We start from the raw sequence: 230,686 nt of genomic DNA, 5'->3' as shown, positions 1-230,686 counted from the left end.
CCCGGCGGAGGCGGCGGGTGCGCCGCACGGTCGTAGAGCGCCTCGGTCACCGGATCCTGGGCCGAGAGGTCCTGCCCGCGGTACGGATCCTGGTCGTAGGCGTCCTGGAAGTACATGTCCGCGGGGGGCCCCGGTGGCGTCTGGCCGGGCTCGGGCGGCGGACCCCCGGGATAGCCCGAGTCGCCCGCGCCCTGACCGCGGTCACCGTCGTACGGCGCGTTCATGGTTACCCCACCTCATCGTCCCCGGGCCCACCGGCCACGACATCGCTCAACGGTCCACTCTCTCACCCGTGCCGGACGGGTCGGTGCTTTCCGGTGCGGTGTCCGGTGTCGGGTCACTCGGGTGCTCCGGGTTGCCTGCCCCCAGCTCCGTGCCGGACTTACCCGCGGGGCGGTCCTGGGAGCCCGTGGAGTCGGTGTCCTCAGTGTCTACGGTGCCGTCGCCGTCCTTGTTCAGGATCTCGTCCTCGGGACCCTCCTCCGGCTCCTCCTCGGCCTGCCGGGCCACCGCGCGCTTGCGCTGCGTGTACATCCGGAAGCCGGCGAGCACGAGGAGCAGGACGCCGCCGGCGATGACCAGCATGACCGTGGGCGTGATCTCGTTGACGTCCACGTCGAAGGCGACGGGGGCGCCGTAGGCCTGGCCGTCCGTCGTGTAGAGCTGGGCGACGACCCTGACGGGGCCGTTGGCGTTGGCGTTGGTGATGAACTTCACCGACTGGCTGTGTCCGCCCGAGACACCGATGGGCTGCTCGTCGTAGGGGCCGTCATCGATCTTGAGACGGGTGGGCTGCTCGGACGTGAGGCGCAGGACGAGGTTGTCGACGCCCTGAACCAGGTTGTTCTGCACCGTCACCGGGATCTTGGCACTGCGGCCCGAGAGTTTCGTCTCGGACTTGTCGATCAGCCTGACCTGATCCGTGAGCACCCTGAGATACGCGTTCACGCCGGAGCGGAAGGTCGCCGCCTCCGTGGCACGGCCGCGCCACGAGGTGGACATGCTCCGGTCCATGGCCCGCCCGAACGGGGTGACGACGCGGTCGGGGCTGATGAGGATCACTTCGAAGCCGTCCAGCTTGCGCTGGATCTTCTCGATGTCTTCGAAGGCCGACACCGGCAGCTGCTGCCGGCGCAGCGCGGAGGAGTACGCGGAGGCGGCCGGGACCCGGGTCGTGGCGTCCGGGTCCGGCTTGGCGTCGGCGGCCGCGGTCAGCTCCTGGGACCGGGACCAGTTCCCGTCTTGGAGCGCCGTCAGCGCCTGCGCCATGGTCTGGGCCTGGCTTCCCGAGGGCATCCGCTGCGGGGCGACCACGATGCTGCGCTGCTTGTCGGGCTGCTGCAGGCTGGTCACCAGGCTCTGGGCGAGGAACTCCTGGACGGCACGCGTCGAGGTGTCCGCCTTGGTCATGTCGCCCTGGAACACCGTGGACAGACGGGCGTCCGCGACGACCGCCGTGGTGCCGCCGCCGATGGGCCGGGCCGCATTGGGCGTGTACGGGAGGCCGCCGGTCTCCCTGAGGCTGTCACTGCGGGCGATCACCTTGTCGGCACCGGCTGAGGTGGCCACCTTGACGATCGACGGGTCGATCGCGCCGTCGACGGGCCAGGCGAAGTCGGTGCTCGGAGTCACGTGCAGGATCGTCTTCACGGTGTCCGAGGCGACGTCGGTGGCGTCCTTGAGGTGGCTCAGGGAGCCGGTGACGTTCCTGCCGTTGTGGGCGAGCGAGGCGAGGTCGGGATCGGCGAAGGGAAGGGCGACGACTTCCTTGTCCGCAACCGCCTTCTCCAGCTTCAGCAGCCAGGCGTCGGCGACCCTGCGGTTGCTGCCCGCCGTCGTGGTGCCGCCCCTGCCCTGGATCCGGTAGCCGTCCCTCATCGCGTCGACGGAGGCCAGCAGGTCCGGGTCGACGACCCAGGTGACGTCGAGCGTGCTGCCCAGCGACAGAAGCTGGTCCAGGCGGCCGCCGGGGGAGATCTCCTTGGCCAGGTCGTCGTTCTGGAAGACCGGGGTCTGCTGCTCGTTCGAACCGGTCTCCGCCGTGAGGTGCACGCTTGAGATCAGCGGCCAGAGGTACGTCGTTCTGGTCCTGGTGTCCGCGGGCTCGGGCTGCCACGGGAGGAACGTGCGCTGGATGCCGAGCACCTGCTCGTACGGCAGGGCCACCGACCGGCCGGAGAGGGAGACGCCGAGCGGATAGACGCCGTCGTCCCCCAGGTCCAGTTCCTTGACCGGCACCGAGATGCTGAAGTGCTGCGAGACGCCCGGCGTGAGCTTCGCGAATTCCTCGGCGTACTTGTCACCCACCGGGGCGCCGTCGAGTCCCGGCTGGTAGCGGGTGCGCTTGGTCACCGTGTCGAGGGCGGTGCGGCTGGCGAGCGAGGGACCGAGGCGCAGGTCCACGCGGGCGTCGGTGACCGGCTGCCTGCCCCTGTTGGTGACCGTGCCCGAGACGGTGAGGGTGTCACCGTCCGTAGGGGCGCTGGGGCTGAGGGAGTCCACGGAGACGTCGACGGTGCCGGACGACGAGGCGTCGGCCGGGGAGGTCTGCTCGGCGGCCTGGGCAAGCGGGGACGACAGCTGGACCAGGCCGGCCAGCAGGGGCAGACCCGCGAGCAGGACACCGGTGCGCCGCATCCAGCGGCGGGCAGGTGAGGGACTCGTCCCCTGGAAGTCTGCCGCCTCGGCCACGCGCTCGCCCGTCCCTCGTCGTCATCAGTGGTCGTCGGAATGTGCGTCCACGCATGGTAACGATGTGCGCGGAGGGGAAGTGCCGCGGTCTGCTCCACAAGATCGGCAGCCACTGCCGGCCTGTCCTCTATGTGCGTGTATCAGGGGTCGCGTCCAGGCCCGTTCCCCGGGACAGGGGTGTGCACGTTCAATGAAGGCGCCCGAGGTGGTGCGGGCCACGTACCCTTTTCTGTTGTGCCGAACGCCAACGAAGAGAACCCCAGCGCCCTGAGTCAGGTGCAGCGCCGCGCAGTGAGCGAACTGCTGCGGGTGTCCCCTGTCGCCGACGACCTCGCCCGCCGTTTCCAGGAGGCCGGGTTCTCGCTGGCCCTGGTGGGCGGCTCGGTCCGGGACGCGCTCCTCGGCCGGCTCGGCAACGACCTGGACTTCACGACCGACGCCCGCCCCGAGGACGTCCTGAAGATCGTGCGGCCGTGGGCGGACGCCGTGTGGGAGGTCGGGATCGCCTTCGGCACCGTGGGGGCGCAGAAGGACGCTCGCGTCGGTGACGTGCAGCAGTCCTTCCAGATCGAGATCACGACGTACCGCTGCGAGGCGTACGACCGGACCTCGCGCAAGCCCGAGGTGTCCTACGGCGACTCCATCGAGGAGGACCTGGTCCGCCGCGACTTCACCGTGAACGCGATGGCCGTCGCGCTTCCGGAGAAGGAGTTCATCGACCCGCACGGTGGTCTGGAGGACCTCGCGGGGCGTGTTCTGCGTACGCCCGGCACTGCGGAGGAGTCCTTCTCCGACGATCCGCTCCGGATGATGCGCGCCGCCCGCTTCGCGGCACAGCTCGACTTCGAGGTCGCGCCCGACGTTCTCGCCGCGGTGAAGGACATGGCCGGGCGCATCGAGATCGTGTCCGCGGAGCGGGTGCGGGACGAGCTGAACAAGCTGATCCTGGCCGCCCAGCCGCGCAAGGGTCTGACGCTGCTCGTCGAGACCGGGCTGGCGGATCACGTACTGCCGGAGCTTCCCGCGCTGCGACTGGAGCGGGACGAGCACCACCGGCACAAGGATGTCTACGAGCACACTCTGATCGTGCTGGAACAGGCGATGGCGCTGGAGGAGGACGGTCCCGACCTCGTTCTTCGGCTTGCCGCGCTGCTGCACGACATCGGCAAGCCCAGGACGCGCCGCTTCGAAAAGGACGGGCGGGTCTCCTTCCACCACCACGAGGTGGTGGGCGCCAAGATGACCAAGAAGCGGATGACGGCTCTCAAGTACTCCAACGAGCTGGTGAAGGACGTCTCGCGGCTGGTCGAACTCCACCTGCGCTTCCACGGGTACGGCACGGGTGAGTGGACGGATTCCGCGGTCCGGCGTTACGTCCGCGACGCGGGGCCCCTCCTCAGTCGCCTCCACAAGCTGACGCGGTCCGACTGCACCACGCGCAACAAGCGCAAGGCGACCGCGCTCTCGCGTGCGTACGACGGTCTGGAGGAGCGCATCCTCCAGCTCCAGGAGCAGGAGGAGCTGGACTCCATCCGGCCGGACCTCGACGGCAACGAGATCATGGAGATCCTCGGTATCGGCCCGGGCCCGGCGATCGGACAGGCCTACAAGTTCCTGCTCGAACTGCGTCTGGAGAACGGCCCGATGGAGCATGAGGCGGCGGTGGCGGCTCTCAAGGACTGGTGGGCCGCGCAGGCCTGAGTTCCGAGGACGGAAGAACGGTGTCGTGTTTCACGTGAAACACGACACGGATACGCCGAGGGGCGGTGTTTCACGTGAAACACCGCCCCTCGGCGTATACCGACCGAGTTGTTACTTGGTCTCCTTGAGGCAGAGCACCACGTTGTGGCCGCCGCCGGACTGGACGTAGTACACCGTCGCGGCGGAGACGCTCTCGCACTTGCTGTCGTCGCTGGTGTTGTCGAACTTCTCGACGACCTTGTACTGGGAGTCGCTCGAGGAGCAGTCGACCTCGTTGAGGTCGGCGTTGGAGGTAGTGCCGTCGTTGTGCATGCAACTGCCCACCGACGTGGTCTCCGCGTCGCTCTGACCGAAGTACCACTTCGCCCCGTACAGGCCTATGGCGACCAGGATCAGGGCGACGACGCGCATGGCCTTCTTGCCGAACCGCTTGGCCGGAGCCGGCGGCGGGACCGGAGCCCCGGGCTGCTGCGGGAACGGCGCGTAGGGCTGCTGCGGGGGGACCCCGGGCTGCTGGTCCGCCGGAGCGGTGGGCTGGGCGGCGTAAGGATTCTGGCCCTGCGGCGGCGGCGAAACGGTCACTTGGGGGTCCCCCTCGAACGATGAGAGCACGTGGCGTGAAATAAGACGCACGTAAACTATCGGGATTCACAGGCCACTCTGTAGCCAGGAGGAGCTCTGTGGCGTTGATGTGACACTTACTGACGAGCAAAACGGGTCATAGATACAGCAACTGTCGCGTAGATAACGGCGATCGTGACCACCAGGGACACCGATCGTCCGTCAGGGGGCAGCAGGAGAGCGGCCACTGCGGCTGCGGCGACGAACGCGACGTTGAACAGCACGTCGTAAACGGAGAAGATCCGGCCACGGAAGCCGTCGTCGACGCAGCACTGGACGATCGTGTCCGTGGCGATCTTCGCGCCCTGCGTGGTCAGGCCCAGGACGAAGGCGGCGGCCAGCATCGGGGGCACGGCGAACGGAAGAGCCAGCGCGGGCTCCAGAAGCGCGGCGCCGGCGGCGCAGACGGCGATCCAGCGGGCCGGCCCCATGGTCCCGGCGACCGCTGGAGACAACACGGCGGCTGCGAAGAAGCCGGCGCCGGAGAAGCCCACCGCGAGGCCCAGAAGAGCGAGGCCGTCCTCGGAGTCCGACGACCAGGCGTACCGGCAGAGCATCAGCACCATGACCGTGAGGGCGCCGTAGCAGAAACGCATCAACGTCATGGACGCGAGAGCCCGGGCGGCGTCCCTGCGGGCCGGCTCGGACAGATGACGCATGCCCGCCGCGAGCCCGCGGGCCGTGTCGGCGAGCGTCGACCACAGGCGCGGACGCACGAGCTGGCGGTCGGGTCCGAGCAGGTCCGGCGGTATGCGCAGGGCGGTGAGTGCCGCGCACAGGTACACGGCCGCTCCGACGAGCACCACGACGGCATTGGAGTCCACGGTCAGCAGCCGTACGGCGAGGGCGAGGGCCCCGCCCGCGGTCGCGCTGAGTGTTCCCGCCGTCGGGGACACCGAGTTCGCGATGACGAGCCGTTCGGAGTCGACGACCCGCGGCAGTGAGGCCGAGAGGCCCGCCAGGACGAAGCGGTTGACCGCGGTGACGCACAGCGCCGAGGCGTAGAAGAGCCAGTCGGGGACGTGGCTGAGCATCAGGACGGCCGTCACGCATGCCAGCAGCGCCCGCAGCAGATTGCCGTGGACGAAGACCTGCCGACGCCGCCAGCGGTCCAGCAGGACGCCCGCGAAGGGACCCACGAGGGAATACGGAAGGAGCAGTACCGCCATGGCCGAGGCGATGCCGGCGGCCGAGGTCTGCTTCTCCGGCGAGAACACGACGTACGTGGCGAGCGCGACCTGGTACACGCCGTCGGCGCCCTGGGACAGCAGCCGGACGGCGAGCAGGCGTCTGAAACCCTGGAAGCGCAGGAGCACGCGCAGGTCACGCACGACGGACATGGGGCCCAGCCTCACATACGAGGAGGGCCCCCGGGCGGCGACCCGGGGACCCTCAACTGGCTCGCGACAGCGGCGCTTTAGCGCTCGACCTCGCCCTTGATGAACTTCTCGACGTTGGCGTAGGCCTCGTCGTCGAAGTACTGGACGGGCGGGGACTTCATGAAGTAGCTCGACGCGGAGAGGATCGGGCCGCCGATGCCGCGGTCCTTGGCGATCTTCGCGGCGCGCAGGGCGTCGATGATGACACCCGCGGAGTTCGGGGAGTCCCAGACCTCGAGCTTGTACTCCAGGTTCAGCGGAACGTCGCCGAAGGCGCGGCCCTCGAGGCGGACGTACGCCCACTTGCGGTCGTCCAGCCAGGCCACGTAGTCCGAGGGGCCGATGTGCACGTTCTTCGCGCCCATGTCGCGGTCGGGGATCTGCGAGGTGACGGCCTGCGTCTTCGAGATCTTCTTCGACTCGAGGCGGTCGCGCTCCAGCATGTTCTTGAAGTCCATGTTGCCGCCCACGTTGAGCTGCATGGTGCGCTCGAGACGGACACCGCGGTCCTCGAACAGCTTCGCCATCACACGGTGCGTGATGGTGGCGCCGACCTGCGACTTGATGTCGTCGCCGACGATCGGGACGCCCGCCTCGGTGAACTTGTCGGCCCACTCCTTGGTGCCGGCGATGAAGACCGGAAGGGCGTTGACGAAGGCGACCTTGGCGTCGATGGCGCACTGGGCGTAGAACTTCGCCGCGTCCTCGGAACCGACGGGCAGGTAGCAGACGAGAACGTCGACCTGCTGGTCCTTGAGGACCTTGACCACGTCGACCGGGGTCTCGGCGGACTCCTCGATGGTCTCCCGGTAGTACTTACCGAGGCCGTCGAGGGTGTGGCCGCGCTGGACCGTGACGCCCTTGTTCGGGACGTCGCAGATCTTGATGGTGTTGTTCTCGCTGGCGCCGATGGCGTCCGAAAGGTCGAGGCCGACCTTCTTGGCGTCCACGTCGAACGCGGCGACGAACTCGACGTCACGGACGTGGTACTCGCCGAACTGCACGTGCATCAGGCCCGGCACCTTGGACGCCGGGTCGGCGTCCTTGTAGTACTCGACGCCCTGGACCAGCGACGCGGCGCAGTTGCCCACGCCGACGATGGCTACGCGAACCGAACCCATTCCGGTTGCTCCCTGTGTGTACTCGGTGAGACCCCGAATGGGTCTCACGTGGTGGTGTCGTCGGACGGATCCGGCCGGGAGCTGTCCCGGTGCCGGGGCAGGCCGCCCGTCTCTCCAGATGTGCTGTCCTGCTGAGCGGGTCCTTCGGGGCCGGAACGCTTCTGGTCCCGTCCGGCCCGCTCACTCTCGATGAGCTCGTTCAGCCAGCGCACTTCGCGCTCCACGGACTCCATTCCGTGCCGCTGGAGCTCGAGGGTGTAGTCGTCGAGGCGCTCCCGGGTGCGCGCCAGCGAGGCGCTCATCTTCTCCAGGCGTTCCTCCAGCCGACTGCGGCGGCCCTCCAGTACGCGCATGCGTACGTCGCGCGACGTCTGTCCGAAGAACGCGAAGCGGGCGGCGAAGTGCTCGTCCTCGTACGCGTCGGGGCCCGTCTGCGCGAGCAGCTCCTCGAAGTGTTCCTTACCTTCCGCCGTCAATCGGTAGACGATCTTGGCGCGACGCCCCGTGAGTGAAGCGGCGAGGGCGTCCTCAGGTGTGGACCCCGGCTCCTCGATCAACCAGCCGTTGGCGACCAGCGTCTTGAGGCAGGGGTAGAGCGTTCCGTAGCTGAACGCACGGAACACACCAAGTGACGTATTGAGACGTTTGCGCAGCTCGTAGCCGTGCATCGGAGACTCGCGGAGCAGGCCGAGTACGGCGAACTCGAGGATGCCGGAACGCCGGCTCATGATCGCCTCCTCCCTGTCGCTGTCACGTCGGCACGGCCTCTATGCCGGGCTGATGTATCGACTCGATACATCAGCACGATAGAACGCCGCTACGGATGCGACAAGAGGGGAGATGGTGAACGGCGTCACATCACTGATTCGTAGCAAGTGAGTTGCCTGATTTGGGGTGAACTTGGGCCCTCGGTGGGTTTTGACGGTGCGTAGTCTGTGCGCCATGCAGACCGCCGGGAACCGAGTGATGCCCGGGGACGTCCCTGTCCTCGGTGCAGTACGGGTGAATGCGATGACTGCCGCATCCGTACTTCGGGGGGACCGGAAACCAGCCGCCGTTTCCAGGCGCGCAAAGGTGCGCCTGCCCGAGGAGTAATCGTTCGATGAGCGAGCACCGTCGCAAACCGCCGCAGCCGCAGGGCGGCGGGCGTGCCGCGGCCCGACGCGGTCAGCCCGGCCCGTCCTCCGGTCGCCGTGCCGCACCGCGGGGCGTCACCGGGTCTCCTTCCGATGCCTACGGCTCAGGGGGTGAGGAGCGCCCGTACGGGAGCCGTGCCGAGGCCCGGCGGGCCGTCCAGAGGAACAGTGGGGGCGGCCGGCGCCGAACTGCCGAGGGCGCAGGCGCCGGCGGGTCCGGAGGCGTGGGCGGCGGAAGGCGGGGCGGCCCCGGTGGACCCGGCGGTCCCGGGCGCGGCCGAGGCCGTCCAGGACCCGACAAGAAACGCTTCGTCGACTATCCCCGTGCGGGCAGATACGGCGCGTCGCGCTGGGTGCCCTCCTGGAGGCTCGTGACGGGGCTGTTCATCGGGTTCTTCGGCAGCCTGGTGGCGGTCGCGGGCGTGGCGTACGCGCTGGTGGACGTGCCGGACGTGGCCAAGACCGCCGAGGCGCAGAACAACGTCTACTACTGGTCGAACGGCAAACAGATGGTCGCGACCGGCGGTGAGACGAACCGCCAGATCATCAGCTACGAGAAGATCCCCAAGGCGATGCGCTTCGCCGTCATGTCGGCCGAGAACAAGACGTTCGAGAACGACAGGGGTGTCGACCCGATGGGCATCGCCCGGGCCTTTGTCAACATGGCCAAGGGCGGTCAGACGCAGGGCGGCTCCACCATCACCCAGCAGTACGTGAAGAACGCCATGCTGGACGACCAGTCGCAGACGATCTCCCGGAAGTTCAAAGAGCTGTTCGTCTCCATAAAGGTGGGTGCTCAGGAGCCCAAGGAGAAGATCATGGCCGGCTACCTGAACTCCGCGTACTACGGGCGCAACGCCTACGGGATCCAGGCGGCCGCACATGCGTACTTCGACAAGGACGCCCAGAAGCTCAATGAGAGCCAGTGCGCCTTCCTCGCCGCCGTGCTGAAGGGCGCCACCTACTACGACCCGGCCGGTGCCGAGTCGATCGACCCCGTCGGTGCCACTCCCGAGGCGAATCAAAAGCGCGCCGTCGCCCGGTGGAAGTGGATCCTCGACGAAGAGGTCAAGGACGGGCGCCTGTCGCCCACGGTGCGTGCGAAGTTCACATCCTTCCCGAAGATGCAGAATCCCCGGTCCAATGCCCAGCTGAGCGGTCAGATCGGCTACCTCGTCGACCTGGCGAAGGCATACCTGATCAACAACTCGGACAAGACCGGGATCACGGCGAACAAGCTCCAGCAGGGCGGCTACGAGATCCACACGACCTTCGACCAGGGCAAGGTCAAGGCTCTCGAGAAGGCCGTGAAGGACGTCCGCAAGAAGAACATCAAGCCCGAGCTGCGTCCGGACAAGGACAAGTACGTTCAGTTCGGTGGAGCGTCCGTCGACCCGGACACGGGCGCGATCAAGGCCATCTACGGTGGCGAGGACGCGACCAAGCACTTCACCAACAACGCCGACCAGACCGGTGCCCAGGTGGGTTCGACGTTCAAGCCGTTCGTGCTGGCAGCGGCCATGTCCTGGGGTGTGCGCAACCCTGACGGCGACCCGGAGCAGGCACAGGACGAGCGCACCATCGTCTCGCCGAAGAGCCTGTACAGCGGCAGGAACAAGCTCAAGATCGAGGAGTACAACGGGAACGTCTGGCAGGACAAGGACGGCAACGAATGGCTGCAGAAGAACGACGGCAATGAGTCGTACAACCCGCCGTCCTTCAACATCGACCTCCGTGAGGCGATGAGGGTCTCCGCGAACTCGGCGTACGTGCAGCTCGGTATGGACGTCGGCCTGGAAAAGGTCAGGGATGCCGCCATGGAGGCGGGCATTCTCAAGACCAGCCTGGCCAGCGCCAACTTCCCCTCGTTCTCGATCGGCACCTCGGACCCGAGCGCGATCCGGATGGCCGGCGCGTACGGCACGTTCGCCGACAGCGGCAAGCAGCACGACCCGTACTCGGTCGAGGAAGTCACCGACAAGCACGGCACGGTCTTCCAGCACGAGAACAAGTCCAAGCAGGCCTTCACCTCGGAGGTGGCCGACAACGTCACCGATGTGCTGAAGACCGTGGTCGACGAGGGCACCGGTACAGCCGCCCAGCTCCCCGGCCGTCCGGTGGCCGGCAAGACCGGTACCACCGACGGCAACAAGTCCGCCTGGTTCGTCGGCTACACCCCGCAGCTCTCCACCGCGATCACGATGTACCGGATGGACGACAACGAGAGCAGCAAGAAGCGCGAGTTCCTGGAAATGTACGGAACGGGTGGCCAGGAGAAGATTCACGGCGCCTCGTTCCCGGCCGAGATCTGGCACGACTACATGGCGCAGGCCCTCAAGAATGAGCCGGTGAAGAACTTCCCGACGCCCAAGGACATCGGCACGGTCGTCAATGACGTACCGACGCCGACCGTGACTCCCTCGGTGACCGAGAGCCGGAAGGCAAGTCCGACGCCGAGCGAGACGCCCAGCGAGACTCCCTCGTCGTCCTCGCCCTCGCCCTCGCCGAGCGAGAGCTGTGGCAAGTGGGACTGGAACTGCAACAACAACGGCGGGACCAACACGGGCGGCACCGACACCGGCGGTACGGACGGCGGCGTGACGTCTTCACCGACGGAGTCCACCGGGACCGGAAACACGCGAGGCAACGGCAACGGAGGCCTCTTCGGCGGTCCGGGCGGATAGCGAGCCCTGCCGGCCGAAGTGTGTTTCACGTGAAACATGGGCCGCCGCACCGACCAGGTGCGGCGGCCCTCGGCGTATTCCCAGGTGCGTACGGCAGGATGTGCGGCATGCCCAGTGCAGAAACGACGCGAGCGAGCGTGCACGAGCCGGAACCGGTACACCCGACCAGGGAGGACGAGGTCGCCGCGAACGGCAGTGAGCTGATCGGTGGCCCCCTCGGACGACGAGCGCTGCCGGGGACGTCCTGGTGGACCCCCGTGCGGGTCGTCGCGCTCATCGCGATCGGCATGTTCGCCCTCGGCATGGTGCAGAAGCTGCCCTGCTACGACGGCGCCTGGTTCTTCGGTGCCAGCTCCCAGTACACGCACGCGTGCTACTCGGACATCCCGCACCTCTACCAGGGACGCGGCTTCGCCGACGGGCTCGTACCGTACTTCGACAAGCTCAGCGGCGACATGGACTACCTCGAGTACCCGGTGCTCACCGGTGTGTTCATGGAGGTCGCCTCCTGGCTCACCCCAGGTAGCGGCAGCATCCAGCACCAGGAGCAGTTCTACTGGATGGTCAACTCCGGGATGCTGATGGTGTGCGCGGCGATCATCGCCGTGTGCGTCGCACGCACCCACGCACGCCGCCCCTGGGACGGTCTGCTGGTCGCCCTCGCCCCCGCTTTCGCCCTGACCGCCACCATCAACTGGGACCTGCTGGCCGTCGCTCTGACCGCCGCCGCCATGCTGATGTGGTCCCGGGGCCGCTCCCTCGCGTTCGGCGTCCTGCTGGGGCTCGCCACGGCCGCCAAGCTCTATCCGTTCCTGCTGCTGGGCCCGCTGCTGATGCTGTGCTGGCGTGCCGGAAGGTGGCGTGAGTTCCGGATCGCGGTGGGCGGCGCGGTCGTGGCCTGGCTCGCCGTGAACCTGCCCGTGATGGTCTTCGCTTTCGAGGGCTGGTCGAAGTTCTACACCTTCAGCCAGGAGCGCGGGGTCGACTTCGGCTCCTTCTGGCTGATCCTCTCCCAGCGCTGGCAGAGCTCTCTCCTGACCACGGACAACATCAACACGTTCGCCACCGTCCTGATGCTGCTGGCCTGCGTGGGCATCGCCGCGCTCACGGTGACGGCCCCCCGCCGTCCGCGCTTCGCGCAGCTCGCCTTCCTGATCGTCGCGGCCTTCATCCTCACCAACAAGGTCTACTCGCCCCAGTACGTGCTGTGGCTGGTCCCCCTTGCCGCGCTGGCCCGCCCGCGCTGGCGCGACTTCCTCATCTGGCAGGCGTGCGAGGTCGCGTACTTCGTCGGGATCTGGATGTACCTCGCGTACACGACCAGCGGAGAGGCCCACAAGGGCCTGCCCACCGAGGGGTACCAGGCCGCCATCGCCGTGCACCTGCTGGGGACGCTGTACATCTGTGCCGTGGTGGTGCGGGACATCCTGCTGCCGGAGCGGGACCCGGTGCGCCGGGCCGGCGACGACGACCCGTCGGGAGGTGTGCTGGACGGCGCTGAGGACGTGTTCGTCGTGGGGGCCGCGGCGCATCCGCCCCGGCACGCGGCGCACGTCGAAGGAACTCAGGTCGAATGGGGTGCGCGGAACGCGAACACGGAGGACAGTTCGCTCTGAGCGAACGAGCCGCAGCAGCCACGCGAAAGGCCGTACACGGTGTCCGTGTACGGCCTTTCGTCCTTGGTCCAGGCGGTCCCGCCCGGCCCTCGTGCGGTCAGCGGTCGACGATCCGGTCGAACTGCGTGGTGGTGTGCCGCAGATGGGCCACCAGTTCCTCGCCCACCTTCGGCTCGGGGGCGTCCGAGGGCACGAAGAGGATCGAGACCTGCATGTGGGGCGGCTCCGCGAACCAACGCTGCTTGCCGCCCCAGACGAACGGGGAAAGGTTGCGGTTGACCGTCGCGAGGCCCGCGCGGGCGACGCCCTTGGCGCGCGGCATGACGCCGTGCAGCGCCTTGGGGGCCTCCAGCCCCACCCCGTGCGACGTACCGCCCGCCACGACGACCAGATAGCCGTCCGAGGCCGCCTTCTGCTGCCGGTAGCCGAAGCGCTCGCCCTTGGACACGCGCGTGACGTCAAGGACGGCGCCGCGGTACTCGGTCGCCTCGTGGTCCCCCAGCCACAGCCGCGTACCGATGCGGGCGCGGAAGTGGGTCTGCGGGAACTGCTGCTGAAGGCGGGCGAGTTCGTCGGCCTTGAGGTGGCTGACGAACATCGTGTGCAGCGGCAGACGGGCCGCGCGCAGGCGGTCCATCCAGCCGATGACCTCCTCGACGGCGTCCGAACCGTCCGTGCGGTCCAGCGGCAGGTGGATGGCGAAGCCTTCCAGCCGCACGTTCTCTATGGCGGAGTGCAGGTGGGGCAGATCCTGTTCACTCACGCCGTGCCGCTTCATCGAGGACATGACCTCGATGACGACGCGGGCGCCCACGAGGCCGTACACGCCGTCTATCGACGATACGGAGCGGATGACACGGTCGGGCAGCGGTACGGGCTCCTCGCCCCTCCTGAACGGCGTCAGGACCAGCAGATCGCCACCGAACCAGTCCTTGATCCGGGCGGCCTCGTACGTGGTGCCGACGGCGAGGACGTCCGAGCCGAGGCGCGTGGCCTCGTCGGCGAGCCGCTCGTGGCCGAAGCCGTAGCCGTTGCCCTTGCAGACGGGTACGAGCCCCGGGAACTGCTCCTGCACGTGCTTGTGGTGTGCCCGCCAGCGCGCGGTGTCGACGTTGAGCGTGAGCGCCATGGCCGGTCCCGGAACCTTTCTCGTGGCTGCGGTGTATCAGAGGTATGAAAGGAAAGTGTGGCGGATCCGCCGGGCCTTCGCGGCGATACCGCGCCGCGTAGACGGCGCGGAGGGCGGACCGGACCGGGTCAGCGGCGCGACATATACATATCGAGAGCCTTGTGGAGCAGCTTGTTGAGCGGGAAGTCCCACTCGCCGAGGTACTCGGCCGCCTGCCCGCCCGTGCCCACCTTGAACTGGATCAGACCGAAGAGGTGGTCCGTCTCGTCCAGCGAGTCGGAGATGCCGCGCAGGTCGTAGACCGTCGCGCCGAGGGCGTACGAGTCGCGCAGCATCCGCCACTGCATCGCGTTCGAGGGCCGGACCTCGCGGCCGATGTTGTCCGAGGCGCCGTACGAGTACCAGACGTGGCCGCCGACGACGAGCATTGTCGCCGCGGACAGGTTCACCCCGTTGTGCCGGGCGAAGTACAGCCGCATGCGGTTGGGGTCCTCGTTGTTGAGTGCCGTCCACATGCGCTGGAAGTACGAGAGCGGGCGGGGCCGGAAGTGGTCGCGCAGGGCGGTGATCTCGTACAGCCGCTGCCACTCCTCCAGGTCATGGTAGCCACCCTGGACGACCTCGACGCCCGACTTCTCGGCCTTCTTGATGTTGCGGCGCCACAGCTGGTTGAAGTTCCCGTGGACCTCTTCCAGCGACCGGTTGGCCAGCGGCACCTGGAAGACATAGCGGGGCTGCACGTCACCGAAGCCGGCGCCGCCGTCCTCACCCTGCTGCCAGCCCATGCGGCGCAGTTTGTCGGCGACCTCGAAGGCGCGGGGCTCGATGAAGTCCGCCTCGATGTCCCGCAGGCGCTTCACGTCGGGGTTCTGGATGCCGCCCTTGATGGACGCGGCCTCCCAGCGCCGGATGATCACCGGCGGGCCCATCTTCACGGAGAAGGCGCCCTGCTGCTTGAGGTGCGCGAGCATCGGCTGCAGCCAGTCGTCGAGGTTCGGAGCGAACCAGTTGATGACCGGGCCCTCGGGAAGATAGGCGAGATAGCGCTTGATCTTCGGCAGCTGGCGGTACAGCACCAGGCCCGCGCCGACCATCTCGCCGGTCCTGTCGTCGAACCATCCGAGGTTCTCGGAGCGCCACTCCGCCTTGACATCCGCCCAGGCGGGGACCTGCATGTGGCTCGCCGCGGGCAGGCTCTGGATGTATGCCAGATGCTGCTCTCGGCTGATGGTCCTCAGGGTCAGGCTCATTCGGGGCGCTCCTCGGCTGGTGTGGCCCGCGGGTGCAGGGGCTCCGGCTCTCGCGCCGAAGCCTACTGTGCCCCGCGAGCGCACTGTTTGGCCGTGTGCACCCTGCGTCCCCGGCCGGGGACGGTCGGGGACGTGAGGCGTGTGGCCCGGCGGGTGCCGGGTCAGGCTGACAACCGGACCTCCGGGGGTGCCGGTGGGTACGGAGCCGTCAGTTGATGACGCCGCCGAAGAGACCGCCGTGGGCCATGCCGAGGAAGAAGCCGAAGGCCGAGGCGCCGAGACCCAGGATCAGGCCGAAGCGTTCGCGGGTCGTCTCGGAGATGAACTGGCCGTAGGCCCCGGTGATGACGCCCACCAGGCCGGCCCAGGAACTGATCAGGTGGAGGCTGTGGAACATCGCGGTCACGAAGGCGATGACACCGAGGACGGCGGTCACCCACAACAGCGTGTCCTGGAGGGGGTGGGGCTTGCCGTCGGTCGCGAGCAGGGAACCACCGATGTTGGGGCGCATTGTCTGTGCCATAGGGCACCTCCTGCGGAAGGTGGCGCATCGTAGCGCCATTCACACCCGATGTGTACAGATTGACGCTCTCCCCCGCCGGATTTCAACCGGAAGCCACCGTGCGGGTACTCTGTACTCTCTGCACCGGTGTCTGCCCAGGCCGTGGCCGAGTCACGACAGGGACTCCCGCTCGGATCTCCGAACGAGAAACCCAGTTGTCAGTGGCGGCGGATACCGTTGCGTACGCATAACAACCCTCCTGCCACGGAACGACCGTGGCCGCTGAGTCCAAAGGAGGTGGGTTCCACATGCGTCACTACGAAGTGATGGTCATCCTCGACCCCGATCTCGAGGAGCGTGCTGTCTCCCCGCTGATCGAGAACTTCCTCTCCGTCGTCCGTGAGGGCAACGGAAAGGTCGAGAAGGTCGACACCTGGGGCCGTCGTCGTCTCGCGTACGAGATCAAGAAGAAGCCCGAGGGCATCTACTCGGTCATCGACCTGCAGGCCGAGCCTGCGGTCGTCAAGGAGCTCGACCGCCAGATGAACCTGAACGAGTCGGTCCTCCGGACCAAGGTCCTCCGCCCCGAGACCCACTGAGCTCTCCCGCTCAGTTGATCTCGGGATCCGAGTAGCAGCACCAAGCAGCCAGCAGCAAACCCGCCGAGAGGTTCCCCCATGGCAGGCGAGACCGTCATCACGGTCGTCGGCAATCTTGTCGACGACCCCGAGCTGCGCTTCACCCCCTCCGGTGCGGCGGTCGCGAAGTTCCGTGTCGCGTCCACCCCCCGCACCTTCGACCGTCAGACCAACGAGTGGAAGGACGGCGAGAGCCTGTTCCTGACCTGCTCGGTCTGGCGTCAGGCGGCGGAGAACGTCGCAGAGTCGCTTCAGCGAGGCATGCGCGTGATCGTGCAGGGCCGGCTGAAGCAGCGGTCCTACGAGGACCGTGAGGGCGTCAAGCGCACGGTCTACGAGCTGGACGTCGAGGAAGTCGGCGCCAGCCTGAAGAACGCCACGGCCAAGGTCACCAAGACCACCGGTCGAGGCGGCCAGGGCGGTTACGGCGGCGGTGGCGGCGGCGGCCAGCAGAGCGGCGGCAGCTGGGGCGGAAGCTCCGGCGGCACTCAGCCGCAGGGTGGCGGCGCTCCCGCCGACGACCCCTGGGCGACCAGCGCTCCTGCCGGCGGCGGCAACCAGAGCGGCGGCGGCGGTGGCGGCGGCTGGGGCGGAAGCTCCGGCGGCTCCGGCGGCGGCTACTCGGACGAGCCTCCCTTCTAAGGGCCGGTTCGTACCCCACTTCTTGATCACACAGGAGATACATCATGGCGAAGCCGCCTGTGCGCAAGCCGAAGAAGAAGGTCTGCGCTTTCTGCAAGGACAAGGTCACGTACGTGGACTACAAGGACACGAACATGCTGCGGAAGTTCATTTCCGACCGCGGCAAGATCCGTGCCCGCCGCGTGACCGGCAACTGCACGCAGCACCAGCGTGACGTCGCCACGGCTGTGAAGAACAGCCGTGAGATGGCGCTGCTGCCCTACACCTCCACCGCGCGATAAGGGAAGGGTGACCGAAAAATGAAGATCATCCTCACCCACGAGGTCTCCGGCCTCGGTGCCGCGGGCGACGTCGTCGACGTCAAGGACGGTTACGCTCGCAACTACCTGATCCCGCGGAACTTTGCGATCCGCTGGACCAAGGGTGGCGAGAAGGACGTCGAGCAGATTCGTCGTGCTCGCAAGATCCACGAGATCGCGACCATCGAGCAGGCCAACGAGATCAAGGGCCGCCTCGAGGGCGTCAAGGTCCGTCTGGCCGTCCGCTCCGGCGACGCCGGTCGTCTCTTCGGTTCCGTCACCCCGGCCGACATCGCTTCGGCGATCAAGGCTTCCGGTGGCCCCGAGGTCGACAAGCGCCGCATCGAGCTGGGCTCGCCGATCAAGACCCTGGGCGCCCACGAGACGTCCGTGCGTCTGCACCCCGAGGTTGCCGCCAAGGTCAACATCGAGGTCGTCGCTGCCTGAGTGCAGCGCTCAGCACAGCTGAGAGAAGGGCCGCATCCCTCCGGGGGTGCGGCCCTTCTTCGTCGTGGTGGGACCGATCTGGATGGGGCGGCCGGGGACTTTTCAGCTCTGCGTGTTTCACGTGAAACACGCCGTTTCACGTGAAACAGCCGAGCAGCGCTGACAGCCGTCAGCGGGTGGCACCGGTGATGATCCAACGGCCCGAGCGGGATCGCAGCCACAGGGTCAGCATCCGCACCGTCATCATCAGGCTCATGGCGGCCCAAAGGACGGTCAGCCCTCCCCCGAGGCGCGGTACGAGCAGCGCGACCGGAGCGAAGACCGCAAGCGTGAGGATCATGGCTCGTGCGAGGTACGGGCCGTCCCCGGCGCCCATGAGTACTCCGTCGAGGACGAAGACGATGCCGGAGACCGGCTGCACGACCGCCACCAAGAGAAGAGCGGGCAGAGCGGCGTCCCGCACCACGGAGTCGTCGGTGAAGAGCGGCAGGAACAGCGGCCGGGAGAACGCGAGCAGCAGACCGAGAACGATCCCGACAGCGACGCCCCACTGCACCATCCGTCGGCAGGCTTCGCGAGCCCCTCCGGCATCGTTCGCGCCCAGATAACGGCCGATGATGGCCTGCCCGGCGATGGCGATCGCGTCGAGTGCGAAAGCGAGAAGACTCCACAGGGAGAGGATGATCTGGTGCGCCGCCATCTCGGCATCTCCGAGCCGCGCGGCGACGGCAGTGGCGATCATGAGGATCGCCCGCAGTGACAGCGTGCGCACCAGGAGCGGAGCGCCGGTCTGCGCGCAGGCCCGGATCCCGTCCAGATCCGGTCGCAAGGACGCACCGTGCTTGCGGGCACCTCGGACGACGACGTACAGATAGACGGCGGCCATGCCGAACTGGGCGATGACGGTGCCCCAGGCCGAGCCGGCGATGCCGAGACCGGCGCCGTAGACGAGGCCCGCGTTGAGGGCGGCGTTGGCCACGAAGCCCGCGACGGCGACGTACAGCGGAGTTTTCGTGTTTTGCAGGCCTCGCAGGACGCCGGTGGCAGCGAGTACGACAAGCATGGCCGGGACGCCGAGCGCCGAGATCCGCAGGTAGGTGATCGCGTAGGGAGCGGCTGTGTCCGAGGCGCCGAAGAGCTTCACCAGGGCGGGTGCCGTCGGCAGGGTGACGGCGATGACGCTCGCGCCGATCAACAGAGCGAGCCAGATGCCGTCCATGCCCTGGCGGATCGCGGCGCGGAGATCGCCCGCCCCGACACGCCGGGCGACGGCGGACGTCGTGGCGTAGGCGAGGAAGACGAAGACGCCCACGGCAGTCATGAGGAGAGCCGAAGCCACCCCGAGGCCGGCCAGTTGGGCGGTGCCGAGATGGCCGACTATCGCGCTGTCGGCCATCACGAAAAGGGGCTCGGCCACCAGCGCGCCGAAGGCCGGGACGGCCAGCGCGACGATCTCGCGGTCATGCCGGCGCCGGACGGCCCTGGGTGTCGCGGGAGCCTGTGTCATGAGCACCAATCTAATCTTCCACAGGTAAGACATGCAAACCTGATGCAACCCTTACTTGCGGGCGCGCGACAGACGCCGTCGTGCGGTGTTCGAGGAGATCTTGGCCCGGTCGGGAAAGTTTTTCTTCTGCACAGCCAGTGGACGGCAAAGTTGCTGGTCAGGGCGGTTGCATTGAAGGGACTGAGTGCTTGTTCACAGGGCTGTCCACCGGCTCGTGCACAGCTTTGGCCAGGTTCTCCACAGCATCCGGGCAGTCGTCCACATGGCCTGTGGATAACCAGATTGGCTGACGGTGCCGGCAGGCCTAACGTGGGGCGCGCCCGCTCTCTCCTCCGTCCTCGGAAACCTGGCAAAACCGACGCGTCAGAACCGGAGTTGGGTGACTTCATTTGTCAGTGCCGTGCCGTAGAAAAGAGGGGCACGGCTAGGTCCGCTCGGCGGACGGGAGGAGGTGGCTCGGTGAGTATTTCCGAGCCCTTGGACGACCCGTGGGCCGACAGCGGTCCCAGTGATCGTCTGCCCGCCTCCCGTCAGCGCCGCGACGTCGGCCGGAACCGTGACGAGCAGCATGACCGAGGCCGCGAGGGCGGCGAGTGGGACGGCGGTGGTTCCGCCTTCGAGCGCGTACCGCCGCAGGACCTGGACGCCGAGCAGTCGGTCCTCGGTGGCATGCTCCTGTCCAAGGACGCCATCGCAGACGTCGTCGAGGTCATCAAGGGCCACGACTTCTACCGGCCCGCGCACGAGACCATCTACACGGCGATCCTCGATCTGTACGCGAAGGGGGAGCCCGCCGACCCGATCACGGTCGCGGCCGAACTCACCAAGCGTGGCGAGATCACCAAGGTCGGCGGCGCATCGTATCTGCACACTCTCGTCCAGACGGTTCCCACCGCGGCCAACGCCGAGTACTACGCGGAGATCGTCCACGAGCGTGCCGTCCTGCGCCGCCTGGTCGAGGCGGGTACGCGGATCACGCAGATGGGATACGCGGCCGACGGCGATGTGGACGAGATCGTCAACAGCGCGCAGGCCGAGATCTACGCGGTCACCGAGCAGCGCACCAGCGAGGACTATCTGCCCCTCGGCGACATCATGGAGGGCGCGCTCGACGAGATCGAGGCGATCGGCTCACGCAGCGGCGAGATGACCGGCGTGCCCACCGGTTTCACCGACTTCGACTCGCTCACGAACGGCCTGCACCCTGGCCAGATGATCGTCATCGCCGCCCGCCCCGCCATGGGTAAGTCCACCCTCGCCCTGGACTTCGCGCGGGCCGCTTCGATCAAGAACAACCTGCCCAGCGTCATCTTCTCGCTCGAGATGGGCCGCAACGAGATCGCCATGCGTCTGCTGTCCGCCGAGGCCCGCGTAGCCCTGCACCACATGCGGTCCGGCACGATGACCGACGAGGACTGGACCCGGTTGGCCCGCCGGATGCCGGACGTCTCGGCTGCCCCCCTCTTCATCGACGACTCGCCCAACCTGTCGATGATGGAGATCCGTGCCAAGTGCCGCCGTCTCAAGCAGCGCAACGACATCAGACTGGTCGTCATCGACTACCTCCAGCTGATGCAGTCCGGTGGCTCCAAGCGCGCCGAGAACCGCCAGCAGGAGGTCTCGGACATGTCCCGAAACCTCAAGCTGCTCGCCAAGGAGCTGGAGGTCCCGGTCATCGCGCTGTCGCAGCTGAACCGTGGTCCCGAGCAGCGCACGGACAAGAAGCCGATGGTCTCGGACCTTCGTGAGTCGGGTTCCATCGAGCAGGACGCCGACATGGTCATCCTGTTGCACCGTGAGGACGCGTACGAGAAGGAGTCACCCCGCGCCGGTGAGGCCGACCTGATCGTGGCCAAGCACCGTAACGGTCCGACGGCGACCATCACGGTGGCCTTCCAGGGCCACTACTCCCGTTTCGTGGACATGGCGCAGATCTGATCGGGCGGCGATGCCGGTCCGGGCGCCGGCGCCTAGGGGGTGGTCCTGCCGGCCACCGGTAACGCCCCGCTGGTCGTCCGGGACGAGGTGGCCGCCGTGCCGGTCCGGGGCGTTTCCCCGTCGGTCCGCCACGGATGAAATGCGCTCGACGTGCGCCGGCGGCCGGGGTGGACTGGGGGCATGACAACACCCGAGGAAGAGCTGCTTCCCGCCACACGCCGCACGCTGCTGCACCGCATCGCCACCGCTCAGACCGAAGGGAGGGCGCCGTCGCTGGTCGCGACGGTCGTCAGGGACGGGCAGCCGGTGTGGACGGGATCCCGTACCTCGGTGGAGGGGCACGGCCCGGACGAGAACGTGCAGTACCGGATCGGTTCGATCACCAAGACCTTCACCGCCGTACTTGTCCTGCGGCTGCGTGACGAGGGTGTGCTGGATCTCGGCGACCCACTGGAGAAGCACCTGCCGGGTACCGGCGCGGGGGAGGCCACGATCGCCGAACTGCTGGCGCACACCGGCGGACTGGCGGCGGAGTCACCCGCTCCCTGGTGGGAGCGGACGCCCGGTTCACTGCGCCCGGAGCTCGCCGACGTGCTGGGCGAGCAGCCCTTCCGGCATCCGGCCGGGCGGCGCCACCATTATTCGAATCCCGGTTACACGCTGCTCGGCGCCCTGGTGGAGGAGTTGCGGAAGGCGCCTTGGGAAGAGGTGCTGCGACGAGAGGTGCTCGAGCCGCTGCGCCTGCACCGTACGAGCTGTCGTCCGCAGGCTCCGCATGCGGGCGGATGGGCGGTGCATCCATGGGCGGACGTGTTGCTTCCAGAGCCCTCCGAAGACCTCGGGAGGATGGCGCCGGCCGGTCAGCTGTGGTCCACCGCCAGGGACTTGGCTCACTTCGCCGTCTTTCTGGCCAGGGGTGACGACCGGGTGCTGAGCGCGGAGTCCGTGCGCGAAATGCGTACCCCCGCCGCGCCGGCCGAAGCCGCGGAGGTGGCGGCCGGTTCCGCGTACGGACTGGGTCTGCAGATCCAGCAGCGGGACGGGCGGCTCCTCGTCGGGCATTCCGGTTCTCTGCCGGGCTTTCTCGCGAACGTGACGATCAGCGTGGAGGACGATCTGGCGGCCGTGGTGCTGGCCAACTGCACCTCGGGCCCCCTGGTGTCGAACGTGGCCGCCGATCTCGTCCGTCTGGTGGCAGAGGCCGAACCGCGGATTCCGTCCCCGTGGAGGCCGCTGCCGGAGCTTGACGCGAGGGTGCTGGAGCTGGCGGGGCCCTGGTACTGGGGGACGCAGGCCGTCGCGCTGCGTCTGTCATCCGACGAGGGCCTGTCACTGGGTCCGTTGTCCGGCCACGGCCGACGCTCTCGCTTCCGGATGAACGGTGACGGGACGTGGACAGGGCTCGACGGCTATTACGCGGGGGAGCTGCTGCGGGCCGTACGGCGGCCGGACGGATCCGTGAGCCACCTGGACCTCGGATCGTTCGTGTTCACGCATCAGCCGTACGACGAGGGCGCCCCGGTGCCGGGCGGCGTCGACCCTGAGGGCTGGCGCGGAATTCGCTGAAGCCTTCGCTGAGGGGCGTCCTGTTTCACGTGAAACAGGACGCCCCTCACGCAGAAACGGCAACCGCCCTCAGAGCGGGAGCTTGAAACCGACGTGCGACGCGGCGAAGCCGAGCCGCTCGTAGAAGCGGTGCGCGTCGGTGCGGGTCACGTCGGAGGTGAGCTGGACCAACTGGCATCCCTGGCGCCTGGATTCGTCGATTGCCCACTCGATGAGCTGCGTGCCGAGACCGCTGCCGCGCTCGTCGGCGTGGACGCGTACGCCCTCGATGACCGAGCGGGTCGCTCCCTTTCGAGAGAGGCCGGGAACGACCGTGAGCTGCAGGGTGCCGACGACCCGGCCCTGGCGCACGGCCACCATCAGATGCTGGTTCGGATCACCGCTGAGGCGTTCCAGCGCGGCGAGGTACGGCGTCAGATCATCGGGCGACTCCCGCTGGGCTCCCAGCGGATCGTCCGCGAGCATGGCGACGATGGCCAAGACGTCGTCTGCGACTGCGGGTCGAATCTCAAGATCTCCCATGTCGGCACCCTACGCAGGCGTGGTCGTCGCCCGTGGGCAGGGCTGCCGCAGGAGGCCGTAGCTACGCCGGCACGCTGACGGACTGCACGACCCGGACCAGTGGGACCAGCTCGGGAACCTCCGCCGCGGCGTCGAGTGCCTCACGCAAGGCGGCGTCATTGGTGGGACGTGCCGCTTCCAGCAGCTTGAGCCCTGCCTGGCTGACGTTCGTGTAGATGCCGCGGCGGTCGGTCGGGCACAGGTAACGGGACAGGAGCCCGCGGTCCTCGAGCCGGGTGACCAAACGGGTGGTGGCGCTCTGGCTGAGAACGACCGCATCGGCGACCTGCTTCATCTGCAGGTGGCCGCCCTCGCCGTCGTGCTGCCGGCTGAGCACGTCGAGCAGGGAGTACTCCCGCACGCTGAGGTCGTGCCTGGCCTGAAGGGCGCGCTCGATGTGCGCCTCGATCCTTCCGTGCAACAGGGAAAGGGCGCACCAGCCCTGGGCCAGGGCGGTGAGTGCGGGGTCCGTCGCTGTCATGGCGTGTTCCTCCGTCCCGGAGCGGCTGAACCCAGGATAGAGCACAGACGCAATAGACGTCGTTTGCGTATAGCCCGCGTGTGCAACTATTGTGGACGCACGCAAAGCGCTCCTGCAATCATCTGGGAAGGTGCATCCACCCATGCCTCTCGCGCTTCTGGCCCTCGCGATCGGGGCCTTCGGAATCGGCACCACGGAATTCGTGATCATGGGCGTACTGCCCCAGGTCGCGGGCGACTTCGGCGTCTCCATCCCCACGGCCGGGCTTCTGGTGACCGGCTACGCGCTCGGCGTAGTGATCGGCGCCCCGATCATGACCGCGCTGGGCACGAAGGTGTCCCGCAAGCGGATGCTGATGCTGCTGATGGGGCTGTTCGTCCTCGGCAACCTGCTCTCGGCCGTCGCCCCGGCCTTCGGCCTGATGCTCGTGGGGCGCGTTGTCGCCTCCCTGGCCCACGGAGCCTTCTTCGGCATCGGTTCCGTGGTTGCCGCGGAGCTGGTCGCCCCGGAGAAGAAGGCCGGCGCCATCGCCATGATGTTCAGCGGGCTCACCATCGCCAACGTGGTCGGTGTCCCGCTCGGCACCCTGATCGGGCAGTCCGCGGGCTGGCGCGTCACCTTCGCAGGTGTCGCCGTGCTCGGCGTGATCGGATTCCTCGGCATCGCCAGGCTGGTACCCGACATGCCGAAGCCGGAAGGCGTACACCTCCGAGACGAGCTGGCCGCGTTCAAGAACGTGCAGGTGCTGCTCGCCATGGCGATGACCGTCCTCGGCTTCGGAGGAGTCTTCGCCGCCATCACCTACATCGCGCCGATGATGACGCACGTCGCCGGATTCGCCGAGGGCTCCGTCACGTGGCTCCTGGTCCTCTTCGGCCTCGGTATGGTCGGCGGCAACCTCGTCGGCGGCAAATTCGCCGACCGAGCCCTGATGCCAATGCTGTACGTGTCCCTGGGCGGCCTCGCACTGGTGCTCGCGCTCTTCACGCTCACCGCACACAACAAGATCCTCGCGGCCGTCACGATCGCGCTGATCGGCGCGCTCGGCTTCGCGACCGTGCCACCGCTGCAGAAGCGCGTCCTCGACCAGGCCCATGGCGCTCCGACGCTCGCCTCCGCCGTGAACATCGGTGCCTTCAATCTGGGCAACGCCCTGTCCGCCTGGCTCGGCGGCATCGTCATCGCGGCGGGCCTCGGTTACACCGCCCCGAACTGGGTGGGGGCCGTCCTCGCCGCGGCTGCCCTGGTTCTGGCCGTCGTCTCGGCCGCCCTGGAGCGCCGGGCCGGCGCAGGCAGCACGGTGCCCGCGAGCGCCGTGCCCGCCGAGCGGCACGCCGCAGTCCACCACTGACCCTGCTCTGCCGGTCGCGGAGACGGGCTGCCTCCGCCCCCGGCTCGGAACCGGCACTTCGCACATGTCGGAACGACCGTCCGCGTCACGCCGCCCGCTCGGTATCACCCCGCAAGGAGAAATCCCCTCATGAGCACCACCACAGCCGTCACCCCGCTGACCGTCCAGGACGCCGAACTCCTCGTCACCGCGGCCCATCGCGCCGCTGGGGCCGCCGGGGTCGCCGTCAGCGTCACCGTGCTGGACGGGGGCGGACATCTGCTCGCCTTCCGGCGGGACGATCGCGCTGTGCTGATCTCCGGCGAGACCAGCACGCGCAAGGCCTATACCGCGCTCCAGCTGGACACCGCAACGGCCGACCTCGTCGACGCGGTCCAGCCCGGCGGCCTCTTCCATACCCTGCCCACCGCGCTCGACCGTCCGCTGCTGTTCATCGCGGGCGGAGTGCCGGTCCACCGTGACGGCCGGCTGATCGGCGCGATCGGGGTCGGCGGAGGAGCACCCGAGCAGGACCACGGCTTCGCCATGACGGCTGTGGAGGCCCTTGCGTGACCCGGGCCCACTAGTCGCAGGAGCCGGTCCCCCTGTTCTGGGACCGGCTCCTGCGATGTTGCCCCCTCAGCCAGCCGCCACGGTCAACGGGGCGAAGCGTCGCGTCCAGTCACCGGGCAGTTCCGCGATCCCGTACGTCATGACCGCGTTGAAGGCGACGGGCTCCAAGCCGTGGTCCTTGGCCCAGCTCAGGAGCTCACCGTGGCGGACGTCGATGTCGGTGCGCAGGGGACGGTCCGTGTGCGCCGCCAGTGCGGCGATGAGCGCCTTCGCCGTCTCCGTGTCCCGGGCGATCAGCGGACCCACGACGTGGGTCTCCATGTTCGGCCAGGCGGCCGCGTAACCGGTGATGCGGCTCTTCTCCTCGGCGACGCGCAGCTGATCCGCGAAGGCCGGCAACCGGGTGATCACGGGAGTGCGGTCGCACCCGAAGACCTCTTCGTCCAACCGCAGGATGGCGGGGAGATCCTCGGCGGTCGCGGAGCGCGTGGCGACCTGCGGTCCCTCCCCGTCCGGGACGAAGTGGCCCCGGACCATCTCGGCCCGACCGGTGGTCTTGAAGCCCAGCTCCTCGTAGAGAGGCCGGCCGTAGGGGGTCGCGTGGAGAGTCAGCGGGGTGGGGCCCATCTCTGCGACGACATGGCGCATCAACCGGCGGCCGACACCCTGGCGCGCATACCGGTCGGCGACGAGCACCATGCCGATCGCGCTCAGGTCGGGGCGGTCCCGTGGCCCGTACTCGGTGACGACACAGGCGGCGACGAGCCCGCCCAGGGGATCGTCGATGCCGTATCCGGCCCCTGCTGTCAGCAGGAAACCCCATTTGTGTTCTTCGCGAGGCCATCCGCGGTTCTCGGACAGGTCGGCGCAAGCGGTGAGATCACGGAGCGTGAGGCGGCGGATGGGCTGCGCAGCGAGGGGAGGTGTCGACACGCAGGTCAGGCTGTACGACAGGCACCCATGACGTCCACCGGTTTGCACGGACACGACTGTTCTTCTGGCCAGTTCAGGCAAGGCCGCACCGGTGCGGGCCGATGTTTCACGTGAAACACCGCACGTCAGCGAAAGGGTCCACCCGTCCGTCGAGATAATTGCGGAATTGACGGCTGGGCCGTCGAATTCGGGATCGAGCAGGAGAGGACTCTGTGCGTGCCGTCGGCCGGTAGGGTCGACTTCGATTCGCGTGCGGGCGGGGGACGGAACTACCGATCGCGAGTACAGGCCGAGGCAGCGTAACGGGACGGAGAGATCGAAGACCGCGCTTTTCGCTATGAGGACGACCGCCGGTCGGTGATGGGACGCTGCGAGATGCTGGTGCGGCCAATGTCACACTCTCGTCTTACGTGTCCGCAAGGGCAGTAACCCGGCTCAAATGTGGCCGCATCGACCGACGGGACTGAACGGGGATGCAAAGGGCACCGTCTGCGGGGGAAAGCATCCATCTCCCCCGAGGGGGTGCGCAGACCGACCGAAAGATGTTCGAGGCGAGGCACAGTATGGACGCTCCGACCACAACGCCGGCCGACAACGGCGCGCCCGGCGGCGACGGCGGAGGCGGTTGGTTCACACCGCGCACCAAGCCCGAGTCCCCCACCGGGGAGACGCACGCGACCGAGGGCAGCCGCCTGGCGGGTATGAGACCGCGCGGCAGGTCCGTGCCCGGCGAGAGTGCGGCGGGGCCGGAACGAATAGGGGAGACGCTGCCCGTCGTACCCCCTGCCGTGACACCTGCGGCCACTGCGCCCGGCGAGGCACCCCGGCCCGCCCATGCCCCGTCCGACGAGACGCGCCGGCCCGGCCCTGTACCCGCCGGGGCACCGCGGTCCGAGCCCGCGCAGGGAGCCACCGGCCCGGGGGCCGACTCCGCCGAGACCGAACGGCACACCCCTCGCCCGTACGCCCCGGTTCCCGAACCGCCCGAGGCCGCACAGCGTCCCGGGCCCATGGCGTCCGCTTCCCCCGACGCGGTGCTGATCCAACGGACCATGGCGGAGATCGGCCCGGTCGCCGACAAGGTCACCTCGTACTTCTACGCGCTGCTCTTCGTGCGCCACCCCGACCTGCGGTCCCTCTTCCCGGCGGCGATGGACACACAGCGGGACCGGCTGCTCAGGGCCCTGCTCACCGCGGCCGAGCACATCGACAACACCGACGTTCTTGTTGCATACCTGCAGAACCTCGGCCGGGGCCACCGCAAGTACGGCACGCGCCCCGAGCACTACCCGGCCGTCGGCGAGTGCCTCATCGGTTCGCTGAGCCGGTACGCCTCCTCGGTCTGGGACGAGCAGACCGAGGCGGCCTGGGTGCGGGCGTACACGACGATCTCCCAGGTCATGATCGATGCGGCGGCCGCCGACGAACTGCGTGCTCCGGCCTGGTGGCACGCGGAAGTCGTATCGCACGAACTGCGGACCCCGGACATCGCCGTGCTCACCGTGCGCCCGGACCAGCCCTACCCCTTCCTCGCCGGTCAGTACGCAAGCATGGAGACGCCCTGGTGGCCGCGGATCTGGCGGCACTACTCGTTCGCCTCGGCACCGCGCTCCGACGGGCTGCTGTCGTTCCACGTGAAAGCGGTCCCGGCGGGCTGGGTGTCCAACGCGCTGGTCCACCGTGCCCGGCCCGGCGACATCGTCCGGCTCGGCCCGCCGGCGGGCACGATGACCGTCGACCACACCACGGAGAGCGGGCTGCTCTGCCTGGGCGGTGGCACCGGCATAGCCCCCATCAAGGCCCTGGTCGAGGATGTCGCCGAGCACGGCGAGCGGCGCACCGTGGAGGTCTTCTACGGCGCTCGTACGGGGCACGATCTGTACGACATCGACACGATGCTCCGGCTCCAGCAGAGCCATCCCTGGCTGTCGGTGCGTCCGATCGTCGACCAGCAGGCGCACCTGCAGCTCCCCGATGCCGTACGCGAGTACGGGCCGTGGAACGAATACGACGCCTACCTCGCCGGCCCCCCAGGCATGATCCGCAGTGGGGTGGACGCGTTGCGGGACATCGGCATTCCGTCGAACCGCATCCGGCACGACTCGGTGGAGGAACTGGTCTCGGCGGGCGCCTGACGCCGAGTACCGAGAGCGCAGTCCGGACGAACGTCAGCCCAGATCCGGGGCGTGCATCGCCCGCACACCCTCGATGTTGGCGTCGAGGTAGTGCCGCAGGGACAGCGGGACGAGGTGCACGGAGGCGATGCCGACCCGGGTGAAGGGGATCCGCACGATCTCGTACTCGCCGCACGGGTCGTCCACCTCCGGCCCGTGCCGCTGAGCGGGATCCATGGACTCGAGGTGGCACACGAAGAAGTGCTGGACCTTCACGCCGGTCGCGCCCCCGTCCTCCCCGATGTGCTCGACGGTGTCCACGAAGCAGGGCACCACGTCGATGATCTTGGCGCCGAGTTCCTCGTGAAGCTCCCGGTGGAGTGCGTCGACGACGGTCGTGTCCTCCGGCTCGACCCCGCCACCCGGGGTGAGCCAGTAGGGATCGACGCCGGGCTTGGTGCGTTTGATCAGAATGAGATCGTCGCCATCGAGCAGGATGGCGCGGGCGGTGCGCTTGACCACGGGTCGGACGGTCATGGGAGGAATGTGGCCCGGTTGGTTCCACGTGAAACATCGCGACGCTGCGGGAGCGCCAGAAGGGCCCTCGCGCCGTCGTGTGTCGACCGGAGGCCAGGCCTCGTCCTCAGCTCCACTCCCCTGCGGCGCGCAGCAGCCCCTCGTACGCCCGCGCGATGTGCGGCATGGCCGGAGTTCCGGGCAGAGCGGAGTCGCGGTGAGCGGGGCACCTTGGGGGCGGGCCGTCGTGACGGCCAGGTTTATATAGATCGATAGATCTCTGTCGCCACCGTGATTGGATACTGACACCAAGTCAACTAGCCTTGTAGGCACGGTTCTTCGCGCACGGAGCCGTGACGGTCCGAGCCACGAGGGGGGAGGCTCGGACCGTCTTGCGCGCGGAGCGGAAAACCTTCGCCGTCGTCCCGCGCGCACCAGCGGACCGGTCGGTCGCTCTCAGGAGGCGGTCACCGCGCCGACTCGTCGAGCGCGCGCAGCACGTCCGCCACGAGGTCCTGCGGGTCCTCGGCGCCGGCCGAGAAACGGATGAAGCCCTCCGGCACCGCGTCCCCGCCCCACCGGCCGCGCCGCTCCGCCGTGGACCGCACCCCGCCGAAGCTGGTCGCGTCGTCCACGAGCCGCAGCGCGCCCAGAAAACGCTCGGCACGCTCACGCGTGGGCAGCGTGAAGGACACCACGCACCCGAATCGCCGCATCTGCTGCGAGGCGATCTTGTGCGAGGGGTCGCCGGGCAGCCCGGGATGGCGCAGCCCGCTCACCTCGGAGCGGCCGCGCAGCGCCTCGGCGATCACGAGGGCGTTGGCGTTCTGCCGGTCGGCACGCAACTGGAGCGTGGCGAGCGAGCGGTGCGCCAGCCAGGCCTCCATGGGGCCGGGGATCGCCCCCACGATCTTGCGCCAGCGGCGCACGGGGACCATCAGCTCGGCGTCGCGCCCGCTGACGTAGCCGAGCAGGACATCGCCGTGCCCGGTGAGCATTTTGGTGCCGCTGGCCACGGAGAAGTCGGCGCCCAGTTCCAGCGGTCGCTGGCCGAGCGGGGTCGCCAGGGTGTTGTCGACGGCGACGAGGGTCCCCTGGGCGTGAGCGGCCGCGACGAGCCGCCGCACGTCGCACACGTCGAGCCCCGGGTTCGAGGGGGTCTCGATCCACAGCAGCTTCGCTCCGTCGAGAACGTCGAGCTGCGCGTCGCCCGCGGTAGGCGCGGTGCGCACCTCGATGCCGTAGGCGGTCAGCTGCTCGCGCACCAGGGGCAGCACCTGGTAGCCGTCGTCCGGAAGGACCACGATGTCGCCGGCGCTCAGCTGGGAGAAGAGGACCGCCGAGATGGCGGCCATGCCCGACGGGAAGGCGAGCGTGGTGACGTCACTCAGCGAGGGTGCCTCGAGCTCGCCGATCGCCCGCTCGAGGAGCGTCCAGGTCGGGTTCTCGTCCCGGCCGTAGGTGTACGGGCCCGTGGGGTCGCCCGGAAGGTGGAAGTGCGCCGCGAAGACGGGCCCCGGGAGGGTCGGCTCGTACTTGACGGGTTCGGGCAGTCCGGCCCGCACCGCGCGCGTGCCGTCACCGGTCTCCGTACCGAAATCCCCGGATGTCATGCTGCCCGTCCCTTCACGTGCCGGTCTGTCGAGGCGGGCAGTTCTGCTGCTCGCCGCCTCCACCTTCTCAGGGCATCCCTCGAAGCAGTTCATACGTCCGTCATACGGATTGGAGGCGTCCGTATACGCGGCCGCCGGACGGGCACTCAGTCCTCGCTGTCGGGCAGGACGACGTTCAGTGCCCAGGACACCAGCGAGATGATCAGACCGCCCAGCACGGCCGTCCAGAACCCGTCGACGTGGAAACCGAGGTCGAGCCCGTCGGCCAGCCACGAGGTCAGCAGCAGCATCAGGGCGTTGACCACGAAAGTGATCAGGCCGAGGGTGAGGACGAAGAGCGGGAACGTCAGGATCTTGACGACCGGCTTGACCAGGACGTTCACCAGGCCGAAAACCAGCGCGACCAGGAGCAGGGTGCCGGCTTTACCGCCGGTGCTGTCACCGGTCAGAGTGATCTTGTCGAGCAGCCATACGGCGACGGCCAGGGCGCCCGCGTTGGCGATCGTCTTGACTACGAAATCCTTCATGTGTCTGATCGTGGCAGAAGAGATCGATTCATCAGTACGGCCGTGACGGCGGCCGGCTGCGCACAGGAGCGGACGAGGTCGATGAAGGCATTCCGGCTGGACGAACTGGAGGCGGAACGCGCCGCCAACGACGGCGCGTATCTGCAGTTCCTGCGCGAGCGGAACATGTCCGCGGGCCTGTACGCGCTCGACGCGGGCGAAGTGGATCCGCAGAAGCCGCACCAGCAGGACGAGGTGTACCTCGTCGTCAGCGGGCGCGCCTCGATCACGGTCGGCCTGGAGACGACCCAGGTCGGGCGCGGCAGTGTCGTCTACGTCCCCGCGGGGGTGGCCCACAAGTTCCACCACATCACCGAGGACCTGCGGGTTCTGGTGGTGTTCTCTCCGCCCGAGAGCTGAGTTCCGCCTCAGGGTTCCCTAGGGGGCCGATCAGGGGCGGACAAGGGGTGCAGGGCCCCCGCCGGGCCCCTTCCCGGCCCTAGCATCGAAGGCAGGACGTCGGAGATGCCGGAAGTCGGTGATTCCGGATGCGAAGAACCCGGAATCACTGCCCCGGACCAGGGGCGACGGGGCGGAAAGGCAAGGACGGGGCGATGCGAGAGATCTTCAGCAGTATGCCGTGGTGGGTGAAGTGGGTCGCGGTGCCGGTCATCGCCCTGGTCGTGTTCGGCAGCGTGATAGTCAGCGTCGTCAGCGTGGTGATCTGGCTGCTCTTCAAGGTGCTGGTCTTCGTCGCGCTGGTGGGCGGACTCATCTATGTCGTAAGGAAGTTCATGTCGAGTTCCTCGTCGCGCAGCGACTGGTGACGCCGAACCGAGGCTCCCGCATCGGTTACGGGGAGCGGGTGACGGGAAGCTGAGGTTCCCTCGGCAGGGGGAAGTTTCCCGCCACGGCGGCCGGTGAGTGGTGGCAGGCGGTTAAAGTCCGGATTCGACGCGGGGTCGACCCCCGCGGGCGGCGCACACCCCTCCCGTGTCCCCCCGCACGGGCGGCCCTCCTCGCGCTCCGGGAGTGACCCTTGGCCACGGTTGACACCGCACCCGCAGAATCACCCGCTCCACCCGTCCAGCGGTCGAACGCCCCGGCGGGGACGCGGGTCCCGCCCGTCCAGCCGCGTACGTCGCCCACCGAGGCCGCGTCCCCGGAACCGCACTCCACGACCCTCATCGGTTCCGTGCAGCGCGCGATGCGGCTGCTGGAGGCCGTGGCCGCACGGGAGAGCGGAGCCCCCGCCAAACAGCTCGCCCGCGAGGCGGGGCTCGCGCTTCCCACGGCGTACCACCTGCTGCGCACGCTGGTGCACGAGGGTTATCTGCGCCGCGAGAAGGGGCTCTTCCACCTCGGCGAGGCGGCCGAGCGGCTGAGCAGCAGTGGAGCCCAGCAGAAACGTCGCAGCACGGTGAATGACGCGCTGGCCCGATGGAGCGAAGCCCTCGGCGTACCCGTCTACTACGCCGTCTACCGCGACGGTGAGATCGAGGTCGTGTCCGTCGCCGACACCCCGGGCAGCCCGGCGGTCGCGGAGTGGGCGGACTTCCGGGAGACCGGGCACGCCCACGCGATCGGCCAGTGCCTGCTGTCCCAACTGGACGGGGGGGCTCGGCGGGACCACCTCGACCGCTACCCGGTGCAGTCCATCACTCCGAACACGGTGCGTGACGAACGCACCCTGTTGCGCCGCCTGGAAAGGACGGGGCGGATGGAACCGATCGTCGAGCGGCAGGAATACGCCCTGGGGACGGTGTGTGCGGCGCTCCCCATCACCGCCGGGGCAACCGCCGGGACCGTGGCCATTTCCCTGCCCTTTCATCAGGTCGAGCGGCTGCTGCCGACAGCCCGGCAACTCCAGGCCGAGATCGGCCGGATGCTGGGGGCGCTGACGATCTCTATCAGCATCTGAAAACTCACTCCTTGTGATATGCCGTGTACGGTGAGCAAGATGCCAGCGGTGTCAGGAGGATGATTCCTGGCCAGTCGGCGGCAAATGACGGGGTTGACGATGCGCGAGTCGGTGCAGGCAGAGGTCATGATGAGCTTTCTCGTCTCGGAGGAGCTCTCGTTCCGCATTCCGGTGGAGCTCCGCTATGAGACCTGTGATCCCTTCGCCGTGCGGCTGACCTTTCATCTGCCCGGTGATGCTCCGGTGACCTGGGCGTTCGGGCGGGAGCTCCTGATCGACGGCGTGGGGCGGCCGTGCGGTGACGGGGACGTGCACATCGCCCCGGCCGACCCCGAGGCGTTCGGCGAGGTGCTGATCCGGCTTCAGGTCGGCTGCGACCACGCGCTGTTCCGGTCGGGCGCCGCCCCGCTCGTGGCCTTTCTCGACCGTACGGACAAGCTGGTGCCCCTGGGGCAGGAGTGTTCCCTCGCCGACTTCGACACCCATCTCGACGAGGCCCTCGACCGCATCCTGGCGGAGGAGCAGAGCGCGGGCTGAAGCGCCCTCGGACCTTTCCGGGAGAAGTACGGCTTCCTCACCCCTCAGTGCTTGCGGCGCCGGCCCTTCCTGTTGCGCGCCGGGGTTTTGACACCTGCGGGTGCCGTGGTCCCCGCGGTCTCCCTGCGGTCCGCGGAGACGACCAGAGCGGCCAGGGCGGTGGTCACCGGGACCGCGGCCACCAGACCGATCGAGCCGACCAGGGTGCGCACGATCTCCTCCGCCACCAGCTCGCTGTTGGCGACCGTGCCGACGCTGCTCTGAGCGATCGAGAAGAGCAGCAGCAGGGGCAGGGCCGCGCCCGCGTACGCCAGTACCAGGGTGTTGACGACGGAGGCGATGTGGTCGCGGCCGATCCGGATGCCCGCCCGGTACAGCCCGCGCCAGCCCAGGGTCGGGTCCGCCTGGTGCAGTTCCCAGACGGCGGAGGTCTGGGTGACCGTCACATCGTCGAGCACACCGAGCGAGCCGATGATGACGCCCGCGAGCAGCAGGCCGCTCATGTCGATGGACGGATACAGGCCGTGGATCAGGCCCGTGTTGTCGTCCACGTTGCCGGTCAGTGCGGCCCAGTCGATGAATCCCGAACCGAGTACGCCGATCAGCAGCAGCGAGAGCAGCGTGCCGAGCACCGCGACCGAGGTGCGTGCCGACAGGCCGTGACACATGTAGAGCGCGATCAGCATGATCGCGCTGGCTCCGACCACCGCCACGACCAGCGGGTTCGAGCCCTGCAGGATCGCGGGCAGGATGAAGGACGTCAGGATGAGAAAGCTCACGGCCAGCGCGACCAGCGCCATGAGTCCGCGCAGCCGGCCCACCACCACGACGGCCAGCGCGAAGATCCCGGCGAGCAACACCATGGGGAACTTGCGGTTCACGTCGGTGACCGAGTACTGCAGGTTCGCGGGCGCGGAGGGTTCGTACGCGACGACGACCTTCTCGCCCTGGTGCAACTGCCGTGACTGGTCCGGCTGGACGATCTCGGTGAAGGTGCGGCCCTTGTCCTTGCCGGTGTCGATCCTGATCGTCGCCTTCTTGCAGTCGCCCGTCGCCTGCTGCTGCGCGGAGGAGCCCTCGGCGGTGGAGGTGTCACCGGTCGGGGTGTCTCCCGAGGCGTTGACGGACTTGCAGTCCACCTTGTCGACCCTGGTGACCGTGGCTTCCTGGGACTGCCGGTCGAAACCGACGCCCGTGCGCTCGTGCGAGGGCGCGCCGCCCGGCCACAGCACCACGAGACCCACGACGACCGCGGCCGCGAAGGGGATCAGCACCGCGGCGATGACCTTGCGCAGATGCCGGGAGACCGGGGCGGCGGGTCCGTGGCTGTGCGAGTGACCGTGGCCGCCGCCGTGACCACCTCCGTGGCCCGGCCCGTGGCTGCCTCCCCCGTCCGGGCCGCCCCCGCCGTCCGGGCCGCTGGGGCCGCCTGACGCCGGGCCGCTTCCGCCACCCGCCCGTCCGCTTCGGGAACTGTCACCGGGACCCGGTCCGTGCCCGGGTGCGTGTCCAGGGCCGCGGTTGGCTCCTGGGCCCGCGCCGTGCCCGTGCGGCGGGTCGGACGGTGGGAACGGGGGCTGCTGCGTCGTGGTCACCGACCGATCATCGCAAGAACGCAGGGGGCCCTCTGTTCACCGCGCCAGATATGACGCTAGCGTGGAGGCACCTTTGCACACGCGGGAGCTCGGAGCACCGGGCTGAGAGGGCGCTGACCTTCGTCTCAGCGATGTTTCACATGAAACATCGGCGGACGGACATCGCTGCGTCGACCGCTGAACCTGTTACCGGGTAATGCCGGCGTAGGGAGTAGGTCTCATGACCAACAAGGACGTAAGCACGCCTGTCTCCAGCCAGACGGACGGGGCACCCGCCTCGCTCCCGAACGGCGAGGCCGGGAAGTCCATCGGCTGGCACAAGGCGTACGTCGAGGGTTCGCGCCCCGACCTGCGGGTGCCGGTCCGTCAGGTGCACCTCACGAACGGGCAGTCGGTCACGCTGTACGACACCTCCGGCCCGTACACCGATCCGGCCGTCGCCACCGACGTACGCAGGGGACTGGCGCCGCTGCGCGAGAACTGGATCATCGCGCGCGGTGACACCGAGGAGTACGCGGGCCGTGCCGTGCGCCCCGAGGACGACGGCATCAAGCACACCTCACCACGCGGCGGGCTGCGCAACCTGGACGCGGTCTTCCCCGGACGGCCGCGTCAGCCGCGCCGGGGGCGCCCCGGAGAGGCCGTCACGCAACTCGCGTACGCCCGCCGCGGCGAGATCACCCCCGAGATGGAGTTCGTGGCGGTCCGCGAGAACGTCGACCCCGAAGTCGTCCGCGAGGAGATCGCGGCCGGCCGGGCGGTCCTGCCCGCGAACGTCAACCACCCGGAGATCGAGCCGATGATCATCGGCAAGAGGTTCCTGGTGAAGGTGAACGCCAACATCGGCAACTCGGCGGTCACGTCCTCCATCGAGGAGGAGGTGGACAAGATGACCTGGGCCACCCAGTGGGGCGCGGACACGGTCATGGACCTGTCCACCGGGCGCAACATCCACACCACCCGTGAGTGGGTGCTGCGGAACTCCCCCGTACCCATCGGCACCGTGCCGCTGTACCAGGCGCTGGAGAAGGTCGACGGCCGTGCCGAGGAGCTCACCTGGGAGATCTACAAGGACACGGTCATCGAGCAGGCCGAGCAGGGCGTGGACTACATGACGGTCCATGCGGGCGTGCGCCTGCAGTACGTCCCGCTCACCGCGAACCGCAAGACCGGCATCGTCTCGCGGGGCGGCTCGATCATGGCGGCCTGGTGCCTGGCGCACCACAAGGAGAGCTTCCTCTACGAGAACTTCGAGGAACTCTGCGAGATTCTCGCCGCCTACGACGTCACGTACTCGCTCGGCGACGGGCTGCGGCCCGGGTCGATCGCCGACGCCAACGACGCCGCGCAGTTCGCGGAGTTGAGGACGCTCGGGGAACTCAACAGGGTCGCGAAGCGTTTTCACGTACAGACCATGATCGAGGGCCCGGGGCATGTCCCCATGCACAAGATCAAGGAGAACATCGACCTTCAGCAGGAGATCTGCGATGAAGCTCCGTTCTATACGCTCGGCCCGCTGACGACGGACGTCGCCCCGGCGTACGACCACATCACCTCCGGCATCGGTGCCGCGATGATCGCCTGGTGGGGCACGGCGATGCTCTGCTACGTCACGCCCAAGGAGCACCTCGGACTGCCCAACCGCGACGACGTGAAGACCGGCGTCATCACGTACAAGATCGCGGCTCACGCGGCAGACCTCGCCAAGGGGCACCCGGGCGCGCAGGAGTGGGACGACGCGCTGTCCGACGCCCGCTTCGAGTTCCGGTGGGAGGACCAGTTCAATCTGGCCCTCGATCCGGACACGGCGCGGGAGTTCCACGACGAGACGCTGCCGGCCGAGCCCGCCAAGACGGCCCACTTCTGCTCGATGTGCGGGCCGAAGTTCTGCTCCATGAAGATCTCGCACGACATCCGCCGTGAGCACGGGCGTTCGCCGGCGGAGATCGAGGAGGGCATGGCGCAGAAGTCCAAGGAGTTCGCGGCGGCGGGCAACCGGGTCTATCTCCCGCTGGCGGACTGAGCCCGGCCGGCCGAGGGCACGGCGGTGTCCCACGGGCGGTCGCCCGGCGGGACGCCGCCGGCGGCTCACCGCCGGTTTCCGTGACGGGTATCCAGGCCCGCTGGGGCGCAGGCGGGACCGCCGCTTCGGGGAGCCACCCGGGCGGGTGTCACTCCGGCTGGTGTTCCGGGCCTCCGAAGTCCGGGCTGGAGAAGTCCGGACTGCTGTAGCTCGGACGGGGACCGGCCGCGGGGCCGCCGTCCGGGCTGCTGAACCCCGGCCGGTTGTAGCCCAGGTGGGGCATACGGCTGGTCCGTTCCGGGGACGTGCGGTGCACGGCGGGCGTCTCCGTACCGGCCAGTGCCTCCCGGAGGAACGGCAGGATGCCGCGCTCCAGCAGGGCCTCCCGCCAGGCGTCCCCCGCCCGGTCCACCTCCTCGTTCACCTCGCCCCGGTCGTCGGCCTGGAGTGAGGAGCCGCCGTCGCGCAGCGCGGTGAGCAGGAGTCCCACCGCGGCCACCAGGATCGCGGCGGCCGTGACCGCGCCGAAGACCCACCCGGTGGTCAGGAGGGTGCCGGCGAAAGCCGGCTCTGGATCGAGCAACTTGAGGAGGTAGCCCACGAGCAGGAATATCACCGCGGCCGTCCCGGCGAGCACGGGAGCGAGTACCGCGACGACGGCGATGGCACCGGCTCCGGCCGTCTCGGCGGCCTCCCCCACGGTGGTGGCGAGCCCCACCGCGCTCGTGCCGGGCTCCGCGGAGCCGGGCTCCTCGCGCACGGGTGGGGCGGACGGCGCCGGGTGGCGCAGGTCCTGGCGGACCTTCACATAGCGCTGGTACTCGGTCGCCGCGGCCGCCGTGATGAGAGCCGTGGCGTCGAGGGCCATGGTGCGCAGTTGCTCGGGGTTGAGCCGCTCGCCGACAGCGGCGAGTTCCGGACGGTGCGGTGCGGAGCGCAGCGCCTCATCGAGGAGCCGCTCGTAGTCCTGGCGGTCCTCGCTCAACAGGTGCTGCGGAACGCTGTTCATGTGCATCCCCCGATGCTCCGTAGGGCTGGTGGCTCGCACGCTGACGAGCCGTCGGGCAGAAACGGAGGGGAGCCTGCTACGGACAAGCCGATGGTAGAGCGGGGAGGGTACACGGTGACAGGGGGTTTCCGGAAATTGCCCCCTGGCCAGCGGGGTTCTTTCGCGGGGGATGCCGGACCGTCGACCGTTCAGGCATCCAGGGGGAGTTGCTGGACCAGCAGCTTTCCGGCCATGGTCACTCCGCCGTCCATGGCGATGGCCAGTCCGTCGGCGTAGATGTGCGGGCCTTCGACCGTGGGGCCCGCGCTGTCCTCGCCGTCCTCCGAGCCGACCTCGCCCAGCAGGTAGGGAATCGGGCTGTGGCCATGGACGATGCGTGCACCGCCGTAGGTGTCGAGGAGTGAGCGGACCGCCTCGGCGCCACCGTCGTCGCGGAAGGCGAAGCGCTTGGTGAACTTGCGGAAGAGGTCCCAGCACTCGTCGGCGTCGTTGCGTGTGAGGGTCTCGCGGACGGTGTCGTTGACCGCTTCGATGGAGTCGCCGTAGTCGAGATAGGCGGTGGTGTCGGAGTGCACCAGGAGGTGTCCGTCGGAGATCTCCATGGCGTCCAGGCGGGCCATCCACTGCAGATGGTGGTCCTGGAGACGGTCCATGTCGGTCTTCTGGCCGCCGTTGAGCAGCCAGGCGGCCTGGAAGGTGGCGGTGCCCGCGCCGGAGTTGACGGGGGTGTCGCCGAACCGCTTGGCGCCGAGGAGCAGCAGTTCGTGGTTGCCCATGAGGGCCTTGCAGTAGCCGCCGACCGCGGCAGCCTCGGCGGACAGCCGCATCACCAGGTCGATGACACCGATGCCGTCCGGGCCGCGGTCCGTGAAGTCGCCGAGGAACCACAGCCGGGACGTGCCCGCGCACCAGCTGCCCGCCGCGTCGACGAGGCCCTGCGCCTGGAGGGCGGCGACGAGTTGGTCGAGGTAGCCGTGGACGTCGCCGACGACGTACAGCGGGCCGGGCCCTTCGGCGGGCTGGGGGGCCGCAGCGGCGGCGGGATCGACGGCGACCTGAAGCGTGTCACCTCGGTTGATGACGGGCAGGTCGCGCTGCGTGGGCGTGTACTCCGCCGGTTCCTGGGCGGCCGGCACGCCCTCCTCCGGGGGCGAGCTCTGCGCGTACGGACCGGTCTCGTGGACGTACGCGGGAACCCGGAAGTCGCGCAGCGTCGCCGTGCGCACCACCTCGGGTCCCTGACCGGCCCCCTGAGTCATCGACCCCTCCACCATCGCGCCGCATCTGCACCGCATCGGACTGCCTGGTCGCAGCGGCCCGCGGTGTCGTCCGCCCATCATAGGAATGCGGATCGCGCCATGTGATGACCCAGGGGTGGTGAATCGGAGCAACACTTCGGTTCACCGTGCTTTTTGCCCGAATTGGGAGGTGCTGACCGCCCGGCTCCGGCCCCGTCACGCGTGACCCGGCGCCATCGCCCGGTGACTCAGCCCTCCTCCGGCGACCTGGGCGGGCTGACCGTCGTACGGGGCGGACGTCGCTCGGAGGACGTCCGCACGATCAGTTCCGTCGGTATCACCTGCTCGACCGGACGGTCCGACTCGAGACCTTCGATGGCATCGATGAGGAGCTGGACCACGGCCGTGCCGATCCGGCGGGGCTTCAGGGAGAGCGTGGTGATGGGCGGTTCGGTGCTGGCGTAGACGGTGGACTCGCTGCAGCAGACGAGCAGGAGGTCCTCCGGGACGCGCAGGCCGTAGCGGCGGGCCGCGGCGAGCAGATCGGTGCCGTTCGGGTCGAAGAGGCCGTAGACGGCGTCGGGGCGGTCGGGCCGGGCGAGCAGCCGGTCGGCGGCAACGGCGCCGGCGCACGGGTCGTGTGCCGGGTAGGCCTCGTACACCGGGTCCTGGCCGACCCGCTCGCACCAGCGCAGATACGCGCTCGTGGAGAGGTGGGTGTAGGTGTCCGTGGTGGTGCCGGTGAGGAGGCCGATCCGGCGGGCGCCGGCGTCGGCCAGGTGGTCGAGGATGCCGAGGACTGCCGCCTCGTGGTCGTTGTCGACCCAGGCGGTCACGGGGAGCGAGCCGGCCGGGCGGCCGTCGGAGACGACGGGTAAGCCCTGGCGGACCAGTTCGCTGACCACCGGGTCGTGGTCGGACGGGTCGATGACCACCGTGCCGTCCAGGGCGACGTTCGACCACACGTCGTGCCGGGAGGTGGCGGGCAGGATGACCAGGGCGTAGCCCCGGGCGAGGGCGGCGGAGGTGGCGGCTCTGGCCATCTCCGCGAAGTAGGCGAACTCGGTGAAGGTGAAAGGTTCATCCCCGTACGTCGTGACGGTCAGGCCGATGAGCCCTGACTTGCCGGTACGGAGCGTTCGGGCCGCGGCGGAGGGGCGATAGCCCAACCGGTCGGCGACCTCTCGGACATGGCGTCGGGTGGCGTCCGGCAGCCGGCCCTTGCCGTTGAGGGCGTCGGAGACGGTCGTGATGGAGACTCCGGCGGCAGCGGCCACGTCTCTGATGCCCGCCCGGCCCGGCCGTCCGCCTCGGCGGGGAGTGTCCGCCCGGCTCACCTGGTGCTTCCCTGCTGCTGTCATGGCGAGCCGATAGTAGGGCTCATGCGGTGGGGTAGTGCGGACGCATATGCAGGCGTTGACAGTCACGTTTCTGCATGATCAAAAAGCCCCAACTGCCTTGGAAAGAATGGCCTTTGAACGATTCCATGCCAGTACGTGACTTGTCGGCGCGCATGGGCCTGCCAAGTTGGCCAGGTTTCGAAGAGGTCTCAACTCACCTTCACGAGGGATGCGCGCCACGGCGCGAGCCACCGGCGTGTGACGATGCGGACGATGCGCCCCCCTGTTTTGCACCGCTCGTCCGACTTCGGGTGGGGATGACCGTCCGGATGCGAGCGGCTGTCCACAGCCCATTCGCAGCGGGCCCGAATCCTCATAAGGTGAGAAGCATTGGATGCCGGTCGAGGGTCATGAGCCGGTGGTGGTTGCGAGGAGGACTGCGGTGAGCGAGACGAGCCCCAAGCTGCGTGCCGAGCTGGAGGGGATCCCCACCTACAAGCCCGGCAAGGCCGCCGCGGCCGACGGACCGGTGGCCTACAAGCTGTCGTCGAACGAGAACCCCTACCCGCCGCTGCCCGGCGTGATGGAGAGTGTGACCGCCGCTGCCGGGTCCTTCAACCGCTACCCGGACATGGCCTGCACGGGCCTGATGGAGGAGCTGTCGAACCGTTTCGGGGTGCCCCTCTCGGACCTGGCCACGGGCACCGGCTCGGTCGGGGTCGCCCAGCAGCTCCTGCAGGCGACCAGCGGGCCGGGCGACGAGGTCGTCTACGCCTGGCGGTCCTTCGAGGCGTACCCGATCATCACGCAGATCAGCGGGGCGACCTCGGTGCGGGTGCCGCTGACCCCGGGCGACGTGCACGACCTGGACGCGATGGCGGACGCGATCACCGACCGGACCCGGCTGATCTTCGTCTGCAACCCCAACAACCCCACCGGCACCGTGGTGCGCCGGGCCGAGCTGGAACGGTTCCTCGACCGGGTGCCGAGCGATGTGCTGGTGGTCCTGGACGAGGCGTACCGGGAGTTCATCCGCGATCCCGAGGTGCCGGACGGTGTCGAGATCTACCGGCAGCGGCCCAATGTGTGCGTGCTGCGCACCTTCTCCAAGGCGTACGGCCTCGCGGGCCTGCGGGTCGGCTTCGCGATCGCCCACGAGCCCGTCGCCGCCGCGCTGCGCAAGACGGCCGTGCCCTTCGGAGTGAGCCAGCTCGCCCAGGAGGCGGCCATCGCCTCGCTGCGGGCCGAGGACGAGCTGCTCGGCCGGGTCGGCTCCCTGGTGTGCGAGCGCCAGAGGGTGGTCGAGACGCTGCGTGGTCAGGGCTGGACGGTGCCCGAGACGCAGGCGAACTTCGTCTGGCTGCGACTGGGGGAGCGCACGCTCGACTTCGCCGCCGCCTGTGAGCAGGCCGGTGTCGTCGTGCGGCCGTTCGCCGGCGAGGGCATGCGGGCGACGATCGGCGAGGCGGAGGCGAACGACATCTTCCTGAAGGTGGCGGAGGGGTTCCGCAAGGACCTCTAGCCATCGCCGCTTCCGGGAGAGGGGCTTCGGTGCCCTCCCGAGCGACCCCGGCCCCGGGCGTCTCGTCCGGGGCCGGCCCCGTCGGGGCCTTTCTCCAACGGGGCCCTTCCTGAGTGCTCCCCTTCTTCGGGTGTCCCCCCTTCGCGAAGACGCCCGGGTGCGCTGACCTGCATCTTTGCTCCCGAGGGCCGTCCGTCCCGCTTACGGGCCCCCCACCGGTCAGGCTTCGAACGGGCATGCGTCATAATTGCTTGTGAATGTGAACGCGTTCACAAGCGTGCCCCGTTTGCTCCGTGATGTGCGTGACAAAGAGGGCAAGCGGCCGCCGGGCCACGGCGGTGACGTAAGGAGACTGACGACGTGGAATTGGCTCTTGCGCCGGAGACCCTGGCGCGCTGGCAGTTCGGCATCACCACCGTCTACCACTTCCTCTTCGTCCCCCTGACGATCTCGCTCGCCGCGCTCACCGCCGGCCTGCAGACCGCCTGGGTGCGCACGGAGAACGAGAAGTACCTCAGGGCCACCAAGTTCTGGGGGAAGCTCTTCCTGATCAACATCGCGATGGGGGTCGTCACCGGCATCGTGCAGGAGTTCCAGTTCGGCATGAACTGGTCCGACTACTCGCGCTTCGTCGGTGATGTCTTCGGTGCCCCGCTGGCCTTCGAGGCCCTGATCGCCTTCTTCTTCGAGTCCACCTTCATCGGGCTGTGGATCTTCGGCTGGGACAAGCTGCCGAAGAAGATCCACCTCGCCTGCATCTGGATGGTCTCGATCGGCACGCTGCTGTCGGCGTACTTCATCCTCGCGGCCAACTCGTGGATGCAGCACCCGGTCGGTTACCGGATGAACGAGGAGAAGGGACGGGCGGAGCTCACCGATTTCTGGCGGGTGCTGACCCAGAACACCGCGCTCAACCAGGTCTTCCACAGCTTCTCGGCCGCGTTCCTGACGGGCGGTGCCTTCATGGTGGGCATCGCCGCCTTCCACCTGATGCGCAAGAAGCACATCCCTGTGATGCGCACCTCACTCCGGCTCGGGCTGGTCACCCTGGCGCTCGGCGGCCTGCTCACCGCCGTCAGCGGAGACACCCTCGGCAAGGTCATGTACGAGCAGCAGCCGATGAAGATGGCCGCCGCCGAGGCGCTGTGGGACGGCGAGAAGCCGGCGCCCTTCTCCGTGTTCGCGTACGGGGACGTCGACGAGGGGCACAACAAGGTCGCCCTGGAGATACCCGGTCTGCTGTCCTTCCTGGCCCACAGCGACTTCGAGTCGTACGTGCCCGGCATCAACGACACCAACGAGGACCTGCGGGAGAAGTTCGGCCCCGGCGACTACAAGCCCATCGTTCCCGTCGCCTACTGGGGCTTCCGGTGGATGATCGGCTTCGGGATGGCGTCCTTCTCGCTCGGCCTGCTGGGACTGTGGCTCACACGGAAGAAGTTCCTGCTGCCGACAGCCCACCGGACCGGTGAGGACGAGGTGCCGCAGCTGGTGCTGTGGAAGCAACCGCTGGGGTCGAGGCTGACCCGCCTGTACTGGCTCGCGGCGCTCTGGACGATGGCCTTCCCGCTGATCGCCAACTCCTGGGGCTGGATCTTCACTGAGATGGGCCGCCAGCCCTGGGTCGTCTACGGCGTGATGCAGACCCGCGACGCCGTCTCCCCCGGCGTCTCCCAGGGCGAGGTGATCACCTCGATGATCGCCTTCACGGCCCTGTACGCGATCCTCGCCGTCATCGAGGTCAGGCTGCTCGTGAAGTACGTGAAGGCCGGACCGCCCGAGCTCACCGCGTCCGACCTCAACCCGCCCACCAGGATCGGCGGCGACTCCCGTGACGCCGACAAGCCGATGGCCTTCTCCTACTAGGCCCAGGGAGCTGCTGAGTCATGGAACTTCACGACGTCTGGTTCGTCCTCATCGCCGTCCTGTGGACCGGTTACTTCTTCCTGGAGGGCTTCGATTTCGGAGTCGGGGTGCTCACCAAGCTGCTGGCCCGCGACCGCACCGAGAAGCGGGTGCTGATCAACACGATCGGTCCCGTCTGGGACGGCAACGAGGTGTGGCTGCTCACCGCGGGCGGTGCGACCTTCGCCGCCTTCCCGGAGTGGTACGCGACACTCTTCTCCGGGTTCTATCTGCCGCTGCTGGTCATCCTGCTCTGCCTGATCGTGCGCGGAGTCGCCTTCGAGTACCGGGTCAAGCGGGCCGAGGAGAGCTGGCAGCGCAACTGGGAGACCGCGATCTTCTGGACCTCGCTGATTCCCGCGGTCCTGTGGGGCGTGGCTTTCGGCAACATCGTGCGCGGGGTGAAGATCGACTCCGACATGGAGTACGTCGGCACTCTCGGGGACCTGCTCAACCCCTACGCGCTCCTGGGCGGCCTGGTCACGCTGACGCTGTTCACCTTCCACGGGACGGTCTTCGTGGGTCTCAAGACCGTGGGAGACATCCGTGAGCGGGCGCGCAGGCTGGCGCTCCGGGTCGGCTCGGCGAGCGCCGTGCTGGCGGTGCTGTTCCTGCTCTGGACGCAGGTGGAGAACGGGGACGGCAAGTCCCTGGTCGCGATGGCCGTGGCGGTGGGCGCCCTGGTCGCGGCGCTGGTGGCGGTCAGGGCGGGGCGTGAGGGCTGGGGATTCGCGCTCTCGGGGCTCACCATCGTGGCGTCCGTCGCCATGCTCTTCCTGACGCTCTTCCCGAACGTCATGCCGTCCTCGCTCGACCCGGACTGGAGCCTGACGGTCACCAATGCCTCGTCCAGCCCGTACACCCTGAAGATCATGACCTGGTGCGCGGGGATCGCCACGCCGCTGGTCCTGCTCTACCAGTCGTGGACGTACTGGGTGTTCCGCAAGCGGATCGGCACGCAGCACATCGCGGACGCCGCGCACTGAGCTCGCGTACCGAAGGGCATGTTTCACGTGAAACATGCCGTCTGGACCAAAGGGTGCGGTTCCGCCCGGACCGCACCCGGTGAACCGAGGGTGTGTTTCACGTGAAACCGATCGACCCGCGTCTGATTCGGTACGCTCGCGCCACCCGCCTCTTCCTGGTGGCGGTCGTCGGCCTGGGTGCCGTCGGGGCCGCTCTGGTCATCGCCCAGGCGATGCTCATCGCCGAGATCGTGGTCGGTGCCTTTCAGCACGGTGACTCGGCCGGTGAAGTGCGTACCCCGCTGCTGCTGCTGGCGCTCGTCGCGATCGGACGCGCGGTCGTCTCCTGGCTGACGGAACTCGCCGCCCACCGGGCGAGTGCGGCTGTGAAGTCGGAGTTGCGGGGCCGGCTGCTGGAGCGTGCCGCTCAGCTCGGGCCCGGGTGGCTGAGCGGGCAGCGCACCGGCTCGCTGGTCGCTCTGGCCACGCGAGGAGTCGACGCTCTCGACGACTACTTCTCCCGCTATCTGCCGCAGCTCGGGCTCGCGGTGGTCGTGCCGGTGGCGGTGCTCGCCCGGATCGTCACGGAGGACTGGGTGTCCGCGGCGATCATCGTCGCCACCCTGCCGCTGATCCCGCTGTTCATGGTGCTGATCGGCTGGGTCACGCGCTCCCAGATGGACCGTCAGTGGCAGCTGCTCTCCCGGCTGTCCGGCCATTTCCTCGACGTCGTCGCGGGACTGCCGACGCTCAAGGTGTTCGGCCGGGCCAAGGCGCAGGCCGAGTCGATCCGGCGCATCACCGGGGAGTACCGGCAGGCGACCATGCGGACGCTGCGGATCGCCTTCCTCTCGTCCTTCGCACTGGAACTGCTCGCCACGATCTCCGTCGCCCTGGTCGCGGTGACCATCGGCATGCGGCTGGTGCACGGCGAGATGGATCTGTACACGGGACTGGTCATCCTCGTCCTGGCGCCGGAGGCCTACCTGCCGCTGCGCCAGGTCGGTGCGCAGTACCACGCGGCGGCCGAGGGCGTGGCGGCGGCCGAGGAGATCTTCTCGGTGCTGGAGACCCCGGCGCCGGTGTCCGGCCCGCTCGTCGCACCGGAAGGGCGGATCAGCTTCGAGGACGTGACGGTGCGTTATCCCGGGCGGTCGTCCGACGCGGTGTCCGAGGTGTCGTTCGCGGTCGAGCCGGGCGAGACGGTGGCCCTCGTCGGACCGAGCGGCGTGGGCAAGTCGACGCTGCTGAACGTGCTTCTGGGATTCGTGCGGCCGACCGCGGGACGGGTGCTGGCCGGGGGAGTCGACCTCGCCTCGGCGGATCCAGCCGAATGGCGCTCGCGGATCGCCTGGGTCCCGCAGCGACCCCATCTCTTCGCCGGGTCCATCGCCGACAACGTACGGCTGGCCCGTACCGACGCGGACGACGGCGCGGTCCGGCGGGCGCTCGCAGACGCGGGTGCGCTGGAGTTCGTCGACGCCCTGCCCGACGGTGTCGACACGCTCCTCGGGGAGGACGGCGCGGGACTCTCCGCCGGTCAGCGCCAGCGGGTCGGCCTGGCCAGGGCGTTCCTCGCCGACCGGCCCGTGCTGCTCCTCGACGAGCCCACGGCCGCCCTGGACGGGGCGACGGAGGCGGAGATCGTGGAGGCGGTGCGGCGGCTCGCGGTGGGACGGACGGTGCTTCTCGTCGTCCACCGGCCCGCGCTGCTGGGCGTGGCCGACCGGGTGGTGCGGCTGGAGCCGTCACCCCAGCCGGCCGCTCCAGGCCCCCGTCCCGCGCGCACGGCGGACCGGGAGGCACAGCGAACCGGCGAACCGGTGACCGTGCCGACGGTCGACGACGAGGAATGCGGCCCGGCACCGGAGGACGGAAGCACGTCCGCCGGGCAGAAGAGGCGGGGCGTACTCGTCCGGCAGGGCCGCGAGGACGTCCTCGCACGTGTGCGGGCCATGGCGGGGGCACGGCGCGGGCGTCTCGCTCTCGCCCTGCTGCTCGGCAGCCTCGCGCTCGGCAGTGCCGTAGGGCTGATGGCGACCTCCGGGTGGCTCATCTCCAGGGCGTCCCAGCAGCCGCCCGTGCTGTACCTGATGACGGCCGTGACGGCCACCCGGACGTTCGGGATCGGGCGGGCGGTGTTCCGGTACTCGGAGCGGCTGGTGTCCCACGAAGCGGTGCTGCGGATGCTGGCCGACACCCGGGTCGCCGTCTACCGGCGGCTCGAACGGCTGGCGCCCGCCGGACTGCGCACGACCCGGCGCGGTGATCTGCTGTCGCGCCTCGTCGCCGACGTGGACGCCCTTCAGGACTACTGGCTGCGGTGGCTGCTCCCCGCCGGGGCCGCCCTCCTGGTGTCCGCCGCCTCCGTCGGCTTCACCGCGTGGCTGCTGCCCGAGGCCGGCGCCGTCCTCGCCGTCGGGCTGCTCACGGCCGGCGTCGGTGTCCCGCTGCTGACCAGTGCCGTGGCGCGCCGAGCGGAACGCACGCTGGCCCCCGCCCGGGGGGTGCTGGCGACCAGGGTGGCCGACCTGCTCACCGGGACGGCCGAGCTGACGGTCGCGGGCGCCCTCCCGGCGCGTACCGCCGAGGCCCGCCGGGCCGACACCGTCCTCACGCGCATCGCCTCCCGCACCGCCACCGCCACCGCGCTCGGTGACGGCCTCACCGCCCTCGTGTCCGGGCTGACGGTCACGGCCGCAGCTCTCGTCGGCGTCCAGGCCGTCGCCGACGGGCGGCTGGGCGGGGTGACGACGGCCGTCGTCGTCCTCACCCCGCTGGCCGCCTTCGAGGCCGTCCTGGGGCTGCCGCTCGCCGTCCAGTACCGGCAGCGGGTGCGCAGGAGCGCCGAGCGCGTGTACGAGGTGCTGGACGCTCCCGAGCCCGTACGGGAGCCGGAGCGGCCGCAGCCGGCACCCGCGTCGCCGTTCCCGGTACGGCTGCGGGGGCTCGGGGCCCGTCACGCCGGGCAGCACCGGGACGCGCTCACCGGGCTCGACCTGGACCTGGACCGCGGGCACAGGGTCGCCGTGGTCGGAACCTCCGGTGCCGGCAAGACGACTCTGGCCCAGGTGCTGCTGCGGTTCCTCGACCCGGCGGCGGGCACGTACACGCTGGGCGGCGTGGACGCCCGCACGATGGACGGGGACGACATACGGCGGTCCGTCGGGCTGTGCGCGCAGGACGCCCACCTCTTCGACAGTTCCCTGCGCGAGAACCTGCTGCTGGCCCGCAAGGACGCCACCGAGGCCGAACTGCGGGACGCGCTCGCACGGACCCGTCTGCTCGACTGGGCGGACGGCCTGCCCGACGGGATCGACACGCTGGTCGGCGAGCACGGAGCGCGGTTGTCGGGTGGCCAGCGTCAGCGGCTCGCCCTGGCCAGGGCCCTGCTCGCCGACTTTCCCGTGCTCGTCCTCGACGAGCCCGCCGAACATCTCGACCTCCCGACGGCCGACGCGCTGACCGCCGACCTCCTCACCGTGACCGAGGGCCGTACGACCCTGTTGATCACGCACCGGCTGGCCGGACTCGACGCGGTGGACGAGGTGATCGTGCTCGCCGAGGGGCGCGTCGTGCAGCGGGGACCGTACGCCGAGCTGGTGGCGGCGGAAGGGCCGCTGCGGGAGATGCGGAAGCGGGAGGCGGACGGCGAGGCGCTCGTCGCGGCGGCAGGACGCTGAGGCGCGACCGGACGACCATCCCGGGGTCGCTCCCGGGCATCCGGCACATCTCGACTTTCCCTTGCAAATCGGACTAACTACCCTCTAGGCATGTCAGCAGCCCCCGCCTCGCCCGACCCGCTCGGTGAACCGGGCGCGGCGGCCCGGACGCCACGTGGACTCCGAGGTCTCTCCGCGGAGCTGACGGCACGCGTGCCCCGGCTCCTGGAGGCGATGCGGACCGTCGGCACGGGCCTCGAGCTGCATTCCACGCTGGACCGGATCTGCGAGACCGCCGCCGCGCTGACGGACGCCCGGTACGCGGCCATAGGGGTCGTCGCCGAGGACGGCGGGGGTCTCGACGACTTCGTCCATCACGGGGTGGACGCGGAGACCGCCCGGCGCATCGGCCGACTGCCCGACGGGCACCGGGGTCTGCTCGGCGCGCTCATCCACGAACCGGAGTCCGTACGGCTCGCCGACCTGGCGGACGATCCGCGCTGCTGCGGGTTCCCGGAGCACCATCCCCCGATGCGCGGCTTCCTGGGCGTCCCGATCCGCGTGCAGGGAAAGATCTTCGGGAATCTGTACGTGACCGAGAAGCACGACGGCGGTCCGTTCGGCGAGGACGACGTCCATGTGCTGCGGGTGCTGGCCACGGAGGCGGGCATCGCCGTCGGCAACGCCCGCCTGTACGAGGCCGCCAAGCAGCGCGAGCGCTGGATCGACGGCTCGGTGGCCGTCACCACCGCACTGCTGTCCGGCGGCGACGGGGAGGACCCCCTCCAGGTCGTCGCCGAGCAGGCCCGGCGGTTGTCCGGCTCCGCGGCCGGGATCGTGCTGCTGCCCGCGGACGAGGGAGGCCTGCGGATCGTCGCCGTGGCCTCGGACCATCCGTCGCGGGCCCTCGGCGTCGTCGTCCCGCCGGAGAGCGGGATCGTCGCCGACGTCCTCGGCGGAGAGCCCGTGTTCGTCGAGGACGCGGCCACCGATCCGCGCATGCTCACCGACCTCGCCCGCGAGTACGGGCCGGCCATGATGCTGCCCCTGCAGAGCGGCGGACGGGTCCTCGGAGCCCTGGTCACCCCCCGCGGACCGGGTGCCCGCCCCTTCACGGAGACCGAACGCACGCTGGCCGCGCAGTTCGCCTCGCAGGCAGCGCTCGCGTTGATGATGGCGGAGGCGCAGCGCGACCGGGAGCGTCTCGCCGTGTACGAGGACCGCGACCGGATCGCCCGTGACCTGCACGATCTCGTCATCCAGCGGCTGTTCGCCACCGGGATGACGCTGGAGAGCGCACAGCGGCGGTCGGCCGTGCCGGAGGTGCGCAAGGGTGTGGGCAAGGCGGTCGAGGAACTCGACGTCACCATCCAGGAGATCCGCACCGCGATTTTCGCGCTGCAACGGGGGCCGGCCGAGGAGCCCTCCGGGCTGCGGACCCGGGTGCTGCGCGAGATCAACATGGCCGCCGTCCCGCTCGGCTTCAAGCCCGCACACCGTTTCGCCGGCCCCGTCGACACGATGGTCGGGGAGCTCACGGGCAAGAACCTCATCGCCGCCCTGCGCGAGGCACTCTCCAACGCCTTCCGGCACGCCGGTGCCTGCCGCATCGACGTCACCGTCGACGCGGCGGCCGTCCTGCCGGACGGGGAGCCGGGCGTGCGGCTCTCGGTCGCCGACGACGGTGTCGGCATTCCCGAGAACGGCCGGCGCAGCGGTCTGCTGAACCTCAGGCGGCGCGCCGAGTCGCTGGGCGGGGACAGCTGGTACGGGCCCGGCATCGGTGAGAACGGCGGCGGTACGACGGTGGTGTGGCAGGCGCCGTACTGAACCGCCCGTTCACCGCGCACCGCACTGTGGAACACGGCTCCGTCGCACAACGGCCCGTTGCGAGCCGAGCCGTCGCGTGCCGACCCGTGGGACCACGGGTCGTAGCAGGTCGCTGTGCCGCCTGGGCGCAACACGCCCGAGCAGAACCCCTGTTCGGCCGAGCCGGGTGGTCCTTCCGTGGCGCCGGATCCCCCATGCGTACGAGGTGAACAGGACCGCGGGCACCGGCACGGGACACGATCGCTGGCATGCGCCCTCCCCGTCGTCCGCTCCTCCTCGTGCCGGTCCTGTTGTGCACGCTCGCGGTTCTCGCGGCGCGGCCCCCGGCGGCCGACGGCGAACCCGGCGACGAGGCCGGCGTCAGCGCCCAGGTGGCGCGGCTGTACGAGGACGCCGCCGTGGCGACACGGCGGTACGAGCAGGGGAAGCGGGAAGCGGACGCCCTGCGGGCCAGGGCGCAGCGGGCTGAGGAGCGCCTCCGGCACGAGCGGCAGGGGGTCGCCGTACTGCACGGGGAACTGGGCCGGATCGCGCGTGCCCAGTACCGCCAGGGCGGCGGGCTGCCGTACACGGTGCAGATGTTGCTCGCGGACAGCCCCGAGGCGCTGATGCGCGGTCACCGGGTCCTGCGCCGGGCGGAACTCAGCGTCGCCAACGCCGTGTTCAGGAGCCGGCGTGCGGAGGCCGGGCTCGCCGCGGACGAGGCCACGTCGGCCGCGGAGTGGCGGGCGCTGGACAGGTTCACCGGCGAACTCGCCGAGGTGAAGCGGACCATCACGGCGAAGCTGGACGAGGCGCGGGCCACGCTGCAGGGACAGGCCGACGCGTCGGTCGCGGCGGGTTCCTGCCGGGGTGCCGTCCGGCTCGACCAGCCGGAGACCGGCTCCACGGCGTCGTGGCTCGCGCCGCTGGAGACGTACGGCCTCTCCGCCGGCTTCGGCAGCGGTGGTGAGCGCTGGGCGAACCGGCACACCGGGCAGGACTTCGCGGTGCCCATCGGGACGCCGGTGCGGGCGGTCGGCGCCGGGCGGGTCGAGCGCGTGTCGTGCGGCGGCCCCTTCGGCATCGAGGTCGTGGTGGAGCATCCCGGCGGTTACTACACCCAGTACGCGCACCTCGCGGCCGTCACCGTCGACCAGGGAGAGCGGGTGCGGCCCGGCCAGTGGGTCGGGCAGTCCGGGACGAGCGGCAACTCGACCGGTCCTCACCTGCACTTCGAGGTGCGGGTCACGCCGGACATGGGCTCGGCGGTCGACCCCGTGGCGTGGCTGGCCGGGCACGGGGTCGAACTGTAGGCGCGGGGACGCCGGCCGGCCTCAGAAGCGGTCGGCGAGTATCCGCTCGATCACGACTGCCACCCCGTCCTCGTTGTTGGCGACCGTGCGTCCGGAGGCCGCGGCGATCGCGGCGGGGTGGGCGTTGCCCATCGCGTACGACCGGCCCGCCCAGGTGAGCATCTCGACGTCGTTCGGCATGTCCCCGAAGGCGACGACCTCCTCGTGGGAGATGCCGCGCTCGGCGCAGCACAAGGCGAGCGTGCTGGCCTTGGAGACGCCGGGACCGCTGATCTCCAGCAGGGCGCTGGGGCTGGAGCGGGTGACGTTGGCCCGGTCGCCCACGGCCAACCGGGCGAGCGTGAGGAAGTCGTCCGGAGCGAGGTCCGGATGGTAGGCGAGCACCTTGAGCACCGGCTGGTCGGCGTCGAGGGCGTCCGCCGCGAGCAGCTTCTCCGCGGGGGCGACGGTCTCCGGGGGCTCCATGTGCAGCGCCGGGTAGGACGGTTCGAGGTGCAGCCCGTAGGTGCGCTCGACGGCGCACGCGGTGCCGGGGGCGGCGGAGCGCAGCAGCTGGACGACGTCGAGGGCCCCCCGGGGTTCGAGCTCGCGGACCTTGACGAAACGGTGGGCGCCGGGACCGCCGTGCAGATCGACCACGGCGGCGCCGTTGCCGCAGATTGCCAGGCCGTGACCGTGGACGTGGTCACTGACGACGTCCATCCAGCGCGCCGGGCGGCCGGTGACGAAGAAGACCTCGATGCCCGCTTCCTCGGCGGCGGCGAGGGCGGCGATCGTGCGCTCGGACACCGTCTTGTCGTCGCGGAGCAGGGTGCCGTCGAGATCCGTGGCGATCAGCCGGGGCCGAACGGTGGAGGCCGGGATCTCGGGCCGTCGAGTCGCTGAGGTCACGTCGTCATTCTCCCGCATATGCGTGCACGCCCGTGCGGGGGCCCGCACAGGTGAGTGGTCACCGTACCCACCAGGGGGATCACCATCCGCTGTCGTCCGGCCGGGGAACAAGGCCTCCGCCGTACCTTCGCGTGGACGAACCCCCCTGATGGCGGGCGGTCACCGCAGCTGCGCCGGGGCTTCCAGGGCGATCTTCTCGAAGACCTTCTCGTCGGCCGCGAAGTCCGAGTCCGGGATGGGCCAGTGGATCACGAGATCGGTGAATCCCAGCTCCGCGTGGCGGCCGGCGAAGTCGACGAAGGCGTCCAGGGATTCCAGCGGACGGCCGCGGTCCGGGGTGAAGCCGGTGAGGAGGACCTTGTCCAGCCCGGCCACGTCGCGTCCGTCCGCCGCACAGGCGGCGCCCAGCTTCTCGATCTGCCCGCGAATGGCTTGAACCGACTGTTCGGACGTGCCGGTCTCGAACAGCTTGGGGTCGCCGGTCGTCACCCACGCCTGTCCGTACCGGGCGGCGAGCTTCAGTCCGCGCGGTCCGGTGGCGGCCACCGCGAAGGGCAGCCGGGGGCGCTGCACGCAGCCAGGGATGTTCCGTGCCTCGTGCGCCGAGTAGAACGTGCCGTCGTACGTGACGCCGTCGGTGCCGTCCTCGGTCAGCAGGCGGTCGAGCAGCGGCACGAACTCGCCGAAGCGGTCGGCACGCTCACGCGGTGTCCAGGGCTCCTGGCCGAGCGCGGTGGCGTCGAAGCCGGTGCCGCCCGCGCCGATGCCCAGGGTGACCCGGCCGTTCGAGATGTCGTCGAGGGAGATCAGTTCCTTGGCGAGCGTGACCGGGTGCCGGAAGTTCGGCGAGGTCACGAGTGTGCCGAGGCGGAGGCGGTCGGTGACGGCGGCCGCGGCGGTCAGGGTGGGCACGGCGCCGAACCAGGGGCCGTCGCGGAAGGTCCGCCAGGACAGGTGGTCGTACGTGAACGCGGTGTGGAAGCCGAGCTGCTCCGCGCGCTGCCAGGCTGCCCGCCCGCCCTCGTGCCAGCGGAGATGGGGAAGGATCACGGTGCTCAGACGCAGACTCATGCGTCGAGCGTAAGCGGAGCCGTGCGGGTGGCGGAGTCCGCCGGGTGGTCCGCGGGGCCTTCGGTCAGTGCGCTGCGGGAAAGCGCAGGTAGGACGGGGGCACCGCGGCTGTGAGCCAGACGCCGTTCGCGCTGACGCGAAAGACGTGACCGTCGCGGTGCATGGCGCCGGCGTCGACGGAGAGGACGACCGGGCGGCCCCGGCGGGCGCCGACGCGCGTGGCGGTCTCCCGGTCGGCTGACAGATGCACGTCGTGCCGGTTCATCGGCCGGAGCCCCTCGGCGCGGATCGCGTCCAGGCTGGGTGCGACGGTGCCGTGGTAGAGGTAGGCGGGCGGGGTCGCCGGGGGCAGTCCGAGGTCGACGTCGACGGAGTGGCCCTGGCTGGCGCGGATGCGGGTGCCCTCGACCGCGAAGCGCCGCTTGTCGTTCGTGGCGACGACGTGGTCGAGCTCGGCCCGGCTGAAGCGGAAGCCGTGCTCGGCGGCCGCGGCGATCAGCGTCCCGATCTCGACCCAGCCGCCCTCCCCGAGCGTGAGCCCGATCCGCTCGGGCTGATGCCGCAGGTGCTTCGAGAGGTACTTCGACACCTTCACGGTGCGTCTGTCATCCATCTGTTCACTCATGCCGCCAGGGTGCCTGGTGAGACGCTGATCACGCGATTGGTTTCGAGGCGGAGGTTTGGTCCACAGCCAAGTGCGCTTATCCACAGGCAAATTGACGAGTCTGTGGACAACTGGCCTGCACATCACGAAGGTTCAGCAATCCCGTTGCTCCGAAGCCCGTTTGCGGCCAGTGCGTCCAAGGTCCTTTTCCGCACCTCGCGTTCGGCCGCCGCAGCGATGAAGTCGGCGGCGTGGCCGGCGCCAACCAGCCGTTCAACCGCCCGTATTGTGTCGGCCGGCAGGGCCACCTCGCGCGTCTCGGCCGGAGGTTCCACGGGCTGACGCGAACCGAGGTGCCGGCGCAGATGACGGGTGGCGAACAGGCGCATCGCCCGAGCCAGTTCGGCGTCCACGGACTGCTGGGCGAGCGGCCGCAGCCGACGGACGAGTGAGGCCGCCTCGGTCGCCTCGGCATCGGTCGGGCGATGCTCGCCGAGGTAGCGAGCAAAGACGTGCTCGGTGGTGAACTCCAGGAAACGGGAGGCGATGTGCTCGACCTGTCCCCTCAACTCCCGCAGGTGACTCGCGATTGCCGAGAGGGGAACGCCGGCCCCGAACAACTCGACTGCCACCGCGAGCTCTTGCGGACTCGGCACGAGAAAGGTCTCGTCCTCGCCCGGGACGCGTTCCAGTACGCCCAGCTCGACCGCGTCCGCGACGGCCGCGTCGTCCGGGTGGCCGCCGAACCGCTCGGCCAGCTCGGCCCTGGAGATCCGCACCGCCTCCTCGTCCGTCCACGGCCCGTCGACCTCCGCGACGAGTCCGAGTACCCCGCCGAGTCCCCGGCCCGCGTCCCAGGCCTCCAGGAGCTCCTTGATGGAGGCCAGTGTGTAGCCGCGGTCCAGCAGGTCGGCGATCTGCCGGAGGCGGGCCAGGTGCGCGTCCGAGTAGACGTTGGCGCGGCCCCGGCGCTCCGGGCGGGGGAGCAGTCCCCGGTCCTGGTAGGCGCGGATCGTACGGACCGTGGCGCCGCTGTGGTGTGCCAGGTCCTCGATCCGGTACGCGATGCCGGCCGGCTCGCCGTACACGCTCACGCTTCCTGCCCTTCCGTGCGGCCGCCGCTCCGTGCCGCCGCACCGCTCCGTGCGCCGGACTCCCGCGCCGCCGCCGCGTCGCCCCCGCCCTCGGCCGCGCCGCCGTGTGCGGCCGGGGACGGGTGGCGTCTAGGCGAGGGCCGCCCGCCCGATCACCCCCGCCGCCGAACGCGCCGCGGGTGAGCGTGCCAGGTACTCCACGGCCGCACGCAACGAGCCCTCCTCCGAGGGATGGTACGACCGCCGCAGGTAGCGGGGTACGGCCGCGCCGAGCTCACGCCAGCCCGGCAGAAGCCCTTTGCGCACGGCCCTGTTGTGGGCGGCGAGTGAGTAGCGCAGCCGGCCGGCCAGTTGCGGATCCTGCCGGATGAGGTAGGCGGCACCCCACGCCCACAGGTAGGCCATCACCGGCGCGGTGACCGCCATGCCGGCCACTCTGCGCGCGTACCGGGGCAGACCCTCGCCGCCGCAGTGCTGGTACAAGTCGAAGGCGACCGCGCGGTGTTCGACCTCCTCCGCGCCGTGCCAGCGCAGCAGGTCGAGCATGACCTCATCAGAACCGGCACGGTCGAGTCCGTCCGCCGCCAGCACCCAGGTGCCGAGGACCGCCGTGAACTGCTCGATCGCCGCGATCACCGACAGGCGGAAGCGCAGCCACTCCGCGGCGGGGACCGGCGCACCCAGTGGCGGGCGCTCGCCGAGCAGTTTCTCGAAGAGGAAGTCGACGTACCTGGTGTAGGCGGCGGTGTCGAGGCGCTGCGCCGCCAGATGATCCAGCACGTACGCGTGCTGCACGCTGTGCGTCGCCTCCTGGCCCATGAACCCCTTGACGTCCTTCAGCAGTTGCGCGTCGCCGACCAGGGGGAGGGCTTCCTTGAAGACCCGCACGAACCACCGCTCCCCCGCCGGCAGCAGCAGGTGCAGCACATTGATGACGTGCGTCGCGGTCGGCTCGCCGGGTATCCAGTGCAGCGGAGTCCGCTCCCAGTCGAAGGAGACCCGGCGCGGCGCGATCGCGTGGTGTCCGTCGCTCACGGAGGCGGTCACGGAGGCGGTCACGGGCGCAGTCACGGCGTCGCCCTCGGCGTTGCTCGCGGCGTCGTTCGCGGCGTTGGCTGCGGGGTCTTTCGTGGAGTCGCTCGCGAAGCCGTTCGTGGGGTCGTTCACAGCGGCGGCTCCAGCCGGGCGATCGCGCGCAGCGCCCGCGGGGCGAAGCGTGACATGAGGTGGGCGCCGCGCGCCTCGGGAGTGACCGGGACGACCGCCTCGTTGCGCACGACCGCGCGCAGGATCGCGTCGGCCACCTTCTCCGGCGGGTAGTTGCGCAGCCCGTACAGCCGCGCCGACCGCTTCTGGCGCCGCTTCTCCTCGGCCGCGTCGACCCCGGCGAAGCGCGCGGTCGAGGTGATGTTGGTGTTCACGAAGCCGGGGCAGATCGCCGAGACGCCGATGCCCCGGCCCGCGAGCTCCGCCCGCAAGCACTCGCTGAGCATCAGCACCGCCGCCTTGGAGGCGCTGTAGGCGGGCAGGGCCTTCGAGGGCTGGTAGGCGGCCGCCGACGCGGTGTTGACGATGTGGCCGCCCTGGCCGCGCTCGGCCATCTGCTTCCCGAAGAGCCGGCAGCCGTGGATGACGCCCCACAGATTGACGTCCAGGACCTTCTTCCAGTCGGCGGCGGTCGTGTCGAGGAAGGGGCCGGAGAGGCCGATACCGGCGTTGTTCACGAGGACGTCCACCACGCCGTACTCGGTGGCGACCTTCTCGGCGAGTTTTTCCATGGCCTGTTCGTCGGAGACGTCGACCGTCTCGGCCCAGGCTTCGGGGGAGCCGATCAGCCGGGCCATCTCCGCCGTACGCGCCGCGGCCTCGGCGTCCCGGTCGACGGCCACCAGACGGGCGCCGGACTCGGCGAACGCGTAGGCGGTGGCCCGGCCGATGCCACTGCCGGCGCCCGTGACCAGCACCAGCTGTCCGCCGAACCGGTCCGCGTACCTGCCGGTGGCGACGGTGACGCGCGCGGGGACGCCGTCCTCGTGGGCCTGGACGAACTCCGTGATCCAGGCGGCCAGCTGGTCCGGGCGGGTGCGCGGGATCCAGTGCTTGGCCGGGAGCGTACGGCGCACGAGCCGCGGGGCCCACTTCTCCAGCCCGTCGTAGAGCCGCTCGGAGAGGAACGCGTCCCCGAGGGGTGTGATGAGCTGCACGGGCGCGTGTGCGTACGCGTCCTCACGCGGCCTGCTCAGCCGTGCCCGTACGTTGTCCCGGTACAGCCAGGCGCCGTGCGCCGCGTCCGTCGGGAGCGACGGGGTCGGATAGCCGTCGGCGGGGATCTTCTCGGCACGCTGGAGGATCTTCGGCCACCGCTTGCCGAGCGGCCCGCGCCAGGCGAGCTCGGGCAGGACGGGCGTGTGCAGCAGATACACGTACCAGGACTTGGCGCCCTGGCCGAGCAGCTGTCCGACCCCGCGCGGGGTCGGCCGCTTGGTGCGCTGCTTGAGCCAGTGCCCGAAGTGGTCGAGCGAGGGTCCGGACATCGAGGTGAAGGACGCGATCCTGCCCTCGGTGCGCGCCACCGTGACGAACTCCCACGACTGCACCGAACCCCAGTCGTGGCCGACCAGGTGCACCGGCCTGCCGGGGCTCACCGCGTCCACGACGGCCAGGAAGTCGTCCGTCAGTTTCTCCAGCGTGAAGCCGCCGCGCAGCGGCTGCGGAGCCGTCGACCCGCCGTGTCCGCGTACGTCGTACAGCACCACGTGGAAACGCTCCGCGAGGCGGGCCGCGACCTTCGACCACACCTCCTTGGAGTCGGGGTAGCCGTGCACCAGCACCACCGTCGGCCGGCTCTCGTCGCCCAGCTCGGCGACGCACAGCTCGATGCCGCCCGTCCGCACCCGGCGCTCGCGCGCGCCGTCCAGCCCCGTCATCGAAAGCCCCTTGTCCGGCGCGGCCATCACGCGCCCTCCGCCCAGCGCCGCACGTGCGGCAGGTCGTCGTCCAGCCAGAACGCGCTCTGCTCGGGGTCCCCGGAGTCGGTGACGACCAGGATCTCCTCGAACTTCGCGCCCGTGCCCCGGAAACCGAGGTGCGGCTCGACCGCCCACAGCCCCGGCTGCGGCGGGTGGTCGGAGAAGCGGTACGGCGACCACAGCGGCGACCAGCCGTCGCGGTGGCCGCGCAGCGCGTCGCCCGCCAGTCCCTTCAGCGCCTGTGTGCCGAAACCGAACAGCGTCGGTGACCAGGGCCGCTCCCTGACCCGGTCCACCTTGTGCGCGATCACGCCGAAGGGGTAGGCGCGATGCCGGTTCGCATACCCCTGGCGCACCATGAGCCGGTCCACGTCCTCGTAGATCTCGCGCAGCGGGCGGCGCTCGCGCACCTCGCGCAGGATCAGCTCGCGGTGCGCCTCCAGATCGGCCATCAGCTTGTCCTGCACGGGATTCAGCCCGAGCGAGCCCGAGTAGCCGATGTCCGCCGTGCAGCCCCGGTACACCGGGGCCATGTCGAGGATGAACGGCATGCCCGCTTCCAGCCGCCGGCCGGTGGGAAAGAACTGGAGCGGGATCCGGAAGTTCACGAACGCCGTGCGGTCGCCGAACCAGGCGAAGGGGAGGTGGAACCAGTCCCGCACCCCCCGCTCGTGCAGCCAGTCGCGCTGCATGCGCGCCGCCTCGCGCTCCGTCACGCCGGGCTTCAGCTGCGCCGCGACCGCCTCCGCGCAGTCGTACGCGAGGCGCTGCACCTCTCTGAACCCCCGCAACCGCGCGGAGAGGCCGGCCGACCCCGAGGGAGCCACTGCAGAGCTCATGCCACCGTCCGTCCCGTGTCCGGCTGTGCGCTGTGCCCGTAACTTGACACTGATGAATGTGACAATTGTTGGAGGCTGCGTCAATAGGCGGGAGCGCGGCCTGTGGACAAGCGCGCCGGTGTGGACGACCCGGTGCACCGGGCGGCGGCCGTGTTGGACTTCAGGGGGACCCCTACGGGCCCGTACGACTGGAGGCTGACGCCGATCCAGCTCCGTGGTCTGACGACCCGTGTGGCGTGCGCCACTAACGTCGAGGACGTGACTGTGATCGTGACCGAAAGCCTGAGCAAGCGGTTCCCCCGGGTGACCGCGCTTGACCGGCTCTCCGTGGACGTCGGGCCCGGTGTGACCGGACTCGTCGGAGCCAATGGAGCCGGCAAGTCCACACTGATCAAGATCCTGCTGGGTCTGTCCCCCGCCACCGAGGGCCGAGCCGAGGTGCTCGGACTCGACGTCGTCAGCAAGGGCGCCGAGATCCGCGAGCGGGTCGGGTACATGCCCGAGCACGACTGCCTGCCGCCCGACGTCTCGGCCACCGAGTTCGTCGTGCACATGGCCCGCATGTCCGGACTGCCGCCCACCGCCGCCCGTGAGCGCACCGCGGACACACTGCGCCACGTCGGCCTCTACGAAGAGCGCTACCGCCCCATCGGGGGCTACTCGACCGGCATGAAGCAGCGCGTGAAGCTCGCGCAGGCCCTCGTCCACGACCCGCAGCTCGTCTTCCTGGACGAGCCGACCAACGGGCTCGACCCGGTCGGCCGGGACGAGATGCTCGGCCTGATCCGCCGCATCCACACGGACTTCGGCATCTCCGTCCTGGTCACCTCGCACCTGCTCGGAGAGCTGGAGCGCACCTGCGACCACGTCGTCGTGATCGACGGCGGCACGCTCCTGCGGTCCAGCTCGACCACCGACTTCACCCAGATCACGACGACCCTCGCCGTCGAGGTCACCGACACCGACGCGCATCCGGACGGCACCCGCACGCTGCGCGACGCGCTCCACGCGCGCGGGGTGGACACCCACGAGGGCGGCGGGCTGCCCGGCGCCGGACACGTCCTGCTGCTCACCGCCGAGGGTGAGGAGACGTACGACCTGGTGCGCGACGTCGTCGCCGACCTGGGCCTCGGTCTGGTCCGCATGGAGCAGCGCAGGCACCACATCGCGGAGGTCTTCAACGACGAGCAGACGCAGGCGCGCGGCGACGCGCACGGAGCGCGGAAGGAGGCGGTCGGCCATGGCGGTTGAGCAGCCCCTCGCCCAGCAGGGCGAGCAGACCCGGATCCACAACATCGGCTACCGCAACTACGACGGTCCGCGCCTGGGCCGTGCCTACGCCCGCCGCTCGCTGTACTCGCAGTCCCTGCGCGGTGCCTACGGACTCGGCCGCTCGGTCAAGTCCAAGGTCCTGCCGATGCTGCTGTTCGTGGTGATGTGCGCGCCCGCGCTCGTCATGGTCGCGGTCGCCGTCGCCACGAAGGCGAAGGACCTGCCGCTCGACTACACGCGCTACGCCATCGTGATGCAGGCCGTCATCGGCCTCTACGTGGCCTCCCAGGCACCGCAGTCCGTCTCGCGCGACCTGCGCTTCAAGACCGTGCCGCTCTACTTCTCGCGTCCCATCGAGACCGCCGACTACGTACGCGCCAAGTACGCGGCCCTCGCCTCGGCGTTGTTCGTGCTCACGGCCGCGCCGCTGCTGGTGCTCTACGCGGGCGCCCTGCTGGCCAAGCTCGACTTCGCCGACCAGACGAAGGGATTCGCCCAGGGGCTGGTATCCGTGGTCCTGCTCTCCCTGCTCTTCGCCGGCATCGGTCTGGTCGTCTCGGCGGTGACCCCTCGCCGCGGCTTCGGCATCGCGGCCGTCATCGCCGTCCTGACCATCTCCTACGGCGCCGTCTCCACCCTGCAGGCCATCGCGGACTCGCAGTCCAGCACGTCGGCCGTGCCCTGGATCGGCCTCTTCTCACCCATCACGCTCATCGACGGCGTCCAGACCGCCTTCCTCGGCGCGACCTCCTCCTTCCCGGGCGGGGAAGGACCCTCGTCCGGGCAGGGCGTCGTCTTCCTCGCCGTCGTCCTGGGCCTCGTCGCCGGCTGCTACGGCCTGCTGATGCGCCGCTACCGAAAGGTCGGACTGTGACCACGCTGAACATCGACCACGTCTCGCGCTGGTTCGGCAACGTGGTGGCGGTCAACGACATCACGATGACGATCGGCCCCGGTGTCACCGGCCTGCTCGGCCCCAACGGCGCCGGGAAGTCCACCCTCATCAACATGATGGGCGGCTTCCTGGCCCCCTCCACCGGAACCGTCACCCTCGACGGCGAGCAGGTCTGGCGCAACGAGGAGATCTACCGGCACATCGGCATCGTCCCCGAGCGCGAGGCCATGTACGACTTCCTCACCGGCCGCGAATTCGTCGTCGCCAACGCCGAGTTGCACGGCCTCGGCAAGAAGGCCGCCGAACGGGCCCTCGCCACCGTGGAGATGGAGTACGCGCAGGACCGGAAGATCTCCACCTACTCCAAGGGCATGCGGCAGCGGGTGAAGATGGCGTCCGCGCTCGTCCACGACCCGTCCCTGCTGCTGCTCGACGAGCCCTTCAACGGCATGGACCCGCGCCAGCGCATGCAGCTGATGGACCTGCTGCGGCGCATGGGGGACGAGGGCCGCACGGTGCTGTTCTCCTCCCACATCCTCGAAGAGGTCGAGCAGCTCGCCGCGCACATCGAGGTGATCGTCGCCGGACGGCACGCGGCGAGCGGCGATTTCCGGCGCATCCGCCGGCTGATGACCGACCGCCCGCACCGCTACCTGGTGCGGTCGAGCGACGACCGCGCCCTGGCGGCCGCGCTGATCGCCGATCCGTCGACGTCCGGCATCGAGGTGGACCTCGCGGAGGGCGCGCTGCGCGTCCAGGCGGTCGACTTCGGCCGGTTCACCGTGCTGCTGCCCAAGGTGGCCCGTGAGCACGGCATCCGGCTGCTGACGGTCTCGCCGTCCGACGAGTCCCTCGAATCCGTCTTCTCGTATCTCGTCGCGGCGTAGGAGGCCAAGATGTACGACCCCACAGTCGCCCGGCTCACGTACCGGGCCCTGCTCGGCCGCCGCCGGGCCCTCATCCTGGCCGCCCTGCCCGTCCTGCTGCTCGTGATCGCCACGGTGGTACGGGCCCTGACCGGCGCCGACGACCAGGTCGCGGCCGACGTCCTCGGCGGGTTCGCCCTCGCCACGATGGTGCCGATCATCGGCGTGATCGCCGGCACGGGCGCGATCGGGCCCGAGATCGACGACGGTTCCGTGGTCTATCTGCTCGCCAAGCCGGTGAAGCGGCCGACGATCATCTTCACCAAGCTGATCGTCGCCGTCGCGGTCACCATGGTGTTCTCGGCGGTCCCGACCTTCGTCGCGGGCCTGATCCTGAACGGCAACGGCCAGCAGATCGCCGTCGCCTACACCGTGGCCGCGCTGGTCGCCTCGATCGCGTACGCGGCGCTGTTCCTGCTCCTGGGGACGGTGACCCGGCACGCGGTGGTGTTCGGACTGGTCTACGCGCTCGTCTGGGAGGCCCTGTTCGGGACGCTCGTCGCCGGTGCGCGCACTCTCAGCGTCCAGCAGTGGTCGCTCGCGGTGGCCCACAAGGTCACCGGCGGAGATCTCGTCACCTCCGACGTGGGCCTGCCCACCGCGACGGTGCTGCTGGTCGGCGTCACGGTGCTGGCCACCTGGTACGCGGGACAGAAGCTGCGGACGCTGAAACTGGCCGGGGAAGAGTGAGAAAGGGGGCTCCACGCACGCGTGGAGCCCCCTTTTCCTCGTGGCACCGGTCTTCGCGGGCCGGGGCCCCCGGGCGGAGCACGCTGCCGTCGGCAGCGGGCTGGTCGAGCGCGGCCCCGCTCGCCGAGGCGCCGGCCGGTCCGTTAATCGGTGGCGCCCCGAGTCCCCTCCCGGGCACAGTGGTCCTGTCCACGCCGCCGGACCGTACCGGCGCCAGGTCCTGGGAGAGGAGCGCGACGATGCCCTTCAGGAGCAGTCCGTCGAGTTCCCCGCAGGGCAGTCCGCGGCGGTCTCCGGAGTAGTCACCTCCGTCGAGTCCGCTCCGCACGTGGAACTGCCCGGGGCGGCCGCTTCGAGCGCGCGATCTCCGCGCGGGCCGCCCACCCGGAGGATTGGCCGAGAGGCAAGGCACCGGCTTGCTAAGCCGTGGTCGGGGTCAGCCCCGCGCGCGTTCGATCCGCGCATCCTCCGCACGACGCACGACGCACGACGCACGACGCACGACGCACGACGTCCGACGCACGACGTCCGACGCACGACGCGTTACGTCCGACGCACGACGTATCACCCGCCACCGCCCGCTCAACCGGAGTTCAGCCGGGAGGCGGCCAGCAGGCTCTAGCCCAGCAAACGCTCCAGCACGACCGCGATCCCGTCCTCCTCGTTCGAGGACGTCACCTCGTCGGCCACCGCCTTGAGTTCGGCGTGGGCGTTGTCCATGGCCACGCCGTAGGAGGACCAGGCGAACATGGGGACGTCGTTCGGCATGTCGCCGAAGGCGATCGTGTCCGCGGCCTTCATGCCCAGCCGGCGCGCCGCCAGGGACAGCCCCGTCGCCTTGGACAGGCCCAGCGGGAGGAGTTCCACGATGCCCGCGCCCGCCATGGTGACCCCGACCAGACCGCCGGCGACCCGGGCGGCCACCTCGGCGAGCTCGTCGTCGGAGAGGGTCGGGTGCTGCACGTACACCTTGTTCAGCGGCGCCGACCAGAGGTCCCCGGCGTCCTTGATGGGGAGGTAGGGCAGCGGACCCTCGTGCACCCGGTAGCCGGGGCCGACCAGCACCTCGCCGTCGAGACCATCGCGGCTCGCCGCCAGCAGGAGAGGCCCGACCTCGGCCTCGATCTTGGCGAGGGCGAGACCGGCGAGCTGCCGGTCCAGGGTCACCGAGGTGAGGAGCCGGTGCTCCCCGGCGTGGTAGACCTGCGCTCCCTGTCCGCACACCGCGAGCCCGTCGTAATCGAGTTCGTCGAGGATGTGGCGCGTCCAGGGCACCGCCCGTCCGGTGACGACGATGTGCGCCGCGCCCGCCGCGGTGACCGCGGCGAGCGCCTCGCGCGTACGGGCCGAGACCGTGTCGTCGGGCCGCAGCAGCGTCCCGTCGAGGTCGGTCGCGACGAGCTTGTACGGGAACGGCCCGACGGCGGCGCTCACTTGGAGATCGGCTCCAGGACCTCACGGCCGCCCAGGTACGGGCGCAGCACCTCGGGCACCCGCACGGAGCCGTCGGCCAGCTGGTGGTTCTCCAGGATCGCCACGATCGTGCGCGGTACGGCGCACAGTGTGCCGTTCAGCGTGGCCAGGGGCTGGACCTTCTTGCCGTCGCGCATCCGTACGGACAGGCGGCGCGCCTGGAAGCCGTCGCAGTTGGACGCCGAGGTCAGCTCACGGTACTTGCCCTGGGTCGGGATCCACGCCTCGCAGTCGAACTTGCGCGAGGCCGAGGCACCGAGGTCACCGGACGCGACGTCGATCACCTGGAAGGGCAGCTCGAGGCCGGTCAGCCACTGCTTCTCCCAGTCCAGAAGCCGCTGGTGCTCGCTCTCGGCCTCCTCGGGAGCGACGTACGAGAACATCTCGACCTTGTCGAACTGGTGCACCCGGAAGATGCCGCGGGTGTCCTTGCCGTAGGTGCCCGCCTCGCGGCGGAAGCACGGCGAGAAGCCGGCGTACCGCAGGGGCAGCTTGTCGGCGTCGATGATCTCGTCCATGTGGTACGCGGCGAGCGGGACCTCGGAGGTGCCGACCAGGTAGTAGTCGTCCTTCTCCAGGTGGTACACGTTCTCCGCGGCCTGGCCGAGGAAGCCGGTGCCCTCCATGGCGCGCGGGCGGACCAGCGCCGGAGTCAGCATCGGGACGAAGCCGGCCTCGGTGGCCTGCGCGATCGCCGCGTTGACCAGGGCGAGCTCCAGCAGCGCGCCGACACCCGTCAGGTAGTAGAAGCGCGAGCCGGACACCTTGGCGCCCCGCTCGACGTCGATGGCGCCGAGCGCCTCGCCGAGCTCCAGGTGGTCCTTGGGCTCGAAGCCCTCGGCGCCGAAGTCGCGGATCGTGCCGTGCGTCTCCAGGACGACGAAGTCCTCCTCGCCGCCGACCGGGACGTCGGGGTGCACGAGGTTGCCGAGCTGGAGCAGGAGGCGCTTGGTCTCCTCGTCGGCCTCGTGCTGTTCGGCGTCGGCGGTCTTGACGTCGGCGGCCAGCCGGCCGGTCTTCCGCAGCAACTCGGCCTTCTCGTCGCCCGAGGCCCTGGGGATCAGCTTGCCGAGCGCCTTCTGCTCGGAACGCAGCTCGTCGAAGCGGACGCCGGACGACCTGCGCCGCTCGTCGGCGGAGAGGAGGGCGTCGACGAGCGCGACGTCCTCTCCACGGGCGCGCTGCGACGCACGCACACGGTCGGGGTCCTCACGGAGCAGGCGAAGGTCAATCACCCCTCAAGGCTACCGGTGTGCCGTGACGGCTCACGACTCCATATTCCCGTCAGCCGGTTATGCGGCGATATGAGCGAAATGAGGCATGAAATCCACGAGGCCGTCGAATGATCTCCGGGGCGGCATTCAAGATCGCTCGACGCCGTCAATGAAGGCGGACGTACTCCCCGAAACAGGGCAGTGGGTCGTGGTGGAGTTGACCGGATTTCCGTGCGGGAACGGGGACTTGAGGCCCGCGTTGTCCACAGGAATCCGGGGCGCGAAAAGTTATCCACAGGCTGTGTGGAAGTTCTGTGGACTTCGGAAACGATCTTTCTCCGGGGCTCGCGCCGGCCGCGGAATTCCCCGGTGAAACCGTCTCGGCATCCACTTTCGAGTGGAAATGGTTCGCCCTAAGGGATTGATCAATGGAAACGGGTGGACGAAGGGTGACCTGCGGGGCTGTGGACACTCTTGTGGGCTGTAGGCCGATTTGTCGACCCTGTCGTGTTTCGTTGTCGACTTGTCCCCAGGTCGAGAAGCGCCCCTGTGGATAACTTCTGTGGACGAAGCAAATCTGCTGGTAGGACCAGGCACGATCGTCCCCGGGAAGCGGCCGACGGGACCCTAGAAGCGGCCGTCCTGGCAGCGCGCGAGCCAGTCGGACGCCGCGGCGAACTCGCCGTCCGACGTGCCGGCCCGGGGGGCGCGGACATCCTGGGGATCGACCTCCGCGCGCGGGTACGAGCCGAGGAAGCGCACCTGCGGGCAGACACGCTTGAGGCCCATGAGCGCCTCGCCGACCCGGCTGTCGGAGACATGGCCCTCGGCGTCAATGGCGAAGCAGTAGTTGCCGATGCCCTCGCCGGTGGGGCGGGACTGCAGAAGCATCAGGTTGACGCCGCGCACCGCGAACTCCTGGAGCAGCTCCAGCAGGGCACCGGGATGGTCGTCGCGCTGCCAGATGACCACCGACGTCTTGTCCGCGCCGGTCGGCGCCGCGGGGCGGGCGGGCCTGCCCACCAGGACGAAGCGCGTCTGCGCGTTCTCCGCGTCGTGGATGCCGGTCTCCAGCGCCTCCAGGCCGTACGTGGCCGCGGCGAACTCGCCCGCGAAAGCGGCGTCGTAACGGCCCTCCTGCACGAGGCGCGCGCCGTCCGCGTTCGAGGCGGCGGACTCCCAGAGCACGTCCGGGAGGTGTGCCTTCATCCAGTTGCGCACCTGCGGCTGTGCGGCGGGGTGCGCCGTCACCGTCTTGATCTCCGACACCTTCGTGCCCGGCCTGACCAGCAGCGCGAAGGTGATCGACAGGAGCACCTCGCGATAGATCATCAGGGGCGTGCCCGCGACCAGTTCGTCGAGGGTCGTGGTGATGCCGCCCTCCACCGAGTTCTCGATCGGTACGAACGCGGCTTCCGCCTCGCCGTTGCGGACCGCGTCGAGTGCGGCCGGGACCGAGACCATCGGGACGAGCTCCCGGGTGGCGGCCTCCGGAAGCGTGCGCAGGGCGACTTCGGTGAAGGTGCCTTCGGGACCGAGATACGCGTAACTGGCTGGCATGACCTCACCCTAATGGGCCCGGCCCGGCCCGGCTCGCGCCTGCGGAAAGGGCCGCTCGGCACCCCGGCTCGAGGGGTGACCGGCGTCGCGCCGGGGGCGCCTCACGCCTCCAGCAGCCGCTGCCCCACGTACTCCCCCTCCGCCGCCCCGCCGGGCACCGCGAACAGTCCGCTCGACTCGTGCCGGATGAACGCCGACAGCGCGTCGCCCCGGTCGAGCTTGCGCTGCACGGGGACGAAACCGCGCAGCGGGTCGGCCTGCCAGCACACGAAGAGCAGACCCGCGTCGGGCACCCCGTCCGCGTCGAAGCCGTCGTGGAAGGAGAACGGCCTGCGCAGCATCGCCGCGCCGCCGTTCTGGTCGGGCCGGGTGATCCGGGAGTGCGCGTCGAGGGGGATGACCAGCTTGCCGTCCGCGCCGGTGCGCTCCAGGTCCGGTTCCGTCGTCTCGGTGCCGCCGGTCAGCGGCGCCCCGTCCGACTTGCGGCGCCCGATGACGCCCTCCTGGGCCTTGCCCGACAGCTTCTCCCAGTCGTCGAGGAGCATGCGGATACGGCGTACGACGGCGTACGAGCCGTTCGCCATCCACGCCGGTTCGCCGGCGGCGGGCACGAAGACCCGCCGGTCGAAGTCGGACTCGGACGGCTTCGGATTGCGGGTGCCGTCGATCTGGCCCATCAGGTTGCGCGCGGTCAGCCCCTCCTGGGCGGTGGCTCCCGGAGTGCGGTTGAAGCCGTTCATCTGCCAGCGCACGCGCGCCGCGCCGCCCGCGTCCTTCTGGAGGGCGCGCAGGGCGTGGAAGGCGACCAGGGCGTCGTTCGCGCCGACCTGCACCCACAGGTCGCCGTTGCTGCGCGCCTTGTCGAGCCGGTCGGAGGAGAAGTCGGGCAGTGGGTCGAGCGCGACCGGGCGCTGCTTCTCCAGGCCCGTCCGCGCGAAGAAGCTGTGCCCGAAACCGAAGGTGACCGTCAGGGACGAGGGGCCGGCGTCACGGGCGACATCCGTGTCGTCATGCGCGGCGGCCTCGCCCGCCATCAGCCGCCGTGCCGTCGCCGACCAGCGGCGCAGCAGCGCCGCGGCCTCCCTGCGGCCCGCTCCGGCGGCCAGGTCGAAGGCGACGAGGTGTCCGCGCGCCTGGAGGGGCGTGGTGATGCCGGGCTGATGTTTCCCGTGAAACATCACCGCGCCCGCGCCGAGCGAGGTCAGCGGCGTGGCCGTGCCGCCCGTGGACGCCGCCGCGTACCCGGCGGCGCCGCCGGCCGCACCGAGCGCGAGACCGGTGGCACCGGCCGTGCCGAGCAGCCGGCGCCGTGAGAGGGACCCCCGGCGGGAGCCGCGCGCCGTGCCCTCCTCACGGGAAGGTGCCTCGGGATGGAACTGGTCAGCCATGGTGGTTCAGCCGATCTTCGCGTTCTTCTTGACGGTCGTCTGGTCGATGTCGGAGGTCCGGACGGTCACCGCGATCTCCCAGTCTCCCGCCATGGGGATCTGCACTCCGGTCGCCGTCCAGTGTCCGGTGGCGATCCGGTCGGGGACCACGGGCAGCGGGCCGACGTCCTTCGCGCCGAGCGTGAAGGAGACCTTCACCTCGGGCACGTCGAAGGCCTTGCCGTTCGGGCGCTCCACGAACAGGTGCATGTCGTTGCCGCCGACGCGGGCCGGGTCGAGGGTCAGCCGCGCACTGCCTTTGCCGTCCTCGCCGCCGGTGTCGAACGGGACCGTCACGGTCAGCGGCCCGGAGCGCTGCGCGCTGTACGCGGTGGCCGCCCTGGCCGCCTCCTCCGTACGGCCCGGTTCGGTGGAGGTCAGCACCGTGGTGACGGCGAGCAGCACCACGGCGACACCGGCCTCGGCGAGGACCGAGCGGCGCAGCCCCGAGCGGTGCGGGTCGGCGTCCCGGACGCGCTTCTCGCGCGCGGCGGTCACGGCGGCGCGCTGCCGGGCCAGCTGGGCGGCGCGCACGGAGTCCGCGGCACCGGCGGGCGTCCCGGCACCGGCGCGGGTTGTGGCTGCGGCGGGAAGTGTGACGGGCTCCTTCCCGGCCGCGTCCGCCTCCGGCGCGAGCACCGGGGACGTCTCCGGCAGCCGGGCCGTCCAGCGCCGGGAGAGGAACGCGATGCCGACGAGAACGGCCACCAGGCCGATCTTGACGAGCAGCAGTTGCCCGTACCCGGTGCCGGTGAGCGCCGACCAGGAACCGACCTGGCGCCACGACTGGTAGAGCCCGGTCGCGGTCAGTGCGAGGACACTGCCGAATGCGACGCGCGAGAACCGGCGGACCGCGGGCGCGTCGATCGGGGTGTCGGAGGGCGCCCGGTGGAGCGCCACGAGCAGCGTCACCAGGCCGCCCAGCCAGGTGGCGCCGGCGAGCAGGTGCAGGACGTCGACGGGCATCGCGATGCCCGGCTGGAGGCCGGTCGAGGCGTGCTCGGCCATCGCCCAGGACGCGGCCAGGCCCGCCGCGACGACCCCGCCGCCGATCCCGAGCCCGAAGGTCAGGTCCCGCTTCTCGGCGTCGGCAGCGGCGGCGTCGGCTTCCGCGTCGGCTTCCGCTTCGGCTTCCGTGTCGGCCCGGCCCGTCTCGTCGGCTCCCTCGCCGCCCGCGGACTCCGCGCCCGTCCGGCCGTCGGCCGCCGGGCCCCCGGCGCTCCCCGCGGCGGCGGCCCCGCCGGTCTCCCCGGCTCCTTCGGTCACCGCGTCGGCCTCGCCGGTCCGCGCTGCCGCGTCGCGTGTCACGTACGTCCCGAAGAGCACCGCGATGAACAGGGCCGCCGCCGCCAGCAGCAGCAGGCGCGAGACGAGCGCCGCACCCGTCTTGGTCTGGAGCACCTGCCCGAGCAGGTCCAGATCGAAGATGTCGGCGACTTTCCCGGAGCCGGTGTACGAGCCGCGCAGCAGCAGGAGCCCGAGGGTGGCCGCGGTGAGCGCGAGCCATCCGCCGACCACGAGCCGCTGCACCGGCCGCACGCCCGCTCCCCGCTGCCAGCAGGCCAGCACGAAGGCTGCCCCGCCGGTCAGCAGGATGAAGCCGGCGTACGAGACATAGCGTGCGAGTCCGTAGAGCCCGCCGACCACCCCGCCGCCCGCCGACCGGTCGGAGACGGTGACGGAGGTCTGCGAGGGCGCGCCGATGGAGAAGGTGAAGGCACCCGAGACGGGATGGCTGTCCGCCGACACCACCTGGTAGGTGACGGTGAACGTGCCGTCGGGCAGGCCCGAGTGCAGCTTGACGGCGTACATGGCACTGCCCAGGTCGACGGGGTCGCCGGTGTCGACGCGCTTGCCCTCGGGGTCGAGGACGCGCACCGACCCGCCGGACATGGCGACCTTCTCGGAGAAGGTGAGCGTGACCTGCGTGGGTGCCTGCTCGACCACCGCCCCCTGCCTCGGGTCGCTGCCGGTCAGCGCGGCGTGCGCGGAGACCGGCCCGGCGCCCGCCAGCAGCGCGCCGCCGACGGCGAGGAGCAGCAGCAGCAGCGTCCGCAGCCGCCCGGCCGCGTGGCGGCCGTTACGGGGGGCGATGGCCTGCGTCAAGGTGGATCCCTCCCTCAGTGTCCGGTCTTCGGGTTGTACGTCGCGGGCTCGACCGGCATGGACACCTTCACCGTGCCGGACTTGGCGAAGTGCAGTTCGACCGCCACCTTCTCGCCCTGCACGGGCTTGCGGGCGAGCTTTTCGAACATGACGTGGTTGCCGCCGCTGGCGAAGTCGAGCCTGCCGTGCGCGGGCACCGGGAAGGACGTCCGCTCCTCCATCGCGCCGCCCTCGGTGGCGTGCAGGGTGACGTCGTCGGAGAGGTCGCTGGTGACCGAAGTCAGGGTGTCGGCGCCGCCGGAGTTGGTGACGGTGAAGAATCCGGCCGCCATGTCCGCCATGGCGGGGACGGGCATGTAGGCGCCGGTGACCTTCAGTTCGGGCCCGGACGAGGCGGGCTCGCCGGAGCCGCCGCAGCCCGCGAGTGTCAGCGCCGCCGCCAGCGCCGTGACGGATCCCGCGAGGCGTCTCACGGGTTCTCCCCCTTGACGAGCTTCGGGAGGTCCCGGGTGTAGTCGTCCACGGTGGCGTCCTCGCCGTAGAGGACGTAACCGCTGTCGGTCTTCGGCGAGAACGCGATGACCTGGGTGCCGTGCACCGAGACGACCTTGCCGTCCTTGTCCTTCTTGGACGGCTCGACGGAGATGCCGAGGGTGCGTGCGCCGGCCCGGATCGTGTCGAAGTCGCCGGTCAGACCGACGGCGGCGGGGTCGATCCCCTTGAGCCACTTGCCGAGCGCGGCCGGGGTGTCCCGCTCCGGGTCCGTGGTCACGAACACGATGCGGAGCCTGTCCTGGTCGGCCTTCGGCAGCTGCTTCTTGGCGACGGCGAGGTTGTTCATCGTCAGCGGGCAGACGTCGGGGCAGTGGGTGTAGCCGAAGTAGACCAGCGTCGGCCTGCCCTTGGTCTCGGCGCGCAGGTCGTACTTCTCGCCGTGCGTGTCCGTCAGGACGAGGTCCGGCTTCTCGAACGGCTTGTCGAGGACCGTCGCGGCCTTGGCGGAACCGGCCTCGGCGGACACCTCGGCCACCGGCTTGCCGCCGTCGTCACCGCCGCAGGCGGAGAGGGTCAGAGCGGCCGCGGCGACCAGGGCGGCCGCGGCATACGTCTTCTTGCGCATACAGAAATGTCCCAGATGTGAGTGCGCCGGCGCGCACCGGGGTCGTACGCCGCCGCGGACGGCGACGGCGTACGGCTCCCCGGCACGCACCGAACGAGGGTGGGCCTCAGGCGTGGGTGCGCCGACGCCCGGCCAGAACGCCGAACGCCACGCCCGCCGCGCCGACGGCGATGCCCACGACGCCGAGGACGCGGGCGGTGGTGTCGCTGCTGTCGGAGGACGCGGCGGCCTCGGTCTCCCCGTGCTCCGCCTTCTCGTCGTCGGAGGCCTTCTCGGCACTCGGCATGCCGTGGTGGCCGTCCTCGGACGCGGCGGACAGCGCGAGCACCGGCGCCGGGTTCTCCGGCTCCTCCGCGCCGTGCTCCTGCGGCTCGATCCAGCGCACGACCTCCTTGTTGGAGTACGTCTGGATCGCCTTGAACACGAGCTCGTCGGCGTCCTCCGGGAGCTGGCCGACGGACAGCGGGAACTTCTGGAAGAAGCCGGGCCGGACACCCTTGCCGGTGGCCGTCCAGGTGACCTTCGAGACGGCCTCGTCGATCTTCTTGCCGTGCAGCTCCAGGGGCTTGTCCAGCTTGGACGTGGTGACCTTCACGTCCCAGCCGTCGACGGGCTGGGGCATCACCGAGGCGAGCGGGTGGTCGGTCGGGAAGTTCACCTCGAGCTTGGTGGTCGAGGCGTTGTCGCGCTCGTTGGGGACCTTGAAGTCGATCGTCGCGTAACCGCCCTTCGCGGCCACGCCCTCCGGCTGGACGCTGACGTGCGCGAAGGCCGGGGCGGACAGGACGACGACGGCCGAGGCGGCGAGGGCGCCGGAGGCGGCGATACGAGAAACCTTCATGGCAGAGAACACTCCACTGTGCGTGATGGTCCGGTGAGGTAGCGGGCGCGTACGAAGAGGTGCCCGGGACCGGACCCGTTGCGGAGAACCGAAAAGGCACTCCCGGGGCGGTCCCGGAGGCGGACCTCCGGGTGGTCCCGCCGGTGGGCGGGCACGCGCGCGTGCCGCACGGCGGCAGCCTTCCGGACGGAGTGGTTCTCCGAGGGGAGCGGTGCGCCGTGTCAGGCGGCGAGAACGAGCACGGCGGCCTGGGGCGGCCCGCGCCTGATCACCGAGTGCTGGAGTGCGGTGGTACGGGGGGTGGGTGGTTCGGGCGGCGCGGTGCGCGGTGCCCGGGGCGCCGTACGTCCGGAACCGGGGAGCCCCGTCCGCAGGGCGCGGACCAGGGCGAGCGCCGCGCGCAGCGACCGGACGAGAGCCGTTTCCGCGACGCCGTGCGCGGAGAGCCGGATGAGCCGCACGACCGCCAGGTCACCGCGGCGCAGCAGCCAGCCCGTGGCGACCGCGGCGAGCACGTGGACGAGCAGCATGGGCAGGGACGGCAGCATGGACATCGACGGTCCGGCCGCGGCCGACACGGCGTCAGCGGAGTGGTGCGCGGACGGTGTCGTGACGGAGTGCGCCGTGTCCGGGGCGAGCCGGGCGTCGGTGAGGATCCGCTGGGCCTGCGCGGGGCTGATCGCCGCCGCGGACGCACCGCACACCACCCGCGCCGCCCGCTCGACGAGCGAGGCGTCGGACAGGGCGTGGCCCGGCATGCCGGACGTCATGGACGCGCCCATGGACGCGGACATCCCGGTGCCGCCCGGCGCCGGGGTCATCGAGGTGCCCTGCTGCCCGAGCCCGAAGAGCGTGTGCAGCGCGGTCTGGCCGACCGCGAGCACCGTGGCGATGCCCGGCAGTGCCCGTTCGCGCCCGGCCAGCGGGGCGGCGACGGCGAACACGGCGAGGAAGGCGGTGCCCACGGTCCACAGGGGTACGGCGGTGCAGGAAGCGATGCCATGACCGGCCGCGGCCAGCGCGACACAGACCGCGGCGAACACCGCGGCCCGCAGGAGCCGGACGTCGCGTCCGGAGCGCGCCGTGCGCTGGTGGAGGGCACTCATGGCGGGCTCATCATCGCACTGGCCCGAGGCGCGTTTCACGGCAGGTCCACAAGATGACGTACGGCGGCAAAAGACCCGCTTCGGGGGGAGTCGCCGGCGCATATGTGCTTTTCCGGTGTCCCCACATACAGCGATCCGGGCGTGCCCGCATCCGCCGTATGGGCGGGTTCATGCGGTGTGGGCGATTGCACACCGGTCCCGGCGGCAATAGGTAACGGTATGTCGAGCCGCGGCCTGGAGGCTTCAGCATGAGCATCTGGTGGTCACTCCACTTGCGGCGCGAAGCCGCGAGCGTTCCGCTCGCCCGGCGCCTGCTGCTCGGCACGATGGAGACGGCGGGGGTCGACCCCGACGTCTCGTACGACCTCTCCCTCGCGCTCAGCGAGGCCTGTGCCAACGCCGTCGAGCACGGCGGGGGCACCGCACCCGACGGCCCCTCGGAGGCGTACCGGGTCACCGCCTACCTTGACGGCGAGAAGTGCCGCATCGAGGTGGCCGACTCGGGCCCCGGTTTCCCGGCGGGTCCGGCGCACGCCCCGCGACCCCCGGTCCGCGCCGTCCGCAGCGACGCCGAGAACGGCCGGGGGCTGTGTCTCATCCAGGAGCTCGCCGACCACGTCCACATCGGCAACAAGCCGGGCCGGGGCGGCGCGGTGGTCAGCTTCGACAAGATCCTCAAGTGGCGTGAGGGCACTCCGCTGCTGGCGGTCTAGCGCGGATCCGGCCTCCGGCGCGGCACCTCCGCGGCGCGGTTCCGGCCTCCGGCGCACTGCCCCGCGCGCTGCGGAGCCGGCCTCCGGTGCGGTGCTCCCTCGGCGCGGGGCCGGCATCCGGGCGTCCCGCCGCAGGACCGGCGTCCGGGCGTCCCGCCGCAGGACCGGCGGGGACCCCGCGCGAGGTCCAACTGCCCTGAAAACAGCGGCCGAACGCCGTCTGGGCGAGGCAGGGGTCCGTCTGCATACTGGCCTGATGCGGGAGTCGGCGCACGCGTCCGGCCACCGGTGAGGGACCGGCAACGGCCCTCCCCGAACCGCCGGCCGCCCCTGCCGATGCCCCGCACGCGCGTGTGCCGACCGCCCCGGCCCGTGGTCCGGGCCCGGGCGCCCGGAGTCCCGGGGTTTCGGCGGCACACCGCACGGCCGCGTGTCCTGCCGACCGGACGCGCGGCGCGGGGGCGAGCCGGGGCGGGACCCGCCGGCCGGGAGGGACAGGGGGAGTGCCAGTGCTGCGCATGGTGCGTGCCGGGGACGGCAGGCGACTGTCGGTGGAACAGCGCGGTGACCCCGACGGCAGGCCGGTGTTCCTGCTGCACGGCACGCCCGGCAGCCGGCTGGGCCCCGCCCCGCGTCCCTCCGTGCTCTACCGGATGGGAATCCGCCTGATCACCTTCGACCGTCCGGGGTACGGCGACTCGGACCGCAAACCGGGCCGCACGGTCAGCGCCGTCGCGGCCGACGTGGCGGACATCGCCGACGCCCTCGGGATCGACCGCTTCGCGGTGGTCGGCCGCTCCGGCGGCGCCCCCCACGCACTGGCCTGTGCCTCGCTGCTGCCGGACCGCACCACACGGACCGGTGCCCTGGTCAGCCTCGCCCCGCGGGACGCCCCCGACCTCGACTGGTTCGAGGGCATGACGGAGTCGAACGTGCGCGAGTACGTCAACGCCGCGATCAGCCGGGGCCGGGTCACCACGACGCTGGGCCGCCGGTCCCTGTCGATCGTCGCCGACCCCGCGGCCTCCATCGCCGAGATGCGCAGCAAGCTCCCCGAGTCCGACCGCTGGATCGTCGCGGACGCCGGCATCCAGGACATGCTGGAGCGCAACTTCGCCGAGGGCCTGCGGGACTCGGCGGACGGCTGGATCGACGACGTGATGGCGTTCAGCACGAACTGGGGCTTCGACCTGACGCGGATCGCCTCCCCGGTCCTGCTGTGGCACGGGGAGGACGACATCTTCGCGCCGGCCCAGCACACGCGCTGGCTGGCCCGGCACATCCCCGGCGCCCGGGTCGAGGTCGAGCCGGGCGCCGCGCACTTCGGGGCGCTGCGGGTGATGACGCGCATCCTGAGCTGGGCCGTCCGGACGGTCCCGGACGACCGCCCGGGACCGTCCGTCACACCTGCTGCGGTTCCAGATCCCGGTTGATCCGCCGCCAGGAGCGGACCGACTCGACGAGCGGGTGCGGGTCTCCCAGCAGCTGCGCCAGGCCGGTCTCCGCCTTCTCCTGGAGCTGCGCGGCCTCCGAACGCCGCCCCAGGGCGCGCACGGTGACGGCGAGGTTGGCCGTGCTCGCCAGGACGTCCGGGTGGCCAGGACCGAACCGCTTGCGCAGACCGTTCACGGCGAGCCGTTCCCAGTGCTCGGCCTCCTCGTAACGGCCCAGTTCGCCGTAGGCGTTGGCGAGGTTCAGCCCGGCGCACAGGGCGGAGGGGTGCTCGTCGCCCAGGGCCCTCGTCAGGGTGGAACGGGCCCGCTCGGCCAGTTCGGCGGCCTTGTCCAGGTTGCCCAGGGCGCGCTCGTAGATGGACAGGTTGTTGATGCACTGCATGGTGAACGGGTGCTCGGCGCCGAAGGAGCTCTCGTAGCCCCGCAGCACCTCGGTGACCAGCTGGACGGCCCGCTGGGCGCCGCCGCCGGGATCGGCGCCGAAGTAGTCGGCGGCGAGGTTCAGACCGCAGGCCAGCGCCTCGGGAATGGTGCTTCCGTAGCGTTCGCGGTAGCGCGTGTACGTCTCCCAGGTCTGTTCGGTGATGCTGAGGGCCTCGGCCTGGTGGCCCGCCTTGCGCAGGGACACCGCGAGGCTCTTGTCGACCCGCAGCACCTCGGGCACGTCCGGGTTCAGGACCTGCTCGAACCCCTCGCGCACCTCGCGCAGGATCTGGACCGAACCCGCGTAGTCGCCGAGTTCGCGCAGGTCGCGGGCGTGGTGGCCCTTGGTGGTCAGGGTGTAGGGGTGCAGCGGGCCGAGCAGCGCGGTACGGCGGCGGACCGTGTCGTCGTCGAGCCGGCGGGCGGCCTCGCTGTCGCCGGTCAGGCGGTAGTCGATGGCGAGGTTGTTGGCGGAGCTCAGGGAGCGCGGGTGGTCCTCGCCGAATATCTCGCGGAACCCGCGGTAGATCCGCAGGTCCAGATCGAGCGCCTCCTTGAAGCGGCCCAGCGCCCGCAGGTCGGCGGCCACGCTTCCGGACGTGATCAGAATGCTGGGGTGGCCCTCGGGCAGCAGCTCCCGCTGGCGGGCCAGGGTGTCCTCGTCCATGGTCCGCGCGGCCTGGTACTCGCCCTGCGAGCGCAGCACGTTGGCCAGCTCGAAGCGGAGGTTGAGGATCTGCTCGTCGTCGGCGTCCGGGAACTCGGTGGTCCAGAACTCGTTGAGCTGGGTGCCGAGCGTACGGGCCGCGTGCAGCTCGCCGCGCTTCCACAGGTAGCGGATGCGGTCGACCATCAGCTGCCGCGGTTCCTCCTCCGCGCACTCGCGGACGTTGGAGGGCACCAGATGCGGCCAGATCGCCTCGAAGCCGGGCCACTGCGCGGGGTTGTCCACGGCGCCCTCGGGCGGGCGGGCGGAGGCGAGGATCCGGTGCACCTCGTGGATCGTGTCGTCGAACTCCTGCTCGTCCAGGCTGTCGCGCACCGCGGCCTGCACCAGCCGGTGCACCTGGATGGAGTTGTCCGTCGAGTCGACCTTGGCCAGCGCGAACCGGTTCAGCGCCTGGGTGACCTTGCCCAGCATGTAGCGGGCCCGCAGGTCCTTGTCGAAGGGCAGCAGCGCCTTGATCATCGCGTCGCTGCCCACCAGGCTCATCGAGATGGGCTCGGCCGCGAAGAAGCTGCACAGTTCGAGCAGGCGGGCGGCGGCGGGGGATTCCTCGCGCAGCCGGTTGATGGAGATGTTCCAGGTGGCGCCCACGGACGAGGGGTACTCGACGGCCTCGACGGCGGCCTTGACCGACAGCACCTTGGTGCTCTGCTCGCGCAGCTGCTCGATGTACTCCTCCACTGGGGTCGCCGTCGCCTCGAGCCAGGCCGCCGCCACCTCGATGGCCAGCGGCAGGTCGCCGACGGCGTCCGCGACGCGTCCCGCGTCCTCCTCGCTGAGGCCCGGCACCCGGCGGCACAGGTGCTCGATGCTCTCGTTCCGGGTGAAGACCTCGACCTCCACGGGCTGGACCCGGGTCGAGGTGGGCTTGGCGCGGCAGGTGACGAGCAGGTGCCCGTAGACGTTGTCCGGGACGGGCGCCGTCTGGTCCGGGAAGACCTCCAGCACCTTGTCCAGGTCCTCGACGTTGTCGAATATCAGCAGCCATCGCGAGTACGGCACTCCGTCGCGCAGGGCCTGCAGGGCCGCCTCGGCCGCCTCGGCGACGTCGTCACCGACGCCGGGCAGGTCGAGCATCCGGGCGAGCGCCGCCAGCTTGGGCAGGACCAGGTCCGGCTGCTCGGCGTCGACCCACCACACGAGGTCGTAGTCCGCCTTGAACCGGTGGGCGTACTCGCGGGCCAGCTGGGTCTTGCCGACGCCGCCGAGGCCGTGCAGCACCTGGGGCAGCCGCGGTCCGGAGATGCCGCTGCCGAGCTGTTCGCGCAGCCGGTCCAGGATGGAGGCGCGGCCGGTGAACCAGGGATAGCGGGGCTGGATGTTGGACACCCGCGTGCCGGTGTTGGGGAACCGCACACCGCCGCCCCGGGAGACCCCGACGGCGTCCGGGCGGTCCAGGCCGGTCAGCAGCACCGCGGCGGCCGCGCCCTCGTCCAGCCGGGCCAGGTCGATGGCGCCCCGGCCGGCGTGGGGCATGCTGAGCTGCACGTCGCCGACCCGCACCGAGACCGCCTGGTGCCGTTCCTCGGAGCCGGCGCCCGAGTGGACGGCGGCCTCCCACGCGGCTCTGGCCCGCTGGGAGCCGTTGAAGGCCTGCGAGACCACGGCGACCACCCGGTGCCCGCCGCTCGGGACGGCCTCCGCGCCGATCTCCGTGACGGACATCGTCCGCACGTCCTTGGGCAGCACCTCGAAACCGGCCCCGCGCAGCACCGCCTCCAGCCAGTCCACCCACATCCGGTCCTCGGACACGTAGTAGAGGACCAGCTTCGACGGCGGAACGGGCCGCCGCCGGGTGTACGCGGCCACGTACCGGGTGCGCTTCACCTCGCTGATCGGAGGCAGCGAGGTGACCCGCCCCTCGGTGACGACGGAGGCGAGGCGTTCGCAGGCGGTCAGCATCGAGCTGGCGACCTTCGGGGGGTCCCCGAAGGCGGCGAGGATCTCCTCGTACGCGTAGTAGGGGCGGTAGGGCACCTCCACCGAGCCCCAGTACTCGGCGAGCTGCTCGGAGTCCATGCCGCTGGGCAGTCCGGCGAAGCGCTCCCGGGCGAGGGCGCGGCCGGCGTCGACCTTGTCCTTCTCGCCGTCGTCGATGCGCATCGCGACCGGCAGGATGCGGATGTTCTTGTCGCCGTACCGGTCCGCGATGCCCTGGGCGACGGCGGCGGCGCCCTCGATGCTCTGGTCGCTGAGGGTGTAGCAGACCACGAGTGTGCTGGGCATCTGGACGGTGCAGATGTCGGCGAGGTCGGACAGGCCGGTGCGGCTGTCGATCAGGGTGTAGTCGTAGTAGCGCTGCATGTCGGCGCGCATCGCGTCGAAGAACTGGCCGCCGCCGTAACTGGCGTAGAAGCGGTCCCAGTCCATGTTGCCGACGATCGGGTAGTCCCGGTGGCGCATGCCGGCGGACAGGAAGTCCAGGCTGCCGGGCTTGGGGAACGGCCAGTCCAGGGAGATCGCGTGCGGCCGGACCCGGGCATAGGCGCGGTGCCAGTCCGGCGCGCGTTCCGGCAGGTCGCGCAGGGCCTCCCGGCGGTAGTCGTCGATGAGGTTGATCAGGCCGGGGGTGGCCCGCAGCAGGGAGGGGTTGAGGAAGGGGTGGAAGAAGCGGTGCAGTCCGGGCGCTTCGAGGTCCCAGTCGACGGTGAGCACCCGGTGGCCGTTGGCGGCGAGGATCCAGGCCACGTTCGCGAGCGCCATCGTCCGCCCCGTGCCGCCCTTGTACGAGTAGAAGGTGATCACGGTGCCCTTGCGGTTCTCGGTCATTCGAAACCCTCCGCCTTGTCGGCCCTGCTCTTCCCGCGCTCGGTCCCGGCCGTGCCGGGGGACTCAGGGCGGGGCGCCACGGCCGAGGTCCTCCGGCCCGGTCAGCCGCGGGGGCGGGGCCGACTGCCCCTGCGGCGGATAGGTGCGGGCGTGTGCCTCGAAGAAGGAGACGGCCTGCCTGACGGCCATCTGGAGCTCGGTCCCGAAGGCGTCCAGGGTGCGGATGCCGCCGTTCAGTGACCGGTGCCCCGCGCCCTCGTCCAGGCGTGAGGCGAGCGCCTCGTTGGTGAGCTGGTGCAACCTCGCCTCCCACTCGGAGGGGATCGGGTCGTCCTTGTGCTGCGGGATCATCACGCTGATCCAGGGGCGCCGTTCGCGGCACAGCCGCTCCATCAGCGCCTTGCGGCGGGGGGAGTCCAGCGCCCACCGGTCGAGCAGCAGCAGTCCGGGCGAGTCGGGCGGCCACGAGCCGAGCAGCCGGTCCGCCTCGTTCTCGAAGTCCCCCACGTGCACCCGGTAGTCCATGGTGCGGACGAGGTCGGCGGCGTGCTCGCTGAGCGGCCGGGTCGACACCGGGTGGTACGGATTCCAGTCCCCGGGGGTCTCTCCGTAGCAGTCCGGTGCGCGGCCGGGCGGCAGGTCCGACCGGGAGCACGCGAGCACGGATATGTCGAAGGTCGGGGGGTGGCCGGCGGAGCCGAACGCGCTGGGCAGCGACTCGTAGTCCTTGTAGACGAGCCCTTCGGCCAGTTCGGTCGCCTCGGCCACCTTCACGATGTGCTTGGCGAGTTGGTAGACGGCCCGTTCGTACTCGTCCTTCAGGTAGTTGAGTTTGGTCAGGCCGTAGAAGCCCTCGTCCGCGTAGTCCTCGCCGAAGGCCGCGTGGTTGAACTGCAGATCCCGTGCCGCCTGCGGCAGTTGGGCCGGTTCCACCGGCACCCATAACGCGGGGATGATCGCGTTCTCCGGGGTGTCCCGGTGCCGGGCCCGCTGGTTCACCTCCCGCTGGGAGAACGCCCACCACTCCCGGCCGCACTGCTCACTGAGGAAGTAGCGGCGCGAGTACAGCGGCACGAACACCTGGCAGCGGGCCAGGTTCTGCGCCAGCTCGTCCGTCCACTTCGTGCCCACCGTCATGCCCTGGTCCAGGAAGCCGGCCTTGGCGCCCGGCGGCAGTGAGGTCATCTGCATGATGTGCGCGCACAGTCCGTCGTACAGCTTCTTCACCCAGGCGTTGGGGTCGGCGTCGCCGGCATCGTGCTTCGGCGTGTGGGCATAGCTCAGGAAGAAGTACGGATTCCCGCCTCTGGCGCTACCCGCGTCCCCTCGCACGTATGCCCCCCGGTGTGCTGCGGCCGGCCCCCAGTGTAGGAAGCGCGGTGTCCCGCGCGGAACAGGACGAACAAGGCCGTCTCCCGCCGGAGTCCGGCGTTTCCCCGGCCGGGCGGGCGCCACACGCGGGCATGCGTCGAGTTTCCGTCAAGTCGGCGGCCGGGCCGGCCGGTTCGCGCTCGCCCGGCCCGGCCCGGGCGGTTGTGCGTCAGCCCGCCCGCCACCGGGCCCGGTGCGCCGCCGCCGCCCGGCGGGCCGACTCCAGGGCGTCGTCCCGGATCTCGTCGGCCAGCCGCGCCCGCACGGTCTCCCGCATGCCCGCGACGAACCGCTCCCCGAGCGGGGTGAGCGCGCCGGACGAGCCGAGGGTCTCGACCGCCTCGGCCGTCTGGTCCCGCCAGCGGGAGAACCGCGCCTCGGCCTCGCCCGCCCGCTCCCCCGTGGTGCCCCGCCACCGGGCCCGCCAGAAGTCGATCACGGCGATGTGCGCGTACGTCCCCTGCAGCAGGCCCTCCAGCGGGCGGGGATCCGGCCGCCACGGCGCGTAGAACAGCCGCTCGCAGGACGGGTCGTGAAGATCCGTCAGGTCCAGCACGGCGCCGAGCTTCACGTGCTGGAACTCGTGCACGATCAGCTGGGCCAGCAGTTCCGGTTCGGCGGGCCTCGCGATGGCGACGGCGCCGAAGGCGTCCCGGGCCGCCGAGCTGATGTCCGCGCCCTCCGGGGAGGGCAGCAGGGGGGTGATCACCCGCAGTCCGGCGGCGACTCCCGGCGCGTACGCGGGAAGTTCCCGGCGGATCCAGGCCCAGGCGGCGGCGAGATCGGCGTGCCACGCCTGCGCCTCGGCGTCGCCGAGCCGGGGATGCGCCGCGTGTCCGTGGCAGTCCCGCCAGGGGTCGGTGTCCTCCAGGGCGACCGTCCAGCCGTCCAGGGCGAACTCGCGCCGCGCCCGCCAGCCGGGAGCCGGGGGCCCGCTGTGGTCCACCTTGTGCGTGCGTCCGTCCGCGGCCCGGACGGTGAATCCACCGGGGCCGGCGGTCACCCGTACCTCGAGGGCATCGCCGACGGCCAGGGTGCCCAGCGTCGGCAGCCGCAGCACTCCCCGCGGGGCCGGGACGGTGACGGTGACGGGACTCCCCGCCCGTACGGCGGCGGCCGCGGCGATCTCGGCCACGCCCCGCATCGCCGTGTCGGCCGCGTCGTGTCCGCCCCGCAGGGAGCGGACGGCCCACGGGCGCACGTACGGGTGGGCCAGCACCGCGTCCACCGCTTCCGGTGCCCCGGTGTCCAGGGCCGCCAGCGCCTCCCAGGCCGCGCCGTCGTCCCGGTCACCGAGCCGGTTCTCGCGCCACACCGCCGCCAGCAGCTCGCGGTTGAGCCCCAGTTGGTGCCGGGCCAGGAGACCGACGGTCGCGGTGCCGCCGAAGCCGGCGGCCAGTTCCGCCAGCTGCGCCTCGCCGAGCGACTGCCGGTCGGTCATGTCGCGGTCCTGGATGCCGGTGATGAGGCGCAGCAGGTCGCCGCAGTAGACGGAGGGGTTCATGAATCCGCTGCCGGTGCGGTACCGGTGGGCGTAGAGGCCGCCGCCGCAGGACTCCACGACCGGACATGCGCGGCAGGTCCCGCACAGCCCGTCGAGCCCTTGCTGGCGCGCCGCGATTCCGGGGTGCGCGGCGACCTCGTCGAGCGAGTTGGCCATCACGTCCATCCCGGTGACGGGCGCCCCGTCGTAGGCCGTCTTCAACGAGTCCGCCTGCTCGAACGTGCCGTCGGTCTCGATCACGGCCAGGTCCGCGGGCCCCAGCCCGAGCGACTCGGTCAGGCTGCTCCCGCCGCGCAGCGTACGCAGCACCGAGTCGAAGATCCGTACGTCCATCGGGCGGCCGTTCGCGTCCCAGCGGTCGTACACCCTCAGCAGCCAGTCCGCGTACGGCGTGGCGGTCGGGTCGCCGGAGGGACGCAGCGGGGGTTCGTCCCAGGTGGCGTGCGGCAGGAGGAAGTCGACGCGGGGCGGGTCGAGCGCGGCCAGGGCGTCGTAGACGGCGGCCGGGTCGTTGCGCACGTCGATCGTGCAGAGGAGGCCCGCGAAGAGGTGGCGGTAGCGCGGGCTGCCGAGCAGGGCGACGGCACGCAGGACCTTGTCGTGACTGCTGCGGCCGTCGCGGTAGACGCGGTGCAGGTCGTTGGCGGCCCGGTCGCCGTCGAGCGAGATGCCGACCTTGATGCCGAACTCCGCGAAGAGTTCGCAGAACTGCTCGTCGAGCGTTACGCCGTTGGTGTGGATGCGGAGGTCCAGGTCGCACACGCCCCGGAGAGCCGCCCGTAATTCCTCGGCCGCCCTGCGCAGCCGGGCCCGGCCGGCCAGGAGCGGCTCGCCGCCGTGCAGGACGACGTGGACGGTGTCGAGACCGTGGGCCGCGGCGTGCTCGGCGATGCGTTCGGCGGTGATCTCCAGGACCTTGTCGGAGATCACCACGGGCCGACCGCGCCAGCTCTGGTCGGCGTGCTCGAAGACGTAGCAGTGGTCGCAGGCGAGATCGCAGCGAGCGTGCATCTTCAGGACGAACTGGCGTAAGGGTTGTGGCGGCCGGCCCATGAGTGTGCTGTCGGTCCTCGGTCTTGTGGTTCAGGCGTGGATGCGGACCAGGGAGGCGGACCCGGACGTCAGACGGACGACTGGAAGGCCGCGACCGCGACCCTGCCCGGTCCCTGGGGTGCGCCGCCGTTCGACACGACCCGGGACACTGCGGCCGACAGTGCGCGGTCGTGCTGCGAGGCGAGGCGCACCAGCGTCACCCGCTCCGGACCGATCGCGGCCGCCGCTTTCCCCGGTTCTTGGGCCGCTGCGTCGAGGGAGGCGTTCATTGGGAACCTCATCTTCTGTGCGTACGCACTGACGGGAGGCAGGGCGGAGCCTGCTCAGCAAGAAAACCACTGGTCGGAGGGCGCCGCCCGTCGTGTCCCGCGCCGACCGGGGCACAGACGCGGCCGACGCAGCAGACATACAGGTGCCCCACCGGCCACTGGTCGCGAGCAGCGTAGCCAAGACCGGTGCCCACTTGGCTCGTTCGCTGCTGGAGCCACGCCAGAGCCGAGCAATCGGACCTCTCGCGCCCCACCCGTCTGTCATATGCCCCCACGTCCCTCATCGGCCCAAAGCCGAGCCACCGGGGCGGCACCCGGCCGGCCTCCCTGCACAAGGCAGGAGTCCCTCAACCGCGAGCCCGAGAAAAGTTGACCAAAATTTTACCTCAGATTACCCGGTTCGGCTGCTTTGTCCAGGGCTCTCTTCGGCCAAGTGAGAAGCCTACGGCCCGGCCGGACAGCCCGACCGATGCTTTCGCGCCGATCTCGGCCTCCCACGCCATCCTCAGGCTGCGCACAGCCTCCACCCACGTTCCTGACGGGCGCCGCTCCTAGCTTGCTGGGATGACGGGAACTCACCAGGACAAGTCGATCAGCAGGCGCCGCGCGCTCGCGGTGGGCGAAGGCACGGTCGCCGCCGACGCGGCCTCGGCGGCCTCGTAGGGTGCGCCGATGAGCAGCCGTGAGGACGAGACGCTGGCGCGGGCCGCGGTGGCCGCGCTGATCCGGCAGCTCGAGCTGACCCCCAAGCCCGGCCTGCCCGATCCGCGGGACCTCGGTGCCCGGACCACCCGGCAGGACCTGTGCGCCCTGCGCTGGTCCGCCAAGGCGCTGGAACCCGGCCTCGCGGCCATGGCGGCGGCCGCCCGCCGCACCGGCGGACCCACGCCCGGGCTCCGGACGGAACTGGGCGCCATCGGCCGGTGCGCCGAGCACACGGTGGCGCGGGCGGGCGGCGGGCACCGCGGGGCCCTGTGGACCCTCGGGTTCCTGGTCGCCGCGGCGGCCCTGGATCCCCGCGCCGCCGGCGCCGCACTCGCCGCCACCGCCAAGGGGATCGCCGCGCACCCCGACCGGCGGGCGCCGCGCCGCCCCTCCCGCGGGTCGACCGTCTCGGCGACATACGGCGCCGCCGGTGCACGGGGCGAGGCGCGCGCCGGATTCCCGCACGTACGGCGGGCGTTGGAGGCGCTGGCCGCCGCGCGCGCCGTCGGCGCGCCCGAGCCGTGTGCCCGGCTCGACGCCCTGCTCACCGTCATGTCCACCCTCCAGGACACCGAGGTGCTCCACACCGCGGGACCGCTGGGACTCCGTCACGTCCAGGCGGGCGCCCGCGGGGTGCTGGAGGCCGGCGGTACGGCGACGGCGGCCGGGCGCGCCGCCCTGTCCGCCTTCGACACGGACCTCCGGTCCCGGGGCTGGAGCCCGCGCGGCAGCGGCGGCCTCCTCGCGGGCGCGCTGTTCGCCGACTCCCTCCCGGCGCCGGTCGCTTCACCCCCGGTCGCGGCACCCTGACACGTCGGCCCGCGCCCCACGCTTCGCCTCCGTGTCCCGCGCCTCACCCCCGTGTCCCGCGCCTCACCCCCGTGTCCCGCGCCTCACCCCCGTGTCCCGCGCCTCACCCCCGGGTCCCGCGCCTCACCCCCGGGTCCCGCACGTCGCCTCCGCGCCCGGCACCGGCGACGTCCCGCCGCGGGCCGGCGGCATCGCGTGCCGGCCCTCCGCCCACCGGGCCGCGGGGCCCATCCCGTACGACGCCGCCAGCGTCACCCCGCCGAGGAGCAGCCAGCCCGGTGTTCCCCATCCCACGAGCAGCGCCGTCAGGACCAGGGGGCCGAGGGTGCGGGCCACGGTCACGCCGGTGCCGAAGAAGCCCTGGTACTCGCCGGTGCGGCCGGCCGGGGCGAGGTCGAAGGCCAGCTGCCAGGAGCCCGCGGACTGCTGCATCTCGGCGGCCACCTGGAGGAGTGCGCCCGCCACCAGGATCCCCGACGCGAGCCACGGCGCCGCCCCGGCGGAGAGGGCGAACACCGCGCACGACGCCAGCATCACGAACCCGGACCGCCGTATCGCGCGCGTGGCGGACGCGACGCCCCGCACCCCGCGGGCCATCCGCACCTGGAAGACCATCACCGCGGCCGTGTTCAGCACGAACAGCGCGGAGACCAGCCAGGCGGGCGCTTCGGTCCGTTCGGTGATCCACAGCGGGATGCCGAGGCTGAGCAGGGGCATCCGCAGCAGGAGGACGGTGTTGAGCAGCGTGACGACCGCGTAGGGGCGGTCGCGCAGAACGCCGGGTCCGCTCACGTGCCCGACCCCGGCGGGCGCGACGGACGGCAGCCGCAGCAGCAGCGCCGCGCACAGCAGGAAACTCACCGCGTCCAGCGCGAAGACCCCGAGATACGCGGCCCGGCTCCCGGCGTGCAGCGCGAGCCCGCCGAGCCCGGCGCCCACCGCGAGACCGGCGTTGAGCGTCGACTGGAGGTGGGCGAGCAGTCCGGTCCGCTCCCCGGCGGGCACCAGCCCGGTCAGCAGCGCCTGCCGGGCCGCGGCGAGCCCCGACTGCGCGGAGGTGTACACGCACGCCGCGAGCAGGAAGGGCAGGAATCCCCGGACGACGAGGAAGGAGGCCACCGCCGCCGCGGTCACCACGGCCAGCAGCACCGCCGTGCCCCGAGCGCCCCGTCGGTCGGCGAGCCGGCCCAGCGGGACGCCGACCAGCGAACCGATGCCCCACGCGACGGTGAGCCCCAGGCCCACCCGACCGGCCGGCAGCCCGACGACCTGCGTGAAGTACAGGGCCGAGGTCACGTAATAGGCGCCGTCCCCCACGGAGTTGCTCAGCTGCGCGACGGCCAGCATCCGCCGGGGGCCCGCGGGCGGGACACGGCGACCGTCCGCCGCGGGGCCGGGTGCCGGGTGCGCGGGCTGTGCCGCGGAGTTCGTCATGCCCTCGACGCTAGGGGCGGACCGGACCGTTCGACAGGCCCATTTCCCGGTCCTTTCACTGGCCCAATCCACCAGGCGACCGCCCCCGTTCACCCCGTGGACGCGCGCCCCCGCCGTACCTCCCCGAGCACCCTCCCCAGCACCTCCAGCGCCTCGGGGTACACCCGCTCCCGGGGAGTCCCGTACCCGACCACCAGACCCTGCGGCCTGCCGTCGGCCGCCGTGTGCCAGTGGTCCCCGAGGCGGCCGACCGCGAGCCCCTCCCGCGCCGCCCGCTCCAGCACCTCCGCCTCGTCCGGGACCTCCACCAGGGCGTGCAGTCCGGCCGCGATCCCGCGTAGTCCCCAGCGCGCCCCGAGCAGCGAGACGAGCCGGTCCCTGCGCCGCCGGTAGCGCAGCCGGCAGGCGCGCACATGCCGGTCGTACGCGTGGCTGGTCACCAGCTCGGCGAGCGCCAACTGGCCGATGGACTCGGTGTGATGGTCGCTGTGCAGCTTGACGTCGGCCACCGCGTCGACCAGGTTCGGCGGCAGCACCATCCAGCCCAGCCGCAGGGCGGGGCCGAGCGTCTTGGACGCCGTGCCGAGATACACCACGTGGCCGGGCGCCATCCCCTGGAGCGCGCCGACCGGCTGCCGGTCGTAGCGGAACTCCCCGTCGTAGTCGTCCTCGACGATCAGACGGCCACGCGCGCGTGCCCAGTCGACGAGTGCCCGCCGCCGTTCGGGATGCAGGGTCACGCCGGTCGGGTACTGGTGGGCGGGTGTGACGACCACGGCGTCCTCGTCGCCCAACTCCGTTGCGCGAACGCCGAGTTCGTCGACCGCCAGCGGCACCACCCGGCCGCCGGCCCGCCGCACCACGTCCCGGTGGAACGGCAGCCCCGGGTCCTCCATGGCGACCACGCCGCCGTCCAGGACGCGGGTCAGGAGCGCGAGCCCCTGCACGTACCCCGAGGTGATCACGATCCGCTCCGGCGGCGCGATGACGCCCCGGGCCCGGCCGAGGTACTCGGAGAGCGCCGTGCGCAGTTCGGCCCGGCCACGCGGATCCCCGTAGTCGTACGCCATCGAGGGCGCCGTCGCGATCGCGCGCCGCAGCGCCCGCAGCCAGGCCGCCGCCGGGAACGCGCCGACGTCCGGGCTGCCCGGCCGCAGATCGAGACGCGGCGCCGGCGCGCCCGCGGTCCCAGAGGCGGCCGGCACGCGGTCTGCGGGCCGCGCGGCCACCTCGGTGCCCGACCCCTGCCGGGCCCGCAGGTAGCCCTCGGCGACCAGCTGGTCGTAGGCGGCCTTCGCCGTGCCCCGGGACATGCCCAGCTCGGCGGCGAGCCGCCGGGTCGCGGGCAGCCGGGTGCCGGGGACGAGCCGTCCGTCGCGCACAGCGTCCCGCAGCGCCCGTTCGAGTCCCGCCCGGCGTCCCCGCGCCGAGTCGGGATCCAGATGCAGGTCCACTCCGACGCCGGACCAGAAATCCTCCACCGGAAAAACCGCCCCCCTGGACAACACGTGGACACACGAACGGCCGGGCACCCCCTCGGTACCCGGCCGCCCTCGTACCGGCCCTCGACGCGGACCGGCTCAGCCCGTCAGGGCCGCCATCCAGGCCTCGACCTCGTCCGAGCGGCGCGGCAGCGCGGCCGACAGGTTCCGGTTGCCGTCCTCGGTGACCAGGAGGTCGTCCTCGATGCGCACGCCGATGCCGCGGTACTCCTCCGGCACCGTCAGGTCGTCCGCCTGGAAGTACAGGCCCGGCTCGACGGTCAGGCACATGCCCGGCTCCAGCGTGCCGTCCACGTACGTCTCGGTGCGCGCCGCCGCGCAGTCGTGCACGTCCATGCCGAGCATGTGACCGGTGCCGTGCAGGGTCCAGCGGCGCTGCAGGCCGAGCTCCAGGACACGCTCCACCGGGCCCTCGACGAGCCCCCACTCGACGAGCTTCTCCGTCAGCACACGCTGCGCGGCGTCGTGGAAGTCGCGGTACTTGGCACCCGGCCGGACGGCCGCGATACCGGCCTCCTGGGCCTCGTACACCGCGTCGTAGATCTTCCTCTGGATCTCGCTGTAGCGGCCGTTGACGGGCAGCGTGCGCGTCACGTCGGCGGTGTACAGCGTGTGCGTCTCGACGCCCGCGTCCAGCAGCAGCAGGTCGCCGGAGCGCACCGGGCCGTCGTTGCGCACCCAGTGCAGCGTGCACGCGTGCGGACCGGCGGCGCAGATGGAGCCGTAGCCGATGTCGTTGCCCTCGACCCGCGCGCGCAGGAAGAAAGTGCCCTCGATGTACCGCTCGCTGGTGGCCTCGGCCTTGTCCAGGACCCGCACGACGTCCTCGAAACCGCGCACGGTCGAGTCGACCGCCTTCTGCAGCTCGCCGGCCTCGAACTCGTCCTTGACCAGCCGCGCCTCGGAGAGGAAGACCCGCAGCTCCTCGTCCCGCTCGGCGGTGACCTTGTCCGTCAGGGCGGCCTCGATGCCCGCGTCGTAGCCGCGCACGACCCGGACGGGGCCGGTGGCCTCCCGCAGCCGGCCGGCCAGCTCGCGCACGTCCGAGGCCGGGATGCCGTACAGCTGTTCGGCCTCGGTCAGCGAGTGGCGGCGGCCGACCCACAGCTCACCCTGCCCGGACAGCCAGAACTCACCGTTCTCACGGTCGGAGCGGGGCAGCAGGTAGATCGTCGCCCGGTGCCCGTCCGTGGTGGGCTCCAGCACCAGGACGCCGTCCTCGGTGAGGTTGCCGGTGAGGTACGCGTATTCGACCGAGGCACGGAAGGCGTACTCCGTGTCGTTCGAGCGGGTCTTCAGGTTGCCCGCGGGGACGACCAGGCGCTCTCCCGGGAAACGAGCGGACAGCGCGGCGCGGCGCGCGGCCGTGTGCGCGGCCTGGGCGATCGGCTCGAGATCCCGCAGCTCCGTGTCGGCCCAGCCGGACTGCATGTTCTCGGCGAGCTCGTCGGACACGCCCGGGTACAGGCCGTTCTTCCGCTGCTTGATCGGTTCTTCTTCGCCCGCTTCGTCAGCGGCATCGTCAAGCACGGCTTCCGGGGTCTCCGGTGTGAGCGCCTCCGACACGGTCTGCCTCCTCGTTACGACTCTGGACCGTCCCCCATCGTACGGTCGTACGGAAGGGGGCCCAGGGCCGAAGGACCCGTTACCGGAGGGTCACGCGAACCGGTGTTCGACGGCCTTCCCGGACGGGCTCCCGGAGCTCACTCGAACCGGGCGGCCAGCAGGACGACGTCCTCCTCGCTGTCGGCCTCGTCGAGGCCGTCGGGCAGCACGGTCCGCAGGACGTGGTCGGCGACCGCGCCCGGATCGGCGCGCAGTGCCCGCGGCACCCCGGCGGCGGCCGCGTGCAGCCGGGCGAAGGCGCGGTCCATGGGGTCGCCGGTGCGGTGCAGCAGGCCGTCGGTGTAGAGAAGCACCGTTTCGCCGGGCCGGGCGCACAGCTCGACGCTGGGCGCCTCCCAGCACGCGAGCATCCCCAGCGGCGCCGACAGGGAGGTCTCCACGAACTCCGTGCGCCGCTCGCCGACGACCAGCGGCGGGCTGTGCCCCGCCCCGGCCAGCGTGATCCTGCGCAGCGCCGGCTCGCAGTAGGCGAAGAGGGCGGTGGCGGAGCGGGCGGGCTCGGTGAGCCGCAGCAGCAGTTCGAGGTCGGACAGGACGGCGACGGGGTCCTCGCCCTCCATCACGGCGTACGCCCGGAGCGAGGCTCTCAGCCGGCCCATCGCGGCGACCGCGCTGGGCCCCGAGCCGGTGACCGACCCGACGGCGAGCCCGAGCGCGGCGTCCGGCAGCGGCAGCGCGTCGTACCAGTCGCCGCCGCCGCGCGGCCCGGTGCGGCGGCGGGCGGCGAGCTGGACACCGGGGACCCGGGGCAGCCGCGTCGGGAGCAGCTCCTCGGAGATCGTCGCCATGCACGCGCGCGTGCGCTCCAGTTCCACCAGCCGGGCCAGGTGCTCGGTCGCGTGGCGGGCGTACAGGCCGATGAGGTGGCGCTGCCGCTCGACGGGTTCCGCGGGTTCGTCGTAGAGCCACACCGCGGCGCCCAGCCGGCCGCCGGCCCCGGTGGACAGGGGCAGCGCGTAGCTCGCGGCATAGCCGAGCCGGGCGGCCACCTCGCGGTGGCGGGGGTCGAGGCCGTCCTCGGAGAACAGGTCCGGCTGGGCGATCTCGCCCTCGCCGCCGGGCAGTCCGTCCAGGATCCTGCCGTACGACATGGAGCTGCGCGGGACCGTCTCGATGTGCCCGAGGTCCGCGCGTGCCAGGCCCAGCCCGACCGTCGTGTCCGGACCGAGCCCGTCGCGCGGCTCCAGCACGATCAGGCCTCGGCGGGCGCCGACGAGGGTGGCCCCGGCGTGCAGCAGTTCCTCGAGTGCGTCCTCCAGGGACGCCGTGCGCGAGAGCCGTTCGGTGAGTTCGTGGAGTGTCGTGAGATCGGAGACCCAGCCCGCGAGGCGGTCCTGGAGGACGGCTCCGGGGCCGGTGGGGGAGGGGGCCGAGGGAGCGTCCGTGGCTGCGGGCGCGGGCGCGACAGTCTGTGCGGGAGCGGGAACCGTGGAATCGATTCCGGCCACTTTCGGGAGGTGAGGGGCGGTCATGGCAGTCGGCTTTCCGACCGGTGCGTATTGCTGGATAGCATCGCAAACCCCCATGTCATTCTGCGCCGCCGGCAGTGTCTCCACATGTACACGCACTCGTAAGGGGATGTCCAGCATTGTCCTGCTGGGATTCCTGGTGTCTGTGAGACACTTGCGGAAAAGCGAAGTTGGCTTGAAACTGCTTCGGGTAGCGGGTTATTGAGGTCGACTGGCCTTGCTCGACGGAGCGTCACAGCGGTCGTGATGGGTACGTACTCGGTGAAGGTCAGGGGTGGAGGAGATCCACCCGGAACCTGGCAGCGGACCCGGGCGTCTTAACCACCGACGACCGTGCCCCATCCTCCGTGGCGGAGGCGGCTCGATACACGCGTGACGGCAAAACGCCAGGCGCCGCCACCCCACGCCATGCCCATGCTCTTGCCAGACGCAGTATGGACGCGATGCAGCCAGTGATCGGCCCACGGGGGTTCCCCTTGCCTCGTGCGGGGGTGTGATGCGCCAGCAGGTACGCACAGTGAAGTGATCGACACATGGTGTGATGTGATCCACGGTGTTGCCAGGCGTGCAACGGAAAGGAACGAGCGCTCATGCGCGAGATCCTCGGAAGGCGACGCGGGCTCCTGTCCAGGCGGAACAACCGGAGCCCTGAGATGCTCAGCGCGGCCCTGACCTTCGCGGCCGGATGGCAGTGGCCCGTGCTCCCGGGTGTGGCGCCGGCCCCGCGGGGGCGGGCCGGCTGCGGATGTCCCGACCCGGAATGCACGGTGCCAGGTGCCCACCCCTTCGACCCCGGCCTCCTCGCGGCCACCACCGACGAGCGCATGGTGCGCTGGTGGTGGGGCAACCGGCCGTCGGCGCCCATCGTGCTGGCCACCGGAGGCACGGCTCCCTGCGCGGTGAGCCTGCCCGCCCTGGCGGCGGCCCGCGCCCTCGTGGCACTCGACCGCACGGGCATGCGCCTCGGCCCGGTCGTCGCCTCCCCCTCGCGCTGGGCGATCCTCGTCGCGCCGTACTCCCTGGAGCAGCTCGGTGAGCTGCTGTACGCCAAGGACCACGTCCCCGGCTCCCTCCGCTTCCACGGGGACGGCGGCTACATCGCGCTGCCCCCCTCCGAGACCGGTCAGGGCGAGGTCCGCTGGGAGCGGGCTCCGCTGCCGGGTTCGGCCGCGCCCTGGGTGCCCGGTGTGGAGGCCGTCGTGGACGCGGTGGTGGAGGCACTCACTCGTACGGGTGTGAGCGCACCCGAGTTGTAGGGGTTCGGGCGCGCGGCGGACCGGGCGCCCTCTCCCGGCCGTTATGTTCCCTCGTATGCTGCGTCACTCCGGCGGACGGCCCGCGGACCCCCGAAGAGTCCGCCTCTTCGTGCTCCTCGGCGCCGTCGCGGCCGTGATCGTCCTTCCGCTCGCCGTGGCGTCCGCGGGACCCGCCGGTGACGGCGGTCCCGCGGGCGTCCCCGGCCCCGGCGACGGCCGGGCGGCGCCCGGTTCCGACGACGGCCGGGCGGCGGCCCCCGAGCCCACGCGTTCGCCCCTGCGGCTCGGTGTGGGCCTCGCCACCGCGGCCCGCTGCGGACCGGAGCTCTCCTCCCCCGACGGCGTCGAGGCGCAGACCTGTGTCCTGACGCAGGGGCGGGAGACCTGGGCGCGCGCCTACTACCGCAATGCGACCGGCGACGAGCTGAACGCCGCGCTGACGCTCCTCGCGCCCGCTGGCCGCACCGTGCGGATGCACTGCGCGGTGGACGGGGGGGACGAGCCGGGAGTGTGCGAGACACCCAGGGGGCTGACCGCGGGCGAGACGGCGGCGTACACGGCGGTCGCGGAGTTCGCGAGGAGTGCCGGGCGCGGACCGCTGCTCCTGCGCTCCGGGAGCAACTCGACGCAGCCGTAAGGCTGTTGGCGTCGAGGCCGGTGCGGTGCCGAGAGGCGGATCCGTACGCGCTCATGAAAAGACCCGGTTGCTGGCGACGGGGGATGCACCAGCAACCGGGCTACGGGAACGGTAACAAGAGATCGGCGGTTCGCAAATTCGAACTCGGCTATTCAGACACCGATTTCCCTGCCGCGACCGGGAGTTGTGACAGGAGTCACCCCTCCCGGCGGTCCTGACCAGCTGACCGGTCGGTCAGTCCCCGGCTGTGCGTCAGCTGAGCGTGACCTGTCGGTTCGTGAGGCCGCCGCGCGCCCGGCGCTCGTCCGCGGTCAGCGGCGCGTCCGCCGCCAGGGCCGGCGCGAGCCGCTCGGCGAACTCGGCCGCGGGCTTCTCGATGTCGTCGGCCGTGACCCCGCTCGGCAGGTCCCAGACCGGCACGGTCAGGCCGTGCGCACGGAAGGAGCCCACCAGGCGCGTGCCCTCGCCGAGGCTGGAACCGCCCGCCGCGTGCAGTCGCGCCAGCGCGTCCAGAAGCTGCTCCTCCGGATACGGCATGACCCAGCGCAGGTGGTTCTTGTCCGGCGTCTCGCACCAGTACGCCGCATCGACCCCGGAGAGCTTGACGGTCGGGATGGCGGCCGCGTTGGCCCGCTCCAGGGAGGCGGTCACCTCCGGCGTCGCGTTCTCCGCGTCCGGGACCCAGAACTCGAAGCCCGCGTGCACAACTGGCTCGAAGGCGCCTTCGGGGTCCAGCACGTCCTGCAGCCGCGGACCGTCGGCGGGGGCGCGGCGGCCCTCGACCGGCGTGCCGGGCTTCGCCGTCAGCGCCCGCCGCAGGGTGTCGGCGAGGTCGCGGCTGATGTCTCCGGACGCCGTGTCGTTCTGCAGGCCGAGGAGGACCGAGCCGTCGTCGCGGCGCAGCGCGGGCCAGGCCATCGGCAGGACGGTGGCGAGCGTGACCGACGGGACGCCCTCGGGCAGGCCGTCCTTGAGCGTCAGCTCGACGGTCGCCGCGGGCACCAGCTCGCGCAGCGCGACCCAGTCGCCCTCGCCGGGCAGCCCCTCGAAGGGGCGCTGCACCAGCTCGGTCGCCGCGTGCGCGGCCGCCCGGCCGTGACAGGCCTTGTAGCGCCGGCCGCTGCCGCAGGGGCAGGGCTCGCGCGCGCCGACCACCGGGACGTCGCCCCCAGCGCCTGCGGCGCGGGCCCCGTCCTTCAGCTGCGGCTGCCTGGCCTTCGTCTGGGGTCGCTTCTTGGCCATTGTGGGTGCTCCCGGTTACGGCTCGTCTGGTACGGGCGCGAGCCTAGCCGTTCCTGCGACGGGGGACGGGACCCTGTGGACAACGCACCCGCCGTCGCGGATCCGTCGCCCGGGTCCGCCCGCGTCCCGGCTCTCCCCCGCGCCCTTGTGACCGGCGACCCGGACCGCGGGCTCCCCAGTGCTCAGTCCCGTTCGTCGAACGCGTCCGCGAAGTCCAGCTCCGGGACGCAGGACACGGCCGGTGACGCCACGCGCGTAGCGAAGTCGTCGCGCCGGTGTGCTCCGATGACGTCGTCCTGGACGACGACCCACACCGTGACCTCTCCCCGTACGTCGTCCCGTACGCCCCAGTCCTTGGCGAGCGCCGTGATGATGTTCAGCCCGCGGCCGCCGCGTGCGGTGACCGAGGGTGTGGCCGGGACCGGGCGGGTCGGACCGCCGCCGTCCGTCACCTCGACCGTGAGCCGCCCCGCCGAGTCGACACGCCAGGCGGCGCGCACGTCGCCGTCGCCCGCCAGCGCGTCACCCAGCGGTCTGCCGTGCCGGCACGCGTTGCTCAGCAGTTCGGAAAGGATCAGAACGGCGTCGTCGATGACCGAATCCGCGACGCCACCGGACCGCAGCTGGTCCCGCATCCGGTGTCTCGCCTCCCCCACGCCCGCAGGACCATGGGGAACGGCCATGCTCGACGACGCGGGCACTTCCTGTGCCACCACCAACGCCACCCCCGAGACCTCCTTTGCCCCACGCCACGGTGTGGATGCCCTTTTGGACTGGACCGGAAACCGGCCAACACACGTCCGCTGACGCACTCGTAACGATCGAATACGGAACGAACGCGCCGGTGCACTCCCTGTGACGGTGTGGCTGGTTCTCGATGGCGTGTTCTCGGGGTCCCGGCCGCCGCGTCAGCGACCCAGCCGGTCCAGGACCGCTCGCGGCCGGTTGGTGATGATGGCGTCCACGCCCAGGTCGGCGCAGAGATCGACGTCCTCCGGCGTGTTCACGGTCCACACGTGCACCTGGTGCCCGGCCTTCTTCAGGCGCTCGACGTACCCGGGGTTGCCGCGCACGATCCGCAGGGAGGGGCCCGCGATCCGGACACCGGCGGGCAGCCGGCCGTCGCGCAGCCGGGGCGAGACGAACTGCAGCAGATAGACCGTCGGCACATTCGGGGACGCGGCCCGGACGCGCTGGAGCGAGCGCGCGGAGAAACTCATGACGCGTACGGGCGATTCGGCGGGGGACTCCGGGGCGTCCAGGCCGAAACGCTTCAGCAGGAGCAGCAGCCGCTCCTCGACCTGACCGGCCCAGCGGGTGGGATGTTTCGTCTCGATGGCCAGTTCCACCGGGCGGCCCGCGTCGGCGACGAGTTCGAGCAGCCGCTCCAGGGTGAGGACGGAGGTGGCCTCCGGGTCTCCGGGGCCGTGCTCCCAGTCCGGGGCCTCGTCGCCGTTCTTCCAGGAGCCGAAGTCCAGGGCGGCGAGATCGGCCAGCTCCAGCGCGGAGACCGCTCCGCGTCCGTTGGACGTGCGGTTGACGCGGCGGTCGTGGACGCAGACGAGGTGGCCGTCCGCGGTCAGCCGTACATCGCACTCGAGGGCGTCGGCGCCGTCCTCGATAGCCTTCTTGTAGGCGGCCAGCGTGTGCTCCGGCGCCTCTTCGGAGGCGCCCCGGTGGGCGACGACCTGGATCGGGTGCTGTCGTGCGTGGGTCACCGCGTCATGGTGCCACCGCGAGAGGGTAGGCGTGCAGACGGAGACGTCAGGAATACATTCGTTTTGTCTTAAGGGTCCGATATAAAGGATGGTCTCGGACCCACAGCCACCGCTTATGGTGCTCTGACGGCCGGTGAGAAAAGCTGACGGCATACAAAAGCACATGCACAGCTGAATCGCGCCGGTTCGCCGGCACCTGTGAGCGAGCGTGACCGAGTGCGACCGAGAACAACAGCCGTGGACCGAGGAGAAGAGCTGTGAGCACCGAGAACGAGGGCACTGCGGTACCCCCGGCCCCGTCTGCGCCTCCCGTGCCGGTGGACACTCCCGCTGCTTCCGCGCAGGGCGCCGCGCCCGGGGGAGGCGCGCCGACCGCACCGCTGCCGCCCGTGCCCCACGGTGACCCCGGTGCGCCGGTGCGTCACCCGGCGCACGCCGCGTCGAACGCGCCGTACGAGCCCGCGGCTGCCGGGCCGGGCGCGGGTGCGTTCGCCGCGTCCGGGCACGACGGGCAGACCCAGGGCTTCGGTGCACCCGGCCAGGCGCAGGGTTTCGGTGAGCACGGGCAAGGTGCCCATGGGCAGGCCCCGGGCTTCGGTGAACACGGGCAGGGGGGCGCCGGGCAGCACGGGCCGGGGCAGGGCGCGCCCGGTACCCCGTCCGCCGCCGAGGCCGGCTGGCCGCCCCCGCCCGCCACACCGTCGTACGCCGACGGCGGTGGCTCGGGACCGGGCGGCTGGGGTTCCTCCTATCAGCAGCCCGCACCCGGGCCGAAGTCCGGACGGGGCGGCCTGGTCGCCGCGATCCTGGTCGCCGCGCTGGTCGCCGGCGGCGTCGGCGGCGGGCTCGGCTACACCCTGGCCAAGGACGACGACGGCGCCACCGACTCGACGACCGTGTCCGCGGCCGACGGCGGCGGCGACTTCAAGCGGGACGCCGGCACGGTCGCGGGCGTGGCCAACGCGGCGCTGCCGAGCACGGTCACCATCGAGGCCGAGAGCAGCAGCGGCGAGGGCGGCACGGGCACCGGCTTCGTCTTCGACAAGCAGGGCCACATCCTGACCAACAACCACGTGGTGGCCGAGGCCGTCGACGGCGGCAAGCTCAGCGCCACCTTCCCGAACGGCAAGAAGTACAACGCCGAGGTGGTCGGGCACGCGCAGGGGTACGACGTCGCGGTCATCAAGCTGAAGAACGCGCCCTCGGACCTGAAGCCGCTCGCCCTCGGCAACTCCGACAAGGTGGCCGTCGGCGACTCGACGATCGCGATCGGCGCGCCCTTCGGCCTGTCGAACACGGTGACCACGGGCATCATCAGCGCCAAGAACCGCCCGGTGGCCTCCAGCGACGGCAGCTCCGGCAGCAAGGCCTCCTACATGAGCGCCCTGCAGACCGACGCCTCCATCAACCCCGGCAACTCCGGCGGCCCGCTCCTGGACGCCAAGGGCGCGGTCATCGGCATCAACTCGGCGATCCAGTCCACGGGCGGCGGCGGCCTCGGCGGCACGAGCCAGTCCGGCTCGATCGGCCTCGGCTTCGCGATCCCGGTCAACCAGGCCAAGTTCGTCGCCCAGCAGCTGATCAGGACCGGCAAGCCGGTGTACGCGAAGATCGGCGCGTCGGTCACCCTGGAGGAGGGCACGGGCGGCGCGAAGATCTCCGAGAAGGGCGCGAGCAACTCCGAGGCGGTCGAGGCGGGCGGTCCCGCGGACAAGGCGGGCCTCAAGCCCGGCGACGTCATCACCAAGCTCGACGACCTGGTGATCGACAGCGGTCCCACCCTCATCGGCGAGATCTGGACCCACAAGCCGGGCGACACCGTCAAGCTCACGTACACCCGCGACGGCAAGACCCGCACGGCGGACGTCACCCTCGGCGAACGCCGCGGCGACAGCTGATCCGAGCCGCGGGGGCACCGCCCGACCGGCTAGTCTTGTCCCCGCGCGGCCGGTGATCGCCGCCCGCGCGGGGTGGGTTGCCCGAGCGGCCTAAGGGAACGGTCTTGAAAAACGCGAGAGCGTGACAGCGTTCCCGTGGGCCCGGATCTCGCCAACTTCGCAGGTCATAGACGTGCTGGTCAGAAGGGGTGCCTCTCGATGAGGGGCACCCCTTCTGCGTGCGGCTGTCTCACCTTGATCCGGCATTGTCGCGGTGTGGACCAGTGCGTGTGGACCAGGCGTGGACCAAATGGTGCGCCGTGAGAGACAGCGAGCTGCCGACTGATCAGGGCTCATCTGGTCATCTGAACTTTGAGTGCGCCTTGTTGTCCGGCCGCCCCATGATGTGCACGCGACATGTGGCAGACCCTGCCTAGGGTTGGTGTGCCTTGCAGCCCTCGGCGATTTAAGATGCGGAGAGACGATGCGCCACCAAGCGGCCCCTGACCGCGGTCCCACCATGCGGCCTGATCCAGACTCCAACGACAGCGCAGCACGCAAGCACCGGTTACGGCTCCTGGCGATCGGGGTTGTGGCCGGGGCCGCACTCGCTGTTGGTGGCATTCTCGCCTTCACGCCGATCATCGACGGGAACACCCAACCCCAGACGAACGCGAAGCCGTCCTCGAGTTCGGATGGTGACAAGAGCTCTGAAACACCGGGCCAGGGGCAGGAGTACACGCCAGCCACCTCCCGCCCTGTCTCATTGTTCCAGCCGAAGTCGAGCGCCAGGGGCATCGGGACCGGGTTCGAGCACTCTTCGCTCGGCGCGGAATCCGCTGCGGTCTCCTACTGGCAGGACTTCGACCTGAGGGATGAGGTGATCGCCCGTGAACAGTGGACCGCGGTCACTTCCGAGGACTCCCCCGAAACGATTGACAGAGGTGTCAGCGGAACGGTCGGAGAGCCACTTCTGATCGCAGCGCCGAGGGATGGGAAAGCTGTCGTGAAGGCGCTTCTCTCCCGCAGCCTTGACGACAGCGGCGATGTCATAGCCGTTTGGATGTTCTACGACCGCCTCGTCCCCAGTGGCGAAGAGGGTGCCGACAACAAGTCGCTGAAGGGTGAGACAACCTACTTGATCGTCAAGTGGGGGGACGGTGACTGGAAGGTGACCGAGGAGCCGAAGTACAAGGCCAAGGTGCGCGGTCCGCGTTCTTACCACCCGGACAGCAAGTGGGCTTTCGCGGCCGGATGGCGGCGGGTTGCCCAGGGCTAGGCCGTGTCGGATCGATTGGTGACGAGCACAGGCGCGATTCGTTTGCGGTGAGGGCCGGGCGCGACCAAGCAAGGCGCCATCCTCTCCCCGGTGTGGGGGTGAGGATGGCGCCTGCGGTTGTACGGAGGGCCTTGCCTATTCGCCGTCGGCAGCCTCCAGGGCCCGTTCGATTTGCTCGTTCGAGCGCTGTTGGTTGCGGTGAATCGCCCTGGCGTAAAAGCGGAACAGGACTGCGATGCTGTGGCCTGCCCGGCGCGCGACCTCCGCTGGGGAGACGCCGGACTCAAGCCAGAGCGAGACCCCCGCGTGGCGCATGGAGTACGGCACGTCAGCTAGCGGCGAGGCAGACTCGGACTGCGTCAGCACTGCGAGCCGGGCGGCCTTCCACGCCTCCCCGTACTCCTTGGAAAGGAGGTGGCCACCCTGGGCCGCCCGAAAGAGCCGGCCGTCCTCGGTGGTGCCGAACTCCTTGATGTGCTCGCGGACCAGACGCACGAGAACCGGCGGAATCGGCACCGGCCGGGTTGCCTTGCGGGCGCGTTTCTTCAAGCCGCGCGTATCGAACGACTCGCCCGTGTCGGTCCATCCTGAGCCGACTCGGGGCATGCTCGTGGAGAGCAGGACTTCACCCCAGCCCTCTGCGGGAAGGTTGAAGTCGTCCTCGCGGAGGCCAGCCGCCTCGCCAGGGCGGTTGGCTGCGTAGTAGAGGCAGCCGAAAAACGCCATCAGGTGCCGTCCGCGTTCGCCCTGCTCGCCGACAGCGTTGATCAGTGCTTTTGCCAGCTTGGGGCCGGGGACGAACCGGAAGTCGATCTCGTCGTCCGTCTCGGGCGGAGTCCAGTCGACCTTGTCGAGGGGCAGCGTCGTCAGCAACTCCCGCTCTACCGCGTACCGGAGGCAGTTGCTGAAGACCGTCCGCTTGCGGTTCACGGTGTTCTCGGCAGCGGCCGTTCCGTCCTGCTTCAGCTTCAGCGCGTCGAGCGCCGTACGCACCACGGAGGGTGTGTTGAGGTCGGTGATGTCCACGGACTTCCGGGTGAGCCAGTCCAGCGCAGCCATGACCTCGGCAGGCGGTTCTTCGACGTCGAGACGCGGCCTCAGCGTCCCGTCATCGCCCAGGACAAACCGGTAGACCCACGAGTAGAGCGCGATCCGGAGCACCTTCGTGGCCGGGGCCCCACGGTGGTTTTTGACCAGCTTCGGTGTGATGGTGGCGAGCGTGTCAGCGATGCTCGCCCGGTGCTTGGCCGAGGCGCCAGGCCACTTCATTGCGGCGTACGCACGGGTGTGGTCGTACCAGGTGGAGGAGTTGAGCGCCTGGACCTCTGAGGCGGGCAGGCCGGTTTCCGTGTCGAACTGCTCGCGATTTCGCAGGGCGGTCAGCAACTCCACGCGACGGCCGTCGGCTTGGGCCTTGATCTTGTAGCTCTTTGAGAAGGGGCGCGGACCAACGCGCCACCGAAGCTGATAGGCCGCCGCACGGTTGGACCGCTTGCGAATGCCCCAGACCTGAACGTCGTAGGTCAGCACGCTTCCTGCACCTCGCAGCCGTCGAACCAGGCGTCGAGGTCGGCCCGGCGGATGCGGATCTGGCCGTTGGGGAGCTTCAGGTGTCGTGGTGCCTGGCCGCGAGCGCGCATGCGATAGAAGGCAGCGCGGGAAACCCTGATCTCCGCGAGGGCTTCGACCAGCGTCAGCGTCCGCTTGTCGGCGTTGGTCGGAGTAGTCACAGCCAGGGTGCTCCTTCGGACTTGAGGCGTTCGGCATGGGCTCTGTCGTGGCGGACCTGGGCGGCGAGGAGCTCTTCACCGGGGCGGTAGCCGCTGCTGAGGTAGGTCCACGAGGAGGCAGTGACGAGGGTGGTGTTCTCGTCGTCGACGGGGAGGCCGGCGCGGATGCGGGCGGCTTCGGCCTGGGCGGTGCGCCAGGCGCGGCGCACGTCGCGGAGTGCGCCGAGGGTGGTCGAGTACGCGCGCGACTTGCTGGAGAAGTGGCCGCGGAAGCCGAGCATGTGCGACCACTTCCAGAGCTTGAGGTCGGCGAACTCCGGGAGGTGGCCGAGGGCCCAAGCGGTGCGGATCATCTGCCGGGCGTGCTGCTGAACGGGGAGACTGGCGAGGGATTCGGCTTGCCCGGTGCCGTCGCAGTCGGCGCAGAGGTCGCGGAAGCCGTCAGGTCCGCGTACATGGCCGCGCCCGGCGCAGGGGCGGCATACGAGGGTGCGGTCCACGGTGCCCGCGCCCTCAGCGTTCTTGGTGGCGTACTTGGCCACATATCCGGCGACCTTGGCGTCCGTGAGTTCGCCGTCCCCGAGGGCGGAGATCTGATCCACCTTGAAGCGGTCGCCCCAGCGGATGACGCGTTCGCCGACCGCGTCCGACTCGATCGTGAGTCGGGCCCGCTCGACTGCCAGGCCGACGGCGACGCTGAGGGCGTCGAAGGTGGCCCAGGCAGGGGGCGAGGTGGTGTGGCCGTCGGGACCGTCGAAGCGGACGACCGCGTGGAAGTGGACGAGGCCGCGTTGCTGGTATTCGGCGACCTTGGCGAAGGAGACGCGGAGGGCCGCGTTGAGTGCCTTCTGTGTCATGCCGAGGTGCTCGGCGAGGGCGCGGCGCAGGTAGGTGGTGAAGCGTGCCCACAGGGCCCCGGCGTGAGCGTTCCACAGCACGGCTCCGGCGTAGTCGTAGCTTGCCGGGCGGAGTGGAGTGCCGAGTTCGGGAGCGTCCTGGGGGTGGTTCTCGCCGCATGTGCAGGGGCGGGACTTGCCCGCGTTGGTCGTGGGGCGGTTGTGGACGGGGCCGAAAGACGGGGCGGTGAGGGTGACGAAGGCGCGTGGGTGGTCGCGGACGGCTTCGGCGACGTTCTTGCCGCCGGACAGTCCGGCTTTGATCAGGTGATAGGTGTCGGCCGCGTAGAAGCGGGAGCAGGCGGGGCAGCGGGAGGCGCGGCGGTTGCCGCAAGTGGTGAGGAGTCGGCCAGATGGTTCGTCCTCGGAGCGGTAGGAGCGGACCACTTGCTTTGTGGTTTGGTCGGTGGTGACCGTCCAGCCGTGCAGGTTGACGGGTCTGGTGCAGCCGCGAAGGTCGCGAACCTGTTCCGTCACGCGGTCGAAGTCGTCGGTGTTGGCCAGTTCGACCAGATCCCGCAGGCCGGGGCTGATGACGTGGCGCAGGTCGAGGGGGCGGCGCATGGGTGGCGGGGTGTCCCTTCTGGCGCGAGGGTGAGACCTGCGGGCAGCAGCCGAGTGCTGGCGAAGGCGGTCGGACTGCTGCCCGCAGGCATGACGGATCGGGCCCAGGGGCGGGTAGTGGTGGAAAGTGCCGGAGAGGCCGGCGGAAGGGGTGGCCCTACAGAGCGGCGTGCAGCGCGGTGGCCATGGGCAGGCCGATCCCGAGTCGCTTCTTGAGCTGGGCCGCCGTGATCGGCTCGCCGTGCTCGGTACGGTGAGACGTCGCGATGGAGCGTGCTTCGGTCAACAGCGGCTCAGGGACCTTGACCGCAGGCGCAGCGGGAGCAGGGGCGATCTGCGGAGCGATCGGGGCTGGGGCCGGCAGGGTGTGGGGCACCGCGGGGCGGGAGGCCTCAGTTGCCGTCTCGGGCTGCGGGTCGATCTCGTCCAGTACGGGAGTCGGTACGGCGGGGCGCGAAACGGTGTGGAAGGCGCGCAGGAGCTGCGGGCCGACGGAGCCCCAGCCGAGGAGGAGCAGCGGGGCCACCGCGTCGACGGCGGCACGGCCGTAGTGTCCGGCGACGATCGGTTCTGCGACGTTGAGGGCGAGGGTCAGCAGTCCGGAGAAGTGCATGAGGCGGGTGGCAGACGTCATCTGGTCTGCGGGCAGGCCGCGCAGGGAGAGGTAGCGGAGCGCGACCAGGAGGCCGACCACGGATAGATCCACCATCGGGGCGATGAGCGGTGCGATCGGGCCGGGGACGCCGAGGCGCAGGGCAAGGGACCAGACGTTGCCGAAGGAGAAGACGAACGCCAGCGCGGCAATGACGATCATGACGGCCGTGATGGTGCGCTGAGTGATTCGGTCTTCTGTCATGAGTGTTCACCTCCTCTCTGGGGGATGCGAGCGGGCGAGGGCGGTAGGGCGGTCGCTCAGGCGTCGAGCTTGGTGAGGTGCACGTCCGCCAGGCGAAGGCCGAGGAAGGCTTCCAGGAGGACGGAGGGGTCGGCGGTGAGGTGCGCCGTCTGTTCGGCGACGTGAGCCGCTTCCGTGTCGGGCACGTAGGGCGTGCGGATGCGGGTGAAGCCGGGTTGCGACTGGTGGTTCATCGACGCGACGCCGACGTAAGTGGGGTCCTGGAGGTTGATCGGGTTGGCGTCCGGCCAGTCCCGGATCTCCTCGCCGAGCGCGGCCACGGAGGCTTCGGCGGTCTTCTGGGCGAAGCTCAGGCCCACGGGGCACACGTCGCGGATGAAGGTGGGGATGGCGTCGCCGGTGGACTTCTGAGTGGTGAGGATGACGAGCAGTCCCACGGACCGGCCCTTCTTCACCAGGTCTTCGACGAGCCGGGCGTTCTCGGCGGCGAGCGCGGCCAGCTTCTTCGTCTGCTGATCGCTGCCCTTGTGGTCGCGGAAGTAGGTGTGGGCTTCGTCGACGATCAGCACGACCAGGGGCCAGTGCTCGGACGGGCCGACATCCCACATGGACTTCGCCCCGAGCATCCGGCGCACCGAAGCCGATCGGGCGCGGCGGAGTTCCACCAGGTGCCGGAACAGCTTGTTGGCCTCTTCCAGGTCATCCCCCACGAAGGCGAACATGCGCTGTACCCAGTCCGCGTAGTCACCTTCGTACGCAGCCGACACCTTGCCGTCCGCACAGGCGAACTGCACTGCGGGGGAGGGTGCCCAGTCGGAGAGAAGCCGGTTGATCAGGCTGGTCTTGCCGAAGCCGGGAAGGCCAGCCACGGTCACGCCGGGCACCTGCGTGAGGTTCACGGAAACGGGCTGTGCGTACTCGTCCAGGCCCAGATCCCACCGTGCTGTCTCCTCTGGTGGCTCGCCTGTGGGGTGGTGCTCAGTGGGGAACTTCAGCGGGTCCAGTCGCACACCCCGGATGAGGACCTGCCCAGGCGTGTCCTGGGTGACGGCCACCCGTGTGCACCGCCAGGCGTCCGCGAGATGCGGGCCCGCTTTTTGGAACTGCTGGAGCCCGACGCCAGGCAGGCACTGCGCCCGCACGATCACCCCGTACGCGTCGGGCTTCACCTTCAGGGTGGGGATGAGGATGCGCGGTTTGATGGGCTTGCCGTTCGTGTTCGCCAGGGACGCCAGCGCGGTCGGTGTCTTGTCCGTTGCCGACAGCTTGAGCATCGGTGCGAGCCGCTTCCAGCCCCGCCGCACGCGTACGGCCTGCCGTATGGACTGGCGGGTCATGGCATCGGCGCGAACGTAGCGGACTACCCACCAGGCCGCCCATCCGACGAGTACGGCGAGTGCCAGGACGACGACAAGCGGGACGTGACCGAGGATGCCTTCCGTGGGGGCGTTCGGATCCTTCATGTGCGGTTCTCCAACAGGTTGTAGAGGAAGGCCCCGAGGGCCGATGCGAGGGCCGCCCGATCCGCGGAGGAGTCCAGGCGGGGGTAGCCGTAGCCCACGAGCACGCCCGCCACCGAGGTCACGAGCGATTCGGTGAACCGGGCGTCCGGCCCGGCGTGAGGCAGCGGGTAGCTGCGCTCAGCGCCGGACCGGAGATCGGTGTTGCTCACGCCGCCTCAGTGGCCGGGGCCACCAGGTCCAGCCGACCCGCGCGGTAGGCGATGCCGTCTGAGAGCGAGCCGTTGAAGATCCGCGCCCACGGGGTGGCGAACAGCTCCACCGGCATGACCGGCACGCCCGGGCGGAGGCCGTTGGGCAGACCGGTCTCCGGAACGGTGATCTTCAGAGCTTCGGCACGGTCCTCCTCCATGAAGAAGAGGGTGATCGTGTAGAGCTTGGCGCCGGTCTCCCGGTCGGTGGCGAACTGCGTCTTCTCCTGGTCCGCGTACTTCGGCACCGGCAGGGTGCCGACCATGAACGAGGAGGAGGGGAGCAGGCCAACGCGGATGCGTGCCATGGGAGTTGGTTCCTTTCGGGTGCGCTCCACCAGGGGCGGCGGGGCGTGATCACCATTGAACATAGCTGACCTAGCAGTGTCAAGTGAATCGGGTGAGCTAGGTATCAGCTGACATAGGCCACCTATGTCAGTGGGGTGTGCTAGGAATCGCTACTCTTGGGCCATGAGCCCCGCGCCAGAGAGCAAGCAGGACCGTCGGCCGCCGTATCAGCACGCTGCCGACGAGCTTCGGCGCGACATCTTGCAGGGGCGGATCAAGCCGGGCGAGCAGATGCCGTCCATTCGCGAGCTACAGGAACGCTTCGGCGTGGCCAACATGACCGCCAGGTCCGCGCTCAACGTGCTGCGCGATGAGGGCTTGATCTACACGATCCATGGGCGGGGCAGCTTCGTCGCGGACCACAACGCCGGCGGGGAGCTCTCAGCGAACTACACCGCTCCAGCCTGGTACTTGGCGAACAAGGACGAGAGCCCCGGCCAGGCAGGGCAGGGAGAGGAGCCCGACGACTCCGAAACTGTCGAAGCCGTCGGCCCCACCCTTGCCGAAGTACTCACCGCACTACGTGACGAAATCCGTGTGCTCAGCGCCGATCATCAGGAGCTGCGTCGCGAGGTCGAGGAGCTGAAGGCAGCCCAGCACTCGAAGTCGTAGCCCTGAGCTGGGCCACTTCCTCGCGCAACTCTCTCGTCTCTCCACTGAGACGGACGACCATGGCGCGCATCTCGCTGATCAGCACGAGTACCTGATCCCTGTCCCCGACATGAATGCTGGTCGACCCCACCTCGTTGTCCGGTATGTGCTCGGTCATCGCTCCCCGCTTGCAGCCGTGCCGTTGTCTCGTGCCGCAGTTGCCCGAACCGTCAGGACTTGCCCTGCCACCCGTTGTTCTCCCAGGTTGATCGACTGCCGGGCTGCGGCGCTGTTCAGAGTTTCTTTACTGGATCAAGGCGGCCCGCCTACGGCGGTCCGCGCGCGCTGGCGGCCGGGGGCCGCCGCCGCTCCCTGTCTCCGCCACCGCTGCGCCGGCCCCCGGCCACTCAGCGCGCAACACCGCCGAGACGGACAGCCAGGGCAGGAAGCACCCCGACAGGCCCGAGCGCCAGGACCAAGCTGAAGACGGAGCGACGGCAGAACGCACGGTCACCGTTTCTTTCGGGGAAGCCCGGAGGCGAGCCAGGGCCTGCCCGTACGTGCGCAACGCTTCAGCGGGTGGGACTGCGGATCGTGACGCATCGAGGAAGCGTGGCTGCGGTCCGGCCGGGGTTGCTGGAGGCACACGTGGCGGGTGCTCGTTCGGCGAACCCGCCGCCGTGGCTGACTTTCGGTGGCGGGGGTCAGAACGGGGCCTTCTCTGACAGGACTTCATACGTGTTGCTCCAACTAGGCAGGGGGATAGCCGGGGTTGTATCCGCACCCGCGTTCGAGCACGCCGACCACCCCGGTACCATCGGCACCGGGGTCCTGATCAGGGCTTCCACGACCGGACCACCCGGAATGCTGTCCAGGCTGAGGGGTGGTCCGGTCTCTTGCTACCGCCCGCCGCCGCTTGAGCAGCTTCACGGCGAGCAGGCTTCGGGATCAGCTCAGGGCTTTGCCCACCTCGTAGATCGTCGGCCGGTCCTCGGGGGCATGACTGAGCATCGCGTCGATCAGGTCGCCCAGCTCACCCGGCACCTTCACGTGACGACGCCGACCGGTCGCCACGGCTTCTCTCTGCACGGGGCGGGGGGCGTCGTCCGGGTACTCAACAGCCCGCCAACCAGTGGCGGAGATCAGCAGGGAAGCGCCGAGGGCGTAGACGTCGGCAGCCTGCGTCGGCTCAGCCTCTCCGGTGGCGAGCACGCTGCGGGCGATCTCCGGCGCTTCGTAGTGGACGAGGCACCCTCGGAACGGGAAGTCGTATCCCTGGGGTACGTGTCCGCCCTTGGCCAAGGCAAGGTCGATGAGGTGCGTTCGATCAAGTCCGATGATGAAGTGGGCAGGCTGCACGTCTCCGTGAGCCCAGCCCCTACCGTGGAGTTCGGCGAGAGCTTCGACGCATCCCAGGGCGACACTTGTGTGGGGCGCGATGACCGTGTCCGGTTCACGGCAGGGTTCCCACAGCCGGTAGAGGTCCGGTCCTTCATGCCAGGGCTGGAAGTTCCAGGTGCCGTGTTCCCACTCGCCGTAAGCGATCTCGTCGAAGCCGAGGCGGTGGAGCACGGCGCCCTCGCGTGCCGGTGCGAGGGCGGTCCAGGGCTGCGCTGGCCAGTCGGCCGTGGCCTCGATCGGATAGCCGACCTTCACGGCGTAGTGACCACGAGGGCCGAACACTTCCCACACGGTGGAACCACGCCGGTTGACGACCAGGCGTCGCGCGTTGGGCACGAGCGCATCGAGCACAACGGTCGGAACTTCATGGATCGAGCAGGACAACGTCGTTGTTCTCCTTCCGGACGAACGCGGCCGACCCTGAGTCCGGGCCGGCCGCGTCACTGATGTCAGGTCCTAGTTCTGACCGTAGGGACGGCCGCAGTCCGAGTCGCACTGGGCGAGATTCGTCCCGTCGACGGTCCACAGGTCGTCGAAGACCGCGAACCCGGCGGCCTTCATGGCACGGGCCGAGGTCGCGACCTTCTCCGGGTCACGGGCCCCGCCACCCGGCTTCGGGTTGTGGTGGAGGAAGCGGCCCGCGTACCGCTCGCACAGTTGGGCGTACTCCTTGGTGTGCAGGATGAGCGCGTGGAGCCCGAGGTCCACGTCGTCCGACGGGACCATTGGAACGGTCGCGGTGGCCGCCGTGACCACGAAGGCCACGGCCTGGTCGGCGATGCGCTTGGCTCGCTCGTCCGACTCGCTGTTGTGGGTGACCACGAAGTGGGCGAGGCTCTCGAACAGCTCCTCACCCGCGACCGCGCGACCGGTCTTCTGCACGTTCGCCGTTGCCGTCATGTGCCGTCTCCTCATGTGAAGTGGTGCAGGGCACTTCCTGCCGCCTCGATCGCCGAGTTCGACTCGAAGGTGATCGCCGGCGGGCTGGAGGCCGCCCCGAACGGGGACGGGGAGCCGTACGTGGCACCCGCTCGGGGCGGCCGTCTAGTACTGACCGGTGCCGAGGGCCATGCCGATCACCAAGCCGCACGAACCGCTGATGCAGATGATGAACAGGACCCCGGCGTACCGGCCAACGGCGCGCATCACAGCCCGGCCCGACTATTGGCGTTCCTCGCGTCCAGACGCGCGCTCAGCTCTTCCCGAGCGCTGAGTGCGACGACGCCACCCGGCATGGCATCCCACTCCCTGCCGCCACGGACGGGCCGCATCTGCACGCGACCGCCGATCTCCCCCATGACGACGCCGATGCGTCCGCTGGCACTGTCCTTCGCCAGTTCGCCGATGCCTGGCCTGGTCTGCTGCTTGCTCGCCATGCCAACGAGCTTCCTACCGACCGTCAGGACGTCGGAACCACCGACAAACACCACTTCGGGACGTCCCGCGTCGGGTAGAACGTCCCTAGTGCCGTCGCTGGTTGGTAGGAGAGATTGAAATGGCAAACGAGAAATTACGTGCGGCCATGGCGGCCGGCGGCTGGACGTACAACGCCCTCGCGGGCAAGGTCGAAGTCGATCCCAAGTCCGTCGAACGATGGGTCAACCTGGGGCGTACGCCGCGTCGTGCCACGGCCATGTTGGCAGCAGAGACGCTAGGAGAAGACGTGCACGCTCTATGGCCATCGCTCAGGCAGGCACGCCCCGCCCGCGCCGTCAGTCCGGAACTTGTGGCCCTCTACGACCAGCGGGCGGACATCCCCGTCTCCACCTTCGTGGACATGCTGACCCAGGCACGCGAGCAGATCGACGTGTTGGTGTATGCCGCCGTCTTCCTGCACGAGGCGTACCCGAGGCTCAACAAGCTTCTGAAGGAGCGAGTGGCCGAGGGCTGTGTGGTCCGTATCGCAGTCGGCGACGCGGACAGCCCCAACGTGCAACAGCGCGGAGACGAAGAGAAGTTCGGCCACGGCATCCAGTCCCGTTGCCGTCTCGCGCTGATGCACTGCCGCCCCCTCATCGGGGTACCGGGCATCGAGGTACGGACTCACGCCACGACGCTCTACAACTCGATCTACCGGACCGATGATCAGGCACTGGTCAACGCCCATGTCTGGGGCGTGAACGCCTACAGCGCCCCAGTCTGGCACCTGCGCCGAAACGGGGAAGGCGGCATGTTCGACACCTACGCCGACAGCTTCGACGCGGTGTGGGCGACCGCGACGCCAGTACGAGAAGGGTGACCATGGCACGCACGGAGTACTACGACGATCCAGACGCCCCCAAGCCCAACAGTCTGGTCGTCGCCGCGTCCGCGGTGGTCACTGACGACGAGGGACGCATCCTCCTTCAACGCCGGCGGGACAACGATCTCTGGGCGCTGCCCGGCGGCGGCATGGAGATGACCGACTCCCTGCCAGGAACCGCCGTCCGCGAGGTGAAGGAGGAAACGGGGCTGGACGTGGAGATCACCGGGCTTGTGGGGACGTACACCGACCCTCGCCACGTCATCGCCTACACGGACGGCGAGGTGCGCCGACAGTTCAACGTCTGCTTCACCGCCCGCGTGATCGGGGGCCGGCTCGCGATCTCGGACGAGTCCACGGAGCTGCGGTTCGTCCAGCCTGAGCAAATCGATCAACTGCCGATGCACCATACGCAGCAGCTACGAATCCGCCACTTCCTAGAGCAACGTGAGCGGCCCTATCTCGGTTGATTTTGGCGTCCCTGGATCAGGTGATCGTTACGCATGATCGTCGAGCCATCAGCTTGGGAAGCTCGGGTCTTCAGGCAGTAGCTGCCGTTCTGACCTGCGGTGAAGTGGTGTCGGAGACCTGGGGCCAACCTGGTCAGCCCTCGCTGTTCTCCGTGGTTCCCCGCTCGATCTGGCACGGGTCTGACACGAGCTTCCTCTGCTCATACTGCATAGCGGAGGTCAGCTAAGAGGGAACACGCCCCTCAGCTAAGCTAGTCCGCTTCTTGAGGTTTGAGGTTGTCGTACGCCCTGGGATGAGTGCGCAACTGTCCTTTGAGGTAGCGCCGATCACGCAGGTTCGCCATGACAGCGTCGTAGTGAGCCTGCTCAGCGTCCCAGTCCCGGTCGAGGTGGGGCATTGCCTCGTCCGACATCTCGCGGGCGAGGTCATACAGATCCCTTCGCCAGGCCGGGTCGATGGCCCGCTCGTTGACAACCGCGTTACGAAAGGCGAAGCACGCGAAGAGCGCTGTGGATGCGAGCAGACCGACTGCTTGCTGACAGGCCTCTGCGTCGAATGTGATCGCCGAGTTTAGGAAGAAATGATCTTCCTCTACCGTGAACTGCCCCATGCAAGATTCAGCCGTCGGGTGGGCCCAAGCCGAAGCTTCCGCATAAAAGTTCTTGTATTTCTCAACCTCATGCGCGGAGTCCCCTCGCACGTCGCTGAGCCACTGTCGTACACGCACGTCAGGGAACCACTTGCCGTCACGAAGCCACTGATCGGCCATCTTGGGGTCCTTGGCCAACACTCTGGCTAGGCCGGCAGACTCATACACCGAACGTAGCAAGTTACGTGTCTCTGCTAGAAATCCGTGGCTCGTGACCACCCAAGCTGCCCGCATCTGGGTGAAGCTTCGAGCCAGCGCCGCTGCGGCAGCGAGATCATTCTCGAAGGTCTCCTCGAACGGAAAGCGATCAACGCGGTACGTGCCGAAGTGGAGAAGAGCCATGGCGCGCCCGAACCAGGCGCTCTCGGGCCAGGCGGACGAGGCTTCGAAGAAGCGCCCCATGTGTACTACGTCATCGGGAAGTTCGCCCAGATCGTACTCATCTGTCATGCGGCTATGGTGCCCGCCTTGTACTCAGTGGTGCCACAACATTTGCCGGACGCTGCAACGGCTCCGAGGGGGACTTGGCCACTGAGTAACGTTGCTGCTCAGGACTCCACTCGACGCCTAGTCGCCTGAGTCCGTCCACAGGTAGTCCACGAGTCTGGCTTCGAGAGAGCGGCCAGCGCCTTGGTGGCTCGATCGCCTCCTCTGAGCGTTACCGGCAGTACCTGCCTAGCCGTCACGGCCGCACATGCGCTGGTCCACTTGGTTCAGATACGCAGGAATCAGCTCCCTTGAAGCCGAAAGGGCAGTGCTGTTCTCGGGGAGGGCCTGTGGTTGAGGTCGACGAAACCGAAGCTTCTGGGGTGGCAGTAGGAGGTCCTGGATCAATTGACTCCCGCTTTGGTGGCGGTTCATCAATTCCCACGTGATGGCTAGCGAAGATTCCCATCATGGTTACGGCGGAAATCATAAATACGACAAGGGTGATAGTGAACCAGCGCAAAACCGGATCGAATGGATTAAGTCGATCACGGGCCAGAAGTAGAATCTGCCTTCCCAGCACAGTAACGCCACATGTGAAAGCACCGATGAGTAGGCAGAAGCCGACATAAAAAAGCCAGCTGTCAGGCCCTCCAGTATATTGAATAAAAAGTGTGCTGCTTACGGCCAGGAAGGTGATAACCGCCGCCATGACGGCTGCAACGTAGGTTCCGATGGCGGACAGGGCGGCTCTTCGGTTATCTTCGAGGGTCACCGCAATGCCTCTTTTGGTCTTCGGGAGACTGGCCTAATTGGATGGGGAGAACTCGCCCCCAGCGAACGGCCACATGCATGCTTGCATAGGGCGAAATTTTACCCTCAAAGCGGCAATAATTACTTTCAGGTCACCCTCGCCAACATAGTCCACGGGAAAGAATTCCAAACCATCTCGAATGAAGTGCTCCAAGTTTGCTCGAACATGCGTCAAGTCGAACAATTCGGGACGCGATTTTCTAGCGTTCTCCCATTCCTCGTCCGAGATAAGAACCTCTTTGAGGATCAAGGATTTGACGGGTTCAATAATTGGGGTGGTGGATGGGTCATATCCGCTGTCTTTGAAACTTAGCTCAACTACCGAGGATACGAAATCTGTGCGAGCTGGGACATCGGATGAACGGCTATTCATGACTTACTCCACTCCATGCGTTATCAGGATGGATCCATCGGCGCACCGGCAGATGCAATGTACCTAGCTCGGGGCGCAACCGCACTTGGGATCGACCGTTCGAGTGGTAGGTGTTGAAGGAGAAGTGGAGTAGCGTAGCGGAGGCGATATACCCGTGCTGCGCACGGTCCGCGGGTGGCGCCTATCGCCGGCGTATCCAGACTGGTTTCTTAGCTGGCAGCGGGCATCTCCATAGCGCGCCGCTGTCGTCTTCCCGCCTGGAAACACGAAACCGCCGGCGGCATAGGTTGTGTGCACTCAGGACAGGGCAGGGTGGCGCTGCCATGCGGCGCACCTCAATGGAAGCGGCACTCCTGCGAGGCGTCGACATGAGCCTTGGCCGCATGGCCACCCTCTGTAACGATCCTTCCGCAGGCACCTACGGGATGCGGCGTCCGCCGTCGATTCAGCTATCGAGCACTTCCTAATCGCGGACCGTATGACGTTAGACCACGGGCCCCACACCCTGTGGGTGTTCCCTCGCAGCTGACGACGACAGCCCGAGCGGGCTGATGGCCCCAAGCCTCACGTTTCACCTCGCCCGGTCCTCCGGCTTCACGCTTTCGTCCTGCGCGGGGGTGGTTGGGTGGTGCTCTGTACCTCAGCCGACGACAGCCAGCCACGACGCCGGGTGCGCTGACCGATCGGGCGCGCGTGTGCCTCGCTTTACCCCCGCCGGCCCCAGCCACGTCGCCTGCCGTCGACCGGAGAAGTGACGGCGGCGGGTCCGGTAAGCATGACTTGAACGAGGATGAGAAATGCCGTTTGGGTCAAGAGTTTGAAACAGGCTGTTCGACGGCGTTAGAAGCAATGCGACGTTTTCTTTTAGGAGTCATCCAGCGAAAATTTCCCTCGCCGATTATCCCTGTAACCTCTGGCAAGATAAGCCTGTCTCCAAAAATGGCATATTCTACGCCGGTCCGTTGCATCTGTGCTGTATGCAGGATGTCGAACTCTACACAGCGGAAGCCCTTGTACAACTCATTCGTGATGCGTTTATTTGCATCGTATGTGAGGAGCCATCTAAGTTTAGTATCGCGCAAAATATCCGCCAACTCCTCGTGGTCCCCGCTTGTGAGGGAGTCAAGATAGAGCCTGTCACCTTGAACGATGTATGGAGGGTCGACATACATCAGAATGTCGTCACTCTGTGGCTCGAGGTGGCGGATAAAGGAGCGAGCATCCATCTGAGAGATGGTGACTCGGTCGCGGAATTTTGCCAGATATTCAATGCGCTCGACTAGAGAGTCTCGATTGAACCTAGCGTCAATCTTCCAGTTACCAGTCTGATCAAGTCCGCCGATTGGCCGCGCTCGTAGGATCCCGGAACGGTTACATCTATTCAGAAAAAATGTGGAAAAACCAAGTTCGATGTCGGTGCGGTCGGACGGGTTATTATAGATTTCAGCGTGACGATGCCACGCGTCGATGGTCACCTCTGCAGATTTGACCGATTGGGTCAAGGCATCAGGGTCGAGGAAAATGCAACGCCATAGCGCTGCGACACCTGGGTCCAGGTCGTTAAGGTAAATGTGCTCAACTTCATTTTCCGTAAGCAAGCGCAAAGCGGCGCCCGCGCCCCCGGCAAAGGCTTCAGCATACGAACGGGGACGCGGGCGTTGTCGCGAAAGGAGGTGGGCGATGTAAGGAGCTAGTCGCGCCTTACCTCCTGGGTATCGGAGAGGGCTGATGTACCTCATCGCCTCTTCTTCTCGATAAGTTCATCAATCTCGGTCAAGAGTGGGCCGTATGCCAGGCTCAATTTTCGGACCTCGGATGTCAGTGGATTGGCCTGCCAGGAGTGTACGAACTGGTGGAGGGTCTTCAGCACGAGTGCTCCTTCATCCTTTTGCGAGAAACGCCAAGCACCACTGAGCGCCGGCTTGTCCTGTGCGGGGTCAACCTGATGCAGCGCGGCACCAATCCGACCCTTGAGGTCGTTCTGGCCACGCTTCCAGCCGAGCTGATCCGCTGCATCGGTGACCACGATGTCCACGATGATCCGCACCATGATAGCGGCGACGTTGGGCATCTCGTCGATGCTGAGCCGCTTCGCCTCCTCGAAGACTTCAGAGGTACGAAGGCTCACATTCCGCAAGGAAACGCTTTGGAATAGCCGCTTCTCGAAGTCCGGCCGTTTGCGCCGTGGAGTCTTCGCCGGAGAGGACTCAGACGTCTCAACCTTCTTAATCGTTTCCGGGCTGGCACTCGACGCAGCGCCGGAAAACCTCTGCGGCTCATCCAGTCGTTCGCTCAGCTTTGGCAAGTCGTCCTCGACCTGCTGCAGGTAGCTGTTCCGTTGCCGCTTGGTCTTGATCTTATCGACGGAAACGGTGCCGGCCAGATCATGGAAGAGGCGGGCCAGGATTTGCCGCATCCGATCTTTGGGGAAGTCAGATACGACAGACTCTCCATCGAAGGAGATGCCTAGCCGACCCCGAACGTCTGGGTCGCCGATCATTCGACCTAGGTTCGTGATCCTGTTTTCCCTGACGGCTGCGACATCAGCAATCAGTTCTTCATCGTCGGCGAACCATGCGCTAACCGCATCCGTGAGAAGTCTGGCCTTTTCGGTTGGAGTCGAGCGTCCACCAAACCTGCTAATCTCGGCCGGACTCCACTTAACAACACCTACGCCGTCGTTTTCCCCGGTATGCCTGAGCTTGATCCAGGGGGCGGCATGCTGCCGGTTTTCGGCAACGACGCATTGCACTCTCCTCGGCACTTCGCCACTCGCGGCAATCGCAGCGAACTTCCGCTGAAGTTGCTCGGTCGGCGCCAGGCTGGGCTTGTGTAGCAACTTGAGTGTCGCCACCCTCCGGTTGCCCTCAAGGACGATATTGAGGTCCCCCACGGGCATTACCACGATCAGCTCAGTCGGGTTGAGCCCTCTATCGACGATACTTCTAGCGAGCCGGAGTAGTTTGGGTGCTCCCTTTTCTTCGAGGAGTGCGGCAATGGACTCTTCGAGGCTTTTCGTCGGCTGCGAGTGCCGCGGGTTCATTTCGTCCAAAGTCAAGGACGCAACGTGCATGCTTGCCTGTTTCATGCCACTCATAGTCCTCGCCGCCCCCTTGCGGTGCACCATATTTTCTGGCAGACGGATCATACGTGGCGTAGAGGCTCTCCTGCTATATTGCTATTTTCGGCCAGATGGCCGGAAGGTGGTCACGAGTGCACGGGTCGGTCTACCCGTTCTCTGACGTCAGCCAGCTACTGAGATTCCGGGTGGGATGTCGCGTGACGGCGGAGCCTCTGAGCTGGGAATCTCGTCGACCGTCCAGCGACATGACACCGAGATCATCAGTAATTGCTGTGAGCGCGGCACGGGCGCCGGCCGGGCTGGAGCGGGGCGGAGACAGGAGCGCAGGCCCGGCCGGGGGCCGGGCCGCGCGCGGTGAGCGGAGCGAGCCGCACTTGAGATCCCGTAGAGAAGGTTGTAACTCTCAGCCGGGGTGGGCCTGGAGCCGGCGGACGCTAGGGGCCGGCGCTAGCCGGTGCTCTGAGTGATGCTCTGCCCATGGGGAGGGTCGGCACCCGAGACCAGAGCCTGTGGACCCCGTGTGGACCATGCTCCCCGCTTCGAGCCCGCGCCCGGTAGTCTGTACCCGCTCCGCCCCAGGTGGGCCGGGGCGCAGGTGGGTTGCCCGAGCGGCCTAAGGGAACGGTCTTGAAAACCGTCGTGGCAGCGATGTCACCGTGGGTTCAAATCCCACACCCACCGCAGGTGAACGGCCCCTGACCAGGTAGATCGGTCAGGGGCCGTCATGCTGCGTGCGGTCTGTGAGTGCCCGTCGTTCCCCGGTGTTCCCCGCTCGATCGGCCACGGATGGGGCACGAGCCTTCTGATCCGTAGCTCTAGCCGAATCGGCCAGCGATAGTCATTCCGGTTGCTCCGCGGCACCGGAGGGGCGCTACCGGTTTGGGTCGACTGCTGGGGTTGCGGTACTTCACTGCTGTACAGCCGGGGCCCGGTGGGGACTACCCAGGACGCCGATCACGCGCCCCGCTCGTACGGCCACCCCGCGAGCCACCTCTTACTCCCACCGGTTCGGCATACCGCCTCGGGCACCCCCGGGGCGCCTGTCGTTGGGCGCGCTTTATGAGCAAGCATCGTCCGCCTGCGCTCGAAACTCCGCGCGGCTCATGGCCTTTCCGTCGGCCCACCACTGTCCGGGGGGCAGGCCCTCGACGTCCGCCTGGGTGAACCTGGTGAGGCCCTTGTAGCGCACGGTCTCGTTCGCCCCGACGATGAACCTCATCGAGTAGTCCCCATCCGATGCCAGCTTCGTGACTGAACCTGCCTTGCCCTGCCAGCCCTTCGGGAGACTGAAGAGGCTGAACTCCTGCTCGCCGGTGACCGAACCGAGCGGCTGGATCGACCAGCCGTCCTGGGCCGCGCGGTCCACCCTGTCGTTACTCCTGAGGAACACGACCTCCCGGATAGGGTCGTCGTCCGAGCAGGGCCGTAGCAGGGCCCGTACGTCTCCGTCCGCGCCCTTGCCGATGGCCACCAACGGGCGCTCGGCCGGACTGCAACCGCCCGCGAGCAGCGCGAGGGCTATGGCCGCACCGCCACGGGACAGTGTGCGAGCCGCCTTGTTGTTGCCGGTCACGGTGACCCTCACCTCACTTTTGGATGATCCGCTGGTTACGGTACTGACTTGCTCTTGTGGCCGTCCCCGTCCTTGATCGCCTCAACCCACCACTCTCCCCAGCTCCCATCCCGTCCGTCGTCGACCCACACACCGTGGAGCGGGCGTGGTTCGTGGCGTCCAGGTGGAGCGCGTCACTAAACAACGTCGGCGCCCGGCGGGGCCGGTCACCGACGTGTTCCCGGGCGTCGGTGTCCGGGCCCGGGCCGCTCTAGGCCCCCCGGCGACCCGTCATGCGCGCCGCCGAGGCGATCGTCGACCGGGCCTCGCGGTACGTGAGGCCCGTGCGGACCGCCGCGTCGGTGAGGGCGTCCGCGAGGTCGGTGCCGAATCCGTTCTCGTAGGCGCGGCAGGCGGCCCAGAAGAGGCGGGTGTTGCGCTGCCCCGCGTGGGCGGTCAGGACGAACTGGACGAGACCCTGGCCGTGCTGCTCCGTGGTCCCGGCCGCCGCTCCCGGCGCGGCCCGGCGGGTGCGGGGCGGGGGTGTGAGCAGACGCAGCAGGGCGGACGGACAGGGCGCGGGCGCCAGGTGGGCGGTACCCGGGGCCGTGCCGTAGACGCCGTGTTCGGTACGTGAGCCGGGGCCGACGAGGTAGCCGCCGGCCCCTCTGATGTCGATGCCGGGGGCGAGCCGGCCGGCCGAGTTGGGGACCACCGCGTCGGCCGGGCCGCGCAGCCAGAGGTGGCGGCCGCCGCTGGGGGTCAGGACGACCACCGTCTCGGGGATCGTGAACAGGTGGCGCAGGGCCAGTTCACGCAGGGCCGCCGTGGAGTCCGTACCGGACTTGGTGTCGAGGTCCACGCCGATGAGGTGATGGGGAGGCAGTCCGCAGGCGATGCCGTAACCGCTGGCCCAGGGGGCGGCGGCGAAGAGTTCGCGGATGCGGCGGGGGTCGGTGGAGGCGTCGTACACCCCGTGTCCGAAACGGCCGCACTCACCGTGGCAGCCGGGCGTCGCGGAGTCCGGGGCGGCGCGGTGCGGGGAGCGCAGGGCCGGGAGCTTGGTCCGGGACAGCGGAATGACCGCCAGCCCGCGCTCGGCTGCGGACAGGGCGTGCGCCAGGGCCAGGGTGGTGACCTGCCGGTCGATGGTGGCCATGACTCCAGTTTCGTACAGGTGTTCGAAAAAGGGAAGGGGGCTTCGGTCGGAGGTGGTGCCGGTCCACACTCAGGGGTGGCTCCTGTGGTGGCCGGGGGACGGCCCGGGGCTGTGGCGAAACACGCGCGACCCCAGGTGGCTGGGGAGCCGGGGCGCTCAAGAAGGGGTGTGCGCGGGTGTGGGGGCGTCGTGACGGTTGCGCGACGGCACTGGGGTGCCGCCGCGCACGCCCGCACCTGGAGTGCGGAGTCGAGAGGGCACGGAGGGGGTGAGTCGGGGGCGCGGGTGGCCTTGACAGTCCGAGTGACCTGACGGACAGTCAGAAACCCTCTCCCGTACGAGATCCTGGAGGGCCGCGGCTGTGCACCTCGCCCCCACGGAGCGCCGGCGACGCCCGTGCACCGACCTCCGTACGTACGTCCGCACTCCGATGTCTGAGAGCCCGCCGACTGCCGGAGGCGCCCACGGGCAGGAGGCGTTGCCGTGCCGCGTCGGCGCCGAGGCGCACCGCGCCGGTGCGCCGGGGGTGTGTGGGGGCGGGGTGAGCGAGGTGCAGCGGGTGATCGTGGCGACGGCGCGGCTCGGGACGCGCGGGGGGAGGCGGTGAGCGACGCGTTCACGGCGCGCCTCAAGGCGTACGAGGGGCGGGCCGCCGCCGTCGGGGGCGTGGGCAAGGACCCGGTGAACGGGCCGATGATCCGGCACTGGTGCGAGGCGACGGGCGACGGGCACCCGGCCTACGCGGGGCCCGAGGCAGTGGCGCCGCCGACGATGCTCCAGGTGTGGACGATGGGCGGCCTGTCCGGGCACGCGGGACGCGCCGGCGCGTACGACGAACTGCTGGGACTGCTCGACGACGCCGGGTGCACGTCGGTCGTCGCCACCGACTGCGAGCAGGAGTATCTGCGCCCGCTGCGGCCGGGGGACGAGATCACCTTCGACGCGGTGATCGAGTCCGTCTCGGAGCGCAAGAACACCGGACTGGGCGCAGGCCACTTCGTCACGACACGCATGGAGGTTCGGACGCACGGCGAACTCGCGGGGACGCACCGCTTCCGCATCCTCAAGTACGCGCCCGCGCGGCGAAGCCCCGACGCACGGCGGCCTCGACCGGTGATCAACCGGGACAACGCCGGCTTCTGGGAGGGCGTCGGACGCCGGCGGCTGCTCATCCAGCGGTGCGGCGGCTGCGGGACGCCGCGCTTCCCCTGGTTGCCGGGGTGCAACGCGTGCGGCTCCCCGGAGTGGGACCCGGTGGAGGCGAGCGGCGCCGGGACCGTCCATTCGTACGTCGTCGTGCACCACCCGCCCTTCCCTGCCTTCGACCCCCCGTACGCGGTCGCCCTGATCGAACTTGCCGAGGGGGTGCGCATGGTCAGCAACGTGGTGGGGGTGCCGTACGACAAGGTGCGGATCGGGATGCCCGTACGGCTGCGCTTCGAGCGGTACGACGAGGAGCTGGTGCTGCCGGTCTTCGGCGCCGACGCCCAACCCGAGGCAGTCTTCGGCGCCGAAGCCCACCCCGAAGCGGGTTCCGACGCCGAAGCCCACCCCACAGCGCGGCAGGGACCGGGGGAGCTGATCGCACGTGGCGAAGAGGCGGGCATGAGGGCCGGTGAGCAGGTGCCGCCGCTGGAGATCGCGGTCACCCGCACGCTGATCGTCGCCGGGGCCATCGCCTCCCGTGACTACCAGGACGTGCACCACGACGCCGAGGCGGCCCGGGCGAAGGGTTCGCCCGACGTCTTCATGAACATCCTGACCACCAACGGGCTGGTCGGCAGGTACGTCACCGACCACTTCGGTCCGGGCGCGGTGCTGCGCGGGGTCGCCATCCGGCTCGGCGCGCCCAACCACCCCGGGGACACGATGGTGCTGACCGGCACGATCGAGGCCGTGGACGGCGACGCGGTCACCGTGCGGGTCGTCGGCGCCAACAGTCTCGGCAGACACGTGACCGGCACGGTCACGCTGACGGTCGCGCCCCCGGCGCGGACCCCGCTCCCGGCGCGGACCCCGCCTCCGGTGCCGGATTCCGCCCCCGGCGCGGGCGCCGGCCAGGCGGCGGGCGGTGTGCCGTGAGCGTACGGAGGAGGGACCGCCTCGGCGGGCGGGCGGCGATCGTCGGGATCGGGGCCACCGAGTTCTCGAAGGACTCGGGGCGCAGCGAGCTGCGGCTGGCGGTGGAGGCGGTGCGGGCCGCGCTGGACGACGCGGGACTGACACCGGCCGACGTGGACGGTCTCGTCACCTTCAGCATGGACACCAGTCCGGAGATCACCGTCGCCCAGGCGGCCGGGATGGCTGAGCTGTCCTTCTTCTCCCGCGTCCACTACGGGGGCGGCGCGGCCTGCGCGACCGTCCAGCAGGCCGCGCTCGCGGTGGCGGCCGGGGTCGCCGAAGTGGTCGTCTGCTACCGGGCGTTCAACGAACGGTCGGGACGCCGCTTCGGTTCCGGGGTGCAGCACCGGGAACCCTCCGCGGAAGGCGCGGCGCTCGGCTGGACGCTGCCGTTCGGGCTGCTCACGCCCGCCTCCTGGGTGGCGATGGCGGCCCAGCGGTACCTGCACGCCCACGGGCTGTCTCCGGAGGTGTTCGGCCGGGTGGCCGTGCTCGGCCGGCGGTACGCGGCGACGAACCCGGCGGCGTACTTCCACGGCCGGCCGATCACCCTCGCCGAGCACGCCGCGTCCCGCTGGATCGTGGAGCCGTTGCGGCTGCTGGACTGCTGCCAGGAGACCGACGGTGGCCAGGCACTGGTGGTGACGTCGGTGGAGAGGGCCCGCGATCTGCCGCGCCCCCCGGCGGTGATCGCCGCGGCGGCGCAGGGCGCGGGGCGTGCGCAGGAGCAGATGACCAGCTTCTACCGGGACGATCTGACGGGGCTGCCGGAGATGGGAGTGGTGGCACGCCAGCTGTGGCGGACCTCCGGGATGAGACCGGCCGACGTCGACGTCGGGATCCTGTACGACCACTTCACGCCGTTCGTGCTGATGCAGCTGGAGGAGTTCGGCTTCTGCGGACCGGGGGAGGCCGCGGACCTGGTGGCCGGGGAGCGGTTGCCGCTCAACACCCACGGCGGACAGCTCGGCGAGGCGTACCTGCACGGGATGAACGGCATCGCGGAGGCGGTACGCCAGCTGCGGGGCACGGCGGTGAACCAGGTGCCCGGCGCCGGCCGCGTCCTCGTCACGGCGGGCACCGGAGTGCCCACATCGGGGTTGATTCTGCGGTCGGACGGATGAACGGGGCGTGTGGTTGACGCCCGTGGGCGGGGGTGGGTCGGTTCACTCACCGTATGCATCGTCACGGACGTCATCCGAGTCACAGTGGTCATCAGCGCGGTCCGAGGGCCGCCGTCGCCCTGAGCCTGGCGCTGCTCCTGCTGGCGGGAGCCCCCGTCTTCGCCGCGGAGCGGGCCGGTCCCGGACCGGAACCATCGAGCCAGGGCTCCGGCCTCTCCGGCCCGGGGGCGGAGCCGGCCGACGTCCACTCGTCGTCGTCCCGCCCCGGAACGCACGCCTCCGGCTCCGGCTCCGGCTCCGGCTCCGGGCCAGGGGAGGTGGTCCCGGCCGACGCGGCGGTTCCGGCAAACGCGGCGGGAGCTGAGGAGGCCATCTCCTGGGACGACGGCTTCGGGTCGGGCGACGAGGGACGGGAGCCGGGCCGGGACGAAGACCAGGGCTCGGGCCAGGGCGAGGGTTCAGGGCAGGACCAGGGCTCAGGGCAGGGCGACGGTTCAGGGCCAGACCAGGCATCGAGGGAGGACCAGGCCGGCCGGCCGGACCGCGACGAGTCGCGGGACTGGGACGACTGGCAGGACCAGGCCGACTGGGCAGGCCAGGACGGCCGCGACCGCGAGGGTGAGGGCGAGGGCGAGGCCCGAGGCCAGGAGCCGGCACGGGAGCCGGTGCCGGAGCCGCGTCAGGAGCGGGAGAACCGGCGTGAGCCGGAGCGACGGCAGGACGGGACGCAACCGCAGCGGTCGGCGGCGGCGCCCCGGTTCAAGGGCTGGGCCTTCGACACCTGCCACACCCAGTCGGCGGACACGATGCGCCGCTGGCTGGCCTCCCGTTACCGCGGGGTGGGCGTCTACTTCGGCGGCCGCGGCCGTGCCTGCCCGAACCAGCCGCTGCTCACGCGCGGCTGGCTGAAGACGGTGAAGAAGCAGGGCTGGAAGGTGCTCCCGCTGTACGTGGGGTCGCAGTCGCCGTGTGTGTTCGGCAGCTCCAAGCGGCACGTGACCGTCGGGAGTCGCCCCTGGGAGCAGGGGAAGACCGAGGGCGCCGACGCGGTGCGCCGGGCCGACGCGCTCGGCATCCGGCAGGGCAGCCCGCTCTACCTGGACGTGGAGGCGTACAACCACCTGAACAAGAAGTGCGCCAAGTCCACGCTGCTCTTCGTGCGGGGCTGGAACCGCGAGGTGCGCAAGCGGGGTTATCTGCCGGGGTTCTACAGCAGTGCCGCGACGGGCGTGCAGCACATGGAGACGGCGCGCCGGGCCGGGGTGAAGGACCTTCCGTCGGTGATGTGGTTCGCGCGCTGGCGGGGGAAGCCGCAACTGGCCAAGGAGCCGGTGCTGGCCCGGGGCGCCTGGCCGAAGGGACGGATCCACCAGTACGCGGGGAACGTGCGGGAACGCCACGGGGGCCGCACCCTGCTCATCGACCGCAACGCGATGGACGCGCCGGTCGCCCGCATCGGCTGACACCGCGCCCGGCGGGCCCCGTCCTCGTGGTGGGGCCGCCCGGGCTGTTCGCGGGTGCTGCCGCGGGAGGCACCTCAGGGGTGAACCCTCAGGGGGCGTGCGCCGCCAGTCCACCTCCAGGAGGTGGAGCTGTCCCCACCTCTACAACCTGAGGCGGACATGCCTTCGGGACCTGCGGCCGATCCGCCGAACCGGGGGTCGCTCCTAGCGTGGAGCCATGACCACACCCGTCTGCACCAGCGCTTCGAAAGCCGTCACGTCGGCGAGGCAGACCCTTTCCTACCCGTCGTTCTCCTCCTACGTGAAGGCCCGTCAGCCGGTGCTGCTGCGCACCGCCCGGTCTCTCACCGCGAACCCGTGCGACGCCGAGGACCTGCTGCAGACCGCGCTGGCCAAGACGTATGTGGCCTGGGAGCGCATCGAGGACCACCGGGCGCTCGACGGCTACGTCCGCCGTGCGCTGCTGAACACGCGGACGTCGCAGTGGCGCAAGCGCAAGGTGGACGAGTTCGCGTGCGACGAGCTGCCGGAGCCGGCGGGCCTGCCCGCCGGGGACCCCGCCGAGCACCAGGCGCTGCACGACGCGATGTGGCGGGCGATCACGAAGCTGCCCGCCCGGCAGCGGGCGATGGTCGTCCTGCGGTACTACGAGGACCTGAGCGAGGTGCAGACGGCGGAGGTGCTCGGCGTCTCCGTCGGCACGGTCAAGTCGGCCGTGTCGCGTGCGCTGGGCAAGCTGCGGGAGGACCCCGAGCTGAGCCCGGTGCGGTAGGGGTTCGGGCCGGGGCAGCCTCCCGTCCCCGGCAGACGTCCTGGCCGCCGGGGGTGCCGGAGACGGGCCGCGGAGAACTGAGGCCTGATCGATCACCCGGAACTAGTGACATACCGAGTGGTATGTGCGCAGAATCAGGCCAGCCTTATTACCACCGCGTAGGCAATGCCGCCCCGGGAGGACGCCGTGCTGAGCACGATGCAGGACGTACCGCTGCTGATCTCGAGGATCGTGACCCACGGGGCACGCGTCCACGGAACGTCGCAGGTGACCACCTGGACCGGTGAGGGCGCCCCGCAGCGCCGCTCCTACGCGGAGATCGGCGACCGGACCGCACAGCTCGCGCACGCCCTTCGCGAGGACCTGGGGGTCACCGGCGACGAACGCGTGGCCACCCTGATGTGGAACAACGCGGAGCACGTCGAGGCGTACTTCGCGATCCCGTCGATGGGCGCGGTGCTGCACACGCTCAACCTCCGCCTTCCCGCGGAGCAGCTGGTCTTCATCGTCAACCACGCCGCCGACCGCGTGATCCTCGCCAACGGCTCGCTGCTGCCGCTGCTCGCCCCGCTCCTGCCCCAGCTGCCCACGGTCGAGCACATCGTGGTCTCGGGCCCCGGCGACCGCGCGCTGCTGTCGGGTGCGGCGGCCCAGGTGCACGAGTACGAGGACCTGATCGCGGGCAAGCCGACCGTCTTCGACTGGCCCGAGCTGGACGAGCGCACGGCCGCTGCCATGTGTTACACCTCCGGGACCACCGGAGACCCGAAGGGCGTCGTCTACTCGCACCGCTCGATCTACTTGCACTCGATGCAGGTCTGCATGGCCCAGTCCATGGGGCTCACCGACGAGGACACTTCCCTGGTCGTGGTCCCGCAGTTCCACGTCAACGCCTGGGGCCTGCCGCACGCCACGTTCATGACGGGCGTCAACATGCTGATGCCGGACCGCTTCCTCCAGCCGGCCCCCCTCGCCGAGATGATCGAGAGCGAGCGGCCGACCCACGCGGCGGCCGTCCCCACCATCTGGCAGGGGCTCCTCGCCGAGCTGCACGCCAAGCCCCGGGACGTCAGCTCCCTCACCCAGGTCACCATCGGCGGCTCGGCCTGCCCGCCCTCGCTCATGCAGGCGTTCGACGAGCTGGGGATGCGGGTCTGTCACGCCTGGGGCATGACGGAGACCTCCCCGCTCGGCACGGTGGCGCGACCGCCGGCGCATGTCGTGGGCACCGAGGAGGAGTTCGCCTACCGCCTCACGCAGGGCCGTTTCCCGGCCGGTGTCGAGGCGCGGCTGACCGGACCCGGCGGCGAGCGGCTCCCCTGGGACGGGGAGTCCGCGGGCGAGCTGGAGGTGCGCGGTCCGTGGATCGCGGGCGCGTACTACGGCGGCCAGGGCGCCGAGGCGCTGCGTCCCGCCGACAAGTTCAGCGAGGACGGCTGGCTCAAGACCGGTGACGTCGGCACGATCAGCTCCGACGGCTTCCTGACCCTCACGGACCGGGCCAAGGACGTCATCAAGTCGGGCGGCGAGTGGATCTCCTCGGTCGACCTGGAGAACGCCCTCATGTCCCACCCGGACGTCACCGAGGCCGCCGTGGTCGCCGTACCGGACGAGAAGTGGGGTGAACGCCCGCTCGCCACCGTCGTGCTGAAGGAGGGCGCCACCACCGACTTCGCCGGCCTGCGCGCCTTCCTCGCCGACGAGGGCAAGATCGCCAAGTGGCAGCTGCCGGAGCGCTGGACGATCATCGAGTCGGTGCCCAAGACGAGCGTCGGCAAGTTCGACAAGAAGGTGCTCCGCAGGAAGTACGCGGCCGGCGACCTGGACGTCACGCAGCTCTGACGGTCACGAAGGACCCGCCCCGCCGACCGGACACCGGAGCGCGGGCAGACACGGACCGGGGCGCTGTTTCACGTGAAACAGCGCCCCAACCCTGTTGTACGACAACTCAGTTCGTGCCGATGCGCGCCAGCAGGTCGACGATCCGGTCCTGCACCTCGACGCTGGTCGAGCGTTCGGCGAGGAACAGGACCGTCTCCCCCGCCGCCAGGCGCGGAAGCTCCGTCTGATCGACGGCGGCGGTGTAGACGACGAGGGGCGTGCGGTTCAACTGGCCGTTCGCGCGCAGCCAGTCGACGATCCCGGCGCGCCGACGCCGTACCTGCATCAGGTCCATCACCACGAGGTTCGGCCGCAGCTGCGCGGCCAGCGTGACCGCGTCCTCGTCCGACGCCGCCCGGGCGACCTGCATCCCGCGCCGTTCCAGCGAGGCCGTGAGCGCCAGCGCGATCTCCCCGTGCTCCTCGATGAGCAGCACCCGCGGCGGGTGCTGCTCCGAGTCGCGCGGCGCGAGCGCCTTCAGCAGCACGGCGGGGTCGGCGCCGTACGCCGCCTCACGCGTCGCCTGGCCGAGTCCCGCCGTCACCAGGACGGGTACCTCGGCGGCCACCGCGGCCTGGCGCAGCGACTGGAGCGCGGTGCGGGTGATCGGGCCCGTGAGCGGGTCCACGAACAGCGCGGCGGGGAAGGCGGCGATCTGTGCGTCGACCTCCTCGCGCGAGTGCACCACGACGGGCCGGTAGCCGCGGTCGCTGAGCGCCTGCTGGGTCGTCACGTCGGGGGCGGGCCACACGAGCAGGCGCCGCGGGTTGTCGAGCGGCTCCGGGGGCAGCTCGTCGTCCATGGGCCGCGGCTGGGGCTGGTCGGCGACCTCGACGGCGCCGCCGGGACCGTCGAGCGGCTCGGGGCCCTCGTCGGCGTTCCGGTCCGGAGCTCCTATGGCGTACGAGCGTCCGGCGCCCTCGGTGCCGCCGGCGGGACGGGACTGGCCGCTCTGCGGGTGGGGACGGCCCCCGGTCTCCGGGCGCTCGGCGGCGGACTCGGGACGCGTGCCGAGCTTGCGGCGGCGGCCGGAACCGTTGGTCTGGTGCGGGGGAGGCGTGGGGGTCTGCGAACCCGGCAGCGCCTGTGCGGGCACTTGCTGGGGGACCGGCTGCTGCTGGTTCGGCGCGGGAGCCGGGCGGCCGAACGGCACGCCCTGGCCGAGCGTCCGCACGCTGAACGCGCGCCCCTGGGTCGAGTTCGGGTCGACGGGCACGGCGGCCTCGGCGGGCAGCGGCTGAGCGGCGCGGGGCGGGGCGGGGCGCTCGGGCGGAAGCGGAGTGCCGGAGGCGGGGGTCTGCCCCGCCGGCGCCGGGGCCTGCGCCGGTACCGGGTGACCGGTGCCGGACGTGTCGTCGGCGGCGGGCCAGGGCCCGGACGGCTCCGGGGCGGTGCCCTGCGCGGGAACACCGCCGGCGGGGGTCGCGGTCCCGCCCGGCCGGGCCGGCGGAGCCTCGCTCCGCACGCCGTCCGGCTCCGCGGGTGTGTTCTCGGCTGCGCCGGGCACACCCGGAGCCGCCGGGGCCCCCTCGGGGGCGGGGGCAGCCGCGGGAGGCGTCTGACCGGGAGCACCACCGTAGGGAGGAACGGGCTGCGCGGGTGCGGCCGGGCCGGGAACGCCTGGTGCGGGTACGGGCTGTGCCGGGTGCGGTGGGTTCGGGGCGCCGTGTCTGGCCACGGTGTGTCCCGGGGCCGGCTGCGCGGGTGCGGCCGGGCTGAGAGCCCTGCGCCCGGCCGGGGCCTGCCCGGCGGCGGCCCGGGACACGGGAGCCTGTGCGCCGGCCGTCTGTTCCGGCCCGACGGGAACGGCCCGGCCGGCGGAGGGAGCGGGTACGGGACCGGGCGCGGACTGCGCCGCGGGCTGACCGGCGGCGGGTCGTCCCGCGCCCGGACCACCCTGCCCGGGCACGGCCTGCGCGGGTACGCCCGGCATCCGGGGCTGCACGCCCTGCCCCGGGACACCCTGCCCCGGGATGCTCGGCATGGAGACGTCCTGCACGGGTGCGGAAGGTGCGGAGGATGCGGCGGGTGCGTCCGTCTCGGCCGGAGCCGGGCGGGCGCGGCGGCGTCCCGTCGGAGCCGGCACCGGATGCGGCTGCGGCGGGGTGTGGTCGTCGGCCCCGTCGTGCGGCATCACGTCGTGCCGGCCGTCGTCCACCGGGACGACGCCGGGAGCGGCACCCGCGTACGCCCCGCTCTGCCCGGCCGGGGAGAGCGCCTCGGCACCCACGTGCCCGGGCGAGCGGTCGGCCTCGGCGGGCGGCAGGGCGAACACCGTACGGGCGCCCGCCTCCTGCGCCGCGGCACGCTCCGCCGCGGCGGCGAGGGCGCGACGCCGGCGGCCGGTCGGCCCCGCGTCGGCGGCCTCGGCCCGGGCATCGGCACCCGGCGTGTTCTGAGCCGCGGGCAGCGCCGGTGGCAGCGCGTGCTGCTCGGTGTCCCGGCGGGCACGCCGGCCCGACGGGGCGGGCACGCCCTGCGGGGGCACGGTACCGCCGAGTCCCGTACCCGCGGCGGCGGTGGCGGCGGAGTGCTCGCCGGCCATGAGGACCGCGCCCTCGGCGACGCCCCCGGCGTCCCCCTCGACGGGGCTCGGCCGTCCGCGCCGCCGTCCGGTACCACCGGGAGCCCCGGTGTTCGGGTCCTCGTCCTCCGGCACCTGCGCGGGGAGCGGGGTCTCGGCGGGCGCAGCGGGCTCTCCCGCACGGCGCCTGCGCCGCCCGGTGGGCGCGGCGGCACCCTGGTCCTGGGCGGCCGGTCCGGAACCCGCCGGGATGTTCACACCGGTGTCGGTGTCCGCCACCGGGCTCTCCAGGAAGGAGTCCACGGAGGACCGCCGGGCCCGCCGCCGTCCGCTCCCCTGCTGCTGCGCGGCCTGCTCGGGGAGGGCGAGCTCGGCGCCGGGCGACTGCCCGGCCACGGGGGCCTCGACCGCGCCCGCGCCGCCGCCGATCGGCACCTCCAGGACGTACGCGCTGCCGCTCATCCCCGGCACCTCGTGCGTCTGCAGCACACCTCCGTGCGCCCGCACGATGCCCCGGACGATCGGCTCGTGCACCGGGTCACCCCCGGAGTACGGGCCCCGCACCTCGATGCGGACGACCTCGCCGCGCTGCGCCGCCGCCACGACCACCGTGTTGTCCAGATAACCGCCCGCCGACACGGGCGCGTTGCCCGTCGCGTCGACTCCCGCCACGTCGGCGACGAGATGCGCGAGCGCGGTGGCGAGCCGCTCGGGGTCGACCTCGGCCTCGATGGGCGGCGCGTGCACGGCGAACTGCACACGGCCGGGACCGATCAGCTCGACCGCGCCGTCGACCCCGGCCGCGACGACCGCGTCGAGCATGACGTTCGTCCGGGTGATGCCCTCGGTGCCCGCGTCCAGCCGCTGGTAGCTGAGCACGCTGTCGACGAGCGTGGTGATCCGCGAATAGCCCGCGGCGAGGTGGTGGAGGACCTGGTTGGCCTCGGGCCACAGCTGGCCCGCGTCGTCGGCGGCGAGCTTCGACAGCTCGCCGCGCAGCTGGTCCAGCGGTCCGCGCAGGGAGGTGTCGAGCACGGCGAGCAACTGCTCGTGCCGCGCGGCGAGTGCCTCGAAGCGGTCCTTCTCGCGCTCGGCGAGCGCCGCGTAGCGGTCGTCGCCCGCGCCCAGTTCCTCCGCGTGCTGCTCGCGCAGCGCGGCGAGTTCGTCGGTGTGCCGCTCCCGCAGCCGCTCCAGTTCCGCGGTGTGCTCGCCGGCGACCCGGGCGAGCTCCTCCGTGTGACGGGCGGCCTCGGCCTCCTTCTCCTCGGCCAGCGCGTCGTAGGGCCGCCGGTCGGTGAACGTCATCACGGCGCCCACGAGCTGGTCCCCGTCACGGACCGGCGCGGTCGTGAGGTCGACCGACACCTGGGCACCGGACTTGGACCACACGACCTGCCCGCGCACCCGGTGCTTGCGCCCGGAGCGCAGGGTGTCGGCGAGCGGCGACTCGGCGAACGCGAACGGCTCGCCGTCGGCCCGCGAGTGCAGGATGAGCGCGTGCAGGTCCTGGCCGCCGAGATCGCTGGCGCGGTAGCCGAGTATCTGGGCGGCGGCCGGATTGACGAGCACGACCCGCCCGTCGGTGTCCGTGCCCACGACGCCCTCGGACGCGGCCCGCAGGATCATCTCGGTCTGGCGTTGCGAGCGCGCGAGTTCGGCCTCGGTGTCTACGGTGCCCGACAGATCGCGGACGACGAGCATGAGCAGCTCGTCACCGGTGTAGCCGTAGCCGTCGTAGGCCTGCTGGCCGTTCTCCAGATTCGCACTGGTGACCTCGACCGGGAACTCGCTGCCGTCGGTCCGCCGGGCGACCATCCGGGTCGGCTTGGTCCGGCCGCTCTGGTCCATGGACTCGGGCCGTCGCATCGAGCCGGGGATCAGCCTGGAGTCGAACTCCGGGAGCAGATCGAGGAGCCCCCGGCCCACCAGAGCCGTCCCCGGGGCCTCGAAGGCCTCCAGGGCGATGGTGTTGGCGTTGACGACGGTCCCATTGGCGTTGACCAGCACCAACGCGTCGGGAAGCGCGTCCAGTATGGCTGCGAGGCGAGCAGCGCCTCGGGATGGCCTGCTGCTCACGAGACGCTTCCTCCCTGTTACCGCACCTTGCTGACCGCGAGGGCCATCTTGCCAACCGTCCCGCAGCGTGTCACGCGGGGGAGTCTACGGGCAGAGGTCGCGCCCGCGATGCCGGATGAGAGGGAGGTCGCACGCAGAAGGTACGTAGGAGCTGTGACCGTGCATTTCACCCCTCGGAAGCACGACTTGGACATGTCCGGCCCGGGCCGGGCTGTTGACTTTTTTCCCCCGGAAGAGGGTGACGGCTACCCGCCGAGGTCGGGCAGCAGCGGCACGAGCGCGTTCCACCGCCCGATCTCGCAGCCGTCCCCGCGGTCGTACCTCGCGTCGACGGGACGTCCGGCCCATGTGCCGGTGACGTGCGCGGTGGCCGGGCCGCCGTACTGCATGGTGCAGATCGTGCCCTCCGGTACGGAGGCGAAGGGGTCCCTGCCCCACCGGGTGCCGTGTTCGAGTTTGTCGCAGGCGCCGCGTACGTCGGGATGGGTGCCGCCGTCCGGGTGGCAGTCCAGCTCGTACCTCCCGTCGGCGGCGCCCGCGTGGTCGACGGTGACGACGAGATGGTCACCGGGGTCCTCACCGCCGGCCGCGGGCGGCGGCATCAGGGGAAGGGACAGGGGATCGGGCACGGGTGCGGCGTGCGCGGCGGGCGCGGCGGACAGGGCGGCGGCGGAGGCGGCCGCCGCGAGGGCGAGCCGGCGCAGGGTGACCCGGGACATGACAGGACTCATGACCGGACTAACGCCTCACCGCGCGTGTGGTTGCGCCGCCGGTCGGGGCTTTGCCCTGCGGCCCGCCTGCCTAGTACCGTGGGGGGCGATTGGTGACACCCCGCTCGGCTGTGTCATCATCTGCACGCACCATTCGCGCTCGCGCGGCTGGTTGTGCTGGAGGCGTCGCCTAGTCCGGTCTATGGCGCCGCACTGCTAATGCGGTTTGGGCCTTAAAGCCCATCGAGGGTTCAAATCCCTCCGCCTCCGCGCTCGATCCCGAAGCCCCGGTCGTCACGACCGGGGCTTCGGCCGTTCTCCCGGTCCCGTACGCCTACGGTCTCGGCCCCGGATCACCCCCGATCCGGGTATTTCCGCAGGTCAGGCCGGGTGCGACAAACGGATTTCGCCTCACGGCGCCAGTCATGTAATGTTGTTCCCGCAACGCCGACCAGGCGGAAAAGCCCGGAAGGAAGAGCACCACACAACAGAACACACAGGCACTCGTAGCTTAACGGATAGAGCATCTGACTACGGATCAGAAGGTTGCAGGTTCGAATCCTGCCGAGTGCACACAGGTTGAAGGCCCCCGGAGAGATCCGGGGGCCTTTTGCGTGAGCGGTGCGGTGGTGAAGCGCGTGGCGTCGGGGACAGGAACCGGGGCGTCGGGCGGATCGGGGGCCGGGGCGTTGTCAGTGGCGCTGGCTACGCTCGGGGGATGGCACGGGTGTGGAGTTGTTCGGGGCTGCGCTGGGGGGCGGACGGGCCCGTGCTGGTGTGGGGCGGGGGGCGGAGCAGCGCGCTGGTCCGGGGGCAGCGCGTCGCCTTCGGCGTGGTGGAGGGCGGGGTGCGGACCTGCGTGGGGGCGCGGGGGCACGCGTGTCCTCGGGGCGCCGTCGTGCCGGGGCGCAGCGGCGGGGCGCGCTGCGAGGAGTGCGCTCGGCTGGAGCGGGCCCACTCCGTGGCCGCCGACACCGTCGCCGACGACCAGCGGCCGTACCACGTGTATCTGGCGTGGTTCGGGCCCGGCCTGGTCAAGGTGGGCATCACCGGAGTCGGGCGAGGGTCCGCGCGGCTCCTGGAGCAGGGGGCCGTCACGTTCAGCTGGCTGGGACGCGGGCCGCTGATGGCCGCCCGGCGGGCCGAGGAGTTGCTGCGGGCCGCGCTCGGGGTGCCCGACCGGATTCCGTACGCCGTGAAGCGCGCGGTGCGCGGCGAGCTGCCCGGGGCCCGGGCGGCAGCCGGGACGCCCGCCGCGGAAACGGTGGGGGCGGACGCAGGCGCCCGGGAGCGGACCGCGGAGATCGCCGAGCTGCACGCCCGGGCCGGCCGGCTCGACGGGTGGCCCGAGTCCCTGGAGCGCGTGCCGTTCCGGCCCGTGGACCACACGGGGGTGTTCGGACTCGCCGGGCTGCCGCCGACCGACGGTGTGGTGAGCGAACTGGCCGCCGGGTGTGCCGTGAGCGGTGTGCTGCTCGCCGCCGCGGGTCCCGATCTGCATCTCGCGACCGCGCGTGGGGTCGTCGTCCTCGACACGCGGCTGATGCCCGGCTGGGAGCTGACCGCCGGCGGAGGGGAGGGCCTGCCGCCCTTTCCCGTACGGGAGTCGAGGCGGTCCGCGGGAAGCGTGCAGGACGGACTGTTCTGAGGACGCGGCGGACAGGGCCGTGCCGCAGGATCCCCTGCCACGGTGCTGGACGCCGGCGGGCGCCCGGACCGAGAGTGGCGGACATGAGCGATCACCGCGCCGCCCGGGAGGCGGACGCCATGGCCGACGCCACCGGCACCGGCACCGGTACCGGTACCGGCAGGGTCATCGGCACCGACACCGGCACCGGCACCGGCCCAGAGTCCGCCGACGCCCCCGGCACCCCGACAGGCGCCGCCCCCGCCCCCGGCGGTCACGTCGACCCCGGCACCGCCGAAGTGCGCGGGTTCTGGGCGCGGCTGGGGCTTCCGGGGCTCGTCGACGTGCACACGCACTTCATGCCCGAGCGCGTCCTGCGCAAGGTCTGGCGCTACTTCGACGCGCTCGGGCCCCTCACGGGCGGCGTCGAGTGGCCGATCACCTACCGCGCCGACGAGGAGGAACGCCTCGCGGTCCTCAGGGGGTTCGGCGCCCGGGCCTTCACCGCGATGATCTACCCGCACAAGGCCGGCATGGCCCGCTGGCTCAACGACTGGGCCGTCGGCTTCGCCCGCCGCACCCCCGACTGTCTGCACACGGCGACCCTGTTCCCCGAGCCGGGCGTCGAGACGTATGTGAAGGAGGCCCTCGACGCGGGGGCGCGGGTGTTCAAGGCGCATGTGCAGGTGGGCGCGTACGACCCCGGCGACCCGCTCCTGGATCCCGCGTGGGGACTGCTCGCCGAGGCGGGGGTCCCGGTCGTCGTGCACTGCGGTTCCGGTCCCGCGCCGGGCAGGTACACCGGGCCGGGACCGGTCGCCGGTGTCCTCACCCGGCACCCCCGGCTGCGGCTCGTGGTCGCGCATCTCGGGATGCCGGAGTACGAGGACTTCCTCGGGCTCGCGGAGCGGTACGGCGAGGTGCGGCTGGACACGACCATGGCACTCACCGACTTCAGCGAGCGACTCGCGCCGTTCCCCCGAAAGGCGCTGCCCCGGCTCGCCGCCCTCGGGGACCGGGTCCTGCTCGGGACGGACTTCCCCAACATCCCGTATCCGTACGTCCATCAGCTGCACGCGCTGGAGCGGCTCGGACTCGGCGACGACTGGCTGCGGGCGGTCTGCCACGACAACGGCGCCCGCCTCTTCGGGCTCGGCACTCCCTAGGCCGTGTCCGCCCCGCGGGCCCGTGCACCTAGGCGCTTCCTGAGAGGCGCCTGTGCGTTTCTCAGGCAAATCACAGCTTCCCGAAAGGATGCTCTCAGCGGCGCCCAGCAGTGTGTCCGCTATGACCACGACCTCGCCCCAGGGGCGCACCGAACTGCTGAGGCCGGACGGGAGCCCCGTCCGAGTGCTGGTGGTGGACGACGAGCTGTCGATCACCGAGCTGCTGTCCATGGCCCTTCGTTACGAAGGGTGGCAGATCCGCAGCGCGGGCGACGGACACGGAGCGGTGCAGGCCGCCCGTGAGTTCCGGCCCGACGCCGTGGTGCTCGACATGATGCTGCCCGACATGGACGGGCTCGCGGTGCTCGGCCGGCTGCGCCGGGACCTGCCCGACGTGCCCGTGCTCTTCCTCACGGCCAAGGACGCCGTGGAGGACCGCATCGCGGGACTCACCGCGGGCGGCGACGACTACGTCACCAAGCCGTTCAGCCTCGAAGAGGTGGTGGCACGGCTGCGCGGGCTGATCCGCCGCTCCGGTGCCGCCGACCGGCGCAGCGACTCCGTCCTCGTCGTCGGGGACCTGACCCTCGACGAGGACAGCCACGAGGTGACCCGGGGCGGCGACAACATCCACCTCACGGCGACCGAGTTCGAGCTGCTGCGGTTCCTGATGCGCAATCCGCGCCGGGTGCTGAGCAAGGCGCAGATCCTCGACCGCGTGTGGTCGTACGACTTCGGCGGCCAGGCCAATGTCGTCGAGCTCTACATCTCGTATCTGCGGCGCAAGATAGACGCGGGCCGCGAGCCGATGATCCACACCCGCCGCGGTGCCGGTTACCTGATCAAGCCCGCCGTGTCGTGAGCGGACGACGACGGCCGCGCGGGCAGAAGCGAGCATCCCGGCCGCGGACGCTGCGGACGCGGCTCGTCGTCTCGGCGGTCACCCTCATCGCGGTGGTGTGCGCCGTCATCGGCACGGTGACGACGATCGCGCTGGAAGAGCACCTGTCCCATCAGCTGAGCGAACAGGTCAAGGAGGTCGGCGAGCGGGCGACGGGTGGCCCGAAGAAGCCCCTCGGGGTCCAGCGGCCGGACACGGGGAACCAGGGCCCGGACGGCCAACTCGATCCGCCCGACGACCCGTTCGACTTCGCCACGAGGGGCGGGACCCAGCCGGACACCGTCGTGGCCGAGGTCGGCGACGACGGCGGGATCTCGAAGGCGGTCGTCACCAAGGAGAACAAGGCCTCCGCCAGCGAGAGCTTCCGGATGACCACCAAGAACCTCACCGGGGCGCAGAAGGCGGTGCTCGCGTCCGTCCCGAAGACCGGCGAGCACACCCTGGACCTGCCGGGGCTCGGCGAGTACCGCGTCAAGTACATGGACGGCAATCGCGGCAGCTTCTACGTCGCCCTGCCCACCGAGTCCGTGACCAGCACGATCAACACCCTCATCCTCGTCGAGGTCAGCGTCACCGCGGCCGGCCTCGTGGCCGCCGGTATCGCCGGGTCGGTCCTCGTCGGAGTCGCCCTGCGCCCGCTGCGCCGGGTCGCCTCCACCGCCACCCGCGTCTCCGAACTCACCCTGCACACCGGCGAGGTGACCCTCTACGAACGGGTCCCGGAGTCCGAGGCGGACCCGCGCACCGAGGTCGGCCAGGTCGGCGCCGCGCTCAACCGCATGCTCGACCACATCCACGGCGCGCTGCACGCCCGCCAGCAGAGCGAGACGCGGGTACGGCAGTTCGTCGCGGACGCCAGCCACGAGCTGCGCACACCGCTGGCCTCGATCCGCGGGTACGCCGAGCTGACCCGGCGCGGCCGGGAGGAGACCGGGCCCGACACCCGGCACGCCCTCGGGCGGATCGAGTCCGAGGCCGGGCGCATGACCCTGCTGGTCGAGGACCTGCTGCTGCTCGCCCGCCTGGACGCGGGGCGGCCGCTCCAGTACGAGCAGACGGACCTGGTGCCGCTCGTCGTGGACGCGGTGAGCGACGCCCGGGCGGCCGGCCGAGACCACAACTGGCGTCTCGAACTGCCCGACGAACCGGCCCTGGTCTCGGCGGACGCCGCACGGCTCCAGCAGATCCTGGTCAACCTGTTCGCGAACGCCCGCACGCACACCCCGCCGGGGACGACCGTGACCGCGCGCGTGCACCGGCACGGGCCGTGGCTGTGCGTGGACGTCCAGGACGACGGCCCCGGCATCCCGGCGGACCTGCTGCCCCGGGTCTTCGAGCGTTTCGCGCGCGGTGACTCCTCGCGCTCCCGGGTCTCCGGTTCGACCGGCCTGGGGCTGGCCATCGTGCAGGCCGTCGCGTCCGCGCACGGGGGCGCCGTGACCGTCGACAGCATGCCCGGCAGGACCGTGTTCACGGTGCATCTGCCCGCGCTCGCCGTGGAAACGGGACCGTACCCGTACTCACAGGCACAGCACAGTGCCACCACACGGGCGTAACAGGGCGGTTGCCGAATGTCGTTGACATGCGAACCGACTCTTCTCCCGGCAGCCTGCCGGCGCGGGAGCACCTCCCGGCCGGACACGCCGGCACGCCTGTCCTGGACGTAGTGATCCCCGTCTACAACGAGGAGAAGGACCTCCAGCCGTGTGTGCGGCGACTGCACGACCACCTCGCACGCACCTTCCCGTACTCGTTCCGCATCACGATCGCGGACAACGCGTCCACGGACACCACACCGCTGGTGGCCGCGCGGCTGGAGTCGGAGATCGGGGAGGTCAGATCCTTCCGCCTGGAGCAGAAGGGCCGCGGCAGGGCGCTGCGCACCGTCTGGTCCGCCTCGGACGCCCCGGTCCTCGCCTACATGGACGTGGATCTGTCCACCGACCTCAACGCCCTGCTGCCGCTGGTGGCGCCGCTGATCTCCGGTCACTCGGACCTGGCGATCGGCTCGCGGCTCGCCCGCTCGTCGCGCGTGGTGCGCGGCGCGAAGCGGGAGTTCATCAGCCGCACCTACAACCTGATCCTGCGGGGCTCGCTGCAGGCCCGCTTCTCCGACGCGCAGTGCGGCTTCAAGGCGATCCGGCGTGATGTCGCCCAGGCGCTGCTGCCGCTGGTGGAGGACACCGGCTGGTTCTTCGACACCGAGATGCTGGTGCTGGCCGAGCGGGCCGGGCTGCGCATCCACGAGGTGCCGGTCGACTGGGTCGACGACCCGGACTCGACGGTGCACATCGTGCGGACGGCGACGGACGACCTGAAGGGCGTGTGGCGGGTGGGCCGGGCCCTCGCGACGGGTTCGCTGCCGCTGCACCGCCTCGCGCGGCCCTTCGGGGACGATCCGCGCGACCGGGACCTGGCCGGGGTGCCCCGCGGCCTCGCGCGTCAGCTGGTCGGCTTCTGCGCGGTGGGCGTCCTGTCGACCCTGTTCTACCTGCTGCTGTACTCCGGCTTCCGGGCCGTCGCGGGGCCGCAGACCGCCAACGCGCTCGCCCTGCTGGTCTCGGCGGTGGCGAACACGGCGGCCAACCGGCGGCTCACGTTCGGCGTCCGCGGCCGGGAGAGCGCTCTGCGCCATCAGGCCCAGGGACTGGTGGTGTTCGGCATTGGACTGATCCTCACCAGCGGTTCGCTCGCCGCCCTGAACGCGGCGACGTCCCAGCCCGCGCACTCCACGGAACTCGCGGTCCTCGTCGCCGCCAACCTCGCGGCGACGGTGCTGCGGTTCCTGCTCTTCAGGGCCTGGGTCTTCCCGGACCGCGACGAGCCCGCCTTCACGTCCGTGGCCCCGCCCGCCCCGGCCCCGTACGCCACGGCGGCGCACCCGTACTCCGGGGGCCCGGAGTCCCGGCAGCCGGCGCCGCACCCGCACACCGACGCACGGCACCCGCACCCCGACGCACGGCACCCGCACACCGACGCGCCGCAACGCCCGCACACCGACGCGCCGCAACGCCCGCACACCGACGCGCCGCTGCCCCGGCGCCCGGCGGCGCACCGGTCCTCGTACGACACCACAGAATTCCGCGCCGGCGACGTCGCGGACCGCACCAGGGGGGACGCGACCGTGCAGCTGCAGACGGTGCGCCCGCACGATCACGATCCGAGGAACGCACGATGACGACTCAGCCCGACACGACGTCGCAGGGGGACATCACCCCGTCCTGGGGGCCACCCGCCGCGTCCGCGGCGCACGGACCGGCCGCATCCCACCCGGCGGCACCCGGTTCCGGTGAACCGAAGCAGCCCCTCGCGCGCCGGCTGTGGCGCGGCCGGCCCGAGGACCCGCGCTGGGCCCGCCCGGCCCTGCTCGCCCTGCTCCTCGCCACCGGCCTGCTCTACCTGTACGACCTGAGCGCGTCCGGATACGCCAACTCCTTCTACTCCGCGGCCGTCCAGGCCGGCAGCCAGAGCTGGAAGGCGTTCTTCTTCGGCTCGCTCGACGCCGGCAACGCGATCACCGTCGACAAGCCCCCGGCCGCACTGTGGCCGATGGCGCTGTCGGTACGGATGTTCGGCCTCGGCTCGTGGGCGATCCTCGTCCCCGAGGTGCTGATGGGCGTCGCCACGGTCGGCGTACTCCACGCGGCCGTGCGGCGCCGCTTCTCCCCGGCGGCCGGCCTGATCGCCGGTGCGGTGCTGGCGCTCACTCCCGTCGCCGCGCTGATGTTCCGGTTCAACAACCCGGACGCGCTGCTCGCGCTGCTGATGACCGTCACGGTGTACTGCGTGATCCGCGCCCTGGAGGACGGGCGCACCAAGTGGCTGGTGTGGGCGGGGGTCGCGGTCGGCCTCGCCTTCCTGACGAAGACCCTTCAGGCGTTCCTGATCCTGCCGCCGCTGGCGATCCTGTACGGGGTCTGCGGGCCGGTGCGGCTGCGGAAGCGTCTCGGGCAGCTCGCCCTCGCCACGGCCGCGCTGGTCGTCTCCGGCGGCTGGTGGGTCGCGATCGTCGAGCTGTGGCCGGCCTCGTCCCGCCCGTACATCGGCGGCTCGCAGAACAACTCCTTCCTGGAGCTGACCTTCGGCTACAACGGTCTGGGCCGGATCAACGGCGAGGAGACCGGCAGCGTCGGCGGCGGGGGCGGTGGCGGTACCGGTCAGTGGGGTGAGACCGGCTGGGACCGGATGTTCAACTCCGAGATCGGCGGCCAGATCTCGTGGCTGCTGCCCACCGCGCTGGTCCTGCTCGTGGCGGGCCTCTGGCTGACCAGGAAGGCGCGGCGGATCGACCTGGCCCGCGGCTCGTTCCTCGCGTGGGGCGGCGCGCTGCTGATGACCGTGGTCGTCTTCAGCTACATGGCCGGCATCTTCCACCAGTACTACACGGTGGCCCTGGCCCCGTACGTCGCGGCCGTGGTCGGCATGGGCGCCACGATGCTGTGGGAGGAGCGGGGCAGGGTCTGGGCCGCGCTGACGCTCGCGGCGTCGGTCACCGCGGCGGCGGTCTGGGGCTATGTGCTCCTCGACCGCACCTCCGACTACCTGCCCTGGCTGAAGTGGCTGGTGCTCGTCGGCGGGCTGGTCGGCGCGCTCGGACTGGTCTTCGTGGCGTGGCTGGGCCGGCAACTGGCCCTCGCGGCGGCCGGGCTGAGCTTCGTGGCGGCGGTCGCGGGTCCGACGGCGTACACGCTGAGCACGGTGGACACCGGTCACACGGGCTCCATCGTCACGGCCGGTCCGGCCGGCGCGAGCATGATGGGCGGTCCCGGTGGCGGTCCCGGTGGCGGGCGGACGGGCGGCGGCATGCCCGGTCAGAACCAGCGGAACGGTGCGCCGCAGGGCGGTGGCACGGGTCAGCCTCCGGGCGGCGGCAACGGCGGCGGCAACGGCTTCCCCGGCGGCACGAACCAGCAGGGCAACGGGCAGGTTCCGCAGGGCATCGGGCAGGCTCCGCAGGGCGCCGAAGGCCGGGCCCCGCAGGGCGGTATGGGCGTGGGCGGCATGGGAGGCGGCGGCGTGGGCGGCCTGCTGAACGGCGCGTCCGTCGGCGCCGAGGCCAAGAAGCTGCTGAAGGCGGACGCCGGCCAGTACACCTGGGTGGCCGCGACCATCGGCTCCCAGAACGGCGCCAGCTACCAGCTCGCCACCGGTGACCCGGTGATGGCGATCGGCGGCTTCAACGGCAGCGACCCGTCCCCGACGCTCGCCCGGTTCGAGAAGTACGTCGAGGACGGAAAGATCCACTACTTCATCGCGGGTGGCGCCGGCGGCGGGGGCGGCAACTCCGGTTCCGCGGCCTCGATCACCTCGTGGGTCGAGGCCAACTACCGGAAGGTGACGGTCGGTTCGGCCACCTTCTACGACCTGACGAAGCCGAAGAGCGGCAGCTGACGGATCTCTCACCAGGCGGTGGCCCCGGGCGCGAGCGCTTCGGGCCACCGCCTTCGTGTACCGCGGGCGCGGGCGCGGGCCGGGAGCACCGGGGTCAGTCCTGCTCGGCCAGCCGCGCCGGGAAACCGCCCGTCGCCACCGGACCCCACCGCTCGGGCGTGACCCGGATGATCGACTTGCCCTGCCTGCGCATCGCCTCCCGGTACTCGTCCCAGTCCGGGTGCTCCCCCGCGATGGTGCGGTAGTACTCGACGAGCGGCTCGACGGAGTCCGGCGCGTCGATGACCTCGGCGGTTCCGTCGATCTGGACCCAGGGTCCGTTCCACTCGTCGCTCAGCACGATCAGGCTGACCCGCTCGTCCCGCTTGGCGTTCCGCGTCTTGGCGCGCTCCGGGTAGGTGGAGACGACGATGCGGCCGGAGTCGTCGACCCCGCAGGTCAGGGGCGAGCCCTGGGGACCGCCGTCGGCCCGCCGGGTCAGCAGGACGGCGCGGTGCCGGGGCCGTACGAAGTCCAGCAACTCGTCGAGGGTTACGGCGGTGTTCGTCGCGATGTGAGGTGCCATACGGCCAGCCTAGGACCGGATCGCCTCCGCGAGGTCGTCGTACACGGCGACGTCCCGGCGCACTCCGGTCAGCTCCAGGACGCGGCTCACCAGCCCTCCGGGGGCCGCCACCACGCGCACCTCGGTCCGGGGCGGACGGTGTACGTGCGCCCGCACCTCGTTGATCAGGCGTACGCCCTGGGAGTCCATGAAGCCGGTGGTCGTGAGGTCCAGCACGAGCAGGCGCAGGCGGTCCCCGCGCGCGTTCACGACGTTCATGGTCCCGGCGCGCAGTGCGTCGGCGTTGGAGATGTCGATGTCCGCCGGCAGCGTGACGAGCGTGCAGTTCGGCAGGTCACGTGGGGTCGGGGAGAAGATCATGACGACTCACCTGAGAGACGTGTGTCCGGTTCCGATGAGGCCGCTTCCTGACCTGTGACGCCATTTCATCACGCGCGCCGGTCCCGCCGGTAGCCGGGGCACCGAGCCGCAACTCACCCCATCGGAACAGCTAAAGTTCTGTTCGTCCTGTGCTCGCAGTCGGGAATGTGCTGCGGAGCTCTCCTGCGCATGGCGCCGGGATCTGTCGTCGGACGACGACGGGACCCTGGCCATGCATGCCGAAGAGGTTCGTGGTGGCTGCGTCCGACTTTAGTGAATTGCCCCGTTCTGTTGCGGGTTTCGAGCTGGCCGAAGAGCTGACGGCGGCCGCTCGGCAACTGCACGAGACCTCGACGGCGCACGCCACCCTGCGTACCGCGGCCCGGCTCGCCGTCCATCTCCTGCCCGGCGCCGAGCACGCGGGCGTCTCCGTCATCGAGGACGCCGCACCCCGGCAGACCCTCGCCTGGACCGACGACGTCGTACGCTCCGCCGACGCGCTCGACGCGGGCCGTGAGCACCGCGCGTACTGGACCGACCTCTGGAGCGCGCCGGTCGCCGGGATCGAGGACAGCGGCGCCGCCGACGACGGCGAACTCACCCTGTCGGGCCTCGGCCTGCGCTCGGTGCTCTCCCTGCGCCTGCGCGCGGACCGCCGGCGGCTCACCGTGCTCACCGTCTACGCGGGAAAGCCGGGCGCCTTCGACGCCCGGGCGAGACGGATCGGCCGACTGCTCACCGCGCACGTCAGCATCGCGCTGGAGACGGCGACCGTACGGGAGCAGCTGACGGAGGCCATGCGCACCCGCGACCTGATCGGACAGGCCACGGGCATCCTCATGGAGCGCCTGGACATCGACGCGGCGGAGGCCTTCGACAGCCTGGTGCGGACCTCGCAGCGCGAGAACGTGAAGCTGCGCGACCTGGCCGGACGGATCGTGGACGTGCGGGACCAGGCGTGAGCGGGTGCCGACGGGATACCCGTTCCGTATGAGACCTCCAGCCGATCCGCCCCGGCCGCCACGGGCCGCAGCCGCACCGGGGGCCCGCACGCTGCACGAGGCACTTGCCCAGAGCGGCGGACTGGACACCCTGCTCAGGGACCTGACGGAGCGGGCGGTGCTCGCCGTGGAGGGGGCGGCGGCGTGCAGCATCACGGTGCGCCGTGACGGGCGGCTGCTCACCCTGGCGGGCACGAGCGGCCTGCCGAGCGGACTCGACCAGCGCCAGTACGAGAACGGCGACGGGCCCTGCGTCCGGGCGGCCAAGGTGGACGCCGAGCAGTACTCCCCGGACCTGGCGCAGGAGACCCGCTGGCCCTCGTACACCCCCTACGCGCTCTCCCAGGGGATCCGCTCGGTGCTGGCCGTCCCGCTCCCGGTCGACGGCGAGACCGACGCGGCGCTGAATCTCTACGCCGTGACGGAGGACGCCTTCCGCGACCGCCGGGAGACCGCCCGCGCGTTCGCGGAGCGCGCCGCGGAGGCGATCAACGCCGCGCTGCGCATCGAGCGCGAGCGGACGTCGGCGGGGGACGTCAGGACCGCCCTGCTCTCACGCAGTGTGATCGACCAGGCGGTCGGCATCCTCATGGCGAAGGAGCGCTGCGACGCCCGGGTGGCACTCGACATGCTGCGCCGGGCCTCGCAGGACTCGAACGTCAAGCTCAGGGACCTGTGCGGCGACCTGGTGGCCCGGGTGTCCCGCTCCGCCCCGGCCACCCGCGACGGCAGGGCCCCGGACGGCTCCCGGGCCGGCGGCTGAGACCCGGCGGCCGAGAGCGCCGGGCATCCCGCCGCCGGACGGCCGACAGTGACCGCCCCCGGGCCGTCCGACGTCTGACCCGCCCTACCGTCTGACCGCCTCACCGCCTCACCGCCTCACCACCTCACCGCCCGGGCCGTCAGACGGCCGGCAGTGCGTCCCCCTGCACCGCCTGGATGTCCAGCTCCACCCGCAGGGTCGTGCCGATGGCGGAGATGCCCGCCTGGAGCACCTGGTTGTAGTTCATCGCGAAGTCCTCGCGGCGCAGTTCGGCGCCGGCGCGGAACGCGGCGCGCGTGCCGCCCCAGGGGTCGGCGCCGGTGCCGAGGTAGGCGAGGTCCAGGTCGACGGAGCGTACGACGCCGTGCATGGTCAGTTCGCCGTGCACCGTCCAGCGGTCGGAACCGGCGGGGCTCAGGCCCGTCGAGCGGTAGGTGATCCGCGGGTACGTCTCCACGTCGAGGAAGTCGGGCGACTTGAGGTGCCCGTCGCGCATGCCGTTGCCCGTGTCGATGGAGGCCGCGGAGATCACCGCCTCGACCCGGGACTTGGCGATGTCGTCGGGGGCGATGTCGATCAGGCCCGTGAACTCCGTGAACCGGCCGTGCACGCTGGAGATGCCCAGGTGCTGGGCGACCGCGCCCACCGAGGAGTGCGCGGGGTCGATGGTCCACGGGCCCGGCGGGGGCAGCTCGGTGCCGCCCTGGCGGGCGAGGACGACGTTGCCGATCTCGGCCCGTCCGCTCGCCGTGACGATCGCGCTGGACGCGGCGGGGGCGTACCCGACCGCGGTGACGATCACGGTGTACGCGCCGGGTGCCAGGGCGGTCGTGTCCCGTACGGCTCCCTCGTCGTCGGCCTCGGCCCGCAGCACCTGCGTGCCCGTCATGTCGGTCACCGTGACGACGGCGTGCGACACGGCCCATCCGTCCCGCGTGCGAATCCGTGCGGTCAGTCCCATCCCGTTTTCTCCTTGCAAGCAAAGCTGTCCGAAGCCGGCGGAGCCGTTCGGACCGGTCGAAAAAGAGACCGGCCCGCGGGGCGCACCTCCGCTCGGAGTGCGCCCCGCGGGCCGGGGCCGAACTACTCGCCCGGGTGGGAGAGTTCGATGTCGTGGCGGTCGGGGCCGTGGCCGTTCACGGTCAGCGAGGTGGCCACCGGCGGGTAGCCCGTCGCGATGACGGTGTACTCGCCGCTGTCCAGGTCGGTGAAGGCGTACGCCCCGTCGGCGCCGGTCCTGGCCGTGCCGATCACGTTGCCGGCCGCGTCGACCAGGGTGACCCGGGCGTCGCCGAGCGGGCCGCCCGGTGCCCGGACGACACCCTGGACCTGGGCGCCGGGGCTGAGCTCGACCTCGACCCGGGTGACCCCGGTGCCGCCGACCTCGACGGGCAGGGCCGTCGGCCGGTGCCCGGCCGCGTTGACCGCGACGGTCACGGCGCCCGGGACCAGCTCGGCGAAGGTGAACTCGCCCTGCTCGCCGGTGGTTCCGGTGGCCAGCACGTCACCGCGCACGTCGGTCACGATGACCATGGCGTCCTTGACCGCGGTCCCGGACCCGGCGCCTCGCACCACACCGCTCAGCCCGCTGGTACCGCTCAGCAGGATGTCGTACGCGACCGGTTCGTCGTTGACGACGATCGTCGAGGCCTGCGGCTGGAAGCCGTCGGCGGAGGCGATCAGGACGTACGAGCCGGTGCCGGGAGCGTCCAGCGCGTAGGCGCCGTCGGCCTGCGCGACGGAGCGGCCGAGCTGCCGTCCCGCGAGCGAGATCAGGGTGACCGCGGCCCGCGGCACGGGTGCGCTCTCGGCACCGCGGATGTGTCCGCGTACCGGTATCCCGCCGGAACCCGCGGTGGTTGCGGCCGCCGCGGCGGTGGCGACGGCGCCGAGCCGCTGTGTGCCCTCGGGGCCCGCCTCGGCAGGGCCGGTCTCCTTGAGCGCCCAGCTCGGGGTCTGCTCCTGGACGGCGGCGGGAGCCGCGGGAGCCGCGGGGGCGGCGGGGGCCGTCGCCGCGGTGTTCGCCTCGGCGGCCTGTGCCAGACCGCCGGAAGTGCGCAGCGGGACCTCCTTGATGAAGAGGGTCACGAAGAAGGCGATCAGCGCCGTCGCGGAGGCGATCAGGAAGACGTCCGCGATGCCGTGGCCGTACGCGCTCTCCATCACGGTGCGCAGCGGCACGGGCAGCGCGTCCATGTCCGGGATGCTGCTGCCGGAGCTCGCACCGGCGGCGGCGGAAGCGTACTTGGGGCCGAGGTCGGTCAGGCCGTCCTTGGCGTAGTCGGTGATCCGGTGGGCCATCACGGCGCCCAGCGCGGAGACGCCGATCGCGCCGCCGAGGGACCGGAAGAACGTCACGGTGGAGCTGGCCGCGCCGAGGTCGGCGGGGGCCACCTGGTTCTGCGTGCACAGCACCAGGTTCTGCATCATCATGCCGATGCCGAGGCCCATCAGCGCCATGTAGATCGCGATGTGCCAGTACTGCGTGTCGTACCGGATGGTGCCGAGCAGACCGAGTCCCGCGGTCACCAGGACTCCACCGCTGACCAGCCAGGCCTTCCACTTGCCGGTCTTGGTGATGACCTGGCCGGAGACCGTGGAGGAGACGAACAGGCCGGCGATCATCGGGATGGTCATCACGCCGGACATCGTCGGGGACTTGTCGCGGGCCAGCTGGAAGTACTGGCTGAAGAAGACCGTGCCGGTGAACATGGCGACGCCGACGAACAGCGAGGCGATCGACGACAGCGTGATGGTGCGGTTGCGGAACAGCCGCAGCGGGATGATCGGCTCGCTCGCCCTGGACTCGACGAGCACGAAGAGCAGGCCGAGCAGGACCGCGCCGGCGAGCATGGTGTAGGTCTGCCAGGAGATCCAGTCGTACTTGTCACCGGCGAAGGTGACCCACAGCAGCAGCAGGGAGACCGCGGCCGAGATGAAGAAGGCGCCGCCCCAGTCGACCTTCACCTCGCGCTTCACGACGGGCAGGTGCAGGGTCTTCTGCAGGACGATCAGCGCGATGACCGCGAAGGGCACACCGACGTAGAAGCACCAGCGCCAGCCGAGCCACGACGTGTCGGTGATGACACCGCCGAGCAGCGGACCGCCGACGGTCGCGACGGCGAAGGTCGCACCGAGGTAGCCGGAGTAGCGGCCCCGCTCGCGCGGGGAGATCATCGCGGCCATCACGATCTGCGCGAGGGCGGACAGACCGCCGACGCCGACGCCCTGGACGACCCGGACGGTGATCAGCATGCCCGCGTTCTGCGAGAGGCCGGCCACCACGGAGCCCAGCACGTAGATGATCAGCGCTATCTGGACGAGCGCCTTCTTGCTGTAGAGGTCGGCGAGCTTGCCCCACAGGGGCGTGGTCGCCGTCATGGCCAGCAGCGAGGCCGTGACGACCCAGGTGTAGGCGGACTGGCCGCCGCCCAGGTCCCCGATGATCTCGGGGAGTGCGTTGGAGACGATCGTCGACGACAGGATCGCGACGAACATGCCGAGCAGCAGCCCGGAGAGCGCCTCCATGATCTGCCGGTGCGTCATCGGAGCGCCGTCGGAGGACCCACCTCCGTGCTTGGCGTGAGCCCGCACACCGGCTGGTGTGGTCGTTGCCATGGGCTTCCTTTTCTTACGTTCTTATGCGGGTGTACGGGTGGTCGGTTCGCTCGCGTACGAGTGCGGGGGTGCCGGCCGGTGCGGTGCGGCGGCACGGCAGTCGCCGAAGCTCTCCCGCAGCCGGGCCATGAGCGCGATGAGCAGGCCGACCTCGTCGTCGGTCCAGTGGCTCAGCCGGTCGGCGAGCAGCTGCGACGAGCGCTGGGAGAGTTCGTCGAGCTGCCGCTGTCCCGCGGCGGTGAGGTGCAGGATGCGTGAGCGCTTGTCGGCCGGGTCGGGGGACCTCTCGATCCAGCCCCGGTCCGCGACATGGGCGACGTGGCGGCTGGTCACCGACATGTCCACGGAGAGCAGCTCGGCGAGCCTGCTCATCCGCATGTCACCGTGCCGGCCGAGCAGCGTCAGCACCGCGGCGGAACCCGCCGGGCAGTCGTGCGGCAGGATCCGCCCCATGTCCCTCTTCACGGCACCGATGGCGCTGAGCTGACGAGCCAGTTCCGCGTACTGCGCCCGCTCGGCCATCGCACCTCCCGTGTTCGTTGCTTAGGGCAACCATAGAGACAGTTGGTTGCCGCAGGCAAACTAAATGGGACCAGTCGCCCTAAAAAGTTGGCAAAGGCAAGCATTGGTGACTGTAAACCGGCAGGTCAGGGGTTTGCGGGAGCGTGCTGGTGATCCATCGGCCCCGCTGGGCCGCCATGGGCGGGCTTTCCGGCCTGGCCGCCGGGAAGCCCGCGAGCAGGGGTGAACCGCCGCGCCCGGCCGCTCGGCAGGCCTCCAGGCGGAACCCGCACTTGGGCAGCCCCGGCGCATTCGCTAGGGTCCAGGGCCATGGCACACACCCAGGGCCCCGAGGGCAACTACGACCCCGCGGGTAGCACCCAGATGTTCCGCGCTTTCGTCGACGAGGCCCCCCAGGCCGCCCCCCGGCAGGCGGCCCGGTCGGGCCCCCGCATCGGCCTGATCCTCGGCGTCGTGGCCGCCGTGGTCATCGTCGCCGCCGTGGCCTGGCTGGCACTCGCGTAACCCGTGGCCCGCCTCCAGGGGCGGGCCACCTCCATCGGACCCCCGGCTCCGCCCGACCGGGTCCGCTCGCCGTGCGTGCCGCGGCTCCGGCGCGGGGGACTCGCCGGGTGCCCGGTCGCTGCACCGCGCCCTGCAACCGTTCTGCGCGGAAGCGGAATTGTCATCCCCGTCCGGGGAACCCGACGTCCGTGCACCACCGTTCACGCCCGGACGAGGCGACCGTGCCGGCCCCGAGTCGGCCGCCACTGAGCCCGCCGAGCCCGAACTCCCGGGCCGCGCAACCTGCTTGGCGCCCGCGCCCCCACCGGATCCGGACGCACCGTTCTCGTCGTCCAGCAGCGTGGGCGTCAACCCCTCTGGCCGCACCGCCGTCGGGGTGTCCCGTCGGCGGGACCGTCGGCCACGGCGAACCCTTCGGCCGCGCGGCGCCCGGACGGACGACGGCCGCCGCGGCGCCCGTCGGGACACTTCGGCGGCCGCGTGTCGGCCTCGACGCGTCGCGTCAGCGTGGCCGACCGACCGTCAACGCGTGGATGTCAGTCGGAGATGAGGCCCTCGCGCAGCTGGGCGAGCGTCCGGGTGAGCAGCCGGGAGACGTGCATCTGCGAGATGCCGACCTCCTCGCCGATCTGCGACTGGGTCATGTTCGCGAAGAAGCGCAGCATGATGATGCGGCGCTCGCGGGGCGGCAGCTTGGCGAGCAGCGGCTTGAGGGACTCGCGGTACTCGACGCCCTCCAGGGACGGGTCCTCGTAGCCGAGGCGGTCGGCGAGGGAGCCCTCGCCGCCGTCGTCCTCGGGGGCCGGGGAGTCCAGCGAGGAGGCGGTGTACGCGTTGCCCACGGCGAGGCCGTCGACCACGTCCTCCTCGGACACGCCCAGCACCACGGCGAGTTCGGCGACGGTCGGTGAGCGGTCGAGCTTCTGTGAGAGCTCGTCGCTGGCCTTGGTGAGCGCGAGGCGCAGCTCCTGGAGGCGGCGCGGGACTCTCACCGACCAGGAGGTGTCACGGAAGAACCGTTTGATCTCGCCGACGACCGTCGGCATCGCGAACGTCGGGAACTCGACGCCGCGTTCGCAGTCGAAGCGGTCGATCGCCTTGATCAGGCCGATGGTGCCGACCTGGACGATGTCCTCCATCGGCTCGTTGCGCGAGCGGAAGCGTGCTGCCGCGTACCGGACGAGCGGGAGGTTCAGCTCGATGAGGGTGTCGCGTACGTAGGCGCGCTCGGGGCTGCTCTCGTCGAGTGCGGCCAGCCGCAGGAACAGGGAGCGGGACAGGGTGCGGGTGTCGATGGCTCCCGGTGCGGGAAGCGCCGGAACGGCGGCCTCCTGGTCCGGGAGGGCCGGGACGGCTTCCTGGTCCGGAAGGGCCGGGACGTCGTGAAGCACGTCGGGCGCGGAGTCGCTCTTCGTGAGCGTGAGCACCTTCGAGCTGCCCTGGACTGCGGACATGCCACCCCCTTTGGGTCGCGGACGGTCGCGGCGGACGCTCCCGTCGGAGGAACGCAGCCTCCACCTGAATACCGGCGGCGAGGCCGCGGCAAACGCGCTTCCCGCAGAATGTCACATGTCGGCAACACGCTGTAGTGACATGTCGACATGGGAGGGGTGAATAGGCCCTGGAAAGAAGGGGTCTGACGGTTTATCAGTGTGAAACTGTCGGAAAAAGTTCCGCCGGGCGATTCGCTCCTGACGGTTACGCCTCGATCCTGTTTGCGGATCGAAGACGCGCGAAACTGCGCGCGAGGAGCCTTGACACATGCATCTGGGAGACACCCAGTTCGGCGCTGATCTGTGACTGCGTCAGATTGCTGTAATAGCGCAGCAGCAGGATCCGCTGTTCCCGTTCGGGCAGTTGCACGAGAAGGTGGCGAACGAGATCGCGGTGTTCGACCCCGTCGAGCGCCGGGTCCTCGTAGCCGAGCCGGTCGAGCAGTCCGGGGAGTCCGTCGCCCTCCTGGGCGGCCTCGAGCGACGTCGCGTGGTAGGAGCGTCCGGCCTCGATGCAGGACAGGACCTCCTCCTCGGAGATCCGCAGCCGCCCGGCGATCTCGGCGGTCGTCGGGGAGCGGCCGAAGGCGGTGGTCAGGTCCTCGGTGGCGCTGTTCACCTGCACCCACAGTTCGTGCAGCCGGCGGGGGACGTGGACCGTGCGCACGTTGTCCCGGAAGTACCGCTTGATCTCCCCGACGACGGTCGGCATGGCGAAGGTCGGGAACTGCACGCCGCGGTCGGGGTCGAAGCGGTCGATGGCGTTGATCAGGCCGATGGTGCCGACCTGGACGACGTCCTCCATCGGCTCGTTGCGGCTGCGGAAGCGGGCGGCGGCGTACCGGACGAGCGGCAGGTTGGCCTCGATGAGCGCGCCGCGCACCCGTCCGTGCTCCGGGCTGCCCGGCTCCAGGTTCTTGAGCTGCCCGAAGAGCACCTGCGTGAGGGCCCGGGTGTCGGCGCCGCGGCGCTTCTCCGGGGCGGGCGCGGGCTGCTCCTCCGCCGTGCCGGGCCGGCCCGGGGCGGGCGGCTGCCCGGTGGCGGACTGTCCGGGGGCGGAGGGCTGCGTGGGAGGGGCGGACTGTCCGGGGGCCGGGGGCCGCGCGGGAGCGGTCGGCAGGGTGGGTGCGGTCGGCTGGACGGGGGCGGAGGGCAGGGCCGGGGCGGAGGCCGGGGCCTGGCGGGGGCGCTCCTGGCCCTGGGCCTGGTCGGGGACGTCTTCCTGGGGTGGCGCAGTACTGGCCGACAAGGTCAACGCCACCTCTTCGTTCGTCAACGATCCGTCGACGTCTCCGTCAACTCATCCGTCAAAAGCGGTCATAGCATCACAAGACATGTGCACTGTGTGCAAGCACCGCATAACACCGTGTTGATGGTCAGATGAGCCATACGACGCACAGGGCCCCTCGCCGGTCGCGGCGAGGGGCCCTGGAGGAGTGACGCGCACTCAGAACGGATAGTCGGCGATCACCCAGGTGGCGAACTCACGCCACAGCGCGACGCCCGCCTGGTGCGCGGGGTGCTCCAGGTAGCGCTTCAGCGCGTCCGTGTCCGCCACCGCCGAGTTGATCGCGAAGTCGTACGCGATGGGCCGGTCGGTGATGTTCCAGTCGCACTCCCAGAACGCGAGTTCGGGAATCTGCCCGCCGAGCGCCCGGAAGGCGGCGACACCCTCGACGACACGGGGGTCGTCGCGCTGGACGCCCTCGTTGAGCTTGAAGAGGACCAGATGGCGGATCACGGGCGCTCCCAGGGACGGCGGGGGCCGCCCGGCTCCGGCGCCGGGACCCGGCCCGGCGGGACCTAGTCCTTGGCCCCGTTGGCGACCCACGTCATGAAGTCGCCGACGGCCTGGGCGGCATTCGAGATGCCCTCGAACCCTATCTGGACGTAGTCGGCGGCCTTCTCCGGGTCGGTGATGATCACGTAGAGCGCGAAGACCACGAGAACGTAGACGGCGATCTTCTTCGAATGCACCGCCACCGCGGCCTCCCCTGTGCCTGCTGTGCCTGCTGCGCCCCGGTGGGCCCCCTGTTGCCGGCGGTGAGTGTATCCCGGCCAGGTGTTCGGGGAGGCGCCGAAGATCACGTATCCGGCGGCTCCTCACCGCGCCTCCGGGGAGCCGGGGGAAGCAGGAAGGGCCCCGTCTTTCGACGGGGCCCTTCTCCAGCGGTAGCGGAGGGATTTGAACCCTCGGTGACTTGCGCCACACTCGCTTTCGAGGCGAGCTCCTTCGGCCGCTCGGACACGCTACCGAGGGAGACCCTACCCCAAGGTGGGGCGTGGTCAGAAATCCGTTTCGGAGGTCCCCGCGGTCAGCGATCCCGGAAGAACTCGGTGAGCAGACGCGCGCTCTCATCGGCGAGGACACCCTCGACGACCTCGGGGCGGTGGTTCAGCCGCCGGTCGCGTACGACGTCCCACACGGAGCCCGCTGCACCCGCCTTCTCGTCGCGCGCGCCGTAGACGACCCGGTCCACCCGGGACTGGACCAGCGCGCCCGCGCACATCGTGCAGGGCTCCAGGGTGACGACGAGCGTGCAGCCGGACAGCCGCCACTCACCGGCCCGCGCCGCCGCCCTGCGAAGCGCGAGGACCTCGGCGTGCGCCGTCGGATCGCCGGTGGCCTCACGCTCGTTGTGCCCGGTCGAAAGCACCGTCGTGCCGTCCGCGGACAGCACGACGGCGCCGACGGGGACGTCCCCGCCCCCGGCGGCCCGCCGGGCCTCGTCCAGGGCGAGCCGCATCGCGGCCCGCCAGGGGTCGCGTACGGGATCGGGCGGTGACGTCTCCTCTGCACTGCTCACCGAGGGAACCTAACGGACGGTCTCCAGGACCTCCGCGGCCCCCAGCGCCTCGGCGATGGTGTTGAGCGCGTCGCCCGCGTGGAGGGCGAGCAGCTCCTTCTCGCCCACACCCAGGTCGGAGAGGACCTCGCGGTCCCCCACCGGACCGTGCGGCACGGCCTCGCCGGGCGTACCGGGCACTTCGTCGTCGTTGTCGTTGTCGGAGTCCTCTCCCTCACCGTCTTCCGTGCCGTCGAGGTCGAGGGAGTCCAGGTCGGGGACGTCGGGGTCCCCGGGCTCCCTTCCGAGAAGTTCGTCCGTGAGCAGGATCTCGCCGTACGAACTGCGGGATGCTGCGGCGGCGTCCGAGACGTAGATACGAGGGTCCTCCTCGCCGTCCACGCGAACGACCCCGAACCATCCGTCCTCCTGCTCGATGAGGAGGAGGACCGTGTCGTCGTCGACCGTGGCCTCGCGGGCCAGGTCGGTGAAATTCGACAGGGTCTCCACATCGTCGAGCTCTGTGTCGCTCGCTTCCCACCCGTCTTCGGTGCGCGCGAGCAGTGCGGCGAAGTACACCGTGACTCTCCCACTGGTCCTAGGCGTGCCGGTTGGGGGTCCCCCCGGCGGAGGCTGTGGGCGGAAGCGCTGCTGTGAGCCCCACCCACTCGGAATCGTGGCAGAAAGAGAGCGTTGAGGGGACGTCTTCGCCCTGCTGTGTCTGCCTCTTTCGATCGCTACCAGCGGGATCGTACGCGGCCGAGGGCTCCCGGGACGTGCGCGCCACCACCGGTGGCGGCGGGCGGACGGCCGTCGGCCAGGGGCGCGGCCCGTCCGGGACGGGCGCCGCTACCAGCGGAACGTGCGCATGCGCATGGCGTGGCGCAGCCGGGCCGCCTTGGCGCGGCGCGGCTGGACCCGCTCACGCAGCTCGCGCGCCTCGGTCAGTTCCCGCAGGAACTGGGCACGGCGTCTGCGGCGCTCGGCCTCCGTCTCCCGCTGCTCCAGGAAGTCGTCGTCCCGCTCCGGCATAGGCACACCACCCCAGGTCCGTCCCTCCCACTTTCCCTCCGACGGGCGGTTTGATGCCAGTGGGAACACGGTGCTTCCGGGGGATGTGTGGATTCCGGTCCGGTCCGGGCTGTGTTCGTGGCCAACGTCCGGATCCGGCTCAGGGCGCGGCGGGTGCGGGTGTTGGGGGGTGGCGGTCCGGCGCCGTGGGCCGTGTACCGGCGGGACGTGCGTGGGCCTGCCGTGCGCGGGCGGCTCCCGGGTGCCGGGCGGGGCGGTGGTGGGCGGGGAAAGCCCGGTTACTGTTGTGGACATGCGTCTCCACGTCGTCGACCACCCCCTGGTCGCCCATAAGCTCACCACGCTGCGCGACCGCCGCACCGACTCCCCGACCTTCCGGCGGCTCGCCGACGAGCTGGTCACCCTGCTCGCCTACGAGGCCACGCGGGACGTGCGCACGGAGCAGGTCGACCTCGTGACCCCGGTCTCCGCCACCACCGGCGTCAAGCTCTCCCACCCGCGTCCGCTGGTCGTGCCGATCCTGCGGGCCGGCCTCGGCATGCTCGACGGCATGGTGCGCCTGCTGCCGACCGCCGAGGTGGGCTTCCTCGGCATGGTGCGCGACGAGCACACGCTCCAGGCGTCCACGTACGCGACGCGTATGCCGGACGACCTCTCGGGCAGGCAGGTGTACGTCCTGGACCCGATGCTGGCCACCGGCGGCACGCTGGTCGCCGCGATCCAGGAGCTCATCAAGCGGGGCGCCGACGACGTGACGGCCGTGGTCCTGCTCGCCGCCCCCGAGGGTGTCGAGGTCATGGAGCGCGACCTGGCGGGCACGCCGGTCACGGTCGTCACGGCGTCGGTCGACGAGCGGCTCAACGAGCACGGCTACATCGTCCCGGGCCTCGGCGACGCCGGCGACCGGATGTACGGCGCCGCGGAGTAGCTCTCCCGCTCCCCGTCTCTTCGTCCCGGTCTCTTCGCTTCACCGTCCCTTCGCCTTCCCGTCCCTTCGCCTTCCCGTCCCTTCGCTTCCCCGTCTCCGTGGAACCGGGGACGGGCCTCCCGCGACGGTTCGAGTCGGGCGTCCGGTGAAAGCCGGGCCGCGCTTCTGCGACGGCCCGGGGGCAGGCGACCGTGACGGCCGGGACCGGGCTTGCGCGAAGGCCCGGGGCGGCATCAGGTTCCCGCGGGAGCCGCGGGGTTCAGCAGGACTTCTTCGTGGCGGAGGGCGCCGGCTCGGGCCTGGCCAGCACGGCCAGGGCCTTTCCGGCGTCCTCCTTGGCCGTCAGCGACGTGAAGCGGTCGCCGATGACGAGGTCGACCTCGGCGGCCTCGCGGCGGTCGTCCGTCTTCACCTCGGCGCCCGAGAGCTGGGTGTTCAGCACCGGCAGCGCGGCGGTGGTCGCGGCCTGCGCGCCGAGCAGGATCCCGGGACCCTCGACCTTCTTGTCGTACGCCTTCGTCGCGTTGCCCACGTGGCCGATGCGGAAGCCGCGCTTCTTCAGCTCGTCGGCGGTCTCCTTGGCGAGGCCGCTGCGGGACGTGGCGTTGAAGACGTTGACGGTGACCGCGCCCGGCTCGGGCAGCGTGCCCGCGGCGGGCGACGCCTTGGGCGAAGGGTGCTCGCGGGGCGCGCACGCCGTCCTGGCACCCACCGCCGCCGATGCCTTGTCGCCGCCGCCACCCGTGAAGACGTCGATGAGCTGCAGCGTTCCCCAGCCGATCAACCCCAGCGCGGCGACCGAGGCGATGACGAGGAACGCAATCCTGCGGCGGCCCCGAGGTCGGCGCATCCGCGGGTACTTGTCCCCCGTGATGCGGTACTGGCGGCCCATGCCCGGGGGAGTCAGCATGCTCATGGGCGCAGCGTAGTGCGACTTGGCGACGATAACTACTAAATGATCATTGGCTTACGTGCGGTCCAACCCGAAAGGGTCAACCCTGGGTCCCGCGGAGCTCAGTCCAGCTCGAGTACGCGGGCGTGCAGCACCTGGCGCTGCTGGAGCGCGGCGCGGACCGCGCGGTGCAGCCCGTCCTCCAGATACAGGTCGCCCTGCCACTTCACGACATGCGCGAAGAGGTCGCCGTAGAAGGTGGAGTCCTCGGCGAGGAGGGTCTCCAGATCCAGCTGGCCCTTGGTCGTCACGAGCTGATCGAGGCGGACCGGGCGCGGCGCGACGTCCGCCCACTGCCGGGTGCTTTCCCGGCCGTGGTCGGGGTACGGCCGGCCGTTTCCGATGCGCTTGAAGATCACACGGAAAGCCTACCGGTCAAGACCTTCCGGGCGCAGCCATGGCGGTGGAGTACGGCGCTGCAAAAGAACCCGTATACCCGGGCAAACCGGTAACTGTTCGAGGTTCCCCGGAAGGTGTCCGCGACGCTCGGACCGGCGTGGACCGGGGGAGGGTGCCTGACATGAGGGGCCGGGACACCGGGCCGGCGGTCCTTCGGCGGCCACACCCGGGAGGGTGACCGGCCCCCGCACCGGAGCTTTGGACACCGGGTCCGCGCGGGCGTGCGATCAGGAAGGGCCCGGGCGGCCGTCCGCGGAGAACGGCCGCCCCTCGTTCACCGCCGTCCGTGCTCCTTCGGCGTCGTCCGCTCGCGCTGCCCGTCCGGGCCCGTACGGGACTCCGTCTTCGTCTTGGGCGCGTTGCGTACGGCCTCCGCACGCAGGAGGGCGTGCAGAACCGCGTAGGGATCGTGGGGCATGGCTGTGTCCTTGTCCTTGGTCTGGTCTCGTGTGCCGGTGGGGGATGCGGAACGGTCCGGGGACCGGGCCTCTCAGCAGCGCAGGACCACACAGCGCAGGACGTGCAGCGCGAGGACGTACGGCGGCGGTGACGGTACGGGGAGAGCGCGGGCGGCGGGGGCCGGGCGCCCGTCACCGGGGCAGGGTGCGGGGCGCAGCGGGATCACGAGCCGGTGCCCGTGCCGGGCGGGCGGCCGCAGGGCCGTGTCGAGCACGTCCTGTTCGAGGCCGCCCGTCTCGGCGGCGACGGCGGCGGGCGGCGCGACGAGCGACTCGGGGCGGGCGCCGGCCGCGAGCATCGCGACGACGAGGAGGACGAGGATCCGCAGCCAGGTGCGCCGGGCGGCGGCCGGAGCCGCCGGCGGGGGAGCGACCGGGACGGCCGTCGTGCCCGCCCGGGCGCCCGTCGTGCCCACCCGAGTGCACGACGGGGCGCCCGCGGGAGTTCCGGCGGGAGCCCCCGTACGGGCCCCGCCCCGCGCGCGTGCGCACCGGCGCAGCGGGTGCGGCGGACGCGGGGTGGGGCTCATGAGAGGTGATGTCCCCCGGCGGGGCGGTGGGTTCATCGGTCGGGCGGCCGGATACGCCCGCTTGGCGTACCGGAGGCCGTCCACGCCCGCCGCCGGGGTGCTCGTCAGAGGGTGCGGGGTACCAGGCGCGCGCGCCCGCGGATCCGGAACGCCGTGACGATCTCCGTGACGCCGACCGCGATGAGCCAGCAGCCGCCGACGACGGCCAGTACGGCGACCGACTCGAACGGGGAGACGATCAGCACGATCCCGGCGAGGAAACTGACGATCCCGAGGAAGATCTGCCAGCCGCGCGCGGGCACGGCCGGGTCGGACGCGGCGGCCAGTGTCTGGGTGATCCCGCGGAACAGCCAGCCGATGCCGATCCACAGCGCCAGCAGCAGGATCGACTGCATCGCGCCCCGGAAGCAGAACAGGCCCAGCAGAATGGACACGACGCCGCTGATGAACGCCATGACCCGCAGCGAGGTCGCCGCGTGCGTCCCGAAGGCGGCGACGAGTTGCAGCACCCCGCTGAACACCAGGTAGATCCCGAAGAGCACACCGGCCGCGAACAGGGTCGCCTTCGGCCACGCCAGCACCAGGACCCCCAGGACCAGCGCGACGACGCCCGCGGCCATGACGGCCTGCCAGGCGGCGCGGGAGAGGAAGTGCAGGGGGCCTTCGAGGGTCTCGGCGCTGTCGGGACGCCGAGGGGAGTCACCCGGGGAGAGGTGCTCGCCGCGCCGGTCCCGGGCGGCGTGGACCCGCCGGTCGTCGTATTCCGGACCCCGTGGGGAGCCGCTGGGTGCCTCGGTCATGTCTCATGCTCCGGCCACCGCCGCGCGCCCCGCCACCCGGGACGGGCCGGGCGGATGACACCGGGGGAGGACGGGCCGGGCGGATGACGCCAGGGGTGGCCGGCGTCCGGAACGGCCGAGGTGGCCGGCGTCCGCAATGGTCGAGGTGGCCGGCGTCCGAGGTGGCCGGCGTCCGGGGTGGTCGAGGCGAGGCACGCCCGGTGCGGTCAAGGGGGCCCGGCGCTGGGGACGGCCGAGGCGGCTGCACCTGCCCGGGGTGTTCCTCCGGAACTATGTCCCGGTGCTCTTCGCGGACTTCGCGGACTTCGCGGCTTTCGCGGACTTCGCCGCCGCCTTCATCTCCTGCTTGTGCGCCCGCACCTTCGTCAGCGACTCGGGGCCGGTGATGTCGGCGACGGACCGGTAGGCCTCCGGTTCCCCGTACGCACCCGCGGCCTCGCGCCAGCCCTCGGGGCGCACGCCGAGCTGCTTGCCCAGCAGGGCGAGGAAGATCTGGGCCTTCTGGGTCCCGAAGCCCGGGAGTTCCTTCAGCCGCCGCAGGAGTTCACCGCCCGTCCCGACGCCCTCCCACACCGCGCTCGCGTCTCCGTCGTAGTGCTCCACGAGGTACTGGCACAGCTGCTGGATCCGCTGGGCCATCGACCCCGGGTAGCGGTGCACGGCGGGCTTCTCGGAGAGCAGCGCGCCGAACGCCTCGGGGTCGTACGCGGCGATCTCGTGCGCGTCGAGATCGTCCTTCTCCAGCCGCCGGGTGATCGTGTACGGGCCCGCGAACGCCCACTCCATCGGAACCTGCTGGTCCAGCAGCATCCCGACGAGCGCGGCGAGGGCGCTGCGCCCCAGCAGCTCGTCCGCTTCGGGCTGCTGGGCGAGGTGAAGGGTGACGTCCATGCCTCGATGATCGCCCGCACGCGCGCGTGGCGCCTCTCCGGGAACCCAGGGGTGCGTGCCGCTCGTCGGTGCCGCTCCGAACCCAAGGGTGCGTGCCGCTCGTCGGTGCCGTTCCTCGGTCTTGGACCCGCGCGGCACGCGGTTCTCGCACTTCGCGTACGATTCCGCCGCAAATGCAGTTAGGTTAGGCTAACCTCAAGTGACTGGGGATGGATCGTGAGCAGCGAGATCTACCGTGATGCCCTGGGGATCCCCCACCTACGGGCGGACGGCGCACGCGAACTCGCCCACCTCCAGGGGCGGGTCACCGCCGCGGACCGCGCCTGGCAGCTGGAGGTCGAGCGGCACCGCGCGCAGGGCACCTCGGCCGCGTTCCTCGGTCCCGACTCCGTCGGCTGGGACTGCTTCGTCCGCCGGGCCCGGGTCGCGGACACCGCCCGGCACTGCTTCACAGCCCTGGAGGAACAGGACCCGGAGACCGCCGACTGGATCCGGGCGTACGTGGACGGCGTCAACGCCGGCCTGCCGCGAGGCGCGGACCGTGCCCCGGAGTTCGCGGCCGCGCGCCTCGAACCCGGCCGGTGGGAGCCGTGGACCCCGCTGGGCGTCTGGCTGAGCACCCACATCCTCTTCGTGGGCTTCCCGGCCAAGCTGTGGCGCGAGGAAGTCGTACGCCGGCTCGGAGCCGACGCGGTCGGGCTCTTCGCCACCGACGGACCAGGCACCGTCGGCAGCAACGGCTGGCTCCTCACCGGCGAGCGCACCGTCACCGGCCGGCCCGTCATCGCGGGCGACCCCCACCGCTTCATCGAGGATCCCGGCGTCTACCAGCAGATCCGCCTCGCCTGCCCGGAGTTCGACGTCGTCGGGCTCGCCGTCCCCGGGGTCCCCGGCATCGCGCACTTCGCCCACACCGGCACGGTCGCCTGGGCCATCACCAACGCGATGGCCGACTACCAGGACCTCTACCGCGAACGTCTGCGGCGCACCCCCTCGGGTGTCGAGGCCCTCGACCCGGACGGCGTGTGGCGTCCGGCGTCCTGCCACGTCGAGACCGTGGAGGTGGCGGGGGGAGAGCCGGTGGAGGTCGAGGTGGTCGAGACGCGACGGGGGCCGGTGGTCATCGGGGGTCCGCGCGACCCCGGGACCGGGACCGACCCCGGGACCGGGGAGACGGTCACGGGGGTGGCCTCCGACGCCGACCGGTCGCCCGGTGCCCAAGAGGTCGTGGCTGCCGGACAGTCCCCCGGCGCCCAAGGGGTCGTGGCTGCCGGAAAGTTCGTCGGTGCCGAAGGGTCCCCCGGTGCCCGAGAGTTCGTCGGTGCCGAAGGGCCCCCCGGTGCCCGGGAGTTCGCCGGTGCCGAAGGGCCCCCCGGTGCCCGGGAGTTCGCCGGTGCCGAAGAGCCCCCTGGTGCCGCAGAGTTCGTCGGTGCCGAAGGCGTCGCCGGTTTCGCGGATGCCATCAGCCTCCGTTACCCGCCCCGCGTGACCCACGATCTCGGCTTCGGCGCGCTTCTTCCGCTCCTGCGGGCCCGCCGGGTCGCCGACGTGGACCGCGCCCTCGACCGGTGGGCCGAACCCGTGAACGTGGTGCAGGCCGCCGACACCGAGGGCGGCCTGCTGCACCGGGTCGCCGGAAAGGTGCCGGTGCGCGGCGCGGACAACCGCACACGGGTCGTGCCCGCCTGGGAGCCCGGCCACGAGTGGCGGGGCTGGCACGAGATGCCGCGCGGCACCGTCGACGACGGCCTCGCCGTCATGGCCAACCAGCGCGGCCCGGCGTCCCCGCTGGGCACCGAGTTCGCCGCGCCGCACCGGGCCCGCCGCATCCGTGCCTTGCTGACCGCCCGCATGGGTTGGTCCGCCCCGGACATGGCGGCCGTCCACACGGACACACACCTCGCCTCCGCCGCCCCGCTGCTGGAGCGCCTCGCCGCGCTCGACGAGGACGCGCTGAGTCCGCGGGCCGCCGCCGTACGGGCCCGGCTCCTGTCCTGGGACCGGCACATGGACGCCGACAGCACCGGCGCGGCGGCCTACGCGGCGGTGCGCGGTGCGGTCGTACGACGGCTGGCGGCGCACCCCGCCCTCGCGTGCCTGACCGATCCGCCCGCGTACCCGGAGGTCTTCCGCCCCTGGCTCTCCCTCACCGTCCGCATCGGCTACGCCCTGGAAAACCTCCTCACCGCAAGGGAGTTGCCGGGCATCGACCGCGCCGCGATCGTCCAGGAGGCCTTGGAGGAGACCGCCGCCGGAACAGCCGGTACGCCCGGCACCGGCACCGACGTCGGAGCCGGCACCGGCACCGAGGTCGAAGTCGGCGCCGGCACCGAGGTCGGAGCCGGCCCCGGCACCGCCACCCGGGACACCACCTGGGGTGACACCCACCGCCTGGCCGCGTGGCGGGCGCTCCCCACCGGCCCGAACGACGAACCGGCCCTGTCCGGCGACCACGACTGCGTGCTGTGCACCTCGGCCGTGCCCGGCGTCACCGACCTCGCCGCGCGCGGGCCCGCCGCCCGTTACGTCTGGGACCTCGCGCACCGCGAGGACAGCCTCTGGGTCGTCCCCCTCGGCGCCTCGGGCGTCCCGGGCACGCCCCACCACCGTGACCAGCTCCCCCTGTGGCTCAGGGGTGATCTCGCCCCGGTCGTGACCGACTGGGACCGCCTGACGAAGGAGAACGATGACCACTGAGCCGTACGCGGCCACCCGCGAAGCCGTCCACGAACAGCGGATCGACGGCTTCGGCACCGTCCGTGTCCTGCCCCTGGACCCGCACGCCGACCTGGCAGTCGTGCACGCCTGGGTGACCGAGGAGCGGGCCGCGTTCTGGGGCATGACCGGCTTCACCGCGGAGCAGGTCCTGGAGACGTACGTCCATCTGGACTCGCTCGACACCCACCACGCCTTCCTCGCGGTCAAGGACGGCGAACCTGCCGGGCTGCTGCAGACGTACGAGCCGGCCGCCGACCGGGTCGCCGAGTGCTACGACGTCGAACCGGGCGACATCGGCATGCACGTGCTGATCGCCCCCGCGGGCCCGGACGGCGGCCGGGCGGGCTTCTCCGACGGGCTGCTGGCCGCCTTCACCTCGTACGCGCTGACCGGCCTGGACCGCACGCGGATCGTGATCGACCCCGACGAACGCAACGAGAAGGCCATCAACCGGTTCCTGCGCAACGGCTTCGAGCCCGGACCGCTGGTCGTCCTGCCCGAAATCGACCTCCCCGAAGTCCACTTGCCGGAGAAGCGCGCCCGACTCGCCTTTCTCACCAAAGAGGCGGCCTCCGGCGCGGTCCTGGCTCAGTAGCCTGGCCGCATGACGCCCGAAGACCTCGTCAGGCACTACGGCCTGGAGCCGATCCCCCGCGAGGGCGGCCGCTTCCGGCGGACCTGGGCGGGCCCCGAGCGGCCGGACGGCCGCCCCGAGGGGACCGCGATCGTCGCCCTGTTCACCTCGGCGCCGGACGACTTCTCGGCCCTGCACCGGCTGCCCGCGGACGAGATCTGGCACTTCTACCTCGGCGACCCGCTGGAGATGCTGCTGCTCGCCCCGGACGGCAGCACGCGCACGGCTGTCCTCGGGCCCGACGTGCTCGGCGGCCAGTACCCGCAGTTCACCGTGCCGACGGGCACCTGGATGGGCGCCCGGGTCGCCGGGAACGGCGCCTGGTCGTTCCTCGGCTGCACGATGGCGCCCGGCTTCACCTACGAGGGCTACGAGCACGGGGACCCGGCCGAACTGACCGCCCGCTACCCCGCCGAGGCGGCACGGATCACCGCGCTGTGCCGCCCTTGAGCGCGCCGACGTGGTGAACGCGGCCCGCCCCGTTCCCGTACGGGATGAGGGCGCGAATCTCCGTGAGCGGTGAGCGCCGGGCCGCGCGCGTCCGTATGCAGGGGCGTCGCAGGTTTCCCAGCCAGGAACACCGGCACACCCCGGACACGGGGACATCCGGACACGGGGACATCCGGGCACAGGGACACAGGGACACACGAAGACATGAACGACCCGGATGCCCGGCCGTCGGACGCCGGGCGCCGGATATGGAGACGTGACGTGGGCCTACGGCGAGAAGTGCGGCGAGCGCCAGGACGCGAGGGCGGACGCGACGGATCGCGGTACGCGGCATGGGGCGACGCGCACGGCGACGCCCCCGGCGGGCGGACCGCTGCCGGGCGGGGACGGGACGGCGGGCGCCGCGGCGGGCGAGTCCCTCGCCGCCTGGTGCTGCTGGGCGCCGTGCTGCTCCTGCTCCTCCTCGGCGGAGCGGGCCCCGCGTCCGCGCACGCCGCCCTCCGCGACGCCGACCCCCGGGACGGAAAGGTCCTCAAAACCGCCCCGCGCCACGTCACCCTGACCTTCACCGAGTCGGTCGGGCTGCTCGACGACTCCTTCCGGGTGCTCGACCCCGACAACCGGCGCGTCCACACCGGCGAGCCGGGGCACGCGGACGGCCGTTCCGACACGGCCCGCGTGAGCCTTCCGCGCGATCTGGGCACCGGCACCTTCACCGTCGCCTGGCGCGTCGTCTCGGCGGACAGCCACCCCGTCTCCGGGGCGTTCACGTTCTCCGTCGGCGCGCCTTCGGCGACCAGTGCCGTCGTGCCGTCCGACGGTGCCGGTGACACCGTCGCCGGCACGCTCTACGACGTCTTCCGGTACGCGGCGTACGCGGCGGTCGCCTTGCTCGTCGGGACGGCCGCGTTCACCGCGGTCACCGGCTTCGGGGCGCTGCGGGGGCTGCTCCTGGCCGGCTGGTGGACCCTGTTCGCGGCCACCGTCGCCCTGCTGCTGCTCCGCGGCCCGTACGAGCGCGGGAGCGGCCCGGCGACCGCGTTCGACCCGTCCGTCCTGTCCGCCACGCTGACGAGCCGGCCCGGGGTGGCGCTGCTGGCCCGCTTGGTGCTCCTGGCCGTCGTGGCCCTCCTTCCGCTGCTTGCCCCGCGGACACCCGGCCGGGACGCGCCCGAGACCGGGCCCGTAAGGGCTCCGCAGGCCATGACCGGGCCCGGGAGGGGTTCGCAGGCCGTGACCGGGCTGCTCGCCGTGGGCCTCGCGTCGACCTGGGCCGCCGCCGAGCACGCCTCCGCGGGCATCCAGGTCCCCGTGGCGATGGTCTCCGCCGTCCTGCACCTGCTGGCGATGTCGGTCTGGCTCGGCGGGCTCGCCGCGCTGCTGACCGCCCTCCACCGGTCCCCGGAAGCCGTCCCCGCGCAGGCCGTGGCGCGTTTCTCCCGGCTGGCCTTCGCGGCGGTGTCCGTCCTGGTCGCCACCGGCGTCTACCAGTCCTGGCGCGGCCTCGGCTCCTGGGACGCCCTCACCACCACGTCGTACGGCAGGATCCTGACGGCCAAGCTGGCGGCGGTCCTGCTGGTGCTGGCGGCGGCGGCCTGGTCGCGCCGCTGGACGGGGCGACTGGTGACGGCGGGGAGCGGGACCGCGACGGGCGAGTACGCGGTGCCCGCGGGTCGCCGGGGGGTGGTCCGGACACGTGTACCGGAGCCGGTGGGAACCGCCTCGCACGGCGACACCGAGGGAGTGGGCGGTCCGGGCACTGCGACCGCCTCTGCCAGTGCCGACGCCGACGTGGACGGCGGTCCGGGCACTGTCACCGGCGGTACCACTGCCGGCTCCGACGGGAACACGGAGCCGAACTCCTACGAAGGGTCACGTGACCCGGACGACCCGGCTGCCGACCGGGGCCCCACCCCGGACTCGAAGCCGGCCGGTCCGGCCGAGGCGCCGCACCGCCGTGCCCTGCGCCGCTCCGTCCTCGCGGAGGTCACCGTGGGCATCGTGGTCCTGGTGATCACCACGGTGCTCACCGGCACCCAGCCGGGCCGGGCCGAGGCGGAGACGACGCCGTCGGCCGCGGAGACCGCGGCGCAGCCGGCCGACACCAGCACCCTGATCCCCTTCGACGTCGGTACGCCGGGCGGCCACGGCAAGGTCCAGATCGACCTGGGACCGGGCCGGGTGGGCGAGAACACGGTCCAGGCCGTGGTCTTCGGACCCGACGGAGGGATCGCCACCGTCCCCGAACTGCGCCTCAGTTTCACGCTGACCGAGCAGAAGGTCGGTCCGCTCGACGCCAAGCTCACCAACCGGGGCGGCTATTGGGGCACGGACGGTGTCAACCTGCCGCTCCCCGGCACCTGGACGATGAAGGTGACGGTCCGTACGACGGACATCGACCAGGTCACGGTGTCGAAGACCGTGCGGATCGGCTAGCGGCCGGAGCCGAGGCCCACCAGGCAGCGTGTGATGAGCCGGGCAGCAGGGAACCCAGCTCCCCCCACACCCACTCACCGCACGCTGAGCCCTTCCCGGACGAGCAGCTGCCGCATGGCCTCCGCGGCCCGGACGGCGGCGTCGGCACAGCAGTTGTTGAACAGCACGTGGACGCGTTTGGCGTCCTCGGCCATCCGGGCCACCCGGGGCGCCCACTCGGCGAGTTCAGCGCCGGTGTACTCGTGGCGGAAGCGGTCCTCCTTGCTGCCGGTTCCCCACGCCTCGTTCCGCCCGTGGAAGCGGACGACGGCCAGCTCGGACGAGGTGACCGGCGTGACGGGCGGGACGGAGGTGCGCAGCGTCTGCACCATGTCCACGGCGACGGCACTCATGCCGAGCCCCGTGAGCAGGTCGGCGGTCCTGCCGTACAGCCCCTCCTGCCACCACCCGGGATGGCGGAACTCCACGGCGAGGGGCCACCCGGCCGCACGCGCCGCGCACTCCCGGAGAAACGCCGCCGACCGTGCCTCCGGCGCGAACCACGGCGGGAACTGGAACAGCACGGTCCCGAGCCGGTCCGTACGCCGCAGGGGTTCGAGCGCGGACGCGAACCGCGCCCACACCTCGTCGAGCACCCCGGCGTCCGGCACGCCCCGCCCGATCCGCCCCCGCAGATCGACGGGGAGCGCACCCTCCCGCGTCGGATGCCCGGTGAGCAGCGAGAACGCCTTCACGTCGAACACGAACCCGTCCGGCGTCCGCTCGCTCCACAGCAGACTGTTCCGCTCACTGGGCAACGCGTAATAGCTGGAGTCGACCTCCACGACGGGAAACCGCCCGGCGTAGTGCCGCAGCCGCCCCTCCGCGTCCCGCCACCCCGAGGGATACCAGCCACTGGACACCAGGGCCCGATCCGTCCACGAACACGCCCCCACCAGAATCTCAGCCATGAACCAGCGGCTACCCACGAGATCCCACTACGGACACCGAACCGGACGGGACACGACATGAACCACGCCGACGCACCCAGGGCCCCCGAGAATCCGTCCGCCGGCGACGGCAGCCGGAGGCGGTGGCTGATCACAGCGGTGGGCGCCGTGCTGACTCCGGCCGTCGCCCTGATCGCGACGGGGCTCCTCCTCACCAGCCCGGACGACGGGCAGGACGACGACCGCGTCAGGCGGCGGGCGGCGGAGTCGGAGTGGGCCGAGGGGATCACGCCGGAGTGGATGAGCGAACGGATGGGGCTCGACGTCCCGGACGCGGCCCGGTCCCCGCGGGCGGCGTACGAGGTCACCTCACGCTTCGACACCGGCCTCCTCACCTTCACGCTGACGAGGCCACAGGCGGAGCGGTACCTGGAGGAGCATCCTCCGCGGGGCAGATGGCTGGAGCCCACGTCCGCACAGACCGACCCCGCTCCCCACGACTTCACCCACCTCGGCCTCCCGGAACCGGAGACCTTCAAGAAGGGCATGCGCTACGGCTACGTCTGCCCCGGTGCCGCTGGAGACGCGCAGTCCTCTTCGGGCCCGTACGACACGTCGGACGAGCGCTGCGTCCGCTTGTACGCCCACGAGTACGCCCCGAAGCGCACGCATCTACCTCCGCACCCACTTCGAACCCGGCATCAGCCCACTTCCCCGGACACCGTCCCCCTGAGGGGCGGCGGGATCGTCCGTCCGGTGAGGTACTGGGGGAGCACTCGGGAGGGATCACACCCAACATGCTGTGGGGGAGCTCCCGAAGGCGAACTGAGACGGACAACGTCGAAGGGCCCCGCTGCAAGCAGCGGGGCCCTTCGACGTTAGTGCCCGGTGAGGCACTGGCGGAGGATACGAGATTCGAACTCGTGAGGGGTTGCCCCCAACACGCTTTCCAAGCGTGCGCCCTAGGCCTCTAGGCGAATCCTCCGCGGCAAACAATACAAGACGTTGAGGAGTGCTCGCGAACTCGTTCTCCCCGCCAGGATCAGGTAACCTGTGCGGAGCCCCTCACGTGGCGCTATCTGACTGAACTCCCCCAGGGCCGGAAGGCAGCAAGGGTAGGTTGGCTCTGGCGGGTGCGTGGGGGGCGTCTGCGTTCCCGGGGCGGTCGGTCCGGCCGTCGGTGTCGTCGCTGGTCCGGGTGTCGGCCCGGGCGGTGCCTAAGGGGCGGGCGGGTCCGGAGCGAGGCGGCTTCCGGGCGGTCCTCGTTGTCGGTGGGCGCCTATAACCTCGTAGGTGTGTCGTCTCTCGCGCTGTACCGCCGCTATCGCCCGGAGTCGTTCGCCGAGGTCATCGGGCAGGAGCATGTCACCGACCCGTTGCAGCAGGCGCTGCGGAACAACCGGGTCAATCACGCGTACCTGTTCAGCGGTCCGCGCGGGTGCGGGAAGACCACGAGCGCGCGCATCCTCGCCCGCTGCCTGAACTGCGAGCAGGGACCGACGCCGACGCCGTGCGGCGAGTGCCAGTCCTGCCGCGACCTGGCCAGGAACGGGCCGGGTTCCATCGACGTCATCGAGATCGACGCCGCGTCCCACGGAGGCGTCGACGACGCCCGTGACCTGCGCGAGAAGGCCTTCTTCGGTCCCGCGAGCAGCCGGTACAAGATCTACATCATCGACGAGGCCCACATGGTCACGCCGGCCGGCTTCAACGCGCTGCTGAAGGTCGTCGAGGAGCCCCCGGAGCACCTCAAGTTCATCTTCGCCACGACCGAGCCCGAGAAGGTCATCGGGACGATCCGGTCGCGGACGCATCACTACCCCTTCCGGCTGGTGCCGCCCGGCACGCTGCGGACGTATCTGGGCGAGGTCTGCGGCAGTGAGGGCATCCCCGTGGAGGACGGCGTGCTGCCGCTGGTCGTGCGGGCCGGCGCCGGTTCCGTGCGTGACTCCATGTCCGTCATGGACCAGCTGCTCGCGGGAGCGGGCGACGCCGGTGTGACATACGCCATGGCGACCTCGCTCCTCGGCTACACGGACGGCTCGCTGCTGGACTCGGTGGTCGAGGCCTTCGCCTCCGGTGACGGGGCCGCGGCCTTCGAGATCGTCGACCGCGTCATCGAGGGGGGCAACGACCCCCGCCGGTTCGTGGCCGACCTGCTGGAGCGGCTGCGGGACCTCGTGATCCTGGCGGCCGTGCCGGACGCCGCGGAGAAGGGACTCATCGACGCCCCCGCCGACGTCGTGGAGCGGATGCAGGCCCAGGCCGGTGTCTTCGGCGCCGCGGAGCTGAGCCGCGCCGCCGACCTGGTCAACGAAGGACTGACGGAGATGCGCGGCGCCACCTCGCCGCGGCTCCAGCTCGAGCTCATCTGCGCGCGCGTGCTGCTTCCCGCCGCCTACCGGGACGAGCGGTCCGTCATGGCAAGGCTCGACCGGATCGAACGCGGCGTGAACGTGAGCGGGGGCGGCGCGGGACCCGCCATGGGATACGTGCCGGCACCCGGTCCGGACGCGCACGGCAGCGGCGCGCCGCTTGCGCAGGGAGCCGGGTCTCCTCCGGCACCGGCCGGTGGCGCCGCCGTGGCGCCCGGCGGCGGGGCGGCGGCGGTCCGGGCCGCGGTGCGGTCGGCCGGCCCGGCTTCCGGGACCGGCGGACCCACGGCGGACTCCGGTGCACCGGTACGGTCCCCGGCCCCGGCGGCGCCCGACCCTGCCCCGGCCCCGGCCCAGGCGGACCCCACACCTCCGCCCGCTCCCGCTCCGGCGGCCCCGCAGCCGTCCCCGGCCGCGCCCGCCCAGCCCGCCGGCGGCTCCGCGCCGGGCGCCTGGCCGACCGCGACCGCCGTCGGCAGTGGCGGCGGCGGCCGGCGCCCCGGCGGCTGGCCGACGGCGGCGCCCGCGGGCAGCGGTCAGGCCCCCGCGACCCCCGCGCCCGCGTCCCCGCCGGCGACGCCCGCGCGGCCGTCGGCCCAGTCGGCCCCCGCTCCGGCGCCCGCGGCGCCCGCCCCCGCCCCGGTGACCGGCGGCCCCGACCCGCGTGCCCTGTGGCCGAACATCCTGGAGGCGGTGAAGAACCGACGCCGCTTCACCTGGATCCTGCTCAGCCAGAACGCGCAGGTCACCGGCTTCGACGGCACGACCCTCCAGATCGGCTTCGTCAACGCGGGCGCCCGGGACAATTTCGCGAGCAGCGGCAGCGAGGACGTCCTGCGACAGGCGCTGGCCGAGCAGTTCAACGTGCAGTGGAAGATCGACGCGATCGTCGACCCGTCGGGCGGTTCGGCGCCGCCGCCCGGCCCTGGCCCCGGTTTCGGCGGCGGGTACGGCGGCGGTCCTGCCGCCCCGCGCCCCGCCCCGCAGCAGCCGGCCCCGGCGGCCCGTCCCGCCCCGCACCAGGACTCCCCCTCCGCGGGTCCCGCGCAGACCGCGTCCGCCCCGAGACCCGCCCCGTCCGCCCCGGAGCCGCCGCCCCCGGTCTCCCCGGAGGACGACACCCCGGAGGACGACGACCCCGACCTGGACGAGTCCGCCCTCTCGGGGCACGACCTCATCGTCCGCGAGCTGGGCGCGACGGTGGTCGAGGAGTTCTCACACGAGTGACCCCGCCGGGGAGCGGGATCCGCGGGCGCCGTACGCCGCACATGCTGCGGGCGACCGCCCGCCGTACACGCCCTGCGGCCACGACCGCCCACCGCGGGCGCGGTACGCCGCACAGTCCGCCGGCCACCGCCCGCCGCAGCGCCGTACGCCGCGCAGGCCCCCTGCGGCCGACGACCGCCCCCCGCGGGCGCTGTACGCCGCACAGTCCGCCGTCGACCGCCGCCGCAAGGGTCGGCCGCATCCGTGCCGCCTGCCGCACAGGCCGCCGGCGACCGCCCACCGCGGGCGCCGCCCGCCGCGCAGGCCGCTGGCCACCGCCCGCCGCAGCGCCGTACGCCCCACACTCCGCCGGCCACCGCCCGCCGCACACTCCGCCGGCCACCGCCCGCCGCACAGTCCGCCGGCCACCGCCGCCGCCGCAGGCGCCGTACGCCCGCACAGGCCGGCGCCCACCGCACCCCCCCCCGCGGAACGCCCCGCGGACTCCCCCCGGCCCCCGCCCGGAACGGCGTCCGCGCCCGCGTCTCGGAGGATCCCACCAACGCCGCCGGTCCCACCCCTCGGAAGCCTCTACAAGGTCACCCGCCCGGGACGGCTAGGCTGACCCCCGTGAAGGTCCTTGTCATCGGTAGCGGCGCCCGCGAACACGCCCTGTGCCACTCCCTGTCCTCCGACCCCGACGTCACCGCCCTGCACTGCGCCCCCGGGAACGCGGGCATCGCGGAGGTGGCCGAGCTGCACCCGGTCGACGCCCTCGACGGCGCCGCCGTGGCCGGGCTGGCCACGCGGCTCGGCGCCGAGCTGGTGATCGTGGGCCCCGAGGCCCCGCTCGTCGCGGGAGTCGCCGACGCCGTACGCGAGGCGGGCATCCCCTGCTTCGGCCCCTCCAGGGAGGCGGCGCGGCTGGAGGGCTCCAAGGCCTTCGCCAAGGACGTCATGGCGGTCGCGGACGTCCCGACGGCACGCTCGTACGTCTGCACGACGCCCGACGAGGTCGAGGAGGCGCTCGACGCCTTCGGAGCCCCGTACGTCGTGAAGGACGACGGCCTCGCCGCGGGCAAGGGCGTCGTCGTCACAGACGACATCGAGGCCGCCCGGGCGCACGCGAACGCCTGCGACCGCGTCGTCATCGAGGAGTTCCTCGACGGCCCGGAGGTGTCCCTCTTCGCGGTCACCGACGGCGAGACCGTCGTCCCGCTCCAGCCGGCCCAGGACTTCAAGCGCGCCCTGGACGACGACAAGGGTCCGAACACCGGCGGCATGGGTGCGTACTCGCCCCTGCCGTGGGCGGACCCGAAGCTGGTCGACGAGGTCATGGAGACCGTCCTCCAGCCGACCGTCGACGAGCTGCGCCGCCGCGGTACCCCGTTCTCCGGTCTCCTCTACGCGGGACTCGCGATCACCAGCCGCGGCGTCCGGGTCATCGAGTTCAACGCCCGCTTCGGCGACCCGGAGACCCAGGTCGTCCTCGCTCGCCTGCGGACCCCGCTCGCGGGCCTGCTGCTCGCCGCGGCCACCGGGAACCTGGGCTTCCTCCCGCCCCTGCGCTGGAGCGACGACGCGGCCGTCACAGTGGTCGTGGCCTCCCACAACTACCCCGGCACCCCGCGCACCGGCGACCCCGTCCTGGGTCTCGACGAGGTCGCGGCCCAGGACGCTCCGAACGCGTACGTCCTGCACGCCGGTACGAAGCGCGAGGGCGACGCCGTGGTGAGCGCCGGCGGTCGCGTGCTGTCGGTCACGGCGGTGGGCGGCGATCTCACCGAGGCCCGCGACCGTGCGTACGCGGCGCTCTCCCGGATCCGCCTCGACGGTTCCTTGCACCGCACGGACATCGCGGCGAGGGCGGCGGCGGAGGCGTAGCGTTCGCCGGCCGTCGAAGGGCGAGAACCAGCCACTCTCCGCCACGAACAGCTGTAGCAATCAGGCCCCGGATTCCTCAGGAATCCGGGGCCTGATCCTTGCCGACCGTCATCCACCTCTCCCCAAAGCCATTCCATCGAGTGACCGATGCCCCATCCGGCTGACGGGGGCCGGAGCCCCAACTAGGGTGCGGCGCAAGCGTTCCGGCACTTGGCCCACCGGCATTGCGATGTCAGCGGCGGGTGCCACAGTGGGGGGATGAGCAACGCCAGCGCATGCCCCGCCGCCGGCCGTGACAGCCACTGTCACGGCGGGTTTCGGGCGAGACGGTAGGGGGTGGCATCCGGTCGTGACCGGTATGGGTGTGGAGGTGGGCGTGCAAGCGGCGCGCTCCCGGGCTCTCGCCGTGCTGCGCATACGCAGCAGGGCGCTGGCCGTCGCCCTGCTGCCCGCGGCCGTCGCCGTCGTGCTGCTCGTCGGCGGCCCCACCGGCCATCTCGTCGGCGGAGCCTGGGGGACCGCCCGCTGGGTGGTCTCGGTCCTCGCCGTGCTGGTCCTGCTGGCGGCCGCGGCCATCGCGGTGGTCGTCTCCCGGGCCCGCCCGGCGGTCAGCCCCACGGTCCCGATCGTCGAGAGCTCGGCGCCCGACCTGTACCGGATGGTGCGCGACCTGGCCGACCGGCTCGACGTCCCGGTCCCCTCCGCGATAGCGCTCACCCCCGACTGCGACAGCTGGCTGGAGGACCGCACCCACCCGGCCCAGAACCGCCCCGCGCGGCGCGGCAGCCGCCTCGCGGCACTCAGGGCCCACAGACACGGGCACCGGCGGAGCACCGCGACGCCCGTCCTCGTCATCGGCTCGCCCTTCCTGTGGTGGATGCGGGTGGGGGAGTTGCGAGCGGTCCTCGCCCCGGTCGTCGCGGGCACGGGGCCCTCCGCCCACCCGGACATAGCCGCGGCCCGCCGTTTCGTACGAGGGCTGGACGCGGCCGTGGCCGAGACCTCCGCGCCGGCCCGCGGCCCCCTGGTGCGTACGGTGCTCGGCGTGGCCGGCTGGGTGACCCGCCTGCTCCTGCGCAGCTGCCGCGGTCACGCGGCCGAGATGGAGCGGGGGGTGGCGGCAGCCGCCGCCGAGCGCGCCCAGGCCGTGGACTACGGCCTGCGGATCGTCGCCCAGGAACAGGTGGGGCTCGCGTACGCGGGCTGGGACCGCCTGCTGACCCGAGTCGCCGTGCCCGCCTGGCGCATGGGCCGCTGGCCCTCCCGGCTCGATGCGGGCGTCGTGGCGGCCCTCACCGAACTCTCGCGTCGCGACCGCCTCGCGGAGGGCTTCACCTCCCGGCTCGGCGAGCGCCCCGCCTGCGACCTCCTCGAGGAACCCGGCACGGTCGACGAGGCGGCCTCCCTCCTCGCCGCCCGCCTCTTCCACGGCGGTCCCGCCGAGCGCGGGCCGGACTGGGCCCCGGTGAACTGGCAGGAGTATCCGGAGGAGGTCGTCGACCGCACCTGGCGGACCGACGCGGCCCGCCTCCACCGCGTCCTCGACGCCCAGGGCGTCCGCCCGGCGCAGGGCCCGGCCGCACCCGACCCCGGTCCCACGCTGTCCCGGGTGCTGGACCACATGACGACCGTCCCGGCGGACTCGCCCGCCGTGGCGCCACCTCCGCACGAGGACACCGCTGCCGCCGGTGCCGCCGGTGACATCGGCGACGAGGACGAGGACCCCCTGGGCAACGAGCGGACGGCCGCGCTGGTGGCCGCGCTCAGCGCGGAGATCGCACGGGAGGAGGCGGCGGTCGGGCCTGTCCCCGCCTCCGGCGTGGAGCAGGGCGGTCCCGACAGCGCGCTGTGGGCGGACGGGATGCTTCCCCTCTTCCCGCTCCAGCCGCCGCGTACGGGCCGCGAGCTGCTGGCCGATCACGTCACCGCGATGGTCTGCTGCGCCGCGATGGACACGGCCGGGGCGCTGCCGGGCCTCGACTGGCTCGACGGCCCGGCCCTCCTGGTCGACGGCGAACGCGCCGCCGACCTGGGCCCCCGGGTCCTCGCCCTGATCGAGTCCGGCGACCCGGCCCCGCTCAGGACCTGGCTCCACCGGACAGGCGTCCGCCCGGAGAAACCAGTCCGCCTGGTCTGACCGCGCACGGACGCTCCGGGCCGAGGCGCTCCACCCGCCGAGGCCACGGAACCCCCGCTCCGTTAACACGAATTCGCGACGAACGGTGACGGAGTACGTGCGTTGTGTGATGTGCTGGGGACCGATCGCGCGCACGGCAGGTACCGCAACGCACGGGGGCGCTGAGGAGGGGAGCGGACATGGGGTCGGAACAGATCCGCCGCTGGGAGTCGGGGGCCCTGGCGCACGCCGTGACGGACCCCTTCGGCCAGGGCCCCGTCCCCTGGCTCCGCGGTGACGAGCAGTACTTCGGCGACACGGGCCAGGTCGTCCCCTGGTACATCGACCCCGTGGACGAGCTCGACCACGACCCCGCACCCCCCGGGGGCCCCGCCGCGGCCGTCCCCCGCCCGCGCCGTGCCTCCTCCGGTCCCCGCTCCCGCCCTGCCCCCGGCGGCCCCCGTTCCGCCGACGACGTCCACCGCCAGATCAAGGGCTTCACGTCCACCGGCGCGGCCACCCCGGGCGAGTCCCTCGACTTCCACATCACCGTCGACCCGCCGCAGGAATTCAGCGTCGACATCTACCGCATCGGCCACTACGGCGGAGACGGTGCCTCGAAGATCACCACCAGTCCCCGCCTCTCCGGCATCGTCCAGCCGCCCCCGCTCACCGCCGACCGCACGGTCTCGTGCCACCACTGGTGGCTGTCCTGGCGGTTGCAGATCCCGAGCCACTGGTCGGTCGGCGCGTACGTCGCCGTACTCACCACGGCCGACGGCTACCGCTCCCACGTCCCCTTCACGGTCCGCGACGACCACCCCGCCGATCTGCTGCTCCTGCTCCCCGACATCACGTGGCAGGCGTACAACCTGTACCCGGAGGACGGCCGCACGGGCGCCAGCCTCTACCACGCGTGGGACGAGGACGGCCGGCTCCTCGGCGAGGCCGACGCCGCGACGACGATCTCCTTCGACCGCCCGTACGCCGGCGCCGGCCTGCCCCTCCACGTGGGCCACGCCTACGACTTCATCCGCTGGGCCGAGCGTTACGGCTACGACCTCGCGTACGCCGACGCCCGCGATCTGCACGCCGGCCGGGTCGATCCCACCCGCTACCGGGGTCTGGTCTTCCCCGGCCACGACGAGTACTGGTCGACCGCCATGCGCCGCACCGTGGAGCGCGCCCGCGACCACGGCACGTCGCTGGTCTTCCTCTCCGCCAACACCATGTACTGGCAGGTGGAGTTGGGGCCGTCCCCGTCCGGTGTTCCGGACCGCCTGCTGACCTGCCGCAAGCGCAAGGGGCCGGGAAAGGCGGCGCTGTGGCGCGAGATCGACCGCCCGGAGCAGCAGTTGATCGGCATCCAGTACGCGGGACGGGTCCCGGAGCCCCACCCGCTCGTCGTCCGCAACGCCGACCACTGGCTGTGGGAGGCGACCGGCGCGCACGAGGGGGACGAACTCCCCGGTCTGGTCGCCGGCGAGGCCGACCGTTACTTTCCGCGCACCCCGCTGCCCGAGCACCAGGGCCGGATCCTGCTGGCGCACTCCCCGTACGCGGACAGCGAGGGTGTCACCCGTCACCAGGAGACGTCCGTCTACCGTGCCGAGTCGGGAGCCCTGGTCTTCGCGTCCGGAACGTTCGCCTGGTCGCCGGCCCTGGACCGTCCGGGCCACGTCGACACCCGTGTCCAGCGCGCCACGGCGAACCTCCTGGACCGCATCTGCAAACGGGACTGAATCCCCCACCCCGCACCTTCGCCCGGATCACCCCGGCACCCCCGCCCCCCACCCCCGGCCGGGCCCGCACCGGCACCGCGCGCGCACCGCCCCGCGGCTCCACCGCACACCCGGTGACCGGAGCCGTCCCCCGCATACGGGAGAATCGACCCACCTGGGCCCACCCGTCGCCCACCGCCAGCCTCTTCGGGCCTCGCGGGCGCCCCTTTTCTTCAACCACGGGGAGGAACCGTGTCCGGATTCGTCGACAAGCCCGAGCCCTTGCAGGTGCCGGGCCTGGTGCACCTGCACACCGGCAAGGTGCGCGACCTGTACCAGAACGAGGCGGGCGACCTCGTGATGGTCGCCAGCGACCGCATCTCCGCCTACGACTGGGTGCTGCCGACCGAGATCCCCGACAAGGGCCGCGTCCTCACCCAGCTGTCACTGTGGTGGTTCGACCAGCTCGCCGAGCTGGCCCCCAACCACGTCCTGAGCACCGAGCTGCCGCCCGGCGCGCCCGCCGACTGGGCGGGCCGGACCCTCGTCTGCAAGTCCCTGGAGATGGTCCCGGTCGAGTGCGTCGCGCGCGGCTATCTGACCGGCTCGGGCCTCGTCGAGTACGACGAGTCGCGCACCGTCTGCGGTCTCGCTCTCCCCGAGGGTCTCGTCGACGGCTCGGAGCTTCCCGCCCCGATCTTCACCCCGGCCACCAAGGCGGCGGTCGGCGAGCACGACGAGAACGTCTCCTACGAGGAGGTCGCCCGTCAGGTCGGCGCCGAGACGGCGGCCCGGCTGCGCCAGACGACGATCGCCGTCTACGGCCGCGCCCGCGACATCGCCCGTGACCGCGGCATCATCCTGGCGGACACGAAGTTCGAGTTCGGCTTCGAGGGGGAGACGCTCGTCCTCGCCGACGAGGTGCTCACCCCCGACTCCTCCCGCTTCTGGCCGGCCGAGGAGTGGGAGCCGGGCCGCGCCCAGCCGTCGTACGACAAGCAGTTCGTCCGTGACTGGCTGACCTCGCCGGAGTCCGGCTGGGACCGCGGGAGCGAGCAGCCCCCGCCCGCGCTGCCCGCCCACGTGGTGGACGCGACCCGCGCCAAGTACATCGAGGCGTTCGAGCGGCTGACCGGTACGAGCTGGTCCTGAACCACGAAGAAGCCCCCGGCCGAGGCCGGGGGCTTCTTCTTCTGTGGAGCGAACGACGAGGTTCGAACTCGCGACCTCAACCTTGGCAAGGTTGCGCTCTACCAACTGAGCTACGTTCGCACTGCTGCGCCGTGGCGCGACACCTACTATACCCAACCTTTTCGGTGCCCGGGACGCACCAGGAGGCCGCACCCGAAGATGCACCGGGACGCGCCGGGGGACGCGCCGACGGCGGCACCGGGCGGCCAGGTTCCGGTCCCATCGCACAGCAAAAAGCCCCGGTCATCGACCGGGGCCTTCTCTCTGGAGCGAACGACGAGGTTCGAACTCGCGACCTCAACCTTGGCAAGGTTGCGCTCTACCAACTGAGCTACGTTCGCATTGCCTCCGACCGGCTCTCACCGATCGGCGCGAGCACCACCTTACCTGATCCACAAGAGTGGTAGGTAAGCGATGCGGAGCGGGTGACAGGAATTGCACACTGCGCCTTCCCCCTGGAAGGGGGATGTTCTACTACTGAACTACACCCGCACGACCTCGTGGGCTGCGGCTTTTCGGCCTTGCCCCTCGGCGTGCTCCAGACTCTAGCTGATCAGCAGGGGGGCAGCGCAAGTCGGCTGCCCCCGGGGCCCGCTGACGGGCCCTTGTCAGCCCCGCGCCGTCCGAGTCCCTCGAAAGAGGGACGCCGGGACGGGGAGCCGGACCCGGCGGCGGCCCGGCTCAGTGCGCCTCGGCGAACGCGTCGTAGACCTTCTTGGGGATCCGGCCGCGCGGCGGCACGTCCAGCTTGTTGGACCGGGCCCAGGCGCGGACGGCGGCGGGGTCCGGGGTCAGTGCCGTGTGCGTGTACGCCTTGCCGGACCGCGCCCGCTTGCGGCCGGCCTCGACGTAGGGGGCGAGCGCCTTACGCAGTTTCTTGGCATTGGCTCGATTGAGGTCGATCTCGTACGACTTGCCGTCCAGCCCGAAGGCGATCGTCTCCGCCGCTTCCGAGCCGTCGATGTCGTCGGAGAGAGTGACCACGACACGCTGCGCCACGAATATCGGTCCCTTCGTGCGACACCTCCGCGCTCACGCGCCATGACTTGCACGGACGGGTGAAGTACGCGGAGAGATGTCGACTGTCCGGCTGTTATTGGGCAAAGTATCGGCTAATGCGTTTTCCTTTGTACAGGGCCCGGCATTGCATTGTGAAGCCCGGCTAAATCCCTGCGCGTGTCCAGCGGCAAAGAGGCGCCATCGGTCTTCTGCGGTTTTCCCAGGATTTTCCCTGGCCGGCCTCGCGTCGATGCGGGATCGTGATCGGGCTCACGTAGGATTCTACGAATCTACGCGAGTAGAAATTTCGTACGGGTAGTCTGAAGGGACCTGCTCAGCACCACACACCGGGAGTGCCAGTGGCACGCGTCGTAGTCGACGTCATGCTCAAGCCGGAGATCCTCGACCCCCAGGGCCAGGCGGTGCAGCGTGCACTGCCGCGCCTCGGTTTCGACGGTGTCTCCGACGTACGTCAGGGAAAGCGTTTCGAACTCGAAGTGGACGGACCGGTGGACGACGCCGCACTCGCCCGCATCCGTGAACTGGCGGAATCCTTCCTCGCCAACACCGTGATCGAGGACTTCACCGTGAAGGTGGAGGAAGAGAAGTGACCGCTCGTATTGGAGTCGTCACCTTTCCCGGCAGCCTCGACGACCGGGACACACAGCGTGCGATCCGTCTCGCCGGTGCCGAGCCCGTCGCGCTCTGGCACAAGGACAAGGACCTCAAGCAGGTCGACGCCGTGGTGCTGTGCGGCGGTTTCTCCTACGGCGACTACCTGCGGGCCGGCGCCATCGCGCGCTTCTCGCCGGTGATGGAGCCGCTGATCGAGCAGGCGAAGTCGGGAATGCCGGTCCTCGGCATCTGCAACGGCTTCCAGATCCTCACCGAGGCCCACCTGCTGCCCGGTGCGATGCTCGGCAACGACCACCTGCACTTCATCTGCCGCGACCAGAAGCTTCGGGTGGAGAACGCGGACACCTCCTGGACCACGGACTTCGAGGCCGGCCAGGAGATCCACATCCCGCTGAAGAACATGGACGGGCGGTACGTCGCGGACGAGCGCACGCTCGACCAGCTGGAGGCCGAGGGCCGGGTCGCGTTCCGCTACGTGGCCCGCGACGGAGCCGTGGACGAGCACTACAACCCCAACGGTTCGCTGCGGGACATCGCCGGGATCACGAACGAGGCCGGGAACGTGGTCGGCCTCATGCCGCACCCCGAGCACGCCGTCGAGCCGCTCATCGGCAGCGGCCGCACCGACGGCCTCCCCTTCTTCACCTCGATCCTCAAGAAGCTGGTCACCGCATGAGCCGCACGCCTCTGGACACGGTCGAGCACGCGGCCGCCACCCCTGACGTCGAGCTGCCCTGGGCCGAACTGGGCCTGAAGAAGGACGAGTACGAGCGGGTCGTCGAGATCCTCGGCCGCCGGCCCACCGGGGCCGAGCTCGCCATGTACTCCGTCATGTGGTCCGAGCACTGTTCGTACAAGTCATCCAAGGTCCACCTGCGCCAGTTCGGCGAGAAGGCCCCGCAGTCCGACGCGCTGCTCGTCGGCATCGGCGAGAACGCCGGCGTCGTCGACGTCGGCCAGGGCTACGCGGTCACCTTCAAGGTCGAGTCGCACAACCACCCCTCGTACGTCGAGCCCTACCAGGGCGCGGCCACGGGCGTCGGCGGCATCGTCCGCGACATCATCGCGATGGGTGCCCGCCCGGTCGCCGTCGTGGACCCGCTGCGCTTCGGCGCGGCCGACCACCCCGACACCAAGCGCGTCCTGCCCGGCGTCGTCGCCGGCATCGGCGGCTACGGCAACTGCCTGGGCCTGCCGAACATCGGCGGCGAGGTCGTCTTCGACGCCTGCTACCAGGGCAACCCGCTGGTCAACGCCGGTGCCATCGGCGTCATGAAGCACGAGGACATCCACCTCGCGAAGGCGTCCGGCGCCGGCAACAAGGTCATCCTCTACGGGGCCCGCACCGGTGGCGACGGCATCGGCGGCGCCTCGATCCTCGCCTCGGAGACCTTCGACGACGCCAAGCCCTCGAAGCGTCCCGCCGTCCAGGTCGGCGACCCCTTCCAGGAGAAGCTCCTCATCGAGTGCACCCTGGAGGCCTTCGCCGAGAAGCTTGTCGTCGGCATCCAGGACCTGGGCGCGGCCGGCCTGTCGTGCGCGACCAGCGAGCTCGCCTCGAACGGCTCCGGCGGCATGCGCGTCACCCTCGACGACGTACCGCTGCGCGACTCCACGCTCTCGCCCGAGGAGATCCTCATGAGCGAGTCGCAGGAGCGCATGTGCGCGGTCGTGGAGCCGGCGAAGGTCGACCGGTTCCTGGAGATCTGCGACAAGTGGGACGTCATCGCGACCGTCATCGGTGAGGTGACCGACGGCGACCGCCTGGAGATCTACTGGCACGGCGGCAAGATCGTCGACGTCGACCCGCGCACGGTCGCGCACGACGGCCCGGTCTACGAGCGCCCGTACGCCCGTCCCGACTGGCAGGACGCCCTCCAGGCCGACGACGCGAACAAGCTGCCGCGGCCGGCCACCTCGGACGAGCTGAAGGACCAGGTCCTCGCGCTCGTCTCCTCCCCGAACCAGGCCTCCAAGTCCTGGATCACCTCCCAGTACGACCACTTCGTGCAGGGCAACACGGTGCTGGCGCAGCCCGAGGACTCGGGCATGATCCGCATCGACGAGGAGAGCGGGCTCGGCGTCGCCATCGCCACGGACGGCAACGGCCGCTTCGCCAAGCTCGACCCGTACACGGGCGCGCAGCTCGCGCTCGCCGAGGCGTACCGCAACGTCGCAACGACCGGTGCCAGGCCGCTGGCCGTCTCCGACTGCCTGAACTTCGGCTCGCCCGAGGACCCGGCCGTCATGTGGCAGTTCGCGGAGGCCGTCCGCGGGCTCGCCGACGGCTGCCTGCAGCTGGGCACTCCGGTGACCGGCGGCAACGTCTCGCTGTACAACCAGACCGGCGAGGCCGCCATCCACCCGACTCCGGTCGTGGCCGTGCTCGGCGTCATCGACGACGTCGCCCGCCGCACGCCGGCCGCCTTCCGGGAAGAGGGCCAGCTCCTCTACCTGCTCGGTGACACCCGTGAGGAGTTCGGCGGTTCGGCCTGGTCGCAGGTCGTCCACGACCACCTGGGCGGTATGCCGCCGCAGGTCGACCTGGAGCGCGAGCGGCTGCTCGCCGAGATCCTCATCTCGGCGTCCCGCGACGGCATGATCGACTCCGCGCACGACCTGTCCGACGGCGGTCTGATCCAGGCCGTGGTCGAGTCGGCCCTGCTGGGCGGCAAGGGTGCCCGGCTGATCGTGCCCGACGGTCTCGACGCGTTCACGCTCCTGTTCTCGGAGTCGGCGGGCCGCGCGGTCGTCGCCGTCCCGCGCTCGGAAGAGCTCCGCTTCAACGACATGTGCGGTGCGCGGGGTCTGCCCGTCACCCGGATCGGTGTCGTCGACGGGGACACGGTCGAGGTCCAGGGCGAGTTCGCCCTCTCCCTGGACGAGCTGCGCGTGGCGCACGAGGGGACGATCCCCGCGCTGCTGGCGTAGGCCTCCCTGTGCCGCCCGCGGCGGTACGCGTGCGAGGGCCCCGTCCGGACCGTCCCGGGCGGGGCTCTCGGCTTCCCGTGGGGAGTCCGGGCAGGCCGCAGGAGTCCGGCCGGGACCCGAGGACGGTGTGGAAACCCCGGTCGGCGCGTCGGCCCGGGATCTAGGCTGAGGATCATGCCACCGGCCAGGAAACGCACCCGCACGTACGACTCCGCCAAGATCCGCGCCGCCGTGTCCGCGCAGTTCCATCACGTGCGGGAGGCCGTGCGCGCCCTCGACGCCGAGCAGCTGGCGCGGCCCTCGGGCCTCGGTGACTGGACCGTGCGCGACCTGGCCGCGCACCTCACCATGACCGTGGAGGCGGTCAGCCTCGCCCTGGACCGGGACGAGCCGGCCAAGGCGGAACTCTCCCTGACCGACATGCTGTTCGCGAGCGCCGGCTACGCGGAGGCCATCGCCGACGGCGTCCGGCAGCTCGCCGCCCGCACCCCGGACCTGGACGCGCTGTTCGCCCGTACCGAGGAACGCCTCGCCGAGCGCCTGGCCGCGGCCCCCGGGAACCGCGTCATCGACATGCGCGCGGGCGCCATGACCCTCGCCGACTTCCTGGTCACCCGGACCGTCGAACTCGTCGTGCACACCGACGACCTCAACCGCGCCCTGCCCGGCCTCGACGTCCCCTGCGACCGTCAGGCGCTCGCCGCGTGCACCCGGCTGCTCGCCGACGCCCTCGCGGTGAAGGCCCCCGGCGCCTCGACGGAGGTCCGCGTCCCGCCGTACGCCGTCGTGCAGTGCGTGCCGGGACCGCGGCACACCCGAGGCACCCCGCCGAACGTCGTGGAGACCGACCCGCTGACGTGGGTCAGGCTCGCGACGGGCCGGATCACCTGGCGGGACGCAGTGGACGGGGCCGCGGTCAGCGCGAGCGGGGAGCGCGCGGACCTGTCGGGGCTGCTGCCGCTGATGAAGTGAGCGGCAGCGCAGGGGATGCCGTCCGCGCCGGACATATCACCCTCGGAGCCCCCGTCACCACCAGATTGATGTGCGACGGCTCACTCACTGACGCCGGACAGAGCCCCCACACGCCCCCCGGCGGGCCGACAGGGCGCCGCGCCGGTCTCCGCACACCGGCTTTGACCTGCGTAAACGGCACAGGCGTGGCGACCGTGGCCGACGTGTGACGTCCGGTGACCCGCCGTACCCAATTCGGACCAGTACTCGATCTCGCCTACACTCGGAGGCGTGCCACGTGGTGACGGTCGACTCAATCATGATCTGCTCCCCGGTGAGAAAGGCCCCCAGGACGCTTGCGGCGTCTTCGGTGTCTGGGCTCCGGGCGAAGAGGTCGCCAAGCTCACTTACTTCGGGCTCTACGCCCTTCAGCATCGAGGTCAGGAATCCGCGGGGATCGCGGTCAGCAACGGCTCGCAGATCCTCGTCTTCAAGGACATGGGCCTCGTGTCCCAGGTCTTCGACGAGACCTCACTCGGTTCCCTCCGGGGTCACATCGCGGTCGGTCACGCCCGCTACTCGACCACCGGAGCCTCCGTCTGGGAGAACGCCCAGCCGACGTTCCGTGCCACCGCGCACGGCTCGATCGCGCTCGGTCACAACGGCAACCTGGTCAACACGGCGCAGCTCGCCGAGATGGTCGCCGACCTCCCCGAGCAGGAGGGCCGGACCACCCGCGTCGCGGCCACCAACGACACCGACCTCCTCACGGCGCTCCTCGCGGCCCAGGTGGACGACGACGGCAAGCCGCTGACCATCGAGGAGGCCTCCGCCAGGATCCTCCCGCAGGTCCGGGGCGCCTTCAGTCTCGTCTTCATGGACGAGCACACGCTGTACGCGGCCCGCGACCCGCAGGGCATCCGCCCGCTGGTCCTCGGCCGGCTGGAGCGCGGCTGGGTGGTCGCCTCCGAGTCCGCCGCCCTCGACATCTGCGGCGCCGCCTATGTCCGCGAGATCGAGCCGGGCGAGTTCGTCGCCATCGACGAGAACGGCCTGCGCACCTCGCGATTCGCTGAGGCAAAGCCCAAGGGCTGCGTCTTCGAGTACGTCTATCTGGCGCGTCCCGACACGGACATCGCCGGCCGGAACGTGTATCTCTCGCGGGTCGAGATGGGCCGGAAACTCGCCAAGGAAGCTCCCGTCGAAGCCGATCTGGTCATAGCGACCCCGGAGTCCGGGACACCCGCCGCGATCGGTTACGCGGAGGCCTCCGGCATCCCGTTCGGCGCGGGTCTCGTGAAGAACGCGTACGTCGGCCGGACCTTCATCCAGCCCTCGCAGACGATCCGCCAGCTCGGCATCCGTCTGAAGCTGAATCCGCTCAAGGAAGTCATCAAGGGCAAGCGCCTGGTCGTCGTGGATGACTCGATCGTGCGCGGCAACACCCAGCGCGCCCTGGTCCGCATGCTCCGTGAGGCGGGCGCCGCCGAGGTGCACATCCGGATCTCCTCGCCGCCGGTCAAGTGGCCCTGCTTCTTCGGCATCGACTTCGCCACCCGCGCGGAACTGATCGCCAACGGCATGTCGATCGACGAGATCGGCACGTCGCTGGGCGCCGACTCCCTCTCGTACATCTCCCTCGACGGCATGATCGAGGCGACCACGATCGCCAAGCCGAACCTGTGCCGCGCCTGCTTCGACGGCGAGTACCCGATGGATCTGCCCGACCCGGAACTGCTGGGCAAGCAGCTTCTGGAGACCGAGCTCGCGGCGGGTCCCGCCGCGACGGCCGCGGCCGACGCGATCCGTCGCCCGTAAGACTCCGCAGCACTACAGCTGTACGACACGAAAGTTCTCACAGCCATGTCTGAGACCACAGGTGCCAGCTACGCAGCCGCGGGCGTCGACATCGAGGCGGGCGACCGCGCCGTCGAACTCATGAAGGAGTGGGTGAAGAAGACGCAGCGTCCCGAGGTCCTCGGCGGCCTCGGCGGTTTCGCCGGCCTCTTCGACGCCTCCGCCCTCAAGCGCTTCGAGCGCCCGCTGCTCGCCTCCGCCACGGACGGGGTCGGCACGAAGGTCGACCTCGCCCGGCAGCTCGGCGTGTACGACACCATCGGCCACGACCTGGTGGCGATGGTCATGGACGACATCGTGGTGTGCGGCGCCGAGCCGCTCTTCATGACCGACTACATCTGCGTCGGCAAGGTCCACCCCGAGCGGGTCGCCGCCATCGTGAAGGGCATCGCCGAGGGCTGTGTCCTCGCCGGCTGCGCTCTGGTGGGCGGCGAGACGGCCGAGCACCCGGGTCTGCTCGGCCCGGACGACTTCGACGTCGCAGGCGCGGGCACCGGCGTGGTCGAGGCCGACCGACTCCTCGGCGCGGACCGCATCCGCGAGGGCGACGCGGTGATCGCCATGGCGTCCTCCGGCCTTCACTCGAACGGGTACTCGCTGGTCCGGCACGTGCTCTTCGACCGGGGGAACCTGAGCCTCGACCAGCGGATCGAGGAGTTCGGCCGGACGCTCGGCGAAGAGCTGCTGGAGCCCACCAAGATCTACTCGCTGGACTGCCTGGCCCTCACCCGCACCACCGAGGTGCACGCCTTCTCCCACGTCACGGGCGGTGGACTCGCGGCCAACCTGGCGCGGGTCGTGCCCGACGGCCTGCACGCGATCGTGGACCGCGAGACCTGGACCCCTGCCCCGGTCTTCGACCTGGTCGGCCGGACGGGCCAGGTGGAGCGGCTGGAGCTGGAGAAGACGCTGAACATGGGCGTCGGCATGATCGCGGTCGTTCCCGGCGAGTCGGCGGACGTCGCGCTCGCCACCCTCGCCGACCGGGGTGTGGACGCCTGGATCGCCGGCGAGATCACCGACCGCGGCGAGCACCCGACGGGTGCGGCGCTCGTGGGTGACTACGCGAGCTGAGACAGGCCGGGACAGCACTCAACCCGGTCCGGCGCTGATGCCCCGGACCGGGTTGAGATGCAGTGCTACGAGTTCCTACGAATGCCCCGGAACCTGCTGAGACCGCTGCAAGCGCTAGGCGCCACGACGGTGCGACTGGGGTCCGGACTGGTCGTCCTCGTCCTCGTCGTCGTCGTTGTAGAGATCCGCGTACTGGGCGTACGGGTCGTCTTCCTCGTCCTCGTCCTCGAACGGCTCGCCGTTAGGCGGCTGGCTCGAAGTCGAAGCGCCCAGCTCATTGGCCAGACGCGACAGGTCAGTCCCGCCGCTGTTGTACTTCAGCTGGCGGGCGACCTTCGTCTGCTTGGCCTTGGCCCGGCCGCGCCCCATGGCTCGACCCCCTCGGTGACGGGGCTCGACGGCCCCAGAGTCTTGACACGCGTTCATGTTCTGGAACGGGCTCTCCGTGGAGAGACCGGTCCGTAGGGCTTCCACGGTACCTGAGCCCGCGGCCATACGGTACGTCGCCCGCAGGACGCGCCTTCGCCCAGAACCCGCGAGGTGCCCTTTCCCCGCTGGTCAACGGCGATTTTAACCTCTTCTCGGCGCACGACCCGCCGACGGACGTGAGAGTTCTCTCGAAGTACGCGTCGGCGGGTCCCTGACAAGAGGGTCCGCGGTCAGCGGCCGCGTGCCTCGGCGATGCGCTGCTCGGCGATCCGGTCGGCCGCCGCAGCCGGCGGAATACCGTCCGACTTCGCACGTGCGAATATCCCGAGCGTGGTGTCGAAGATTTTCGTCGCCTTGGCCTTGCACCGGTCGAAGTCGAAGCCGTGGAGCTCGTCGGCCACCTGGATGACCCCGCCGGCGTTCACCACGTAGTCGGGGGCGTAGAGGATCCCGCGGTCCGCGAGGTCCTTCTCCACTCCCGGGTGCGCGAGCTGGTTGTTGGCGGCTCCGCAGACCACCTGCGCGGTGAGCGCCGGCACGGACTCGTCGTTCAGTGCGCCGCCCAGCGCGCACGGGGCGTAGACGTCGAGCCCCTCGACGCGGATCAGTGCCTCGGTGTCCGCGACGGCCCGCACGGAGGGGTGCCGCTCGACGATCCGGCGCACCGCGTCCTGGCGCACGTCCGTGATCACGACCTGCGCCCCGTCGTCGAGCAGGTGCTCCACCAGGTAGTGGCCGACCTTGCCGACGCCGGCGACGCCGACCGTGCGCCCGCGCAGCGTCGGGTCGCCCCACAGGTGCTGGGCGCTGGCCCGCATGCCCTGGAAGACACCGAACGCCGTGAGCACGGAGGAGTCGCCCGCGCCGCCGTTCTCCGGGGAGCGCCCGGTGGTCCAGCGGCACTCGCGCGCCACGACGTCCATGTCGGCGACGTACGTGCCGACGTCGCACGCGGTGACGTACCGGCCGCCGAGGGAGGCGACGAAACGGCCGTACGCGAGGAGGAGGTCCTCCGTCTTGATCCGCTCGGGGTCACCGATGATGACGGCCTTGCCGCCGCCGTGGTCGAGACCGGCCATGGCGTTCTTGTACGACATCCCGCGCGAGAGGTTCAGGGCGTCGGCGACGGCCTCCGCCTCGCTCGCGTAGGGGTAGAAGCGCGTGCCGCCCAGGGCGGGGCCCAGGGCGGTGGAGTGGATGGCGATGACGGCCTTGAGGCCGCTGGCCCGGTCCTGACAGAGCACGACTTGCTCGTGACCCCCCTGATCCGACTGGAACAGGGTGTGCAGGACGCCGTTGGTTACGTCGGTCACGGTGGTGACTCCCAGCTACGAAGCGGCGGTTGGAGGCGGTGCCCGTGCGGGTGGCGGGCTCCCGCTGGCACGAGGTTAGAGCCTGCGCCCGGCCGTCATCCGCGCAGTGTTCAGGATCACCCTCTCCCGGAGTACGTTCCCTCACGGCCGTGGGACGATTTGAGTGTTTTCCGGGTCGCTCGCGCGCGGGTCGAGCGGCTTTCGCGCCCGGGTTTCGCGTCCGGTCCGTTGGGGAGGGAGCAGGCGTGCCCAAGGTGTCCTCGGTGATCGTCCCGTACACGTCCTATCTGCGGGTGTACGAACCCCTGGCTGCCTTCCCCGAGCCGGAGCGCGGCCACTGGGCCGGTTACGCCCGGCGCCCCGAGCATCCGTCCTACCAGGACGAACTGCGCCGTTCCCTGGCCGACTTGCTGCCCGTCCCGCCCGTCCCCGTGCCCGTGCACGAGAGCGGCGACGCGTTCGTGGCGGAGGTCGACGGCGTGCTCTGCGTCTGTCCCTGGCGCACGCGGCTGCGCGGCTGGCAGGCCCTGGGCGACCTGGCCGAGGAGTTTCCGGCCCCGGTCCTGGACGCGCTCCTGCCCCCGCTCGTACGCCGTCAGGCCGCGCAGGACTACGAGCGCTGGCTCGCCCGCAACCCCGACGCCCGTCCGTGGATCCGCACCTCGACCTGGCAGGTGCCGCTGAACTGGTTCGTGCTGTTCTCCGACGAGGAGCGGGAGTACGAGGAGGGGCCGGGGGAGCCGGGGCGGGACGCGCCGCTGCTGCGCTACCGGACGCCGATGGTGCAGGCGCGGCGGCGGGTGGCGCGGGCGCTGCGGACCCTGAAGGACACCATCGACGAGGGGCCGCTGATCGACGGCCTGCTGGACGTCGGCCGCTGGCTGGAGGAGTTCCACCCCCGTTCGCTCGTCGAGCTGGACTACGGGGGTCTCGTGCACGTCCTGCCGGCCGGGGAGCTGGCGGGGGACCACTCGGCGGCGGACGTCGCCGAGGGCATCGAGGCGCTGCGGACCGGGGACGGGGCGACCGCCGGCGAGGCGTACGGCCGGCTCGTGGAGCGCTGGCGCGCGGTCCGGGACCGGCGCTCGGCGAACTGAGGGGCTGACAGAAGGCCGCCGCCGTGGTGGACTGACCACCCTTGGCCAAGGGTTCACTACGGGCCCCCGGTCCCGGCTGACGCAGCGGAGTCCTTCCGGTACGGGACGGAGGTCCCTATCCGGGCTTTTGTCGCAAGCGTGATGGACGGCACTTACTTGCCCCTTGCGCCGCTTGCCCCTCCTCATGCCAAAATAGGACAAGGAGTCCGGGGAGGACTCCGTCCGTCCGTCTTTGGGGTGGAATCTCGGTATTGCTCGCTATGGGGGGTCTGGTGACTCCTGAGCGCCCCTGTGACTGATCGTCACAGGGGCGTGACTGTCCGCTATGGCATGGTCCATCGGCTTCCGTCGCTGATGAACACCTGGGAGGGCAATTCCATCGGTTTGGCCGACGCGGCTGGACAGATGGTGTAGTTGTAGTGCCGAGGACAAGCCGTTCGTCCTATAACCGACTCGACTCGCGTCCGCCATTTCGGGCAACGCGGGTCAAGGTGCAGAATTTAGAGGAAAGAACCGAGAAGGTTCGGTTCTCCCGAGGAGGCCGCTCATGACCGCTCGCACCCCTGATGCCGAGCCGCTGCTGACCCCCGCTGAGGTCGCCACCATGTTCCGTGTCGACCCCAAGACGGTCACGCGGTGGGCAAAGGCCGGCAAGCTCACGTCGATCCGCACGCTCGGCGGGCATCGCCGCTACCGCGAGGCGGAGGTCCGCGCATTGCTCGCGGGCATCCCCCAGCAGCGCAGCGAAGCCTGAACAACTGCATAACCGGGCATTTCGGCAAGTCCCCCAACCTGCCGGACGCCCGATCACAGCTCCAAGCGACGCGGGTTCCGCCCCAACGGAGCCCACGCCCAAGCTGAACAAGCATGCGACAAGGGTGTGTCGTGGATCGCGCTGGACTCCGCCGGGTCCAGCGCGATCCCTTTTTTCATGCCCTGATTGATCCCGGGATGGGCTCGGGATGTGCCCTGCTTCCGACCGGGATGTGCGGGGAACGGCACTGCTGTGCGCGGCCTTGTCGAAGTCTGGGGAGGGCTGTCGGATCTCCTGTGGGGCATCTGCGGAGACAGTGCAATTGCACATATAAAATTGACTGGTTGTAGGTGGGGCGTAAGTACCGTTGTTCCGAAAACTTATGCGGTGACACCCGTCACACGTCGGGGTCCTTGTTGCCCCTGTGGGGTCTGCGCTAGGGGATGAGGGCGCCGAAGGGGCGCCCGCCGGCTCAGGTCCTGGAGGGGGTCTCCTCCCCGGCGGCCGCGTCGGGGCTCTCCTCGCCCTCCGGGGCCGGTTCCATGGCCAGGCGCAGGAGTTGACGGCAGATCGGGCAGTGCCGCGTCAGGTGGCGGTACTGGCTCGCGGCGGCCAGATGGGCCCGCAGCAGGGCCCGCGTCTCGTGTCTGGCGCTCGCTGCCATCCGCCACCTCCGAGAGGTCGAGGGCCCTGGTCTCTGGGTACCGGCGGATCGAGGCGGCGTCAAGATGCCGTCACACGGCCGGGATTGCCGGAAGGGCCCCCGGGCGGGGCGGGAACACGCACGAGAGCCCGGGTCCGAAGACCCGGGCTCTCGATGTCATGCGGTCCTGACGGGATTTGAACCCGCGGCCTCCACCTTGACAGGGTGGCGAGCACTCCAAACTGCTCCACAGGACCAGGTTTCGCAGTCACTTTCCTGCGCTGTGCTGCGAGAAGGACTCTACAGGAGGGTGAGCCCGGCGGTCGAACTCACCCTCCGTACGGGGGCGATTACGGGACCGCGGCGTCGATCGCCTTCACGATCCGCTTGTCGGAGACGGGGTACGCCGTGCCCAGCGCGTGGGCGAAGTAGCTGACCCGCAGCTCCTCCAGCATCCAGCGGATGTCCCGCACCTGCTGGGGGACCGGGCGGCCCTGGGGCATCTGCTCCAGCAGCCACGCGTACTCGTCCTGCATCTCGTGGACCTTCTCCATGCGGCTGGTGTCCCGCTGGACGTTCGTCGGCATCTGCTGGAGGCGCCGGTCGGCCGCCACCAGATAGCGCATCAGATCCGGGAGGCGGCGCAGTCCCGTGGCCGTGACGAAGCCGGGCCTCACGAGGGCGTCCAGCTGCGTCCGTACGTCCGTCAGGTTCGCGAGCAGCGCCGCGCTCCTGGTGGCCTTCAGACGGCGCTCACAGGCCTGCCAGGCGGCGAGGACCTGCTGCACCTGCCCGACCGTGCGGACCGTCGTGTCCACGATCTCGGCGCGCACCCGGTCGTACAGCTTCCGGTAGGACTCCTCGTCCCACGCCGGGCCGCCGAAGTCACCGATCAGCTTGTCCGCCGCGGCCATCGCGCAGTCGTCGAAGAGGGCCTGGACGGTGCCGTGGGGATTGGCGGAGAGCGCGAGCTTCTGGGCGTTCGTCAGCTTGTCCGAGGCGAACTTGGCCGGGTTCACCGGGATGTTGCGCAGGATCAGGCGCCGGGTGCCCTTCCACATCGCCTCCTGCTGCTCCGCCTCGGTGTCGAAGAGGCGTACGGAGACGGTGTCCCCGTCGTCGACGAGCGCGGGGTAGGCCTTGACCGGCTGGCCCGCGCGCCGGGTCTCGAAGACCCGGGTGAGCGAGCCGATCGTCCAGTCCGTGAGGCCCGTGCGCTCCAGGGACTCCCCGCCCGTGCGCTCGGCGGTGGCCGCGGCGGCCTGCGAGATCGCCTGGCGCGCCTTGGGCTTCAGCCGGAGCTGCAGCACCTGGAGGTCCTTGTCCTCGGCGAGCTTGCGGCGCCGCTCGTCGACGATCCGGAAGGTGACCTTCAGATGGTCGGGGACCCGGGACCAGTCGAAGTCGTCGGCGGTGAGCGGGACCCCGACCATGCGCTTCAGCTCGCGGGCCAGCGTCGTCGCCAGGGGCTCCTGGAGCGGCACCGCCTGCTTGAGGAACTTCTGGGCGAAGTCGGGTGCCGGGACGTAGTTCCGGCGGATCGGCTTCGGCAGGGACCGGATCAGCTCGGTCACGACCTGCTCCCGCAGCCCCGGAATCTGCCATTCGAAGCCCTCGTCCGTCACCTGGTTGAGGACCTGGAGGGGGATGTGGACGGTCACGCCGTCCGCGTCGGCGCCCGGCTCGAACTGGTAGGTGACGCGGAACTTGAGCCGTCCCTGGTGCCACGAGTCCGGGTAGTCGTCCTTGCTGACGTCGCCGGCGCGTTCGTTGATGAGCATGGAGCGCTCGAAGTCGAGGAGTTCGGGCTCCTCGTGGCGCTTGTGCTTCCACCAGGAGTCGAAGTGCGCGCCCGACACGACGTGTTCGGGGACCCGCTGGTCGTAGAAGTCGAAGAGGGTCTCGTCGTCGACCAGGATGTCCCGGCGCCGCGCGCGGTGCTCCAGCTCCTCGACCTCGGTCAGCAGCTTGCGGTTGTCGGCGAAGAACTTGTGGTGCGTGCGCCAGTCGCCCTCGACGAGGGCGTTGCGGATGAACAGTTCGCGGGAGGCCTCCGGGTCGATCCGGCCGTAGTTCACCTTGCGCTGGGCGACGATCGGGACGCCGTACAGCGTCACCTTCTCGTACGCCATCACCGCGGCCTGGTCCTTCTCCCAGTGCGGCTCGCTGTACGTGCGCTTGAGCAGGTGTCCGGCCAGCGGCTCGACCCACTCCGGCTCGATCCTCGCGTTGACGCGCGCCCACAGCCGGGACGTCTCGACGAGTTCGGCGGACATCACGAACCGCGGGGGCTTCTTGAAGAGGGCCGAGCCCGGGAAGATCGCGAACTTGGCGCTGCGGGCGCCCAGATACTCGTTCTTCGCGCCTTCCTTGACGTCCTTCATGCCGACGTGCGAGAGCAGGCCGGCGAGGAGGGAGACGTGGACGCTCTGGTCGGCCGCGTCGTCCTCGTTCGGCTGGATGCCCATCTGCTTGGCGACCGTGCGCAGCTGGCTGTAGATGTCCTGCCACTCGCGGATCCGCAGGAAGTTCAGGTACTCCTGCTTGCACATGCGGCGGAACGAGGACGAGCCCCGCTCCTTCTGCTGCTCGCGCACGTACCGCCACAGGTTGAGGAAGGCGAGGAAGTCGCTCGTCTCGTCCCGGAAGCGGGCGTGGCTCTGGTCGGCCTGGGTCTGCTTGTCGGCGGGACGCTCGCGCGGGTCCTGGATGGAGAGCGCGGCGGCGATCACCATGACCTCGCGCACACAGCCGTTCCTGTCGGCCTCCAGGACCATCCGGGCCAGGCGCGGGTCCACGGGCAGCTGCGCGAGCTTGCGGCCGGTCTCCGTGAGCCGCTTGCGCGGGTCCTTCTGCACCGGGTCGAGGGCGCCCAGCTCCTGCAGGAGCTGCACGCCGTCGCGGATGTTGCGGTGGTCCGGCGGGTCGATGAAGGGGAACTTCTCGATGTCGCCGAGGCCGGCGGCGGTCATCTGGAGGATGACGGAGGCGAGGTTCGTCCGCAGGATCTCCGCGTCCGTGAACTCCGGGCGGGCGAGGAAGTCCTCCTCGCTGTACAGCCGGATGCAGATGCCGTCGGACGTACGGCCGCAGCGGCCCTTGCGCTGGTTGGCGCTGGCCTGCGACACCGGCTCGATGGGCAGCCGCTGCACCTTCGTGCGGTGGCTGTAGCGGGAGATGCGGGCGGTGCCCGGGTCGATGACGTACTTGATGCCCGGGACGGTGAGGGAGGTCTCCGCGACGTTGGTCGCCAGAACGATCCTGCGCCCCGTGTGCTGCTGGAAGACGCGGTGCTGCTCGGCGTGCGAGAGGCGCGCGTAGAGGGGGAGGACCTCGGTGAACCGGTAGTTCTTCTTGGTGAGCGCGTCGGCGGTGTCCCGGATCTCCCGCTCCCCGGACAGGAAGACGAGGATGTCCCCCTTGCCCTCCGCCATCAGCTCCTCGACGGCGTCGGTGATCGCGGTGATCTGGTCGCGGTCGGCGTCCTCGGAGTCCTCCTCCAGGAGCGGGCGGTAACGGACCTCGACGGGGTACGTGCGACCGCTGACCTCGACGATCGGGGCGTCGCCGAAGTGCCGGGAGAAACGCTGCGGGTCGATGGTCGCGGAGGTGATGACGACCTTGAGGTCCGGCCGCCTGGGCAGCAGCTGGGCCAGGTAGCCGAGCAGGAAGTCGATGTTCAGCGACCGCTCGTGGGCCTCGTCGATGATGATCGTGTCGTACGCGCGCAGTTCGCGGTCCGTCTGGATCTCGGCGAGCAGGATGCCGTCGGTCATGAGCTTGACGAAGGTCCCTTCCGGGTTCACCTGGTCGGTGAACCGGACCTTCCAGCCGACGGCCTCGCCGAGGGGCGTGTCCAGCTCGTCGGCGACGCGCTCGGCGACGGTGCGGGCGGCGATCCGGCGGGGCTGCGTGTGCCCGATCATGCCCCGGACGCCGCGGCCGAGCTCCAGGCAGATCTTGGGGATCTGCGTGGTCTTGCCCGATCCGGTCTCGCCCGCGACGATCACGACCTGGTGGTCCCGGATGGCCTCCGCGATCGCGTCCTTCTTCTGGCTGACCGGGAGCTGCTCGGGATAGCTGACGGCCGGGACGCGCGCGCGGCGTGCGGCCATGCGGGTCTCGGCCCGGGTGACCTCCGTGTCGATCTCGGTGAGCACGGCGGACCGGGCCTCTGGCTTGCGGATCTTGCGCGCGCCTTCGAGCCTGCGCCCGAGCCGGTGCGCGTCGCGCAGGGACAGCTCGGCCAGGCGGGCGGCGAGATCGCCGAGAACGGGGGCAGGGTGCGTAGACATACGCGGTCCAGGATCTCACCTCGGCGAAATGAGTGGCGAACCCTTTTGCGCGGCCGGCCCGCCGGGGCAGGGAGGACCGATGAATATTCCCTTCCGTTGAGAAATATCCCTTACGCGGCTTTAGCGTGTCCGTATGTCCGAGATGCCGCACGGTGCCCACGGCAGGCCCGCCACCCGGGGCGAACGGTGGGCGTCCTTCAAGGAGTCCCCGTTCCTGCCCGCGTCCGTGCTGGTCCTGATCCTCGCCGCCGCGGCGGGCCTCTTCGCGGGCTCGTACACCTACTCCATGGCGAACCCGACGCCGCGCCATGTGCCGACCGCGGTGGTGGGCGCGTACCAGGAGGGGCGGGGCAAGGCGTTCGTCGACGGGATGGAGAAGGCACTCGACGCGTCCCTAGCGATCCACGCGTACGACAGCCGGGCGGCGGCGGTCGAAGCGGTGGACGACCAGGAGGTCTTCGCGATCCTCGAGGTGCGGGAGGCGGGCAGTGCGGCCACGCTCGACGTCTCCGGGGCGTCCGGGGCCTCGGTCGCGGAGATCATCGCGCGGGCCGCTCCCGCGGTCGGTTGGGAGACGGGGGTCGCGGTCACCGTCAAGGACATCAAGCCCACGCAGCAGGGCGACCCCCGGGGCCTCGCGATCTTCTACGTCTCCCTGGCGGCCGTGATCATCGGATTCGTCGGGGCGATCCAGCTCAGCGTGCACGCACGGGCCCTGAACCCGCTGGAGCGCATCGCGTTCACGGCCGCCTACGCCCTGCTCGGCGGGTTCGTGATCGCGGCGGTGGTGGACTGGGTCCTGGGCGCGCTCGATCTGCCGTTCGCCGAGTCCTGGCTGATCCTGGCGCTGACGATGTTCGCCTCCGGCATGGTCTTCACGATGTTCAACACGCTCTTCGGACGCTGGGCGATGCTGCCCACCTGGGGCCTGATGGTCCTGCTGGGCAACCCGTCCTCGGGCGGCGCGGTGTCCTGGCCGCTGCTGCCGTCCCTGCTCGGCACCGTCGGCCGCTGGCTGCCCCCGGGGGCCTCCGTGAACGCCCAGCACACGGCCGTGTACTTCGCGGGCCACCAGCACCTGTTCCCGTTCCTGGTGCTCGCCGGGTGGGCGCTGGTCTCCTGCGCGGTGTTCTGGACCTGGCGGCACCGGCATCCGGGGGGCCGCGAAGGGACACCGGCGCACGCGGCGGCCTGACCGGCTCGTACGGCGGCGGACGGCGGGAGGGGCGGACGCCGTGCGCGTCCGCCCCTCCCGCCGTGTCCGTGCGGTCACCCGTGACCGCACGGGATGTCACCGCACGTCGACGTAGTCCTCGTATCCGCCGCCCACGAAGTGCTTGCTGTCGGGGTGCAGGAACACGGGCGTCCAGGTGCCGTCCTGCTGCGCCTTGAATCCCTTGGCGAAGGACCCGCCGGCGTTCGTGGTGACGGTCGTCATCAGGTACCAGGTCGACTTGCCCTTGGGCCGGAAGAGGATCTGGACCTTCTTGCCGCCGTACGCGCGCCAGCCCGCCGCGCCCGGCCCCCGCTCCTGGAGGACGCCCTTGACGGTGACGGTGCCGCCCTTGCGCACGGGTTCCGGTGAGGCGTTGGCGTCCTTGATCCGCGTCAGCGAGCGGTTCCTGCGCAGGGAGCCGCTGGTGGTGCCGGTGACGTCCGCGGTCGTTGAACCGGCGTACCGCAGCCGCCAGTAGCCGTCCGGATGGCCCGGCAGGCCGACGTGGAACTGCTCGTCGAACCCGGTCCGCACCGTCTTCTCGGTCTTCCAGCCGGTACGGCCGTCCGCGGAGTACTGCACGTTGACGTCGACCCGCTCGCTGTGGTCCTCGCCGAGGATGCCGGAGACGCTCAGCTCGGCACGCTCGTCCAGCGAGGCAGTGAACTCCTTGAACTTCGTCCCCGCCGTGACCTCGACGGCGACATCGGCGGTCGCCGTGCGCTCGATCCACGCGTTGTGCGGGTAGGGCGAGAACGACACCTCGTACACGGTCTTCTGGTACGGCCGGGCGGAAAAGGTGAAGCGGCCGGCGGCATCGGTGGTCGCGAGAACCGGATTGCTCGTGCTGCTGCCCTTGTGGTCCATCTCCAGCGGAATGCCGGACAGCGGCTTCCACTCCGCCCCGCTCCGGTACTGCAGCGTGCCGGACACGGAGATCGGGTCACCGGCGGCGGGGTGGAAGGACGCCCGGTCGAGGACCAGACGGGTCGGGGCCGCCTTCGGCCTGATGTCCACCCACGGGACCGTGGCGAATCCCAGGTCGCCGCGGTACTCGGCCCAGGCCCAACCGCCCTGCCGCAGCTCGCGCGAGAGGGCGAAGTGGCCGTTCTCGTCCGTGCGGGCGCTCGTGTCGCCGTTCTGGTCGAGACGGATGTCGACGTCGGCGTCGGGCAGCGGAACCGTCGAGCGGGTGCGCGGGTCGCGGACCACCAGGTCGCCGCCCACCGAGACGGTCCTGTCGTCGATGGTCGGTTCGGTGGGCGTCACGGTGAAGGCACTGATGACCGGCTGCTCCCGGTACCGCAGAGTGCCCGCGTCCTTGCGGACGGAGGTCTCGCCCGAGCTGTCCGTGACCTCGATGTCGATCGTGTAGTCGCCGAGACTGTCCAGGCGGACGGGTTCCGAGGCCCAGACGCCCTCCCAGGGACTGCTCCAGTACTTCTGCTTGAAGCCGGTCACCGTGGCCACCGGCTCCGTCGCGGTACTGCCGGCGGGCCGGAGCTCCGCGGTGACCTTCTCGACGTCCTCGCCGACAGCACTCCCGTGACCGAGACGTACGTCGATGACCGACCAGTCGGCCGAGTCGCTGTACGCCTCCTTGACCGTCGGCGCGGTGGCGTGGGCCGTGCCGGGCACGGCGAAGGCGGCGAGAAGGACGGCGCCGGCCGTCACGATGGCCCTGCTGTTGCGTCTCAAGAACCCCCCTAGGTTCCCCATGAGCCACGAAAACCCCCTCCGGTCGTCCGGAGGGGGTTTTCGATCTTGTGGCTGGGGCCGGGGTCGAACCGGCGACCTATCGCTTTTCAGGCGATCGCTCGTACCAACTGAGCTACCCAGCCACGAGATTCCTTGCGGAATCTCAGCGGTCCTGACGGGATTTGAACCCGCGGCCTCCACCTTGACAGGGTGGCGAGCACTCCAAACTGCTCCACAGGACCCAGCTGTTGTGTGCGACTGCGTGAACAGTCTTGCACACGGTTCTACGTGCCCCCAACGGGATTCGAACCCGTGCTACCGCCTTGAAAGGGCGGCGTCCTAGGCCGCTAGACGATGAGGGCTATCGGCCCGCCTGGGCGCTTCTCAGCGCGTCGGGGACGTGAGAAGCATATGGGATGGCGGGAGGTATCGCCAAAACGGTTTCGCGCGGGTTCAGGGGGCGGACTCCGCGGGGCCCGGGGACCGGGCCCCGCCCGGCCGGTTCTCCTCCGGGAGATGGCGGCTGACCTCCGCCGTCGTCAGGCCGAGACCGCCCAGCGCGATCTCGTCCCAGGCCTGGAGGCGGCGCGTGTCGCGGTCCAGGTAGAGGACCGAGGCCTCGATCGGGTCCGGGTCCCTGCCCTCCACCGCCCGCAGGCCGCTGCCGCCGGTGGAGCCCTCGATGCGGAGCCGGGTGCCGTACTTCATGACCTCCATCTCCTCGTGGTGGACGTGCCCCGCCAGCACGAGCGGAACGTCGCCGTCCGTCTGCCGGGCCGCCTCCGGGTTGTGGGCGACGGCCACGTCGACCGGGGTGCCCGCCCGCTTCTGGTCCACCAGGGCCGAGGCCAGGCGCAGGCCCGCCATCCGTTCCGCCGCGTCGCCCGCCGCCCGCGCCGAGCGGTCGGGGGTGAACTGCGGGTCGCCGATGCCGGCGAAGCGCACGCCGGCCACCGAGACCGCCTTCCCGTCGTCCAGGACCCGGACGTCCTTCATGCGCTTCATGTAGCGCTGGGTGTCGGCGGAGTCGTGGTTGCCGCGCACCCAGACGTACGGGGCGCCGAGGTCGGGGATCGGGTCCAGGAAGCCGTTCTCGGCCGCCGAGCCGTGGTCCATGGTGTCGCCGGAGTCGACGATCACATCGATGTCGTACTGCTTCACCAGCGACGCGATGATCTTCCAGCTCGCCGGGTTCAGGTGGATGTCGGAGACGTGCAGGATCCGGATCGTCGCGGGGTCCGGTTCGTACGCGGGAAGCGTGGACGTGACGTCGTACAGCTTCGTCACGTTCGTCACCAGGCGCGCCAACTCCTTCTGGTAGACGTCGAATTCGCTGACGATGCTGCGGGCGTCGCCGACGACGGAGGGCGCGGAGGAGAGCAGCCCGGAGAACCTCGGCTCCAGGACCGACTTGGGGTTCCAGGTGGCGTAGGCGGTCGCTCCGGAGGCCGCCAGGAGGGCCAGCGCCAGGCCGCCGGCCGCGAGGGCCCTGCGGGGACGGCGGTAGACCGCGAGCCCCAGGGCCGTGGCGCCGGAGACCACGGCGATGCAGGAACGGACGGCCAGGTCGAGCGTGCCGTGCTCGACGTCCCGCGTGACCTCGTCCTGGAGGCCGGAGATCCGCTCGGGGTGGTCCACCAGGGCCTGGGAGCGGACCGGGTCGAGCTGGTCCACGTCCACGTCCAGGCGGATGGGGGCCTGGTGGCTGCGCAGCTCCAGGGCGCCGAGCGGCGAGATGTTGATCTTCGTGCCGCCGGTCAGGGAGGGGCGCAGCGTCATCGTGGTGTCCATCGGGCCGACCGGGACGCGGACGTTGCCGACGATCAGCAGGCCCAGCCAGGCGCCCGTCAGGACGACGGCCACCAGGGCCAGGGCGCGGGCGTAGGGATGGGGCTGCTGGACCAGTTCGGCCGTCGGGTGGCCGCGGCGGGCGCGGTAGTGCCGGAGGAGGGCGCGCGGTGCCTTCCGGGTGAGGTCGCGGAAGCGGTGGCGGGGGTGGGGCGGGGTGGTGGCGGCGCTGGCCATTGGGGCCGTATGCCCGCGGGTGGGGGCGGATATGCGGGGGTGGGGCTTTCGGGGCATGTCGGGGTGTCTGGGGGGCTTGGGGTGCCCGGGGCCCGCGGGGTGGGGGGCGGGTGGTGCGGTGGGCTTTCCTGCCGACCTCCCGGTCGCGGGCCCGTGTCGGACAATGGCCGTGTGCTGGAGATGACGCGCGAGGAGTTCGAGGAACTGGTGGCCGACGCGCTGGACCGGATTCCGCCGGAGCTGACGCGGCTGATGGACAACGTGGCGGTGTTCGTCGAGGACGAACCGCCCGCCGACGATCCCGAGCTGCTCGGGCTGTACGAGGGCACGCCGCTGACCGATCGCGGGGAGTGGTACGCGGGGGTGCTGCCGGACCGGATCACGGTCTACCGGGGGCCGACGCTGCGGATGTGCGACTCGCGTGAGGACGTCGTCGCGGAGGTCGAGGTGACCGTCGTCCACGAGATCGCCCACCACTTCGGGATCGACGACGCGCGGTTGCACGCGCTGGGGTACGGGTGACGTGAGGGTGGCCGGATGGTCCGGTCCGGCCCTGGGGGCGCGTGTCCTTGTGCGTGCGACGGGAGTTGGGCAGGTGGACTCCCGACCCGCCCTCGGAGGTGGCTGCCCGTGCGCGCCTTGTACGTACCTGTCCGTCTGGCCGCCACGGTCGTCGCCGTCGCCGCGGCCGCCGGTTGCATGAGCGTGGGTGACGACGGGGCCGGGCCCGGGCCCTCGCACTCCCCGGGCCAGCGGGACGGAGCGTCCGGCGGGGGGTCGGCCGGGTCCGGGGGTGCGGCGGGGTCCCGCGGGGGGCCTGGCGGGCGGGCCGGGTCGGCGAAGGGCGGGGACTCCGCGTCGGGGTCGGCGTCCGCGTCCGCGTCAGCCTCAAAGGGGCGGTCCGCGAAGCCCTCGGGTGAGGTCACGTCGAAGGACGGCAAGGGTGGGGGCGGCAAGGGCGGGAGCGGGGGCGGCGGCGGGGGGCGGCCGGGGGAGCCGGGGCCGACCAAGGGGGAGCCGAGTCCCACCCGTACGGGGGAACCGACCCCTACGGAGTCGGCGCAACCGTCCGCCGATCCGAGCGCGGAGCCTTCGTCGTCGGCGCACGAGCAGACCACGCAGCTGGTGGAGCGGGAGCCGGTGCCTCGGGCGGGGGTGCCGTTCTCCGGGCGGGTGGCTTGAGGTGGGCCCGTGCCCTGGGGTGACCGCCGGGCGCGGTGCCGTTCTCCGGGCGGGTGGCTTGAGGTGGGCCCGTGCCCTGGGGTGACCGCCGGGCGCCTTGGCCCGGTGGGTGGGGCGGGGCCGCGCCAGTACATCCGCCCGTTGCATGTCGGGCGTACAGCCGCGTTGCATGAGGGCCCGGGGTTGTCTGCCCGACCTGCAACGGGCATTTGATGTACCGGCACGGCCCCTTCTGTGGGAGGGCGGGTGCAGGCCGTACCTAATGCGGTACGGGTACGGGTGCGGGTACGGGCGGGTTCGAGTCGCTCCGGGAGTCCTGGGTGCCTGGTCGGTCGGGTGACGTTGCTCACGTGGGCCGTTCGTGGCTGCTCTGACCTGGGGTTTTGTTGGTTGGCCGGGGCTGGTTCGGGGGGTCGGGGGGTGTGTGGGCCGGAGCGGTTTGCCAGGGGTGGTGAAGGGTGCGTATGGTGGTAGATCGTTTGATCCCATCGCCCGGCGCCGTAAAGAGAGCGCCCCGTGGCGCGTACTCTCCCTTGCCGTGGCCGGACCGCATAGAGGCGGTCGATTGCGACTTCACGGAGTTTGGGCGCGTGCCGAAGAACTCCGGAAGGTTCGCATTTCGCATGTCTGTTTCCAGTACTGATCACGTCGTCGTGCCCGAGAACAACGAGAACGCCGACATCGAGCTCGCCCCGGCCACGGAGGCCGCTCCCGAGGTCACCTTCGCCACGCTCGGTCTCCCCGAGGGCGTCGTGCGCAAGCTCGCACAGAACGGCGTGACCGCCCCCTTCCCGATCCAGGCCGCGACCATCCCGGACGCCCTGGCCGGCAAGGACATCCTCGGCCGTGGCCGTACCGGCTCCGGCAAGACCCTCTCGTTCGGTCTGCCGCTGCTGGCGACGCTGTCCGGCGGCCACACCGAGAAGAAGAAGCCCCGCGGCATCATCCTCACGCCGACCCGTGAGCTCGCGATGCAGGTCGCGGACGCGCTCCAGCCGTACGGCGACGTGCTCGGCCTGAAGATGAAGGTCGTCTGCGGCGGTACGTCGATGAGCAACCAGATGTACGCCCTGGAGCGCGGCGTCGACGTCCTCGTCGCCACCCCGGGCCGCCTGCGCGACATCATCAGCCGCGGCGCCTGCTCGCTGGAGAACGTCCGGGTCGCCGTCCTCGACGAGGCCGACCAGATGTCCGACCTGGGCTTCCTGCCCGAGGTCACCGAGCTGCTCGACCAGATCCCCGGCGGCGGCCAGCGCATGCTGTTCTCCGCCACGATGGAGAACGAGATCTCCACGCTGGTCAAGCGCTACCTGACGAACCCCGTCACACACGAGGTCGACAGCGCCCAGGGCAACGTCACGACCATGTCGCACCACATCCTCATCGTGAAGCCCAAGGACAAGGCGCCGGTCACCGCCGCGATCGCCTCCCGCAAGGGCCGCACGATCATCTTCGTCCGCACGCAGCTGGGCGCCGACCGCATCGCCGAGCAGCTCTGCGAGTCCGGTGTGAAGGCCGACGCGCTGCACGGCGGTATGACGCAGGGTGCGCGCACCCGCGTGCTCGAGGACTTCAAGAAGGGCTACGTCAACGCCCTCGTCGCCACCGACGTCGCCGCCCGCGGCATCCACGTCGACGGCATCGACCTGGTACTGAACGTGGACCCGGCCGGCGACCACAAGGACTACCTGCACCGTTCCGGTCGTACCGCGCGTGCGGGCCGCTCCGGCACCGTCGTCTCGCTGTCCCTGCCGCACCAGCGCCGCCAGATCTTCCGGCTGATGGAGGACGCGGGCGTCGACGCCGCGCGTCACATCATCAACTCCGGTGCGGCCTTCGAGCCCGAGGTCGCCGAGATCACCGGTGCCCGGTCGATGACCGAGGTCCAGGCCGAGTCCGCGGGCAACGCGGCGCAGCAGGCCGAGCGCGAGGTCTCGCAGCTCACCAAGGAGCTGGAGCGTGCGCAGCGCCGTGCCGTCGAGCTGCGCGAGGAGGCCGACCGGCTGGTCGCCCGTGCCGCGCGTGAGCGGGGCGACGACCCGGAGGCGGCCGTCGCGGCCGCCGCCGAGCAGGCCGTGGCCGAGGCTCCCGCCGAGGTCGCCGAGCAGCCCGCCGAGCGCGAGCGTTCCTCGTACGAGGCGCCGCGTCAGCGTCGTGACGAGCGCGGCAACTTCGAGCGTCGTGACAATGACCGTGGTGGGTTCCGCCGCGACGACCGTCGTGATGACCGTGGTGCTGGTGGCCGTACGTTCGAGCGTCGTGACGGTGGTGACCGTGGTGGGTTCCGCCGCGATGACCGTCGTGACGACCGCGGTGCCGGTGGCCGTACGTTCGAGCGTCGTGACGGTGGTGACCGTGGTGGGTTCCGCCGCGATGACCGTCGTGACGACCGTGGTGCCGGTGGCCGTACGTTCGAGCGTCGTGACGGTGGTGACCGTGGTGGGTTCCGCCGCGACGACCGTCGTGACGACCGTGGTACCGGTGGCCGTACCTTCGAGCGTCGTGACGACCGTGGTGCCGGTGGCCGTACGTTCGAGCGTCGTGACGGTGCCGACCGTGGTGGGTTCCGCCGCGACGACCGTCGTGACGACCGCGGTGCCGGTGGCCGTACCTTCGAGCGTCGTGACGACCGCGGCGGTCACCGCGGCAGCGACCGCCCCTTCAACCGTGACCGTCAGGACAACCGCCCCTCCAGCGGTTTCCGCGCCGGCAGCCACGACCGCCCGTACGGCCGTCGTGACGAGCACCGCGGCACCGGCGCCGGTGCCTTCGGCCGCCGGGACGAGAAGCCCCGCTGGAAGCGCAACGGCTGAGCCGGTGACCTCACCCGCCTGAGGCACTGACTTCGAAGGGCCCGCACGACACGCGTCGTGCGGGCCCTTCGCCGTGTGCGGGTGATCATTTTTCCGACCGGTCACGGTCGAGTTTCGGCCTTCGTGCGGCGCATGTCGGGCACCCGGCGAGGGAATCGCTGGGGGCATGACAATTCCTGACGCCTCGGGGGCGCGCGACCCGTCCCCGGCCGCCGCCCTCTCCGACGAGGACCGGCTCGCCCAGCTCGGCTACACGCAGGTCCTTGCCCGCCGCATGTCCGCGTTCTCGAACTACGCGGTGTCCTTCACGATCATCTCGGTGCTGTCGGGCTGTCTGACGCTGTACCTGTTCGGGATGAACACCGGCGGTCCCGCCGTGATCACCTGGGGATGGGTCGTGGTCGGACTGATGACGCTGGTCGTCGGGCTGGCGATGGCGGAGATCTGTTCGGCGTATCCCACGTCCGCGGGCCTGTACTTCTGGGCCCACCGCCTGGCGCCGCCGCGTACGGCCGCGGCCTGGGCGTGGTTCACCGGCTGGTTCAACGTGCTCGGGCAGCTCGCGGTGACCGCCGGCGTCGACTTCGGCGCCGCGTCCTTCCTCGGGGCCTACCTGAACCTCCAGTTCGACTTCAAGGTCACCCCCGGCCGGACGGTCCTGCTCTTCGCCGGGATCCTCGTCCTGCACGGGCTCCTCAACACCTTCGGCGTCCGCATCGTCGGCCTGCTCAACAGCATCAGCGTGTGGTGGCACGTGCTGGGGGTCGCGGTGATCGTCGGTGCGCTCGCCCTCGTGCCGGACCACCACCGGCCCGCGTCCTTCGTGTTCACCGAGTTCGTGAACAACACCGGCTGGGGCAGCGGGTTGTACGTCGTCCTCATCGGCCTGCTCATGGCGCAGTACACCTTCACCGGGTACGACGCCTCGGCCCACATGACCGAGGAGACCCGCGACGCGTCGACGGCGGGACCCCGGGGCATCGTCCGCTCCATCTGGACGTCCTGGATAGCGGGTTTCGTCCTGCTGCTCGGCTTCACCTTCGCCATCCAGTCGTACGACAAGGCGCTGGACTCGCCGACGGGAGCCCCGCCGGCGCAGATCCTGCTCGACGCGCTCGGAGCGACGTCGGGCAAGCTCCTGCTGCTGGTCGTCATCGCGGCCCAGCTCTTCTGCGGGATGGCGTCCGTGACCGCCAACAGCCGCATGATCTACGCCTTTTCGCGGGACGGGGCACTGCCGTTCTCGCGGGTGTGGCACACGGTGGACCCGCGGACCAGGACGCCCGTGGCGGCGGTCTGGCTCGCGGCACTCGGCGCCCTGGCACTCGGCCTCCCGTACCTGATCAACGTGACGGCGTACGCGGCCGTGACGTCGATCGCCGTCATCGGCCTCTACATCGCCTACGTCATCCCCACGCTCCTGCGGCTGCGCAAGGGCGAGGCGTTCGAGCGGGGACCCTGGCACCTGGGCCGCTGGTCCCGGGCGATCGGGACCGTCGCCGTCGCCTGGGTGGCCCTCATCACCGTCCTGTTCATGCTGCCGCAGGTCTCCCCCGTCACCTGGAAGACCTTCAACTACGCCCCGGTCGCGGTCCTCGTCGTCCTCGGCTTCGCCGCGACCTGGTGGCTGGCCTCCGCCCGGCACTGGTTCCTCAACCCCGACCACGAACGCACGATCGCCCGGGAGGCCGCCCGCGCGGGCGCACCCGAACCGGTCGATCCCTGACCGTCCCGCCCACTTCGGACCGCGCGGCGCGGCCGGGTCACCGATACCCGATCGGAGTCCCGGCCCGGTCCGGCTATGCTCGGGGATGCATCGGCGCGAGCCGCTGCGTGGACCCTTAGCTCAATTGGCAGAGCAGTGGACTTTTAATCCATTGGTTGTGGGTTCGAGTCCCACAGGGTCTACCGCCCACAGCGCCCCACCCGGTTTTGGCCGGGTGGGGCGCTGTCGTCGTTGATCCGAACCACCAAGAGCCGAGCGCTCGGAGCCGGAGGGTGCGTCCCATGCCCCATCCCCACGTCCTGCTGTCCGCCGCCGTCTCCCTGGACGGCTTCCTGGACGACACCGGGCCCGACCGGCTGCTGCTCTCCGGGCCGGCCGACTTCGACCGGGTCGACGAGGTGCGGGCGTCCAGCGACGCGATCCTGATCGGCGCCGGGACCATCCGGGCCGACAACCCCCGGCTGCTGGTGAACTCGGCCGAGCGGCGGGCGGCCCGGCTCGCGGCGGGGCGTCCTGAGTACCCGCTCAAGGTCACGGTCAGCGGGTCCGGCGACCTCGACCCGGCCGCGCAGTTCTGGCACACCGGCGGCGAAAAGACCGTCTACACCACCGACAGGGGCGCCGCCCGGGCCACCGCCGCCCTGCGCGGTCTCGGCGTCGGCATCGTCGCCACCGGCCCCGAACTTCACTGGCGCGCCGTCCTGGAGCACCTGCACGACGTACGGGGCGTCCGGCGGCTCATGGTCGAGGGCGGCGGCCGGGTGCACACCCAGCTGCTGCGCCAGGGCCTCGCCGACGAACTGCAGTTGGTGCTGGCGCCGCTCCTCGTGGGCGAGCCGGACGCCCCGCGCATGTTCGGGCCCGGCCCCTATCCCGGCGGGCGGATGCGGCTGGTGGAGAGCCGGCCCGTCGGCGACGTCGTCCTCGCCCGGTACGTGCCGACCGCGCCCGGCACCGGGCCGCTGGCCTCCGCCGCCGACCGGCGGTGGCTGGCGCTGGCCTGCGAACTGGCCGGGCAGTGCCCGCCGTCGCGGACCGCGTTCAGCGTGGGCGCGGTCGTGGTGGCGGCGGACGGCACCGAGATCGCCCGTGGCCACTCCCGCGAGGGCGACCCGGTGGAGCATGCCGAGGAGGCCGCACTCGCCAAGGCCGGTCCCGCGGACCCGCGGCTCGCCGGTGCCACCGTCTACAGCAGCCTGGAGCCCTGCGCCCGCCGTGCCTCCCGGCCGTCGCCGTGCGCGCGGCTGATCCTGGACGCCGGGGTACGGCGCGTGGTCACCGCCTGGCGGGAGCCCGACACCTTCGTCGCCGGTGCCGACGGAAGCGGGGTGCTGCGGGCCGGGGGCGCCGACGTCGTCGTCCTCGCGGAGTACGAGGAGGCGGCGAAGGCACCCAACCGGCACCTCCGGCCGGCCGCCGGGCCCGACCTGACATGACCCGGCGGGCCGGCGGGGACGATCCGTACCCGTCCCGGGAGACCAGGACGCACGCCGGGATCCCGGCCGCCCAGGCCCCGCCCGGGCCGGACGTCCCTGGTGAGGGGCGGTGCCGGGAGCACGTGTGTGCCGGGGCCCCCGCGCATGGCGTACACTTGTCTCAACGACGCGGGGTGGAGCAGCTCGGTAGCTCGCTGGGCTCATAACCCAGAGGTCGCAGGTTCAAATCCTGTCCCCGCTACTGAAGGCCCAGGGCCGGAACTCGGATCATCGAGTTCCGGCCCTGAGTCGTTTCCGCGCACCGGGACACCAGCGCGGCCGGTGTCATCCGGTCGGTCCACACCGGTCGCCGCCCGCCCCCGCCGCGGGAAGCCTGGACGGGTGGGGCAGCGACGTGATGCGCAGCGGCCGGGGGAGCCGGAGGCCGGCGGGACCGGGGCCGGGTACTCCGGCGGCGAGCGGCCGAGCGGGCCGGTTCCCGAGGGGCGCGAGCGGGCCGGGGGGCGGCTGCCCGGGGATCCGGTGCCGGATCCCGGCCTCGGGAACGCCGCGCCGCCCACGTCCGCCGAGCCCGTCGCCCGGCGGATCTCGTCCGCGCGCCGCTTCCTCCGGGCCCTGCCCGCGCTGCTCGTCGCGGCCGGGATCGTCTACGACCTCCTCACGCCGTCACAGTTCACCGCGGCCCCCTTCTTCACGGCCGCACCCCTGGTCGCCGCTCCGCTCTTCTCGCTGCGCGGCACGGTCCTCACCGGTCTCGCCGCGCTCGCCGCCGTCCTCTCCGTCCACCTCGAACTCGGCATCGTGCTGCGCGTCGACGCGATCACCGAACTGGTCACCGTCGCCACCGTCACCGTCCTGGCCGTCCTCATCAACATCCTCGTCCGGCGCTCCGACGAACGGCTCGCCTCCGCGCGCGAGATCGCCGAGGCCGCACAGCGCGCCGTACTGCCGCGCCCGGAGGAGCGGATCGGCGGGCTCGAGGTGGCCGCGCGGTACGAGGCCGCGCAGGCCGACGCGTTCATCGGCGGTGACCTGTACGCGGTGCAGGATTCCCCGTACGGCGTGCGGCTGGTCGTCGGGGATGTGCGGGGCAAGGGCATGGGGGCGGTGACGGCGGTCGCCGTCGTCATCGGGGCCTTCCGGGAGGCTGCCGAGCACGAGTCGACGCTGGAGGCGGTCGCCCAGCGGCTGGAGCGGGCGCTGGCGCGGGAGGGGACACGGCGCGACGGGCTCGACGCCTTCGAGGGGTTCACGACGGCCGTCCTCGCGGAGGTCGCGCACGGGGACGGCGTCGTGCGCCTCCTGAACCGCGGCCATCCCCCGCCGCTGCTCCTGCACGCGGACGGCACCCTGCGCACGCTGGAGGCACCGGAGCCCGCGCTGCCGCTCGGGATGGGCGAGCTCGGCACGTGGCCCGACCGCGCCACGGTGGTCGCGTTCCGGGCCGGAGCCACCCTGCTCCTCTACACGGACGGGCTGTCGGAGGCGCGCGACCCCCAGGGGCGGTTCTACGACCCGGCGGAGCGGCTCGCCGGGCGGGCCTTCCGCGACCCGGACGCCCTGCTCTCGGCCCTCATCAAGGACGTGCACCGGCACACCGGGGACGGGACGACGGACGACCTGGCGCTGCTCGCCGTCCGGCGGTCGTGAGTGTCCGGCGCGGCGTTCAGGGCCCGCCGTCACCCGAGGTGACCGGGCGGGATCACTGCGCATAACAGCTGACGCATCGTCAACTCTTTTGAGGTTTACGACTCACGGTCAACTCGCCCGGTTTTCACCGCTCGTGACCCGTAAGTCCGTGACGAAGACGTTAATGATCAGTCGGAACAGCTTGGAATAGGGGACCCGCGTCTATTAACGTTCGATAACGCAGCGCGGTCGTCCCAGCCGTCACAAGAGACGGCTCCGTGCGCACGCGCCGAATCCCGCAAGGGAACCGGGGAACCACCAATTTGGGGTGAATCGAGCGTCTATCACGGTGCAGCGCACCCTGGTTGACGCGCGTAGGAGACCTTCCTGCTCCGAACCCGTCAGCTAACCCGGTAGGCGAGAAGGAAGGAAAGGAGCGCGCCCACGTGGCGTCCAACCGGCCTGCCCAGAACACCTCGTTCGCGCCGAGTGAGAAGCAGAGCGACACCTTCGGCTACGGCCACGGCAACGACGAGGGCCCCTGGGAGGAGTGGAATCCCACCGCGGATTCCGTCCGTCCCGTACGTGGCCGGCACCGCGTCTCCAAGCAGCGCGGCGGAGGACTCGCCCGGAGCTCCACCGTCCTCGGCGTCGGCGTCATCGCCGCCGTCGGCGCGGGCGGCATGGCCACCGCGCAGAGCGGCAAGCCCCCGGTCTCCATCTCGATGCCCGACCTGTCGTCGGTCGCCGACTCGGCCAGGAACCTGATATCGGACGGCTCCGCCGAACCCGCCACGGCCGCCTCCGCCACCCCGCTCACCACCGCCGGACTCGCCGGCTCGGACACGGCCCAGGGCACCGCCGGCGCGGGCGAGGCCCTGCGTGCCCGCATCATGCAGCAGGCCGAGTCGCAGCAGGACCAGGTCGACCTCAAGGCCGCCGAGGCCGCGCAGGCCGCCGCCGTGAAGAAGGCCGCCGAGGAAGCGGCCAAGTCGCAGGACGAGGCCGAGGCCAAGGCCGCCGCCGCCAAGAAGAAGGCGGAGCAGGAGGCCAAGGAGAAGGCGGAGGCCGAGCGCCTCGCCAAGCTCGCCAAGAGCTACACGCTGCCGACCTCCTCGTACACGCTGACCTCGCACTTCGGTGACGCCGGTGCCATGTGGTCCTCCGGCCACCACACCGGCCTCGACTTCGCGGCGCCCACCGGCACGCTGATCAAAGCCGTGCACAGCGGCACCGTCACCGAGGCCGGCTGGGCCGGTGCGTACGGCTACCGCACGGTCCTCACCCTCGACGACGGCACCGAGATCTGGCTCTGCCACCAGTCGTCCATCAGCGCCGGCGTGGGCCAGAAGGTCTCCACCGGTGAGGTCATCGGGCGGGTCGGCGCGACCGGCAACGTGACCGGGCCTCACCTGCACATGGAGGTGCACCCGGGCGGCAGCGCCGGCGGTGTCGACCCGCTGGCCTGGCTGCAGAGCAAGGGCCTCAACCCGTAACCAAGGCGGCCCTCCCGGCCGGGCCTGCGGAATACGTACCTCGGTCAACGGTGTTGAGATGCACCATGACCGCACTCCGCAAGCTCGGCCCGTCCGACCTCGAGGTCTTCCCGCTCGCCCTCGGCGGCAACGTCTTCGGCTGGACCGCCGACGAGGACGCGTCCTTCGCCGTGCTGGACGCGTACGCGGCAGCCGGCGGCAACTTCGTGGACACCGCCGACACCTACTCCTCGTGGGCACCCGGCAACGAGGGCGGCGAGTCGGAGACGGTCATCGGCAGGTGGTTCGCCGCGCGCGGCAACCGCTCCGAGATCGTCCTGGCCACCAAGGCCGGTGCCCATCCCGCGTACAAGGGGCTGTCCCCGGACACCCTCAGGGCCGCGGCCGACGCGTCGCTGCGCCGCCTGGGGACGGACTACATCGACCTCTACTACACGCACTACGACGACCCCTCGGTCCCGGTCGAGGAGATCATCGGCACCCTCGACGAACTGGTGCGGTCAGGCAAGGTGCGCGCCGTCGCCGCCTCCAACATCTCGCCCGAGCGGCTCCAGGAGTCCCTGGAGTTCTCCGACCGCGAGGGCCTCGCCCGCTACGTCGCCCTCCAGCCGCACTACAACCTCGTCTCGCGCGACACCTACGAGGGCCCGCTCCAGGAGATCGCCTCCCGTTCCGGCCTCGCCACCGTCCCCTACTACGCCCTCGCCTCCGGCTTCCTGACCGGCAAGTACCGCCCCGGTACGACGGTCGACTCCGCGCGGGCCGCGGGCGCAGGCAAGCACCTGGAGACCGAGCGCGGGCGTCGCGTGCTGGCCGCGCTGGACGAGATCGCCGAGTCCCGGGGCGTCCCGCACGCCACCATCGCCCTGGCGTGGCTCGCCGACCGGCCCACGGTGGCCGCGCCGCTCGCCTCCGCGCGGACGGCCGAGCAACTCCCTGCGCTCCTGGGCGTGGCCGACCTGACCCTCACGGACGCGGAGTCGGCCGAGCTGACGCGGGCGTCGGCGTAGGGCCTGTCAGCCAGGCCTGCGGGCCTGCCTGCGGCCTCACGAGCGGTAGGGGTTGTAGGCCGGATACGCGTCGTACGCGGGGTGGGGCGGGCGGTACGCCGCCGCGGGGCCGGCGTACGGCCGGGCGTGCGCCGGCGCGTGCACCGGCGGCCACGGGGGTGCGACCGGGGGCGCGGCGGCGCGGGCCGCGTACGCGAGGGAGGGGCGGGCGACGTCCCTGCGCCGCCACAGCTCGTGCAGCAGCTCCCTCTCCCGTACGACGAAGTCGGGGCCGGCGTGGCCACGGCGTCCCCGGTGCCGCAGGAACGCGAGCGAGGTCGCGTAGGCCTCGTACTGGGCGACGGAGCGCGCGGCGGCCCGGCCGAAGTGGTGCTTGGCGTAGTCGCGGGCGAGGCGCCGCGCGCGCATGGAGCCGAGCACGAACGGCTCGGGCGCGGCCAGCCACCCGGTGACGGCGTAGGCGGGCAGTTCCGCGCGCACCGTGCGCAGCTCCCGCTGGCGGGTCCAGACGACCAGCCAGGTGAGCAGCCCGAACGCGGGGACCATGAACGCCGCGTAGACCGCGAAGAAGCCGTACTCGCCGAAGGACGACGAGCCGTTCCACATGGCGTGCATGCCCATGGCCGTCAGCAGGCCGGACAGGGGCAGCAGTACGCGCCGCAGCCGCCGGCGGTCCGCGGAGAGCGCGGCGATGCCGAACCCGATGCCGGTGAGGACGGTGAACAGCGGGTGCGCGAAGGGCGACATCACCACGCGCACGAAGAAGGTCGCCGCCGTCACGGACGCGAGTCCCCGGTCGCCGTTCAGCTGGTCGGTGCCGAAGGCGGTGCCGAGGTAGAGGATGTTCTCGGTGAACGCGAAGCCGGTGGCGGTGATCCCGGCGATGACGACTCCGTCGACGATCCCCGTGAAGTCCCGTCTGCGGAACAGGAAGACCAGCAGCACGGCCGCGCCCTTCGCGGACTCCTCCACCACGGGCGCTATGACCGTCGCGCCGAGCGTGTCGGCGCTGGACGGGTCGGCGGTCGCGGTCGCTATCCAGCGGGTCGCGAAGCTGTTGGCGACGATCGCGATCAGCGCCGCCGCGCACGCGCCCCAGGCGAAGGCGAAGACGAGGTTCCGCCGGGGGCCCGGTTCGACCCGGTCCAGCCAGCGGAACGCGGCGACGAGGAGCGGGACGGGCAGGATGGCGAGGCCCAGGCCGACCAGGAAGCCCTGGGTGCCGGTCTGCCTGCGGACGAGGGCCAGGATGACGAGCCCGGACAGCGCGAGCAGGGTGATCAGGGCGCCGTAACGCACCCATCTGTGCTGCCACCAGTGCGCGTGCCGCAGCCCGCCGTCGGCGGAGCCGCTGGGGTACGTCGGGTACGGGGGAAAGGTGGCCACGGCATCGACCCTAACGAGGGAGGGGCGCCGCCCGCGAGGGCGCCCGGCGGATGCCGTGCGGTGCGTCAGCCGCCGGCGGTCGGTCGGTCGGCGTGCTCCTCCGGCGGCCGGGTCCGGTGCGCGGCCTGTCCGGTTCGGTGCGCGGCCTGTCCGGTTCGGTGCGCGGACTGTCCGGCCCGGTGGCCGGGCGGGTGCTACACCCGGCGGAACAGCAGGTCGTGCACCACATGGCCCTTGTCCAGCCCCTGGCCCTCGAAACGGGTCAGCGGCCGGAAGCCGGGACGGGGCGCGTAGCCGCCGTCGGGCCGGGTGTTCTGGAAGTCCGGGTGCGCGGTCAGCACGTCCAGCATCTGCTCGGCGTACGGTTCCCAGTCGGTGGCGCAGTGGACGAGGGCGCCGGCCCGCAGACGGGACGCGGCGAGGGTCAGGAACTCCGGCTGGATGATGCGGCGCTTGTGGTGCCGCTTCTTCGGCCACGGGTCCGGGAAGTACACGCGCAGCCCGTCCAGCGTGTCCGGCGACAGCATCTCGCGGAGCAGGATGATCGCGTCGCCGTTGCCCACGCGGATGTTGGTCAGGCCCTCGCGGTCGGCGAGGTTGAGCAGATTGCCCTGGCCCGGGGTGTGCACGTCGACGGCGAGGATGCCGGTGTCCGGATCCGCGGCCGCCATCTGCGCGGTGGCCTCACCCATCCCGAAGCCGATCTCCAGGACGACGGGACGGCCGGGGCCGAACAGCTCCGCGAGGTCCAGGGGGCGTCCGTCGATGTCCAGTCCCCACTTGGGCCACAGCCGCCGCAGGGCGTCCGCCTGGCCGGCGGTCACCCGGCTGCGCCGGGGCTGGAAACTCCGGATCCGGCGCTCGAAGTGCGACCCGGCCGGATCCGGCTTCGGTCCGTCGGGGAAGCGGGGCTCGCTCTTGGCACGGGCAGGGGCGGGACCCGGCGAACCGTCGGCGACGGAGGGCCGGGGCTCTTCGGAGGAGTTGAGGGAATCAGACACAGTGAGTCGATTTTACGGCGGCTACGGCCGGACACCTGCCGCGCGGGCCGCCCACCGGGCCCATACCGGTCCCGGGCGGCTTCGCACCGGGACCCGGGCTTGCGTACCGGGTCCCGCGTACCCGGTCCCGGGCGGGCCCTGCGCCGGCTTCAGCCGGGCCCGGCCGGCCGGGCGGGCCCGGTGCGGGGCGCGGCGATGCGGTCAGGTCCCGGCGAGGGACTTCAGGGCCCGGCGGGCGATCTCCCGGCCGATCGGTAGCGACGCCGTGGCGGCGGGGGAGGGCGCGTTCAGTACGTGGACCGTCCGGGGGCGCTCCTGGATCAGGAAGTCGTCCACCAGCGTCCCGTCCCGCAGGACGGCCTGCGCGCGGACCCCCGCCGCGGCCGGTATCAGGTCGTCCGGCGTGATCGCGGGCAGCAGCCGCCGGACGGCCTCCGTGAACGCCGTCCTGGAGACCGAGCGGCGCAGCTCGCCCGCCCCGTACCGCCAGTGCCGGCGGCCGATCCGCCAGGAGCCGGGCCAGGCCAGCGTCGCCGCCAGCTCGCGCGGGCTCACCGTGCCCCAGCCGTACCCCTCGCGGGCCAGCGCGGGTACCGCGTTCGGGCCGATGTGCACGCTGTTGTCGATGCCCCGGGTCAGATGCACGCCCAGGAAAGGGAACGCCGGGTCCGGCACCGGATAGACCAGGCCGCTCACCAGCTCCGGCCGTGCCAGGGTGAAGTACTCACCGCGGAAGGGCACGATCCGCATGCCCGGGTCGTCCCCGGCGAGGCGGGCGACCTCGTCGCAGTGCAGTCCCGCGCAGTTGACCAGGACGCGGGCGCGGACGACCCTGCCGTCGGCCGTGCGGACGGCGACGCCGAGCTCGGGGCGCCGGTCGATGCGGACGACCCGCGCCCCGTAGTGGATGCGGGCGCCGGAGGACTCCGCGAGGTGGCGGGCCACGGCGGCGAAGTCGCAGACGCCGGTCGTCCCGACGTGGATGGCGGCGAGACCGCGGACCTGCGGCTCGTACTCCCCGATCTGGGCGGCGCCCAGCTCGCGGACCGGGATGCCGTTCTCCCGGCCGCGCTGGACGAGGGCGTGCAGGCGGGGCAGCTCGGACTTCTCGGTGGCGACGATCAGCTTGCCGGTGACGCGGTGCGCGATGCCGTACTCGGCGCAGAACTTCGTCATCTCGGCGGCGCCCCGCACCGCGTAGCGCGCCTTCAGGGAGCCGGGGCGGTAGTACACCCCGCTGTGGATGACGCCGCTGTTGCGCCCGGTCTGGTGGCGGGCGGGGCCCTGCTCCTTCTCCAGCACCGTGACCCGCGTGCCCGGTGCGGCACGCGTGATCGCGTACGCCGCCGACAGGCCGACGATCCCGCCGCCGGTCACCAGCACGTCGCAGTCGTAGGCAGCCCCTTGCCGCACCCGCTTCACCTCCCGGCTTCGATAGTGCACTGCGCCACTGACAATGCCCTCAAACCCGGGAAGGCTCCCCGGCGCCCGCGGGGGCCGGGGGGAGCCGGGAGCCCGCCGTTACGCGGGAGCCATCAGCAGGGGCCGTGCCCGCTCCCGCAGCTCCACCACCCGCGGCTCGTCGCCGTACGGCTCCAGCCGGTGCAGGAGGTCCTTCACGTACTCGGTGGTGCGCGCCGAGGAGATGCGCCCGGCGACCTCGACGGCCCGTACGCCCTGCTCGCAGGCCGCGTCCAGATTGCCCGACTCGAGCTCGGCGACCGCCGACACCACCAGGCGCAGCCCGTGGGAGCGGACGAACTCCTCCGTCGGCTTCGACAGCGCCTGCTCGGTGAAGCGGCGGACCTGGCGGGGTGCCTTGAGGTCGCGGTAGCACTCGGCGGCGTCGGCGGCGAACCGGTCGTACGAGTAGAAGCCGAGCCAGGACGGGTCGTGGTCGCCGTCGCGGGCCCGCTCCAGCCAGCCCTCGGCGGCCTTCAGGGCTCCGCCGGCGGCCTGGGCGTCGCCGGCGCGCGCGTGGGCCCGTGCCTCGACCAGGCGGAAGAAGCTCATGGTGCGGGCGGTGGCCAGTCCGCGGTTGCGCTCCAGGGCGGCCTGGGCGAGGTCGACGCCCTCGTCGCCGAAGCCCCGGTAGGTGGCCTGGAGGGACATCGACGCCAGGACGTAGCCGCCGAGGGGCACGTCCGCGGCGGCGCGGGCCAGGCGCAGCGCCTGGATGTAGTAGCGCTGGGCGGCTTCCTGCTGGCCGGTGTCGAAGGCCATCCAGCCGGCCAGTCGGGTCAGTTCGGCGCTCGCCCCGAAGAGGGCCCGGCCCACCTCGTCGGAGTACGCGCCGAGCAGCAGCGGCGCCGCCTCGACGCGTAAGCACTCGGGCACCATGGACGAACGCCAGTCGCCCCCGCCGTACTTGGAGTCCCAGCGCCGGGCGTCCTCGGCGGCCTCACGGAGTTTCAGCACATCGCTGTGGCCGACTTTCAGCGGTGCTCCGGAGCCCTCGCCGGGGTTCTCGTCGCGTGCCACCGAACTGTCGGCCGGGGTTATCAGCCATCGTGAGGCGGGCGTCGCGTAGGCGCTCACCGCGAACGAACCGGCGAGCGACTGCCAGATGCCGCCGCCCGTGCGGCGCCCGGCGAGGTCGAGGCGGTACAGCTCCGTCGCCGACCGCACCGCCTGCCCCACGTCGCGGGGGAAGGCGAGGCCCACTTCCGGCGCGGGATCCGCGTCCGCCAGACCGATCTCGTGGAGCGGTACGGGGCGGCCGAGCTTCTGCCCGATGGCGGCGGCGATCAGGTGCGGGGCGGCACCCTGGGGCACCATTCCCTTCGACACCCAGCGCGCCACCGACGTCTTGTCGTAGCGAAGAGTCAGGCCGCGCTGAGCGCCAAGGTCGTTGACGCGTCGCGCGAGGCCTGCGTTGCTGATTCCCGCGAGGGCGAGAACGGTGCCGAGTTTTTCGTTCGGCCCGCGTTGCTCCCTGGACATGCGCCACCCCTCGACACAGACGGCTGCCGTGCTGGCATAACCACGCGGCATTCGTAAACCCAGCGTAGTTCGCCCAATCCCAAGCGTTAAGGGGCGTACTTCCGGATGGCGGGAATGTGGTCCGCACGGCAGTACGGAGTGTTGCGGCGTGCTCCCGTTGTGTGGCCGTGCGCCTGTCCGTGCGCTCTTCTCCGGCCATCCCGGGAGCGCTTCCATGGGGACGCGTGGGTCGGCCCGCTGTACTGGATCCGGTGGGCTGGGGGACACCGTCGTCTACATCCCCGCGGGCGGCGGACCGGTCCGGGAGGCGAGCCTCGCCTCCCGGACTGCGGGTCGGCGGTCCCTGCGCAGGGCCTGTACGGAGCGTGTGCACGCCTGACCGTCCCGCGTCGATTTGGCTTATTTTCGACGGTGCCTCTGGAGGCGGATTCGCGCTCTCACCACGTCACTTGAGGGCGCGCGGGGTGCCTTTGGGGAGCGTATCGGGGGCGCATTCGCGTCGCCGTTGGTGCGGAGGCCTCGGCGGCGGTCGCGGGAGTCCTCCGCGGCGGCGGTCGCGGGAGTTCTCCGCGGCGGCCGTGGGGAATCCTTCGTGGCCGCCCCGGGTGCGGGGTGCGGGCGCGGCCCGTCGCCGTGGTCCGGGGGTCCGGGGGTCCGGGTGGTTCGCCGTCCGGCCGTCAACGTGGCGCGTCCACCGTACCCCTGACGATCCGTCATCTGGTCCTCGACGTCCTCAGTGCCTCGTCCGGTGCCTCGTCCCGGGGCCTCGTCGGGAGGTGGCCGGGGCCCACGGGGGCGCATTCCGGGGGGCGCAAGCAGTCGCACAGGCCTTCCCGCATGCCCGCTTCGTGGCAGCATGGTGCCCAGTTCGTGCGGTGCACTGGTTGTCCACACCCTGTGGAGGCGGCGATGCGGTGGTTGGTGGGGTGGAGCAGTACCGCCGCCAGAGCCTCTGAGATCGGCTCGGCAGGATCCACCGGAAGTGACGGCGAGACCGTGCACCCGGTGGGCTCCCAACTCCTTTGGGGCGACCCCGATCCGCTCTGGGCGGTCGGCGACTGGCGCCCCGACGAGGTGCGCGTCGTGCACGCCGACGCGCAGAACCGCATCGCCGTGCTGGGCACCTGCGGCGCCTCCGACGAGGAACTGCGCGTCGGGCTCTTCGCCGCCCGCGGCGGGGCACTTCGGCATCTCACCGCCTGGCCGGGCAGCTACACCGTCATCGTCCAGGCCGGGCGGCGGGTCACCGTCTGCGGCGATCTCGCGGGCGCCCGGCCGGTGTTCCACACCCCCTGGGCGGGCGGCACGGCCTACGCGACCGCCGCCCTGCCCCTCGCCGACCTCATCGAGGCCAACCTCGACTTCGGGCACCTCGCCGCGCTCCTCGCCGCCCCCGACGTACCCGCCGCCGTGCACGACTCGACCCCCTACGACGGCGTGCGGCGCATCCCGCCCGGACACGCGCTCATCCTGCGGGCGGGCGCCCGGGAGATCGCCGGGTACGAGGCCGTCGCCTCGCTCGCCGTCGCCGCGCCCACCGCCGATCCGACCGCCTCCGTGGACGCCGTCCGCGACACCCTCGTCGACGCCGTCCGCGCCCGGCTCGCCGCGCCCCGGCACGTGCCCGGCGCCGACGTGGACCCCGGGCCCGTGCCCGGCATGGGGCCCGCCGAGCGGCGCGCCGCGCGCGGCATGCCGGTGCCCGGCATCGGCGCCGACCTCTCCGGCGGGCCCGCCTCGGGCACCCTGGCGCTCCTCGCGGCCGGGCTCCCCGGGATGCCGGGAACCGTGCTGGGGCACGGCACCGGCGCCGGGGAGCGGCTCCTCGCCGTCACCTTCAACGACCTCGCCGTCAGCGGGCGCGAGGCCGAGCTCGAGCGGGCCGGGACGCTGGCCGCCAACCCCCGGCTGCACCACGTGGTCGTCACCGGCGGCGAGGAGGTCCTGCCCTACGCCGACCTGGAGGGGCCGCTCACCGACGAGCCGGGGCCCTCGCTGGTCAGCGCCGCCCGGCACCGGGCGCGGCTCGCCGCGGGCAGCGCGGACCACTTCACCGGGTACGGGGCGCGGCAGGTGCTCGACGCGCATCCCGCCCGCCTCGCGGACCTCCTGATGGACCGCAAGCGGCGCCATCTGGTGCGCCCCGTCGCGGCGCTCGCCCGGGCCGACGGTTCCGTCATGGTCCCCGCGCGCGTGTACGGCGCGGCGCGCAGGCTCGCCCGTACGCCCTACCGGGCCGGGGTCGACGTCCTCGCCGACCGGCTGCTGCACCGGCGGTTCGAGGAACCCGGCGGGGCCGTGGGCGCCTCCCTCGCCGCACTCACCTGGGCCAGGCCCGGGCCGGCCGCGCGGTGGCTGACCGGGGAGGCACTGGCTGAAGTATCGGTTCGCCTGCAAGGGGCGTCCGGGCGGCCCGGGGTGAGTCCGGGGCAGCGGCCCGGCGACTTCCGCGCGCGTGCCGCGCTGGCGCGGCACGCGGCGGATCTGCGCATCCTGGAGCAGGCCGCCGAGATCCGCTTCCAGCGGCTGCACGCGCCGTTCCTCGACAACCAGGTGGTACGGGCGTGCCGGGCGCTGCCCGAGGCGCTGCGGGTGCAGCCCGGGGCGCGGGCCGCGATCCTCCGTACGGTGCTGGAGGGGGCCGGCGTCGGGGACCTTCCCCCGGGCTGGGGTGCGCCGTCCCACGCCTCGGCCGCGGCGGCCACGCGTACGGGGCTGCGGGTGTCCGTCGACTCGCTGATCGCGTTGTTCGACACGCCGTTGCTGGCGGAGGCGGGGCTGGTGGAGGCGCGGGTGGTCCGCAAGGCGCTGCGGGCGGCGGCGGACGGTGAGCCGCTGCCGCTGGACGGGCTCGCCGACCTGGTCTCGCTGGAGCTGTGGCTGCGCCGGCTGCTGGGGCGCCGGGGGACGTGCTGGACGGGGACGCCGGCGCGGCAGCGGGCGGTACCGGCGGGGATCGCTCCGCAGGGGCGGGCGTTGGGGTCGGCGGGGCGTCGGGGGCTGGCGGGGGCGCCCTGACGGGTGTTGGTGCGGGGGCCGTGCCTGGGGTGACCGCCGGGCGCCTTGGCCCGGTGGGTGGGGCGGGGCCGCGCCAGTACATCCGCCCGTTGCATGTCGGGCGTACAGCCGCGTTGCATGAGGGCCCGGGGTTGTCTGCCCGACCTGCAACGGGCATTTGATGTACCGGCACGGCCCCTTCTGTGGGAGGGCGGGTGCAGACCGTACCCATTGCGGTAAGGGCGGGGTTCGAGTTGCTCGCGCTGCGGTTGTCTTGGCGGGAGGGCGGGTGCAGGCCGTACCCATTGCGGTACGGGCGGGGTTCGAGTTGCTTCCGCTGCGGTTGTCTTGGCGGGACCGCCACACGGCTCGCCGGGGAAAAGCCGGTGGCGGGGCGTGGGGCCCCGGAGACAATGGGCGGGTGCGGTACAGAATCCTGGGCGTCACCCAGGCGGCGGACGACCAGGGAACCCCCATACCCCTGGGCGGCCCCCGCGTACGCGCACTCCTCACCGCCCTGGCCCTGCACCCCGGCCGCACGGTCACCCCCGAGAGCCTGATCGACGAGGTGTGGGCGGACGATCCGCCGCAGGACGCCCCGGCCGCCCTCCAGGCCCTGGTCGCCCGCCTCCGCCGTACCGCCGGCAGGCACACGGTCACCTCCGAGCCCGGCGGCTACCGGCTCGCCGCGGCGCGGGACGACGTCGACCTGTACGTCTTCGAGCGTCTCGTACGGACGGGAAAGGCCGCCCTCGACCGGGGCGACGCGGCGACCGCCGCCCGCGAGCTGCGCGAGGCTCTCGCCCTGTGGCGCGGCCCCGCCCTCGCGGACCTCCCTGACCGCGCCGCGGCGACCCGGCCCGAGGCCCTGCGCCTGGAGGCGACGCGCACCCGCATCGCCGCCGACCTGCAACTCGGCCGCGCCCCCGACGCCGTACCGGAGCTGCGGGAACTGACCGCCGCCCACCCCTACGACGAACCCCTGCACGCCCTCCTCCTGCGCGCCCTGCGCGACTCGGGACGCCACGCGGACGCCCTCGCCGCGTACGAGGGCGTGCGCCAGAACCTGCTGGAGGGGCTGGGAACCGACCCGGGGCCCGAGCTGCGGGCACTGCACCGGGAGCTGCTCGCGGGTGCCCTCGACGCTGACTCCGTATCCGTGCCGGAGCCCGGCCCGCCGGTTCCGCCGAGCGGGAACATCCGGCGGCGGCTGAACTCCTTCGTCGGGCGGGAACCCGAACTGGCGGCCATCCGCGCCGAGATGCGCGGGGCACGCCTGCTCACCCTGACCGGACCCGGCGGCTCGGGCAAGACCCGCCTCGCCGAGGAGGCCGCCGCCGGGCTGCCGCAGGCGTGGCTGGCCGAGCTGGCCCCGCTGGAGCGTCCGGAGGCCGTGCCCAGCGCGGTGGTCAGTGCCCTCGGGCTGCGCGAGACCGTCCTGATCACCAACGAGCTGTCCGCCGCGACGGCACAGGCCGACCCGGTCGCCCTGCTCGTCGAGTACTGCGCCCCGCGCGGCCTGCTGCTGATCCTCGACAACTGCGAGCACGTCATCGGCGCCGCCGCCGGCCTCGCGGAGACCCTGCTGACGCACTGCCCGGACCTCACGATCCTGGCCACCAGCCGCGAACCCCTCGGCGTACCGGGCGAGTTGGTGCGCCCGGTGGAGCCGCTGCCGCTCGACCCCGCGCACCGGCTGTTCATGGAGCGTGCCGCCGCGGCCCGGCCCGACGGCGACGCGGTGCACGATCCCCGCGCGGTGGACGAGATCTGCCGCAGGCTCGACGGACTGCCCCTCGCCATCGAACTGGCCGCCGCCCGGCTGCGCCTGCTCACGCCCCGGCAGATCGCCGACCGCCTCGACGACCGGTTCCGGCTGCTCACCTCCGGCAGCCGTACGGTGCTGCCCCGCCAGCAGACGCTGCGTGCCGTCGTCGACTGGTCCTGGGACCTGCTCGACGAGCGGGAGCGCACCGTGCTGTGCGAGGCGTCCGTCTTCGCGGGCGGCTGGGACCTCGCCGCCGCCGAGGCGGTGTGCACCGGTCCCGCGGCCGACCTGGTCGGGGCGCTCGTCGACAAGTCCCTGATCGTCGCCACGCCGTACGAGGACGGCGCCGGCGGCGGCATGCGGTACCGGATGCTGGAGACGATCCACGAGTACGCCGCCGAACGCGCCGACGAGGTGCCCGGGCTGCGCGCCGCGGCCGAACGCCGCCACCGCGCGTGGGCGCGCGCCCTCGTGGAGGAGGCCGAGCCCCAGCTGCGGTCCGCCGGGCAACTGCCCTGGATCCGGCGCCTGGAGACCGAGCTCGACAACATCAGGGCCGCCCTGCGGCGGGCGGTCCTCGCCGGTGCCGAGGAGGAGGCGGGCTCCCTCGCCCTCGCCATGTGCTGGTTCTGGTGGCTGCGCAACTACCGCCAGGAGGGCGCGGAGTGGACCGGCCGCATCCTGCGGCTGGGCGTCGTCCTGGACGCCGGCGGCGACCTGTCCGCGTCGGACGCCGCCGATCCCGTCCGGGCGTATCTCGCCGGCGCCGACTCCGAGGAGACCCATCCTCTGCACCGGATGCGGATGAGGCTGCGGATGCAGGAGCTGTTCCTGCTCGCGGAGGCGCAGCCGCTGGAGGTGCTGCGGGACCGGTTCTCCCCCGAGTACATCCGGCGGGTGATCGGTGTCTTCGAGAAGGGCGGCCCGGACGCGGCCGTCATGCCGGGCCTCGTCTGGCCGCTCGCCGTCCACTTCCTGGGCCTCTCGGAGGACCTGCGGCCGGCCCTGGACGCCTCGGTCGCCAACTGCCGCAGGTACGGCGGCGACTGGGAGAGGGGCGTGACGCTGATGTTCCGTACGCACATGATCGTCGACTCGCCCGGCGGTCTGCACGGCATCGACGGCGACCTCGCCGAGCTCCGCACGCTCAGCCGCCGCGTCGGCGACCGTTGGATGCGCGCCCAGGTGTGCAGCGCGGCCGGTGAGGCGGCGACGGCCCGCGGCCGGTTCGAGGAGGCGAGGAGCGAGTACGCGGAGGCGCTGCGGCTCGCCCGCGAGGTGAGCGCGCACGTGGAGACGCCGTTCCTCATGGCCAGGCTCGCCGAGATCGCGTTCCGCTCGGGCGACCGTACCGGGGCACTGGCCGCCCTCGACGAGGCGAGCGCGGCGGCCGACCGGCACGGGGTGACCGACTCCCGGGCCTTCATCCTGGTGCTGCGCGCCCACATGGCGCTGGAGGACGGGGAGCCGGACCGGGCCCGTGAACTGTACGAGGCGGCGCGGGCGGAGAGCGGCCGGGGGACTCCGCCGCCGCAGTTCCTCGCCGTACTCGGTCAGATCGACGCCCTGGTCACGGCGACCGAGGCGGGCCCCGAGCGGGGGCTGGCGAAGCTGGCCGAGACCCTGCGGCAGGCCTTGGACACGCGCTGCGCGGAGTGGGTGACGGCCTCCCTCGTGGAGAGCGCGGCCCGGCTGTTCGCGGACATGGACGACCTTCCGCGAGCGGTCCGCCTGCTCGCCGCCGCCGGACACTGGCGGGGCGTCCATCCACGCCCGATGCCGGAGCGCTGCCACGCCGAGCGCGTCGAGGCCGACGCCCTCACGTCGCTGGGGCCCCGCCGCTGCGAGTCCGAACGGGGCCGGGGCGCGGACTTCACCCCGGACGACGCCCTGCGGGAGCTGAAGGAAGCCCTGGACATGACCCCCTGGGCACCGCCTGGTCGGTAGGGGGGCGGCCCCTGGGCAGCGACTGGTCGGCAGGGGGCGGGCCCCGGGCCTCACCGGCAGCTGAAGCCGGCGTCGGCCCAGTCCACCGGCGCCACCGCGTCGAAGGGGGTGCCGGGGTCGACGGCGAGGCGGATCGTGCGGCGGCCGGTGAGGTCCACGTGGACGGGAACCGCGCGGTCGCCGCCCGCCAGCAGCGGGGACCGCCAGAGACGAACCCCGTCGGCGTACACGGAGAACCGCACCTTCCCGAGCCCCCTCGTCATGTCGTCGACACCGACCACGGCGTCGTACGCCGAGCAGTCGCGGTTGAGGTCGATGGTCACCGAGGACCTGCCGTGCACGGTCACGCCGCGCGCGTACTCCCGGCCGCCGACCGAGACGCCCCACCGCTGCCACACCCAGCTGCTCTCGCCGAGCCGCATCTCGGGTTCGGTGCCGTCGCCGGTGAGGCCGTACCGCAGCTCGTTCCACCGGTAGACGGTCGGGACGGGTGCCGGCGGAGGCGGGGGCGTGGGTTCGGGGTCGGGCCGGGGCGGCGGTGTGGGCCTCGGCTGCGGTTTCGGACCGGTGGGCCCGAAGGACGACTCGGCCTTCGGCGGGGCGGACGACGGAGGCGGGGCCGGGGCGGGCGTCGGCGCGGGGGCGGCGGCGGCCGGGACCAGGGGCGGCCGGGCCGTCGCCCGCTTCGGCGGCTTCGGCGGCTTCAGCGGCTTCGGCGCCGGCACCGGTGCCGGCGACTCGACGGCGTGCGACGCGGCCGGCCTCGCCTCCGGCTTCCCGACGGTGCTGTCGTCGCCCACCAGCGCGAGTGCGACCGCCGCCGCGGCCACCGCCACGACTCCCGCCGCGACAGCCGCTTTCGCCGGTGCGCCGAGCCCCTCGGAGGCCGCGGCTCCGCCGGACCCGCCACCCGCGGCGACGGCCGCACCGGTGGCGCCCGCGGCCCCGGCCCCCGTGCCGCCGGCGACGAGCGCGACCGCCTTCGCGTACCCGGCGGCGCCGAACCAGCCGATGACCGCGACCGGTACGACCGCCGGGATGCCGCCGGCGACCTCCTTGATCTGGCGCGCCGCGAGGCGGCATTTGGCGCACTCCTCCAAGTGCTTGCGCAGCCCGCGCTCGGCGCGCGTACGCAGGCCGCCGCGGGCATGGGCGCCGAGCCGGTCGGCGTAGCGCGCGCACTCCTCGTCCGCGATGAGCGCGGTGCTGACGTGCGCCTGGAGATAGGCCTGCCTGAGGCCCTCCCGGGCACGGCTGGCGAGGACGCGGGTGCCGTTCGCGTCGAGCCCGAAGAGCGTGGCGACCTCGCTCGGCGACTCGTCCTCGACCTCGGTGTGCCAGAGCACCGCCTGCCACCGCTCCGGCAGGGACCGGAAGGCCCGCACGGCCATGGACTGCTCGGCCTCCCGCATCGCGAGCACGTCCGCGCCGAGATCGAGTGTGTCGTCGCCCGAGACCTCGGGACTGCGCTCGGCCTGCGCGGCGAACACCGCGAAGTCGTCGACCAGTTGCTCCCGCTTCGCGGTCTTGGTCCAGTGCGCGGCGACGCGGCGGACCGTGGTGAGCAGATACGCGCGTACGGCGTACTCCGGGCCGCTGCCGCCGCGCACCGCCTGGAGCACGCGGGCGAACACCTCGGCGGTGAGGTCGTCGGCGGTGTGCCCGTCGCGGCAGCAGGTGCGCGCGTAACGGCGTACGGCGCCGGCGTGACGGCGGTACAGCGCCTCGTACGCCGTGTCGTCGCCGGCGCGCATGCGCGCGATCAGGTCGGCGTCGGACGGCGGCGGATCGGATGTCACCGGGCCGGACGCCCCTGGGCCGGACGTCGCTGGATCGGACGGCGGTGGGTTGAGGGGCGCCCGGTCGGACGGCAGTGCGAGCACGCCGTTTTCGTGCCGCTCGCGCTGTGGCGGCACGCTGGGGTGCGGGCTGTGCGGGCTGTGCGGGCTTCCGTCCTCACCCGGGTCGGCGCTCGCGCCGCGGTCGTCGCCGCGGGGAGGGCGGCCCTGGCCGGGGACCCGCCGCGCGGCAGGCGACCCGGAGTCCGTGCCCCCGCCGCCGGGTGACTCGCCCCGCCCGTCAACGCTCATCGCGGACTGCCCCCGCCTGCACACTCGGTCCCTGAAATTCCGGGAAAGAGTGCCATACGGGAGCCCTGGCGAGCCCGGCAGCAGCGAACGATCACTCGTCCGTGGGGTTTTCCCGTACGGCGGTACTGACCGTCACCCGTCCGGGGAAGGATCGACGGCCTCCTCGCCCACAAGCGTCCTGAAGGGCAGCGAGTTGGTGGCCCGCTCGAAACGCCCCGCGCGGCGAACGCCGTGTCGAGGCCGCCGTACACGGCAGCGGTGAGGGGCCACCGCCTGTCACCGGAGACCCCTCACCGCGACCGTCGTCCTACAGCGGGCGGGACCGCAGTCCCTCCAGCAGGATGTCAAGCAGCCGGGCCGAGGCCGCGGCCTGCTGGGCGGCGTCCGGCAGCGAGGGCGCCGCCGTGGCGATGACCAGCAGGACGTCCGCGACCGTCACGTCCGCCCGCAGCTCGCCCGCCGCACGCGCCCGGTCCACCAGCCGCCCGACGACCTCGAGCAGCGCCGCCACGCCGGTGTCGTCGGCGAGTTCGGCCGTGGCGTCCGCGACCAGCCGCAGTCCGGCGGCCGGCTGGGACCGCTGCTGCGGCACCCGGACCTCGTCCACGAGGACGCCGTCGGGCTCCTCGTCGGCGACGCCCACCCGCAGCACCTGGGGCGGCAGCAGCCGCCCCGCGCCCGAGGCGACCGACGTCCGCAGGAAGCGCGACAGCGCCGACCACGGCTCGTCCTCCTGGCCGAGCGCGGAGCGGGCCTGGTCGGTCAGCCGGGCGGTCTCCTCCTCGGCGATCCGGCGCACCAGGACGTCCTTGCTCGGGAAGCGCCGGTACACCGTGCCGACACCGACCCGGGCGCGCCGCGCCACGTCCTCCATCGGCGCGCCGTACCCCAGCTCGCCGAAGACCTCGCGCGCCGCGCGCAGTACGTGTTCCAGATTGCGCTGTGCGTCCACGCGGAGCGGCGTGGTGCGGGAACTGTCGCCTGGCCCACGTCCGTTGCCGCTCACCGCGCCGAGCGCACCGCCTGGTGCGACGGCCGACGCGGTGGACCAATGAGAATCCTGAATGTGCATAAGTGTTCCCCCGGTAATGACGTCTCCCCCCGGAGACTCTCCCCGCCATTGGAAGGCGGAGCGTGCGGAACGAGCGTGTTGCACGAGCCCGCCCCTGCGGACTCGTCGCGCACATCCCCCTACACCCCGTCGACACACGAACATAGTTGAGAGGGGGTCAATTCAGAAGGGGCAGGTTCCGCACGGAGCGCCCCCCGATCGGACCACGGGTCGGTTACCTCCCGGTTACGCCCCTTCCTCTCTCTCCGTCCACCCCCGTTGAGCTGGGCGTCTTCCGCGTACTCCGGCAAATCGGCCAACCCGGCGCCGCGGCGGCGGCCGGTCACACAAATTGCCGGGGCTGTGGACAAACGCGAGCGCCGGGTGCGTCATGGGGTGGTGACGGCTGAGATCAATCAGGGGACGACCCCCGAACCCCGGAAGAGTGCACGCATTCTCATCGTCGGTGGCGGCTATGTGGGGCTGTACACCGCGCTGCGCCTGCAGCGAAGGCTGAAACCGGAGCTCCGACGGGGCGAGGTGGAGATCGTCGTGGTCTCCCCCGACCCGTACATGACGTATCAGCCGTTCCTGCCGGAGGCGGCGGCCGGCTCCCTCTCACCGCGGCACGTCGTCGTACCACTGCGGCGGGTCCTGCGCGGATGCCGGATCGTCGTCGGCGAGGTCCGGTCGATCGACCACGCCGGGCGCACCGCGGTCCTCACCACACCCGCCACCGAGGAGCGGGGCGCGAGCGCGGAGGAGCTGGCGTACGACGAACTGGTCCTCGCGCCCGGCTCCGTCTCACGCACCCTCCCGGTCCCCGGCCTCGCCGAGCACGGCATCGGCTTCAAGACCGTCGAGGAGGCCATCGGACTGCGCAACCACGTCATCGAGCAGATGGACATCGCCTCCTCCACCCGCGACCACGCGATCCGCGACGCGGCCCTGACCTTCGTCTTCGTGGGCGGCGGCTACGCGGGCGTGGAGGCACTCGCCGAACTCGAGGACATGGCCCGCTACGCCACGCGGTACTACCACAACATCAAGCCCGAGGACCTGAAGTGGATCCTCGTGGAGGCCTCGCCGCGCATCCTGCCCGAGGTCGGCGAGGAGCTGGGCAGGTACACGGTCACCCAGCTGCGCCGCCGCAACATCGACGTGCGCCTGGAGACGCGGCTGGAGACGTGCGCCGACCGGGTCGCCGTCCTGAGCGACGGGGCACGCTTCCCGACCCGTACGGTCGTGTGGACCGCCGGGGTGAAGCCGCACCCGCTGCTCGCCGCCACCGACCTGCCGCGCGACGGGCGCGGGCGCCTGAAGTGCACACCCCGCCTCACCGTGGACGGCGTCACGCACGCGTGGGCCGCGGGAGACGCCGCCGCCGTCCCCGACGTCACCGCCGCGGAGCCCGGCGCGCAGACCGCGCCCAACGCCCAGCACGCGGTGCGCCAGGCCAAGCTCCTCGGCGACAACATCGCCCACTCCCTGCGCGGCGAGGAGCTGGAGACGTACTCCCACAAGTACGTCGGCTCGGTCGCCTCGCTCGGGCTGCACAAGGGCGTGGCCCACGTCTACGGGCGCAGGCTGAAGGGCTACCCTGCCTGGTTCATGCACCGCGCCTACCACCTGAGCCGGGTCCCGACCTTCAACCGCAAGGCCCGTGTCCTGGCCGAATGGACCCTGTCCGGGCTGTTCAAGCGGGAGATCGTCTCGCTGGGCTCGCTCGAACACCCCCGTGCCGAGTTCGAACTGGCGGCCGGGGGGAAACCCGCCCAGGACCCGAAGGGGTCGTCCTGACCGGAGCCAGGAACTCCGCCGGAGTGACCCGCGTCTGACGGATGTCGGCCCGGTCGGCCAGACTGGCCCACGGCCGGGCGGTCCCACCGCCCGCTCTCCGGACCCACGATGCTTTCCCACGATGCTTTTCCCACGTGCTGTATTCCTTCGGGGGAGACCCCCGGACCCCCGGCGACCGTGCCGTCCGGGGGTCATGAACCCGAGGCAAGGACTCGTGAACTTCACGCGCTGGAGCGCCCGACTCCCCGGAACGCAGCGCCGCGCCGCCGCGCGCAGCGACCATCCGGTCACCCAGGACCGGCGGGGGGACGGATCCGTGCCCGCGGCCCGCGCCGAGCAGCTGACCGACGACGCGCCGCCCGTGCCCGCCGTCGACGCGCTGCCGGTCCGTGAAGTCCTCGACCGCGTCCCGGCCCTCGTCGCCCTGCTGCACGGCCCCGACCACCGCATCGCGTACGTGAACGACGCGTACGTGTCGGCCTTCGGCGTACGCCCCCTCGGCGAGCCCGCGCGCGCCGCCCTGCCGGAGCTGGAAGGCCTCGGCCTCCTGCCGCTCCTAGACCAGGTGCTGCGCAGCTCCAAGTCCCGCACCGTCAAGTCCCGCAGGACGCCCGACGGCCGTTCGTACACCTTCACCTGCACGCCCGTCGACACGCCCGACGGCGAAGGCGCGCCCGACGGCCGGGGCGGCGGGGTCCTGGTCTTCGCCACGGACGTCACCGACCACGCCGAGGCTGCCGAGCGGCTGCGCGCCAGCGAGCGCAGGCAGCGTGAGACCGCGGTCACCCTCCAGCGCTCCCTGCTCCCGCAGGAGCTGGAGGAACCGGACGACCTGCGCGTCGCGGCCACCTACCACCCCGGTGGCACGGAGGCCGCGGTCGGCGGCGACTGGTACGACGTGATCACCCTCGGCGGCGGCCGCACCGCCCTGGTCATCGGCGACGTCATGGGCCGGGGGGTGCGCGCCGCCGCCGTCATGGGCCAGCTCCGTACGGCGGTCCGCGCGTACGCCCGGCTCGACCTGCCCCCGCACGAGGTGCTCCAGCTCCTCGACGGCCTCGCCATGGAGATCGACGCCAACCAGATCGCCACCTGCGTGTACGCCATCCACGACCCCAACGAGGGCCGGCTGGTGTACGCGTCCGCGGGCCACCTGCCGATCCTCGTCCGGGACGAGAGCGGCACCGTGCTGCGCGCGGACGAGCCCACCGGGCCCCCGCTCGGCACGGGCGGCTGGATGCACGCCTCGGGTTCGGTCCCGCTCGGCCCCGGCTCCACGGCAGTCCTCTACACGGACGGTCTGGTGGAGCGGCGCAACGAGGACCTCGACGAGGGAATCGCCGCCCTGGAGCGCGCCCTGGCCGGCGCCACCGGCACCCCCCAGGTCGTCTGCGACCGGCTGGTGCGCTCGGCGGGGGTGACTGCCGACCACGACGACGACGTCGCCGTCCTCGTCCTCCAGCACCCCGCCCGCACCGGCCCCGACAGCGAGCTCTTCCGCAACGCGGCACTGGAACTGCTCGGCGGTGTGGAGGCCACCCCACGCGCGCGAGCCTTCGCCTCCGGCGTGCTGACCAGCTGGCGCTTCCCGCGCGAGCTGCACGACCTCGGTGTGCTTGCGGCCAGCGAACTCGTCGCCAACTCGCTCCAGCACGGCACCCCGCCGATGCGGCTGCGGCTGCGGCGCACCGACCGCCGGCTGATCATCGAGGTCACCGACGGCGACGACCACCTGCCGCGCCGCCGCCGCGCCGAGCCCGGCGACGAGGCGGGACGGGGCATCGCCATCGTCGCCACGATCGCCACCGGCTGGGGCTCCCGGCGCACACCGGGCGGCGGCAAGGCGGTGTGGTGCGAGTTCGCCCTGCCCGGCGGGAGTGTCTGACGGGGGGTCTGACAGACCGCGCCGTCAGGCGTCGGCGCGCGCGGACTCCGCGGGAGCGCCGCCCTGCGCCACCACCCGGCTCCGGGCGAGCGACGGCTGGTTCTGCAGGGGAGTGAGCTGCCGTCCGAGCCGGATCGCCAGGTAGGTGATGCCGAGCGAGAACAGCAGGAACGTCCCGATGTACGGCGCGTGCAGCGACGCGCCCATCGGGCCGCCCACCGCCGGTCCGACGGCCAGCGCGAGCTGCTTCACCAGGGCGAACGCGGAGTTGTACTGTCCCGCCATGCCCGTCGGCGCCAGATCGGCGACCAGCGGCGCGACCGTCGGCGACAGCATCGCCTCACCGAGCCCGAACAGCGCGTACGTCGAGACGAACGCGGCGGTCGCCATGGTCCCGCTGCCGTGCCCGAGTCCCGCGTACCCGGCGACGACCCAAGCCAGGGCCCAGATCAGCCCGACCGCGGCGATCACCCGGGACCGCTTCCGGCGCTCCACGAACCGCAACACCGCGAACTGCGCGACGACGATCATCGCCGTGTTCGCCGCGAGGGCCGTACCGAGCGCGGACGTCGAGATGCCGGCCGCTTCGACGCCGTACGCGCTCAGTCCCGACTCGAACTGCCCGTAGCAGGCGAAGAAGAGCACGAAACCGAGGACGCACAGCTGCACCATGGCCCGGTTGCCCAGCAGCTGCTTCCAGCTGCCTCCCCCGCCCCGCGGCGCGTCCTCCACCGCCGGCGCGTGCGGCATCCGCACCGTCGTCATGATCACGGCGAGCAGCAGGAACATCGCCGCCTCGATCGAGAACAACAGGGTGAACGAGTCCACGCGCGTGGTGTCGACAAGATGCCCGCCGATCAGACCGCCGACCCCGAGGCCGAGGTTCTGCAGGAAGAACTGCGTCGCGAAGGCGCGCGACCGGGTCTCCGCCGTCGAGCAGTCCACGATCATCGTGGCCAGCGCCGGCTGCATGACCGCCTGTCCGGCACCCAGCGCCGCCGCCGACAGCAGGACGGTCGTCGCACTGCCGGCGAGCCCGAGGCTCAGCGCCCCGACGGCTGCCGTGACCAGGGCGGCGACGAGGACCGGCCGCGGGCCGCGCCGGACGATGGCCCGCCCGGCGAACGGAAGCACCACGAGCGCGGCCACGGCGAAGACGGCGAGCACGAGACCCGCCGTCATGGCCCCCAGCTCCCGCACCTGCGCCACGTAGACGTACAGATACGGAACCGTGAAGCCGAGCCCGAACGCGCTGAGTGCGTTGCCCGCATGGATCCGGCGCATCGCTGCGCCCATCGCCCTGGTCACTTTCACCTGCCTTTGAACGGGGACCGGCTCCCCACACGGGGAGCCGGTCCGAGAAGAAGTACGAGAAGTCAACCCTGAAGACTTCAGAGCTAAAGTTCGAAGCTAAACTGTACACCTCGAAGGACTTCAAGGCCAAGCGGGGCCGTGCCATACTCCGCCCATGGGTGACATCCCCGGTGTCGGCGCCAGCGAGCCGACCCTCGAAGAGCAGATCGCGGCATACCAGCGCGAGTTCCGTGACCTCGATCCGCAGGTCGAGAAGATCGTCTCGGCGCTCGGCCGGCTGAACCGCCGGATGAACGTCGCCTACGGCCGGCAGACCGCCACCCTCGGCATCAGCAACGCCGACTGGGAGGTCCTCAAAGCGCTCGTCCTCTCGGGGGCCCCGTACCGCCTGGGCCCGAGCGACCTCGCCAAGCGGCTGGGACTCACCCCGGCGGCGATGACCCACCGGATCGACCGCATGGTCACGGAGGGCCTGGTCACCAGGGAGCGGGACGAGTCGAACCGCGTGCGCGTCATCGTCGAGCTGACCGCGGAGGGCCGCGAGAAGTGGCTGGAGGCGATGCGCCTCGCCACGGTCTTCGAGGAGGACCTGCTCCAGGACCTGTCCGCCGACGAGCGTGGTGTCCTCGGCGAGGTCCTGACCCGGCTGCTCCGCAGGGTGGAGGACGCCCAGCCGGACGCGAGCGGCCGTCTCACCGACCTGGACTGAGAGCACGGACCCCGGCCGTCGGCGGGCGCCGGCCGGTCCCAAAAGTTCTTGACAGAGGTGGTTGACAGCCCCCTCCCGGATCCGTAAGGTTCTTCGAGTTGCCGCGGGGCCGTCACGGTTCTGCGACAGCACCTCCGCCGCTGAAGCGGCACCCAAACCACCAGCACGATCTCCCAACCGGGTTGAATTTCGGCGTGTCCGAATTCAATTCGATTTGGCTCCGGCAGCTCCGATTAGGAACCGCCGAGAAGATCCGCTAAAGTTTGGGACGTCGGAACGGCCCAAAAGCCGGGACGACAAGCCCCCTGACTGGGAATCAGGCCCGAAAGGATCTGGTAGAGTCGGAACCGCCGGAAAGGGAAACGCGAAAGCGGGAACCTGGAAAGCACCGAGGAAATCGGCACCGGAAACGGTCTGATAGAGTCGGAAAC

At 71.2% G+C, this 230,686-nt stretch carries 180 protein-coding genes, 15 tRNA genes, 1 other RNA gene, 1 pseudogene and 2 riboswitches (1 of these 199 cut by a window edge); of the genes and pseudogenes, 90 read left to right on the top strand and 107 right to left on the bottom strand.

Annotated features, from left to right (window positions below; all coding sequences use genetic code 11):
- A protein-coding gene (murJ, locus tag ACFYP4_RS13375) for a murein biosynthesis integral membrane protein MurJ (RefSeq protein ID WP_358854527.1) crosses the window boundary here: on the bottom strand, positions 1–224 show its beginning. It extends 2,011 nt beyond the left edge of the window; 224 of the gene's 2,235 nt are visible here — the first part of the coding sequence; it begins with the start codon at positions 222–224; the stop codon falls past the left edge of the window.
- 46 nt (positions 225–270) lie between these two features.
- On the bottom strand, positions 271–2,691 hold the full coding sequence (locus ACFYP4_RS13370; RefSeq protein WP_358854526.1) for a DUF6049 family protein: 2,421 nt from the start codon (positions 2,689–2,691) through the stop codon (positions 271–273).
- A gap of 234 nt (positions 2,692–2,925) precedes the next feature.
- Here ACFYP4_RS13370 and ACFYP4_RS13365 point away from each other — a divergent pair, with 234 nt between their 5' ends.
- Positions 2,926–4,392, top strand: a complete 1,467-nt coding sequence (locus ACFYP4_RS13365; RefSeq protein ID WP_358854525.1) for a CCA tRNA nucleotidyltransferase — start codon at positions 2,926–2,928, stop codon at positions 4,390–4,392.
- A 111-nt stretch (positions 4,393–4,503) separates the two neighbouring features.
- Here ACFYP4_RS13365 and ACFYP4_RS13360 read toward each other — a convergent pair whose 3' ends face one another.
- The 4 genes from ACFYP4_RS13360 to ACFYP4_RS13345 all read right to left on the bottom strand — a co-directional run bounded on the left by ACFYP4_RS13360 (position 4,504) and on the right by ACFYP4_RS13345 (position 8,241).
- The gene (locus ACFYP4_RS13360; protein ID WP_358854524.1) at positions 4,504–4,974 is read right to left on the bottom strand and encodes a hypothetical protein; all 471 of its coding nucleotides are present in this window, start codon (positions 4,972–4,974) and stop codon (positions 4,504–4,506) included.
- A 116-nt stretch (positions 4,975–5,090) separates the two neighbouring features.
- A complete protein-coding gene (locus ACFYP4_RS13355) occupies positions 5,091–6,353 on the bottom strand; it encodes an MFS transporter (protein ID WP_358854523.1) in 1,263 nt (420 codons plus the stop codon).
- A gap of 77 nt (positions 6,354–6,430) precedes the next feature.
- Positions 6,431–7,513, bottom strand: coding sequence for an inositol-3-phosphate synthase (locus tag ACFYP4_RS13350; RefSeq protein ID WP_358854522.1), 1,083 nt, complete (start codon positions 7,511–7,513; stop codon positions 6,431–6,433).
- A gap of 44 nt (positions 7,514–7,557) precedes the next feature.
- The gene (locus tag ACFYP4_RS13345) at positions 7,558–8,241 is read right to left on the bottom strand and encodes a PadR family transcriptional regulator (RefSeq protein ID WP_358854521.1); all 684 of its coding nucleotides are present in this window, start codon (positions 8,239–8,241) and stop codon (positions 7,558–7,560) included.
- 374 nt (positions 8,242–8,615) lie between these two features.
- Here ACFYP4_RS13345 and ACFYP4_RS13340 point away from each other — a divergent pair, with 374 nt between their 5' ends.
- The gene (locus ACFYP4_RS13340; protein ID WP_388785268.1) at positions 8,616–11,333 is read left to right on the top strand and encodes a transglycosylase domain-containing protein; all 2,718 of its coding nucleotides are present in this window, start codon (positions 8,616–8,618) and stop codon (positions 11,331–11,333) included.
- Between the two features lie 107 nt (positions 11,334–11,440).
- The gene (locus ACFYP4_RS13335; protein ID WP_358854519.1) at positions 11,441–12,949 is read left to right on the top strand and encodes a glycosyltransferase 87 family protein; all 1,509 of its coding nucleotides are present in this window, start codon (positions 11,441–11,443) and stop codon (positions 12,947–12,949) included.
- Between the two features lie 97 nt (positions 12,950–13,046).
- Here ACFYP4_RS13335 and ACFYP4_RS13330 read toward each other — a convergent pair whose 3' ends face one another.
- The 3 genes from ACFYP4_RS13330 to ACFYP4_RS13320 all read right to left on the bottom strand — a co-directional run bounded on the left by ACFYP4_RS13330 (position 13,047) and on the right by ACFYP4_RS13320 (position 15,851).
- Positions 13,047–14,078, bottom strand: coding sequence for an alanine racemase (locus ACFYP4_RS13330; RefSeq protein WP_358854518.1), 1,032 nt, complete (start codon positions 14,076–14,078; stop codon positions 13,047–13,049).
- Between the two features lie 128 nt (positions 14,079–14,206).
- Positions 14,207–15,328, bottom strand: coding sequence for a peptidoglycan bridge formation glycyltransferase FemX (femX, locus tag ACFYP4_RS13325; protein WP_388785266.1), 1,122 nt, complete (start codon positions 15,326–15,328; stop codon positions 14,207–14,209).
- Between the two features lie 208 nt (positions 15,329–15,536).
- Positions 15,537–15,851: a hypothetical protein gene (locus ACFYP4_RS13320; RefSeq protein ID WP_358854516.1), complete on the bottom strand. Its 315-nt coding sequence runs from the start codon at positions 15,849–15,851 to the stop codon at positions 15,537–15,539.
- A 287-nt stretch (positions 15,852–16,138) separates the two neighbouring features.
- On the opposite strand from ACFYP4_RS13320, the gene rpsF reads away from it, so the two are divergent.
- From rpsF to rplI, 4 genes are all read left to right on the top strand, one after another.
- A complete protein-coding gene (gene rpsF, locus ACFYP4_RS13315; RefSeq protein WP_004950685.1) occupies positions 16,139–16,429 on the top strand; it encodes a 30S ribosomal protein S6 in 291 nt (96 codons plus the stop codon).
- Positions 16,430–16,507: 78 nt separating this feature from the next.
- Positions 16,508–17,110, top strand: a complete 603-nt coding sequence (locus ACFYP4_RS13310) for a single-stranded DNA-binding protein (RefSeq protein ID WP_388785263.1) — start codon at positions 16,508–16,510, stop codon at positions 17,108–17,110.
- A gap of 44 nt (positions 17,111–17,154) precedes the next feature.
- Entirely contained in the window at positions 17,155–17,391 is a 237-nt protein-coding gene (gene rpsR / locus ACFYP4_RS13305) for a 30S ribosomal protein S18 (RefSeq protein WP_003949403.1), read from the top strand.
- Between the two features lie 18 nt (positions 17,392–17,409).
- A complete protein-coding gene (gene rplI / locus ACFYP4_RS13300; RefSeq protein WP_121404978.1) occupies positions 17,410–17,856 on the top strand; it encodes a 50S ribosomal protein L9 in 447 nt (148 codons plus the stop codon).
- Positions 17,857–18,025: 169 nt separating this feature from the next.
- Here rplI and ACFYP4_RS13295 read toward each other — a convergent pair whose 3' ends face one another.
- A complete protein-coding gene (locus ACFYP4_RS13295; RefSeq protein ID WP_388785261.1) occupies positions 18,026–19,363 on the bottom strand; it encodes an MATE family efflux transporter in 1,338 nt (445 codons plus the stop codon).
- Positions 19,364–19,822: 459 nt separating this feature from the next.
- On the opposite strand from ACFYP4_RS13295, the gene dnaB reads away from it, so the two are divergent.
- Positions 19,823–21,301, top strand: coding sequence for a replicative DNA helicase (gene dnaB, locus ACFYP4_RS13290; RefSeq protein ID WP_358854513.1), 1,479 nt, complete (start codon positions 19,823–19,825; stop codon positions 21,299–21,301).
- A gap of 180 nt (positions 21,302–21,481) precedes the next feature.
- Positions 21,482–22,867: a serine hydrolase domain-containing protein gene (locus ACFYP4_RS13285; protein WP_388785259.1), complete on the top strand. Its 1,386-nt coding sequence runs from the start codon at positions 21,482–21,484 to the stop codon at positions 22,865–22,867.
- Positions 22,868–22,936: 69 nt separating this feature from the next.
- Here the strand turns inward: ACFYP4_RS13285 and ACFYP4_RS13280 are convergent, their stop codons facing one another.
- Together ACFYP4_RS13280 and ACFYP4_RS13275 are read right to left on the bottom strand one after the other, a co-directional pair.
- Entirely contained in the window at positions 22,937–23,389 is a 453-nt protein-coding gene (locus ACFYP4_RS13280) for a GNAT family N-acetyltransferase (protein WP_358852265.1), read from the bottom strand.
- A gap of 61 nt (positions 23,390–23,450) precedes the next feature.
- Positions 23,451–23,909: a MarR family transcriptional regulator gene (locus tag ACFYP4_RS13275; RefSeq protein ID WP_358852266.1), complete on the bottom strand. Its 459-nt coding sequence runs from the start codon at positions 23,907–23,909 to the stop codon at positions 23,451–23,453.
- A 142-nt stretch (positions 23,910–24,051) separates the two neighbouring features.
- On the opposite strand from ACFYP4_RS13275, the gene ACFYP4_RS13270 reads away from it, so the two are divergent.
- Positions 24,052–25,260 (top strand): MFS transporter, encoded by a 1,209-nt coding sequence (locus ACFYP4_RS13270; protein ID WP_358852267.1) that lies wholly within the window; start codon positions 24,052–24,054, stop codon positions 25,258–25,260.
- A 129-nt stretch (positions 25,261–25,389) separates the two neighbouring features.
- Positions 25,390–25,812, top strand: coding sequence for a heme-binding protein (locus tag ACFYP4_RS13265; protein WP_358852268.1), 423 nt, complete (start codon positions 25,390–25,392; stop codon positions 25,810–25,812).
- Between the two features lie 66 nt (positions 25,813–25,878).
- On the opposite strand, the gene ACFYP4_RS13260 is transcribed toward ACFYP4_RS13265, so the two are convergent.
- Positions 25,879–26,745 (bottom strand): GNAT family N-acetyltransferase, encoded by an 867-nt coding sequence (locus ACFYP4_RS13260; protein ID WP_388785256.1) that lies wholly within the window; start codon positions 26,743–26,745, stop codon positions 25,879–25,881.
- A 542-nt stretch (positions 26,746–27,287) separates the two neighbouring features.
- On the opposite strand from ACFYP4_RS13260, the gene ACFYP4_RS13255 reads away from it, so the two are divergent.
- Entirely contained in the window at positions 27,288–28,880 is a 1,593-nt protein-coding gene (locus tag ACFYP4_RS13255; protein WP_358852270.1) for a globin domain-containing protein, read from the top strand.
- 33 nt (positions 28,881–28,913) lie between these two features.
- On the opposite strand, the gene ACFYP4_RS13250 is transcribed toward ACFYP4_RS13255, so the two are convergent.
- From ACFYP4_RS13250 to ACFYP4_RS13240, 3 genes are all read right to left on the bottom strand, one after another.
- On the bottom strand, positions 28,914–29,396 hold the full coding sequence (locus ACFYP4_RS13250) for an NUDIX hydrolase (protein ID WP_358852271.1): 483 nt from the start codon (positions 29,394–29,396) through the stop codon (positions 28,914–28,916).
- A gap of 446 nt (positions 29,397–29,842) precedes the next feature.
- Positions 29,843–30,988, bottom strand: a complete 1,146-nt coding sequence (locus ACFYP4_RS13245) for a cystathionine gamma-lyase (RefSeq protein WP_358852272.1) — start codon at positions 30,986–30,988, stop codon at positions 29,843–29,845.
- A 146-nt stretch (positions 30,989–31,134) separates the two neighbouring features.
- Positions 31,135–31,515: a phage holin family protein gene (locus ACFYP4_RS13240; protein WP_358852273.1), complete on the bottom strand. Its 381-nt coding sequence runs from the start codon at positions 31,513–31,515 to the stop codon at positions 31,135–31,137.
- Positions 31,516–31,596: 81 nt separating this feature from the next.
- Between ACFYP4_RS13240 and ACFYP4_RS13235 the strand changes: the two genes are divergently transcribed.
- From ACFYP4_RS13235 to ACFYP4_RS13220, 4 genes are all read left to right on the top strand, one after another.
- Positions 31,597–31,914 carry a cupin domain-containing protein gene (locus tag ACFYP4_RS13235; RefSeq protein WP_358852274.1) on the top strand — a complete coding sequence of 106 codons (318 nt, stop codon included), beginning with the start codon at positions 31,597–31,599 and terminating at the stop codon, positions 31,912–31,914.
- A gap of 194 nt (positions 31,915–32,108) precedes the next feature.
- The gene (locus tag ACFYP4_RS13230) at positions 32,109–32,321 is read left to right on the top strand and encodes a DUF5326 family protein (RefSeq protein ID WP_358852275.1); all 213 of its coding nucleotides are present in this window, start codon (positions 32,109–32,111) and stop codon (positions 32,319–32,321) included.
- Positions 32,322–32,689: 368 nt separating this feature from the next.
- Positions 32,690–33,415, top strand: coding sequence for a helix-turn-helix domain-containing protein (locus tag ACFYP4_RS13225; RefSeq protein ID WP_358852323.1), 726 nt, complete (start codon positions 32,690–32,692; stop codon positions 33,413–33,415).
- Between the two features lie 99 nt (positions 33,416–33,514).
- The gene (locus tag ACFYP4_RS13220; RefSeq protein ID WP_358852324.1) at positions 33,515–33,952 is read left to right on the top strand and encodes an SsgA family sporulation/cell division regulator; all 438 of its coding nucleotides are present in this window, start codon (positions 33,515–33,517) and stop codon (positions 33,950–33,952) included.
- A gap of 44 nt (positions 33,953–33,996) precedes the next feature.
- On the opposite strand, the gene ACFYP4_RS13215 is transcribed toward ACFYP4_RS13220, so the two are convergent.
- On the bottom strand, positions 33,997–35,547 hold the full coding sequence (locus ACFYP4_RS13215; RefSeq protein WP_388785253.1) for a YibE/F family protein: 1,551 nt from the start codon (positions 35,545–35,547) through the stop codon (positions 33,997–33,999).
- 71 nt (positions 35,548–35,618) lie between these two features.
- Positions 35,619–35,775: riboswitch (TPP riboswitch) on the top strand.
- Here ACFYP4_RS13215 and thiC point away from each other — a divergent pair.
- Positions 35,768–37,570, top strand: coding sequence for a phosphomethylpyrimidine synthase ThiC (thiC, locus tag ACFYP4_RS13210; protein ID WP_358852277.1), 1,803 nt, complete (start codon positions 35,768–35,770; stop codon positions 37,568–37,570). It overlaps the preceding riboswitch by 8 nt.
- A gap of 148 nt (positions 37,571–37,718) precedes the next feature.
- Here thiC and ACFYP4_RS13205 read toward each other — a convergent pair whose 3' ends face one another.
- From ACFYP4_RS13205 to ACFYP4_RS13195, 3 genes are all read right to left on the bottom strand, one after another.
- Positions 37,719–38,585: a hypothetical protein gene (locus ACFYP4_RS13205; RefSeq protein ID WP_358852278.1), complete on the bottom strand. Its 867-nt coding sequence runs from the start codon at positions 38,583–38,585 to the stop codon at positions 37,719–37,721.
- A gap of 182 nt (positions 38,586–38,767) precedes the next feature.
- The gene (locus ACFYP4_RS13200) at positions 38,768–39,853 is read right to left on the bottom strand and encodes a metallophosphoesterase (protein WP_358852279.1); all 1,086 of its coding nucleotides are present in this window, start codon (positions 39,851–39,853) and stop codon (positions 38,768–38,770) included.
- Between the two features lie 212 nt (positions 39,854–40,065).
- Positions 40,066–41,178, bottom strand: coding sequence for a LacI family DNA-binding transcriptional regulator (locus ACFYP4_RS13195; protein WP_358852280.1), 1,113 nt, complete (start codon positions 41,176–41,178; stop codon positions 40,066–40,068).
- 421 nt (positions 41,179–41,599) lie between these two features.
- Here ACFYP4_RS13195 and hisC point away from each other — a divergent pair, with 421 nt between their 5' ends.
- The 6 genes from hisC to ACFYP4_RS13165 all read left to right on the top strand — a co-directional run bounded on the left by hisC (position 41,600) and on the right by ACFYP4_RS13165 (position 52,336).
- A complete protein-coding gene (gene hisC / locus ACFYP4_RS13190; protein WP_358852281.1) occupies positions 41,600–42,679 on the top strand; it encodes a histidinol-phosphate transaminase in 1,080 nt (359 codons plus the stop codon).
- 360 nt (positions 42,680–43,039) lie between these two features.
- A complete protein-coding gene (locus ACFYP4_RS13185; protein WP_358852282.1) occupies positions 43,040–44,545 on the top strand; it encodes a cytochrome ubiquinol oxidase subunit I in 1,506 nt (501 codons plus the stop codon).
- A 20-nt stretch (positions 44,546–44,565) separates the two neighbouring features.
- Positions 44,566–45,570, top strand: coding sequence for a cytochrome d ubiquinol oxidase subunit II (gene cydB, locus ACFYP4_RS13180; protein ID WP_358852283.1), 1,005 nt, complete (start codon positions 44,566–44,568; stop codon positions 45,568–45,570).
- Between the two features lie 92 nt (positions 45,571–45,662).
- Positions 45,663–49,232 (top strand): thiol reductant ABC exporter subunit CydD, encoded by a 3,570-nt coding sequence (gene cydD, locus ACFYP4_RS13175; RefSeq protein WP_388785250.1) that lies wholly within the window; start codon positions 45,663–45,665, stop codon positions 49,230–49,232.
- Positions 49,233–49,322: 90 nt separating this feature from the next.
- Entirely contained in the window at positions 49,323–51,041 is a 1,719-nt protein-coding gene (locus ACFYP4_RS13170) for a GAF domain-containing sensor histidine kinase (RefSeq protein ID WP_388785248.1), read from the top strand.
- A gap of 248 nt (positions 51,042–51,289) precedes the next feature.
- Positions 51,290–52,336, top strand: a complete 1,047-nt coding sequence (locus ACFYP4_RS13165) for a M23 family metallopeptidase (protein WP_358852285.1) — start codon at positions 51,290–51,292, stop codon at positions 52,334–52,336.
- Between the two features lie 21 nt (positions 52,337–52,357).
- Here the strand turns inward: ACFYP4_RS13165 and ACFYP4_RS13160 are convergent, their stop codons facing one another.
- From ACFYP4_RS13160 to ACFYP4_RS13130, 7 genes are all read right to left on the bottom strand, one after another.
- Complete coding sequence (locus tag ACFYP4_RS13160) at positions 52,358–53,245, bottom strand: Cof-type HAD-IIB family hydrolase (RefSeq protein WP_358852286.1); 888 nt, start codon at positions 53,243–53,245, stop codon at positions 52,358–52,360.
- A 141-nt stretch (positions 53,246–53,386) separates the two neighbouring features.
- Complete coding sequence (locus tag ACFYP4_RS13155; protein ID WP_388785245.1) at positions 53,387–54,298, bottom strand: LLM class flavin-dependent oxidoreductase; 912 nt, start codon at positions 54,296–54,298, stop codon at positions 53,387–53,389.
- A 64-nt stretch (positions 54,299–54,362) separates the two neighbouring features.
- Positions 54,363–54,911: an RNA 2'-phosphotransferase gene (locus ACFYP4_RS13150; RefSeq protein WP_358852326.1), complete on the bottom strand. Its 549-nt coding sequence runs from the start codon at positions 54,909–54,911 to the stop codon at positions 54,363–54,365.
- Positions 54,912–55,045: 134 nt separating this feature from the next.
- Positions 55,046–55,996: a MerR family transcriptional regulator gene (locus ACFYP4_RS13145; RefSeq protein WP_388785243.1), complete on the bottom strand. Its 951-nt coding sequence runs from the start codon at positions 55,994–55,996 to the stop codon at positions 55,046–55,048.
- 129 nt (positions 55,997–56,125) lie between these two features.
- Complete coding sequence (locus ACFYP4_RS13140) at positions 56,126–57,043, bottom strand: metal-dependent hydrolase (protein WP_358852328.1); 918 nt, start codon at positions 57,041–57,043, stop codon at positions 56,126–56,128.
- A 116-nt stretch (positions 57,044–57,159) separates the two neighbouring features.
- The gene (locus ACFYP4_RS13135) at positions 57,160–58,923 is read right to left on the bottom strand and encodes an SDR family oxidoreductase (RefSeq protein ID WP_388785241.1); all 1,764 of its coding nucleotides are present in this window, start codon (positions 58,921–58,923) and stop codon (positions 57,160–57,162) included.
- Positions 58,924–58,949: 26 nt separating this feature from the next.
- Positions 58,950–59,804 carry a M24 family metallopeptidase gene (locus ACFYP4_RS13130; protein ID WP_388785239.1) on the bottom strand — a complete coding sequence of 285 codons (855 nt, stop codon included), beginning with the start codon at positions 59,802–59,804 and terminating at the stop codon, positions 58,950–58,952.
- A 264-nt stretch (positions 59,805–60,068) separates the two neighbouring features.
- Here ACFYP4_RS13130 and ACFYP4_RS13125 point away from each other — a divergent pair, with 264 nt between their 5' ends.
- From ACFYP4_RS13125 to ACFYP4_RS13105, 5 genes are all read left to right on the top strand, one after another.
- On the top strand, positions 60,069–61,055 hold the full coding sequence (locus tag ACFYP4_RS13125; protein ID WP_388785682.1) for an ABC transporter ATP-binding protein: 987 nt from the start codon (positions 60,069–60,071) through the stop codon (positions 61,053–61,055).
- Positions 61,045–61,950, top strand: coding sequence for an ABC transporter permease (locus ACFYP4_RS13120; protein ID WP_358852290.1), 906 nt, complete (start codon positions 61,045–61,047; stop codon positions 61,948–61,950). The genes ACFYP4_RS13125 and ACFYP4_RS13120 overlap by 11 nt, the downstream gene beginning before the upstream one ends.
- Positions 61,947–62,858 carry an ABC transporter ATP-binding protein gene (locus ACFYP4_RS13115; protein ID WP_358852291.1) on the top strand — a complete coding sequence of 304 codons (912 nt, stop codon included), beginning with the start codon at positions 61,947–61,949 and terminating at the stop codon, positions 62,856–62,858. The genes ACFYP4_RS13120 and ACFYP4_RS13115 overlap by 4 nt, the downstream gene beginning before the upstream one ends.
- A 9-nt stretch (positions 62,859–62,867) precedes the next feature.
- A complete protein-coding gene (locus tag ACFYP4_RS13110; protein ID WP_358852292.1) occupies positions 62,868–63,587 on the top strand; it encodes an ABC transporter permease in 720 nt (239 codons plus the stop codon).
- 386 nt (positions 63,588–63,973) lie between these two features.
- Positions 63,974–64,058: transfer RNA gene (locus ACFYP4_RS13105), tRNA-Ser, on the top strand.
- Between the two features lie 147 nt (positions 64,059–64,205).
- Here the strand turns inward: ACFYP4_RS13105 and ACFYP4_RS13100 are convergent.
- The 9 genes from ACFYP4_RS13100 to ACFYP4_RS13060 form a co-directional block, all read right to left on the bottom strand.
- Positions 64,206–65,021, bottom strand: a complete 816-nt coding sequence (locus ACFYP4_RS13100; RefSeq protein WP_388785236.1) for an HAD family hydrolase — start codon at positions 65,019–65,021, stop codon at positions 64,206–64,208.
- Positions 65,018–66,295 carry a serine--tRNA ligase gene (gene serS / locus ACFYP4_RS13095; protein WP_388785234.1) on the bottom strand — a complete coding sequence of 426 codons (1,278 nt, stop codon included), beginning with the start codon at positions 66,293–66,295 and terminating at the stop codon, positions 65,018–65,020. Before serS ends, ACFYP4_RS13100 begins: the two co-directional genes overlap by 4 nt.
- A 606-nt stretch (positions 66,296–66,901) precedes the next feature.
- A complete protein-coding gene (pheA, locus tag ACFYP4_RS13090; RefSeq protein WP_358852295.1) occupies positions 66,902–67,834 on the bottom strand; it encodes a prephenate dehydratase in 933 nt (310 codons plus the stop codon).
- Between the two features lie 101 nt (positions 67,835–67,935).
- Positions 67,936–69,222, bottom strand: a complete 1,287-nt coding sequence (gene efeB / locus ACFYP4_RS13085; protein WP_388785232.1) for an iron uptake transporter deferrochelatase/peroxidase subunit — start codon at positions 69,220–69,222, stop codon at positions 67,936–67,938.
- 6 nt (positions 69,223–69,228) lie between these two features.
- The gene (locus ACFYP4_RS13080; protein WP_388785230.1) at positions 69,229–71,367 is read right to left on the bottom strand and encodes a copper resistance CopC/CopD family protein; all 2,139 of its coding nucleotides are present in this window, start codon (positions 71,365–71,367) and stop codon (positions 69,229–69,231) included.
- 14 nt (positions 71,368–71,381) lie between these two features.
- Positions 71,382–71,840: a copper chaperone PCu(A)C gene (locus ACFYP4_RS13075; RefSeq protein ID WP_388785228.1), complete on the bottom strand. Its 459-nt coding sequence runs from the start codon at positions 71,838–71,840 to the stop codon at positions 71,382–71,384.
- On the bottom strand, positions 71,837–72,487 hold the full coding sequence (locus ACFYP4_RS13070; RefSeq protein ID WP_358852299.1) for an SCO family protein: 651 nt from the start codon (positions 72,485–72,487) through the stop codon (positions 71,837–71,839). Before ACFYP4_RS13070 ends, ACFYP4_RS13075 begins: the two co-directional genes overlap by 4 nt.
- Before the next feature lie 106 nt (positions 72,488–72,593).
- The gene (locus tag ACFYP4_RS13065) at positions 72,594–73,328 is read right to left on the bottom strand and encodes a YcnI family protein (RefSeq protein ID WP_388785226.1); all 735 of its coding nucleotides are present in this window, start codon (positions 73,326–73,328) and stop codon (positions 72,594–72,596) included.
- 221 nt (positions 73,329–73,549) lie between these two features.
- On the bottom strand, positions 73,550–74,434 hold the full coding sequence (locus ACFYP4_RS13060) for a hypothetical protein (protein WP_388785224.1): 885 nt from the start codon (positions 74,432–74,434) through the stop codon (positions 73,550–73,552).
- 248 nt (positions 74,435–74,682) lie between these two features.
- Here ACFYP4_RS13060 and ACFYP4_RS13055 point away from each other — a divergent pair, with 248 nt between their 5' ends.
- Complete coding sequence (locus ACFYP4_RS13055) at positions 74,683–75,147, top strand: ATP-binding protein (RefSeq protein ID WP_358852302.1); 465 nt, start codon at positions 74,683–74,685, stop codon at positions 75,145–75,147.
- A 518-nt stretch (positions 75,148–75,665) separates the two neighbouring features.
- A complete protein-coding gene (locus tag ACFYP4_RS13050) occupies positions 75,666–76,580 on the top strand; it encodes an alpha/beta fold hydrolase (protein ID WP_388785680.1) in 915 nt (304 codons plus the stop codon).
- Here ACFYP4_RS13050 and fxsT read toward each other — a convergent pair.
- The 4 genes from fxsT to ACFYP4_RS13030 form a co-directional block, all read right to left on the bottom strand.
- On the bottom strand, positions 76,549–80,520 hold the full coding sequence (gene fxsT, locus ACFYP4_RS13045) for an FxSxx-COOH system tetratricopeptide repeat protein (protein ID WP_358852304.1): 3,972 nt from the start codon (positions 80,518–80,520) through the stop codon (positions 76,549–76,551). The two genes, ACFYP4_RS13050 and fxsT, sit on opposite strands and share 32 nt — an antisense overlap.
- Positions 80,521–80,583: 63 nt before the next feature.
- Positions 80,584–81,852 (bottom strand): TIR-like protein FxsC, encoded by a 1,269-nt coding sequence (locus tag ACFYP4_RS13040; RefSeq protein WP_388785221.1) that lies wholly within the window; start codon positions 81,850–81,852, stop codon positions 80,584–80,586.
- A gap of 208 nt (positions 81,853–82,060) precedes the next feature.
- Positions 82,061–84,448 (bottom strand): FxsB family cyclophane-forming radical SAM/SPASM peptide maturase, encoded by a 2,388-nt coding sequence (locus ACFYP4_RS13035; RefSeq protein ID WP_358852306.1) that lies wholly within the window; start codon positions 84,446–84,448, stop codon positions 82,061–82,063.
- 68 nt (positions 84,449–84,516) lie between these two features.
- Positions 84,517–84,729, bottom strand: a complete 213-nt coding sequence (locus ACFYP4_RS13030) for an FXSXX-COOH protein (protein ID WP_358852307.1) — start codon at positions 84,727–84,729, stop codon at positions 84,517–84,519.
- Between the two features lie 660 nt (positions 84,730–85,389).
- On the opposite strand from ACFYP4_RS13030, the gene ACFYP4_RS13025 reads away from it, so the two are divergent.
- Positions 85,390–86,232, top strand: a complete 843-nt coding sequence (locus ACFYP4_RS13025; protein ID WP_358852308.1) for a triphosphoribosyl-dephospho-CoA synthase — start codon at positions 85,390–85,392, stop codon at positions 86,230–86,232.
- Between the two features lie 123 nt (positions 86,233–86,355).
- Here ACFYP4_RS13025 and ACFYP4_RS13020 read toward each other — a convergent pair whose 3' ends face one another.
- The 4 genes from ACFYP4_RS13020 to ACFYP4_RS13005 form a co-directional block, all read right to left on the bottom strand.
- Positions 86,356–87,579 (bottom strand): MFS transporter, encoded by a 1,224-nt coding sequence (locus ACFYP4_RS13020; protein WP_358852330.1) that lies wholly within the window; start codon positions 87,577–87,579, stop codon positions 86,356–86,358.
- Between the two features lie 176 nt (positions 87,580–87,755).
- Positions 87,756–89,147, bottom strand: coding sequence for a PLP-dependent aminotransferase family protein (locus ACFYP4_RS13015; protein ID WP_388785218.1), 1,392 nt, complete (start codon positions 89,145–89,147; stop codon positions 87,756–87,758).
- A gap of 99 nt (positions 89,148–89,246) precedes the next feature.
- Positions 89,247–90,734, bottom strand: coding sequence for an aminopeptidase P family protein (locus ACFYP4_RS13010; RefSeq protein ID WP_388785216.1), 1,488 nt, complete (start codon positions 90,732–90,734; stop codon positions 89,247–89,249).
- Between the two features lie 137 nt (positions 90,735–90,871).
- Positions 90,872–92,383, bottom strand: a complete 1,512-nt coding sequence (locus ACFYP4_RS13005; protein WP_388785214.1) for a PP2C family protein-serine/threonine phosphatase — start codon at positions 92,381–92,383, stop codon at positions 90,872–90,874.
- Positions 92,384–92,853: 470 nt separating this feature from the next.
- On the opposite strand from ACFYP4_RS13005, the gene ACFYP4_RS13000 reads away from it, so the two are divergent.
- Both ACFYP4_RS13000 and ACFYP4_RS12995 read left to right on the top strand, forming a co-directional pair.
- A complete protein-coding gene (locus ACFYP4_RS13000) occupies positions 92,854–93,519 on the top strand; it encodes a bifunctional DNA primase/polymerase (protein ID WP_358852311.1) in 666 nt (221 codons plus the stop codon).
- A 55-nt stretch (positions 93,520–93,574) separates the two neighbouring features.
- Positions 93,575–94,156, top strand: coding sequence for a hypothetical protein (locus ACFYP4_RS12995; RefSeq protein WP_388785212.1), 582 nt, complete (start codon positions 93,575–93,577; stop codon positions 94,154–94,156).
- Between the two features lie 252 nt (positions 94,157–94,408).
- Here the strand turns inward: ACFYP4_RS12995 and ACFYP4_RS12990 are convergent, their stop codons facing one another.
- The 3 genes from ACFYP4_RS12990 to ACFYP4_RS12980 all read right to left on the bottom strand — a co-directional run bounded on the left by ACFYP4_RS12990 (position 94,409) and on the right by ACFYP4_RS12980 (position 97,116).
- Positions 94,409–95,398, bottom strand: coding sequence for a DUF5926 family protein (locus ACFYP4_RS12990; protein WP_358852313.1), 990 nt, complete (start codon positions 95,396–95,398; stop codon positions 94,409–94,411).
- 182 nt (positions 95,399–95,580) lie between these two features.
- Positions 95,581–96,210 (bottom strand): ATP-binding protein, encoded by a 630-nt coding sequence (locus ACFYP4_RS12985; RefSeq protein WP_358852314.1) that lies wholly within the window; start codon positions 96,208–96,210, stop codon positions 95,581–95,583.
- Positions 96,211–96,306: 96 nt separating this feature from the next.
- A complete protein-coding gene (locus ACFYP4_RS12980; protein WP_358852315.1) occupies positions 96,307–97,116 on the bottom strand; it encodes a glycerophosphodiester phosphodiesterase in 810 nt (269 codons plus the stop codon).
- Positions 97,117–97,373: 257 nt separating this feature from the next.
- Between ACFYP4_RS12980 and ACFYP4_RS12975 the strand changes: the two genes are divergently transcribed.
- Together ACFYP4_RS12975 and ACFYP4_RS12970 are read left to right on the top strand one after the other, a co-directional pair.
- Complete coding sequence (locus ACFYP4_RS12975; protein WP_388785209.1) at positions 97,374–99,014, top strand: trypsin-like peptidase domain-containing protein; 1,641 nt, start codon at positions 97,374–97,376, stop codon at positions 99,012–99,014.
- A gap of 571 nt (positions 99,015–99,585) precedes the next feature.
- The gene (locus tag ACFYP4_RS12970; protein ID WP_388785207.1) at positions 99,586–100,272 is read left to right on the top strand and encodes a hypothetical protein; all 687 of its coding nucleotides are present in this window, start codon (positions 99,586–99,588) and stop codon (positions 100,270–100,272) included.
- Positions 100,273–100,407: 135 nt separating this feature from the next.
- On the opposite strand, the gene ACFYP4_RS12965 is transcribed toward ACFYP4_RS12970, so the two are convergent.
- The 7 genes from ACFYP4_RS12965 to ACFYP4_RS12935 all read right to left on the bottom strand — a co-directional run bounded on the left by ACFYP4_RS12965 (position 100,408) and on the right by ACFYP4_RS12935 (position 106,337).
- Positions 100,408–101,802 (bottom strand): tyrosine-type recombinase/integrase, encoded by a 1,395-nt coding sequence (locus tag ACFYP4_RS12965; protein ID WP_388785205.1) that lies wholly within the window; start codon positions 101,800–101,802, stop codon positions 100,408–100,410.
- Complete coding sequence (locus ACFYP4_RS12960; protein WP_388785203.1) at positions 101,796–102,002, bottom strand: helix-turn-helix transcriptional regulator; 207 nt, start codon at positions 102,000–102,002, stop codon at positions 101,796–101,798. The genes ACFYP4_RS12965 and ACFYP4_RS12960 overlap by 7 nt, the downstream gene beginning before the upstream one ends.
- Positions 101,999–103,462 (bottom strand): replication initiator, encoded by a 1,464-nt coding sequence (locus ACFYP4_RS12955; RefSeq protein ID WP_388785201.1) that lies wholly within the window; start codon positions 103,460–103,462, stop codon positions 101,999–102,001. Before ACFYP4_RS12955 ends, ACFYP4_RS12960 begins: the two co-directional genes overlap by 4 nt.
- A 157-nt stretch (positions 103,463–103,619) precedes the next feature.
- Positions 103,620–104,318: a DUF2637 domain-containing protein gene (locus tag ACFYP4_RS12950; protein WP_388785199.1), complete on the bottom strand. Its 699-nt coding sequence runs from the start codon at positions 104,316–104,318 to the stop codon at positions 103,620–103,622.
- A gap of 56 nt (positions 104,319–104,374) precedes the next feature.
- Positions 104,375–105,781 carry a cell division protein FtsK gene (locus ACFYP4_RS12945; protein WP_388785197.1) on the bottom strand — a complete coding sequence of 469 codons (1,407 nt, stop codon included), beginning with the start codon at positions 105,779–105,781 and terminating at the stop codon, positions 104,375–104,377.
- Positions 105,778–105,990 carry a hypothetical protein gene (locus ACFYP4_RS12940; RefSeq protein WP_388785195.1) on the bottom strand — a complete coding sequence of 71 codons (213 nt, stop codon included), beginning with the start codon at positions 105,988–105,990 and terminating at the stop codon, positions 105,778–105,780. The genes ACFYP4_RS12945 and ACFYP4_RS12940 overlap by 4 nt, the downstream gene beginning before the upstream one ends.
- Positions 105,987–106,337: a hypothetical protein gene (locus tag ACFYP4_RS12935; protein ID WP_388785193.1), complete on the bottom strand. Its 351-nt coding sequence runs from the start codon at positions 106,335–106,337 to the stop codon at positions 105,987–105,989. The genes ACFYP4_RS12940 and ACFYP4_RS12935 overlap by 4 nt, the downstream gene beginning before the upstream one ends.
- 163 nt (positions 106,338–106,500) lie before the next feature.
- Between ACFYP4_RS12935 and ACFYP4_RS12930 the strand changes: the two genes are divergently transcribed.
- The gene (locus tag ACFYP4_RS12930; RefSeq protein ID WP_388785191.1) at positions 106,501–106,989 is read left to right on the top strand and encodes a GntR family transcriptional regulator; all 489 of its coding nucleotides are present in this window, start codon (positions 106,501–106,503) and stop codon (positions 106,987–106,989) included.
- A 927-nt stretch (positions 106,990–107,916) separates the two neighbouring features.
- On the opposite strand, the gene ACFYP4_RS12925 is transcribed toward ACFYP4_RS12930, so the two are convergent.
- The 3 genes from ACFYP4_RS12925 to ACFYP4_RS12915 form a co-directional block, all read right to left on the bottom strand.
- Positions 107,917–108,753 (bottom strand): protein kinase, encoded by an 837-nt coding sequence (locus tag ACFYP4_RS12925; RefSeq protein WP_388785189.1) that lies wholly within the window; start codon positions 108,751–108,753, stop codon positions 107,917–107,919.
- Between the two features lie 72 nt (positions 108,754–108,825).
- Positions 108,826–109,269 carry a glycine-rich domain-containing protein gene (locus ACFYP4_RS12920; RefSeq protein WP_388785187.1) on the bottom strand — a complete coding sequence of 148 codons (444 nt, stop codon included), beginning with the start codon at positions 109,267–109,269 and terminating at the stop codon, positions 108,826–108,828.
- 245 nt (positions 109,270–109,514) lie between these two features.
- Positions 109,515–109,745 (bottom strand): hypothetical protein, encoded by a 231-nt coding sequence (locus ACFYP4_RS12915; RefSeq protein ID WP_388785185.1) that lies wholly within the window; start codon positions 109,743–109,745, stop codon positions 109,515–109,517.
- Positions 109,746–109,864: 119 nt separating this feature from the next.
- Between ACFYP4_RS12915 and ACFYP4_RS12910 the strand changes: the two genes are divergently transcribed.
- A complete protein-coding gene (locus tag ACFYP4_RS12910) occupies positions 109,865–110,608 on the top strand; it encodes a helix-turn-helix domain-containing protein (RefSeq protein ID WP_388785183.1) in 744 nt (247 codons plus the stop codon).
- Positions 110,609–110,610: 2 nt separating this feature from the next.
- Positions 110,611–111,081 (top strand): NUDIX domain-containing protein, encoded by a 471-nt coding sequence (locus ACFYP4_RS12905; protein ID WP_388785181.1) that lies wholly within the window; start codon positions 110,611–110,613, stop codon positions 111,079–111,081.
- Positions 111,082–111,332: 251 nt separating this feature from the next.
- Here the strand turns inward: ACFYP4_RS12905 and ACFYP4_RS12900 are convergent, their stop codons facing one another.
- From ACFYP4_RS12900 to ACFYP4_RS12885, 4 genes are all read right to left on the bottom strand, one after another.
- The gene (locus ACFYP4_RS12900; protein ID WP_388785179.1) at positions 111,333–112,181 is read right to left on the bottom strand and encodes a hypothetical protein; all 849 of its coding nucleotides are present in this window, start codon (positions 112,179–112,181) and stop codon (positions 111,333–111,335) included.
- Positions 112,182–112,413: 232 nt separating this feature from the next.
- Positions 112,414–112,932, bottom strand: a complete 519-nt coding sequence (locus ACFYP4_RS12895; protein WP_388785177.1) for a hypothetical protein — start codon at positions 112,930–112,932, stop codon at positions 112,414–112,416.
- Between the two features lie 1,220 nt (positions 112,933–114,152).
- On the bottom strand, positions 114,153–115,082 hold the full coding sequence (locus ACFYP4_RS12890; RefSeq protein WP_388785175.1) for a DNA adenine methylase: 930 nt from the start codon (positions 115,080–115,082) through the stop codon (positions 114,153–114,155).
- Entirely contained in the window at positions 115,079–116,431 is a 1,353-nt protein-coding gene (locus tag ACFYP4_RS12885) for a hypothetical protein (protein ID WP_388785173.1), read from the bottom strand. Before ACFYP4_RS12885 ends, ACFYP4_RS12890 begins: the two co-directional genes overlap by 4 nt.
- Positions 116,432–117,019: 588 nt before the next feature.
- On the opposite strand from ACFYP4_RS12885, the gene ACFYP4_RS12880 reads away from it, so the two are divergent.
- Positions 117,020–117,106: transfer RNA gene (locus ACFYP4_RS12880), tRNA-Ser, on the top strand.
- Positions 117,107–117,482: 376 nt separating this feature from the next.
- On the opposite strand, the gene ACFYP4_RS12875 is transcribed toward ACFYP4_RS12880, so the two are convergent.
- Positions 117,483–117,998 (bottom strand): hypothetical protein, encoded by a 516-nt coding sequence (locus tag ACFYP4_RS12875; protein WP_358852317.1) that lies wholly within the window; start codon positions 117,996–117,998, stop codon positions 117,483–117,485.
- A gap of 250 nt (positions 117,999–118,248) precedes the next feature.
- Entirely contained in the window at positions 118,249–119,136 is an 888-nt protein-coding gene (locus ACFYP4_RS12870) for a bifunctional DNA primase/polymerase (protein ID WP_388785171.1), read from the bottom strand.
- A gap of 603 nt (positions 119,137–119,739) precedes the next feature.
- Between ACFYP4_RS12870 and ACFYP4_RS12865 the strand changes: the two are divergent.
- The 5 genes and pseudogenes from ACFYP4_RS12865 to ACFYP4_RS12845 form a co-directional block, all read left to right on the top strand.
- Positions 119,740–120,627 (top strand): annotated as a pseudogene (locus ACFYP4_RS12865) (bifunctional MaoC family dehydratase N-terminal/OB-fold nucleic acid binding domain-containing protein); the annotation flags it as partial.
- Positions 120,628–121,214: 587 nt separating this feature from the next.
- Positions 121,215–122,381, top strand: a complete 1,167-nt coding sequence (locus ACFYP4_RS12860; protein ID WP_388785169.1) for a lipid-transfer protein — start codon at positions 121,215–121,217, stop codon at positions 122,379–122,381.
- A gap of 53 nt (positions 122,382–122,434) precedes the next feature.
- Complete coding sequence (locus tag ACFYP4_RS12855; protein ID WP_388785167.1) at positions 122,435–123,844, top strand: DUF1906 domain-containing protein; 1,410 nt, start codon at positions 122,435–122,437, stop codon at positions 123,842–123,844.
- 217 nt (positions 123,845–124,061) lie between these two features.
- Positions 124,062–124,616 carry a SigE family RNA polymerase sigma factor gene (locus ACFYP4_RS12850; RefSeq protein WP_358852321.1) on the top strand — a complete coding sequence of 185 codons (555 nt, stop codon included), beginning with the start codon at positions 124,062–124,064 and terminating at the stop codon, positions 124,614–124,616.
- A 165-nt stretch (positions 124,617–124,781) separates the two neighbouring features.
- Positions 124,782–126,458, top strand: a complete 1,677-nt coding sequence (locus tag ACFYP4_RS12845) for a long-chain fatty acid--CoA ligase (RefSeq protein ID WP_388785165.1) — start codon at positions 124,782–124,784, stop codon at positions 126,456–126,458.
- A 106-nt stretch (positions 126,459–126,564) separates the two neighbouring features.
- On the opposite strand, the gene ACFYP4_RS12840 is transcribed toward ACFYP4_RS12845, so the two are convergent.
- Together ACFYP4_RS12840 and ACFYP4_RS12835 are read right to left on the bottom strand one after the other, a co-directional pair.
- A complete protein-coding gene (locus ACFYP4_RS12840; RefSeq protein WP_388785163.1) occupies positions 126,565–131,097 on the bottom strand; it encodes a PAS domain-containing protein in 4,533 nt (1,510 codons plus the stop codon).
- 245 nt (positions 131,098–131,342) lie between these two features.
- Positions 131,343–131,828: an SSI family serine proteinase inhibitor gene (locus ACFYP4_RS12835; RefSeq protein WP_358852568.1), complete on the bottom strand. Its 486-nt coding sequence runs from the start codon at positions 131,826–131,828 to the stop codon at positions 131,343–131,345.
- A gap of 158 nt (positions 131,829–131,986) precedes the next feature.
- Between ACFYP4_RS12835 and ACFYP4_RS12830 the strand changes: the two genes are divergently transcribed.
- The 8 genes from ACFYP4_RS12830 to ACFYP4_RS12795 all read left to right on the top strand — a co-directional run bounded on the left by ACFYP4_RS12830 (position 131,987) and on the right by ACFYP4_RS12795 (position 140,892).
- Positions 131,987–132,077 (top strand) — tRNA-Ser (locus ACFYP4_RS12830).
- A 230-nt stretch (positions 132,078–132,307) separates the two neighbouring features.
- Positions 132,308–132,380, top strand: a tRNA-Arg gene (locus ACFYP4_RS12825).
- A 145-nt stretch (positions 132,381–132,525) separates the two neighbouring features.
- Positions 132,526–133,455 carry a DUF2797 domain-containing protein gene (locus tag ACFYP4_RS12820; RefSeq protein ID WP_358852569.1) on the top strand — a complete coding sequence of 310 codons (930 nt, stop codon included), beginning with the start codon at positions 132,526–132,528 and terminating at the stop codon, positions 133,453–133,455.
- An 83-nt stretch (positions 133,456–133,538) separates the two neighbouring features.
- On the top strand, positions 133,539–134,600 hold the full coding sequence (locus tag ACFYP4_RS12815) for an amidohydrolase family protein (protein WP_388785160.1): 1,062 nt from the start codon (positions 133,539–133,541) through the stop codon (positions 134,598–134,600).
- A gap of 121 nt (positions 134,601–134,721) precedes the next feature.
- Complete coding sequence (locus ACFYP4_RS12810; RefSeq protein WP_388785158.1) at positions 134,722–135,462, top strand: response regulator transcription factor; 741 nt, start codon at positions 134,722–134,724, stop codon at positions 135,460–135,462.
- Positions 135,459–137,057 (top strand): sensor histidine kinase, encoded by a 1,599-nt coding sequence (locus ACFYP4_RS12805; protein ID WP_388785156.1) that lies wholly within the window; start codon positions 135,459–135,461, stop codon positions 137,055–137,057. The genes ACFYP4_RS12810 and ACFYP4_RS12805 overlap by 4 nt, the downstream gene beginning before the upstream one ends.
- Positions 137,058–137,083: 26 nt before the next feature.
- Complete coding sequence (locus ACFYP4_RS12800; protein WP_388785154.1) at positions 137,084–138,679, top strand: glycosyltransferase; 1,596 nt, start codon at positions 137,084–137,086, stop codon at positions 138,677–138,679.
- Complete coding sequence (locus tag ACFYP4_RS12795; protein ID WP_388785152.1) at positions 138,676–140,892, top strand: glycosyltransferase family 39 protein; 2,217 nt, start codon at positions 138,676–138,678, stop codon at positions 140,890–140,892. The genes ACFYP4_RS12800 and ACFYP4_RS12795 overlap by 4 nt, the downstream gene beginning before the upstream one ends.
- Before the next feature lie 94 nt (positions 140,893–140,986).
- On the opposite strand, the gene ACFYP4_RS12790 is transcribed toward ACFYP4_RS12795, so the two are convergent.
- Positions 140,987–141,457, bottom strand: coding sequence for a PPOX class F420-dependent oxidoreductase (locus tag ACFYP4_RS12790; RefSeq protein ID WP_388785150.1), 471 nt, complete (start codon positions 141,455–141,457; stop codon positions 140,987–140,989).
- 9 nt (positions 141,458–141,466) lie between these two features.
- A complete protein-coding gene (locus ACFYP4_RS12785) occupies positions 141,467–141,817 on the bottom strand; it encodes an STAS domain-containing protein (RefSeq protein ID WP_358852576.1) in 351 nt (116 codons plus the stop codon).
- 236 nt (positions 141,818–142,053) lie between these two features.
- On the opposite strand from ACFYP4_RS12785, the gene ACFYP4_RS12780 reads away from it, so the two are divergent.
- Both ACFYP4_RS12780 and ACFYP4_RS12775 read left to right on the top strand, forming a co-directional pair.
- A complete protein-coding gene (locus tag ACFYP4_RS12780; protein ID WP_388785148.1) occupies positions 142,054–142,779 on the top strand; it encodes an ANTAR domain-containing protein in 726 nt (241 codons plus the stop codon).
- 28 nt (positions 142,780–142,807) lie between these two features.
- Positions 142,808–143,581 carry a GAF and ANTAR domain-containing protein gene (locus tag ACFYP4_RS12775; protein WP_358852578.1) on the top strand — a complete coding sequence of 258 codons (774 nt, stop codon included), beginning with the start codon at positions 142,808–142,810 and terminating at the stop codon, positions 143,579–143,581.
- A gap of 139 nt (positions 143,582–143,720) precedes the next feature.
- On the opposite strand, the gene ACFYP4_RS12770 is transcribed toward ACFYP4_RS12775, so the two are convergent.
- From ACFYP4_RS12770 to ACFYP4_RS12760, 3 genes are all read right to left on the bottom strand, one after another.
- The gene (locus tag ACFYP4_RS12770; protein WP_358852579.1) at positions 143,721–144,542 is read right to left on the bottom strand and encodes a YceI family protein; all 822 of its coding nucleotides are present in this window, start codon (positions 144,540–144,542) and stop codon (positions 143,721–143,723) included.
- A gap of 122 nt (positions 144,543–144,664) precedes the next feature.
- A complete protein-coding gene (locus ACFYP4_RS12765; protein WP_388785146.1) occupies positions 144,665–147,199 on the bottom strand; it encodes an MFS transporter in 2,535 nt (844 codons plus the stop codon).
- A gap of 21 nt (positions 147,200–147,220) precedes the next feature.
- Complete coding sequence (locus tag ACFYP4_RS12760) at positions 147,221–147,721, bottom strand: MarR family transcriptional regulator (RefSeq protein WP_358852581.1); 501 nt, start codon at positions 147,719–147,721, stop codon at positions 147,221–147,223.
- Between the two features lie 309 nt (positions 147,722–148,030).
- Between ACFYP4_RS12760 and ACFYP4_RS12755 the strand changes: the two genes are divergently transcribed.
- Entirely contained in the window at positions 148,031–148,225 is a 195-nt protein-coding gene (locus ACFYP4_RS12755) for a hypothetical protein (protein ID WP_358852582.1), read from the top strand.
- Between the two features lie 536 nt (positions 148,226–148,761).
- On the opposite strand, the gene ACFYP4_RS12750 is transcribed toward ACFYP4_RS12755, so the two are convergent.
- The 8 genes from ACFYP4_RS12750 to ACFYP4_RS12715 all read right to left on the bottom strand — a co-directional run bounded on the left by ACFYP4_RS12750 (position 148,762) and on the right by ACFYP4_RS12715 (position 153,536).
- The gene (locus tag ACFYP4_RS12750; RefSeq protein WP_358852583.1) at positions 148,762–149,679 is read right to left on the bottom strand and encodes an RNA polymerase sigma factor SigF; all 918 of its coding nucleotides are present in this window, start codon (positions 149,677–149,679) and stop codon (positions 148,762–148,764) included.
- A gap of 244 nt (positions 149,680–149,923) precedes the next feature.
- Positions 149,924–150,967 (bottom strand): SigB/SigF/SigG family RNA polymerase sigma factor, encoded by a 1,044-nt coding sequence (locus ACFYP4_RS12745; protein ID WP_388785143.1) that lies wholly within the window; start codon positions 150,965–150,967, stop codon positions 149,924–149,926.
- Between the two features lie 198 nt (positions 150,968–151,165).
- Positions 151,166–151,459 carry a Dabb family protein gene (locus tag ACFYP4_RS12740; RefSeq protein WP_358852585.1) on the bottom strand — a complete coding sequence of 98 codons (294 nt, stop codon included), beginning with the start codon at positions 151,457–151,459 and terminating at the stop codon, positions 151,166–151,168.
- 62 nt (positions 151,460–151,521) lie between these two features.
- Positions 151,522–151,701, bottom strand: a complete 180-nt coding sequence (locus ACFYP4_RS12735; RefSeq protein WP_358852586.1) for a hypothetical protein — start codon at positions 151,699–151,701, stop codon at positions 151,522–151,524.
- Positions 151,702–151,888: 187 nt separating this feature from the next.
- Positions 151,889–151,973 (bottom strand) — tRNA-Ser (locus ACFYP4_RS12730).
- A gap of 60 nt (positions 151,974–152,033) precedes the next feature.
- Positions 152,034–152,465 carry a tRNA adenosine(34) deaminase TadA gene (gene tadA / locus ACFYP4_RS12725; protein ID WP_358852627.1) on the bottom strand — a complete coding sequence of 144 codons (432 nt, stop codon included), beginning with the start codon at positions 152,463–152,465 and terminating at the stop codon, positions 152,034–152,036.
- A 69-nt stretch (positions 152,466–152,534) separates the two neighbouring features.
- Entirely contained in the window at positions 152,535–153,083 is a 549-nt protein-coding gene (locus ACFYP4_RS12720; RefSeq protein ID WP_388785141.1) for a hypothetical protein, read from the bottom strand.
- A 270-nt stretch (positions 153,084–153,353) separates the two neighbouring features.
- Complete coding sequence (locus ACFYP4_RS12715; protein ID WP_358852588.1) at positions 153,354–153,536, bottom strand: hypothetical protein; 183 nt, start codon at positions 153,534–153,536, stop codon at positions 153,354–153,356.
- A gap of 292 nt (positions 153,537–153,828) precedes the next feature.
- Here ACFYP4_RS12715 and upp point away from each other — a divergent pair, with 292 nt between their 5' ends.
- On the top strand, positions 153,829–154,464 hold the full coding sequence (gene upp, locus ACFYP4_RS12710) for a uracil phosphoribosyltransferase (protein ID WP_358852589.1): 636 nt from the start codon (positions 153,829–153,831) through the stop codon (positions 154,462–154,464).
- 259 nt (positions 154,465–154,723) lie between these two features.
- On the opposite strand, the gene ACFYP4_RS12705 is transcribed toward upp, so the two are convergent.
- The 6 genes from ACFYP4_RS12705 to ACFYP4_RS12680 all read right to left on the bottom strand — a co-directional run bounded on the left by ACFYP4_RS12705 (position 154,724) and on the right by ACFYP4_RS12680 (position 158,494).
- Entirely contained in the window at positions 154,724–155,380 is a 657-nt protein-coding gene (locus ACFYP4_RS12705; protein WP_358852590.1) for a LytR C-terminal domain-containing protein, read from the bottom strand.
- Between the two features lie 98 nt (positions 155,381–155,478).
- On the bottom strand, positions 155,479–155,775 hold the full coding sequence (locus ACFYP4_RS12700; RefSeq protein WP_003999914.1) for a type II toxin-antitoxin system VapB family antitoxin: 297 nt from the start codon (positions 155,773–155,775) through the stop codon (positions 155,479–155,481).
- Between the two features lie 314 nt (positions 155,776–156,089).
- Entirely contained in the window at positions 156,090–156,233 is a 144-nt protein-coding gene (locus ACFYP4_RS12695; protein ID WP_358852591.1) for a hypothetical protein, read from the bottom strand.
- A 72-nt stretch (positions 156,234–156,305) separates the two neighbouring features.
- A complete protein-coding gene (locus ACFYP4_RS12690; protein ID WP_388785138.1) occupies positions 156,306–156,689 on the bottom strand; it encodes a hypothetical protein in 384 nt (127 codons plus the stop codon).
- A 218-nt stretch (positions 156,690–156,907) separates the two neighbouring features.
- On the bottom strand, positions 156,908–157,603 hold the full coding sequence (locus tag ACFYP4_RS12685; RefSeq protein ID WP_358852593.1) for an HdeD family acid-resistance protein: 696 nt from the start codon (positions 157,601–157,603) through the stop codon (positions 156,908–156,910).
- A 270-nt stretch (positions 157,604–157,873) separates the two neighbouring features.
- On the bottom strand, positions 157,874–158,494 hold the full coding sequence (locus tag ACFYP4_RS12680) for an HhH-GPD-type base excision DNA repair protein (protein ID WP_358852594.1): 621 nt from the start codon (positions 158,492–158,494) through the stop codon (positions 157,874–157,876).
- Positions 158,495–158,710: 216 nt separating this feature from the next.
- Here ACFYP4_RS12680 and ACFYP4_RS12675 point away from each other — a divergent pair, with 216 nt between their 5' ends.
- The 4 genes from ACFYP4_RS12675 to ACFYP4_RS12660 all read left to right on the top strand — a co-directional run bounded on the left by ACFYP4_RS12675 (position 158,711) and on the right by ACFYP4_RS12660 (position 164,732).
- Positions 158,711–161,191 carry a penicillin acylase family protein gene (locus ACFYP4_RS12675; protein WP_388785135.1) on the top strand — a complete coding sequence of 827 codons (2,481 nt, stop codon included), beginning with the start codon at positions 158,711–158,713 and terminating at the stop codon, positions 161,189–161,191.
- Positions 161,181–161,807, top strand: coding sequence for a GNAT family N-acetyltransferase (locus tag ACFYP4_RS12670; protein ID WP_388785133.1), 627 nt, complete (start codon positions 161,181–161,183; stop codon positions 161,805–161,807). Before ACFYP4_RS12675 ends, ACFYP4_RS12670 begins: the two co-directional genes overlap by 11 nt.
- A gap of 9 nt (positions 161,808–161,816) precedes the next feature.
- Positions 161,817–162,296 carry a cupin domain-containing protein gene (locus ACFYP4_RS12665; RefSeq protein ID WP_358852597.1) on the top strand — a complete coding sequence of 160 codons (480 nt, stop codon included), beginning with the start codon at positions 161,817–161,819 and terminating at the stop codon, positions 162,294–162,296.
- A 429-nt stretch (positions 162,297–162,725) separates the two neighbouring features.
- Positions 162,726–164,732, top strand: coding sequence for a copper resistance CopC/CopD family protein (locus ACFYP4_RS12660; protein ID WP_388785131.1), 2,007 nt, complete (start codon positions 162,726–162,728; stop codon positions 164,730–164,732).
- A 74-nt stretch (positions 164,733–164,806) separates the two neighbouring features.
- Here the strand turns inward: ACFYP4_RS12660 and ACFYP4_RS12655 are convergent, their stop codons facing one another.
- A complete protein-coding gene (locus ACFYP4_RS12655; protein ID WP_388785129.1) occupies positions 164,807–165,682 on the bottom strand; it encodes a DUF72 domain-containing protein in 876 nt (291 codons plus the stop codon).
- Positions 165,683–165,739: 57 nt separating this feature from the next.
- On the opposite strand from ACFYP4_RS12655, the gene ACFYP4_RS12650 reads away from it, so the two are divergent.
- Complete coding sequence (locus ACFYP4_RS12650) at positions 165,740–166,543, top strand: hypothetical protein (RefSeq protein WP_388785127.1); 804 nt, start codon at positions 165,740–165,742, stop codon at positions 166,541–166,543.
- A 15-nt stretch (positions 166,544–166,558) separates the two neighbouring features.
- Here the strand turns inward: ACFYP4_RS12650 and ACFYP4_RS12645 are convergent.
- Positions 166,559–166,646, bottom strand: a tRNA-Ser gene (locus ACFYP4_RS12645).
- Between the two features lie 72 nt (positions 166,647–166,718).
- Between ACFYP4_RS12645 and ffs the strand changes: the two genes are divergently transcribed.
- The 6 genes from ffs to ACFYP4_RS12615 all read left to right on the top strand — a co-directional run bounded on the left by ffs (position 166,719) and on the right by ACFYP4_RS12615 (position 176,115).
- Positions 166,719–166,813, top strand: an RNA gene (gene ffs / locus ACFYP4_RS12640) — signal recognition particle sRNA small type.
- A gap of 143 nt (positions 166,814–166,956) precedes the next feature.
- Positions 166,957–169,263: a DNA polymerase III subunit gamma and tau gene (locus tag ACFYP4_RS12635; protein ID WP_358852600.1), complete on the top strand. Its 2,307-nt coding sequence runs from the start codon at positions 166,957–166,959 to the stop codon at positions 169,261–169,263.
- Positions 169,264–169,872: 609 nt separating this feature from the next.
- A complete protein-coding gene (gene purD, locus ACFYP4_RS12630) occupies positions 169,873–171,126 on the top strand; it encodes a phosphoribosylamine--glycine ligase (protein ID WP_388785125.1) in 1,254 nt (417 codons plus the stop codon).
- Positions 171,127–171,484: 358 nt separating this feature from the next.
- On the top strand, positions 171,485–173,263 hold the full coding sequence (locus ACFYP4_RS12625) for a hypothetical protein (RefSeq protein ID WP_388785677.1): 1,779 nt from the start codon (positions 171,485–171,487) through the stop codon (positions 173,261–173,263).
- A 179-nt stretch (positions 173,264–173,442) separates the two neighbouring features.
- Positions 173,443–174,984, top strand: coding sequence for a N,N-dimethylformamidase beta subunit family domain-containing protein (locus tag ACFYP4_RS12620; protein ID WP_358852602.1), 1,542 nt, complete (start codon positions 173,443–173,445; stop codon positions 174,982–174,984).
- A 231-nt stretch (positions 174,985–175,215) separates the two neighbouring features.
- Positions 175,216–176,115 carry a phosphoribosylaminoimidazolesuccinocarboxamide synthase gene (locus ACFYP4_RS12615; RefSeq protein WP_358852603.1) on the top strand — a complete coding sequence of 300 codons (900 nt, stop codon included), beginning with the start codon at positions 175,216–175,218 and terminating at the stop codon, positions 176,113–176,115.
- Positions 176,116–176,159: 44 nt separating this feature from the next.
- On the opposite strand, the gene ACFYP4_RS12610 is transcribed toward ACFYP4_RS12615, so the two are convergent.
- The 4 genes from ACFYP4_RS12610 to ACFYP4_RS12595 all read right to left on the bottom strand — a co-directional run bounded on the left by ACFYP4_RS12610 (position 176,160) and on the right by ACFYP4_RS12595 (position 177,153).
- Positions 176,160–176,235 (bottom strand) — tRNA-Gly (locus ACFYP4_RS12610).
- A gap of 184 nt (positions 176,236–176,419) precedes the next feature.
- Positions 176,420–176,495: transfer RNA gene (locus tag ACFYP4_RS12605), tRNA-Gly, on the bottom strand.
- A 79-nt stretch (positions 176,496–176,574) separates the two neighbouring features.
- Positions 176,575–176,646: transfer RNA gene (locus ACFYP4_RS12600), tRNA-Gly, on the bottom strand.
- 189 nt (positions 176,647–176,835) lie between these two features.
- Positions 176,836–177,153 (bottom strand): Lsr2 family protein, encoded by a 318-nt coding sequence (locus ACFYP4_RS12595; RefSeq protein WP_358852604.1) that lies wholly within the window; start codon positions 177,151–177,153, stop codon positions 176,836–176,838.
- A gap of 359 nt (positions 177,154–177,512) precedes the next feature.
- On the opposite strand from ACFYP4_RS12595, the gene purS reads away from it, so the two are divergent.
- The 6 genes from purS to purM all read left to right on the top strand — a co-directional run bounded on the left by purS (position 177,513) and on the right by purM (position 184,602).
- Positions 177,513–177,764, top strand: coding sequence for a phosphoribosylformylglycinamidine synthase subunit PurS (gene purS, locus ACFYP4_RS12590; protein WP_358852605.1), 252 nt, complete (start codon positions 177,513–177,515; stop codon positions 177,762–177,764).
- Positions 177,761–178,465 (top strand): phosphoribosylformylglycinamidine synthase subunit PurQ, encoded by a 705-nt coding sequence (purQ, locus tag ACFYP4_RS12585; RefSeq protein WP_358852606.1) that lies wholly within the window; start codon positions 177,761–177,763, stop codon positions 178,463–178,465. The genes purS and purQ overlap by 4 nt, the downstream gene beginning before the upstream one ends.
- Positions 178,462–180,720 (top strand): phosphoribosylformylglycinamidine synthase subunit PurL, encoded by a 2,259-nt coding sequence (gene purL, locus ACFYP4_RS12580; protein ID WP_358852607.1) that lies wholly within the window; start codon positions 178,462–178,464, stop codon positions 180,718–180,720. Before purQ ends, purL begins: the two co-directional genes overlap by 4 nt.
- A gap of 174 nt (positions 180,721–180,894) precedes the next feature.
- Complete coding sequence (locus ACFYP4_RS12575; RefSeq protein ID WP_358852608.1) at positions 180,895–181,692, top strand: sterol carrier family protein; 798 nt, start codon at positions 180,895–180,897, stop codon at positions 181,690–181,692.
- Positions 181,693–181,962: 270 nt separating this feature from the next.
- A complete protein-coding gene (gene purF / locus ACFYP4_RS12570) occupies positions 181,963–183,489 on the top strand; it encodes an amidophosphoribosyltransferase (RefSeq protein ID WP_388785121.1) in 1,527 nt (508 codons plus the stop codon).
- Between the two features lie 45 nt (positions 183,490–183,534).
- Positions 183,535–184,602 carry a phosphoribosylformylglycinamidine cyclo-ligase gene (gene purM / locus ACFYP4_RS12565; protein ID WP_358852610.1) on the top strand — a complete coding sequence of 356 codons (1,068 nt, stop codon included), beginning with the start codon at positions 183,535–183,537 and terminating at the stop codon, positions 184,600–184,602.
- A 114-nt stretch (positions 184,603–184,716) separates the two neighbouring features.
- Here purM and ACFYP4_RS12560 read toward each other — a convergent pair whose 3' ends face one another.
- Positions 184,717–184,971 carry a DUF3073 domain-containing protein gene (locus ACFYP4_RS12560; protein WP_358852611.1) on the bottom strand — a complete coding sequence of 85 codons (255 nt, stop codon included), beginning with the start codon at positions 184,969–184,971 and terminating at the stop codon, positions 184,717–184,719.
- Between the two features lie 290 nt (positions 184,972–185,261).
- Positions 185,262–186,344, bottom strand: coding sequence for a Glu/Leu/Phe/Val dehydrogenase dimerization domain-containing protein (locus ACFYP4_RS12555; protein WP_358852612.1), 1,083 nt, complete (start codon positions 186,342–186,344; stop codon positions 185,262–185,264).
- Positions 186,345–186,589: 245 nt separating this feature from the next.
- On the opposite strand from ACFYP4_RS12555, the gene ACFYP4_RS12550 reads away from it, so the two are divergent.
- Entirely contained in the window at positions 186,590–187,441 is an 852-nt protein-coding gene (locus ACFYP4_RS12550; RefSeq protein WP_388785118.1) for a hypothetical protein, read from the top strand.
- A 547-nt stretch (positions 187,442–187,988) separates the two neighbouring features.
- Entirely contained in the window at positions 187,989–188,195 is a 207-nt protein-coding gene (gene bldC, locus ACFYP4_RS12545; RefSeq protein ID WP_003949541.1) for a developmental transcriptional regulator BldC, read from the top strand.
- A 472-nt stretch (positions 188,196–188,667) separates the two neighbouring features.
- On the opposite strand, the gene ACFYP4_RS12540 is transcribed toward bldC, so the two are convergent.
- The 3 genes from ACFYP4_RS12540 to hrpA all read right to left on the bottom strand — a co-directional run bounded on the left by ACFYP4_RS12540 (position 188,668) and on the right by hrpA (position 193,133).
- Positions 188,668–188,859, bottom strand: a complete 192-nt coding sequence (locus ACFYP4_RS12540; protein WP_358852614.1) for a DUF6274 family protein — start codon at positions 188,857–188,859, stop codon at positions 188,668–188,670.
- A gap of 161 nt (positions 188,860–189,020) precedes the next feature.
- Positions 189,021–189,095: transfer RNA gene (locus ACFYP4_RS12535), tRNA-Asp, on the bottom strand.
- Between the two features lie 93 nt (positions 189,096–189,188).
- Positions 189,189–193,133, bottom strand: coding sequence for an ATP-dependent RNA helicase HrpA (gene hrpA / locus ACFYP4_RS12530; protein ID WP_388785115.1), 3,945 nt, complete (start codon positions 193,131–193,133; stop codon positions 189,189–189,191).
- A 142-nt stretch (positions 193,134–193,275) separates the two neighbouring features.
- Between hrpA and ACFYP4_RS12525 the strand changes: the two genes are divergently transcribed.
- Positions 193,276–194,328, top strand: coding sequence for an ABC transporter permease (locus ACFYP4_RS12525; RefSeq protein ID WP_388785676.1), 1,053 nt, complete (start codon positions 193,276–193,278; stop codon positions 194,326–194,328).
- A 96-nt stretch (positions 194,329–194,424) separates the two neighbouring features.
- On the opposite strand, the gene ACFYP4_RS12520 is transcribed toward ACFYP4_RS12525, so the two are convergent.
- The 5 genes from ACFYP4_RS12520 to ACFYP4_RS12500 form a co-directional block, all read right to left on the bottom strand.
- Positions 194,425–196,047 (bottom strand): hypothetical protein, encoded by a 1,623-nt coding sequence (locus ACFYP4_RS12520; protein ID WP_388785113.1) that lies wholly within the window; start codon positions 196,045–196,047, stop codon positions 194,425–194,427.
- A 69-nt stretch (positions 196,048–196,116) separates the two neighbouring features.
- Positions 196,117–196,190, bottom strand: a tRNA-Phe gene (locus ACFYP4_RS12515).
- A gap of 24 nt (positions 196,191–196,214) precedes the next feature.
- Positions 196,215–196,289, bottom strand: a tRNA-Asp gene (locus tag ACFYP4_RS12510).
- 47 nt (positions 196,290–196,336) lie between these two features.
- Positions 196,337–196,409 (bottom strand) — tRNA-Glu (locus tag ACFYP4_RS12505).
- Between the two features lie 91 nt (positions 196,410–196,500).
- Positions 196,501–198,072, bottom strand: a complete 1,572-nt coding sequence (locus ACFYP4_RS12500; RefSeq protein WP_358852617.1) for a metallophosphoesterase — start codon at positions 198,070–198,072, stop codon at positions 196,501–196,503.
- Between the two features lie 171 nt (positions 198,073–198,243).
- Here ACFYP4_RS12500 and ACFYP4_RS12495 point away from each other — a divergent pair, with 171 nt between their 5' ends.
- The 9 genes from ACFYP4_RS12495 to ACFYP4_RS12455 all read left to right on the top strand — a co-directional run bounded on the left by ACFYP4_RS12495 (position 198,244) and on the right by ACFYP4_RS12455 (position 209,364).
- Positions 198,244–198,594: a metallopeptidase family protein gene (locus ACFYP4_RS12495; RefSeq protein ID WP_358852618.1), complete on the top strand. Its 351-nt coding sequence runs from the start codon at positions 198,244–198,246 to the stop codon at positions 198,592–198,594.
- A gap of 1,283 nt (positions 198,595–199,877) precedes the next feature.
- Positions 199,878–202,067: a DEAD/DEAH box helicase gene (locus ACFYP4_RS12490; RefSeq protein WP_388785111.1), complete on the top strand. Its 2,190-nt coding sequence runs from the start codon at positions 199,878–199,880 to the stop codon at positions 202,065–202,067.
- A gap of 166 nt (positions 202,068–202,233) precedes the next feature.
- On the top strand, positions 202,234–203,793 hold the full coding sequence (locus tag ACFYP4_RS12485; RefSeq protein WP_358852620.1) for an amino acid permease: 1,560 nt from the start codon (positions 202,234–202,236) through the stop codon (positions 203,791–203,793).
- Positions 203,794–203,902: 109 nt separating this feature from the next.
- A tRNA-Lys gene (locus ACFYP4_RS12480) sits at positions 203,903–203,975 on the top strand.
- 99 nt (positions 203,976–204,074) lie between these two features.
- Complete coding sequence (locus ACFYP4_RS12475; RefSeq protein WP_388785108.1) at positions 204,075–205,229, top strand: dihydrofolate reductase family protein; 1,155 nt, start codon at positions 204,075–204,077, stop codon at positions 205,227–205,229.
- 167 nt (positions 205,230–205,396) lie between these two features.
- Positions 205,397–205,470: transfer RNA gene (locus ACFYP4_RS12470), tRNA-Met, on the top strand.
- Positions 205,471–205,610: 140 nt separating this feature from the next.
- Positions 205,611–206,879, top strand: a complete 1,269-nt coding sequence (locus tag ACFYP4_RS12465; protein ID WP_388785106.1) for a PP2C family protein-serine/threonine phosphatase — start codon at positions 205,611–205,613, stop codon at positions 206,877–206,879.
- Between the two features lie 256 nt (positions 206,880–207,135).
- Positions 207,136–207,293, top strand: a riboswitch (cyclic di-AMP (ydaO/yuaA leader).
- A gap of 11 nt (positions 207,294–207,304) precedes the next feature.
- Complete coding sequence (locus ACFYP4_RS12460) at positions 207,305–208,354, top strand: M23 family metallopeptidase (protein WP_358852623.1); 1,050 nt, start codon at positions 207,305–207,307, stop codon at positions 208,352–208,354.
- A gap of 65 nt (positions 208,355–208,419) precedes the next feature.
- A complete protein-coding gene (locus ACFYP4_RS12455; protein ID WP_358852624.1) occupies positions 208,420–209,364 on the top strand; it encodes an aldo/keto reductase in 945 nt (314 codons plus the stop codon).
- 36 nt (positions 209,365–209,400) lie between these two features.
- Here the strand turns inward: ACFYP4_RS12455 and ACFYP4_RS12450 are convergent, their stop codons facing one another.
- The 4 genes from ACFYP4_RS12450 to ACFYP4_RS12435 all read right to left on the bottom strand — a co-directional run bounded on the left by ACFYP4_RS12450 (position 209,401) and on the right by ACFYP4_RS12435 (position 214,694).
- On the bottom strand, positions 209,401–210,750 hold the full coding sequence (locus tag ACFYP4_RS12450; RefSeq protein ID WP_358852625.1) for a PrsW family intramembrane metalloprotease: 1,350 nt from the start codon (positions 210,748–210,750) through the stop codon (positions 209,401–209,403).
- 194 nt (positions 210,751–210,944) lie between these two features.
- Entirely contained in the window at positions 210,945–211,751 is an 807-nt protein-coding gene (trmB, locus tag ACFYP4_RS12445) for a tRNA (guanosine(46)-N7)-methyltransferase TrmB (RefSeq protein WP_358852626.1), read from the bottom strand.
- A gap of 201 nt (positions 211,752–211,952) precedes the next feature.
- On the bottom strand, positions 211,953–213,164 hold the full coding sequence (lhgO, locus tag ACFYP4_RS12440) for an L-2-hydroxyglutarate oxidase (RefSeq protein WP_388785103.1): 1,212 nt from the start codon (positions 213,162–213,164) through the stop codon (positions 211,953–211,955).
- Positions 213,165–213,272: 108 nt separating this feature from the next.
- Positions 213,273–214,694: an MFS transporter gene (locus tag ACFYP4_RS12435; RefSeq protein ID WP_358855618.1), complete on the bottom strand. Its 1,422-nt coding sequence runs from the start codon at positions 214,692–214,694 to the stop codon at positions 213,273–213,275.
- Positions 214,695–215,603: 909 nt separating this feature from the next.
- On the opposite strand from ACFYP4_RS12435, the gene ACFYP4_RS12430 reads away from it, so the two are divergent.
- Positions 215,604–217,712 (top strand): asparagine synthase-related protein, encoded by a 2,109-nt coding sequence (locus tag ACFYP4_RS12430; RefSeq protein WP_358855617.1) that lies wholly within the window; start codon positions 215,604–215,606, stop codon positions 217,710–217,712.
- A gap of 400 nt (positions 217,713–218,112) precedes the next feature.
- The gene (locus tag ACFYP4_RS12425; protein ID WP_388785100.1) at positions 218,113–221,406 is read left to right on the top strand and encodes a BTAD domain-containing putative transcriptional regulator; all 3,294 of its coding nucleotides are present in this window, start codon (positions 218,113–218,115) and stop codon (positions 221,404–221,406) included.
- A 50-nt stretch (positions 221,407–221,456) separates the two neighbouring features.
- Here ACFYP4_RS12425 and ACFYP4_RS12420 read toward each other — a convergent pair whose 3' ends face one another.
- Both ACFYP4_RS12420 and ACFYP4_RS12415 read right to left on the bottom strand, forming a co-directional pair.
- Positions 221,457–223,496, bottom strand: coding sequence for a sigma-70 family RNA polymerase sigma factor (locus tag ACFYP4_RS12420; RefSeq protein ID WP_388785098.1), 2,040 nt, complete (start codon positions 223,494–223,496; stop codon positions 221,457–221,459).
- Positions 223,497–223,803: 307 nt separating this feature from the next.
- Entirely contained in the window at positions 223,804–224,568 is a 765-nt protein-coding gene (locus ACFYP4_RS12415) for a helix-turn-helix domain-containing protein (RefSeq protein ID WP_358855614.1), read from the bottom strand.
- 378 nt (positions 224,569–224,946) lie between these two features.
- On the opposite strand from ACFYP4_RS12415, the gene ACFYP4_RS12410 reads away from it, so the two are divergent.
- On the top strand, positions 224,947–226,347 hold the full coding sequence (locus ACFYP4_RS12410; RefSeq protein ID WP_358855613.1) for an NAD(P)/FAD-dependent oxidoreductase: 1,401 nt from the start codon (positions 224,947–224,949) through the stop codon (positions 226,345–226,347).
- A 214-nt stretch (positions 226,348–226,561) separates the two neighbouring features.
- Complete coding sequence (locus ACFYP4_RS12405; RefSeq protein WP_388785095.1) at positions 226,562–228,232, top strand: SpoIIE family protein phosphatase; 1,671 nt, start codon at positions 226,562–226,564, stop codon at positions 228,230–228,232.
- A 24-nt stretch (positions 228,233–228,256) separates the two neighbouring features.
- On the opposite strand, the gene ACFYP4_RS12400 is transcribed toward ACFYP4_RS12405, so the two are convergent.
- Positions 228,257–229,528, bottom strand: a complete 1,272-nt coding sequence (locus ACFYP4_RS12400) for an MFS transporter (protein ID WP_388785093.1) — start codon at positions 229,526–229,528, stop codon at positions 228,257–228,259.
- Positions 229,529–229,700: 172 nt separating this feature from the next.
- On the opposite strand from ACFYP4_RS12400, the gene ACFYP4_RS12395 reads away from it, so the two are divergent.
- Positions 229,701–230,255, top strand: a complete 555-nt coding sequence (locus ACFYP4_RS12395) for a MarR family transcriptional regulator (RefSeq protein WP_358855610.1) — start codon at positions 229,701–229,703, stop codon at positions 230,253–230,255.
- Positions 230,256–230,686 lie beyond the last annotated feature (431 nt).

This window comes from Streptomyces sp. NPDC005551, from assembly GCF_042871785.1.
In the GTDB taxonomy this organism is placed as follows: domain Bacteria; phylum Actinomycetota; class Actinomycetes; order Streptomycetales; family Streptomycetaceae; genus Streptomyces.
This window is presented reverse-complemented; position numbering and strand designations above follow the sequence as displayed.

Coding starts and splice junctions, on each gene's coding strand:
- ACFYP4_RS12620 (WP_358852602.1), top strand. CDS start 173,443: ATGGGGTCGGAACAGATCCGCCGCTGGGAGTCGGGGGCCCTGGCGCAC.
- ACFYP4_RS12890 (WP_388785175.1), bottom strand. CDS start 115,082: ATGAGGTACATCAGCCCTCTCCGATACCCAGGAGGTAAGGCGCGACTA.
- ACFYP4_RS12575 (WP_358852608.1), top strand. CDS start 180,895: ATGCCACCGGCCAGGAAACGCACCCGCACGTACGACTCCGCCAAGATC.
- ACFYP4_RS13065 (WP_388785226.1), bottom strand. CDS start 73,328: ATGAAGGTTTCTCGTATCGCCGCCTCCGGCGCCCTCGCCGCCTCGGCC.
- ACFYP4_RS12500 (WP_358852617.1), bottom strand. CDS start 198,072: ATGGCCAGCGCCGCCACCACCCCGCCCCACCCCCGCCACCGCTTCCGC.
- ACFYP4_RS12850 (WP_358852321.1), top strand. CDS start 124,062: ATGACCACACCCGTCTGCACCAGCGCTTCGAAAGCCGTCACGTCGGCG.
- ACFYP4_RS12990 (WP_358852313.1), bottom strand. CDS start 95,398: ATGGCCAAGAAGCGACCCCAGACGAAGGCCAGGCAGCCGCAGCTGAAG.
- ACFYP4_RS13025 (WP_358852308.1), top strand. CDS start 85,390: ATGAGCAGCCGTGAGGACGAGACGCTGGCGCGGGCCGCGGTGGCCGCG.
- ACFYP4_RS12915 (WP_388785185.1), bottom strand. CDS start 109,745: ATGGCGAGCAAGCAGCAGACCAGGCCAGGCATCGGCGAACTGGCGAAG.
- ACFYP4_RS13320 (WP_358854516.1), bottom strand. CDS start 15,851: ATGGCACAGACAATGCGCCCCAACATCGGTGGTTCCCTGCTCGCGACC.
- ACFYP4_RS12540 (WP_358852614.1), bottom strand. CDS start 188,859: ATGGCAGCGAGCGCCAGACACGAGACGCGGGCCCTGCTGCGGGCCCAT.
- ACFYP4_RS12815 (WP_388785160.1), top strand. CDS start 133,539: ATGAGCGATCACCGCGCCGCCCGGGAGGCGGACGCCATGGCCGACGCC.
- ACFYP4_RS13345 (WP_358854521.1), bottom strand. CDS start 8,241: ATGAGCCGGCGTTCCGGCATCCTCGAGTTCGCCGTACTCGGCCTGCTC.
- rpsR (WP_003949403.1), top strand. CDS start 17,155: ATGGCGAAGCCGCCTGTGCGCAAGCCGAAGAAGAAGGTCTGCGCTTTC.
- rplI (WP_121404978.1), top strand. CDS start 17,410: ATGAAGATCATCCTCACCCACGAGGTCTCCGGCCTCGGTGCCGCGGGC.
- ACFYP4_RS12905 (WP_388785181.1), top strand. CDS start 110,611: ATGGCACGCACGGAGTACTACGACGATCCAGACGCCCCCAAGCCCAAC.
- pheA (WP_358852295.1), bottom strand. CDS start 67,834: ATGCCAGCCAGTTACGCGTATCTCGGTCCCGAAGGCACCTTCACCGAA.
- ACFYP4_RS12900 (WP_388785179.1), bottom strand. CDS start 112,181: ATGACAGATGAGTACGATCTGGGCGAACTTCCCGATGACGTAGTACAC.
- efeB (WP_388785232.1), bottom strand. CDS start 69,222: ATGGCTGACCAGTTCCATCCCGAGGCACCTTCCCGTGAGGAGGGCACG.
- ACFYP4_RS13335 (WP_358854519.1), top strand. CDS start 11,441: ATGCCCAGTGCAGAAACGACGCGAGCGAGCGTGCACGAGCCGGAACCG.
- ACFYP4_RS13285 (WP_388785259.1), top strand. CDS start 21,482: ATGACAACACCCGAGGAAGAGCTGCTTCCCGCCACACGCCGCACGCTG.
- ACFYP4_RS12455 (WP_358852624.1), top strand. CDS start 208,420: ATGACCGCACTCCGCAAGCTCGGCCCGTCCGACCTCGAGGTCTTCCCG.
- cydB (WP_358852283.1), top strand. CDS start 44,566: ATGGAACTTCACGACGTCTGGTTCGTCCTCATCGCCGTCCTGTGGACC.
- femX (WP_388785266.1), bottom strand. CDS start 15,328: ATGAGCCTGACCCTGAGGACCATCAGCCGAGAGCAGCATCTGGCATAC.
- ACFYP4_RS12910 (WP_388785183.1), top strand. CDS start 109,865: ATGGCAAACGAGAAATTACGTGCGGCCATGGCGGCCGGCGGCTGGACG.
- ACFYP4_RS12800 (WP_388785154.1), top strand. CDS start 137,084: ATGCGAACCGACTCTTCTCCCGGCAGCCTGCCGGCGCGGGAGCACCTC.
- thiC (WP_358852277.1), top strand. CDS start 35,768: ATGACCAACAAGGACGTAAGCACGCCTGTCTCCAGCCAGACGGACGGG.
- ACFYP4_RS12930 (WP_388785191.1), top strand. CDS start 106,501: ATGAGCCCCGCGCCAGAGAGCAAGCAGGACCGTCGGCCGCCGTATCAG.
- ACFYP4_RS13245 (WP_358852272.1), bottom strand. CDS start 30,988: ATGACATCCGGGGATTTCGGTACGGAGACCGGTGACGGCACGCGCGCG.
- ACFYP4_RS13220 (WP_358852324.1), top strand. CDS start 33,515: ATGCGCGAGTCGGTGCAGGCAGAGGTCATGATGAGCTTTCTCGTCTCG.
- ACFYP4_RS12765 (WP_388785146.1), bottom strand. CDS start 147,199: ATGGCAACGACCACACCAGCCGGTGTGCGGGCTCACGCCAAGCACGGA.
- ACFYP4_RS13270 (WP_358852267.1), top strand. CDS start 24,052: ATGCCTCTCGCGCTTCTGGCCCTCGCGATCGGGGCCTTCGGAATCGGC.
- fxsT (WP_358852304.1), bottom strand. CDS start 80,520: ATGACCGAGAACCGCAAGGGCACCGTGATCACCTTCTACTCGTACAAG.
- ACFYP4_RS13060 (WP_388785224.1), bottom strand. CDS start 74,434: ATGAGTGCCCTCCACCAGCGCACGGCGCGCTCCGGACGCGACGTCCGG.
- ACFYP4_RS12665 (WP_358852597.1), top strand. CDS start 161,817: ATGACGCCCGAAGACCTCGTCAGGCACTACGGCCTGGAGCCGATCCCC.
- upp (WP_358852589.1), top strand. CDS start 153,829: ATGCGTCTCCACGTCGTCGACCACCCCCTGGTCGCCCATAAGCTCACC.
- rpsF (WP_004950685.1), top strand. CDS start 16,139: ATGCGTCACTACGAAGTGATGGTCATCCTCGACCCCGATCTCGAGGAG.
- ACFYP4_RS12525 (WP_388785676.1), top strand. CDS start 193,276: ATGCCGCACGGTGCCCACGGCAGGCCCGCCACCCGGGGCGAACGGTGG.
- ACFYP4_RS12775 (WP_358852578.1), top strand. CDS start 142,808: ATGAGACCTCCAGCCGATCCGCCCCGGCCGCCACGGGCCGCAGCCGCA.
- ACFYP4_RS13200 (WP_358852279.1), bottom strand. CDS start 39,853: ATGGTGGAGGGGTCGATGACTCAGGGGGCCGGTCAGGGACCCGAGGTG.
- ACFYP4_RS12560 (WP_358852611.1), bottom strand. CDS start 184,971: ATGGGGCGCGGCCGGGCCAAGGCCAAGCAGACGAAGGTCGCCCGCCAG.
- tadA (WP_358852627.1), bottom strand. CDS start 152,465: ATGCGGCTCGCCCTGGACGAGGCCCGGCGGGCCGCCGGGGGCGGGGAC.
- ACFYP4_RS12950 (WP_388785199.1), bottom strand. CDS start 104,318: ATGACAGAAGACCGAATCACTCAGCGCACCATCACGGCCGTCATGATC.
- hrpA (WP_388785115.1), bottom strand. CDS start 193,133: ATGTCTACGCACCCTGCCCCCGTTCTCGGCGATCTCGCCGCCCGCCTG.
- ACFYP4_RS13050 (WP_388785680.1), top strand. CDS start 75,666: ATGGTGCGTGCCGGGGACGGCAGGCGACTGTCGGTGGAACAGCGCGGT.
- ACFYP4_RS13310 (WP_388785263.1), top strand. CDS start 16,508: ATGGCAGGCGAGACCGTCATCACGGTCGTCGGCAATCTTGTCGACGAC.
- ACFYP4_RS12835 (WP_358852568.1), bottom strand. CDS start 131,828: ATGAGTCCTGTCATGTCCCGGGTCACCCTGCGCCGGCTCGCCCTCGCG.
- ACFYP4_RS12955 (WP_388785201.1), bottom strand. CDS start 103,462: ATGCGCCGCCCCCTCGACCTGCGCCACGTCATCAGCCCCGGCCTGCGG.
- ACFYP4_RS13120 (WP_358852290.1), top strand. CDS start 61,045: ATGGCGGTTGAGCAGCCCCTCGCCCAGCAGGGCGAGCAGACCCGGATC.
- ACFYP4_RS12670 (WP_388785133.1), top strand. CDS start 161,181: ATGACCACTGAGCCGTACGCGGCCACCCGCGAAGCCGTCCACGAACAG.
- ACFYP4_RS13295 (WP_388785261.1), bottom strand. CDS start 19,363: ATGACACAGGCTCCCGCGACACCCAGGGCCGTCCGGCGCCGGCATGAC.
- ACFYP4_RS12790 (WP_388785150.1), bottom strand. CDS start 141,457: ATGGCACCTCACATCGCGACGAACACCGCCGTAACCCTCGACGAGTTG.
- ACFYP4_RS12885 (WP_388785173.1), bottom strand. CDS start 116,431: ATGAAACAGGCAAGCATGCACGTTGCGTCCTTGACTTTGGACGAAATG.
- ACFYP4_RS12655 (WP_388785129.1), bottom strand. CDS start 165,682: ATGGCTGAGATTCTGGTGGGGGCGTGTTCGTGGACGGATCGGGCCCTG.
- ACFYP4_RS12685 (WP_358852593.1), bottom strand. CDS start 157,603: ATGACCGAGGCACCCAGCGGCTCCCCACGGGGTCCGGAATACGACGAC.
- ACFYP4_RS13005 (WP_388785214.1), bottom strand. CDS start 92,383: ATGCTGGACATCCCCTTACGAGTGCGTGTACATGTGGAGACACTGCCG.
- ACFYP4_RS12770 (WP_358852579.1), bottom strand. CDS start 144,542: ATGGGACTGACCGCACGGATTCGCACGCGGGACGGATGGGCCGTGTCG.
- ACFYP4_RS13355 (WP_358854523.1), bottom strand. CDS start 6,353: ATGTCCGTCGTGCGTGACCTGCGCGTGCTCCTGCGCTTCCAGGGTTTC.
- ACFYP4_RS12920 (WP_388785187.1), bottom strand. CDS start 109,269: ATGACGGCAACGGCGAACGTGCAGAAGACCGGTCGCGCGGTCGCGGGT.
- ACFYP4_RS13070 (WP_358852299.1), bottom strand. CDS start 72,487: ATGCGCAAGAAGACGTATGCCGCGGCCGCCCTGGTCGCCGCGGCCGCT.
- ACFYP4_RS12680 (WP_358852594.1), bottom strand. CDS start 158,494: ATGGACGTCACCCTTCACCTCGCCCAGCAGCCCGAAGCGGACGAGCTG.
- ACFYP4_RS13155 (WP_388785245.1), bottom strand. CDS start 54,298: ATGAGTCTGCGTCTGAGCACCGTGATCCTTCCCCATCTCCGCTGGCAC.
- ACFYP4_RS13150 (WP_358852326.1), bottom strand. CDS start 54,911: ATGGATGACAGACGCACCGTGAAGGTGTCGAAGTACCTCTCGAAGCAC.
- ACFYP4_RS12820 (WP_358852569.1), top strand. CDS start 132,526: ATGGCACGGGTGTGGAGTTGTTCGGGGCTGCGCTGGGGGGCGGACGGG.
- ACFYP4_RS12395 (WP_358855610.1), top strand. CDS start 229,701: ATGGGTGACATCCCCGGTGTCGGCGCCAGCGAGCCGACCCTCGAAGAG.
- ACFYP4_RS12785 (WP_358852576.1), bottom strand. CDS start 141,817: ATGATCTTCTCCCCGACCCCACGTGACCTGCCGAACTGCACGCTCGTC.
- ACFYP4_RS12755 (WP_358852582.1), top strand. CDS start 148,031: ATGGCACACACCCAGGGCCCCGAGGGCAACTACGACCCCGCGGGTAGC.
- purM (WP_358852610.1), top strand. CDS start 183,535: ATGTCTGAGACCACAGGTGCCAGCTACGCAGCCGCGGGCGTCGACATC.
- ACFYP4_RS13035 (WP_358852306.1), bottom strand. CDS start 84,448: ATGGGCCGGCCGCCACAACCCTTACGCCAGTTCGTCCTGAAGATGCAC.
- ACFYP4_RS12415 (WP_358855614.1), bottom strand. CDS start 224,568: ATGCACATTCAGGATTCTCATTGGTCCACCGCGTCGGCCGTCGCACCA.
- ACFYP4_RS12650 (WP_388785127.1), top strand. CDS start 165,740: ATGAACCACGCCGACGCACCCAGGGCCCCCGAGAATCCGTCCGCCGGC.
- ACFYP4_RS12715 (WP_358852588.1), bottom strand. CDS start 153,536: ATGCCGGAGCGGGACGACGACTTCCTGGAGCAGCGGGAGACGGAGGCC.
- ACFYP4_RS13350 (WP_358854522.1), bottom strand. CDS start 7,513: ATGGGTTCGGTTCGCGTAGCCATCGTCGGCGTGGGCAACTGCGCCGCG.
- ACFYP4_RS13235 (WP_358852274.1), top strand. CDS start 31,597: ATGAAGGCATTCCGGCTGGACGAACTGGAGGCGGAACGCGCCGCCAAC.
- ACFYP4_RS13000 (WP_358852311.1), top strand. CDS start 92,854: ATGCGCGAGATCCTCGGAAGGCGACGCGGGCTCCTGTCCAGGCGGAAC.
- ACFYP4_RS12705 (WP_358852590.1), bottom strand. CDS start 155,380: ATGAGCATGCTGACTCCCCCGGGCATGGGCCGCCAGTACCGCATCACG.
- ACFYP4_RS13110 (WP_358852292.1), top strand. CDS start 62,868: ATGTACGACCCCACAGTCGCCCGGCTCACGTACCGGGCCCTGCTCGGC.
- ACFYP4_RS13030 (WP_358852307.1), bottom strand. CDS start 84,729: ATGAGGTTCCCAATGAACGCCTCCCTCGACGCAGCGGCCCAAGAACCG.
- ACFYP4_RS12625 (WP_388785677.1), top strand. CDS start 171,485: ATGGGTGTGGAGGTGGGCGTGCAAGCGGCGCGCTCCCGGGCTCTCGCC.
- ACFYP4_RS12995 (WP_388785212.1), top strand. CDS start 93,575: ATGCTGCGTCACTCCGGCGGACGGCCCGCGGACCCCCGAAGAGTCCGC.
- ACFYP4_RS12490 (WP_388785111.1), top strand. CDS start 199,878: ATGTCTGTTTCCAGTACTGATCACGTCGTCGTGCCCGAGAACAACGAG.
- ACFYP4_RS12780 (WP_388785148.1), top strand. CDS start 142,054: ATGCCGAAGAGGTTCGTGGTGGCTGCGTCCGACTTTAGTGAATTGCCC.
- ACFYP4_RS13170 (WP_388785248.1), top strand. CDS start 49,323: ATGTCAGCAGCCCCCGCCTCGCCCGACCCGCTCGGTGAACCGGGCGCG.
- ACFYP4_RS13165 (WP_358852285.1), top strand. CDS start 51,290: ATGCGCCCTCCCCGTCGTCCGCTCCTCCTCGTGCCGGTCCTGTTGTGC.
- purL (WP_358852607.1), top strand. CDS start 178,462: ATGAGCCGCACGCCTCTGGACACGGTCGAGCACGCGGCCGCCACCCCT.
- ACFYP4_RS13250 (WP_358852271.1), bottom strand. CDS start 29,396: ATGACCGTCCGACCCGTGGTCAAGCGCACCGCCCGCGCCATCCTGCTC.
- ACFYP4_RS12870 (WP_388785171.1), bottom strand. CDS start 119,136: ATGGCCACCATCGACCGGCAGGTCACCACCCTGGCCCTGGCGCACGCC.
- ACFYP4_RS13275 (WP_358852266.1), bottom strand. CDS start 23,909: ATGACAGCGACGGACCCCGCACTCACCGCCCTGGCCCAGGGCTGGTGC.
- ACFYP4_RS13230 (WP_358852275.1), top strand. CDS start 32,109: ATGCGAGAGATCTTCAGCAGTATGCCGTGGTGGGTGAAGTGGGTCGCG.
- ACFYP4_RS13055 (WP_358852302.1), top strand. CDS start 74,683: ATGAGCATCTGGTGGTCACTCCACTTGCGGCGCGAAGCCGCGAGCGTT.
- ACFYP4_RS13195 (WP_358852280.1), bottom strand. CDS start 41,178: ATGACAGCAGCAGGGAAGCACCAGGTGAGCCGGGCGGACACTCCCCGC.
- ACFYP4_RS13255 (WP_358852270.1), top strand. CDS start 27,288: ATGTTCGAGGCGAGGCACAGTATGGACGCTCCGACCACAACGCCGGCC.
- ACFYP4_RS12435 (WP_358855618.1), bottom strand. CDS start 214,694: ATGTCCAGGGAGCAACGCGGGCCGAACGAAAAACTCGGCACCGTTCTC.
- ACFYP4_RS12420 (WP_388785098.1), bottom strand. CDS start 223,496: ATGAGCGTTGACGGGCGGGGCGAGTCACCCGGCGGCGGGGGCACGGAC.
- ACFYP4_RS12935 (WP_388785193.1), bottom strand. CDS start 106,337: ATGGCACGCATCCGCGTTGGCCTGCTCCCCTCCTCCTCGTTCATGGTC.
- ACFYP4_RS12695 (WP_358852591.1), bottom strand. CDS start 156,233: ATGCCCCACGATCCCTACGCGGTTCTGCACGCCCTCCTGCGTGCGGAG.
- ACFYP4_RS12400 (WP_388785093.1), bottom strand. CDS start 229,528: ATGGGCGCAGCGATGCGCCGGATCCATGCGGGCAACGCACTCAGCGCG.
- ACFYP4_RS13240 (WP_358852273.1), bottom strand. CDS start 31,515: ATGAAGGATTTCGTAGTCAAGACGATCGCCAACGCGGGCGCCCTGGCC.
- ACFYP4_RS13330 (WP_358854518.1), bottom strand. CDS start 14,078: ATGGCGCTCACGCTCAACGTCGACACCGCGCGCTGGCGGGCACACCAC.
- ACFYP4_RS12475 (WP_388785108.1), top strand. CDS start 204,075: ATGCCCCATCCCCACGTCCTGCTGTCCGCCGCCGTCTCCCTGGACGGC.
- ACFYP4_RS13280 (WP_358852265.1), bottom strand. CDS start 23,389: ATGGGAGATCTTGAGATTCGACCCGCAGTCGCAGACGACGTCTTGGCC.
- ACFYP4_RS13340 (WP_388785268.1), top strand. CDS start 8,616: ATGAGCGAGCACCGTCGCAAACCGCCGCAGCCGCAGGGCGGCGGGCGT.
- ACFYP4_RS12485 (WP_358852620.1), top strand. CDS start 202,234: ATGACAATTCCTGACGCCTCGGGGGCGCGCGACCCGTCCCCGGCCGCC.
- ACFYP4_RS12760 (WP_358852581.1), bottom strand. CDS start 147,721: ATGGCCGAGCGGGCGCAGTACGCGGAACTGGCTCGTCAGCTCAGCGCC.
- ACFYP4_RS12845 (WP_388785165.1), top strand. CDS start 124,782: ATGCCGCCCCGGGAGGACGCCGTGCTGAGCACGATGCAGGACGTACCG.
- bldC (WP_003949541.1), top strand. CDS start 187,989: ATGACCGCTCGCACCCCTGATGCCGAGCCGCTGCTGACCCCCGCTGAG.
- ACFYP4_RS13265 (WP_358852268.1), top strand. CDS start 25,390: ATGAGCACCACCACAGCCGTCACCCCGCTGACCGTCCAGGACGCCGAA.
- ACFYP4_RS13020 (WP_358852330.1), bottom strand. CDS start 87,579: ATGCTGGCCGTCGCGCAGCTGAGCAACTCCGTGGGGGACGGCGCCTAT.
- ACFYP4_RS12945 (WP_388785197.1), bottom strand. CDS start 105,781: ATGAAGGATCCGAACGCCCCCACGGAAGGCATCCTCGGTCACGTCCCG.
- ACFYP4_RS12810 (WP_388785158.1), top strand. CDS start 134,722: ATGACCACGACCTCGCCCCAGGGGCGCACCGAACTGCTGAGGCCGGAC.
- ACFYP4_RS13160 (WP_358852286.1), bottom strand. CDS start 53,245: ATGCGGGAGAATGACGACGTGACCTCAGCGACTCGACGGCCCGAGATC.
- ACFYP4_RS12750 (WP_358852583.1), bottom strand. CDS start 149,679: ATGTCCGCAGTCCAGGGCAGCTCGAAGGTGCTCACGCTCACGAAGAGC.
- ACFYP4_RS13135 (WP_388785241.1), bottom strand. CDS start 58,923: ATGACGGGGCTGGACGGCGCGCGCGAGCGCCGGGTGCGGACGGGCGGC.
- ACFYP4_RS13205 (WP_358852278.1), bottom strand. CDS start 38,585: ATGCACATGAACAGCGTTCCGCAGCACCTGTTGAGCGAGGACCGCCAG.
- ACFYP4_RS12795 (WP_388785152.1), top strand. CDS start 138,676: ATGACGACTCAGCCCGACACGACGTCGCAGGGGGACATCACCCCGTCC.
- ACFYP4_RS13130 (WP_388785239.1), bottom strand. CDS start 59,804: ATGAGCTCTGCAGTGGCTCCCTCGGGGTCGGCCGGCCTCTCCGCGCGG.
- ACFYP4_RS12855 (WP_388785167.1), top strand. CDS start 122,435: ATGCATCGTCACGGACGTCATCCGAGTCACAGTGGTCATCAGCGCGGT.
- ACFYP4_RS12430 (WP_358855617.1), top strand. CDS start 215,604: ATGCGGTGGTTGGTGGGGTGGAGCAGTACCGCCGCCAGAGCCTCTGAG.